The sequence below is a fragment of the Streptomyces sp. NPDC001668 genome (genome assembly GCF_042893155.1).
In the GTDB taxonomy this organism is placed as follows: Bacteria; Actinomycetota; Actinomycetes; order Streptomycetales; family Streptomycetaceae; genus Streptomyces.
The window spans coordinates 229,224-459,909 of record NZ_JBIAUQ010000005.1 but is presented as its reverse complement, the minus strand read 5'-3'; the positions used below and the strand labels follow the sequence as shown (position 1 = coordinate 459,909).

The 230,686-nt window shown below is 71.4% G+C and carries 182 protein-coding genes and 7 pseudogenes (2 of these 189 only partly in view); 109 read left to right on the top strand and 80 right to left on the bottom strand.

The annotated features are described in order from the left end of the window. The 8 genes from ACFYZ8_RS18595 to ACFYZ8_RS18560 form a co-directional block, all read left to right on the top strand. On the top strand, nt 1-622 hold the final stretch of the coding sequence (locus ACFYZ8_RS18595) for a discoidin domain-containing protein (protein WP_359032065.1). 1,430 nt of this gene lie to the left of the window's left edge; only the last 622 of its 2,052 coding nucleotides appear in the window; its start codon lies off the left edge, out of view; the stop codon is at nt 620-622. A gap of 40 nt (nt 623-662) precedes the next feature. Continuing rightward, on the top strand, nt 663-1,253 hold the full coding sequence (locus ACFYZ8_RS18590; protein WP_388529879.1) for a TetR/AcrR family transcriptional regulator: 591 nt from the start codon (nt 663-665) through the stop codon (nt 1,251-1,253). Between the two features lie 63 nt (nt 1,254-1,316). Then, the gene (locus tag ACFYZ8_RS18585) at nt 1,317-1,664 is read left to right on the top strand and encodes a VOC family protein (protein ID WP_388529882.1); all 348 of its coding nucleotides are present in this window, start codon (nt 1,317-1,319) and stop codon (nt 1,662-1,664) included. Nucleotides 1,665-1,718: 54 nt separating this feature from the next. Beyond that, nucleotides 1,719-4,094 (top strand): ATP-binding cassette domain-containing protein, encoded by a 2,376-nt coding sequence (locus tag ACFYZ8_RS18580; RefSeq protein WP_388529885.1) that lies wholly within the window; start codon nt 1,719-1,721, stop codon nt 4,092-4,094. Nucleotides 4,095-4,283: 189 nt separating this feature from the next. After that, nucleotides 4,284-5,369 (top strand): S-(hydroxymethyl)mycothiol dehydrogenase, encoded by a 1,086-nt coding sequence (locus ACFYZ8_RS18575; RefSeq protein ID WP_359032061.1) that lies wholly within the window; start codon nt 4,284-4,286, stop codon nt 5,367-5,369. A gap of 160 nt (nt 5,370-5,529) precedes the next feature. Beyond that, nucleotides 5,530-5,892: a bifunctional 3-phenylpropionate/cinnamic acid dioxygenase ferredoxin subunit gene (locus ACFYZ8_RS18570; RefSeq protein ID WP_037710117.1), complete on the top strand. Its 363-nt coding sequence runs from the start codon at nt 5,530-5,532 to the stop codon at nt 5,890-5,892. Continuing rightward, on the top strand, nt 5,889-7,049 hold the full coding sequence (locus ACFYZ8_RS18565; RefSeq protein ID WP_388529890.1) for an NAD(P)/FAD-dependent oxidoreductase: 1,161 nt from the start codon (nt 5,889-5,891) through the stop codon (nt 7,047-7,049). Before ACFYZ8_RS18570 ends, ACFYZ8_RS18565 begins: the two co-directional genes overlap by 4 nt. Nucleotides 7,050-7,194: 145 nt before the next feature. Next, a complete protein-coding gene (locus tag ACFYZ8_RS18560; protein WP_388529893.1) occupies nt 7,195-8,340 on the top strand; it encodes an aromatic ring-hydroxylating dioxygenase subunit alpha in 1,146 nt (381 codons plus the stop codon). On the opposite strand, the gene ACFYZ8_RS18555 is transcribed toward ACFYZ8_RS18560, so the two are convergent. After that, nucleotides 8,328-9,074, bottom strand: a complete 747-nt coding sequence (locus tag ACFYZ8_RS18555; protein WP_359032218.1) for an IclR family transcriptional regulator — start codon at nt 9,072-9,074, stop codon at nt 8,328-8,330. The genes ACFYZ8_RS18560 and ACFYZ8_RS18555 overlap by 13 nt on opposite strands. A 208-nt stretch (nt 9,075-9,282) precedes the next feature. Here ACFYZ8_RS18555 and betA point away from each other — a divergent pair, with 208 nt between their 5' ends. The 6 genes from betA to ACFYZ8_RS18525 all read left to right on the top strand — a co-directional run bounded on the left by betA (nt 9,283) and on the right by ACFYZ8_RS18525 (nt 19,336). Beyond that, a complete protein-coding gene (gene betA / locus ACFYZ8_RS18550) occupies nt 9,283-10,953 on the top strand; it encodes a choline dehydrogenase (RefSeq protein ID WP_388529896.1) in 1,671 nt (556 codons plus the stop codon). 184 nt (nt 10,954-11,137) lie between these two features. Then, nucleotides 11,138-12,607, top strand: a complete 1,470-nt coding sequence (locus tag ACFYZ8_RS18545; protein WP_359032057.1) for an aldehyde dehydrogenase family protein — start codon at nt 11,138-11,140, stop codon at nt 12,605-12,607. Nucleotides 12,608-12,627: 20 nt separating this feature from the next. Next, entirely contained in the window at nt 12,628-13,716 is a 1,089-nt protein-coding gene (locus ACFYZ8_RS18540) for a glycine betaine/L-proline ABC transporter ATP-binding protein (protein WP_388529899.1), read from the top strand. Further along, nucleotides 13,716-15,725: an ABC transporter permease subunit gene (locus ACFYZ8_RS18535; protein ID WP_359032217.1), complete on the top strand. Its 2,010-nt coding sequence runs from the start codon at nt 13,716-13,718 to the stop codon at nt 15,723-15,725. The genes ACFYZ8_RS18540 and ACFYZ8_RS18535 overlap by 1 nt, the downstream gene beginning before the upstream one ends. 13 nt (nt 15,726-15,738) lie before the next feature. Next, nucleotides 15,739-16,704: an ABC transporter substrate-binding protein gene (locus ACFYZ8_RS18530; RefSeq protein WP_359032055.1), complete on the top strand. Its 966-nt coding sequence runs from the start codon at nt 15,739-15,741 to the stop codon at nt 16,702-16,704. Nucleotides 16,705-16,897: 193 nt separating this feature from the next. Next, nucleotides 16,898-19,336: an FAD-dependent oxidoreductase gene (locus ACFYZ8_RS18525; protein ID WP_388529903.1), complete on the top strand. Its 2,439-nt coding sequence runs from the start codon at nt 16,898-16,900 to the stop codon at nt 19,334-19,336. A 55-nt stretch (nt 19,337-19,391) separates the two neighbouring features. Here ACFYZ8_RS18525 and ACFYZ8_RS18520 read toward each other — a convergent pair whose 3' ends face one another. From ACFYZ8_RS18520 to purU, 3 genes are all read right to left on the bottom strand, one after another. Then, a complete protein-coding gene (locus ACFYZ8_RS18520; RefSeq protein ID WP_388529906.1) occupies nt 19,392-19,499 on the bottom strand; it encodes a DUF6924 domain-containing protein in 108 nt (35 codons plus the stop codon). Nucleotides 19,500-19,722: 223 nt separating this feature from the next. Continuing rightward, nucleotides 19,723-20,514, bottom strand: a complete 792-nt coding sequence (locus tag ACFYZ8_RS18515; RefSeq protein ID WP_388529909.1) for an IclR family transcriptional regulator — start codon at nt 20,512-20,514, stop codon at nt 19,723-19,725. A 32-nt stretch (nt 20,515-20,546) separates the two neighbouring features. Then, nucleotides 20,547-21,419 carry a formyltetrahydrofolate deformylase gene (purU, locus tag ACFYZ8_RS18510; protein WP_359032052.1) on the bottom strand — a complete coding sequence of 291 codons (873 nt, stop codon included), beginning with the start codon at nt 21,417-21,419 and terminating at the stop codon, nt 20,547-20,549. 608 nt (nt 21,420-22,027) lie between these two features. Between purU and ACFYZ8_RS18505 the strand changes: the two genes are divergently transcribed. Beyond that, nucleotides 22,028-22,192 (top strand): hypothetical protein, encoded by a 165-nt coding sequence (locus ACFYZ8_RS18505; RefSeq protein ID WP_359032050.1) that lies wholly within the window; start codon nt 22,028-22,030, stop codon nt 22,190-22,192. 30 nt (nt 22,193-22,222) lie between these two features. Continuing rightward, a complete protein-coding gene (locus ACFYZ8_RS18500) occupies nt 22,223-23,266 on the top strand; it encodes a LacI family DNA-binding transcriptional regulator (RefSeq protein WP_359032049.1) in 1,044 nt (347 codons plus the stop codon). 39 nt (nt 23,267-23,305) lie between these two features. Here the strand turns inward: ACFYZ8_RS18500 and ACFYZ8_RS18495 are convergent, their stop codons facing one another. Further along, on the bottom strand, nt 23,306-26,944 hold the full coding sequence (locus ACFYZ8_RS18495; RefSeq protein ID WP_388529914.1) for a LamG-like jellyroll fold domain-containing protein: 3,639 nt from the start codon (nt 26,942-26,944) through the stop codon (nt 23,306-23,308). Between the two features lie 354 nt (nt 26,945-27,298). Here ACFYZ8_RS18495 and ACFYZ8_RS18490 point away from each other — a divergent pair, with 354 nt between their 5' ends. From ACFYZ8_RS18490 to ACFYZ8_RS18470, 5 genes are all read left to right on the top strand, one after another. After that, nucleotides 27,299-28,309 (top strand): LacI family DNA-binding transcriptional regulator, encoded by a 1,011-nt coding sequence (locus tag ACFYZ8_RS18490; protein WP_388529917.1) that lies wholly within the window; start codon nt 27,299-27,301, stop codon nt 28,307-28,309. 137 nt (nt 28,310-28,446) lie between these two features. Further along, complete coding sequence (locus ACFYZ8_RS18485) at nt 28,447-29,694, top strand: extracellular solute-binding protein (protein WP_388529920.1); 1,248 nt, start codon at nt 28,447-28,449, stop codon at nt 29,692-29,694. A gap of 20 nt (nt 29,695-29,714) precedes the next feature. Then, nucleotides 29,715-30,674, top strand: a complete 960-nt coding sequence (locus ACFYZ8_RS18480) for a carbohydrate ABC transporter permease (RefSeq protein WP_388529923.1) — start codon at nt 29,715-29,717, stop codon at nt 30,672-30,674. Further along, nucleotides 30,671-31,480, top strand: a complete 810-nt coding sequence (locus ACFYZ8_RS18475; protein ID WP_388529926.1) for a carbohydrate ABC transporter permease — start codon at nt 30,671-30,673, stop codon at nt 31,478-31,480. Before ACFYZ8_RS18480 ends, ACFYZ8_RS18475 begins: the two co-directional genes overlap by 4 nt. Nucleotides 31,481-31,549: 69 nt before the next feature. After that, nucleotides 31,550-33,280: an amylo-alpha-1,6-glucosidase gene (locus tag ACFYZ8_RS18470; protein WP_388529928.1), complete on the top strand. Its 1,731-nt coding sequence runs from the start codon at nt 31,550-31,552 to the stop codon at nt 33,278-33,280. Between the two features lie 30 nt (nt 33,281-33,310). Here the strand turns inward: ACFYZ8_RS18470 and ACFYZ8_RS18465 are convergent, their stop codons facing one another. After that, the gene (locus ACFYZ8_RS18465; protein ID WP_388529931.1) at nt 33,311-33,718 is read right to left on the bottom strand and encodes a RidA family protein; all 408 of its coding nucleotides are present in this window, start codon (nt 33,716-33,718) and stop codon (nt 33,311-33,313) included. Between the two features lie 243 nt (nt 33,719-33,961). Here ACFYZ8_RS18465 and ACFYZ8_RS18460 point away from each other — a divergent pair, with 243 nt between their 5' ends. The 4 genes from ACFYZ8_RS18460 to ACFYZ8_RS18445 all read left to right on the top strand — a co-directional run bounded on the left by ACFYZ8_RS18460 (nt 33,962) and on the right by ACFYZ8_RS18445 (nt 40,699). After that, nucleotides 33,962-34,954: a hypothetical protein gene (locus ACFYZ8_RS18460; RefSeq protein ID WP_359036508.1), complete on the top strand. Its 993-nt coding sequence runs from the start codon at nt 33,962-33,964 to the stop codon at nt 34,952-34,954. Nucleotides 34,955-35,026: 72 nt separating this feature from the next. Beyond that, nucleotides 35,027-36,865: an HSP90 family protein gene (locus ACFYZ8_RS18455; protein WP_388529934.1), complete on the top strand. Its 1,839-nt coding sequence runs from the start codon at nt 35,027-35,029 to the stop codon at nt 36,863-36,865. A 2-nt stretch (nt 36,866-36,867) separates the two neighbouring features. Further along, nucleotides 36,868-39,795, top strand: a complete 2,928-nt coding sequence (locus tag ACFYZ8_RS18450; protein WP_388529937.1) for a hypothetical protein — start codon at nt 36,868-36,870, stop codon at nt 39,793-39,795. Between the two features lie 64 nt (nt 39,796-39,859). Continuing rightward, entirely contained in the window at nt 39,860-40,699 is an 840-nt protein-coding gene (locus ACFYZ8_RS18445) for an endonuclease/exonuclease/phosphatase family protein (protein ID WP_388529940.1), read from the top strand. A gap of 191 nt (nt 40,700-40,890) precedes the next feature. Here ACFYZ8_RS18445 and ACFYZ8_RS18440 read toward each other — a convergent pair whose 3' ends face one another. Beyond that, nucleotides 40,891-42,381 carry a S8 family serine peptidase gene (locus ACFYZ8_RS18440; protein WP_359036500.1) on the bottom strand — a complete coding sequence of 497 codons (1,491 nt, stop codon included), beginning with the start codon at nt 42,379-42,381 and terminating at the stop codon, nt 40,891-40,893. Nucleotides 42,382-42,428: 47 nt separating this feature from the next. Continuing rightward, nucleotides 42,429-42,716 carry a hypothetical protein gene (locus ACFYZ8_RS18435; RefSeq protein ID WP_388529943.1) on the bottom strand — a complete coding sequence of 96 codons (288 nt, stop codon included), beginning with the start codon at nt 42,714-42,716 and terminating at the stop codon, nt 42,429-42,431. Nucleotides 42,717-42,922: 206 nt separating this feature from the next. Between ACFYZ8_RS18435 and ACFYZ8_RS18430 the strand changes: the two genes are divergently transcribed. From ACFYZ8_RS18430 to hypE, 17 genes are all read left to right on the top strand, one after another. Continuing rightward, on the top strand, nt 42,923-43,237 hold the full coding sequence (locus tag ACFYZ8_RS18430; protein WP_388529946.1) for a DUF6400 family protein: 315 nt from the start codon (nt 42,923-42,925) through the stop codon (nt 43,235-43,237). Further along, nucleotides 43,224-43,481 (top strand): hypothetical protein, encoded by a 258-nt coding sequence (locus tag ACFYZ8_RS18425; RefSeq protein ID WP_125189208.1) that lies wholly within the window; start codon nt 43,224-43,226, stop codon nt 43,479-43,481. Before ACFYZ8_RS18430 ends, ACFYZ8_RS18425 begins: the two co-directional genes overlap by 14 nt. Nucleotides 43,482-43,649: 168 nt before the next feature. After that, nucleotides 43,650-45,431: an enoyl-CoA hydratase-related protein gene (locus tag ACFYZ8_RS18420; protein ID WP_388529949.1), complete on the top strand. Its 1,782-nt coding sequence runs from the start codon at nt 43,650-43,652 to the stop codon at nt 45,429-45,431. 63 nt (nt 45,432-45,494) lie between these two features. After that, nucleotides 45,495-46,583: a hydrogenase expression protein HypE gene (locus ACFYZ8_RS18415; protein ID WP_359036491.1), complete on the top strand. Its 1,089-nt coding sequence runs from the start codon at nt 45,495-45,497 to the stop codon at nt 46,581-46,583. A gap of 80 nt (nt 46,584-46,663) precedes the next feature. Then, a complete protein-coding gene (locus ACFYZ8_RS18410) occupies nt 46,664-48,448 on the top strand; it encodes a nickel-dependent hydrogenase large subunit (protein ID WP_351992202.1) in 1,785 nt (594 codons plus the stop codon). Continuing rightward, nucleotides 48,445-48,963, top strand: coding sequence for a hypothetical protein (locus ACFYZ8_RS18405; RefSeq protein ID WP_388529953.1), 519 nt, complete (start codon nt 48,445-48,447; stop codon nt 48,961-48,963). Before ACFYZ8_RS18410 ends, ACFYZ8_RS18405 begins: the two co-directional genes overlap by 4 nt. Then, nucleotides 48,960-49,601 (top strand): DUF5947 family protein, encoded by a 642-nt coding sequence (locus ACFYZ8_RS18400; RefSeq protein WP_388529956.1) that lies wholly within the window; start codon nt 48,960-48,962, stop codon nt 49,599-49,601. Before ACFYZ8_RS18405 ends, ACFYZ8_RS18400 begins: the two co-directional genes overlap by 4 nt. After that, nucleotides 49,598-50,284, top strand: coding sequence for a DUF6084 family protein (locus ACFYZ8_RS18395; protein WP_359036484.1), 687 nt, complete (start codon nt 49,598-49,600; stop codon nt 50,282-50,284). Before ACFYZ8_RS18400 ends, ACFYZ8_RS18395 begins: the two co-directional genes overlap by 4 nt. Further along, nucleotides 50,281-51,711 carry a hypothetical protein gene (locus tag ACFYZ8_RS18390; RefSeq protein ID WP_388529959.1) on the top strand — a complete coding sequence of 477 codons (1,431 nt, stop codon included), beginning with the start codon at nt 50,281-50,283 and terminating at the stop codon, nt 51,709-51,711. The genes ACFYZ8_RS18395 and ACFYZ8_RS18390 overlap by 4 nt, the downstream gene beginning before the upstream one ends. Then, entirely contained in the window at nt 51,708-52,250 is a 543-nt protein-coding gene (locus tag ACFYZ8_RS18385) for a hydrogenase maturation protease (protein WP_388529962.1), read from the top strand. Before ACFYZ8_RS18390 ends, ACFYZ8_RS18385 begins: the two co-directional genes overlap by 4 nt. A gap of 11 nt (nt 52,251-52,261) precedes the next feature. Further along, nucleotides 52,262-52,366, top strand: coding sequence for a DUF6893 family small protein (locus ACFYZ8_RS18380; protein WP_371563411.1), 105 nt, complete (start codon nt 52,262-52,264; stop codon nt 52,364-52,366). Between the two features lie 145 nt (nt 52,367-52,511). Continuing rightward, a complete protein-coding gene (locus tag ACFYZ8_RS18375) occupies nt 52,512-52,913 on the top strand; it encodes a hydrogenase maturation nickel metallochaperone HypA (protein WP_388529965.1) in 402 nt (133 codons plus the stop codon). 3 nt (nt 52,914-52,916) lie between these two features. Continuing rightward, nucleotides 52,917-53,672, top strand: a complete 756-nt coding sequence (gene hypB / locus ACFYZ8_RS18370; protein WP_388529968.1) for a hydrogenase nickel incorporation protein HypB — start codon at nt 52,917-52,919, stop codon at nt 53,670-53,672. After that, nucleotides 53,669-56,065: a carbamoyltransferase HypF gene (gene hypF, locus ACFYZ8_RS18365; protein WP_388529971.1), complete on the top strand. Its 2,397-nt coding sequence runs from the start codon at nt 53,669-53,671 to the stop codon at nt 56,063-56,065. Before hypB ends, hypF begins: the two co-directional genes overlap by 4 nt. 31 nt (nt 56,066-56,096) lie before the next feature. Continuing rightward, on the top strand, nt 56,097-56,405 hold the full coding sequence (locus ACFYZ8_RS18360) for a HypC/HybG/HupF family hydrogenase formation chaperone (RefSeq protein ID WP_079072410.1): 309 nt from the start codon (nt 56,097-56,099) through the stop codon (nt 56,403-56,405). After that, nucleotides 56,402-57,529 (top strand): hydrogenase formation protein HypD, encoded by a 1,128-nt coding sequence (gene hypD / locus ACFYZ8_RS18355; RefSeq protein WP_388529975.1) that lies wholly within the window; start codon nt 56,402-56,404, stop codon nt 57,527-57,529. The genes ACFYZ8_RS18360 and hypD overlap by 4 nt, the downstream gene beginning before the upstream one ends. After that, entirely contained in the window at nt 57,522-58,601 is a 1,080-nt protein-coding gene (gene hypE, locus ACFYZ8_RS18350) for a hydrogenase expression/formation protein HypE (protein ID WP_388529978.1), read from the top strand. Before hypD ends, hypE begins: the two co-directional genes overlap by 8 nt. Nucleotides 58,602-58,660: 59 nt before the next feature. Here hypE and ACFYZ8_RS18345 read toward each other — a convergent pair whose 3' ends face one another. From ACFYZ8_RS18345 to ACFYZ8_RS18310, 8 genes and pseudogenes are all read right to left on the bottom strand, one after another. Continuing rightward, nucleotides 58,661-59,035, bottom strand: coding sequence for a hypothetical protein (locus ACFYZ8_RS18345; protein ID WP_388529981.1), 375 nt, complete (start codon nt 59,033-59,035; stop codon nt 58,661-58,663). 196 nt (nt 59,036-59,231) lie between these two features. Continuing rightward, nucleotides 59,232-59,312 (bottom strand): annotated as a pseudogene (locus ACFYZ8_RS18340) (IS5/IS1182 family transposase); the annotation flags it as partial. A gap of 85 nt (nt 59,313-59,397) precedes the next feature. Next, complete coding sequence (locus ACFYZ8_RS18335; protein ID WP_388529983.1) at nt 59,398-62,040, bottom strand: amino acid adenylation domain-containing protein; 2,643 nt, start codon at nt 62,038-62,040, stop codon at nt 59,398-59,400. 55 nt (nt 62,041-62,095) lie between these two features. Next, the gene (locus ACFYZ8_RS18330; protein ID WP_388529986.1) at nt 62,096-62,920 is read right to left on the bottom strand and encodes an SDR family oxidoreductase; all 825 of its coding nucleotides are present in this window, start codon (nt 62,918-62,920) and stop codon (nt 62,096-62,098) included. Between the two features lie 23 nt (nt 62,921-62,943). Beyond that, a complete protein-coding gene (locus ACFYZ8_RS18325; protein ID WP_359036461.1) occupies nt 62,944-63,654 on the bottom strand; it encodes an alpha/beta fold hydrolase in 711 nt (236 codons plus the stop codon). Beyond that, nucleotides 63,641-64,786 carry an LLM class F420-dependent oxidoreductase gene (locus ACFYZ8_RS18320; RefSeq protein ID WP_388529989.1) on the bottom strand — a complete coding sequence of 382 codons (1,146 nt, stop codon included), beginning with the start codon at nt 64,784-64,786 and terminating at the stop codon, nt 63,641-63,643. The genes ACFYZ8_RS18325 and ACFYZ8_RS18320 overlap by 14 nt, the downstream gene beginning before the upstream one ends. A gap of 70 nt (nt 64,787-64,856) precedes the next feature. Beyond that, nucleotides 64,857-65,738, bottom strand: a complete 882-nt coding sequence (locus ACFYZ8_RS18315) for an ABC transporter permease (protein ID WP_359036457.1) — start codon at nt 65,736-65,738, stop codon at nt 64,857-64,859. Beyond that, entirely contained in the window at nt 65,735-66,736 is a 1,002-nt protein-coding gene (locus ACFYZ8_RS18310; protein ID WP_388529992.1) for an ABC transporter ATP-binding protein, read from the bottom strand. Before ACFYZ8_RS18310 ends, ACFYZ8_RS18315 begins: the two co-directional genes overlap by 4 nt. Nucleotides 66,737-66,776: 40 nt before the next feature. Between ACFYZ8_RS18310 and ACFYZ8_RS18305 the strand changes: the two genes are divergently transcribed. The 8 genes from ACFYZ8_RS18305 to ACFYZ8_RS18270 all read left to right on the top strand — a co-directional run bounded on the left by ACFYZ8_RS18305 (nt 66,777) and on the right by ACFYZ8_RS18270 (nt 91,387). Next, nucleotides 66,777-68,591, top strand: coding sequence for a fatty acyl-AMP ligase (locus tag ACFYZ8_RS18305; protein WP_389049846.1), 1,815 nt, complete (start codon nt 66,777-66,779; stop codon nt 68,589-68,591). Next, nucleotides 68,588-70,252: an acyl-CoA dehydrogenase family protein gene (locus ACFYZ8_RS18300; protein WP_388529998.1), complete on the top strand. Its 1,665-nt coding sequence runs from the start codon at nt 68,588-68,590 to the stop codon at nt 70,250-70,252. The genes ACFYZ8_RS18305 and ACFYZ8_RS18300 overlap by 4 nt, the downstream gene beginning before the upstream one ends. Further along, complete coding sequence (locus tag ACFYZ8_RS18295) at nt 70,249-71,979, top strand: acyl-CoA dehydrogenase (RefSeq protein WP_388530001.1); 1,731 nt, start codon at nt 70,249-70,251, stop codon at nt 71,977-71,979. The genes ACFYZ8_RS18300 and ACFYZ8_RS18295 overlap by 4 nt, the downstream gene beginning before the upstream one ends. A 118-nt stretch (nt 71,980-72,097) precedes the next feature. Further along, complete coding sequence (locus ACFYZ8_RS18290; protein WP_388530004.1) at nt 72,098-72,355, top strand: acyl carrier protein; 258 nt, start codon at nt 72,098-72,100, stop codon at nt 72,353-72,355. Nucleotides 72,356-72,357: 2 nt separating this feature from the next. After that, entirely contained in the window at nt 72,358-88,713 is a 16,356-nt protein-coding gene (locus ACFYZ8_RS18285; protein ID WP_388530007.1) for an amino acid adenylation domain-containing protein, read from the top strand. A gap of 96 nt (nt 88,714-88,809) precedes the next feature. Continuing rightward, nucleotides 88,810-89,019 carry an MbtH family protein gene (locus ACFYZ8_RS18280; RefSeq protein WP_359036442.1) on the top strand — a complete coding sequence of 70 codons (210 nt, stop codon included), beginning with the start codon at nt 88,810-88,812 and terminating at the stop codon, nt 89,017-89,019. A gap of 32 nt (nt 89,020-89,051) precedes the next feature. Further along, complete coding sequence (locus ACFYZ8_RS18275; protein WP_359036440.1) at nt 89,052-90,053, top strand: TauD/TfdA family dioxygenase; 1,002 nt, start codon at nt 89,052-89,054, stop codon at nt 90,051-90,053. Nucleotides 90,054-90,118: 65 nt separating this feature from the next. Continuing rightward, nucleotides 90,119-91,387, top strand: coding sequence for a diaminobutyrate--2-oxoglutarate transaminase (locus ACFYZ8_RS18270; RefSeq protein WP_388530011.1), 1,269 nt, complete (start codon nt 90,119-90,121; stop codon nt 91,385-91,387). Between the two features lie 152 nt (nt 91,388-91,539). Here the strand turns inward: ACFYZ8_RS18270 and ACFYZ8_RS18265 are convergent, their stop codons facing one another. Next, nucleotides 91,540-92,532, bottom strand: coding sequence for an aldo/keto reductase (locus tag ACFYZ8_RS18265; protein WP_388530014.1), 993 nt, complete (start codon nt 92,530-92,532; stop codon nt 91,540-91,542). A 119-nt stretch (nt 92,533-92,651) separates the two neighbouring features. Between ACFYZ8_RS18265 and ACFYZ8_RS18260 the strand changes: the two are divergent. Together ACFYZ8_RS18260 and ACFYZ8_RS18255 are read left to right on the top strand one after the other, a co-directional pair. Beyond that, nucleotides 92,652-93,442 (top strand): annotated as a pseudogene (locus tag ACFYZ8_RS18260) (sugar nucleotide-binding protein). Nucleotides 93,443-93,580: 138 nt separating this feature from the next. Then, a complete protein-coding gene (locus tag ACFYZ8_RS18255; protein WP_388530017.1) occupies nt 93,581-95,485 on the top strand; it encodes a hypothetical protein in 1,905 nt (634 codons plus the stop codon). A 232-nt stretch (nt 95,486-95,717) separates the two neighbouring features. Here the strand turns inward: ACFYZ8_RS18255 and ACFYZ8_RS18250 are convergent, their stop codons facing one another. Beyond that, on the bottom strand, nt 95,718-96,308 hold the full coding sequence (locus ACFYZ8_RS18250) for a DJ-1/PfpI family protein (protein WP_388532057.1): 591 nt from the start codon (nt 96,306-96,308) through the stop codon (nt 95,718-95,720). 6 nt (nt 96,309-96,314) lie between these two features. Here ACFYZ8_RS18250 and ACFYZ8_RS18245 point away from each other — a divergent pair, with 6 nt between their 5' ends. Then, a complete protein-coding gene (locus tag ACFYZ8_RS18245) occupies nt 96,315-97,433 on the top strand; it encodes a substrate-binding domain-containing protein (protein ID WP_359036430.1) in 1,119 nt (372 codons plus the stop codon). Here the strand turns inward: ACFYZ8_RS18245 and ACFYZ8_RS18240 are convergent. After that, entirely contained in the window at nt 97,390-97,896 is a 507-nt protein-coding gene (locus ACFYZ8_RS18240) for a MarR family winged helix-turn-helix transcriptional regulator (RefSeq protein ID WP_388530020.1), read from the bottom strand. The two genes, ACFYZ8_RS18245 and ACFYZ8_RS18240, sit on opposite strands and share 44 nt — an antisense overlap. Nucleotides 97,897-98,310: 414 nt before the next feature. Here ACFYZ8_RS18240 and urtA point away from each other — a divergent pair, with 414 nt between their 5' ends. From urtA to ACFYZ8_RS18205, 7 genes are all read left to right on the top strand, one after another. After that, on the top strand, nt 98,311-99,564 hold the full coding sequence (gene urtA, locus ACFYZ8_RS18235) for an urea ABC transporter substrate-binding protein (RefSeq protein ID WP_388530023.1): 1,254 nt from the start codon (nt 98,311-98,313) through the stop codon (nt 99,562-99,564). Nucleotides 99,565-99,678: 114 nt separating this feature from the next. Continuing rightward, nucleotides 99,679-100,563: an urea ABC transporter permease subunit UrtB gene (gene urtB, locus ACFYZ8_RS18230; protein WP_388530026.1), complete on the top strand. Its 885-nt coding sequence runs from the start codon at nt 99,679-99,681 to the stop codon at nt 100,561-100,563. After that, a complete protein-coding gene (urtC, locus tag ACFYZ8_RS18225) occupies nt 100,560-101,687 on the top strand; it encodes an urea ABC transporter permease subunit UrtC (protein ID WP_388530029.1) in 1,128 nt (375 codons plus the stop codon). Before urtB ends, urtC begins: the two co-directional genes overlap by 4 nt. Next, entirely contained in the window at nt 101,684-102,523 is an 840-nt protein-coding gene (gene urtD / locus ACFYZ8_RS18220) for an urea ABC transporter ATP-binding protein UrtD (protein WP_388530032.1), read from the top strand. The genes urtC and urtD overlap by 4 nt, the downstream gene beginning before the upstream one ends. 5 nt (nt 102,524-102,528) lie before the next feature. Continuing rightward, nucleotides 102,529-103,221 (top strand): urea ABC transporter ATP-binding subunit UrtE, encoded by a 693-nt coding sequence (urtE, locus tag ACFYZ8_RS18215; RefSeq protein ID WP_359036418.1) that lies wholly within the window; start codon nt 102,529-102,531, stop codon nt 103,219-103,221. A 180-nt stretch (nt 103,222-103,401) separates the two neighbouring features. Further along, the gene (locus ACFYZ8_RS18210; RefSeq protein WP_388530036.1) at nt 103,402-104,043 is read left to right on the top strand and encodes a superoxide dismutase; all 642 of its coding nucleotides are present in this window, start codon (nt 103,402-103,404) and stop codon (nt 104,041-104,043) included. Nucleotides 104,044-104,475: 432 nt separating this feature from the next. Further along, nucleotides 104,476-104,700 carry a hypothetical protein gene (locus ACFYZ8_RS18205; RefSeq protein ID WP_388530039.1) on the top strand — a complete coding sequence of 75 codons (225 nt, stop codon included), beginning with the start codon at nt 104,476-104,478 and terminating at the stop codon, nt 104,698-104,700. A 195-nt stretch (nt 104,701-104,895) separates the two neighbouring features. On the opposite strand, the gene adh is transcribed toward ACFYZ8_RS18205, so the two are convergent. The 5 genes from adh to xylB all read right to left on the bottom strand — a co-directional run bounded on the left by adh (nt 104,896) and on the right by xylB (nt 111,424). Next, nucleotides 104,896-106,419, bottom strand: a complete 1,524-nt coding sequence (gene adh, locus ACFYZ8_RS18200; protein WP_388530042.1) for an aldehyde dehydrogenase — start codon at nt 106,417-106,419, stop codon at nt 104,896-104,898. Between the two features lie 56 nt (nt 106,420-106,475). Further along, a complete protein-coding gene (locus tag ACFYZ8_RS18195; protein WP_388530045.1) occupies nt 106,476-107,756 on the bottom strand; it encodes a GAF domain-containing protein in 1,281 nt (426 codons plus the stop codon). 97 nt (nt 107,757-107,853) lie between these two features. Continuing rightward, on the bottom strand, nt 107,854-108,453 hold the full coding sequence (locus ACFYZ8_RS18190; protein WP_359036410.1) for an N-acetylmuramoyl-L-alanine amidase: 600 nt from the start codon (nt 108,451-108,453) through the stop codon (nt 107,854-107,856). A 309-nt stretch (nt 108,454-108,762) separates the two neighbouring features. Beyond that, complete coding sequence (locus ACFYZ8_RS18185; RefSeq protein WP_388530049.1) at nt 108,763-109,971, bottom strand: ROK family protein; 1,209 nt, start codon at nt 109,969-109,971, stop codon at nt 108,763-108,765. A gap of 7 nt (nt 109,972-109,978) precedes the next feature. Next, complete coding sequence (xylB, locus tag ACFYZ8_RS18180; RefSeq protein WP_359036406.1) at nt 109,979-111,424, bottom strand: xylulokinase; 1,446 nt, start codon at nt 111,422-111,424, stop codon at nt 109,979-109,981. Nucleotides 111,425-111,583: 159 nt separating this feature from the next. On the opposite strand from xylB, the gene xylA reads away from it, so the two are divergent. Together xylA and ACFYZ8_RS18170 are read left to right on the top strand one after the other, a co-directional pair. Further along, nucleotides 111,584-112,750, top strand: coding sequence for a xylose isomerase (gene xylA / locus ACFYZ8_RS18175; protein WP_359036404.1), 1,167 nt, complete (start codon nt 111,584-111,586; stop codon nt 112,748-112,750). A 195-nt stretch (nt 112,751-112,945) separates the two neighbouring features. Beyond that, nucleotides 112,946-113,407 (top strand): hypothetical protein, encoded by a 462-nt coding sequence (locus tag ACFYZ8_RS18170; protein ID WP_388530053.1) that lies wholly within the window; start codon nt 112,946-112,948, stop codon nt 113,405-113,407. A gap of 508 nt (nt 113,408-113,915) precedes the next feature. Here the strand turns inward: ACFYZ8_RS18170 and ACFYZ8_RS18165 are convergent. Beyond that, nucleotides 113,916-115,184, bottom strand: a complete 1,269-nt coding sequence (locus tag ACFYZ8_RS18165; RefSeq protein ID WP_388530056.1) for an SWF or SNF family helicase — start codon at nt 115,182-115,184, stop codon at nt 113,916-113,918. Next, nucleotides 115,181-117,802 (bottom strand): DEAD/DEAH box helicase, encoded by a 2,622-nt coding sequence (locus tag ACFYZ8_RS18160; protein ID WP_388532059.1) that lies wholly within the window; start codon nt 117,800-117,802, stop codon nt 115,181-115,183. Before ACFYZ8_RS18160 ends, ACFYZ8_RS18165 begins: the two co-directional genes overlap by 4 nt. Before the next feature lie 451 nt (nt 117,803-118,253). Here ACFYZ8_RS18160 and ACFYZ8_RS18155 point away from each other — a divergent pair, with 451 nt between their 5' ends. Continuing rightward, nucleotides 118,254-119,312, top strand: coding sequence for a fatty acid desaturase family protein (locus ACFYZ8_RS18155; protein ID WP_388530059.1), 1,059 nt, complete (start codon nt 118,254-118,256; stop codon nt 119,310-119,312). 172 nt (nt 119,313-119,484) lie between these two features. Then, complete coding sequence (locus tag ACFYZ8_RS18150) at nt 119,485-119,667, top strand: hypothetical protein (RefSeq protein WP_359036394.1); 183 nt, start codon at nt 119,485-119,487, stop codon at nt 119,665-119,667. 53 nt (nt 119,668-119,720) lie between these two features. On the opposite strand, the gene ACFYZ8_RS18145 is transcribed toward ACFYZ8_RS18150, so the two are convergent. From ACFYZ8_RS18145 to ACFYZ8_RS18135, 3 genes are all read right to left on the bottom strand, one after another. Next, a complete protein-coding gene (locus tag ACFYZ8_RS18145; RefSeq protein ID WP_388530062.1) occupies nt 119,721-120,791 on the bottom strand; it encodes a hypothetical protein in 1,071 nt (356 codons plus the stop codon). A 177-nt stretch (nt 120,792-120,968) separates the two neighbouring features. Then, nucleotides 120,969-121,265, bottom strand: a complete 297-nt coding sequence (locus tag ACFYZ8_RS18140; protein WP_359036390.1) for a hypothetical protein — start codon at nt 121,263-121,265, stop codon at nt 120,969-120,971. A 154-nt stretch (nt 121,266-121,419) separates the two neighbouring features. Continuing rightward, complete coding sequence (locus ACFYZ8_RS18135; protein WP_359036388.1) at nt 121,420-121,953, bottom strand: PadR family transcriptional regulator; 534 nt, start codon at nt 121,951-121,953, stop codon at nt 121,420-121,422. A 107-nt stretch (nt 121,954-122,060) separates the two neighbouring features. Here ACFYZ8_RS18135 and ACFYZ8_RS18130 point away from each other — a divergent pair, with 107 nt between their 5' ends. Next, nucleotides 122,061-122,816, top strand: coding sequence for an alpha/beta fold hydrolase (locus ACFYZ8_RS18130; protein WP_388530066.1), 756 nt, complete (start codon nt 122,061-122,063; stop codon nt 122,814-122,816). Between the two features lie 6 nt (nt 122,817-122,822). Here ACFYZ8_RS18130 and ACFYZ8_RS18125 read toward each other — a convergent pair whose 3' ends face one another. Next, complete coding sequence (locus tag ACFYZ8_RS18125; RefSeq protein WP_388530069.1) at nt 122,823-123,422, bottom strand: class I SAM-dependent methyltransferase; 600 nt, start codon at nt 123,420-123,422, stop codon at nt 122,823-122,825. Nucleotides 123,423-123,575: 153 nt separating this feature from the next. Here ACFYZ8_RS18125 and ACFYZ8_RS18120 point away from each other — a divergent pair, with 153 nt between their 5' ends. The 5 genes from ACFYZ8_RS18120 (at nt 123,576) to ACFYZ8_RS18100 (ending at nt 128,577) form a co-directional block, all read left to right on the top strand. After that, nucleotides 123,576-124,349 carry an MHYT domain-containing protein gene (locus tag ACFYZ8_RS18120; protein WP_359036383.1) on the top strand — a complete coding sequence of 258 codons (774 nt, stop codon included), beginning with the start codon at nt 123,576-123,578 and terminating at the stop codon, nt 124,347-124,349. A gap of 61 nt (nt 124,350-124,410) precedes the next feature. Next, nucleotides 124,411-126,936: a nitrate- and nitrite sensing domain-containing protein gene (locus ACFYZ8_RS18115; RefSeq protein ID WP_388530072.1), complete on the top strand. Its 2,526-nt coding sequence runs from the start codon at nt 124,411-124,413 to the stop codon at nt 126,934-126,936. Then, the gene (locus ACFYZ8_RS18110) at nt 126,933-127,406 is read left to right on the top strand and encodes a roadblock/LC7 domain-containing protein (RefSeq protein WP_388530075.1); all 474 of its coding nucleotides are present in this window, start codon (nt 126,933-126,935) and stop codon (nt 127,404-127,406) included. Before ACFYZ8_RS18115 ends, ACFYZ8_RS18110 begins: the two co-directional genes overlap by 4 nt. A gap of 22 nt (nt 127,407-127,428) precedes the next feature. Then, a complete protein-coding gene (locus tag ACFYZ8_RS18105; RefSeq protein ID WP_388530078.1) occupies nt 127,429-127,842 on the top strand; it encodes a DUF742 domain-containing protein in 414 nt (137 codons plus the stop codon). Nucleotides 127,843-127,971: 129 nt separating this feature from the next. After that, nucleotides 127,972-128,577: an ATP/GTP-binding protein gene (locus tag ACFYZ8_RS18100; protein WP_355749842.1), complete on the top strand. Its 606-nt coding sequence runs from the start codon at nt 127,972-127,974 to the stop codon at nt 128,575-128,577. A 46-nt stretch (nt 128,578-128,623) separates the two neighbouring features. Here the strand turns inward: ACFYZ8_RS18100 and ACFYZ8_RS18095 are convergent, their stop codons facing one another. Next, entirely contained in the window at nt 128,624-129,052 is a 429-nt protein-coding gene (locus ACFYZ8_RS18095; RefSeq protein ID WP_388530081.1) for a PPOX class F420-dependent oxidoreductase, read from the bottom strand. Between the two features lie 94 nt (nt 129,053-129,146). On the opposite strand from ACFYZ8_RS18095, the gene ACFYZ8_RS18090 reads away from it, so the two are divergent. Further along, nucleotides 129,147-129,560, top strand: coding sequence for a roadblock/LC7 domain-containing protein (locus tag ACFYZ8_RS18090; protein WP_359036376.1), 414 nt, complete (start codon nt 129,147-129,149; stop codon nt 129,558-129,560). A gap of 125 nt (nt 129,561-129,685) precedes the next feature. After that, nucleotides 129,686-130,567 (top strand): DUF6397 family protein, encoded by an 882-nt coding sequence (locus ACFYZ8_RS18085; protein WP_388530084.1) that lies wholly within the window; start codon nt 129,686-129,688, stop codon nt 130,565-130,567. 1 nt (nt 130,568) lies between these two features. Here the strand turns inward: ACFYZ8_RS18085 and ACFYZ8_RS18080 are convergent, their stop codons facing one another. Next, nucleotides 130,569-131,435, bottom strand: coding sequence for an acyl-CoA thioesterase II (locus ACFYZ8_RS18080; RefSeq protein WP_359036372.1), 867 nt, complete (start codon nt 131,433-131,435; stop codon nt 130,569-130,571). 73 nt (nt 131,436-131,508) lie between these two features. Continuing rightward, nucleotides 131,509-134,022, bottom strand: a complete 2,514-nt coding sequence (locus tag ACFYZ8_RS18075) for a DEAD/DEAH box helicase (protein WP_388530087.1) — start codon at nt 134,020-134,022, stop codon at nt 131,509-131,511. Nucleotides 134,023-134,167: 145 nt separating this feature from the next. Between ACFYZ8_RS18075 and ACFYZ8_RS18070 the strand changes: the two genes are divergently transcribed. Then, the gene (locus tag ACFYZ8_RS18070) at nt 134,168-134,962 is read left to right on the top strand and encodes a metal-dependent hydrolase (RefSeq protein WP_388530090.1); all 795 of its coding nucleotides are present in this window, start codon (nt 134,168-134,170) and stop codon (nt 134,960-134,962) included. Nucleotides 134,963-134,985: 23 nt separating this feature from the next. Here the strand turns inward: ACFYZ8_RS18070 and ACFYZ8_RS18065 are convergent, their stop codons facing one another. From ACFYZ8_RS18065 to ACFYZ8_RS18050, 4 genes are all read right to left on the bottom strand, one after another. Further along, the gene (locus ACFYZ8_RS18065) at nt 134,986-135,246 is read right to left on the bottom strand and encodes a type B 50S ribosomal protein L31 (protein WP_359036365.1); all 261 of its coding nucleotides are present in this window, start codon (nt 135,244-135,246) and stop codon (nt 134,986-134,988) included. A 102-nt stretch (nt 135,247-135,348) separates the two neighbouring features. Beyond that, nucleotides 135,349-135,819 carry a DUF5709 domain-containing protein gene (locus ACFYZ8_RS18060; protein WP_359036363.1) on the bottom strand — a complete coding sequence of 157 codons (471 nt, stop codon included), beginning with the start codon at nt 135,817-135,819 and terminating at the stop codon, nt 135,349-135,351. A 363-nt stretch (nt 135,820-136,182) separates the two neighbouring features. Further along, a complete protein-coding gene (locus tag ACFYZ8_RS18055) occupies nt 136,183-137,964 on the bottom strand; it encodes an ABC transporter ATP-binding protein (RefSeq protein ID WP_388530094.1) in 1,782 nt (593 codons plus the stop codon). Then, on the bottom strand, nt 137,961-139,775 hold the full coding sequence (locus ACFYZ8_RS18050; RefSeq protein ID WP_388530097.1) for an ABC transporter ATP-binding protein: 1,815 nt from the start codon (nt 139,773-139,775) through the stop codon (nt 137,961-137,963). Before ACFYZ8_RS18050 ends, ACFYZ8_RS18055 begins: the two co-directional genes overlap by 4 nt. 161 nt (nt 139,776-139,936) lie before the next feature. Here ACFYZ8_RS18050 and ACFYZ8_RS18045 point away from each other — a divergent pair. The 3 genes and pseudogenes from ACFYZ8_RS18045 (at nt 139,937) to ACFYZ8_RS18035 (ending at nt 143,738) form a co-directional block, all read left to right on the top strand. Then, a pseudogene (locus ACFYZ8_RS18045) lies at nt 139,937-140,477 on the top strand (hypothetical protein). Between the two features lie 56 nt (nt 140,478-140,533). After that, nucleotides 140,534-142,183, top strand: a complete 1,650-nt coding sequence (locus ACFYZ8_RS18040; protein ID WP_388530100.1) for a peptide-N4-asparagine amidase — start codon at nt 140,534-140,536, stop codon at nt 142,181-142,183. A gap of 169 nt (nt 142,184-142,352) precedes the next feature. Then, on the top strand, nt 142,353-143,738 hold the full coding sequence (locus tag ACFYZ8_RS18035; RefSeq protein WP_359036355.1) for a cation:dicarboxylate symporter family transporter: 1,386 nt from the start codon (nt 142,353-142,355) through the stop codon (nt 143,736-143,738). Between the two features lie 65 nt (nt 143,739-143,803). Here ACFYZ8_RS18035 and ACFYZ8_RS18030 read toward each other — a convergent pair whose 3' ends face one another. Further along, nucleotides 143,804-144,241, bottom strand: a complete 438-nt coding sequence (locus ACFYZ8_RS18030; RefSeq protein ID WP_388530103.1) for a MarR family winged helix-turn-helix transcriptional regulator — start codon at nt 144,239-144,241, stop codon at nt 143,804-143,806. A gap of 94 nt (nt 144,242-144,335) precedes the next feature. Here ACFYZ8_RS18030 and ACFYZ8_RS18025 point away from each other — a divergent pair, with 94 nt between their 5' ends. After that, nucleotides 144,336-146,210 (top strand): ABC transporter ATP-binding protein, encoded by a 1,875-nt coding sequence (locus ACFYZ8_RS18025; RefSeq protein ID WP_388530106.1) that lies wholly within the window; start codon nt 144,336-144,338, stop codon nt 146,208-146,210. A gap of 63 nt (nt 146,211-146,273) precedes the next feature. After that, nucleotides 146,274-147,122 carry an endolytic transglycosylase MltG gene (gene mltG, locus ACFYZ8_RS18020; protein ID WP_388530109.1) on the top strand — a complete coding sequence of 283 codons (849 nt, stop codon included), beginning with the start codon at nt 146,274-146,276 and terminating at the stop codon, nt 147,120-147,122. A gap of 12 nt (nt 147,123-147,134) precedes the next feature. Here mltG and ACFYZ8_RS18015 read toward each other — a convergent pair whose 3' ends face one another. From ACFYZ8_RS18015 to ACFYZ8_RS17995, 5 genes are all read right to left on the bottom strand, one after another. Next, nucleotides 147,135-148,211 (bottom strand): NAD(P)-binding domain-containing protein, encoded by a 1,077-nt coding sequence (locus ACFYZ8_RS18015; RefSeq protein WP_388530112.1) that lies wholly within the window; start codon nt 148,209-148,211, stop codon nt 147,135-147,137. A 55-nt stretch (nt 148,212-148,266) separates the two neighbouring features. Further along, nucleotides 148,267-149,289 (bottom strand): ABC transporter substrate-binding protein, encoded by a 1,023-nt coding sequence (locus ACFYZ8_RS18010; protein WP_359028238.1) that lies wholly within the window; start codon nt 149,287-149,289, stop codon nt 148,267-148,269. A gap of 44 nt (nt 149,290-149,333) precedes the next feature. Beyond that, the gene (locus tag ACFYZ8_RS18005) at nt 149,334-150,125 is read right to left on the bottom strand and encodes an ABC transporter ATP-binding protein (RefSeq protein WP_388530115.1); all 792 of its coding nucleotides are present in this window, start codon (nt 150,123-150,125) and stop codon (nt 149,334-149,336) included. Then, nucleotides 150,098-150,997, bottom strand: coding sequence for an ABC transporter permease (locus ACFYZ8_RS18000; protein ID WP_388530118.1), 900 nt, complete (start codon nt 150,995-150,997; stop codon nt 150,098-150,100). The genes ACFYZ8_RS18005 and ACFYZ8_RS18000 overlap by 28 nt, the downstream gene beginning before the upstream one ends. 126 nt (nt 150,998-151,123) lie before the next feature. After that, nucleotides 151,124-151,207 carry a putative leader peptide gene (locus ACFYZ8_RS17995; RefSeq protein ID WP_349817350.1) on the bottom strand — a complete coding sequence of 28 codons (84 nt, stop codon included), beginning with the start codon at nt 151,205-151,207 and terminating at the stop codon, nt 151,124-151,126. A 140-nt stretch (nt 151,208-151,347) separates the two neighbouring features. Between ACFYZ8_RS17995 and ACFYZ8_RS17990 the strand changes: the two genes are divergently transcribed. The 4 genes from ACFYZ8_RS17990 to ACFYZ8_RS17975 all read left to right on the top strand — a co-directional run bounded on the left by ACFYZ8_RS17990 (nt 151,348) and on the right by ACFYZ8_RS17975 (nt 153,475). Beyond that, nucleotides 151,348-151,776, top strand: coding sequence for a YjbQ family protein (locus tag ACFYZ8_RS17990; protein ID WP_359028241.1), 429 nt, complete (start codon nt 151,348-151,350; stop codon nt 151,774-151,776). A 60-nt stretch (nt 151,777-151,836) separates the two neighbouring features. Then, nucleotides 151,837-152,682, top strand: coding sequence for an RNA polymerase subunit sigma-70 (locus tag ACFYZ8_RS17985; RefSeq protein WP_388530122.1), 846 nt, complete (start codon nt 151,837-151,839; stop codon nt 152,680-152,682). A gap of 71 nt (nt 152,683-152,753) precedes the next feature. Continuing rightward, entirely contained in the window at nt 152,754-153,317 is a 564-nt protein-coding gene (locus ACFYZ8_RS17980; RefSeq protein WP_388530125.1) for a dihydrofolate reductase family protein, read from the top strand. Continuing rightward, nucleotides 153,314-153,475 carry a hypothetical protein gene (locus ACFYZ8_RS17975; protein WP_388530128.1) on the top strand — a complete coding sequence of 54 codons (162 nt, stop codon included), beginning with the start codon at nt 153,314-153,316 and terminating at the stop codon, nt 153,473-153,475. Before ACFYZ8_RS17980 ends, ACFYZ8_RS17975 begins: the two co-directional genes overlap by 4 nt. Nucleotides 153,476-153,501: 26 nt before the next feature. On the opposite strand, the pseudogene ACFYZ8_RS17970 reads toward ACFYZ8_RS17975, so the two are convergent. Further along, nucleotides 153,502-153,597 (bottom strand): annotated as a pseudogene (locus tag ACFYZ8_RS17970) (hypothetical protein); the annotation flags it as partial. Between the two features lie 523 nt (nt 153,598-154,120). On the opposite strand from ACFYZ8_RS17970, the gene ACFYZ8_RS17965 reads away from it, so the two are divergent. Then, the gene (locus ACFYZ8_RS17965) at nt 154,121-155,413 is read left to right on the top strand and encodes an MFS transporter (protein ID WP_388530131.1); all 1,293 of its coding nucleotides are present in this window, start codon (nt 154,121-154,123) and stop codon (nt 155,411-155,413) included. Nucleotides 155,414-155,616: 203 nt separating this feature from the next. Beyond that, the gene (locus ACFYZ8_RS17960) at nt 155,617-156,339 is read left to right on the top strand and encodes an alpha/beta hydrolase (RefSeq protein WP_388530134.1); all 723 of its coding nucleotides are present in this window, start codon (nt 155,617-155,619) and stop codon (nt 156,337-156,339) included. A 95-nt stretch (nt 156,340-156,434) separates the two neighbouring features. Here the strand turns inward: ACFYZ8_RS17960 and ACFYZ8_RS17955 are convergent, their stop codons facing one another. Continuing rightward, a complete protein-coding gene (locus tag ACFYZ8_RS17955) occupies nt 156,435-159,791 on the bottom strand; it encodes a S8 family serine peptidase (protein ID WP_388532061.1) in 3,357 nt (1,118 codons plus the stop codon). Between the two features lie 63 nt (nt 159,792-159,854). After that, nucleotides 159,855-160,637: a DUF3152 domain-containing protein gene (locus ACFYZ8_RS17950; RefSeq protein WP_388530137.1), complete on the bottom strand. Its 783-nt coding sequence runs from the start codon at nt 160,635-160,637 to the stop codon at nt 159,855-159,857. A 158-nt stretch (nt 160,638-160,795) separates the two neighbouring features. On the opposite strand from ACFYZ8_RS17950, the gene ACFYZ8_RS17945 reads away from it, so the two are divergent. From ACFYZ8_RS17945 to ACFYZ8_RS17935, 3 genes are read left to right on the top strand one after another with little or no spacing between them, the layout of a single operon-like run. Beyond that, nucleotides 160,796-161,491 carry a response regulator gene (locus tag ACFYZ8_RS17945; protein ID WP_388530140.1) on the top strand — a complete coding sequence of 232 codons (696 nt, stop codon included), beginning with the start codon at nt 160,796-160,798 and terminating at the stop codon, nt 161,489-161,491. After that, nucleotides 161,488-162,948 carry an ATP-binding protein gene (locus tag ACFYZ8_RS17940; protein ID WP_388530143.1) on the top strand — a complete coding sequence of 487 codons (1,461 nt, stop codon included), beginning with the start codon at nt 161,488-161,490 and terminating at the stop codon, nt 162,946-162,948. Before ACFYZ8_RS17945 ends, ACFYZ8_RS17940 begins: the two co-directional genes overlap by 4 nt. Continuing rightward, nucleotides 162,945-163,493: a hypothetical protein gene (locus ACFYZ8_RS17935; protein WP_388530146.1), complete on the top strand. Its 549-nt coding sequence runs from the start codon at nt 162,945-162,947 to the stop codon at nt 163,491-163,493. Before ACFYZ8_RS17940 ends, ACFYZ8_RS17935 begins: the two co-directional genes overlap by 4 nt. Here the strand turns inward: ACFYZ8_RS17935 and ACFYZ8_RS17930 are convergent. The 5 genes from ACFYZ8_RS17930 to ACFYZ8_RS17910 form a co-directional block, all read right to left on the bottom strand. Then, nucleotides 163,453-163,857 (bottom strand): metalloregulator ArsR/SmtB family transcription factor, encoded by a 405-nt coding sequence (locus ACFYZ8_RS17930; RefSeq protein WP_359028251.1) that lies wholly within the window; start codon nt 163,855-163,857, stop codon nt 163,453-163,455. The two genes, ACFYZ8_RS17935 and ACFYZ8_RS17930, sit on opposite strands and share 41 nt — an antisense overlap. 152 nt (nt 163,858-164,009) lie before the next feature. Next, nucleotides 164,010-164,384 (bottom strand): hypothetical protein, encoded by a 375-nt coding sequence (locus ACFYZ8_RS17925; protein WP_359028252.1) that lies wholly within the window; start codon nt 164,382-164,384, stop codon nt 164,010-164,012. Nucleotides 164,385-164,659: 275 nt separating this feature from the next. Then, on the bottom strand, nt 164,660-166,417 hold the full coding sequence (locus ACFYZ8_RS17920; RefSeq protein ID WP_388530151.1) for a SpoIIE family protein phosphatase: 1,758 nt from the start codon (nt 166,415-166,417) through the stop codon (nt 164,660-164,662). A gap of 90 nt (nt 166,418-166,507) precedes the next feature. Next, nucleotides 166,508-166,795: a hypothetical protein gene (locus ACFYZ8_RS17915; RefSeq protein ID WP_359028254.1), complete on the bottom strand. Its 288-nt coding sequence runs from the start codon at nt 166,793-166,795 to the stop codon at nt 166,508-166,510. After that, nucleotides 166,792-167,613 (bottom strand): phytanoyl-CoA dioxygenase family protein, encoded by an 822-nt coding sequence (locus ACFYZ8_RS17910; protein WP_388530154.1) that lies wholly within the window; start codon nt 167,611-167,613, stop codon nt 166,792-166,794. Before ACFYZ8_RS17910 ends, ACFYZ8_RS17915 begins: the two co-directional genes overlap by 4 nt. A gap of 70 nt (nt 167,614-167,683) precedes the next feature. On the opposite strand from ACFYZ8_RS17910, the gene ACFYZ8_RS17905 reads away from it, so the two are divergent. Further along, nucleotides 167,684-168,460, top strand: a complete 777-nt coding sequence (locus ACFYZ8_RS17905) for a helix-turn-helix domain-containing protein (RefSeq protein WP_388530157.1) — start codon at nt 167,684-167,686, stop codon at nt 168,458-168,460. Nucleotides 168,461-168,471: 11 nt separating this feature from the next. Here ACFYZ8_RS17905 and ACFYZ8_RS17900 read toward each other — a convergent pair whose 3' ends face one another. From ACFYZ8_RS17900 to ACFYZ8_RS17875, 6 genes and pseudogenes are all read right to left on the bottom strand, one after another. Next, the gene (locus ACFYZ8_RS17900) at nt 168,472-169,341 is read right to left on the bottom strand and encodes a metal ABC transporter permease (protein ID WP_388530160.1); all 870 of its coding nucleotides are present in this window, start codon (nt 169,339-169,341) and stop codon (nt 168,472-168,474) included. Continuing rightward, nucleotides 169,338-170,138, bottom strand: a complete 801-nt coding sequence (locus ACFYZ8_RS17895) for a metal ABC transporter ATP-binding protein (RefSeq protein ID WP_388530162.1) — start codon at nt 170,136-170,138, stop codon at nt 169,338-169,340. The genes ACFYZ8_RS17900 and ACFYZ8_RS17895 overlap by 4 nt, the downstream gene beginning before the upstream one ends. Then, on the bottom strand, nt 170,135-171,073 hold the full coding sequence (locus ACFYZ8_RS17890) for a metal ABC transporter solute-binding protein, Zn/Mn family (protein WP_388530165.1): 939 nt from the start codon (nt 171,071-171,073) through the stop codon (nt 170,135-170,137). Before ACFYZ8_RS17890 ends, ACFYZ8_RS17895 begins: the two co-directional genes overlap by 4 nt. Nucleotides 171,074-171,222: 149 nt before the next feature. Further along, nucleotides 171,223-172,122, bottom strand: coding sequence for an amidohydrolase (locus ACFYZ8_RS17885; protein ID WP_359028260.1), 900 nt, complete (start codon nt 172,120-172,122; stop codon nt 171,223-171,225). Between the two features lie 129 nt (nt 172,123-172,251). Further along, nucleotides 172,252-173,058, bottom strand: a pseudogene (locus ACFYZ8_RS17880) (VWA-like domain-containing protein); the annotation flags it as partial. Further along, nucleotides 172,995-173,676, bottom strand: a pseudogene (locus ACFYZ8_RS17875) (hypothetical protein); the annotation flags it as partial. The pseudogenes ACFYZ8_RS17875 and ACFYZ8_RS17880, both read right to left, overlap by 64 nt. 57 nt (nt 173,677-173,733) lie before the next feature. On the opposite strand from ACFYZ8_RS17875, the gene ACFYZ8_RS17870 reads away from it, so the two are divergent. Then, complete coding sequence (locus tag ACFYZ8_RS17870; RefSeq protein WP_388530168.1) at nt 173,734-174,891, top strand: cytochrome P450; 1,158 nt, start codon at nt 173,734-173,736, stop codon at nt 174,889-174,891. A gap of 14 nt (nt 174,892-174,905) precedes the next feature. Here the strand turns inward: ACFYZ8_RS17870 and ACFYZ8_RS17865 are convergent, their stop codons facing one another. The 3 genes from ACFYZ8_RS17865 to ACFYZ8_RS17855 all read right to left on the bottom strand — a co-directional run bounded on the left by ACFYZ8_RS17865 (nt 174,906) and on the right by ACFYZ8_RS17855 (nt 178,089). Continuing rightward, the gene (locus ACFYZ8_RS17865) at nt 174,906-175,685 is read right to left on the bottom strand and encodes a hypothetical protein (protein WP_388530171.1); all 780 of its coding nucleotides are present in this window, start codon (nt 175,683-175,685) and stop codon (nt 174,906-174,908) included. Then, nucleotides 175,682-176,941: a glycosyltransferase family 4 protein gene (locus tag ACFYZ8_RS17860; protein ID WP_388530174.1), complete on the bottom strand. Its 1,260-nt coding sequence runs from the start codon at nt 176,939-176,941 to the stop codon at nt 175,682-175,684. The genes ACFYZ8_RS17865 and ACFYZ8_RS17860 overlap by 4 nt, the downstream gene beginning before the upstream one ends. Nucleotides 176,942-177,015: 74 nt before the next feature. After that, a complete protein-coding gene (locus ACFYZ8_RS17855; protein WP_388530177.1) occupies nt 177,016-178,089 on the bottom strand; it encodes an alkene reductase in 1,074 nt (357 codons plus the stop codon). Nucleotides 178,090-178,190: 101 nt separating this feature from the next. Between ACFYZ8_RS17855 and ACFYZ8_RS17850 the strand changes: the two genes are divergently transcribed. From ACFYZ8_RS17850 to ACFYZ8_RS17840, 3 genes are all read left to right on the top strand, one after another. Then, nucleotides 178,191-178,559 carry a MerR family transcriptional regulator gene (locus ACFYZ8_RS17850; RefSeq protein ID WP_388530180.1) on the top strand — a complete coding sequence of 123 codons (369 nt, stop codon included), beginning with the start codon at nt 178,191-178,193 and terminating at the stop codon, nt 178,557-178,559. A 322-nt stretch (nt 178,560-178,881) separates the two neighbouring features. Beyond that, entirely contained in the window at nt 178,882-180,078 is a 1,197-nt protein-coding gene (locus ACFYZ8_RS17845) for a cysteine desulfurase-like protein (RefSeq protein ID WP_388530182.1), read from the top strand. A 13-nt stretch (nt 180,079-180,091) separates the two neighbouring features. Further along, complete coding sequence (locus tag ACFYZ8_RS17840; protein WP_388530185.1) at nt 180,092-180,880, top strand: DUF427 domain-containing protein; 789 nt, start codon at nt 180,092-180,094, stop codon at nt 180,878-180,880. Here ACFYZ8_RS17840 and ACFYZ8_RS17835 read toward each other — a convergent pair whose 3' ends face one another. Next, complete coding sequence (locus tag ACFYZ8_RS17835; protein ID WP_359028269.1) at nt 180,881-181,678, bottom strand: DUF1684 domain-containing protein; 798 nt, start codon at nt 181,676-181,678, stop codon at nt 180,881-180,883. A gap of 160 nt (nt 181,679-181,838) precedes the next feature. Between ACFYZ8_RS17835 and ACFYZ8_RS17830 the strand changes: the two genes are divergently transcribed. From ACFYZ8_RS17830 to ACFYZ8_RS17815, 4 genes are all read left to right on the top strand, one after another. Beyond that, nucleotides 181,839-185,213, top strand: a complete 3,375-nt coding sequence (locus ACFYZ8_RS17830) for a pyruvate carboxylase (protein WP_388530189.1) — start codon at nt 181,839-181,841, stop codon at nt 185,211-185,213. 104 nt (nt 185,214-185,317) lie between these two features. Further along, nucleotides 185,318-188,002 (top strand): glucosidase, encoded by a 2,685-nt coding sequence (locus ACFYZ8_RS17825; protein ID WP_388530192.1) that lies wholly within the window; start codon nt 185,318-185,320, stop codon nt 188,000-188,002. After that, nucleotides 187,999-189,444 (top strand): alpha-amylase, encoded by a 1,446-nt coding sequence (locus tag ACFYZ8_RS17820; protein WP_388530194.1) that lies wholly within the window; start codon nt 187,999-188,001, stop codon nt 189,442-189,444. The genes ACFYZ8_RS17825 and ACFYZ8_RS17820 overlap by 4 nt, the downstream gene beginning before the upstream one ends. Before the next feature lie 107 nt (nt 189,445-189,551). Then, the gene (locus tag ACFYZ8_RS17815) at nt 189,552-191,033 is read left to right on the top strand and encodes an MFS transporter (protein WP_388532062.1); all 1,482 of its coding nucleotides are present in this window, start codon (nt 189,552-189,554) and stop codon (nt 191,031-191,033) included. Here the strand turns inward: ACFYZ8_RS17815 and ACFYZ8_RS17810 are convergent. The 4 genes from ACFYZ8_RS17810 to ACFYZ8_RS17795 form a co-directional block, all read right to left on the bottom strand. Beyond that, nucleotides 191,002-191,772: a LuxR C-terminal-related transcriptional regulator gene (locus ACFYZ8_RS17810; protein ID WP_388530197.1), complete on the bottom strand. Its 771-nt coding sequence runs from the start codon at nt 191,770-191,772 to the stop codon at nt 191,002-191,004. The genes ACFYZ8_RS17815 and ACFYZ8_RS17810 overlap by 32 nt on opposite strands. Nucleotides 191,773-191,919: 147 nt before the next feature. After that, a complete protein-coding gene (locus tag ACFYZ8_RS17805; protein WP_388532064.1) occupies nt 191,920-194,823 on the bottom strand; it encodes a glycosyl hydrolase 115 family protein in 2,904 nt (967 codons plus the stop codon). Nucleotides 194,824-194,999: 176 nt separating this feature from the next. After that, nucleotides 195,000-196,652 (bottom strand): NlpC/P60 family protein, encoded by a 1,653-nt coding sequence (locus ACFYZ8_RS17800; protein ID WP_388530200.1) that lies wholly within the window; start codon nt 196,650-196,652, stop codon nt 195,000-195,002. 137 nt (nt 196,653-196,789) lie between these two features. Beyond that, entirely contained in the window at nt 196,790-197,845 is a 1,056-nt protein-coding gene (locus tag ACFYZ8_RS17795; RefSeq protein ID WP_359028275.1) for an NAD-dependent epimerase/dehydratase family protein, read from the bottom strand. A gap of 99 nt (nt 197,846-197,944) precedes the next feature. Between ACFYZ8_RS17795 and ACFYZ8_RS17790 the strand changes: the two genes are divergently transcribed. Further along, nucleotides 197,945-198,301, top strand: a complete 357-nt coding sequence (locus ACFYZ8_RS17790; RefSeq protein WP_359028276.1) for a hypothetical protein — start codon at nt 197,945-197,947, stop codon at nt 198,299-198,301. Here ACFYZ8_RS17790 and ACFYZ8_RS17785 read toward each other — a convergent pair. From ACFYZ8_RS17785 to ACFYZ8_RS17765, 5 genes are read right to left on the bottom strand one after another with little or no spacing between them, the layout of a single operon-like run. Then, entirely contained in the window at nt 198,282-199,535 is a 1,254-nt protein-coding gene (locus ACFYZ8_RS17785; RefSeq protein ID WP_388530204.1) for a glucarate dehydratase family protein, read from the bottom strand. The two genes, ACFYZ8_RS17790 and ACFYZ8_RS17785, sit on opposite strands and share 20 nt — an antisense overlap. Next, nucleotides 199,532-200,440 (bottom strand): 5-dehydro-4-deoxyglucarate dehydratase, encoded by a 909-nt coding sequence (locus tag ACFYZ8_RS17780; RefSeq protein WP_388530207.1) that lies wholly within the window; start codon nt 200,438-200,440, stop codon nt 199,532-199,534. Before ACFYZ8_RS17780 ends, ACFYZ8_RS17785 begins: the two co-directional genes overlap by 4 nt. Nucleotides 200,441-200,484: 44 nt before the next feature. After that, on the bottom strand, nt 200,485-201,429 hold the full coding sequence (locus ACFYZ8_RS17775) for a carbohydrate ABC transporter permease (protein WP_359028279.1): 945 nt from the start codon (nt 201,427-201,429) through the stop codon (nt 200,485-200,487). Beyond that, a complete protein-coding gene (locus ACFYZ8_RS17770; protein ID WP_359028280.1) occupies nt 201,426-202,331 on the bottom strand; it encodes a sugar ABC transporter permease in 906 nt (301 codons plus the stop codon). The genes ACFYZ8_RS17775 and ACFYZ8_RS17770 overlap by 4 nt, the downstream gene beginning before the upstream one ends. Beyond that, nucleotides 202,328-203,662 carry a sugar ABC transporter substrate-binding protein gene (locus ACFYZ8_RS17765; RefSeq protein WP_359028281.1) on the bottom strand — a complete coding sequence of 445 codons (1,335 nt, stop codon included), beginning with the start codon at nt 203,660-203,662 and terminating at the stop codon, nt 202,328-202,330. The genes ACFYZ8_RS17770 and ACFYZ8_RS17765 overlap by 4 nt, the downstream gene beginning before the upstream one ends. A 169-nt stretch (nt 203,663-203,831) precedes the next feature. Between ACFYZ8_RS17765 and ACFYZ8_RS17760 the strand changes: the two genes are divergently transcribed. Then, nucleotides 203,832-204,698: a fructosamine kinase family protein gene (locus tag ACFYZ8_RS17760; RefSeq protein ID WP_359028282.1), complete on the top strand. Its 867-nt coding sequence runs from the start codon at nt 203,832-203,834 to the stop codon at nt 204,696-204,698. Nucleotides 204,699-204,712: 14 nt separating this feature from the next. Here the strand turns inward: ACFYZ8_RS17760 and ACFYZ8_RS17755 are convergent. Continuing rightward, nucleotides 204,713-205,296: pseudogene (locus ACFYZ8_RS17755) on the bottom strand (hypothetical protein); the annotation flags it as partial. Nucleotides 205,297-205,371: 75 nt separating this feature from the next. Continuing rightward, nucleotides 205,372-205,755 (bottom strand): DUF5997 family protein, encoded by a 384-nt coding sequence (locus ACFYZ8_RS17750; protein ID WP_388530213.1) that lies wholly within the window; start codon nt 205,753-205,755, stop codon nt 205,372-205,374. A 58-nt stretch (nt 205,756-205,813) separates the two neighbouring features. On the opposite strand from ACFYZ8_RS17750, the gene ACFYZ8_RS17745 reads away from it, so the two are divergent. Then, entirely contained in the window at nt 205,814-206,641 is an 828-nt protein-coding gene (locus ACFYZ8_RS17745; protein ID WP_388530216.1) for a LysR substrate-binding domain-containing protein, read from the top strand. A 58-nt stretch (nt 206,642-206,699) separates the two neighbouring features. On the opposite strand, the gene ACFYZ8_RS17740 is transcribed toward ACFYZ8_RS17745, so the two are convergent. Together ACFYZ8_RS17740 and ACFYZ8_RS17735 are read right to left on the bottom strand one after the other, a co-directional pair. After that, a complete protein-coding gene (locus tag ACFYZ8_RS17740) occupies nt 206,700-207,869 on the bottom strand; it encodes a GDSL-type esterase/lipase family protein (RefSeq protein ID WP_388530219.1) in 1,170 nt (389 codons plus the stop codon). A gap of 5 nt (nt 207,870-207,874) precedes the next feature. After that, the gene (locus tag ACFYZ8_RS17735; RefSeq protein WP_388530222.1) at nt 207,875-208,456 is read right to left on the bottom strand and encodes a TetR/AcrR family transcriptional regulator; all 582 of its coding nucleotides are present in this window, start codon (nt 208,454-208,456) and stop codon (nt 207,875-207,877) included. A 70-nt stretch (nt 208,457-208,526) separates the two neighbouring features. On the opposite strand from ACFYZ8_RS17735, the gene ACFYZ8_RS17730 reads away from it, so the two are divergent. The 3 genes from ACFYZ8_RS17730 (at nt 208,527) to ACFYZ8_RS17720 (ending at nt 213,537) form a co-directional block, all read left to right on the top strand. Continuing rightward, nucleotides 208,527-209,024, top strand: a complete 498-nt coding sequence (locus ACFYZ8_RS17730) for an FBP domain-containing protein (RefSeq protein ID WP_388530225.1) — start codon at nt 208,527-208,529, stop codon at nt 209,022-209,024. A gap of 387 nt (nt 209,025-209,411) precedes the next feature. Beyond that, on the top strand, nt 209,412-212,021 hold the full coding sequence (locus tag ACFYZ8_RS17725) for an ATP-binding protein (protein ID WP_388530228.1): 2,610 nt from the start codon (nt 209,412-209,414) through the stop codon (nt 212,019-212,021). Nucleotides 212,022-212,121: 100 nt separating this feature from the next. Continuing rightward, nucleotides 212,122-213,537: an FAD-binding oxidoreductase gene (locus ACFYZ8_RS17720; protein ID WP_388530231.1), complete on the top strand. Its 1,416-nt coding sequence runs from the start codon at nt 212,122-212,124 to the stop codon at nt 213,535-213,537. Nucleotides 213,538-213,691: 154 nt separating this feature from the next. Here the strand turns inward: ACFYZ8_RS17720 and ACFYZ8_RS17715 are convergent, their stop codons facing one another. After that, a complete protein-coding gene (locus ACFYZ8_RS17715) occupies nt 213,692-216,133 on the bottom strand; it encodes a glycoside hydrolase family 2 protein (protein WP_388530234.1) in 2,442 nt (813 codons plus the stop codon). Between the two features lie 230 nt (nt 216,134-216,363). On the opposite strand from ACFYZ8_RS17715, the gene ACFYZ8_RS17710 reads away from it, so the two are divergent. From ACFYZ8_RS17710 to ACFYZ8_RS17695, 4 genes are read left to right on the top strand one after another with little or no spacing between them, the layout of a single operon-like run. Then, nucleotides 216,364-218,046, top strand: coding sequence for an ABC transporter substrate-binding protein (locus ACFYZ8_RS17710; protein ID WP_388530237.1), 1,683 nt, complete (start codon nt 216,364-216,366; stop codon nt 218,044-218,046). 9 nt (nt 218,047-218,055) lie between these two features. Continuing rightward, the gene (locus ACFYZ8_RS17705; protein ID WP_359028292.1) at nt 218,056-219,045 is read left to right on the top strand and encodes an ABC transporter permease; all 990 of its coding nucleotides are present in this window, start codon (nt 218,056-218,058) and stop codon (nt 219,043-219,045) included. A gap of 12 nt (nt 219,046-219,057) precedes the next feature. Continuing rightward, nucleotides 219,058-220,833, top strand: a complete 1,776-nt coding sequence (locus tag ACFYZ8_RS17700) for a dipeptide/oligopeptide/nickel ABC transporter permease/ATP-binding protein (protein ID WP_388530240.1) — start codon at nt 219,058-219,060, stop codon at nt 220,831-220,833. Continuing rightward, nucleotides 220,830-221,678, top strand: coding sequence for an ATP-binding cassette domain-containing protein (locus tag ACFYZ8_RS17695; RefSeq protein ID WP_359028294.1), 849 nt, complete (start codon nt 220,830-220,832; stop codon nt 221,676-221,678). The genes ACFYZ8_RS17700 and ACFYZ8_RS17695 overlap by 4 nt, the downstream gene beginning before the upstream one ends. Before the next feature lie 16 nt (nt 221,679-221,694). On the opposite strand, the gene ACFYZ8_RS17690 is transcribed toward ACFYZ8_RS17695, so the two are convergent. Next, nucleotides 221,695-222,948 (bottom strand): ROK family protein, encoded by a 1,254-nt coding sequence (locus ACFYZ8_RS17690; protein ID WP_359028295.1) that lies wholly within the window; start codon nt 222,946-222,948, stop codon nt 221,695-221,697. A gap of 203 nt (nt 222,949-223,151) precedes the next feature. Between ACFYZ8_RS17690 and ACFYZ8_RS17685 the strand changes: the two genes are divergently transcribed. After that, complete coding sequence (locus ACFYZ8_RS17685) at nt 223,152-224,618, top strand: cellulase family glycosylhydrolase (RefSeq protein ID WP_388532066.1); 1,467 nt, start codon at nt 223,152-223,154, stop codon at nt 224,616-224,618. 108 nt (nt 224,619-224,726) lie between these two features. Here ACFYZ8_RS17685 and ACFYZ8_RS17680 read toward each other — a convergent pair whose 3' ends face one another. Beyond that, a complete protein-coding gene (locus tag ACFYZ8_RS17680) occupies nt 224,727-225,203 on the bottom strand; it encodes an Lrp/AsnC family transcriptional regulator (protein WP_359028297.1) in 477 nt (158 codons plus the stop codon). A gap of 210 nt (nt 225,204-225,413) precedes the next feature. Here ACFYZ8_RS17680 and ACFYZ8_RS17675 point away from each other — a divergent pair, with 210 nt between their 5' ends. Beyond that, entirely contained in the window at nt 225,414-226,901 is a 1,488-nt protein-coding gene (locus tag ACFYZ8_RS17675; RefSeq protein WP_388530244.1) for an FUSC family protein, read from the top strand. Between the two features lie 133 nt (nt 226,902-227,034). Beyond that, nucleotides 227,035-228,066, top strand: coding sequence for a lactonase family protein (locus ACFYZ8_RS17670; RefSeq protein ID WP_359028299.1), 1,032 nt, complete (start codon nt 227,035-227,037; stop codon nt 228,064-228,066). 79 nt (nt 228,067-228,145) lie between these two features. Here ACFYZ8_RS17670 and ACFYZ8_RS17665 read toward each other — a convergent pair whose 3' ends face one another. The 3 genes from ACFYZ8_RS17665 to ACFYZ8_RS17655 form a co-directional block, all read right to left on the bottom strand. Continuing rightward, the gene (locus tag ACFYZ8_RS17665; RefSeq protein WP_359028300.1) at nt 228,146-229,069 is read right to left on the bottom strand and encodes a hypothetical protein; all 924 of its coding nucleotides are present in this window, start codon (nt 229,067-229,069) and stop codon (nt 228,146-228,148) included. A gap of 95 nt (nt 229,070-229,164) precedes the next feature. Next, nucleotides 229,165-230,160 (bottom strand): N-acetylglucosamine kinase, encoded by a 996-nt coding sequence (locus ACFYZ8_RS17660; protein WP_388530247.1) that lies wholly within the window; start codon nt 230,158-230,160, stop codon nt 229,165-229,167. Continuing rightward, on the bottom strand, nt 230,157-230,686 hold the 3' portion of the coding sequence (locus tag ACFYZ8_RS17655; protein ID WP_359028302.1) for a uracil-DNA glycosylase. 148 nt of this gene lie beyond the right edge of the window; only the last 530 of its 678 coding nucleotides appear in the window; its start codon lies beyond the right edge, outside the window — the gene reads right to left on this strand; it ends in the stop codon at nt 230,157-230,159. Before ACFYZ8_RS17655 ends, ACFYZ8_RS17660 begins: the two co-directional genes overlap by 4 nt.

Below are 230,686 nucleotides of genomic sequence, written 5' to 3'. Positions count from 1 at the left end.
GACGTACCCCTTCAAGAGCGTCGACGGCGGCTCGGTCATCGACAAGCAGACGTCCGGGCAGCGCACCTTCGACTTCAACACCGACGGGGCCGCCCATGTCGGCATGATCCCGGACTGGATCGAGGACATCCGGCTCGTCGGCGGTCAGGGTGTGGTCGACGACCTCTTCCGGGGCGCCGAGTCCTACCTCGACACCTGGGGCGCCTCCGAGCAGCACCAGGCGTCGGTCGACCTCGCCGACGGGCGGACGGCGACGGCCAGTTCGTCGGAGTCCAACCCGTTCACCAGCTACCAGCCGGGGCGGGCCGTGGACGGCGACGACTCCAGCCGCTGGGCGAGCGACTGGAGCGACGACCAGTGGTGGCAGGTGGACCTGGGCTCCACCAACCTGGTCTCCAAGGTCACGCTCGACTGGGAGCGGGCGTACGGGAAGTCGTACCGGATAGAGCTGTCGACGGACGGCACCAACTGGACGACCGCCTGGTCGACGACCGTGGGGGACGGCGGGCTCGACACGGCCAAGTTCACCGGCACACCGGCCCGTTACGTCCGGGTCCACGGTCTTGCCCGCGGCACCGACTGGGGATACTCGCTCTACCAGGTGGGCGTCCACAGCGGCTGACGCACTCGACAGCGGGAGACACGGGAGACATGGGAGACGTATGGCACGCATGCCGTCGGCCGAACGGCGCAGACAGCTGACGGAAGCAGCCATCAGGGCGATGGCCCGGGACGGCGTCGCGAAGACGACGACCCGGTCCATCGCCGCCGAGGCGGGTGTCTCCCTCAGCGTCTTCCACTACTGCTTCGACTCCAAGCAGGCCCTGATCGAGGCCGTGATCACCACGCTCACCGACCACTCGGTGAGCGTGGTCCAGGAGGCGCTGCGTCCCAAGGACACCCTGGAGGAGACCGTCGCCGCCGGTTTCCGGGCGTACTGGGACCATGTCCGCGCCCATCCCGAGGCGCACATGCTCACCTACGAGCTCACCCAGTACGCCCTGCGCGAGCCCGGCTTCGAGCATCTGGCCAGACGCCAGTACGAGCTGTACGGCGAGGCGTACGCCGAGCTCATCGAGCAGCTCCGCAAGGACATGGAGCTGGATCTGAGGGTCCCCGTGCCGGTCCTGGCCCGCTATCTCGCGGCCATGACCGACGGGCTCACCCTGAACTACCTCGTCCTCGGCGACGCGGCCGCGTGGGGGGACATCCTCGACACGGTCACGGCGCACATCGCGGGGCTGGTGCGCTGAGACCGGTCAGGATGGTCAGGATTCGAGAAGCGCGGTCCTGGGGCCGTGGCTAGCGTGACGGACATGGACATCCGGATTCGGGCGAGCTTCCTCCCGCACCACGACCCGGAGGCCTCCCTGGCCTTCTACCGGGACGTGCTGGGCTTCGAGGTGCGCGGTGACGTGGGCCGCGGCAGGATGCGGTGGATCACCGTCGGCCCCGCGGGCCGGACCGGTGTCTCGGTCGTGCTGCGCCCGGTGGGCGACGACCCCGAGCTCCTGCTCGCCACCCCCGGCCTCGACGCCGTCTTCGAGCGGCTCCAGGCCCGCGCCGAGGTGATCCAGGAGCCGATCGAGCAGCCGTACGGCGTCAAGGACTGCGCCTTCCTCGACCCCGCGGGCAACATGATCCGCGTCCAGGAGCTGCGCTGAGGCGTGTGCGTCGCCATAGTGTGCGAAGTTGTCGAAACGGGAGGACGAAAGATCATGAGCCAGGCCACTCCGGGCGACCGGCACGCCGCTGACAGCCACGACCTGATCCGCGTGCACGGCGCGCGCGAGAACAATCTCAAGGACGTCAGCATCGAGATCCCGAAGCGCCGGCTCACGGTCTTCACCGGAGTCTCCGGCTCCGGCAAGAGCTCACTGGTGTTCGACACCATCGCCGCCGAGTCGCAGCGGCTGATCAACGAGACCTACAGCGCCTTCGTGCAGGGCTTCATGCCGACGCTGGCCCGGCCCGAGGTCGACGTCCTCGACGGCCTGACCACCGCGATCACCGTCGACCAGCAGCGCCTCGGCGGCGACCCGCGCTCCACCGTCGGCACCGTCACCGACACCAACGCGATGCTCCGCATCCTCTTCAGCAGACTCGGCACCCCGCACATCGGCTCGCCCAAGGCGTTCTCCTTCAACGTCGCCTCCATCAGCGGGGCCGGCGCGGTGACCATGGAGCGCGGCGGACAGACCGTGAAGGAGCGCCGCAGCTTCAGCATCGTCGGCGGCATGTGCCCGCGCTGCGAGGGCCGGGGCACGGTCAACGACATCGACCTCACCCAGCTCTACGACGACTCCAAGTCGCTCGCCGAGGGCGCCATGACCATCCCCGGCTACAAGGCCGGCGGCTGGAACTACCGCCTCTACAGCGAGTCCGGCTTCTTCGACGCGGACAAGCCGATCCGGAGGTTCACCAAGCGCGAGCTCCAGGACTTCCTGTACCGCGAGCCGACCAGGATGAAGATCGCGGGCATCAACATGACCTACGAGGGTCTCGTCCCGCGGATCCAGAAGTCGATGCTCGCCAAGGACCGCGAGTCGATGCAGCCGCACATCCGGGAGTTCGTGGACCGCGCGATCACCTTCATGGTCTGCCCCGAGTGCGAGGGCACCCGGCTGAGCGAGGGCGCCCGGTCCTCGAAGGTGAAGGGGATCAGCATTGCCGACGCCTGCGCGATGCAGATCAGCGACCTGGCCGAGTGGGTCCGCGCGCTGGACGAGCCGTCGGTCGGGCCGCTGCTGACGGCGCTGGGGGAGACCCTCGACTCCTTCGTGGAGATCGGCCTCGGCTATCTGTCGCTGGACCGGCCCTCGGGCACGCTGTCCGGCGGTGAGGCGCAGCGGACGAAGATGATCCGGCACCTCGGCTCCTCCCTCACCGATGTCACCTACGTCTTCGACGAGCCGACGATCGGACTGCACCCCCATGACATCCAGCGCATGAACAACCTGCTGCTGCGCCTGCGGGACAAGGGCAACACGGTGCTCGTCGTGGAGCACAAGCTGGAGACGATCGTGATCGCCGACCATGTCGTCGACCTCGGCCCGGGTGCCGGTACGGCGGGCGGCTCGGTCTGCTTCGAGGGCACCGTGGAGGGGCTGCGGACCAGCGGCACGGTCACCGGGCGCCACTTCGACGACCGGGCCGGCCTCAAGGACACGGTCCGCAAGGCGACCGGGGCGCTGGAGATCCGCGGCGCGAACACGCACAACCTCCAGGACGTCGACGTCGACATCCCGCTCGGGGTGCTGACCGTGATCACCGGGGTCGCCGGGTCCGGCAAGAGCTCACTGGTGCACGGGTCGATCCCGGTCACGGAAGGGGTCGTATCCGTCGACCAGGGTGCCATCCGCGGCTCCAGGCGCAGCAACCCGGCGACGTACACCGGACTGCTCGAACCGATCCGCAAGGCGTTCGCGAAGGCCAACGGGGTGAAGCCGGCGCTGTTCAGCGCCAACTCCGAGGGCGCGTGCCCCACCTGCAACGGCGCCGGGGTCGTCTACATGGACCTCGCGATGATGGCCGGGGTCGCCACGACCTGCGAGGAGTGCGAGGGGAAGCGGTTCCAGGCCTCGGTCCTCGAGTACCACCTCGGCGGCCGGGACATCAGCGAGGTGCTCGCGATGCCGGTGACCGAGGCGGAGGAGTTCTTCAGCAGCGGTGAGGCGCGTACGCCGGCCGCGCACAAGATCCTGGAGCGCCTCTCGGACGTCGGGCTCGGCTACCTCACCCTCGGCCAGCCGCTCACCACGCTGTCCGGCGGTGAGCGGCAGCGGCTGAAGCTGGCGACCCACATGGGGGAGAAGGGCGGGGTGTACATCCTCGACGAGCCGACCACCGGTCTGCACCTCGCCGATGTCGAGCAACTCCTGGGTCTGCTCGACCGGTTGGTGGATTCCGGCAAGTCGGTCATCGTCGTCGAGCACCACCAGGCGGTCATGGCACACGCCGACTGGATCATCGACCTCGGCCCGGGCGCGGGCCACGACGGCGGGCGGATCGTCTTCGAGGGGACTCCGGCGGAGCTCGTCGCCGCGGGGGGCACGCTCACGGCGGAGCATCTGAAGGCCTACGTGGGGGAGTGACAGAAAGCCGCGGGGTGCCGGGCCCCGCGGTGGGCGGTCGAGGCCGTACGGCGTGATGCCGTACGGCCTCCGAGTGCCACCCGGCCGGATCCGACCTCTTGACCCATGGCTCACCCTCCTCGATGCTCGGTTGCGCATAGTGCTGCGTGTATCGGATGAAGCAACCCCCGTCTGTCGGAGGAGTGACCCATGGCTCATGAGGTTCGTGCTGTCGTCGCCCGGTCGAAGGGTGCCCCGGTCTCCGTCGAGACGATCGTGGTGCCCGACCCCGGACCCGGCGAGGCGCTGGTGAAGGTCGAGGCGTGCGGGGTCTGCCACACCGATCTCCACTACCGGGAGGGCGGGATCAACGACGACTTCCCCTTTCTCCTGGGGCACGAGGCGGCCGGCCGCGTCGAAGCCGTCGGAGAGGGCGTCACCGGCGTCGAGCCGGGCGACTTCGTCATCCTCAACTGGCGTGCGGTCTGCGGTAAGTGCCGGGCGTGCAGCAAGGGCAAGCCCTGGTACTGCTTCGACACCCACAACGCGACACAGGCGATGACCCTGCTCGACGGCACCCCGCTCGCGCCCGCCCTCGGTATCGGCGCCTTCGCCGAGAAGACCCTGGTCGCCGCGGGTCAGTGCACCAAGGTGGACCCGGCGGCCCCGGCGACCGCCGCGGGACTGCTCGGCTGCGGGGTGATGGCGGGCTTCGGCGCGGCCGTGAACACCGGTGCCGTCGGCCGCGGGGACTCCGTCGCCGTCATCGGCTGCGGTGGCGTCGGCATGGCGGCCGTCGCGGGGGCGCGGCTCGCCGGCGCCACCAAGGTCATCGCCGTCGACGTCGACCCGCGCAAGCTGGAGCGGGCCACGGGGATGGGGGCCACCCACACCGTCGACTCGCGCGAGAACGACCCCGTCGAGGCGATCCGCGAGCTGACCGGCGGCTTCGGCGCCGACGTCGTCATCGAGGCGGTCGGCCGCCCCGAGACGTACCGGCAGGCCTTCTACGCCCGCGACCTCGCCGGCACCGTCGTGCTCGTCGGGGTGCCGACTCCGGAGATGAAGCTGGAACTGCCGCTGCTCGATGTCTTCGGACGGGGTGGCGCCCTGAAGTCCAGCTGGTACGGCGACTGTCTGCCCTCGCGTGACTTCCCGGCCCTCGTCGACCTCTATCTGGGCGGCCGTTTCGACCTGGACGCCTTCGTCTCCGAGACCATCGGCCTCGGGGACGTGGAGAAGGCGTTCGAGAAGATGCACCGCGGTGAGGTGCTGCGCTCGGTGGTGGTCCTGTGAGCGAGCGTACGGTGTTGTCCATCGCGCACGCCGTTGCATGTGAAGCAACAAGCAATCCCGTCTGTGTCCGCCTTCTGGACTCCTTGACAAGGGTTTGTCGGCGCCCTCAAACTGACGTTGCGTTCAACGCAATCCGTTTCGCTATACGCACCGAGGTGTCATGATGATTCCCGCGTGCCGTCTCGTGGACCTCCCCCGAGGCGAGGCCTACCGGCTCGACATCGATCCGCCTGTCTCGGTGTTCCACACCGACGACGGCGAGGTCTTCGCCATCGACGACACCTGCACCCATCAGGACGCCTCGCTCGCCGACGGCTGGCTGGAGGGCTGCGAGGTCGAATGCCCGCTGCACGCCTCGAAGTTCGACCTGCGCACCGGTGCCGTCGATGCCCCGCCGGCCAAGCGCCCGGTCCGCACCCACGAGGTCCACGTCGAGGACGGCATGATCTACGTCCGGCTGTCCCTTGACGCGCCCAACCTGCCGCCCTGCGTCGCGGCCAGGCTCGCCGGCGGACCCGCGTGAGGACGGTCGCCGTGGTCGGCGCCTCGCTCGCCGGACTGTCGGCGGCGCGCTCGCTGCGGAAGCAGGGCTACGACGGGCGGCTCGTCGTGATCGGGGACGAAATCCACCGCCCGTACGACCGGCCCCCGTTGTCCAAGGAGTTCCTGGCCGGCTCCCTGGCCGAGGCCGACCTCGCGCTGGAGTCGGACGACGAGGACCTGCGGGCCGAGTGGCTGCTCGGCGTCCGCGCCGTCGGCCTCGACGGCCCGCAGCGCGCCGTACGGCTCGCCGACGGCAGCGAGGTACGGGCGGACGGCGTCGTCATCGCGACCGGCGCCGCCGCCCGGACCCTGCCCGGCACGGCCGGCCTGGCCGGGGTGCACACCCTGCGCACCCTGGACGACGCCCGCGCCCTGCGCGACGAACTCGCCCTCGGGGGACGGCTGGTGGTGATCGGCGGCGGCTTCATCGGCGCCGAGGTCGCCTCCACCGCGTACGCCCTCGGACTCGACGTGACCGTCGTGGAAGCGGCCCCCACCCCGCTGGCCGGACCGCTCGGCGAGACCATGGGCGGGATCGTCTCCGCCCTCCACGCGGACCACGGGGTACGGCTGCTGTGCGGGGTCGGCGTCAAGGGACTGCGCGGCGAGGGCCGGGTCGACACCGTCCTGCTGGAGGACGGCCGCGGCATCCCCGCCGACATCGTGGTCGTCGGGGTCGGCGCCCGCCCGTGCGTCGAGTGGCTCGCGGGCTCCGGCATCCAACTCGCCGACGGCGTCACCTGCGGCGCCGACGGCCGCACCGGCCTGCCCGGCGTGGTCGCGGTCGGGGACTGCGCCTCCTGGTACGACCCGCGTGCCGGCCTGCACCGCCGCGTCGAGCACTGGACCGGCGCCCGGGAGCGGCCCGACGCGGCCGTGACCGCGCTGCTGGCGGGCGGCGCGGTGGAACCGGCCATGCCGAGGCCGCCGTACTTCTGGTCGGACCAGTACGGCGTGAAGATCCAGTTCGCCGGTCACGCGGCCGCCGCCGACAGCGTGACGATCGAGGAAGGCGCCCGGGACGACCGCAACGTCCTGGCGGTCTACCGGCGTTCCGGGCACCCGGTCGCCGTGCTCGGCATGAACCAGCCGCGGCTGTTCACGCGCTGGCGCAAGCAACTCGCCGCGGCGGCCTGACAGCACTCGCCCGCAGCCCGCCCACGCGGCCGGACAACACCGCCGCCGGCACCCCGTTCCGAACGCCGTCCGCTCTTCCCGGCGTGCCTCACCGGTACACGAAGGCGTGCATCACCGGTCCCCGACGTTCCCCGAGGAGTGCACTGTGACCTCGACCAGCCTGCCCGACAGCCTGATCTCCACCCTCCCCGGCGCCGCCTACACGGATCCCGGGACCTTCGCCCAGGAGCAGGAGCGCATCTTCGAAGCGATGTGGTTCTGCGCCGTCCGCGCCTCCGACCTGCCCAAACCCGGTGCCTTCAAGACCGTGCAGGTGGGCCGCGAGAGCATCCTGATCACGCGTGCGCGGGACAACTCGGTGCGCGCCTACTTCAACGTCTGCCGGCACCGCGGTGCCAAGCTGTGCACGGAGGAGTCGGGGGAGGTGAAGCGGGCGTTCCAATGCCCGTACCACGCCTGGACGTACGACCTGACCGGCAAGCTCGTCGCCGCGCCCAACCTGACCAAGATGCCGGACGTGGGCCGCACCGAGTACGGCCTGGCGGGCGTGGCCGTGCGCGAGTGGCTGGGCTATGTGTGGGTGTGCCTGGCCGAGGACCCGCCGCCCTTCGACGAGGTCGTCCAGGACGTGATCACCCGCCTCGGCGACACCGAGTCGATCGAGCGCTACGACATCGGCGGGCTGGAGGTCGGCCGGCGGATCGTCTATGACGTGAAGGCCAACTGGAAGCTGATCGTCGAGAACTTCATGGAGTGCTACCACTGCGCGACGATCCACCCCGAACTCACCGAGGTGCTCCCGGAGTTCGCCGACGGATACGCGGCCCAGTACTACGTGGGGCACGGCGCGGAGTTCGGGGAGGACATCAAGGGCTTCACCGTCGACGGCTCGGAGGGCCTGGACCGCATCCCGGGGGTCTCCGCGGACCAGGACCGGCGCTACTACGCGATCACCGTGCGGCCGCAGGTGTTCGTCAACCTCGTGCCCGACCATGTGATCTTCCACCGGATGTACCCGCTCGCCGCGGACCGCACCGTCGTGGAGTGCGACTGGCTGTACCTGCCGCACGTCGTGGAGTCCGGCAAGGATGTCAGCCGGTCCGTGGAGCTCTTCGACCGGGTCAACCGGCAGGACTTCGACGCGTGCGAGCGCACCCAGCCCGGGATGAGCTCACGGCTGTACGCCAAGGGCGGTGTGCTGGTGCCCAGCGAGCACCACATCGGCGAGTTCCACGACTGGGTCCAGGCCCGGCTGGGGACCGGTGCCGGGCCGGGGGCTCAGCCCAGGTAGCCCATGCGGTGGCTGATCTCCTCGGCGCCCTTGACCAGGACCGGGGCGAGCTCGTGCAGGCGCTCCTCGGAGAGCCGGTACGCGGGCCCCGAGGCGCTGAGCGCGGCGATGACCTCCCCGTCCCGGTCGCGCACCGGCGCCGCCATCGCGTGCAGACCCAGCTCCAGCTCCTCCAGGGCCCAGGCGTAACCCCGCTCCCGGGCCTCGGCGAGGTTCTTCTCCAGCTTGGTCTTCGCGGTGATGGTGCGCGGGGTGACCTTCTTCAGGCCGGTCTCCGTCAGCAGCGTGGCGCGCTCCTTGGCGGGCAGGTGGGCCAGCAGGATCTTGCCGCTCGACGTGGCGTGCAGCGGGGTCAGCTGGCCGACCCAGTTCTGCGCGGTGACGGCACCCGGGCCGCGCACCTGGTAGAGGTTGACCGCGTAGCGCTCCTGCATCACCGCGAGGTTCACGGTCTCGCCGAGCTCCTCGGCCAGGTCCTCGCAGACCGGCCGGCTCTGCTGGGTGATGTCGATGCGTCCGGTGACCGCGCCGGCCAGGCGCACGATGCCGAAACCGAGCCGGTACTTGCCGCGCTCGCCCGCCTGCTCCACCAGGCCGCGCGCCTCCAGGGCGCCGAGCAGCCGGAACGCCGTGGACTTGTGAACGTCGATCTCCGCCGCCACCTCGCTGACGCCGGCCTCGCCGCGCTGGGCCAGGATCTCCATCACGTGAATGGCCCGGTCGACGGACTGCACCCCACCGTTCGACGACCCTGTCGTTTCGTTATCCGGGTTGTAGTTGCTCACAACGCAACTATACGGGGGGTAAACAACAAGGGCGTGAGTCTGTTTCGCAGACCTTGCGCATGTGTCGTGGAAGTTGCGCGCTTCGCAACCTGGTGCGTATCGCGCTACCCGTACTAGCATGCCGCGCATATCGACGGCGCGAGCGAGACGAGGCACCATGGCTCCCCAGCAGTACGACTTCGTCATCGTCGGCGGTGGATCGGCCGGCAGCGCACTGGCCAACCGGCTCTCCGCCGATCCGGACAACCAGGTGCTGGTCCTGGAGGCCGGCCGGCCCGACTATCCGTGGGACGTCTTCATCCACATGCCCGCGGCGCTGACCTACCCGATCGGCAGCCGCTTCTACGACTGGAAGTACGAGTCGGAGCCCGAGCCCCACATGGGCGGCCGGCGCGTCTACCACGCCCGCGGCAAGGTGCTGGGCGGCTCCAGCAGCATCAACGGCATGATCTTCCAGCGCGGCAACCCCATGGACTACGAGCGCTGGGCCGCCGATCCCGGCATGGAGAGCTGGGACTACGCGCACTGTCTGCCGTACTTCAAGCGCATGGAGAACTGCCTCGCGGCCGACCCCGACGACGAGTTCCGCGGCCACGACGGCCCGCTCGTCCTGGAGCGCGGGCCGGCGGACAACCCGCTCTTCGACGCCTTCCTCAAGGCCACCGAGGAGGCCGGGTACGCCCCGACCGAGGACGTCAACGGCTACCGGCAGGAAGGGTTCGCCAAGTTCGACCGCAACGTCCACCGCGGTCGCCGCCTCTCGGCCTCGAAGGCGTATCTGAAGCCCGTCCGCAGACGCCCCAACCTCACGGTGAGAACCCGCGCGCTCGTCACCCGCGTCCTGTTCGAGGGCAAGCGGGCCGTGGGGGTCGAGTACCGGCGCGGCCGCGGAGCCGTTCAGCAGGTCCGCGCCAAGGAGGTCATCCTCTGCGGCGGCGCGATCAACTCCCCGCAACTGCTCCAGCTGTCCGGCGTCGGCAACGCCGGGGAACTGCGCGCGCTCGGCATCGACGTCGTCCACGACCTCCCTGGCGTCGGCGAGAACATGCAGGACCACCTGGAGGTGTACATCCAGTACGCCTGCAAGCAGCCCGTCTCCATGCAGCCGTACCTCGCGAAATGGCGGGCCCCCTTCATCGGGCTGCAGTGGCTGTTCCGCAAGGGCCCCGCCGCGACCAACCACTTCGAGGCCGGCGGGTTCGCCCGCAGCAACGACGACGTGGACTACCCCAACCTGATGTTCCACTTCCTGCCCATCGCGGTCCGCTACGACGGCTCCGTGCCCGCCGGCGGACACGGCTACCAGGTGCACGTCGGGCCCATGTACTCCGACGCCCTCGGCTCGGTGAAGATCAGGAGCAGGGACCCGGAGGAGCACCCCGCCCTGCGCTTCAACTACCTGTCCACCGAACAGGACCGCCGCGAGTGGGTCGAGGCGGTCCGCGTGGCGCGCGAGCTGCTCAACCAGCCCGCCCTGGCCCCCTACAACGGCGGGGAGATCTCGCCCGGCCCGTCCGTCGAGACCGACGAGGAGATCCTCGCCTGGGTCGCCAAGGACGGAGAGACCGCCCTGCATCCCTCCTGCACCTGCAAGATGGGCACCGACGAGATGGCCGTCGTCGACCCCGCCAGCATGCGCGTGCACGGGGTCGAGGGGCTGCGGGTCGTCGACGCGTCCGTGATGCCCTATGTCACCAACGGCAACATCTACGCGCCGGTGATGATGATCGCCGAGAAGGCGGCCGACCTCATCCTCGGCAAGGAGCCGCTCGCCCCCTCCGAGGCCGTCTACTACCGGCACCGGGACGCCCGCACCCAGGCCGGGTAACACGGATTTTTCGTGGGGCCGCTTGTCCCGGAAACCGGCCGGGTTCCGGCTGTGCGCAAGGCGTCCGCGTGCCCAAACCGTCATCCGCCAACCCCTTGACGTGGGTTGCCGCATTCTCCAGAGTGTTCCACCACAAGCAATGCGATGCGTCATGCGCAACGAAATCGCTCGAAGGGCTCCCGACGTGGCAGACCTGTACGTGGACGGTGAATGGCGGGAGCCGGTGGCCGGAGGGCGCCGGGAGATCCGATGTCCCGCCGACGGCACGCTGTCCGCGACCGTGTCCGAAGGCACCCGCGCCGACACCGAGGCGGCCGTCGGCGCCGCCCGCCGGGCCTTCGACGAAGGCCCCTGGCCGCACACCCCCGAGCGCGAACGCGGCGCTCTGCTGCTGCGCACCGCCGACCTGATCGAGCGCGACGCCAAGGACTTCGCCCGCGCCGAGTCGCTGGACACCGGCAAGCGGCTGGTGGAGAGCGAGTACGACATCGCCGACATCGTCTCCTGCTTCCGCTACTACGGCGGGCTCGGCGGCACCGACGCCGGCCGTGTGATCGACACCGGCCGGGACGACGCCGTCAGCCGCGTGGTCCACGAGCCGGTCGGTGTATGCGGACTGATCACACCGTGGAACTACCCTCTGCTGCAAGCGAGTTGGAAGGTCGCCCCGGCACTTCTCGCCGGCAACACGATCGTCCTCAAGCCCAGCGAACTCACCCCCTCCACCTCGATCCTGCTGATGAGGGCCCTGGAGGAGGCCGGACTGCCCGCCGGTGCCGCCAACCTCGTCCTGGGCACCGGCCCCGAGGTCGGCGCGCCGCTCTCCGAAGACCCCCGCGTCGACATGGTGTCGTTCACCGGGGGCCTGGAGACCGGAAAACGGATCATGGCGACCGCAGCCGCGACCGTGAAGAAGGTCGCGCTGGAACTCGGCGGCAAGAACCCCAACGTCGTCTTCGCCGACGCCGACTTCGAGACCGCCGTGGACTTCGCGCTCACGGCCGTCTTCCTGCACTCCGGGCAGGTCTGCTCGGCCGGTGCCCGGCTGATCGTCGAGGACTCGCTGCACGACCGCTTCGTCGACGAGGTGGTCCGCCGGGCCCGGCAGATCCGCCTCGGCGGGCCCTTCGACCCCGAGGCCGAGACCGGGGCGCTGATCTCGGCGCAGCACCTGGAGAAGGTCGAGGCGTACGTCGCCGCCGGGCTCGCCGAGGGCGCCGTCCTGCGCTGCGGCGGCGCGCGGCCCACCGATCCCGCCCTCGCGAAGGGCCACTTCTACCCGCCCACCGTGCTCGACGAGTGCCGGCAGGACATGCGGGTGGTGCACGAGGAGTCGTTCGGGCCGGTGCTGACCGTGGAGCGCTTCTCCGGTGAGGACGACGCCGTACGCATCGCCAACGACACGGAGTACGGACTCGCCGGAGCCGTCTGGACGCAGGACGCCGGGAAGGCCCAGCGGGTCGCCCGCCGGCTGCGGCACGGCACGGTGTGGATCAACGACTACCACCCCTATGTGCCGCAGGCCGAATGGGGTGGTTTCGGGCACTCCGGTGTGGGCCGGGAACTGGGACCGACCGGCCTCGACGAGTACCGCGAGCCCAAGCACATCTGGCAGAACATCCAACCCCGGCCGCAGCACTGGTTCCGCGGCTGAACGCCGAGAAGAGGTCGACCATGACCCCCACCAAGACCGAGGTGCCGCCGCGGCGCGGCACCCCCGAGGACGCGGCCCCGACACCGGTCATATCCGTGCGCGGGCTGTGGAAGGTGTTCGGGCCCAAGGCGGAGCAGGTACCGGGCTCCGAGGAGCTGTGCGGGCTCAGCCGCCGCGAGCTGATGGAGCGCACCGGCTGCACCGCCGCCGTGCGCGACGTGCACTTCGAGGTCGCGCCCGGCGAGGTCTTCGTCGTCATGGGTCTGTCCGGCTCCGGCAAGTCCACCCTGGTGCGCTGTCTGACCCGGCTCATCGAACCCACCGCCGGTGAGATCGTCTTCGAGGGCGAGGACATCCGCGAGGCCGACGAGCGGCGGTTGCGCGAACTGCGGCGCAGCAAGTTCTCCATGGTCTTCCAGCACTTCGGTCTGCTGCCCCACCGCCGTGTCGTCGACAACGTCGCTTTCGGCCTGGAGATCCGCGGCATGGGCCGGGCCGAGCGCACCAGGCGGGCGCTGGAGGTCGTCGAACTCGTGGGCCTTTCGGGCTACGAGAACTCCTACCCCGACCAGCTCTCCGGCGGCATGCAGCAACGCGTGGGCCTGGCAAGGGCGTTGGCCGGCGACCCGGACGTGCTCCTCTTCGACGAACCGTTCTCGGCGCTGGACCCGCTGATCCGCCGCGACATGCAGAACGAGGTCATCCGGCTGCACCACGAGGTCGGCAAGACCATGGTGTTCATCACCCACGACCTCTCCGAGGCCCTCAAGCTCGGCGACCGCATCCTCATCATGCGGGACGGCAAGACGGTCCAGTGCGGCACCGGCGACGAACTCGTCGGCGCCCCCGCCGACGACTACGTACGCGACTTCGTCAAGGACGTGCCGCGCGGCGATGTGCTCACCCTGCGCTGGATCATGCGACCGGTCACCCCCGAAGATCCGCTCGACGGACCCGAGCTGGGCCCGGACGTCGTGGTCAAGGAGGCCACCCGGGCGGTGCTCGCGGCCGAGAAGCCGGTCAAGGTCGTCGAGAACGGCGAACTCCTCGGCATCGTCGGCGACGAGGAGATCCTCGCGGTGGTCGCCGGGCAGGAAGGCGACGCGTGATGACCGTCGCCATGGAGAAACCCGGGACATCGGGGGCCGAACAGCAGACCTCGCCGCCCCCGCCCGTCGCCCCCGTGCGCAGGATCAGCCGGTCCATGGTCGTCGGCGCGATCCTTCTCGGCTGGCTCGTCCTCTTCGCCGTACTGCGCGGGAAGCAGACCCTGTCGCTGGCCGCGGCCGACCTCACCGATCTGCACCGCTGGCTCAACGACGTCAACGACTCCATCGGCGCCGACCGCAACTCCAACCCGCTCTTCCTCTACTTCTTCAACGAGATCCGGCTGGTCATCGACAACCTGGTGACCTTCGTGCAGGACCTGATCTCCCAGCCGTCCGGCGACCGCCCGCTCCCGCAGATCGGCTGGCTCGGAGTCGTGGGCCTCGCGGGCTATGTCTCCTGGGCGGTGGCCAACTGGCGGGTGGCGCTGCTGGCCGTGGCCGGCTTCACCTTCCTCGGGCTCCAGGGCCTGTGGCAGGAGAGCATGGACACCCTGTCCCTGACTCTCTCCGCGGTTCTGGTGGCGCTGCTGTTCGCGATCCCGCTCGGAGTGTGGGCGGGCCTGTCGGAACGGGTCAACCGGATCGTCACGCCCTTCCTGGACTTCATGCAGACGATGCCGACCATGGTCTACCTCGCGCCGCTCACTCTGTTCTTCCTCATCGGCGGCGCCTCCGCGACCATCGCCACCGTCATCTACGCGGCACCCCCGGCCCTGCGCATCACCGCGCACGCGATTCGCTCGGTGCCCCCGACGACGGTCGAGGCGGCCGAGTCCATGGGCGCCACCCGCAGGCAGTCCCTGCTGAAGGTGCTGCTGCCGATGTCCCGGCGGACCGTGGTGATGGGCGTCAACCAGACCATCATGGCCGCCCTCGCCATGGTGACCATCGCCGCTCTGATCGACGCCCCCGGCCTCGGCAAGACCGTCGTCCAGGCCCTCCAGTCCCTCGACGTCGGCACGGCCTTCAACGCGGGCCTCGCGATCGTCGTCATGGCGATCGTCCTGGACCGGGTCACCACTGCGGCGAGCGAACGTGCGGAGGCGGCCCGGCGGTCCGGCAACCCCCTGCTCAAGTGGCGGCGGCACCTGCTCGTGGCCGGGGGAGCGGTGGCGGCCGTGCTCGTGTACCTGTCCCACACCTACCTGTGGGCGGCCGAGTTCCCCGGCGACGGCGGCACCGGCAGCACCATCGCCGAAGCGGCCGACAACGTGACCACCTGGGCGCAGGACCACCTGTCCGGGCTGACCAACGGCTTCCGGGACGTCATCACCAACGGCCTGCTCAACCCGTTCCAGACGCTGCTCACCGACTCCCCGTGGTGGCTCGTCGGCGCCGCCCTGATCGGGATCGCGGTGGTTCTCGGCGGGTGGCGTGCCGGGATCACCACCGCCGTGTGCGTGGGCCTGCTCGTCGCCACCGGCGTGTGGTCGGACGGCATGACGACCCTCGCCTCGACCGTCGTGGCGACCGTGCTCGTCATGCTGCTCGGCATGGTCTTCGGGGTGTGGATGGGCCGCAGCGCGCTGGTGGACCGGCTGGTGCGGCCCACCCTCGACGCGGCCCAGGTCATGCCGCCGTTCGTCTATCTCGTGCCGTTCCTCGCCCTGTTCGGCGCGACCCGGTTCACGGCCATCGTCGCCGCGATCGTCTACGCGGCACCGGTCGCCGTCAAGATCATCGCGGACGGGGTGCGGACCGTGCCCGCGACCACCGTCGAGGCGGCCACCTCCACCGGGTGCAACACCTGGCAGATCATCACCAAGGTCCAGCTGCCCATGGCCCGCAGCGCCCTGACGCTCGCGACCAACCAGGGCCTCATCTACGTGCTGTCGATGGTCGTCGTCGGCGGCCTCGTCGGCGCGGGCGCACTCGGCTACGACGTGGTGGCCGGCTTCTCGCAGGGACAGCTGTACGGCAAGGGCCTGGCGGCCGGGCTCGCCATCGTGCTGCTCGGCGTCATGTTCGACCGGATCACTCAGGCGGCGGCTCGCCGCACCAGCGCATAAGGAGCACCACACCATGGCAAGACACTGGCGGGCCGGCGCGGCCGGCATGGCCGTCCTCGGCCTCACCCTCACCGCCTGCGGTGGCGCGAAGGTCGGTGACTCCTCGGAGGCCGGCGGTTCGGGCAGCTCCGGCACGTGCGGCACCTTCAACCTCGCGGTCAACCCGTGGGTGGGCTACGAGGCGGACGCGGCGGTCGTCGCGTACGTCGCCGAGCACGACCTGAAGTGCAAGGTCACCAAGAAGGACCTCAAGGAGGAGATCGCCTGGCAGGGCTTCGGCACCGGCGAGGTGGACGCCGTCCTGGAGAACTGGGGCCACGACGACCTGAAGAAGAAGTACATCACCCAGCAGAAGACCGCCGTGGAGGCCGGCTCCACCGGCAACAAGGGCATCATCGGCTGGTACGTGCCGCCGTGGCTGGCCAAGGCCCACCCGGACATCAAGGACTGGAAGAACCTCAACAAGTACGCCGCGAAGTTCAAGACCTCGGAGTCCGGCGGCAAGGGCCAGCTCCTGGACGGCGACCCGTCGTACGTCACCAACGACGAGGCGCTGGTGAAGAACCTCAAGCTGGACTTCAAGGTGGTGTACGCGGGCAGCGAGACCGCGCTGATCCAGGCGTACCGCAACGCCGAGAAGAACAAGCAGTGGGTGATCGGCTACTTCTACGAGCCGCAGTGGTTCCTCTCCGAGGTGCCGCTGGTCAAGGTCGACCTGCCCGCCTACAAGACGGGCTGCGACGCCGATGCGGCCAAGGTCGCCTGCGACTACCCCGTCTACGACCTCGACAAGATAGTCAGCGCGAAGTTCGCCAAGTCGGGCAGCCCGGCCTACGACCTGGTCAAGAAGTTCAACTGGACCAACGACGACCAGAACACCGTGGCCAAGTACATCGCCGTGGACAAGATGACGCCGGACGCGGCGGCCAAGAAGTGGGTCGACGCCAACCGCGCCAAGGTGGACGCCTGGATCAAGTAAGCCTTTCACCCATGCCCGGTGGGCGGCGCGCGCGGGTGCGCGCCGCCCACCGGGCGTTGCCGTTTCCAGGCCCGTCTCCCCGGCCGTTCCGCCACGTCACCCGGCCTCTTGACACCCACTCGCCCGACGGGCACATTGAGTTGCGCAGCCTGAATCGTGTTGCGTACAAAGCAACTTAACCGGAGGTGCGGCGATGGCGGGACCCCGAGTGGTCATCATCGGAGCGGGCGTCGTCGGCGCGGCACTCGCCGACGAGATCTCCGCACGCGGCTGGACCGAGGTGACCGTGGTCGACCAGGGCCCGCTCCCGGCCACCGGAGGGTCGTCCTCGCACGCCCCGGGCCTGGTCTTCCAGGCCAACTCCTCCAAGACCATGACCGAGCTGGCCCGTTACACCGTCGAGAAGTTCTGCTCCCTCGACGTCGACGGACAGCCCTGCTTCCTCCAGGTCGGCGGCCTGGAGGTGGCGACCACCCCGGAGCGCGTCACCGAACTCCACCGCCGCCAGGGCTGGCTCACCTCGTGGGGCGTCGAGTCGCGCATCCTGACCGCCGACGAGTGCGTCGAGGCGCACCCCCTGGTCAACCGCGACCGGGTCCTCGCCGGCCTGCACATCCCCACCGACGGCCTCGCCAAGGCCGTCCTCGCCGTCGAGGCGCAGATGCGCCGCGCCACCGAGCGCGGTGTGACCTTCCTGGCCCGCCACGAGGTCCTCGACGTCCTCCAGACCGACGGCGAGGTGACGGGCGTCCGCACCGACCAGGGCGACCTCCGGGCCGACATCGTCGTGTGCTGCGCCGGCATCTGGGGTCCGAAGATCGCCCGCATGGCCGGCATGAACCTCCCGCTCACCCCGCTCGGCCACCAGCTCGCCTGGACCGGACCGGTCCCCGCGCTCGCGGGCCAGACCGAGGAGGCGGTGCGCCCGATCCTGCGCCACCAGGACGCCGACCTCTACTACCGCGACCGCTACGACACCCTCGGCATCGGCTACTACGGCCACCGCCCCATGCCCATCACCGCCGACGAGATCCTCTCCGTCGACGAGGCCGACACCATGCCCTCGGTCCTCAAGTTCACCGAGGACGACTTCGCGGACGCCTGGACCGAGACCCAGTCACTGCTCCCGGCCACGAAGGACGCCAAGGTCGAGGAGGGCATCAACGGCCTGTTCTCCTTCACCACCGACGGCCTGCCCCTGCTCGGCGAGTCCCCGGACGTCAAGGGCTTCTGGGTCGCCGAGGCCGTCTGGGTCACCCACTCCGCCGGTGTCGGCCGGGCCGTCGCCGAGTGGCTGGTCGACGGCCACTGCTCCTCCTTCGACCTGCACGAGTGCGACGTCAACCGCTTCGAGCCGCACCAGTTGGCCCCGGAGTACGTCCTGGCCCGCGACTGCCAGAACTTCGTCGAGGTCTACGACATCCTGCACCCGCTCCAGCCCTCCGGCGACCCGCGCCCGATCCGCACCACCCCCTTCTACGCCCGCCAACAGGAACTCGGCGCCTTCTTCCTGGAGGCCAACGGCTGGGAGCGGCCGCACTGGTACGAGGCCAACGCGGGCCTGGTGGAAGGCCGTTCGATCGCCACCCCGAACGACTGGGCCGCCCGGTACTGGTCGCCGATCGTCGGCGCCGAGGCCCAGGCCACCCGCGAGACCGTCGCGATGTACGACATGACGGCCCTCAAGCGCCTTGAGGTGAGCGGGCGGGGAGCGGCCGACTTCCTGGAGCGGCTGTGCACCGGCAAGGTCGCCAAGTCCGTCGGCTCGGTGACGTACACCCTGCTGCTCGACCACGACGGCGGCATCCGCAGCGACATCACGGTCGCGCGGCTGGCCCCGGACCTCTTCCAGGTGGGCGCCAACGGCAACCTCGACCTCGACTGGTTCACCCGCCACCTCCCCGCCGACGGCACGGTCCAGGTCCGTGACATCACCCCCGGCACCTGCTGCATCGGCCTGTGGGGACCGCTCGCCCGGGACGTCCTCCAGCCGCTCACCGACGAGGACTTCTCGGCGGCGGGCCTGAAGTACTTCCGCGCCAAGCGCGCCCACATCGGATCCGTCCCGGTGACGGCCATGCGGCTGTCGTACGTCGGCGAACTCGGCTGGGAGCTGTACACCACCGCCGACCTGGGCCAGAAACTGTGGGACACGCTGTGGCGGGCTGCTCGCCCGCTGGGCGGCATCGCGGCCGGCCGGGGCGCCTTCAACAGCCTCCGCCTGGAGAAGGGCTACCGCTCCTTCGGCACCGACATGACCTACGAGCACGACCCCTACGAGGCCGGCGTCGGCTTCGCCGTCAGGGCCGACAAGGAGGACTTCGTCGGCAAGGCGGCCCTGGAGCGACGCGCGGCCGACGTACGGCGGAAACTGACCTGCCTGACCATCGAGGACCCGCGGTCCGTCGTCATGGGCAAGGAGCCGGTGTACGACGGGCAGCGCGCGGTCGGCTATGTCACCAGCGCCGCCTTCGGCTACACGATCGGCAAGGGCATCGCGTACGCCTGGCTGCCGACGGAGCTCTCGGTCCCCGGCCGGGCCCTGGACATCGGTTACTTCGACCAGCGGATCGAGGCGGTCGTGGCCGAGGAGCCCCTGTTCGACCCGACGATGTCCCGGCTCCGGGGCTGACGCTCCGACCGCACGGGTTCGTCGGACACGGCCATGCCGCCCAACGGCCGGTGACTCAGAAACCTCGGAAGACGCCGTCCTCTTCGACGGCGTCGGCGAACTCCTCGAAGTCCATATTGGCGCCCGAGAGGTTGTTCTCCATGCTCCACAGCGGCCGTTCCATCGAGGCGAGGGCTGCGGAGTCCGAGGTCGGCGTCCGCCATGTCGGGGATGACGCGGGCCCGGCCCTCGACGGTCCCGGTGGAGACAGGCAGGCCCACCAGGGCGCCCTCCGGCACGTCATCGCGCCGGTAGGCCCCGCTCAGAGCTTCGCCGTCCGAGGTGAGGACCAGTCGGTGCGCACGACGAGGGCTTCCACAGCGCAGGGAAGCTGATGCACGCGGGCCTCAGCCCAAGTAGCCGAGCCGTCGGCTGAGTTCGTCGGCGGCCTCGATCAGCACCGGTGCCAGCTCGTGCATCCGTTCCTCGGTGAGGCGGAAGGCGGGGCCCGAGGCGGTGAGGGCGGCGACGACCTTGCCGTCGCCGGAACGCACCGGCGCGGCCATGGCGTTGAGGCCCTCCTCGTACTCCTCCACCGTCATGGCGTAACCCTGCTCCCGGACCCGGACCAGCTCCGCCTCCAGCTTCTGCCGGGAGGTCAGGGTGCGGGCCGTCAGCTGTTCGAGCCCGGCCGTGGCGACGAGCTCGTCCCGGCGCTTCTCGCTGAGATGGGCGAGCAGGACCTTGCCGCTGGACGTGCAGTGCATCGGCGTCAGCCGGCCGACCCAGTTCTGCGCGGTGATGGCGGACCGCCCGCGCACCTGGTCGAGGTTGATCACATGGTGGGACTCCAGGACCGCGATGTTCATCGTCTCGCCCAGTTTGTCGGCGAGGCGCTCGCAGATCCCGCGGCCGTGCTTGGTGACGTCGATGCGCCCGGTGACCGCGCCCGCCAGCCGCACGATGCCGAAGCCGAGGCGGTACTTCCCGCGCTCGCCCTCCTGCTCGACCATCCCGTGCGCCTCCAGCGCGCCGAGCAGACGGAACGCGGTGGACTTGTGGACGTCGATCGCCTCGGCCACTTCACTGACGCCTGCCTCGCCGCGCTGGGCGAGGATCTCCAGTACGGTGACGGCCCGGTCGACGGACTGCACCCCGCCGCCGGACGCGCCCCCGGACTCGGTGCCGTAGCTGCTCATGGCGGAACCATATGCGAACAGGTCGTCGCTGGTCAGCGGAAGACCACCGTGCGATGACCGTTGATCATGACGCGGCTCTGGCTGTGCCACTCCACGGCCCTCGCGAGCACCTGCGCCTCGACGTCCCGCCCCAGGGTGACCAGGCTCTCCGCGCTCTGGGCGTGGTTCACGCGGATGACGTCCTGCTCGATGATGGGCCCCTCGTCGAGGTCCGGGGTGACGTAGTGGGCCGTGGCCCCGACGAGCTTCACGCCCCGCTCGTGCGCCTGGACGTAGGGCCGCGCGCCCTTGAAGCTCGGCAGGAACGAGTGGTGGATGTTGATCGCCCGGCCTTCGAGCTGCTTGCACAGGTCGTTCGAGAGGATCTGCATGTAGCGGGCGAGGACCACGAGGTCGACGTCCAGCCGGTCGACCAGGTCGAGCAGCCGCGCCTCCGCGTCCGCCTTCGTCTGCGGGGTCACCGGGATGTGGTGGAAGGGGATGCCGTAGCTCGCGGCGAGCGGGGCGAAGTCCGGGTGGTTGGAGACGATCGCCGGCACCTCGATGCCGAGCGCGCCCGTGCGCTGCCGGAACAGCAGGTCGTTCAGGCAGTGGCCGAACTTCGACACCATGATCAGGGTGCGGGTCGGGGTGGACGCGTTCCGCAGCTGCCAGGTGATCCGGTACGCCTCGGCGACCGGCGCGAAACCGGACCGCAGATCTTCCAGTGTGGTGCTCGGGTCCGAGACGTCGAAGTGGACGCGCATGAAGAAGCGGTCCTGGAGCCGGTCGTCGAACTGCTGGCTCTCCTGGATGTTCCCGGAGTGCCGGACCAGGAAGCCGGTGACGGCGTGCACCAGGCCGGAGCGGTCCGGGCAGGACAGGGTGAGGACGAACTCGCGGTCGGCGTGCGGTCGAAGAGACACGAAGTCCACCCGGTGGCTGCGTATTACGCAACAGCATGACTGATACGCAACATGCTCCCGGCAGTGGAGGCTCTCGGTCAAGGGCTCGCCGCAGAAGCGGCCCCGATCGTCGTCAGCCAGGGAGGGCGTCATGACCGCACCGTCAGGTCCGGGTACGCCGGAGGGACCGGCGCAGGCTTCCGAGGGGGACAGCCGGCGCCACGCGCTGGGCCTTTCGGTACGGCGGGGGCGGGAACGGCCCAGGCCGCCCCGGCACTTCGTCTCACCGCGGACGCGTCCGGCTCGCCCCCGGTCCAGGGGCTGCACCTGACCTTCGGCGCGGACCCGCGCACCCGGATGACGGTCTCGTGGATCACCGCCCGCCCGGTCACGAGACCGGTGGTGCGCTACGGCACCCTGGAGCACGGCTTCGGCTCCAGCGCCGCGGCACCTTCCGCACCGCGCCACGCGGACGGCGGCCGTTCACCTTCACCAGCTTCGGCGACCAGTCCGCAGGCCGCCAACGGCGCCCCGGACACCCGCGTTCGGCGCGCTTGCGCCCCTGGATGGCCGGCGGTCCTCCCGCGACATCGACTGAGTGGTAGGGCCCCCTGTTCGACAGGTACGGCGTGGACCTGGTCCTGTGCGGCCACGAGCACAACTACGAGCGCTCCCTGCCCGTCCGCGGAGTCGTCACCGGCAGCGAGACGCTCACCCCGAACCCGGTCCCCAGGGCCAGGGTCTTCGAGACGTGCACCCTGCACCGCCGCCGCTCCGACGGCCACCCTGGCTAGGATCTGAGCCGTGAGGATCGGGAGACGTCGATGACGCCGGCGGGAGCACAGGGCGGGAGCAGCGGCGCGCCGCGTGCCGTGGACGTGGCGCGGCTGGCCGGCGTCTCGCAGAAGACGGTCTCCCGGGTCTTCAACGGCGAGCGGTACGTGTCCGCGGACGTGCGAGGGCGGGTCCTGCAGGCGGCGGAGGAGCTCGGGTACCGGCTGAACAGCGCGGCCCGCGCCCTGGCCTCGGGACGCACCCGTTCGATCGGCGTGGTCACCCTCGGCACCGCCCTGTACGGCCCCGCCTCCCTGCTCATCGGCGTCGAGCGGGCCGCCCGCGACGCGGGATACGCGCTGCGGGTCGTCAACACGCTGGAGGGCGACCCGGCGGGCGTCGCCGGAGCCGTGGACTCGCTCCTCGACCAGGGAGTGGACGGCATCGTCGTGTCCGAACCGATCGACGAGGGCTCGGTGTCGATCCGTGCCGATGTGCCGGTCCTGGTCCTCGGAGCGCCCGCGAGCTTCGGTGGCCCACGAGCCGTGGCCGCCGGCGTCGGCGCCGAGTCGCTGGCCCGGACGGCCACCGAACACCTGCTGGACCTCGGTCATGTGACGGTCCATCACCTGGCCGGTCCGCAGCGGTGGTTCGCCGCCCGGGACCGCCTCCACGGCTGGCGGGCGGCGCTCGCGGCACGCGACCGGGAGCAGCCGGCCGTCATCGAGGGCGACTGGTCGGCCTCGTCCGGCTACACGGCGGGCCGTGAACTCGCCGCCGCCGGTGACGTCACCGCGGTGTTCGCCGCCAACGACGACATGGCCATCGGTGTCATCCGCGCTCTCCTGGAGGCCGGCCTGCGGGTGCCGGAGGACGTGAGCGTCGTCGGGTTCGACGACATCCCCGTCTCCGCCTACGTCACCCCACCGCTGACCACCGTGCGCCAGCCCTTCGACGCCGTCGCCCACGAAGGCCTCCGGCTCCTGGTGCAGGCCATCGAGAAGCCGGACGCCGAGCCGGCGCGGGCGAGCGACCCACCGGTCGAGCTCGTCGTACGCGCCTCGACGGCGCCCCCGCCGGCCCCCGCCGACTGACCGACGGGGGCCGCCAGGTGCCTCTCAACTCAGCTCAGCTCACCGCACCTCCCGCGCGTACGGCGCCACGGCGATCCGGTCGATCAGCGGCGCGTACCGCGAGCGGAGCAGCACCCCGGGGAAGGTGTCCGAGGCGTAGGTCGTGCCGTCGAAGTTCGGCAGCTCCTCGGAGCGGAACGAGATCGTGTTCTGTCCCTTCTTCAGGGTGACGGGGACGGTCAGCTCCCAGAAGTTGTTCTGGTGGAAGCTGTGCGGGAAGCCCACGCGCCGCGTCTCGCCGCCGTTGACGGTGATGTCGGCGTGGCGGGCCAGCGGGTCAGGGTTGTAGTGGGTGGCCTCCGACTGCTCCGGGTTGGAGTAGCGCACGCGCAGCGCGTACAGCCCGGCGCGGTCGGCGGTGACGGTGAACGTGGCCGTGTTCTTGTTGCCCGGGTCGCCCCCGATGCCGGTGATCGCCGTGCCGTCGGTGGCCAGGGACAGCGGGGTGAGCGTGGCCGAGCCCGCGAGCACCGCGTCCTGGGCCTCGTACGTACGGGTCTTCAGCGCACCCTCGCTCGGGATGACCGTGAGGCGGTCGACGAGGGTGGGCGACGAACCGCCCGTCAGCGTCACCTTGTTGACGCCACCGGAGAGGGAGACCGCGACACTGCTCCGGTCCTTGGCCAGGCGCAGGACGTCGTGGCCGTTGACGGAGAGCCGCGCGCCGGTCCCGCCGAGGGTGTCGACCCGGAGAGTGGCCTCGCGGTCGGCGGGGGAGTAGACCCAGAACGTGGCGCTCTGGCCCTTGGCGAGCCGGGCCGCCCCGGAGCCCGGGGTGTCGTACACGGGCTGTGCTCCACCGCTCAGCCAGGCCAGCTCCCCTTCGTACACCCGCGTGTCGGCCGAGGGGGCCGGCAGGGTCAGGGTGAGGCGGTCGACGATGGCGTCACCCTTTGTCACCCGCTTGCCGTCCAGGCTCTTCGCGGCGAGCGTCAGCGTGTGCTTGCCCTTGGTGAGCTTCACCTTGGTGTCGGTGTGGTCCCACACCACCCACTTGTAGCCGAGCGGCAGATACAGCTGCTGCTCGCTGCCCGCCTGGCCGTCCACCCGCAGGAAGACGTTGGTGGGGCCCTGCTCCTTCACCTTGTCGAAGGTGTTGAGGGAGTTGGCGAAGACGCTCAGGTCGTAGGTGCCGTCCTCGGGCACGTCCACGGTGAAGTCGAGCGTGACGTCCGAGCCGGTGCGCAGCCCGCCCACGTCGTAGCCGCCGGAGGTGTAGAACTTCGACACGTCGGAGGTGGAGCCCTCCGGGCCGTTCTTCGAGTAGCCGGACCCGGTGTGGGCCGCGTCCTCCGCCTCGTAGGAACCCTGCCAACGCACCGGCGGTGACTGGGACTTCGTCGCCTTCCCGGCCGGGCTGAGGACGATCTCGTACGCCGAGGACTCCTTCAGTTTCGGCAGCGCGCCGTCACCGAAGTCGACGGTGACCGTGCCGTCGTCCGCGACCTTCAGGTTCGTCTCGGTGAGCAGCTTCGGTCCGGAGTTGTCGCCGACCTGCCCGCTCCACTCGATCTCCCGGACCCAGGCGTGCACGTTCCTGCCGAAGAGCTTCTTGGGGACGCCCGCGAAGGTGATGTGCCCCTTGCCGGTGGAGCCGCCGAAGAGCAGCCGGGCCTGCTTCTTCTTCTCGTCGAGGGTGGCCACGCCCTGCATGGTGTAGTTCTGGCCGGGGAACGGCGGGTTCACCGTCACGGTGTGCCCGCTCATCGAGGCGTACGAGTTCAGCAGCCACCACTGGCCGTTGCCGCGGTTGGACTGCACCGCGGAGTCGGAGAGGTTGCCGTCGATGTTCCAGTAGGCGATGTCGGCGTCCACCTTGGACTCCTCGATCGCGGAGACCCACTGGATCATCTGACCGGGGACGGAGGTGTGGTAGTTGAAGGCGTACTCGTTGATGTTGATGGGGAGTCGGGTGCCCTCGCGAGAGGTCCCCTTGAACAACTCCTTCTCCCACACCCGGTACTTGGCGACGCTCGCGCGCACCGCCTCGGGGTGGCTCAGCTCGTGCCAGGTGATGACGTCCGGGAGGGTGCCGGCGGCCAGGGCGTGGGTGAGGAACCCCTTCACCTGGTCGTACAGGACACTCGTGTTGGGGCCGGCGATCCGGGCATCGGGCATCTTGCCCTTGATGAGCTTGTACGCGGAGTCCCAGGCGGCGAAGTAGTCGTCGGGGTCATTGAGCCAGCTGACCTTGTTGTAGCTCCACTGACCGGTGCCGAACATGTTGCCCTCGGGCTCGTTGAACGGCACGAAGACGATGTTGTCCTGGTACTGCTTCGGCAGCTTCAGGACCTGGTCGACCTGCTTGCCGATCTTCTCCTCGTAGAGCTTGAGCTTCTCCGCGGGGGTGTCACCGGGCCACTCGTAGGGGAAGCCGCGGTGGATGTCGGTCATGTAGATGTACACGTCGCCGTCGGTGGAGTCGGCGAGCGGCTTCACCACGTCCAGCGCGTCGGCGCCGGGGTGCTGCGGACCGTCCTGGGCCTTGGTGGAGACCGTGCGCAGACCCATGCCCTCGATGAGGTTGTTGGTGGGGACGTCCGGTCCGTACACGCCGTAGAGGGTGCCGGAGGCGCCGCCGTGGAAGGCGCCGGTGTCCGAGCCGAGGTCGACGGTGAGCTGCCCCTCGCGGACCACGGTGACGGTCGCCTGCACGGCGCGTCCGGCCGTCGTACCCGCCACTGTGAAGGTGCCGGGCTTGGCGTACTTCTCGGGCGGTACGGCGTCCCACACGATGGGCGCGTCGCGGTCGTAGCCGTCGGAGAAGGTGGCACGGACCGCGGCCGGGAGGGCCGGGGCGGTCCCGTCGGTCGTGCGGACGTCGAAGGAGGTCTGCGCGAGGTCCTGGAGGGTCGGCACGGCGCCGACCAGCGCGGCCACCTGCTCGGCGCTGAGTGCCGAGTGCCAGACCGTGAAGTCGTCGACGGCGCCCTTGAGCAGCGGGTCCGGGTAGAGCGACTTGCCTATGTAGCCGGCGGCCGTCGCCGAACCGCTCAGCAGGTCCTTGGCCTTGATGGCGGTCGCGGCGGAGGAGACCGCCACCCCGTCGAGGTAGGTGGTGAGCCTGCCTGCCGTGGTGTCGAGGGTGACGGTGACCGTCCGCCAGGCGTCCGCGGGCAGCGCCGCGTAGCCGCGGACCTGGTTCTCGGCACCGCCTCCGCCGGTGGTCACGGAGGTCTGGAACAGTCCGTTGCCGTTGTACGGCGTGCTGAAGAGGTACCTGCTGGTGTCGGTGCCCAGATCGAAGATCCGTTGCCAGGACGACTTGTCGCCGCTCCACTTCACCCGGGCGGAGACGGTCAGGTCGCTCGCGTCGCCGACCACTTCGCGGGGCAGTTGGACGTAGGCGCCGTCGGAGGTGGGGGCCCCGCCGGGCAGGGCCAGCGCCTTGCCGCCGTCCGCGCCCGCCACGGACTGGGCCGTCGAGCCGTTCACCAGGCTCGCCGTCAGGCCGTTGCCGGAGCTGTCGGTGATCTTTCCGGAGGACAGGTCGTCCTGGTCGAAGGTGTAGCGGGCGGCAGGACCGGGCGTGTCGGCCGCGTGGGCGGGGACGGCGGGTGCGGCCAGCAGGCCCGCGCCGAGGGCCAGCGCCACGGCGGCCGGCGCCCGGCGCTGCGTGGATCTGTCAGCGGATGACATGGATGCGTCCTCAATCGTCGGATAGCGGGTTCCGTGGACCGCGTCAGGCGCCGTCGAACCGGTTCGGCACAGACGTGTGTGGGGGGAGGGGCGGATGCGGGTGCCTGGGGAGGCGGGTACGGCGGCTCTGTGACGGCAGGTGCGACGGAGACGGCATGGGCGACTGCGTCGAACCGGTTCGGCGAAGCTAGCACCGGGCCAATCGGCCAGCAATCCCTTGGACACGGGGTTCTCGCGTTCTTTTCCGTCTCGCCGGGGATTGCGTTCCCGGTATTGACAGGTGCCCGGGCAGTTCCTACGTTCACTTCCACGCGAACCGGTTCGACAGCCGGTCGCCCGTCCCAAGGAGTCGCCGTGAACATCGGTGAGATCGCCCGACGGGCCGGTGTCTCGCGGAGCACCGTGTCCTATGCGCTGAGCGGCAAGCGCCCGGTGTCGGAGGAGACGCGCCGGAAGATCCAGCAGGTCGTCGACGAACTGGGCTACCAGCCCAGCGCCAGCGCCCGCGCCCTGGCCAACGGCCGGACCAGCACCATCGGCCTGGTCTTCCCGCCGGCCGGGAACCATTACACGGGGATGCAGCTGGACTTCATCGGCAGTGTGGTGGAGGCCGCCGCGGCCTACGACTACGACGTCCTGCTGTCGCCCAGTGGCATGGACAGCGACCGTTCCTTCCAGCGGCTGCTGGGGGAGCGGCGGGTCGACGGCGCGATCCTGATGGAGATCCGGCTGGAGGACGACCGGGCCGACCACCTGGCAGCGCTCGGCTTCCCCTCCGTCGCCATCGGCCGGACCGCGCACGCGGAGGACGGCTGGTACGTCGGCCTGGACCACACCGCTCTGGCCGCCGCCTGTGTCCATCACCTCGCGGACCTCGGCCACCGCAGGGTCGCCTTCGTGAACCGGCCCGAACAACTCCTGAGGACCGGCTACGAGTCCGCGCACCGCGGTCTGGACGGCTTCACGAAGGCCGCGGCGGAACGCGGGCTCACCGTCCGGACGTACTGCTGCGGTGACGACGCCGCCTCGGGCCAGGCGTGTCTGGAACGCATCCTGCGCGACGACCCGGCCACCACGGCCCTGGTCACCCTGAACGAGGCCGCGCTCGGCGGCCTCTACCGAGGGCTCGCCCACGCGGGCCGTCATGTGCCGCGCGACTTCTCCGTCACCGGGGTCGTCGCCAACCGCTGGGCGGAGACGGTGACCCCGCAGCTCACCGCCGCGGACGTACCGGCGGCCGAGATGGGCCGGCTCGCCGTGGACCTGCTGGTGGAGCGGCTCGACCACCCCGACGCGCCGCCCCGGCAGCACCTCCTCACCCCACCGATCTCGCTGCGGAACAGCACGGCGCCCGCAGGGACCTGATCCCACTCCGGAACCACCCGCGTCACCGTCCCACCCCACACGTCCGAACCGCCGCCCGACGGCGCCGTTCGACGTGCCCGCTGCTCCCCGCGACCCACCGCCGCGGCACCCGCATGCCACAAACCGAAGGAACCGCCATGAACAGCTTCTCCGGACGACGCCGTCCGACCGCCGCAGTCCTGATCTCCCTGGCCGTCGCCACCGGCGTCACCGCCTGCGGCTCGGGCTCGGGCAGCAGCGGCAGCGAGGGCGCGGACAGCGGTACGTACACGGTCTGGGACCCGTACCCGCAGTTCGCCAAGGGCTCGGCGTGGACGAACCTGCTGGACAAGTGCGGCACCGCGGCGGGCGTGAAGATCAAGCGGACCGGCTTCGACACCAGCGACCTGACGAACAAGGCGCTGCTCGCCGCCCAGCAGGGCAACTCCCCGGACGTCCTCATCGTCGACAACCCGGTCGTCTCGACCCTGGCCGAGGCGGGCGTGCTCACCACGACCGACGAGAACAAGCTGGACACCTCGAAGGTCGACCCCAACCTGCTGGCGGCGGGCCAGTCCGGCGGCAAGACCTACGGCACGCCGATCGGCGCCAACACCCTCGCCCTCTACTACAACAAGAAGGTCCTCAAGGCAGCCGGCGTGGACGTCGCCTCGGTGAAGGACTGGTCGTCGCTGACGGCGGCCCTGGAGAAGGTGAAGAAGGCCGGGAAGAAGGGCATCACCTTCTCCGCGATAGGCACCGAGGAGGGCAGCTTCCAGTTCCTGCCGTGGTTCTGGGGCGCGGGCGCGAAACTGACCCAACTCGACTCCGCCCAGGGCGTGTCGGCGCTCTCCCTGTGGAAGGACTGGGTCAAGGGCGGCTACGCCCCCAACTCGGTGATCAACAACACCCAGACCACCAGCTGGCAGGAGTTCGCGACCGGTGACTACGCGTTCGCCGAGAACGGCACCTGGCAGCTCGCCAACGCCAAGAAGGCGGGCTTCGAGTACGGCGTGCTCCCGATACCCGGCGCCTCCGGAGGCAGCGCGGCCGCCCCGACGGGCGGTGAGTTCGTCACCCTCCCGGTGCAGGACGACACCGGCCGCTACACCACCTCCCAGAAGCTGGCGACCTGCCTGACCAGCAGCCAGAACCTGTACGACACCGACACGACGCTGTCCTACGTGGCCCCCACCAGCGAGGTCCAGGACAAGCAGGTGGCCGCGAACGCCGAGCTGAAGCCCTGGGTCGACGCGGTCAAGGCCGCCAAGGGACGCACCAGCGACGACCTGGGCACCAAGTACCCCAAGATCTCCGAGCAGATGTGGAAGGCGGTCCAGTCCGCGCTCAGCGGTTCGAAGTCCCCGAAGGACGCGCTGACCGACGCCCAGTCCGCCGTCAAGTGAGCACACCTCAGGGCCAGTTGATGAGTCAGACCACACAAGTGCCGCGCCTTCGGACCGACTCCGAGGGCGCGGCCCCCAAGACGCGGCGCCGCCGCCGTCCCGTCTCGCCGCAGTGGGCGGCCTGGGCGTTCCTCGCCCCGGTGAGCTTGTACCTCGTCCTGTTCTACGCCTATCCGCTGTACCGGAATCTCGACCTGAGCCTGCGCAACTACACGGTGCGCTCCTTCGTCCGCGGCGACGCGCCGTTCACGGGCCTGGCGAACTACCGCAAGGTCTTCGACGACCCGACCTTCGCCCCGGCCCTGTGGCACACCGTGGTGTTCACCGGCGTGTGCCTGCTCTTCCAGTACGCGATCGGTCTGGCGCTGGCGGTCTTCTTCCACCAGAACTTCCGGCTCTCGGCGACCCTGCGGGCGCTGTTCCTGGTGCCCTGGCTGCTGCCGCTGATCGTGTCCGCGTCGACCTGGTCGTGGATGCTCAACAGTGACTCCGGTGTCGTCAACGCCGTCCTGCACGCGGTCGGTGTCGGCCCGGTGAACTGGCTGACCTCGCCGTCCTGGTCACTGACCTCGGTGATCATCGCGAACATCTGGATCGGGGTCCCGTTCAACCTGGTCGTCCTCTACAGCGGCCTGCAGTCCATCCCGGCCTCGCTGTACGAAGCGGCGGCCCTGGACGGGGCGAACGCCTGGCGGCGCTTTTGGAACATCACCTTCCCGCTGCTGCGCCCGGTCTCCGCGATCACCCTGCTCCTCGGCCTCGTCTACACCCTCAAGGTCTTCGACATCATCTGGATCATGACCAAGGGCGGCCCGGCGGACTCCTCCACCACCTTCGCCACCTGGTCCTACCAGCTCGGCTTCGGCAACCTGCTGCCCGCCTTCGGCCCCGGCGCGGCCGTCGGCAACCTGCTCGTGGTCGCCGCCCTGGTCTTCGGCCTGATCTACCTGAAGGTCCAGCGAAAGCAGGCGCTGTCATGAGCAAAAGCCTGAAGACCGTCGTCGGTCTGCTGCTGACCGCGGTCATGCTCTTCCCGGTCTACTGGATGATCAACGTGTCCTTCACCCGCGACCAGGACATGCGCAAGTCCCCGCCGGACCTGTTCCCGGTCCACGGCACCCTGGCCGGCTACCGGGCGGTCCTGGACCAGCAGCTGCCCTACCTCGGCACCAGCCTCGTCATCGGCCTGGGCACCGTCGTGCTGACCGTGGCGCTGGCCGCCCCGGCCGGCTACGCGCTGGCCAAACTGCGCCCGCGCGGCGGCGGCGCGCTCAGCTTCCTGCTGCTGGTCGCCCAGATGATCCCCGGCATCATCATGGCGATGGGCTTCTACGCCATCTACCTCCAGCTCGGCCTGCTCCAGTCGGTGCCCGGACTGATCGTCGCCGACTCCACCCTGGCCGTGCCCTTCGCGGTGCTCATCTTCACCGCGTTCATGTCCGGCATCCCCGGCGAGCTGATCCAGGCCGCGCAGATGGACGGAGCACACGCCCTGCGCACCTTCTGGTCCGTCGTCCTGCCGATGAGCCGCAACTCGATCGTGACGGTGTCGCTGTTCGCGTTCCTGTGGTCCTGGTCCGACTTCATCTTCGCCAGCACCCTCGCGGGCGGCGGCGCCCACGAGCCGATCACCCTGGGCATCTACCACTACATCGGCAACAACAACCAGCAGTGGAACGCCATCATGGCCACCGCCGTCGTGGCCTCCCTGCCCGCCACGGTCATCCTCGTCCTCGCCCAGCGCTACGTCGCCGCCGGTGTGACCGCCGGCGCCGTCAAGGACTGACCCGGCCACGGCGCAGCCCCCTCCCCGATGATCTTCGACGATCCCTGCTCGAGAAACGAGTGCCTCTTCATGACCGCCGACCGCCCCGGCCCGGCCTTCTCCGTCCACGACATCCCGTTCAGCACGTACGGATCCTGGTTCGGCATCTCCCCCGTGGTGGCGGAGAAGACGTACGCCGAGGACCTCCACCTCGTCTCGCACCAGAACGGCATGCACGCCGTCCTGAGCCTGGTCCCCCTCGATCCCGCGACGGGCGACCGCGCCGAGACCCGCGTCGAGGCCACACCGGGCCTGCTGACCTGGACCGGGGCGGCCGGACGCGTGGATCTCACCTACGAGTCGCCGGACACCGTACGGCTGCGCGGTGCGGGTGTGCCGCTGCGGATCTCGGCGGCGGCCCCCACACTGACCCCGTTCAGCGGCACCTACTTCTACCGCGAACCGGCCGCCGACGCCTACGTGTTCACCTCGTACGAGACCGGTTGCCGCTATCGGGTCACGCTGCTGTCCGGCACGGCCGAGGTGTTCGGCAGCCAGGCTCTCGGCAGCGCCGACCGTGGTGTCACCGTCGCCGACGCGGACGGGGGCTGGGAGGTCGCGGTCGAGGAGATCGACACCGCCCGCCCCGCCTACGTGCCGACGGCGGCCTTCGGCAAGGTCGTCGAGGCCGCCCGGAACTCCTTCGCGGACTTCGCCGACACCGTGGCCCCCTGGCGCTCGTCCGCCACCCCGGCCGCCGAACTCGCCGCCTACGTCCTGTGGTCGGCGACCGTCCGCCCGGCCGGCCTGGTCACCCGGCCCGGCGTGCTGATGTCCAAGCACTGGATGGACAAGGTCTGGAGCTGGGACCACTGCTTCAACGCCCTGGCCCTGGCCCCCGGCTGCCCCGAACTGGCCCGGGACCAGTTCCAGCTGCCCTTCGACCACCAGGACGAGACCGGCGCGCTGCCCGACTCGGTCACCCACTCCGAGGTGCTCCGCAACTTCGTCAAACCGCCCATCCACGGCTGGGCGTTCGGCCATCTGCGCCGCAGGGTGCCCACTCCCTTGGAGCGGGCGGAACTGACCGCGACGTACGACAGGCTGGAACGCTGGACGGACTTCTGGCTCACCGCACGGCGTGCACCCGGCGCCGCCCTGCCCCACTACCAGCACGGCAACGACAGCGGCTGGGACAACGCCACCACCTTCGACCCCGAACGCGTGGTCGTCACCGCCGACCTGGCCGCCTTCCTGACCTTGCAACTGCGTGAACTCGCCGATCTTGCCACGCAGTTGGAGCGACCCGAGGATGCCCGCCGGTGGACCCGGGCTGCCGAGGACACACAGCAGGCGATGCTCGACCAGCTCTGGACCGGCGATCGGTTCGTCGCCCAGGGCGTCGACAGCGGCGACACCTGGGGCACCTCCAGTCTGCTCGACCTGATGCCGATCGTGCTCGGCGAGTACCTGCCGGACGACATCAGCGACGTACTGGCCGGCCGGATCGAGGCCCATCTGACCTCGTACGGCCTGGCCACCGAACTGCCGACCTCGCCGCACTACCTCGCCGACGGCTACTGGCGCGGCCCGATCTGGGCCCCGGCCACGGTCCTCGTCGAGGACGGCCTGCGGCGCGGCGGCCACCACCGGCTGGCCGACGAGATCAGTGCCCGCTTCCGCGCCCTGTGCGAGCACCACGGCTTCGCGGAGAACTTCGACGCCCTGGCCGGAACGGGTCTGCGCGACCGCGCCTACACGTGGACGGCCGCCGCCTACCTCCTGCTCGCCGAAGCCCACGCACAGCGGGACGGCGGGTGAGAACGGCGCCCCACCGGGCTCGGCGGTGACTCAGTCGAGGACAGCGACGGCCTCGATCTCCACCAGGTGGTCGGGGACGTCCAGCGCGGCGACGCCCAGCAGCGTGGCCGGTGGGGTCGGGGTGGTCCCCAGCCGCGCGGCCGCCCGCGAGATGCCCTCCAGGAGCCGGGGCATCTTGTCGGGCGTCCAGTCGACGACATGGAGGGTCAGTTTGGCCACGTCGTCGAAGGAACCGCCGGCCTCGGCGAGGGCGGTGCCGATGTTGAGGTAGCACTGCTCGACCTGCGCGGCGAGGTCACCCTCGCCGACCGTGCGTCCCTCGGCGTCCCAGGCGACCTGCCCGGCGACGAAGACCAGCTTCGATCCCGACGCGATCGACACCTGCCGGTAGACGTCGATCTTCGGCAGTCCGTCGGGGTTGAGCAAGGTGATGGCCATTCTTCGCACCTCCATGGTCGGGCTTCTCGGGCCCTAGGTCTCCAGTGGTTACTGGGGAACTGTAGGAGAGTGAGCGCTGACGTGGGAGAACGCACTTTTCGGTGACTGGGGAACCTGAAGGTGACCTGGCAGCTCAGCGGCTTGCCCGGGGACGGGCTGGGCAAAAAAACCCAGTGGAAGCGCTGTCAGTGGTGCCCCTTATGCTGCACCGGACGATCACGCGGGACCAGGGGAGGGCGCGGCATGTTCGGCAAGCTGTTCGGTGGGGGCCGGGAGAGACCGACGGCGGATCCGCACGCCCTACCCGCTCCGCGCAGGCAGAAGAACGGGGTCCACGTCCTGCGCGCGCTCGGTGACGCCCGGGTGCTCGCCCTCGTGGAAGCGGCCGACGCGGGTGACTGGGCAGCGGTCAAAGCGGCCCTCGCGCCCTTCGACCTGGGCCATGAGCAGGCGGTCCTGGGGCAGCTGGCCCAGCTGGACGGTGTGGAGGAGTGGATCGTCCGCGCCGCCGAGGAGGACAGGGACGACAAGGAGCTCCGGGCGACCGCCCTGCTGATCTCGGGTGCGCGCCATGTCTCCTGGGGCTGGGAGGCGCGTACGTCCGCCCGTGCCGTGGACGTCGGCCGTGAGCAGTGGCAGATCTTCTACGAGCGGCTGCGCATCGCCGAGGAGCATCTGCTCGAGGCCGCCGAGTCGCGGCCCGACTGGGTCACGCCGTGGCGCCAGCTGCTCACCTCGGGGCGCGGCATGTCCGTCGACGACAGCGTCAAGGAGGCCCGGCTCGCGGCCGGTCTGCGCCGTGACCCGCTGAACCTGGACATCCACCTGGAGTGGGTGTCGCAGCTCCAGCCACGCTGGGGCGGAGAGCCGGGCCAGGCCCTGGAGTTCGCCCAGAAGGCCTTCGCCGGCGCACCCGACGGGCACCGGCTCGGCTGTGTCATCGCCATGGCACACATCGAGGACTGGGTGGAGTCCGACGACCGCGACTGTCTCCAGCACCCGCGGATCCGCGCGGAGTTGAGGGAGGCCGCGGAGCGCAGCATCCTGCACCACGCCTATGAGCGCCGCCTGGGCTGGCAGGGCGACTACAACATGTTCGCCATGGCCCTCTCGCTGGCGGGCAGCAGCACGGCCTCCAACGTCTTCCGCGAGCTGGAAGGTGTGTTCACCGAGTGGCCGTGGACCTTCATGGCGGACCCGCAGAAAGCGTACGCGCGCTTCCGCAAGGCCTTCTGAGCCCCGGGCCCCCCGTTCCCTGCCCTGCCCTGCCCTTCCTGCCCTTTCCTTCCCTTCACCCCGGACTGCCCCATGCCCCTGCGTGACAACGCCGCCGACCACGCCACCACCGACCGCACCTTCCAGGTCGACCTCCGCGGCCTGGTGGACCTCCTCTCCCACCACCTCTACTCCAGCCCCCGCGTCTACCTGCGTGAACTCCTCCAGAACGCGGTCGACGCCCTCACCGCACGGCACGCCATCGAGCCCCACGGCGGCTTCGGCATCCGCCTGTACGCCGACGGCTCCGTGGTGCGCGTCGAGGACGACGGCGTCGGCCTCACCGAGGCCGATGTGCACGCCTTCCTCGCCACCATCGGCCGCAGCAGCAAGCGGGCCGAGCAGGTCGCCGAGCAACGCGCCGACTTCATCGGCCAGTTCGGCATCGGCCTGCTCTCCTGCTTCCTGGTCGCGGACGAGATCCACGTCGTCAGCCGCTCGGCCCGCACCCCCGACGCCCCCGCCGTGGAGTGGCGGGGCCGCGGTGACGGCAGCTACAGCGTCCGTACCCTGCCCGCATCCGCCCGCCCCCGGCCCGGTACGACCGTCACGCTGACGCCGCGCGCCGACGCGGGCGAGTGGACCCGCCCGGCTCAAGTGCACGAGCTGGCCCGCCACTTCGGCTCCCTGCTGCGTCACCCCGTGACCTTCGACGACGGCACAGCGGGCGCGGGCGTTCCGGTGAACCCCGAACCCGCGCCCTGGGCGCGCACCCACCCCACGCCCGGGGCCCGTTCCCGAGCCCTGGCCGCGTACGGCGAGGAGGTCTTCGGGTTCACACCGCTGGACACCATCGAACTGGACCTGCCCGCCGTGGGCCTGAAGGGCATCGCCTGCGTGCTGCCCGAGGCGGTCCCGGCCGGGCGCCGCCACGGCCACCGCGTGCACGTCAAAGGCATGCTGCTGTCCGAGCAGGCCGAGGAGATCCTCCCCGACTGGGCGTTCTTCGTCCGCTGCGTCGTCGACGCCGAGAGCCTGCGCCCCACCGCCTCCCGCGAGTCCCTGTACGAGGACGACACCCTCGCCGCCGTACGCGACGCGCTCGCCGAACACCTGCGGGCGTGGATCGCCAGGGCCGCCGCCAGCGACCCCGAACTGCTCGGCCGCTTCCTCCAGGTGCACCACCTGGCCGTGAAGTCCCTCGCGGTGCACGACGACGAGATCATGCGGATGCTGCTGCCCTGGCTGCCGTTCGAGACCACCGACGGGCACGCCACCCTCGACGAGTTCGCGCGCACCCACCGCACCGTCCTCGTCACGTCGAGCGTGGAGGAGTTCCGCCAGGTCGCGGCGATCGCCTCGGCCGCCGGGCTCGGCGTCGTCAACGGCGGCTACACCTACGACCGCGCGCTGGTCCACCGGCTGCCCGAGGTCAGGCCCGAGGTCAGCGTCGCCGACCTCGACCCGGGGACCCTCACCGCCCACCTCGACCCCGTCGACCGGGAGACCGAGCTGGCCGCCGCGGCGTATCTCGCCCAGGCCCGCGACGCCCTCGCCGTCTTCGACTGCGACGTGGCGCTGCGCACCTTCCAGCCCGCCTCCGCCCCCGCCCTCCTCCTCGACAGCCGCGAGGCCCGGCACGAACGCACCCGCTCCCAGCTCGCCCGCGAGCAGCAGGGCGGCGTGTGGGGCGACATCCTCGGCGCCCTGCGCCAGGAGGCTCCGCGCGCCCAGCTGATCCTCAACCAGCTCAATCCGCTGGTGCGCACCGCCGTCACCATCGACGAGCCCGAGCTGGCCCGCACCAGCGCCGAAGCCCTCTACGGCCAGGCCGCGATGCTCTCCCGGCGCCCGCTCAGGCCCGCCGAGTCGAGCCTCATCAACCGTTCCTTCCTCGACCTCCTCGCCCACGCCCTCCGCAAGGACAGCTGACGATGCCTACCGCGATCCAGACCACCGACGAGCTGTACCAGGCGCTCCAGGAGAACGAGGAGCGGCCCTACGGCCGTACCCGCACCGTCACCGCCGAGGAACTCGTCGACGCCGCCGAGCAGTTCGAGGAGCCCGTCCCGCTCGTCCACGCCCTCCTGGAACTGCAGAAGGCGTACACCTACGGCTCCGAACCCCGCAAGTCGCCCGTCGTCTTCGCCCGGCTGCTGACCCTCTTCGACGAACAGCCCGACGTCTTCGACGAGCGCATGCGCCACCAGCTGTTCTGGCGGTTCAAGTGGGTGGGCCACGCCCTGCGCCAGCTGCCCGAGATACCGCTGGCCAGCCTGCGCCAGTGGCTGCAGGAGATGCGCGACCGCTACGAGAAGGCCGGCCTCGGCCTCCAGCCCTACTACGGACAGGCGTACCAGCTCGCCGCGCACGTGGGCGAGGACACCACCCTCGCCTACGAGCTGTGGGCGGCCCGCACCCGCACGCGGCTCAGCGACTGCGAGGCCTGCGAGATCTGCGAGCGGGCCCTGTTCCACCTCGCGGCGGGCGACGACGAGCGCGCCCTGCGCACCTGGGAACCCGTGCTGAACGGCAAGGAGTCCTGCCGGGAGGAACCGGCCCGCTCCTTCTCGTACGCGCTGCTGCCCCTGCTGCGCACCGGCCAGGCCGACCGGGCGCGCGAACTGCACCTCGTCGGCTACCGCGGCTGCCGTCGCAACCCCTCGATGTCCGGTGAGGTCGGCCGGCACCTGGAGTTCTGCGCGCTGACCGGCAACGAGGCCCGCGGCCTGGAACTGCTCGCCGAGAACCGCAACCTGTTCGACGAGGTCGACTCGCCCCTGGACCAGCTCGACTTCCTCACCGGCGTGGAAGTCCTCCTCCAGCGGGTGGAGCACCTCGGCCACGGAGAACTGCCCTCCGCCGGATACGCGGGCCGCACCTGGACGGTGACCGGGTTGCGCACCGAGGTGCGGGGCCGCGCCGACGACCTCGCCGCACGCTTCGACGCCCGCAACGCAACCGCCACCCACACCGACCGCCGCAGGACCCGCCTCGACCGGGCGCCCCTCCTCGACGCGCTGGAACTGACCCTGCGCACCCGCAGCCTCGACGACGTCGCCCCGGCCGCCCCCGTTGCGGTGCCCGCCCCCCGCACCACCGCCGCGGTTCCCGACTCGCTGCCCGAACTCATCCTCCAGGCAAGGAAGTTGGAGGAGCAGGGGCACCCGGACGCCCAGACCTGCTTCGCCCGGCTGCGCACGCTCGTCGCCGCCCGCGACTACACCCACCCCGACGACCCCGCCGTGGGCCCGCTGGTCCAGCTGCGCGCGGACCTGCTGGCCGAGGAGGCGAACCGGGCGGGCAACAACGACGAGTTCGCCGAAGCCGCCGCGCTCCACGAGGAGGCCTCGGCCCTCTACGACGACGCCGGGGAGCCCGGACCCGCGGCCTTCACGCGCGCCTGCGCCCTGCTCGCCACCGCCCAGATCCCCGGTGAGGACGGGGCCGCGGCGAAGGCGGACGCGCTGACCGGCGTCCACACGGCAGTGGTCCGCCTGCACGAGGAGACGACCGGTCTCGCTCCCTACCAGGAGGCCCGCCTGCTGCGGCTGCGGGCGACCGCGCTCGCCCTGCGCCTCCAGACGACGGGAAGCAAGGAGCATGTCGCGCCGGTCTTCGCCGAGGCCGACCTGCTGCACACGTTCGCCACCGGACACGACCTTCCCGGGCAGATCTCCGGCGCCCTGCTGCTGCGGGCCAGCACGCACGCCATCTCCGGCGACCTGCCCGCGGCGGTCACCGAGATCGACGCCCTCCTCGACCGGCTGAAGGCGCACGGCCCGGCCTGGCACCTGCCCCGCACCCTCGGACTGCGCGGCCGGCTCCAGCTCGCCCTCCAGGACCCGCAGACCGCGCACGCGGACCTCACCGAAGGCCTGCGGCTGGCCGCCGACTGGCCGGCCGACAGCATGGACACCACCCGCCTGCACGGCGACCTCGCCGAGGCCTGCATGCACCTGGGCCGCCCCGACGAGGCACTGCGGCACCTGACGCGCTCGGCGGAGCTGGACCTTCGCCGCGGCAACCGCGTCGACGCGTTCTGCACCTACAGCAACGCCGCCCAGCTCAGCCTCGACCTGGGCCGGGTCGAGGACTGCATCGCCCTGCTCGACTCCCTGCTGACCGAACCCGACGTCACCTCCGGGGAGCTGGACGACCGGCTCGCCGCCCAGCTGCGCCTGACCCGGGCCCGCGCACTGCGCGCGGGGGAGGACATCAAGGCGGCCACGGCGGAGTTCGCCGCCCTCGCGGCCGAGTCGGCCGGCTGGGACGACGACCCGGGCAGCCACGCCATGATCGCCGCGGAGACGGCCGTACTCCTCGGCGAGTCCGGCGAGTTCGGCCCGGCCCGCGAGGCCGCGGACCAGGCGATCGCCGCGCACGCCCGGGACCCGCGCTACGAACTGCTCAGCAACTGCCTGCGCGAGCTCGCCCGTCTCCAGGCCCAGCAGCAGGGCCCCGAGGGCCTGGCCGACGCCCGCGCCTTCCTCGCCGACGCCGGCCGTGTCGCCGACGAGGCCCGGGCCGCCGGGTACGAGGCCCGCGGCCGCTCCCTGGACAGCGCCCTGGCCTACGAACACGGGCGGGTGAGCGCCTACGCCGGCGCGTACGAGGAGGCGCTGGCCGCCCTGGACAAGGCGCTCGCCGTGCTCGGCGAGCTGCGGCCGGACGACGACCGGGCGGGCGAGTGGGCCGAGTGCGTCCGTCTCGCGGGAGCCGTGGAGGGCCTGTACCTGAAGCGCCCGGCCCCGGCCCTCACCCGCCTCGACGCGGCGGTCGCCCGGCTGACCGCCCTGGGCCACACCGAGGAGACCGAGACCCTGACCTCCCTGGCGGCCAGGCTGCGCGACGAGGAGTGAGCCCGGTCCCATAACATCGTTCAGGCAGACGTCAGTTGCCCAGCGGATCCACGTCGAGGAGGCAATGGTGCTCGGAAAGGGCACATGGTTGCTCGTGGGTGCCCTGGTCGTGGCCTGGATGGTGCTCTCCGGCCCCAGCGCGCCGAGCGGTGCCCTGGACGCCCGGTCCGTGCCCGCCAAACCCGTCAGGGACGTCGTACCGAACCGCGTCATGACCTGGAACCTCTGCAACCCCTGCGAGACGGGCAACGACGACCGGGCGGCGCAGATCGCCGAGTTCGCGCCCCAGGTCGTCGGCCTCCAGGAAGCCTGCGTGGGTGACGTCGAGAAGATCCGGGAGTATCTGGAGAACCTGCACGGACTCGTCTACCACGTCGAGTACGCGCCGGTTCTCCAGAGCTGGGGCCGTTGCGGGGGAGCACCGTGGAACCCCGGCGGCTACGGCGAGGCGATCCTCTCGGCGGCCCCCATGACCGACGTCGTCAGGACCGAGTATCCCGACGGCGGCTCCGAGGACCGCGGGTACATGGCGGTCACCACCACGGTCGACGGCCACAAGGTCCGGCTCTTCAACACCCACCTCGCCGAACGACGCCAGGAGGCCGTCCGGGCGGACCAGGTCGGCGTCCTCGCCAAAGAGGTCGCCCGGCACGACCGCGCGATCGTCATCGGCGACTTCAACGCCGTGCCGGACGCCTACGAGCTCACCAAGATGTGGAGACTGGCCACGGACGCGGACCCCAAGTGCCGCCCCGGCGCCGCCACCACCTGCGAGCCGACCACCGACTGGCAGAGCAAGTTCGACTACGTCTTCCTGCGCGGCTACGTCCCCGCCAGACACCGCGTGCATCCGAGCCAGGTCTCGGACCATCATGTGCTGTACGCCGACGTGAACCCGGCGTAGGCGGGCGTCCGCGAAGCTGGACGAGGTCGAGGGTGCCGGCCCTGGCGCCCGGGTGGATGCCCTCCGTGCACCAGGCCGCTGAGGGTGGAGTTGCTGTCCGCGTCGTAGTAGCCCGTAGGTGCCCCCGATCCCGGGCAGTCACAGTCCGGACCACCGGCTGGACTGCCCGGCCGGGGACACAGAACCGAGGCTCAGGGGTTCTGGGTGAGGATGAGGTCCAGCGCGGCGCTCACATTGACCAGCCCGGGTCCGGTGGCCGTGTCGATGCCGACGTGGGCGTGGTTGCCGAACCGCGGGTGATTGGTGCCGGTCGTGACGTCGGTGGCGGTCGTGGTGAGCGCCTTGGTCACTTGGGCGGGAGTCAGCCCCGGCCTGGCTCCGAGGAGTACGGCCACCGCCCCCGCGAGCTGCGGTGCCGCGGCCGACGTGCCCGAGAACATCGCCCAGCCGTCCCTTGGGCCTGTGGTGTCGCCCGGGTCGCTGGTCGGGTCGCCCGGGTCTGGCTGGCTCTCGTCGACGTCGATCGCGCATCCGGGCGGCACCGGCAGCATCAGGTACTGGGCCCGGGGGAGCAGGCCGACCAGACCGCACACGGTCGGCACGCGGACGCCGTCGATCCAGGGGCTGACGTATCCGCTCGCGTAGTTCGACGCGCGCAGCCGGCCGTCCCGCGCTGCGAACACTCCGCCTGCGGCGATCACTCCGGGCACCTGGGGTTCGATGGCGAACTGGCCGTTGCCCGCGGAGAAGACGACGACGATGCCTTGCTCTATCGCGTCCAGGATCTCCAGCGCGAAGATCACGTCGGCCTGACTCGGGTCTCCGAGCGGAGGGAAGTCCCCGTCTCCGCCCCACGAGTTGGTGAGAACCTGCGGGCGGTCTGCCTTGGCACGCAGGAAGCCGGCCGTGGCGGCCGTGAGGTCGCCCCGCTGGTTGCTCGCGCGGTACGGGCGCAGTCGCGCGCCCGGAGCCACGGCGAAGATGTTCGCCGATTCCCCGGTGCCGTGCCCGATCGGATCCTCTGCGGGGCTGGTGCCGGGGACGAGTGCGACGGGCGGGGTGACGTCGTAGCCGTGGGCGGTGAAGTAGGCGTGCTCGGCCTGCCCCGTGTCGACCATGGCGACCTGCACACCGCGACCCGTGTGCCCCGCCTCATGTGCCGGGGTCGCGTTGAGCAGCCTGGCGATGTCGTCCGGGAGCGTGAGGTGGAACGCGTCGACGTCCGGTGGCCTGGCGTCGGCCGGGAGGAGACGCATGGGCGTGCGCGGACGCTCCAGGGCCACCGCCTCAATGGCGTCCTCGCCAGGTGCGGCGCCGACGCCGAGGGCGGCCGGTTGCCGGTCGCCGACGATGTCGAGGTGTGTGACGGAACGCTCCCGGTTCATGGGGCCCAGTTGCCGCACCTCGTAGCTGGCGATCCGCCCGCTGGTGAGCTGTTCGTACGCGGCCGGCGTACCGGCGACGGTGAAGCCCAGCCGGCTCTCGGCAGTCACGGTCAGCCCCGCTGTCCGTGCGTATTCCTTGGCGCGCTCCATGGAGTCACCCTCGGCGCGGAACGGCCTGGCCGAGGAGAAGGCGGTTGCCTGGGTCGCCGGCACTCCGCCCTGCGAGCGGGCGGAGACATAGCCGTACACGGTTTCCGGAACGTCCTGTCCGTACTGGGGCGTTGTGGGGTTCGTCATGTGTCCTCCAGAAGGGGAGGCCCGGGCGCACGAACCACGGCAGCCGGTCACGAACCCCCGTCGTGGGCCCCGGGCGTGGGAATCGGCAGTACGGTGACGGACCTCGCGGTGTTCGCCAGCGCCAGTGGCACGGGCAGCGCCTGCGGACGTGCACGGTTCTCGAGCGGCGCGATACCGAACGCCTCGCAGAACCTCCCGCTCGATCCGGTGACGAGTGCCCCGGCGGTCATGGGCACCACGTCGATGCCATGACGGGAGCACCACGAGACCAGGTCATGCACCGTAGCCTCGGCCTGCAGCTCAACCAGAGCCTCGACGAACTCCTTGTCGGACACGTCACCTTGCCCTGATGTCACTTGGTTCTCCCGATGGCTCGCCAATCACTTCAATCCTCGCATTTGCAGCATCAGCTGGCAAAACATGCTAGAGGGTGGTGCTGGATCATGACCCTCGAACGTGCTGCCCCTGGGGGCGCGGACCTGCTGTGACTTCTCCCACCTGCTCTTGCCGGGGCGAGAAGCGCTTGCCTACGTTCGGTCGCATGTCCTCCCATGGCCGCGCCCTTCCGGGTGAACCGGACGAAACCGCCGCGGAAAGCAGACCCGCGACGGACCGAACCGACCCGCTCCCGACGGTCGACCTCGACGTCGACCTGAGCCCGCATGAACTGCTCCGGCGCGCTCATGTCGTGGACGCTCTCGGCCCGGACTGGGACCCCGTCGCCGTGCTGCGCGGTGAGGAAGCGGCGTACGAGCTGCTGTATTCCGGCCTCAGCGCGGAGCAACAGCGCGTCTACGACGAGCTGGTCTCGGCCGGCGTGCTGCCTCGGAGAGGGGGCGGCGATGCTGCCGCTTGACCCGCAGGCGGACATCGGGCGGCGCGCCTGGGTGGCCTGCCCGAACTGCGACGATCATCGCGGGTGCGCCACCTGCGAGCAGGGGCGCACCTGTTCTGAGCACTGGCGCTACCTGCTGTCCCACGTCGGCAGTCTGCTTCACCTGCAGTGCCGGTCCTGCACCCACATCTGGGCACACGAGACCCACTTCGGTGCCACCCGCTCCCGGTGGGAGCGGATGACCAGCGGTCTGCGACGCATGTGATCATCAGTGGCGCCGTCGGTCGTGGCCTGCCAGTGAGGCCGGACGGCGGATCGGCGCCCGCTTTCGGATGATCCCCCCGCCCTGTCGTCGGGACCGGCAGGCCGCCCTGCCCGAGGATCGCGTCCGGCGGGCATCCCTGCCTGCCGTACGTCCGTCTCGGAGGCAGCGGTGCACATCCTGCTCCTGGCCAGTGCGTTCAACAGCCTCACCCAGCGTGTCTTCGCCGAACTGCGCGACCGTGGCCACACCGTGGCGGTGGAACTCGCCCTTCCTGGCAGCCCATTGCCGGAAACCGTGCGACAACACGCACCGCAGCTCATCGTGGCGCCGATGCTGAAGACGGCGATTCCCGAGGAGGTATGGACAGCGCACACCTGCCTCATCGTCCATCCGGGGCCCGTGGGCGACCGTGGACCCTCCTCCCTGGACTGGGCGATCCACGAGGGCGTCGACCAGTGGGGCGTCACCGTCCTGCAGGCCGACGGGGAGATGGACGCAGGTGACGTGTGGGCCTGTGTACCGTGCCGGGTCCCTCCGGTTTCCAAGAGCGAGCTGTACCGGGGCGAGATCGCCGACGCCGCGCTCGAGGCCGTCATGCTCGCGGTGGAGCGCTTCGCCGAGGGGACCCACGTCCCACGCAAGCAGGACGTGGCACGCACGGCCGACGCCCGTCTGCGCCCCCGCCCCTACCTCGACCAGAGCGTCCGGCGCATCGACTGGGCCGAGGACTCCACGCACGAAGTCCTGCGCAAGCTGAGAGCGGCGGACTCCCAGCCCGGTGTGCTGGACGTCCTGCTCGGCCGTGAGTGGTATCTGCACGGCGGTCATCCCGAGAGCGTGTTGCGCGGCCGCCCGGGCGAGCTGCTGGCCACCAGGGCCGGGGCGGTGTGCCGGGCCACCAAGGACGGCGCCGTGTGGATCCCCGAGCTGCGGCCCCGGCGCGTGCCCGGGCAGCCGCCCACGTACAAACTGCCTGCCGTGCGGGCACTGGGCGACCTGCTGCCGCCCCTGCCCGAGCATGCCCTGCCCCTGCTGCCCGAGGTACGGCACCGTACCTGGACGGACATCCGCTACCGGGAGGACGGGAACGTCGGGTTCCTCTCGTTCTCCTTCCCCGGCGGCGCCATGAGCACGGAGCAGTGCCGACGTCTGCTGGACGCCTACCGGGAGGCGTGCGAGCGGCCCACGTCCGTGCTGGTGCTGGGCGGCGAACGGGACTTCTTCTCCAACGGGATCCATCTCAACGTCATCGAGGCCGCGGACGACCCCGCTGCCGAGTCCTGGGCGAACATCAACGCCATCGACGATCTGGTCGAGGCGGTCCTGACGACGACCGACCGACTGGTGGTCGCGGCGGTCGCGGGCAACGCCGCGGCGGGCGGGGTGATGCTCGCCCTGGCGGCCGACGAGGTGTGGTGCCGCTCGGGCGCCGTGCTGAACCCTCACTACCGCCTCATGGGCCTGTACGGCTCGGAGTACTGGACGCACACCCTGCCCCGCAGGGTGGGTCCCGCGACGGCGGAACGACTCATGCGTGAGGCTCTCCCGGTGAGCTCGGCGGCCGCCCTGCGCCTCGGCCTCGTCGACCGGCTGGTCGACTGCGGTCCGGACGCGTTCGCGGGGGAGGTCGGCGGCCTGGCGGCCCGTCTGGCGTCACTGCCGGCCACGGCGGCACGGATCACCGCGAAGAAGACGGAGCTGGACCGGCTGGAGAGCGTGACACCGCTGGCCGGCTTCCGTGAGCAGGAGCTGGCCCGCATGCGCCGGACCTTCGACGACCCGGACGCCCCGTACCACTCGCTGCGTCGTTCCTTCGTCCACAAGGAGCGGCCGGCGTGCACCCCGCCGCACCTCGGCCCCGCCCAGGTTGCGCAGACCAATCCGACCCCCTCCGCCGCGGATGTCACCGGAATGGCCCTGCATCCCGTCTCGTCACGGACGAACGGCTGATACGAAGAAAAGCGATGGTCGAAATCTGGGCCTTCATCCCTTACCTCCCCAGGAGGCGGTCCCATGACTGAGGCGACGCCGGACACGGTCGGCGCTGCGGACGCAAGCGGCGCGCCCGCCGACGAGACACCCACGATCCACATTCTCTGGATCAACGCGGGCCTGAGCTGCGACGGCGACTCGGTCGCGTTGACGGCGGCCATGCAGCCCAGCATCGAGGAGATCGTGCTCGGTGTGCTGCCGGGCCTTCCGAAGATCGCCGTCCACTGGCCGCTCATCGACTTCGAGTGCGGTCCGGTCGGCGGCTCGGACACGTTCATCGAGTGGTTCTTCAAGGGGGAGCGGGGCGAGATCGACCCGTTCGTCCTGGTCGTCGAGGGTTCCATCCCCAACGAGGCGATCAAGCCCGAAGGCTATTGGTGCGGCTTCGGCGACAACCCGGAGACCGGCCAGCCGATCACCACCAGCGAGTGGATCGACCGGCTCGCCCCGAAGGCACTGGCGGTCGTCGCCATCGGCACCTGCGCCACCTACGGTGGCATCCATGCCATGGCGGGCAACCCGACCGGCGCGATGGGCGTGCCCGACTACCTCGGCTGGGACTGGAAGTCGCACGCGGGCATCCCCATCGTGTGCGTCCCCGGCTGTCCGATCCAGCCCGACAACTTCTCCGAGACGCTCACCTACCTGCTCTACCAGGCGACCGGCGCCGCCCCGATGATCCCGCTGGACGACAAGCTGCGCCCGACCTGGCTGTTCGGGGCCACCGTGCACGAGGGCTGCGACCGCGCGGGCTACTACGAGCAGGGCCAGTTCGCCCTGTCGTACGACTCGCCGACATGCCTGGTCAAGCTCGGCTGCTGGGGCCCGGTCGTCAAGTGCAACGTGCCCAAGCGCGGCTGGATGAACGGAATCGGCGGCTGCCCCAACGTCGGTGGCATCTGCATCGCCTGCACCATGCCCGGCTTCCCCGACAAGTTCATGCCGTTCATGGACGAACCCCCCGGCGCCAAGGTGTCGAGCAACGCCAGCGGCGCGTACGGCGCCGTGGTCCGCAAGCTGCGGTCGATCACGGCCAAGACGGTGGACAAGGAGCCCAAGTGGCGCCGTACCGGAGACAAGATCACCACCGGATACCGACCCCCGTGGTGAGCGTCCGCCGCAAGTAATCCGCTCCCCGCTTCGTGCACCCCCACACGAACCTCCCGCGCAACGAAGGGCACGGCACACAGATGGCACCGACGACGAAGGCGGCCGGCGACGGCAGCGGCCTGGTGGAGATGGCCTGGGACCCGATCACCCGGATCGTGGGCAGCCTGGGCATCCACACGAAGATCGACTTCAAGCAGAAGCGAGTCGCCGAGTGCTACAGCACCTCGTCGGTCTTCCGCGGCTACAGCGTCTTCATGCGGGGCAAGGACCCGCGCGACGCCCACTTCATCACCAGCCGCATCTGCGGCATCTGCGGTGACAACCACGCCACCTGCTCGGTGTACGCGCAGAACATGGCGTACGGCGTGAAGCCCCCGCACCTCGGCGAGTGGATCATCAACCTCGGCGAGTCCGCGGAGTACATGTTCGACCACAACATCTTCCAGGAGAACCTGGTCGGGGTCGACTACTGCGAGAAGATGGTCAAGGAGACCAACCCCGGCGTCCTCGAACTCGCCGAGCGCACCGAGGCCCCGCACGCCGCGGAGCACGGCTACCGCACGATCGCCGACATCATGCGCTCGCTGAACCCCCTGGAGGGCGAGTTCTACCGCGAGGCCCTCCAGGTCAGCCGCTACACGCGCGAGATGTTCTGCCTGATGGAGGGCCGCCATGTGCACCCCTCCACGCTCTATCCGGGCGGCGTCGGAACCATCGCCTCCGTGCAGCTCTTCACGGACTACCTCAGCCGGCTGATGCGCTACGTGGAGTTCATGAAGCGCGTCGTGCCCCTCCACGACGACCTGTTCGACTTCTTCTACGAGGCGCTGCCCGGGTACGAGGAAGTGGGCCGCCGACGTGTCCTGCTCGGCTGCTGGGGCGCGCTCAACGACCCCGAGTACTGCGACTTCACCTACGCCAACATGACCGACTGGGGCCGGCGCATGTTCGTCACCCCCGGTGTCATCGTGGACGGCAAGCTCGTCACCAACGACCTCACCGAGATCAACCTCGGCATCCGCATCCTGCTGGGCAGCTCCTACTACGAGGACTGGCAGGGCCAGGAGCAGTTCGTCACCCACGACCCGCTCGGCAACCCGGTCGACCCGCGCCACCCGTGGAACCAGCACACCATCCCCACCCCGCAGAAGCGGAACTTCGACGACAAGTACAGCTGGGTCATGTCCCCGCGCTGGTTCGACGGCAAGGACCACCTCGCCCTGGACACCGGCGGCGGCCCCATCGCCCGCCTGTGGTCGACCGCCCTGTCCGGTCTCGTCGACATCGGGTACGTCAAGGCCACCGGCCAGAGCGTGGTCATCAACCTGCCCCGCACCATGACCAAGCCGGAGACCACCTTCGAGTGGAAGATCCCGAAGTGGTCCAACGCCCTGGAGCGCAACCGCGCCCGCACGTACTTCCAGGCGTACTCCGCCGCCGTCGCCCTGCACTTCGCGGAGAAGGGCCTGGCGGAGGTCCGCGCCGGACGCACCCAGACCTGGGAGAAGTTCGAGGTTCCGGAGGAGAGCATCGGCGTCGGCTTCACCGAGGCGGTCCGCGGTGTCCTCTCCCACCACATGGTGATCCGGGACGGCAAGATCGCCAACTACCACCCGTACCCGCCGACCCCCTGGAACGCCAGCGTCCGGGACACCTACGGCACGCCAGGGCCGTACGAGGACGCCGTGCAGAACACGCCCATCTTCGAGGAGAACACCCCGGAGAACTTCAAGGGCATCGACATCATGCGCGCCGTCCGCAGCTTCGACCCCTGTCTGCCCTGTGGCGTCCACATGTACGTCGGCGGCGGCAAGACGGTGAAGTCCATGCACGTGCCCACCGGCCTGAGCGGACTGGGCGGATGAGCGCGGCCGGCTCCACGGAGCAGACCGGGCGCCGGGTCGAGGAAATCCTCGACAGGCTGGCCGAGAGCGGCGACCCGGCCGCCGCCGAGGCCGCGGAGGAACTCGTTCGCTCCCTCATGGACTTCTACGGTGCCGGCCTCGCCCGCATCCTCCAGCTGCTGTCCGGCGCTCCCGGCGAAGCGGCGGCACGCCTCCTGGGCGACGACCTGGTCGCGAGCCTGCTCGTCCTGCACGACCTGCACCCCGAGGACCGCGACACCCGCATCGCCCGCGCCCTCGACGGTGTCCGGGACCACCCCCTGGAGGTGGTCGGCTTCGACGAGGAGAGCGGCACCCTGACCGTGCGGGCCCGGGAGGCCGGCGGCTGCGGTTGCGGCTCCGGCACGGGTGCCCGGGAGGCCGCGGAGGCGGCGCTCGCCTGCTTCGCACCGGAGGTCAGAGCGGTCGACGTACAGACCGCCCCGGCGGGGCCGACGCTCCTCCAGATCGGCACCGCACCGACGGGGGCCCGATGACGGCGTCCCCGGCGACGCGCACGCCCGGCCTGCGGAGGTTCCTCACCGAGAGGCCTCCGCAGCCCGAGCGGTGCGAGCTGTGCGCCGTGGCGGTGGAGGCGGGCCACCGTCATCTCGTCGACACCGAGAAACGCGCCCTCGTCTGCGCCTGCCCTCCGTGCGCGCTGCTGATGGAGCAGCCGGGCGCCGCCGCCGGCCGCTTCCGCACGGTCCCGGCCCGCTACCTCACCGACCCCGGACACCGCCTCGACGAGAGCGCGTGGGAGGCGCTGCAGATCCCGGTCGGCGTCGCCTTCCTCTTCCGCAACGCGGCGCTCGACCGGCTGGTCGCCCTCTACCCGAGCCCGGCCGGAGCCACCGAGAGCGAACTCGAACCGGCCACCTGGACGGACGTCCTCGGCGACAGCCGCCTCGTCGAACTGCTCGAACCCGACGTGGAGGCGCTGCTGCTGCGCCGCACCGACGGCCGCTTCGAGTGCCACCTCGTACCGATCGACATCTGCTACGAACTCGTCGGCCGTATGCGCCTGTTGTGGCAGGGCTTCGACGGTGGAGCCGAGGCCCGCGCCGCGCTGGACGCGTTCTTCGCGGACGTCGCGCGACGCGTCCGGCCCGTGGGCGAGGTGGGTCACCCGTGACCGCGTTCTCCTTCGCCTGCACCGGCGTCCGCGCCGACCAGTACGCCGCCGGACCGACCCTCGTCTTCCGGCTGCGCGTCACCGCCGGCGACAACGCGCGCGTGCACGCCCTCGCACTGCGCTGCCAGATCCGCATCGAACCCGCCCGCCGCGGCTACGCGCCCGCCGAGGCCGACGGTCTCGCGGACCTCTTCGGCGAACGCTCACGCTGGGGCAGCACGCTCCAGCCGGTGCAGTTCGCCCAGGTCGCGGTCATGGTCCCGAGCTTCACCGGAGAGATCGAGACCGACCTCGTCGTGCCCTGCACCTACGACATGGACATCGCCGCCACCCGCTACCTCACCGCCCTCACCGACGGCGAGGTCCCCCTGCTGATGCTCTTCTCCGGTACGGCGTTCACCGGAGACGGCGGCTTCCAGGTGGAGCCCGTCCCGTGGGACCGCGAGGCGGCCTTCCGGATGCCCGTCACCGCCTGGCGGGAGATGGTCGAGCAGCACTTCCCCGGCTGCGGCTGGATCCGGCTGCCCCGCGACACCATGGACGCCCTCCTCGCCTACCGCTCCCGGCACGCCCTGCCCTCCTGGGAGGCGACCGTCGCGGCGCTGCTGGAGGAGGGTGCCGACCCGCCCGCGCACGACCCGCTGCGCGCCCTCACCGCCACCACCGGAAGGACCGATCCGTGACCGTGAGCGCGTTCGCCCCCGAGACCGAGGAGCGCTTCGCCCTCGCCCGGCAGGTGGCCGACGCCGTCCTCTTCGAGGGCTATGTGCTCTACCCGTACCGCGCCTCGGCGGCCAAGAACCGGATGCGCTGGCAGTTCGGCGTGCTCGTGCCGCCCGGCTGGGGCGCCGAGTGCGAGGAACACGACTTCCAGCACACCGAATGCCTGATGGAACCGAAGGCGGGGGCGACCGTCTCGGTCGAGGTGCGCTTCCTGCGTGCCCGACGGCGCACGGTGCAGCAGGCCCGCCCGGACGGCGGCTACGACACGGTTCCCGAACTCCGCCTCAGCGACCGGGTGTTGGTGCCCTGGGACGAGGGAGGCCAGGAGCGCGTCGAGGTGGTCGCGTCGGTCGACGAACTCCTCGGCGACGGCGTCACGTACCCCTTCCGGCTCCCCGCCCGCGAGGACACCGAGCCGGTCCTGGACGAGGCCGGCCGCGCGGTTGGCCGACTGGTCCGGCGCTGCGAGGAGATCAGCGGGAGGGTCCGGCTGTCCGCCCGCGAACTCGACGGCCCCTACCGGGTGTTGCGGCTGACCGCCGTCGTCGAGAACACGAGCGACTGGACACCGCCCGAGGGCCGCGGCGCGGACCGGGAGGCGGCGCTGCCGCATTCACTGGTGGCCAGCCACCTCCTCATGGCCCTCAGCGCCGGGTCGTTCCTGTCGATGACCGATCCTCCCGAGTGGGCGAAGGGCGCGGTCGCCGCCTGCCGCAATCTGCACACCTGGCCCGTGCTCGCCGGCGAACCCGGCCGCGCCGACCTCGTGCTGTCCTCGCCGATCATCCTGGAGGACCATCCGGCCATCGCGCCGGAGAGCCCCGGGGCGCTCTACGACGCCCTGGAGATCGACGAGATCCTCGCGCTGCGCACCGCGGCCCTCACCGACGAGGAGAAACGCGAGGCCCGGGGCACCGACGAGCGGGCGGCCGCCGTGATCGAACTGGCGGACTCGATGCCGCCCGAGGTACTGGAGCGTCTGCACGGGGCGGTGCGGAGCCTGCGCGAGGTGACCGGTCCCGGCCCCGCCGCTCCGGACGGCGGCTTCCCCGACGAATACGGGGTGATGCGGCCGGACACCCCCTGGTGGGACCCCGCGAGCGACGCGGGCTTCGACCCGGCGCAGGACCGGGTGGTCGTGGACGGCCGGTCGGTGGGCCAGGGCAGCCGCGTCGAACTGAACCCGGGCCTGCGCCGCACCGACGCGCAGGACATCTTCCTGCGGGGCCGCACCGCGAAGGTCGAAGCGGTGCTGCACGACGTGGACGGCGGGGTGCACCTGGCGGTCACCGTCGAGGGCGACCCGGGCGCCGACGTCCGCCGCGAGCAGGGACGGTTCCTGTACTTCCAGCCCGACGAGGTCACACCGCTGGAGGACGACGTATGAACCTTCCCCCACCGCCGTGCCCAAGGACGCTCGTGGCGGGCATCGGCAACGTCTTCCTCGGGGACGACGGCTTCGGTGTGGAGACCGTCCGCCGGCTCGCCGACCGCGACCTGCCCGGACACATCGAGGTAGTGGACATCGGGGTGCGCGGGGTGCACCTCGCCTATCAGCTGCTGGACGGTTACGACACCCTCGTTCTCGTGGACGCCACGGCACGCGGCGAAGACCCCGGCACGCTGTACGTGATCGAACACGACATCGGCGGGAGCCCTTCGCCCCCCGCGGCCACGATGGACGGCCACCGGATGACCCCGGACGCCGTCCTGGCGCTGCTGGGCACCCTGTGCGCCGGGACCGGCGGCGAGCCACCACGCCGCGTCCTGGTCGTGGGATGCGAACCGGCCTCGGTGGACGAGGGCATCGGTCTCAGCCCACCGGTGTCCGATGCCGTACCGGAGGCCGTCCGGCTGATCGAAGAGCTGCTGCGGGACGGCGAGCCGTCCGTGGCGCAGGCCTCAACCGCTGAGGCTCCGACATGAGGAGACACGGGATGAAGAAGATCGTCATCGGTGGAGCGGCCGTCGCCGCCATGGTCGCTGTCGTCGTCGAGGTACTTCCCGACCTGAGGCGCTACCTGCGCATCAGACGCATGTGAATCGTGGCCGCCACCGGTGTGCCGCGCGGTTGGGTCGAACGGCGTACCCGCCGGCCGGCCACGGCGTGCCGGGCCGTGCGACCCGGCCGCGCGCGCCTCTAATGAAGGCCGACCGGAGGCAGCCGCGGACGGAAGGACGGAAACCATGCACGAGATGTCCATCGCGCTGGCCGTCGTCGACCAGGTGGAAGAGGCCGCCGCACGGGCCAAGGACGTCACGGCGGTGCGATCGGTACGGCTCCAGGTGGGCGAACTGGCCGGTGTCGTACCCGACGCACTCGCCTTCTCCTTCGAACTGGCCTGCGCCGGAACCCTGCTGGAAGGCGCGGATCTGATCACCGAAGCGGTGCCCGGACGAGCCCGCTGCACCCCCTGCGCACACGAATGGGCCGTCGGCATGCCGCCCCGGCTCACCTGCCCGGCGTGCGGCGGTACGCGGACCGACCTGCTCGCGGGCCGGGAACTGCAGATCGTCGACGTGCACTGGGAGGACGGCCTCGGCCCCGCGCACACGCCCACCCGCGAACCGATCTCCGAGGAGCGCTGAACCATGTGCCGTGTCGTCGACCTGCGGCAGGCCGTACTCGCGAAGAACGACGCGAGCGCCCACGAACTGCGCGCGCACCTCGCGGCTCGAGGCATCGCGCTCGTCAACCTCCTGTCCAGTCCGGGCAGCGGCAAGACCGCGCTGCTGGAGCGCGAACTGCTGCGGGCACGCGAGCGGGCCGTTCCCGTCGCGGCGCTGAGCGCCGATCTGGCCACCGAGAACGACGCGGCCCGGCTGGCGCGTTCGGGGGTCCCCGTCAAGCAGGTGCTCACCGACGGACTGTGCCATCTGGAGGCGGGGATGCTCGCCGGGCACCTGGACGGGTGGCTGCCCGACGACACCCGGCTGCTGTTCGTGGAGAACGTCGGCAACCTGGTCTGTCCGGCCTCCTACGACCTGGGGGAGACCCTGAGGGTCACCCTCGCCTCCGTGACGGAGGGCGAGGACAAGCCACTCAAGTACCCCACCGCCTTCGGCCTCGCCCACCTGGTCGTCGTCACCAAGACCGACATCGCGGAGGCCGTCGAGTTCGACGAGGCGGCGTTCCGCGCGAATGTGCAGCAGGTCAATCCCGGAGTGGAGGTGATCCTGACGTCGGCACGCCGGGGGCAGGGAGTCGGCTCGCTGCTCGACCGGGCGCTGGCCGCCATGGACGGCACACCTGTCCACTCACCGGTCATGACCCGGCAGCCCCATCACCACACACACCCGCACACGCACCCGGAGGCCACCGGCACCATGGCCCACACCCACTCGTGAGCGGTCCGCAGGCTCCGACCGCCGTCGCCGAGAACACCCCACGACGCCGCCGGGTCACCGTCCGGGGAGTGGTACAGGGCGTGGGCTTCAGGCCCTACCTCTACGGCCTCGCCACCGAACTCGCCCTGGCCGGGCACGTGACCAACACCCCCGAGGGCGTCGTCGCGGAGGTCGAGGGCAGCGCCTCGGCCGTGGCCCGGTTCTGCGACCTGATCGCCGCCCAGGCACCGCCGCTGGCCCGCGTGGAGTCCGTCCACCACCGGGAGATGCCTCCCGTCGGCGGCACCGCGTTCACCATCCGCACCTCGCGCACCGGCGGACCGGCCCGCACCCTGGTCTCCCCGGATTCCGCCACCTGCCCCGACTGCCTCGCCGAGTTGGCCGCCCCGGCGGACCGGCGCCACCGGCACCCGTTCATCAACTGCACCCACTGCGGCCCGCGCTTCACGATCGTCACCGGTGTGCCGTACGACCGGGCGAACACCACCATGGCCGGGTTCGCGATGTGCGCCGACTGCGCCCGGGAGTACGAGGATCCGGCCGACCGCCGGTTCCACGCGCAGCCGGTCGCCTGCCCGGCCTGCGGGCCTCGTCTGAAGCTGGTCCTCGCCCAGGAGGCGAGGATCGGCGATGTCGAGGGGGCGGACCCGGTCACCGAGGCCCGCACGCTGCTGAAGCGGGGAGCGATCCTCGCCGTGAAGGGCCTGGGCGGCTACCACCTGGCCTGCGATGCCACGAACCAGGAGGCGGTCGCCCTTCTGCGCCGGCGCAAGGCGCGCGGGGACAAGCCGTTCGCGGTCATGGCCAAGACCGCGGACGACGTCCGTCACCTCGTCCGGCTGAGCCCGGCGGAACGGAGCCTCCTCGAAGGCCGGGCCAGGCCGGTCGTCCTGCTGAGGCGGCGGCCGCACCCGTCGTACGCCCCCGGGGACCTCCGGCCCGCCGAGGCCGTGGCACCCCGCAGCCCCGACCTCGGCGTGATGCTGCCCTACACGCCCGTGCACCATCTCCTGCTCGGTCTGCCCGGCGACCCCGACGGCCCCAGGCTGCTCGTCATGACCAGCGGCAACCTGTCCGGTGAGCCCATCGTCACCGACGACACCGAGGCGCTGGAGCGACTCGCGCACCTGGCCGACGCCTGGCTCACGCACGACCGGCCGATCCACGTCCCGTGCGACGACTCCGTGGTCCGCGTCTGCGACGGGGAGCCACTGGTGATCCGCCGCTCGCGCGGCTACGCCCCGCTGCCGGTCTCCCTGCCGCTGCCCGTGCGGCCGGCCCTCGCCGTCGGCGGAGACCTGAAGAACGCCTTCTGTCTCGGGGCGGGCCGTCAGGCCTGGCTGTCGGCGCACATCGGCGACATGGACGACGTAGGCACACAGCGGGTCTTCGAGCGCGCGGTGGCGCAGTTGGAGTCCATTACCGGGGTGCGCCCCGAGGCCCTGGTCTCCGACCGGCATCCTGGCTACCGCTCCGCCCGATGGGCCGACCGGAACGCGGCGCACCGGCTGGTCGTACGCGTGCAGCACCATCACGCGCACATCGCCGCCGCCATGGCCGAGCACGGACTGGACGGCACCCGGCCGGTGATCGGCGTCGCCTTCGACGGCACCGGCCACGGCGACGACGGCGCCGTGTGGGGCGGGGAGTTCCTGCTCGCGGACTACGACCGCTTCACCCGGTTCGGACATCTCGCGTACGTTCCCCTGCCCGGTGGTGACGCCGCGGTGCGCCGGCCGTACCGCATGGCGCTGGCCCATCTGAGGGCGGCCGGGATCGCCTGGTCCGACGACCTCGCCTGTACGACCGCCTGTCCTCCCGACGAACTCAACGTCCTGGAAAGACAGTTGGAGCGAGACCTGAACTGTGTCCCCACGTCCAGCATGGGCCGCCTCTTCGATGCCGTGTCCTCTCTCGCGGGGGTGTGCCATCGAGCCGGATACGAGGCACAGGCCGCCGTCGAACTGGAGGGGGCGGCTCTGCGCGCACCCGCCGACGACACCACCGCGTACGCCTTCGCGCTGCACGCGTCGGAGGAGAACCGGGACGGCGCCGTACGGGCCGATCCGGCACCCGTACTCGCGGCGATCGTCGGCGACCTGCGCGTGGGTGTCGAGCCTGCCCTGGTCGCCGCACGCTTCCACCGGGGTGTGACCGGTCTGGTGCACCGGATGTGCGCGCGGGCGCGAGAGCGCCACGGGCTGGACACGGTCGCCCTGACGGGAGGCGTGTTCGCCAACACGCTGCTCTCCTCGGCCTGTGCCGCCGCCCTGCGCGAGGACGGCTTCACGGTCCTGCGGCACCACCTGGTGCCGCCCAACGACGGTGGCCTGGCGCTGGGCCAACTGATGGTGGCCGCACGCGCCACCCCCAGTCCCACTCCCACCGACTGAGCAAACGCGCGACCACAGCGAGGAGAGGCTCATGTGTCTGGCGGTACCCGGCAGAGTGCTGGACATCGAGGAACGGGACGGTACCCGGATGGCCACCGTCGACTTCGGCGGCGTGGTCAAGGAGGTGTGCCTGGAGTATCTGCCCGACCTCCAGGTCGGCGAGTACGCCATCGTCCACGTCGGGTTCGCCCTGCAGCGGCTGGACGAGGAGTCGGCGCGGCAGACGCTCGAACTCTTCGCCGAACTCGGCCTGTTGCAGGAGGAGTTCGGCGACCCCTGGGAAACGGCGGCGGCGGAGGCGGCGGGCTCGGAACCGGTGGAAGAGGTGCGCAACAAGTGAAGTACATCGACGAGTTCCAGGACCCGGAGCTGGCCCGACGGCTCCTCGACGACATCCACGCCACGGTGACCAGGCCGTGGGCCCTGATGGAAGTCTGCGGAGGGCAGACGCACAGCATCATCCGGCACGGCATCGACCAACTCCTGCCGGAAGAGGTCGAGTTGATCCACGGGCCCGGCTGTCCGGTGTGCGTGACCCCGCTGGAGGTCATCGACAAGGCGCTGGAGATCGCCTCCCGACCGGAGGTGATCTTCTGTTCCTTCGGTGACATGCTGCGGGTGCCGGGCACCGGACGGGACCTGTTCCAGGTCCGCGGAGAGGGCGGTGACGTGCGCGTCGTCTACTCACCGCTCGACGCGCTGCGGATCGCCCAGCAGAACCCGGAGCGCGAGGTGGTGTTCTTCGGCATCGGCTTCGAGACGACCGCACCCCCCAACGCCATGACGGTCCATCAGGCCCGGAAGCTCGGCATCCCGAACTTCAGCATGCTGGTGTCCCATGTCCGCGTACCGCCCGCCATCGAGGCCATCATGTCCTCGCCGAGCTGCCGGGTGCAGGGCTTCCTCGCGGCCGGCCATGTCTGCAGCGTGATGGGCATGGGGGAGTACCCGGAACTGGCGGAGCGCTTCCGGGTGCCGATCGTCGTGACGGGCTTCGAGCCACTGGACATCCTCGAAGGCGTGCGCCGTACCGTCCAGCAGCTGGAACGCGGTGAGCACACCGTCGACAACGCCTACGCCCGTGCCGTTCGCGCGGAGGGCAACCCGGCCGCCCGGGCCATGCTGGAGGACGTCTTCGAGGTCACCGACCGCGCCTGGCGCGGCATTGGCGTGATCCCGCAGAGCGGCTGGCGGCTGGCACCGAAATACCGCGCCTACGACGCCGAGCACCGCTTCTCCGTCGAGGGCATCCGCACCCAGGAGCCGGCCGAGTGCCGCAGCGGAGAGGTCCTCCAGGGACTGCTCAAGCCGCACGAGTGCGAGGCCTTCGGCACGCTGTGCACGCCTCGTACGCCGTTGGGGGCCACCATGGTCTCCAGCGAGGGAGCCTGCGCCGCGTACTACCTCTACCGGCGGCTGGACATGCCCGCCACCAAGGCCCAGGAGGCGACCCCCGTTGTCTGACACCACCGATCTCCCCGTCCCCGCCCTGGACGTCGAGGCGTGGACGTGTCCGGCGCCCCTGCGGGACCGGCCGCGTGTCGTCATGGGCCACGGCGGCGGCGGAGTGCTCTCCGCCGAACTGGTCCAGCAGATCTTCGCTCCCGCTTTCGGGGGCGAGGTGCTCGCCCAGATGGGTGACGCCGCCGTCCTGTCCCTGGGCGGTGCCCGGCTGGCGTTCTCCACCGACTCCTACGTGGTGCGGCCGCTGTTCTTCCCCGGCGGCAGCATCGGAGACCTGGCGGTCAACGGCACCGTCAACGACCTCGCCATGAGTGGCGCCCGCGCCGCCTACCTCTCCTGCGGATTCATCCTGGAGGAGGGCGTCGAGCTGGATGTGGTCTCCCGGGTGTCCGAGGCTCTGGGGGCGGCCGCGCGCACCGCCGGTGTGGAGGTGGCCACCGGGGACACCAAGGTGGTGGAGGCCGGCCACGGCGACGGGATCTACATCAACACCGCGGGCATCGGCCTCGTCCCGGCAGGCGTCGATCTGCGTCCTCAGCGGGTCGTCCCCGGCGACGTCGTGATCGTCAGCGGCGCCATCGGTGTCCACGGGGTGGCGGTCATGAGCGTACGCGAGGGACTCGAGTTCGGAGTGGAGATCAAGAGCGACTGCGCGGCGCTCGGGGGCCTGGTCGACGCCATGCTCGCCGTCACCTCTGATCTGCACGTCCTGCGCGACCCCACCCGAGGCGGCCTGGCCGCCTCACTCAATGAGATCGCGCAGGCCTCCGGCACCGGGGTGGTCATCCAGGAGCGCGACGTCCCGGTCCCGCCTGCCGTGGCCAACGCCTGCGCCATTCTCGGACTGGACCCCATGTACATCGCCAACGAGGGCAAGCTGGTGGCCTTCGTCCCGCGCGAGCACGCCGACGCCGTCCTCGCGGCGATGCGCGCCCATCCTCTGGGCGCGGACTCCGTGATCATCGGTGAGGCCGTGGAGGAGCATCCCGGCATGGTCGTCGCGCGGACCGGCCTGGGAGGGACGCGGGTGGTCGATCTGCCGATCGGGGAGCAACTTCCGCGGATCTGCTGACAGGGGTGTCGCTCGACGAGGAGCCTGCCGTCCGGGCCCCGATCGGAGGGGTGATCCGGTCAGCGCCCGGACGACGGATCCTGGGGGTCCACGCCGGTCTTGGCGGCCGCGTCCTTCGTGCCGCTGGGGCGCTGGGAGCGGCCCTTGGGTCCGGTGCCGCGCCTGCCCTTCTCGTCCGCGTCGCCGTACTGCTCGCCGCTTGTGTTCGGGCTCTCGACCGTGTCACTGGGGACGGACTTCGTCTCCTCGGCGGACTTCGTCCGGCCCGGACCGGGCTTGCCGGCCCGCTCGGCGCGGAAGGAGCGTTCGGCGCTCGGGTTGTCCTGCTGGCGCGTCTCGTCCACGTCGGGTGACCAGCCGTGCTGTCCGGTGCCCTGGTGACGACTGGGACCCTTTCCGTGCGGTGGCTCGGACGAACGTGGTTTCTTCGACATGGTCGGATCTGCCTTTCACGGTCAGTGGGGGGACGCCGGTGACGGCGTTCCCGAGTCGGGTAAATTATCCCACCTTGTAATATTTTGGGCATTTCATGACCCATTCCGGCACTGCCGTGGATGTCTGGCTGCCGAAGCGCGACGGACGCCCTTCACGGTGATCCAAAGGAAGCCCGTCGTCACCCATGGGCCGGCTCCGGATGATCCGGTGGGCGCGGGCCGCGGTGAGGTCGTGCGCACGGGCGGGCGCTGCGGGCGAGATCCACGGCAGCCGCCCGGCCCGGTCGCACTCCGCAAGTCTTGACGTCCAACAGGACGTTGCTCTCGTCTTGGCCTTGGCTTGGCGGTGTCGATGACCCGTGTCAGGCCTCGTTCGGTGGGCTGTCGGAGGGCGTGAGGTCGGCGATGGTCTGTCGAATGGTCGGGTGGCGGTACAGCTCGCGCAGCCGCGGTGCGGGGAGGCCGCGGGTGCGCAGGGCGGCGCCGATGCGGACGGCGAAGAGGGAGTTGCCGCCCAGTTCGAAGAAGTCGTCGTCCAAGCCGACCGGCACGCCCAGCACCTCGCTCCATACGTCCATCAGTTGCTGGGTGAGGGTGTCTCCGGACGTGACCCGATCGACGTGGCGGGCGGGGGCTGTGGGTGTGGGTAGCCGTGCTGTGTCGAGTTTGCCGTTGGCCGTCAGGGGGAGGGTGGGCAGGGGCGTGACGGTAGCGGGGAGCATGTAGTCGGGCAGGATGCCTGAGGCCCGTTTGCGGACGGCGGCGGGGTCGCCACCGGAGGACAGGGTCACGTAGGCGTCGATCCTCGCGGTGGCGGCGTCGGTCGGGTCCTCGCGGCGGACCGTGACGGCAGCCGAGCGGACGTCCGGGTCCTCCAGCAGGACGGAGCGGATTTCGTCGAGTTCGATCCGGAAGCCGCGGATCTTGACCTGGTTGTCGATGCGTCCCAGGTGTTCGAGCCTGCCGTCGGGTCGCAGGCGTCCCAGGTCGCCGCTGCGGTACATCGTGCCGTCGGTGAAGGGGTCGGGGACGAAGCGGTGGGCGGTCAGGTCCTGCCGGCCGAGGTAGCCGAGCGCGACTCCGGCGCCGCCGACGCAGATCTCGCCCGCGATGCCCGGCGGCAGCAGCCGTCCGTCCGGGTCCGTGACGTACAGGTGCCAGCCGGGAAGGGCACGGCCGACGGAGCGGGTGGCCGTCAGCGCGAGCCGCCTGGTCAGGGTCTGCTGAGTGACGTGGACCGTGGTCTCGGTGATCCCGAACATGTTGACCGGTCGGCAGACCGACTCCGGATGCCGGTCGAACCAGGGCAGCAGCATCCGTGCGTCGAGCGGTTCACCCCCGAAGACGATCAGCCGGACCGCCACCTGCGAGTGGTCCGTGTCCAGCAACTGGGCGAAGGCTGAGGGGGTTTGGCTGAGCACGGTGACCTTCTCGGACACCAGCAGGTCGCGGAAGCGGTCGGGTTCCCGGGAGACGAAGTACGGCACCACGACCAGTCGTCCGCCGGTCAGCAGGCAGCCCCAGATCTCCCACACCGAGAAGTCGAAGGCGCTGGAGTGGAACCACGTCCACACGTCGTCGGCCCCGAACCGGTACTCGTCACGGGTCGCGTCGATCAGGGCGATGACGTTCCGGTGCGGTACCTCGACCCCCTTGGGCCGGCCGGTGGAGCCGGACGTGTAGATGACGTAGGCAGCGGCGTCGGGGGTGTCCGGGGTGTCCGGGGTGACGGCAGCCCGCGGCACGAGGGATTCGGCCGACTCCGCGGCCGTTTCGAGCAGTTCGTCCGGCGTCAAGGGCCGGCAACCCTTGATCTCCGGGAACTCGGACAGCCTGGTGATCATCACCCCCACGCCCGCGTCCCGTGCCGTATGGGCGATGCGGTCCGCCGGGTAGGCGGGATCGACCGGCACATAGGTCGCGCCGGCCCGCAACACGGCGAGCAGCGTGACGACGAGTTCGGCCGAGCGTTCCAGGCACACGCCCACCCGGTCGCCGGCGGCCACTCCCCGTGTCCGCAGGCCGTGCGCCATCCCGGCGGAACGCTCATCCAGTTCGCGGTACGTCAAGCCGGCGCCGGACTCGGTCACGGCGACGCGGTCGGGGGTCAGCGCCGCGATCTGTGCGAACGCCTCGGGCACCGTCATGGGGACGGTGACCGGAGGGCGGGTGGGACGGCCGAGCGCCGCGACGCGGTCGCGCTCGGCGTCGTCCAGCAGGTCGATGTCGTCGACCGCGGTCCGGGGGGAGTCGAGGATGTGCTGGTGCACCCGTACGAGGTGCCGGGTGAACTGTGCGGCGATCTCGGTGCAGACGTGGCCGGCCAGGTGGTCGCAGCGCAGCCGCCAGCCGTCGGCGTCCCGGAACACCGACAGGGTGAGCGGGAACGGCGGTGCGAGACACGGCACATACGCGCCGGGAAGTTCCGCCTCGCCGAAGAGCAGTCCGGCGAGCACCGGACCGTCCGCGGGGGAGGGTGTCAGCTCGCGGAGGGTCGGGGCTCCTGGCACGGTGAAGGTGCCGTGGTCCGTGCCGAGGACGGGTGTGGTCTCGGGGTCGTAGCGTCGCAGGGTGACGGCGAGGGCCGTGAGCCAGCTCGACTCGTCGCCTCCGTCGGCCAGGGAGAACAGGTGGGGGACGGACGGGCCGTCGTCGCCCAGGCCCCAGGAGGGAGCGGGCGCTGGCACGGTGGGGCGGGCGCGAGCGCTGTGTCCCTCGGTGGGCTCGCCCGCCGCCAGTCTGCCGAGCGCCGTCCGGTCCCACTGATCGCGCGGAGCCACCAGGATCAGATCACAGGCGCCGTCGGCGTAGCGCAGCAGGACCCTGCGTGGTTCGTCGGCCGGGCGGGCGAGTTCGACGGTGCGTCGGCGCTCGGCGAGGGGGTCCGCCGCCGGCACCGGCACGTCCTCGACCCACAGCCCCGGCGGCACCGCCGGGTACCGGAAGCGGTCCGAACGGACGCGCACCGCGTGGCAGCGGGCCGCCGAGTGGAGAGAAGCTGGCACGGAGCAACTCCTTGTCGGAGAAGGGGCGTTGCGGGTCGGGGCGAGGCGGGCGACATCAGCGGGCGCTGAATCCGCCGTCCACGGTCAGGACCGATCCGGTGATCCGGCGGGATGCGTCGGAGGCGAGGAAGACGACCGCGGCGGCGACGTCCTCGGGTTCGATCAGCGTGTTCATGGGCTGGGCCTCGACGAAGGTCTTCTCGTGTTCGTCCACCGGCACCTCCAGTGCCCGTGCGATCTCGGCCAGCATGCGTCCCTCGGCCTGTGGATCGTCGCGCACCGAGCCGGGGCAGACCGCGTTCACGCGCACCTTCGTGGGGGCGTAGTCGAGGGCGGCGGCCTTGGTGAGGCCGATGACGGCGTGTTTTGCGGCGACGTACCCGGCGAAGTGCCGGTAGCCCACGAGGCCCGCGGTGGAGGCGACGTTGACGATGCTTCCGGCGCGCAGGGTGCTCATCGCCCTGCCGACCTCGCGGATCACTCGCCAGGCGCCGGAGAGGTCGACGTCGATCATCAGGGACCATTCGGCCTCGTCGATCTCGTGGACCGGTTTGCCGGAGGGCGCGGCGATGCCCGCGTTGTTCACGGCCACGTCGATCCGGCCGAAGCGGTCCTGCGCCCTGGTCACGGCTTCGCGTACGGCCATGAGGTCGCGGATGTCCGCCGGGGCCGTGAGGACGGCGGCACCGGCCTCGCGGCACAGCGTGGCCGTGTGGTCCAGCTGGCCGGGCGTGCCCAGGGGATAGGGCACGCCGGGCAGGTCGGCGCAGATGTCCAGCAGCGTGAGGTCGGCGCCCTCGGCGGCGCAGGCCAGGGCGATCGCCCGTCCGAGTCCACGGGCGGCACCGGTGACCAGGACCGACTTGCCGTGCAGACGCATCGGATACTCCTTGGAGTGGGGGATCACAGCACGGTCGAGACGATCAGCCGGACCAACGCGGGTGCGGCGTCGGTCAGGTACATGTGGCCGCCGGGGACTTCCACGTGCTCGAAGTCGCGGCCCGCCACCTTGCTCCAGGACTCCGCGTCGTCGTAGCCGACGAGGTCGTCGTCCTCGCCGCGGACCACGGTGAGGGGCACGTCCAGGGGAAGCCGGGTGGAGGGGACGTAGGTCTCGTGCATCTCGACGTCCGCGCGCAGCGCGGGCAGGATCATCTCGCGCATCTCCGGGTCGTCGAGTGCGGGATGGTGGTACCCGGCGAACTCGCCCACCCGCGCGAGGAAGTCCTCGTCGGTGAGGCCGGTGGCGTGCTGTGCGCGGCCCCGGGCCGGCTCCGGCGAACCGCTGACGAACAGGTGGACGAGTTCGACGCCGGGTGCCGCGGTCAGCCGGTGGGCGAGTTCGTAGGCGAGCACCGCGCCGAGGCTGTGTCCGAAGAGGGCGACCCTGCCGCCACTGCCGCCGAGCCTGTCCAGCGCCTCGGCGGCGAGCCTGTCGACGGCTTGTTGCACGTCCCGGTACGGCTCCTCGTCGATCAGCCGTTCCCGGCCCGGCAGTTGCAGGGCGAGGATCTCCACCCCGTCCCCGGCCAGTGCCGTCCAGGGGCGATAGAACGAGGCGCCGGCTCCGGCGTACGGCAAGCAGATCAGCTTGGTCGTGTCACGCGTGGTCATGGATGCGGGTGTCTCCTTGTGCGTCGGGTCGGTCTCGTGGGCCGTGAGTCACGGGGGCGGTGGTGAGCAGGCCTGCGCGTTCCGCCGCTTCGGCGGCGATCCGCAGCGCGGAGGCGGCGCGGTCCGGGCCGGGCAGGCCGGGGCCCACGGGCATGACGTTGAGCGTGGTGGCACCGGCCTCGGCGAACGCCGTCATCCGCTCGGCGATCCGTTCCCGGGGCCCGAGCAGTGAGGTGGCGTCGAGGAATTCGAGCGGTACGGCGGCCATGGCGCCCGGGTAGTCGCCGGCCAGGAACAGTTTCTGGACGGTACGGGCCGCGGGGCCGAAGCCCATGCGCTCGGCCAGCTGGGTGTAGTGGTTGTCGGTCGGTCCGCCCATGCCGCCGAGGTAGAGCGCGGCGTATCCCCTCACCCGCCGGGCGCAGGCACGCCAGTCCGCGCCGGTCACCAGGGGGACGCCGGGGGCGATGTCGAACCCGGCGAGGGTGCGTCCGGATTTCGCCAGGCCTGCTTTGAGGGGCGCCAGTTGCCGGGCGGCGTGGGCGGGGGCGAAGAACACCGGCAGCCAGCCGTCGGCTGTCTCCCCGGCCAGTTCCAGGTTCTTCGGCCCGAGTGCGGCGAGGTAGACCGGGATCCGTTCGCGCGGTGGCTGGATGGTGAGGGTGAGTGCTTTGCCGGGGCCGTCCGGCAGCGGCAGGGTGAAGTGGCGGCCTTCGTACGCCAGGGGTTTCCGGCACAAGGCCTGGCGCACGAGGTCGACGTATTCACGGGTCCGGCCCAGTGGCGAGGCGAACCTGACGCCGTGCCAGCCCTCCGACACCTGCGGCCCGGACACACCGAGGCCGAGCCGGAACCGTCCGTGGGACAGGGTGTCGAGGGTGGCGGCGGTCATCGCCGTCATCGCGGGGGAGCGGGCGGGGATCTGGAGGACCGCGCTGCCGACGTCGATGCGGGAGGTGCGGGCGGCGATCCAGGACAGCAGGGTGACGGCATCGGATCCGTGGGCCTCCGAGACCCACACCGCCGAGTAGCCGAGGTCTTCGGCCAGGGAGGCGAGCGGCAGGCTGGAGGCGTCGTTGCCGCCGACCCAGTAGCCGAGGTTGAGGCCGAGACGCAGCGTGGGGACGGGCATGGGGGCTCCTGTGCGGGCGCGGGCCGGTTGCGGGCTTCCTGCCGGGGACGGGCGGAGGGGACGGCCGTGCTCAGCGGCTGGTGCGGGTGCGGTAGCGCCACGTCGACAGGGAGATGAAGGCGGCGATGACCAGGGCGGAGCAGCCCACGGTGTACAGCGCGGGGTGATGTGCGGGCCATGCGTGCTGGATCGGGAAGCCGGGCGGGGGAGTGTTGCCGAAGAGCCCGCGCAGGGCGTTCGCCAGTGAGGTGATCGGATTCCAGGCTGCCAGGGTGGGCAGCGGCCCCGGCAGGGTCGCGCCGGAGACGAAGCCGGAGGAGATGAACGTGGCGGGGAACAGCCAGATGACGCCGAGGCTTCCGGCCACCTGGGCGTTGGGTGTGACGAGGGCGACGAACACGCCGATCCATGACATCGCGAAGGAGAACAGCAGCACCAGCAGGATGCCGGCGGCCACGTCGACCGGTCCGGTGCGCGGGCGCCAGCCCATCAGGAGCCCGCACGCGGTCGTGACGGCCACGGCCGCCAGGCAGGTGGCGAGGTCGGCGGTGGTGCGGCCGAGCAGCAGGGCCACCCGGGAGATCGGCAGGGCGCGGAAGCGGTCGACCATGCCCCGGTCGAGGTCCTGGGAGAGCCCGACCGTGGTGAAGGTGGTGGTGAAGGCCACGGTCTGGGCGATGAGCCCGGCGACCAGGTAGGAGCGGTAGGCCGTGCCGCCCAGGCTGTTGCCGAAGACGTACCCGATGAGCAGGGCGTAGACGACCGGCTCCACCAGGCACGAGAGGAGAAGCCCCGGCGTGCGTCGCAGGTGCAGCAGGTTGCGCAGGGCGAGGTCAGCGCTCTCGGCGATGACCCGCAGTACGGGATTGCGCCGGGCGCGGGGCGCGACCGCCGGCGGAGAATGGCGGGTGGTGAGCGAGTCGGCCCGGCCGAGGCCCGTGGACGCGCTCACCGTGCCGCCTGCTGCTGAGCGCGGCTGGTCAGGGCGAGGAACACGTCGTCCAGGGTGCTGCGGCTGAGTCCGATCTCCAGGACCTCGACACCCTCGTCCGCCAGCGCGGTGAGGGCCCGGCCCAGAGCCGCCGGGCCGTCGGTGGCGGCCGCCACCACCCGGCGGGCACGGCGCTGCACCGTCGGGGCCGCGCCGGTCGCCCTGGCAGCGGCCCGTGCCGCCGCGTCGAGGTGGTCGTCCTGGGCGACGCACACCACGAGCCGGTTCCCGGCCGCTGCCTTCAGTTCGTCGCTGGTGCCCTCCGCCACCACCTGGCCCCGGTCCATCACCGCGATCCGGTCGGCGAGGCGGTCCGCCTCCTCCAGATACTGGGTCGTCAGCAGGATCGTGGTGCCACCCGCGACGAGTTCACCGACCGCGTCCCAGGTGTCGAGCCGGCTCTCGGGGTCGAGTCCCGTGGTGGGTTCGTCCAGGACGACCAGAGGCGGGGAGCCGACCAGGGCGGCGGCCAGATCCAGCCGTCGGCGCATACCACCCGAATAGGTGCCCGCGGTGCGTCCCGCTGCCTCCGAGAGGCGAAATCTGGCCAGCAGATCATCGGCACAGTGGCGGGCGGAATGTCGTCCCGCACCCCGTAGTTTTGCGATGAGGTAGAGGTTCTCGAATCCGGTCAGCCTGTCGTCGACCGTCGAGTACTGACCGGCCATTCCGATCGTGGCGCGAACCTTTTCCGGCGCGACTGTCACGTTCCAGCCATTCACGAACGCGTGGCCGGAATCAGGCTTGAGAAGAGTCGTGAGAATCCTTACCAGGGTTGTTTTGCCGGCCCCGTTGGGGCCGAGCAGGCCCAAGACCTCGCCGGAGTGAACCCGCAGGTCAACGCCGCGTAAGGCATGCCTGCCTTTGAACTTCTTGTGTAATCCATGTACGGCCACGGCCGACTCGGTGGGGGTATGCACGGATCCGTTGTACGCCCGTCCATGATCCAAATCGCCCATGGGTCGTTCAAGGTTTCTTTTGTGTTCGATTGTGTTGCTTGTGGATTACTTGAACATTTCAGGAGTGGTTCCGGAATCGCGACTGCGTACGGTTTCCATTGTGCGAGAATTACTCACGACGCTGAGGGAACAGGCGGCGCGAAAACCGCAGCAGCCTGCCGTGACATTTGTTTCGGACTTCAGCGACTTCAGCCGTACGGTGCGCGATCGCGCACATCTCGACGAGCACTCCCGGCGCATAGCCTCCGTACTGCAGGAGCGCCTCTCCCCCGGGGACCGGGTGCTGCTCCTCTACTCCCCGGGCATCGAGTTCACCACCGCGTTCACCGCCTGCGTCTACGCCGGTGTCAGCGCCGTGCCGGCCCCGCTGCCGGGCCGCTACCGGCACGAGCGCCGCAGGCTCGCCGCGATCGCCCGCGACGCGGGAGTGAGCGCCGTCCTGACACAGCGCAGTGACCTCCCGGACGTCGAGAAGTGGGCGGCGGAAGAAGGCGTCGCCGGCGCCGTCTGCCACCCGACCGACTCCGCGGACGGCGACCCGGACAGCTGGACCGCCCCCGAGGTGTCGCCCGGGACGCCGGCCCTGATCCAGTACACGTCGGGCTCGACCGGCGAGCCCAAAGGCGTCATGGTCACCCACGCCAACCTGGTCGCCAACGTGGAGCGGATGGCCCGCCTGTTCGGGAACGACAGCGGCACCGTCTACGGCGGCTGGATTCCGCTGTACCACGACATGGGGCTGATCGGCCTGATGCTGCCCGGCCTGCTGTGCGGCAGCGGCTATGTACAGATGGACCCCATGTCCTTCCTGCGCCGCCCCTACCACTGGCTGCGGATGCTGGACGCCTGCGACGTGGGCTTCACCGCCGCGCCCGACTTCGCCTACGAACTGTGCGTACGCCGGGTCACCGACGAGCAGCTCGCCACGCTCGACCTGTCCCGGCTCAAGGCCGCCGACGGCTCCGAGCCGGTCCGCGCCGAGGTCGTCGCCGCCTTCAGCGAGAGGTTCGCCGCCGCCGGACTGCGCCCCGACGCGCTCATCCCCGTGTACGGCCTGGCAGAGGCGACCCTGATGGTCTCCGGCACCACCGGACGGCCTGCCCTGCGCACCCCGGTCGGCATCACGGCACTCGAGAAGCAGGTGCTGAAGCCGGCGGAGGAAGGCGAAGCCTCCCGCGTACTGACCGGCTGCGGGGCGCCGGCCGGCGCCGATGTGCTGATCGTCGATCCCGGCACCCGGGAGCCCCTGCCCGAGGGCCGCATCGGGGAGATCTGGCTCGACGGCCCCTGCGTCACCGCCGGCTACTGGCAGAACGAGGACGCCACGGACGCCACCTACCGGGCGCGCACACGTGACGGACGCGGACCCTACCTGCGCACCGGCGACCTCGGCGCGGTCCTCGACGGCGACCTGTACATCACCGGCCGCCGCAAGGACGTCCTCGTCCTGCACGGACGCAACCTGCACCCCTCGGACATCGAGTACGAACTGCGCTCCCAGCACGAGGAGCTGGAGGGCCTGCACGGAGCGGCCTTCATGGTCGGTGACGACGACGCGGTGGACATCGCCCCGGCGATCGTCGCCGTGCACGAGATACGCGCGCACTGGGGCGCCGAGCGGCTCGGCCGGATCGCCGTGGAGATGAAGCAGACCGTGGCCCGGGAGTTCGGCGTGCCCGTCGCCGCCGTCGTCCTGGTCCGGCCCGGCGGCGTCCGGCGCACCACCAGCGGCAAAGTGCAGCGTTCGACGATGCGCGCCCTCTACCTCGCCGGTGAACTGGACACCCTGCACCTCGGCGAGGACCCCCTGCTCACCGCCGCCCTGGCCGGACACCGGCGGGTGAGCGCCCGATGACCACCATGACCGACCTGGAGGCGCTGCTCGCCCGGAACGACGTCTTCTCACGCGAGGCGCTCGCCGCACTCGACGCCCGCGAGGAGTTCCCCGGCGACGCCGTCCGCGCCCTCGACGCAGCGGGACTGCCCGCCCACTACGTCCTGCCCCCGGACGGCGACTTCAGCGAGACTGTGCGGCTGCTGCGCTCCGTCGCCCGCCGCGATCTGACCGTGGCCGTCGCACACGGCAAGACGTTCCTCGGGACGGCACCCGTGTGGGTGGCCGGCACCGCGGAGCAGTCCGCGCGGATCGCCGCACGCGTGCGAGCGGGCGAGGCGGTCTGCTGGGGCCTGACCGAGCGCGACCACGGAGCCGACCTGCTCGCGGGCGAGATGACGGCGGTCGCCGAGACGGACTCGGAGCCCGGGGGCGGCGCCGGAGGCTGGCGGCTCACCGGCGAGAAGTGGCTCATCAACAACGCCACCCGCGCCACCCTGGCCTGCGTCCTCGCCCGCACCGACCCCGCGGGCGGCGGACGCGGCTTCAGCCTCTTCCTCGTGGACAAGGCCCAACTGCCCGACGGCAGCTGGCGCGACCTGCCGAAGGTCCGTACGCACGGCATTCGCGGCGCCGACATCGCCGGCTTCATCCTGTCCGGGGCCCCGGTCCCCGCCGACGCCCTCGTCGGCGCGCGGGGCGACGGGATCGCCGTGGTCCTCAAGACGCTCCAGCTCACCCGCATCGCCTGCACGGCGCTCTCCCTGGGCGCCGTGGACCACGCCCTGCGGCTGGCCCGGGACTTCGCCACCGGACGCCGGCTGTACGGCCGCCGCCTCGCCGACGTCCCGCACGTGCGGCGCGTCCTCGGCCGGGCAGCCGCCGCGGCGCTGACCGCCGAGGCGGTGAGCGCGCTCTCCGCCCGCTCGGTGCACACGCTGCCCGCGGAACTCGGCGTGATCTCGGCGATCACCAAGGCGTACGTCCCGACGCGCACCCAGGACACCCTCGGCTCGCTCGGCGAACTGCTGGGCGTACGCGGCTTCCTCACCTCGCCGCCCGGCGTGGGCTTCGCCAAACTGGAGCGCGACCACCGCGTCTGCGCCATCTTCGACGGCAGCACGGTCGTCAACCGCGCGGCCCTCCTGAACCAGCTGCCGCGCCTGGCCCGCCAGTTGAACCGCCGCACCACGGACACCGAGGGCCTGCGGGCCGCCGCGGACCTCACCGCACCCCTGCCGCCGTTCGACCGGGACCGCCTGTCCCTGCTGTCCGCCAAGGGGTGCAGCGCCGTGCAGGCCCTGCCGGACCTGGCGCGGCGCATACGGGAGGAAGGGCCACCAGGAGCAGGGCCGCTCGCCGACCGGCTGCTCGCCGAACTCGCGCTGCTGGAAAAGGAGTCGGCGGACTTCGTGCCGGTCACGGGCGGCCTGCCCAGCACCGCCTTCGCCCTGGCCGAGCGCTACGAACGCGCCTACGCCGCGGCAGCCGTCCTGCTGCTGTGGCGGGAGAACCCCTCCCTGCGCACCAGCCGACTCGGAACCGACGGCCTGTGGCTGCGGGCCTGTCTCACCGCCCTGCTCGGAGAAGACGCCGGCGACAACGACGTCTTCGACGCCCTCGCCACCGTCGTACTCGACACGCCCGACACGCAGTTCACCCTGTGGGGAGGTACCGCATGACCACCGCCACGGGCCTGGCCCCCAAGCGCGCCGACGAACTGGAGCAGCTCCTCGGCGCCCTCACCGACCCGGACAACCCCACCGGCGCGAGCGCCGTCCTCGCCGCCGACGAACGCGCCGAGATGCTCGCCGCCGGAGAGCACCTTCTGCACTCCTACGGGCTCAACGCCGAGTTCGTACCGCCCGACCTGGGCGGCCGGCTGGAGCGGGCCGACCACCTCGCCGAGGTCATGCGCTCCCTCTACCGGCGCGATCCCGCACTCGGCCTCGGCTACGGCGCCAGCTCCCTCATCGCCGCGGTCACCCTGTGGACCGCGGGCGACGCACAGCAGAGCGAACAGGCCGCCCGGATGCTGCTGGACGGGCGGCGCATCGCCATCGCCTTCCACGAACTCGACCACGGCAACGACATGGCAGGCACCGAGTTCGCCGCGCACCCCGCACCGGACGGCGGGCTGCGGCTGAGCGGCCGTAAGACGGTGGTCACCAACATCGCGCGAGCCGACGCCCTGGTCGTCCTGGCCCGCACCGATGCCCGGCCCGGCCCGCGCAGCCACTCCCTGGTCCTCGTCGACCGCGCGAGCGCCGACCCGGCGCACCTGACCGACCTGCCGCGCTTCGCCACGGTGGGCATGCGGGGCGTCAAGCTCGGCGGCCTGGCCTTCGACGAACTGCCGGTGCCCGCCACCGCGGTGCTCGGCCCCACCGGCTCCGGCCTGGAGACCGCGCTCAAGGCCCTCCAGATCACCCGCACCGTCCTGCCCGCGATGGCCACCGGGATCCTCGACACCGGACTGCGCATCACCGTCGACCACCTGCTGGGACGTCACCTCTACGGCGGACCCGCGACCGCCCTTCCACACGTCCGCTCGGTGCTGACCGGCGTCTTCGCGGACCTGCTGCGCGCCGAGGCGCTGAGCGCGGTCGGCGCCCGGGCGCTGCACCTGGTGCCCGGCGCGGCGAGCGTGTACGCCTCCGTGGTCAAGTTCGAGGTGTCCCGGCTGCTGCTGGAGGCCATGGACCGGCTCGCCGAACTCCTCGGGGCCCACTTCTACCTGCGCGAGGGGCCCACCGCACTGTTCCAGAAACTGCTGCGGGACCTCGCCCCCGTCGGCTTCGGGCACATCGCCCGCGCCGCCTGCCAGATGAGCCTGCTGTCCCAACTCCCGCTGCTGGCCCGCCGCACCTGGCACCGCCCCGGCACCGAGGCGCCCGGCGACCTGTTCGCGCTCGACCGGGCGCTGCCACCCCTGCGCTACGACCGGCTGGCCCTGCACGCGGCCGGCCGCGACCCGGTCGCCGGATCCCTGCCCGCCCTGCTCGACGCACCCTGGGCCCCGCACCACGCCGACCTGCGGGCCGCCCTCGCCGCCGACCACACCGAGCTGACCGAACTCGCCGCGGCGTGCGAGCAGTTGTCACCGGCCGACCTCGGAGTCGACGCCGGCCCCGCGCACTACGACCTCGTCACCCGCTACGTACGCCTCCTGTCCCGGACGGTGTGCGTGCAGGCGTGGCGGCACGCCGGCCCGGGGGACTTCCTGGCCGACCCCGCCTGGGCCCGCGCGGCCCTGCACCGCTCGACCGCCGGCCCGCACCGGCCGGGCCCGCTGCCCGCCCCGGTCGAGGACACCCTCTTCACCGAACTCATGGCCCGCCGGGACACGGGCCGCTCCTTCGGCCTGACCGGACGCCCGCTCGCCGCCTGCCCGCCCCGGGCGCTCTGAACGCCGTACGCCACCGCAAGGCCCGACTCCGTACCGCCGCACGTCCGCGGCCCCTCCGGCGTGGGCTCCGGCCGTCCCTTCCCGCCGCCTCTTCTCCTCCGTCAGAAAGAGACCCCTCATGACCGCTGGCAACCACGACGTGCACACCTGGCTGACCGACCGGGTGGCGGCCTACCTGCGGCGTTCGCCGGAGGACATCGACACGTCGGTGCCGCTGGCCGACTACGGGCTGGACTCCCTGACGGCGCTGGCCATCACCGCCGACATCGAGGACGAGTTCGAGGTGACCGTCGACGACGCGCTGACCTGGGACCACCCCACGGTCGACGCGCTGAGCGCGGCCCTGTCCGGGCTGCTCGGCGAGAAGCGGGCCTGACCATGGACACCGCGCTCCCGCTCACGGCGGCCCAGCAAGGGGTATGGGTCGCCCAGCGCCTCACCCCCGACAGCCCCCTGTACACCTGCGGCATCTACTACGACGTCCCCGGCCCGGTCGACCGCGCTCTGCTGGCCCGGGCCGTCGAGCAGGCCGTGGCCGAGACCGAGGCCCTGCGGGTCCGCTTCCACGACGACGAGGACACCCTCCGGCAGACCCTCGACCCGCACGTCACGGGGGAGTTGACGTACCACGACCTGAGCGGCGAGACCGATCCGGCCGCTGCCGCCCGGGCCTGGACCGACGCCGAACAGGCGCGCCCCGTCCTGCTCACCGGCGACGACCGCCTGTTCCGGCACACCCTGCTGCGCATCGGCCCCGACCGGCACTGGTTCCACTTCCGCTACCACCACATCCTCCTCGACGGCTACGGACAAGTCCTGCACTGCCGACGCCTGCTGGAGATCTACACGGCCCTGGCCGCGGGCGAGCAACCGCCCGCGAGCGGCTTCGGCACCCTGAGCGAGGTCCTGGCCGAGGAGCACACCTATCTGAGTTCGGCCCGTCATGAGCGCGACGGCGCCTACTGGCAGCGGGAGTTCGCCGACCTGCCGCCCTCCACCGAACTCGGCACCGGAGCCACGGGACTCGCCCCCAGCCTGCCCGGCGCGCGTCTGCGCCTGCCGGAAGACACCTCGCTGCGCGTGCGTGGTCTCGGCGGCTCCCGCTGGTCCCTGCCGGTGATCGCCGCCATGGCCGCGCACACCCACCGCGTCACCGGCGCCCACGACGTTCTGCTCCGTGTCTTCATGGCCGCCCGGCTCAGCCCGCACGCCCTGGCGACACCCGCCATGCTCGTCAACGACGTCCCGCTGCGGATCCCCGTCGACGGCTCGACGACCTTCACCGAGCTCCTCGACCGTGTGGCCGCCCGCCTGACCGAGGCCACCCGCCACCAGCGCCACCCCCACGACGAACTCCGCCGCGACCTCGGCGCGACGGCCCACCCGGGCGCCCTGAACGGCCCGTCCCTGAACGTCCTCACCTTCGCCGCCGCCCGTCTGCCCTTCGGCCCGGTCCAGGCCGAGGCACACCAGCTGGCCTCCGGCCCGGTACGCGACCTCGCCCTGCACGCGTACGGCGACCCCGAGGCCGGCGACGGCATCGAACTCACCGTCAACGCCCACCCGGGCCGCTTCACCCCCGCCACGGCCGCCGCCCACCGCGACCGCTACGCCCGCCTCCTCACCATCGCCACCGCCCGCCCCGACCGGCCCATCGGCGCCCTCGACCTGCTCGACGACACGGAACGGGAGCGCTTCCACACCAGCAACGACACCGGCCACGCCACGGACCGGCGCTCGCTGGTGGAGCTGTTCGAGGCCCAGGACCCGACGGCCGAGGCCGTCGTCTTCGAGGGCGAGCGGCTGACGTACGGCGAACTCCACGCGCGTGTGAACCGGCTCGCGCACGCCCTGCGCGGGCGGGGCGTGGGACCCGAGTCACGGGTCGGGGTACGGCTGCCCCGCTCGCTCGACCTGGTCGTCGCCCTGTGGGCGGTCCTCAAGACCGGCGCCGCGTACGTGCCCGTCGAGACCGGCTACCCGGCCGAGCGGATCGCCTACGTCCTCGCCGACGCGCGCGTGTCGTTCGTGCTCGACGAGGACAACGTGCGGGTCCTCGGCGAGGGCGAGGCCAATGGTGTGGGCGAGGGCGACGGTGTGGATGAGCCCGACACGCACCCCGGCGTCGTCCCGCGGGGGGACAGCGCCGCCTACGTCATCCACACCTCGGGCACCACCGGCCGGCCCAAGGGCACGGTCGTCACCCACGCGGGCATCGCCAACATGCTCGCCTGGATGCAGGACGAGTACCGGCTCACCCCTGGCGACCGGGTCGTGCACAAGACGCCGGTCGGGTTCGACGTGTCGGTGTGGGAGGTCTTCTGGACCCTCACCCGCGGCGCGACCCTCGTCGTCGCCCGCCCCGACGGCCACCGGGACCCCGCCTACCTGGCCCGTCTGGTGCGTGACGAACAGGTCACCGTCATCCACTTCGTCCCGGCGATGCTCGGCCCGTTCCTCGACGAGTACCTGCCCACTCCGTCACTGCGCATGGTCAGCTGCGGCGGCGAGGCCCTGTCCGCCGGGCTCGCCGACCGCTTCCACCGCGAGTGCGGCGCTCGACTGCACAACTCCTACGGGCCCACCGAGTTCTCGGTGACCGCCACCTCCCACGCCTGCGCGCCCGGCGAGCCCGTCACCATCGGCACGCCCACCCACAACTCCCGTGCCTACGTCCTCGATCCGGCCCTCCAGCCGGTCCCCGACGGTGTCACCGGCGAGCTGTACCTCGCGGGCGTCCAGCTCGCCCGCGGCTACTTCGACCGGCCCGGCGCGACCGCCGAGCGCTTCGTGGCCGACCCGTACGGCCCGGCCGGCACCCGTATGTACCGCACGGGCGACCTGGTGCGCCGCAGGGCCGCGGGAGACCTGGAGTTCGTGGGCCGCGCCGACGACCAGGTCAAGATCAACGGACAGCGCGTCGAACCCGCCGAGGTCGAGGCCGTGTTGGCGTCGGTGCCCGGCGTGGAGCAGGCCGTGGTCCTCGTCCACGACTCCGCCGCGGGCGCCCGCCGGCTCGTCGGCTACGTGACCGGCAGTCCGCGGACCGACCCACGCGCCCACCTCGCGGACCGACTCCCCGCGCACATGGTGCCCGTGAGCGTGCTCGCCCTGCCGTCGATCCCGGTGACCCCCAACGGCAAGGTCGACCGCCGCGCCCTGCCCGACCCGGCCCTGCCGGTCGGCGGACGCGCGCCGTCGACCGACACCGAGAGCACTTTGCACGCCCTCGCCGCGGACCTGCTCGGCCGGCCCGAACTGGGCGTGGACGACAACCTGTTCGCCCTGGGCGCGGACAGCATCCACGCCATCCAACTGGTCGGCCGAGCCCGCCGCCAGGGCCTGCGTCTCACCCCGCAGGACGTCTTCGACCACCCGACCGTCGCCCGGCTCGCCACGGTCGCCGCGACGGCACCGGCGACCTCGCCCGTCGATGACGTCCAGGACGACCCGGTCGGCGACCTCCCCCTGACACCGATGGCCCGGCGCCTCGCCGAACGCGGCGGCCCCACCGAGGGGTTCGCCCAGTCGCTCCTCCTCGCCGCCCGGCCCGGACTGTCCTACGACGGGCTGGTCCGCGCCCTCCAGAAGCTGCTCGACCGCCATGACGCCCTGCGGATGCGAGGCCGCCGCATCCTGCCCGAGGGCGCCGTGCGGGCCGAGGACTGCCTGACCCGCGCCCAGGACGAGGACATGGCCGGGCAGAAGGAGGCCGCCCGGCGTGCGCTGTCGCCCGAATCCGGGGTGATGGTGCGGGCCGTGTGGTTCGAGTCCGGGCAGCTGCTGCTGGTGCTGCACCACTTGGTCGTCGACGGAGTCTCCTGGCGCATTCTGCTGAACGACCTCGCCGCGGCGCTCGAGGAGGGCGAGCTCTCCCCGCCCGGGACCTCCCTGCGCCACTGGGCCCGTCACCTCCCCACCGCCCCCGACGACGAACTCCCGCTGTGGAAAGACCTGTTGGCCACCCCTGAGCCCGTCCTGGGCGCCCGTCGCCCCGACCCCGCCCAGGATGTCCACGGCACCGCCCGCTCGATCACCGTCACCCTCCCGGCCGACCTCACCGCCACGGTGCTGACCACCCTGCCCGCCGCCTACCGGACGACGCCGGACGACATCCTGCTCGCCGCTCTCTCGGCAGCCGTACAACGCCACCGCGGCGAGGGACCCGTCCTGGTCGATCTGGAGGGCCACGGCCGCGACCACCTGCCCGACGGGACGGACCTGTCCACCACCGTCGGCTGGTTCACCCGTATCCACCCGGTACGCCTCGGCACCGGAACGGCGGCCGACGCCGCCCTGATCAAGCGCACCAAGGAGGAGCTGCGCGCCGTCCCGCACGGCGGCCGCGGCCACGACCTGCTGCGCGACCACCTCACCGGACTGCCCACGCCCCAGATCTCCTTCAACTACCTGGGCCGGCTGGACGCACAGGACCTCGGCGGCTGGCACCTCGCCGACACGGAGACGGCCGTCGAACTGCTCGCCGACGACCGCCTCGCCCTCACCCACGCCCTCCAGATCGACGCCTATGTCCGGGACGGCGAGCTCACCGCCGAGTGGACCTACCCCGCGGGCGTCCTCACCGAAGGAGACGTGCGCGCCGTCGCGGAGGCGTGGACCGGAGCCCTGACCGAGCTGTCCGGGCACACGCGCGGCGGGCTCACCGTCTCCGACGTGCCCCTCGTACGGATCACCCAGGAGGAACTGGACCGGTTCCGCGGCGCCACCGACGTCCTGCCGCTCTCCCCGCTCCAGGAAGGACTGCTCTTCCTCGCGCTGTACGAGCCCGACGACCCGTACGTCGGCCAGCTCGTCCTGGAGATCGACGGCGGCTTCGACCCGGAGCGGATGCGGACCGCCGCCACCGCCCTGCTGCACCGCCACCCCAACCTGCGCGCCGCCTTCCGCAGCCGCTCCGCGGGCGCCCCCGTGCAGGTGATCCCGACCGACGTCAAGCTCGGCTGGGAGGTGCGCGACGACGACCTGACCGAGTTCCTCGCCCGTGACCGGGCCCGCGGCTTCAGCGTGGTCAGGCCGCCCCTTGTGCGGTTCACCGTGCTCGGCGACCGCCTGGTGCTGACCCACCACCACCTTCTGCTGGACGGCTGGTCCCTGCCGCTCCTGGTACGCGACCTGTTCACGCTGTACGGCGGCACCGAACCGCCCCCGGCCGCCCCGTACCGCGACTACCTGGCATGGCTCGGCCGACAGGACCATGAGGCCGCCGCCGAGGTGTGGCGCCGACAGCTCGCCGGCCTCGCCGCACCCACCCTGCTCGCGCCGCCCGACCGCACCTCCGGCGGGCACGGCGTCCACGAACTGGTCCTGCCGGAGACGCTGACCAGCGCGCTCACGGCCACCGCCCGTGCGCACCGGCTGACCCTCAACACCGTCGTGCAGGGCCTGTGGGGGCTGCTGCTGAGCGCCTTCACCGGCCGCGACGACGTGGTGTTCGGCGCGACCGTCGCCGGGCGCCCGCCCGAACTGCCCGGAGCGGAGACGATGGTCGGACTGTTCGTCAACACCCTCCCGGTCCGGGTCCGCGTCGAACGCGACGAGACACTGGCCGCCCTGATGGTCCGGCTCCAGGACGAGCAGCGGTTCCTCCACTCCCACCAGCACGCCTCCCTCGCGGAGATGACCCGCGCGACCGGCTTCGACGCCCTCTTCGACACCGTCGTCGCCTTCGAGAACTACCCGACGAGCGACGGCATCGCGGCCGGCGGGCTGCGACTGGCCCACGCCGACCTCGTCGAGCGCACCCACTACCCGGTCAGCCTGTCCGTCTTCCCGGAGGAGCGGCTGCGGCTGAGGTTCTCGTACCAGACCGGCGCCTTCGACGCGACGGCCGTCACCCGGCTCGCCGACCTCCTCGCGGACCTGATCGGTCGGGCGGCGGCCGGCCTCGACGTCCCCGCCCGTGAGCCGGCGGCGGTGACCGAGGAGGACCGTCTGCTCGTCACCGGTGTCCGTGAGGCCGGCGCTGCCTCGAAGACAGCCCGCACCACCGGGGGCGGTGAGCCCCGCTCGGCGGAGGAGCGGACGCTGTGCGCCGTCGTGGCCGACGTCCTCGGCGTCGAACGGGTCGGTGTGGACGACGAGTTCTTCGCGCTCGGCGGCACCTCGATCCTGATGATCCGTCTGGTCCACCGGGTGCGCGACGAGTTCGGCGTCGACCTGTCCCTGCGGGATGTGTTCGCCGCCCCGACCGTCGCGGGCGTCGCCGAACGCCTGACCCGGCTCGCCCCGCAGGCCAAGCGCATCACGGCGGACGTACGACCCGACCGCATCCCGCTGTCGTTCGCCCAGGAACGCATGTGGTTCCTCCAGCGGCTGCACGGCGGTTCCGGGACCTACAACATCCCCCTCCAGATCCGGCTGACCGGAGCCCTCGACACCGACGCCCTCGCCGGCGCGCTGGCCGACCTCGTCGCCCGCCACGAGGCGCTGCGCACCGTCTACCCGGAGGACGCCGACGGCCCCCACCAGGTCGTCCTGCCGCCCGGTACGCCGTACACCACGGAGTTCGTCCGCGACGCGACTCCCGATCTCGCCGCCGACGCCGCCCGCCCCTTCGACCTGACCCGGGACGTGCCCCTGCGGACGACGCTGTACGAGACCGGGCCCGGCACCCACATCCTCCTGCTGGTCGTGCACCACATCGCCGCGGACGGCGCCTCGCTGCGTCCGATGGCCGAGGACATCACGGCCGCCTACCGCGCCCGCGTCCACGGGGAAGAGGCGCCCTTCTCCGAACTGGCCGTCCAGTACCCGGACTTCGCCACCTGGCAGCGCGCGACGCTCGCCGCGGACCTGCCTCGCCAGATCGAGCACTGGAAGCAGCGGCTCGACGGCCTCCCGCCCGAGGTCACCTTCCCCGGCGACCGGCCGCGCCCGGCGGTGGCCACCCACCGCGGCGACCACGTGGAGTTCCCCGTCGGCCCGGAGCTCTACCGGCGGATGCTGAACCTGGCCGGCCGGACCCGCACCACCCCGTTCATGATCCTCCAGGCCGCCGTGTCGCTCCTGCTGACCCGGCTCGGCGCGGGCGAGGACATCCCGCTCGGCGGCGTCATCGCCGACCGGCCCGACTCGGTCCTCGACGACGTGGTCGGCGTCTTCATCAACACCCTCGTCTACCGCATGGACACCTCCGGCGACCCCAGCTTCGAGGAACTGCTGGTCCGCGTACGGGAGACGGGACTGGCCGCCTACGCCCACCAGGGCGTCCCGTTCGAACGCCTGGTGGAGGAACTGAACCCGGAGCGCTCCCGCTCCCGGCACGCCTTCTTCCAGGTCATGCTGGCCTGGCTGGACCTCACCGAGGCCCGCTTCGACCTGCCCGGCATCACCGCCGACCCGGCCCCGGTGACCAGCGGCACCGCCAAGTTCGACGTGCACTTCGACTGCCACGTCCACGAGGACGGCGGCCTGCTGTGCCGCCTGGAGTACGCCACCGACCTGTACGACCGGCGCACCGCGGAGAGTTTCGCCGCCCGGTTCGTGCGCGTCCTGGAGCATGTCACCGCCGACCCCGGGCATCGGCTGTCCGAGGTGGACGTGCTCGGCGCCGACGACCGTGCCCTGGTCCTGCACGGCTGGAACGACACCGGCCTCGCCTGGGACGACCCGCGTTCGCTCGTGGAGCGGTTCGAGGCACAGGACCCGGACGCGGAGGCCGTCCACTTCGAGGGCGAGCGCGTCACCTACCGCGAGCTGAACCTCCGCGTGAACCGCCTCGCGCACGCCCTGCGCGAGCGGGGCGTCGGTCCCGAGTCGCGGGTCGCGGTGATGCTGCCGCGCTCCGTGGACCTGATCGTCGCCCTGTGGGCGGTGGTCAAGGCGGGTGGCGCGTACGTGCCCATCGACACCGGCTATCCGGCCGAGCGGATCGCGTACGTCCTCGAGGACTCCGGAGCGCGGCTGCTCATCTCCGACCGGGACGTGGACGGGTTCGAGCGGATCACCCCCGACAGCGGGGAGCTGGAGCACGACCCGAAGGTGATCGCCCACGGCGACAACGCCGCATACGTCATCTACACCTCCGGCTCCACCGGCCGCCCCAAGGGCACCGTCAACACGTACGCGGGCATGGGCAACCGTCTGTGGTGGATGCAGCGCGACCACCGGCTGACGTCGGCGGACCGGGTGTTGCAGTCCACCCCGGTGAGCTTCGACGTGTCGGTGTGGGAGGTCTTCTGGACCCTCACCCACGGCGGCACCCTCGTCGTCGCCCGCCCCGACGGCCACCGCGACCCGCTCTACCTGGAGCGGCTGATGCGCGAGCACGGCGTCACGGTCGTCCACCTCAGCTCCTCCATGCTCGGCGCCTACCTGGCGGAGAGCCGGCTGCCGGGATCCGTGCGCCTGGTCGTCTCCGGCGACGAGGCACTGCCCGCCGAACTGGTCCGCCGCTTCCACGAGCACTCGGCCAACGAGGACGCCGTACTCCTCAACGCCTACGGTCCGACCGAGGCCGCCGTCGACGTCACCACCTGGCCGGCCGGGCCGGACACCGAGACCGTACTGATCGGCGGCCCCGTCCCGAACACCCGCATGTACGTACTGGACGCCCGCCTGGCCCCCGTCGCACCGGGCGTCCCCGGAGAGCTGTACTGCGAGGGCGTCCAGCTCGCGCGCGGCTACCTCGACCGGCCCGCCCTGACCGCGGAGCGGTTCGTCGCCAGCCCCTACGGGCCGCCCGGGTCCCGTATGTATCGCACCGGTGATGTGGCGCGCTGGACGCCGGACGGTGAACTGGAGTACCTGGGCCGCGCCGACAACCAGGTCAAGCTGCGGGGCTTCCGGGTCGAACTCGGCGAGATCGAGGACGCGTTGGCGGACCACCCGGCCGTCGCGCAGGCAGCCGCCGCCGTCCACGGCCAGTGGCTCGTCGGCTACGTCGTCCCCGCCGACCCGAACACCGCGCCGGACACCGAGGGCATCCGCGACCGGCTCATCGCCCGGCTGCCCGAGTACATGGTCCCGGCCCAGATCGTCACCCTGGCGGAGCTGCCGCTCACCCCGAACGGCAAGCTCAACCGCAAGGCCCTCCCCGCCCCCGACCTCACGCACACCACCGGGCGCGGACCGCGCACCCCGCAGGAGGAGATCCTGTGCGGCCTGTTCGCCGAGGTCCTCGGCGTGCCCGAGGTGTCCGTCGACGACGACTTCTTCTCGCTCGGCGGACACTCCCTGCTGGTCACCCGGCTGGCGAGCCGTATCCGCGCCGTGCTCGACGTCGACATCGAACTGTCGGTGCTGTTCGAGGCGACCACGGTGGCCAGGCTCGCGGTCCGGCTCACCGGGCGCGGTCCGCGCCGCGCCGGGATCACGGCACTGCCACGCGGAGGGCGCCTGCCGCTGTCGTACGCCCAGGAACGGCTGTGGTTCCTGCACCGCTTCGAGGGGCCGTCCCCGACGTACAACCTGCCGGTCGCGCTGCGCCTGACCGGCGACCTCGACGTGCCCGCGCTCGCCGCCGCCCTCGACGACCTGGCCGCGCGGCACGAGGCGCTGCGCACGGTCTTCGCCGAGGACCGGCACGGACCTCACCAGGTCGTGCTGCCGTCGGTGCCGCCGTTGAACGTGGTGGCTGTCGATGAGGCGGAGCTCCCCCTGCCCCTGGCCGAGGCCGTGCGCACCCCGTTCGACCTCACGGTCCAACCACCGCTGCGGGCCACCCTGTTCGACCTCGGCGACAGCGAACACGTACTGCTCCTCGTCCTGCACCACATCGCCGGCGACGGCGCCTCCATGGCCCCGCTCGCCCGCGACCTCGCCACCGCCTACACCGCCCGTACTCAGGGCGAGGAACCCGACTGGGCACAACTACCCCTCCAGTACGCCGACTTCGCGGCATGGCAGCGGCGGGCCCTGGGGGAGTCCGGCGACCCGGACAGTGTCCTGTCCCGGCAACTCGACCACTGGCGCGCCGTGCTCGCCGGGCTGCCCGAGCAGATGGAGCTGCCCTTCGACCGGCCCCGCCCCGCCGTCCCCACCCACCGCGGTGACACGGTGCCCTTCACCATCGGATCCGAGGTCCACGAGGCCCTGGTCCAGCTCGCCCGCGAGCAGCACACGACCGTCTTCATGGTGGTGCACGCGGTCCTGGCCACCCTGCTGCACCGGCTCGGCGCGGGCGACGACATCGTCATCGGCTCTCCCGTCGCGAACCGCGCCGACGACGACCTGGCCCCTCTGGTCGGCTACTTCGCCAACAACCTCGTGCTGCGCACCGACCTCACCGGCGGCCCCGACTTCACCGAGGTGCTGCGCCGGGTGCGGGCCGCCGACCTGGCCGCCTACGCCCACCAGGACGTGCCGTTCGAACGGCTCGTGGAAGCGGTCAACCCGGTGCGCTCCACCGCCCGGCACCCCCTGTTCCAGACCGGCCTGAACTTCACCGACGCCGACCAGCAGTCGGCCCTGGACCTCGCCGTCGACCTGCCCGGAGTGTCGGCGCGTGTGCACCCGGTGGCCTCGCCGGCCGCCAAGTTCGACCTGTCGTTCTTCCTCACCGAGCGGCCCGGGGGCGGGGTGAGCGGGCTCCTGGAGTTCGCCACCGACCTGTTCGACCGCGACACGGCCGCGCGGATCGCGGACCGCTTCACCCGGCTGCTCACCGACGTGGTCTGCGAACCCGGCCGCCCCATCGGGGAGTTCGACATCGTGGACCGGGACGAGCGGCACCTGCTGCTCACCGAGTGGAACGCCACCGCCCACGAGACGCCGTCAGGGACCCTCACCGACCTGATCGAAGCCCAGGCGGCCCGTACGCCGGACGCCCCCGCCGTCGTCTTCGGCCCGAGCGAGGTGACGTACGCCGAACTCGACGCCCGAGCCGACCGGCTGGCCCGGCACCTGATCACCCTCGGCGTCGGCCCCGAGCGGTACGTCGCCGTACTGATGCCGGTCTGCGAGGACATTCCGGTGACCCTGCTGGCCGTGTGGAAGACGGGCGCCGGGTATCTGCCGCTGGACCCGGCGCACCCGGCCGGGCGACTCGCCTTCATGCTGGCCGACATCGCGCCGGTCGCGGTCGTCACCACCGCTGAACTGGCGGCTGTCATAGGCCCGTTGACCGACGCCGCGGTCGTTCTGGTGGACGGTCCGACGATCACGGAACAGCAGTCCGTCCCGCTCACCGACGTGGTCCGCCGGCCCGAGCACGCCGCGTTCGTCATCTTCACCTCGGGCTCCACCGGCCGGCCCAAAGCGGTCGTCGTCGAGCACCGCTCGCTCGTCGCCTACCTGGCGTGGGCGACGGCCGAGTACGAGAGCCTGCGCCGACGCGCCCTGGTGCACTCGCCCGTCTCCTTCGACCTGACGGCCACCGGCATGTTCGGCCCGCTGATCTGCGGTGGCACCGTGGAACTGGTCGGATGGACCTCCAGCGGTCCCGCCCCGGACGCCCGGGTGACCCGGCCCGACGTCGTCAAAGCCACGCCCAGTCATCTGCACCTGCTCGGTGCGGTGCCCGAGGAGTACTCGCCCCGGGAGCAACTCGTGCTCGGCGGTGAGTCGTTGCTCGGCGACGTACTGGACGCCTGGCGCGCCCGCCACCCCGCGGTGACCGTCCTCAACGAATACGGTCCCACCGAGACCACCATCGGGTGCAGCCTGTTCCGCATCGCACCGGGTGCCCCCGTGCCGCCCGGCGTCATCACCATCGGCACGCCCGCCTGGAACACCCGGATGTATGTGCTGGACCCGCTGCTGCGCCCGGCGCCCGTCGGCACCGCGGGCGAGTTGTATGTCGCGGGCGACCTCGTCAGCCGCGGCTACCACGGCCGTCCCGGTCTGACGGCCGGACGCTTCGTCGCCGACCCGTACGGCCCGCCCGGATCCCGGATGTACCGCACCGGTGACCTGGCCCGCTGGACGGCCGCAGGGCTGCTGGAATTCGCCGGCCGGGTCGACGACCAGGTCAAGATCCGCGGCTTCCGCATCGAACTCGGCGAGGTGGAGGCCGTCCTGACGGCCCAGCCCGGCATCGACGCGGCCGCCGTGGCGGTCCGCGAGGACACCCCCGGCGACAAACGCCTCGTCGCCTACGTCGTACCGGAGACGGGCCGTCCGGCTGACCCGGCGGCCCTGCGCACCGCCGCCGCACAGGCCCTGCCCGACTACATGGTCCCCGCCGCCTTCGTGGTGCTGGAGAGCCTGCCGCTGACCGCCAACGGCAAGATCGCCCGCAAGGCGCTCCCCGCCCCGGACCTGACCACCGACAGCTCGGGCCGGCCGCCCGCCGAGGGCAGGGAGCGGCGCGTGGCGGACCTCTTCGCGGGTGTCCTCGGCGTGCCCGACGTCGGCGCCGACGACGACTTCTTCCGCCTCGGCGGCCACTCCCTGCTCGTCGCCCGGCTGGTCAACCGCGTGCGGAGCGACCTCGGCGCCGAGCTGTCCATCCGGGAGGTCTTCGAGAACCCGACCGTCGCCGGACTCACCGCACTGCTGTCCCACCGGCCGACGAAGGCCCCGCGGCCGCCGCTCGTCCGGCACGAAGGACCGGAGCGGCCCGAGCGGGTGCCGCTGTCGGCGGCACAACGGCGGATGTGGTTCCTCGACCGGCTCGACGGCCCGGCGCAGACGTACACCATCCCTGTCGTCCTGCGCATGACCGGAGTCCTCGACCGGGAGGCGCTGCGGGCCGCCTTCGGCGATCTGGTCCAGCGCCACGAAGTGCTGCGCACGGTGATCGCCGACGGGCCGGACGGACCGCACCAGGTGATCGGCGACACCGCACCGCGCTTGACGATCCGGCCGTCGGACCCGGCCGACTTCACCGCAGCGGTGGCGCAGGCCGCCCGGGGGGCCTTCTCCCTCGACCGCCAACCACCCATCCGCGCCGTGCTGTTCACCGACGGAGACAGCGAACACGCCCTGCTGCTGCTCCTGCACCACATCGCGGCCGACGGAGCGTCCATGCGGCCGCTCGCCGACGACCTGTCCACGGCCTACTCCGCCCGGCTCGCCGGACACGCCCCCGACTGGATTCCGCTGCCCGTCCAGTACGCCGACTACGCGCTGTGGGAACGGGAACTGCCCCCGGACCGGCTCGACTTCTGGACGCGGGAGCTGGCCGGCCTCCCCGACCAGATCGAACTGCCCACCGACCGGCCCCGGCCGGCCGTCGCCTCCCAGCGCGGTGGCACAGTGCCCTTCACCGTGCCGGCCGCACTGCGCCGCCGTGTCGACGCGCTCGGCCAAGGCCGGGGTGCCAGCGCCTTCATGGTGCTGCACGCCACCCTCGTCACCCTGCTGAACCGGCTCGGCGCCGGCGACGACATCGTGCTCGGAACGCCCGTCGAAAGCCGCCCGGACACCGCGCTCGAAGACCTCGTCGGGCTCTTCGCCAACACCCTGGTCCTGCGCGTCGACGCCTCCGGGGACCCCACGTTCGAGGAACTCCTGGACCGGGTGCGAGCGGCGGACGTGGCGGCGTACGACCACACCGACGTGCCCTTCGAGCGGCTGGTCGAGGTCCTCAACCCGGCCCGCTCACGCTCCCGGCACCCGCTGTTCCAGGTCATGCTGACGATGAATCAGCAGGCCGTCGCTCCCACGCTGCCCGGACTGGAGGTGACCGTCGGCGAGGTGCCGGGCGACCGGGCCAAGTTCGACCTGTCGCTGATGTTCGCCGAGGACGGTGAAGGCGGCTGGTCCGCATGGGTCGAGTACGCCGCGGACCTGTTCGACCGAGCCACCGCCGAAGCCGTCGCCGCCCGCTATCGGCGTCTCCTGGAGGAGGTGACGGCCGACCCGGCCCGCCCCCTGCACGCACTGCCCTTGCTCACCCCGGCCGAGCGCGAGAGCACACTCGCCCGGCGGGGCGGCGCCGCCCGGCCGCTGCCCGAGACGTCGCTGCCGGAAATGTTCGAGGCACAGGCGGCGCGCACCCCGCACGCCGTGGCCGTCGTCGCGGACGGCGAACACGGCCGCGCGGTGACGTACGACGAGCTGAACCGCCGCGCCAACCGGCTGGCCAGGCACCTGGCCACGCTCGGGGCCGGACCGGAGACCGTCGTCGCCGTGGTCCTGCCGCGCAGCCCCGAGGTGATCGTGGCGCTGCTCGCGGTCCTGAAGACCGGGGGAGCCTACCTGCCGCTCGACCCGTCCCACCCGCGGGCGCGGATCGATGCTCTGGTCGCCGACGCGGGCGCCGCGATCGTCCTCGACGAGGGCGCGCTGGCCGCCGTCCCGGACACCGGCGCGGACGGCGACCTGGGCGTCCACGTCCACCACCACCAGGCCGCGTACCTGATCCACACCTCCGGATCGACGGGCCACCCGAAGGGCGTGGTCGTCGAACACGGCTCGCTCGCCGCCTATCTCAGCGAGGCCGCCGAGATGTACCCGGCCGCCTCGGGCGAGTCCCTCCTCCACACCTCCCTCGCCTTCGACATGCCGGTGACCACGCTGTTCACGCCGCTGATCAGGGGCGGCCGGGTGCGGATCGGGGCACTGGACGACGACACACCCGCTCCCGACCTGCTCAAGGTCACCCCGAGCCACCTCCGGCTGCTGGCGTCGCTGCCCGACCGCGCCAGTGACGTCCGGAACCTGGTCATCGGCGGTGAGGCCCTCGACGGCACCGCCCTGCGGGCCTGGCGCGAGCGGCACCCCGAGGCCGTGGTGATCAACGAGTACGGCCCCACGGAGGCGACCGTCGGCTGCGTCGTGCACCGGCTCGAACCTGACGACGCCCTCGCCCCGGGGCCGGTGCCCATCGGCCGCCCCATCGCGGGCGCGAGCGTCCACGTGCTCGACGACCACCTCCAGCCCGTCCCCGACGGTGTGTGGGGCGAGCTGTACCTCGCCGGTACCGGCCTCGCCCGCGGTTACGCCGGACGGCCCGGCCAGAGTGCCGAACGCTTCGTCGCCGACCCGTACGGCCCGCCCGGCACCCGCATGTACCGGGTGGGCGACCGGGCCCGCTGGAACCGTGCCGGGCTGCTGGAGTACGCCGGACGCGTCGACGACCAGGTCAAGATCCGCGGCTACCGGATCGAGCCCGGGGAGATCGAGAGCGCGCTGACGGCGCTCGACGGGGTGGCCCGAGCCGCCGTGATCGCCCGCGAGGACCGTCCGGGTGACCGGCGGCTGGTGGCGTACGTCGTCGGCGACACACCGCCGACGGCCGAGGAGCTGAGGGCCCGGCTCGCCACCGTCCTGCCCTCCCACCTCGTCCCGTCCGCGTTCGTCCAGGTCGACGCGATCCCGTTGAACGCCAACGGCAAGCTCGACCGCGGGGCGCTGCCGGCCCCGCCGGACACCGCAGCCGGTACCGGCCGGGCGCCGCGGACGGAACAGGAGGCCGTGCTGTGCGGGCTGTTCGCCGAGGTGCTGGGCGTGCCGGAGGTCTCCGCCGACGACGACTTCTTCGCGTTGGGCGGTCACTCCCTGCTCGCCGTCCGTCTGGCCGGCAGGATCAGTGAGACCCTGGCGGTCCGCTTCGGCCTGCCGGCGCTGATCGAGGCACCGACCCCTGCGGGAGTGGAGCGCCACCTCACGGAGGGCGGCCCGCAGGCCGCATCGTGGGTGCCGGACTCGGAAGCCGAGCTGAGCCCCGCTCTGCGCTTCACCTCCGCCCCCTTCCCTGCCGGCCCGCCCGAGCTGCCGCATACCGGTGACCCCCAAGAGGTCCTGCTGACCGGCGCCACAGGATTCATCGGAGCCTTCCTCCTGGCCGAGCTGCTGCACGGGACGGCGGCGCGGGTCCACTGCCTGGTCCGCGCGCGGACCGATGCCGAGGCCGTCGGGCGGCTGACCGAGACCATGCGCCGCTACGGCATCGGTCTCGGCCTGACACCGGACGATCCACGACTGAGTGTCGTCCGGGGAGACCTGACGGCAGTGGACCTCGGCCTCGAACCCGCCGACTGGGCGAGGCTGCGCGAGAGCTGCGACACGATCGTGCACAGCGGCGCACACGTCCACCACCTCTTTCCGTACACCCGAATGAAGCCGGCCAACGTGGAGGGCACCCGGACCCTCCTGCGCCTGGCCGCCGAAGGACGCCCGAAGGCGTTTCACCACCTGTCCACCCTCGGTGTGTTCCGGCTCGGCCAGGGCTCCCGGCTGGTCACGGAGGATTCACCGATCGACGGTGAGAAACACCCGTTCGGCCAGGGGTACGCGGCGAGCAAATGGGTCGCGGACCGGCTGGTGGAGCGTGCCTTCGAGCGGGGGGCCACCGGCGGCATCCATCGCCTCGGCCGCATCTGGGCGCACACCTCCACCGGTGCCGTCAGCGCGGACGACATGTTCTCCCGCCTGCTCACCAGTTGCGCCGCGCTCGGCTGCCATCCCATCGGACCGGATCTGGAGGAAGCGCTGCTGCCCGTCGACGTCCTGGCCCGCGCCGTCGTGGCACTGATCCGGACCGGGGCGGGAACCGCCCGCGTGCACCACCTCCACCACCCGCGCAGGGTCGGAGCCGGTGCCTTCATGAGCGGCTACGACCGGATGCGCGGGACGGCCTGCGAAGCGGTTCCGCTCACGGAGTGGCTGCACCGCCTGCGGCGCGCGAGTGAACGAGGCCAGGATCTGCCGATCCTGCCCTACCAGGCATATCTCGAGGAGCACGCGACAACGGTGCCGGACCTGGGGCAGCCCACCCTGGAGTTCGGGAACGAGACGACGCTTCAGCGGCTGCGCGACCTGGCGGTGGCCGTCCCCGACATCGACGAGGCCGCGATCTCCCGCTATTGGGACTTCATCGAACGGTGACACGAGCCCGCGCACACCGATCCCGGGTTCCGTCCCGACACCCCCGCACCGGGAGGCGCGGCGCCTCCCGGCCTTCGAAAGGAACACCGATCCGTCATGACCAACCCCTTCGAGAACCCCGACGGCACCTACCGGATCCTGACCAACGACGAGGGCCAGCACTCGCTGTGGCCCGACTTCACCGCCGTGCCCGCCGGCTGGACCACCGTCTTCGGCCCGGACAGCCGCACCGCCTGCCTGGAGTACGTCGAACGCGCATGGACCGACATGCGGCCCAAGAGCCTCGTCCGGGCCATGGGCGAGTGAGCCGGACGCAGCGGGCGAAAGGGGACGCGCACGTGAGCAGCGTCGACCTGACGCAGGCACCGAATGCCCTGGCGCGCACCGGCGGCATGGTGCGGTACGACGCCCGCACCCTGGCACGGCTCGGTGAGGTGACGGAGCAACTGCTGGCCGAGGCGGGGGACCGGGTCGACGACCCGGCCTGGGTGGCTCTCGCCCGGCACGCGTGGGAGGACGTTCCCGCCGACATACGGCGCACCGTGAGACAGTTCCGCAGGCATTCGGGCCCCGACGGCGCCCTGGTCCTGCGCATGCTGCCCATCGGCGCCGCGCACCTGCCGTCGACCCCGATGGTGAAGGGGTCGGTCCAGCACGACCCGTCCCTGCCCGCGGCGATGCTGCTGCTGTTCGCGGCCGGGCTCGGCGACCCGGCCGCGTTCGCGGCGGAGAAGTCCGGCGCCCTCGTCCAGGACGTCGTGCCGGTGCCCGGTCAGGAGACGGTGCAGGGCAACGTCGGCTCGGTCGAGCTCACCTTCCACACCGAGAACGCCTTCCACGTCCACCGCCCCGACTACGTCATGCTGCTGTGCCTGCGCCCCGACCACGAAGGCACCGCCGAACTGCGCACCAGCTGCGCGCGGCGCGTCCTGCCGCTGCTGACACCCGGCACCCGGCAGGCGCTCGGCAGACCCGAGTACGTCACCGAGGCGCCCCCCTCCTTCGGCCCGGCCGGCGAAGGCACCGCGCACGCCGTGCTCACCGGAGACCCGGATGACCCCGACTGGTGCTTCGACGAGGCGGCCACCAAGGCCGTGACCCCCGAGGGCCGGGCCGCCCTCGCCGAACTGGCCGAGGTGGCGCACCGCACGTACACCGGCGTTCTGCTGCGCCCCGGCGACCTGGCCGTCGTCGACAACCGGGTCACTCTGCACGGCCGTTCCGCGTTCACCCCGCGCTACGACGGCCACGACCGCTGGCTGCAGCGGACCTTCGCCTTCAGCGACCTGCGCCGTTCGCGGGACCACCGTCCCGGTGACGGAACGGTCCTGATCCAGTGACCCCTCAGGTGACCTCGGCCCGCGACGCGTCAGGAGAACCGTTGACATGAAAGGTACGTGCTGACATGACCGAGCCCGGCCGGACTCCCCTCGCGGTGTTCGAACGTCACGAGTCGAACGTGCGCAGCTACTGCCGCGACTTCCCGGTGGTCTTCGAACGAGCCGCCGGCCACCATCTGTGGGACACCTCGGGACGCCGCTACGTCGACCTGCTGTGCGGGGCCGGCTCGCTCAACTACGGCCACAACCCTCCCGGGATCGTCGAGCGGGTGACGGCCTACCTCAGGGCCGGCGGCCCCGTGCAGTCGCTGGACCTGCACACCACGGCCAAGGCCGACTTCCTGGAGCGGTTCAGCGGCCTCGTCCTTGAGCCGCGCGGCCTGGGCGACCACGTCGTGCAGTTCCCCGGACCGGCCGGAACGCTCGCCGTCGAGGCCGCGCTCAAGCTGGCCCGCAAGGTCACCGGGCGCACCGAGGTGATCGCCTTCACCGGAGGCTTCCACGGCGCTTCCCTCGGCGCCCTCGCCGCCACGACCTCCCCGCTGCTGCGCGGCGCCGCGGGCGTGCCGTTGACCGACGTCACGACCCTCCCGTACGGCGACGCGGTCGACGCCGACCCCTTCGCCTCGCTGGAGCGGACCCTCGGCCCGGGCGCGTCGACACCCCCGCCGGCAGCGGTCCTGCTGGAGACGGTCCAGGGCGAGGGCGGACTGCACACCGCTCCGCGCGCGTGGCTGGCCCGAATCCGTGAACTCGCGGATGCCACCGGCACGTTGATCGTCGTGGACGACATCCAGGCGGGCTGCGGACGTACCGGCACCTTCTTCAGCTTCGAGGACGCCCCCGAACTCCGGCCCGACCTCGTCTGCTTGTCGAAGTCCCTCAGCGGAATGGGGCTCCCGATGGCGGCGTTGCTGATCCGGCGCGGGATCGATGGTTGGGCCCCCGGCGAGCACAACGGCACGTTCCGAGGCCACAACCTCGCCTTCGTGGCCGGCTCCGCGGCGCTGGACTACTGGACCGACCCGCACTTCACCGCCCACGCCGCCGAACTGACCGACGCGATCCGTACCAGCCTCGCGACCATCACCGACGTCCTCCCGGCCGGTGCCGCCGAAGTCGTCGGCAAGGGGGCGATGAGCGGACTGAGGTTCCCCGCTCCCGGGACGGCCGAGCGGATACGGGGAGCATTGTTCCGCGCCGGCGTCGTTGCCGAGACCTCGGGTTCGGGGCATGTCCTGAAGCTCCTGCCACCCCTGACGATCTCCGTCACCGAGTGGAAGGAAGTGGCGGGCACCTTGGGCGACACCATCCAGGTATTCGCTACGGCGTAGTCGCCCGTCAGGTCGTTCGTGTCCCCGCCGAGCAGCAGGCGGCACGAAGCGGAACACGCCGACAGCATCAGGCAGGCGAGAACCAGGGACGAGTAGCTGTGGCAGCCGCGCCGCAGGCCGAGCGCCGCCCGTCCTGAACGCGGTGGCGCCCGCTACCAGGCGAAGGCCTCCGGTGACGGTCCCGGTCCCGGGAAGAGGTCGTCCAAACCGGCCAGCAGCTCCTCGCTCAGATCCAACTCTATGGAGCGCAGGGCCGATTCGAGCTGCTCTGCCGTGCGCGGGCCGACGATCGGGCCGGTCACGCCAGGGCGGGTGAGGAGCCAGGCAAGAGCGGCCTCCCCGGGCTCCAGACCGTGCTTGTCGAGCAAGTCCTCGTACGCCTGGATCCTGGCGCGTACATCCGGGCCGGACATGTTGCCCGCGGCCAGCCCCTCACCGCGCCGACCGCCCTCGATCTCCTTCTTCAGCACGCCGCCGAGCGCGCCACCGTGCAGCGGTGACCACGGGATGATGCCGAGGCCGTACTCCCGGGCGGCCGGGATGACCTCCATCTCGGCGCGGCGCTCGTAGAGGTTGTACAGGCACTGCTCGCTGACGAGGCCGGTGGTGCCGCCGCGACGGGCGGCGATCTCGTTGGCCTGGGCGATCTTGTAGCCGGGAAAATTGGAGGACCCGACATAAAGGATCTTCCCCTGCTGGACCAGTACGTCGATGGCCTGCCAGATCTCCTCGAACGGGGTGTCCCGGTCGATGTGGTGGAACTGGTAGAGGTCGATGTAGTCGGTCCGGAGCCGCTTGAGCGAGGCGTCCACGGCGCGCCGGATGTTCACCGCCGACAACTTCTCGTGGTTGGGCCACGCTTCCCCGTCCGCGCCCATGGTGCCGTACACCTTGGTGGCGAGGACGACCTTGTCGCGCCGCTCGCCGCCCTTCGCGAACCAGTTCCCGATGATGCTTTCCGTACGGCCCTTGTTCTCGCCCCGGCCGTACACGTTCGCCGTGTCGAAGAAGTTGATGCCCGCGTCCAGCGCCGCGTCCATGATCGCGTGGCTGGCGGCCTCGTCGGTGTGCGGACCGAAGTTCATGGTGCCGAGGACGAGTCGGCTGACCTTGAGCCCGGTGCGTCCGAGTTGCGTGTACTTCATGGACTGCACGCTAGTCGCATGAAGTGCGCTCTAGGCAATGGTGCAACTCCGTTTCTCCGCACCGCAGTTAACAATTTTAAGCAGGCTTGGGACAGCCGTGTCGTGACGCCGGGCGCCGCATGACCACTTTGATCGTCGGTGGCAGCGGCTTCCTGGGCGCCGAGCTGATTCGGCAGGCCGTCGCGGCCGAGCAGGCCACGGCAGCGACGTACGCCACCAGGCCCGGCGACGCCGCCCGCGCCGTCCGGTACCTCCTCGATCTGCGGGACGCCGGCCGCCGGGATGCCGTCATGAGTCCGACTGGGCCGTGACGGCACAGGCCCCCATCCGGCTCGCGAGGACCGCGGCCGGACAAGGAGTCCGCCTCGTCCACGTTTCCAGTGACGCCGTGTTCTCGGCGGCCCGGGTCCACTGCGACGAGTCCAGCCTGCCCGACCCCATCACCCCATACGGAGCGGCGAAGGCGGCGGCGGAAACAGGGGGCCTCGCCGTGCACCCGGAAGCTGAGGTCGCCCGCACGTCGCTGATCACCGGCGACGGGGGATCAGCCCATGAGCGCCTCGTACACGAACTCGCCACCGGCACCCGCGACGGCGCCCTGTTCACCGACGACGTCCGCTGCCCGGTGCACGTCGCCGACCTGGCCGCCGCCCTCCTGGAGCCGGCTTCGGGCAACAGCTCCGGCATCCACCACCTCGCCGGCCCCGACGCAGTCAGCCGCCACGAACTCGCCATCCTGGCCGCCAGGCGGGACGGCCCCGACGCCTCCGGACTCCCGACCGGCCTGCGAACCGACAGCTCGCTGCCCGGCGCCCTGGACGTGCGTCGCAGACTGAGCGAGCGGCCAGGTTTCTCCCGCCGCGAGCAGGAAAACGCCGTCGCCCCCACCCTCAGGCTCGCTGCACCATAGGCTGCCGAAATGCACTACAGCGTTTGGGACGCGCACGCCGTCGAGGGATTTGGGACGGTGGCACTTTCGCGGCAGCAGAGGGCCTTTCTCGATGGGCTGTTGCGGATGCTGGACCCGCGGGCCTATCCGAGTGAGCATGTGTCAGCTGTCAACAGCGCGATGCTGGCGCTGATCCGGGTCCACCACGCCCTCGAGGGGAACGTCTCCGCCGAAGGCCAGCCGGAGACCCGGCTGTTGAAGAGGCTCATTGCACCTGCGCGGGCCAACATGGACACGGCGAGCCTGGTCTTCGGGGCGGTTCCGGACAACGCTCGGTATCTTCGGGCCGCGCGGCGGCTGGTCCATCAACTGGAGTCCCTGCTGACGAACCGCACGCCCGACGATGTGAAGCAGGCCTACGCCAACCGGCTCGGGCGGTTGATCGGACCGGCCTCGCGGTCCATTCGCGGGTGGCTGGTCCCGGTGTGGCGGTCGGCGTTGTCGCCCGGAGCCGCCGTGCACATGCGCAACGAGATCGCGACATCCGTTGCTCTGCACGGGCGGGACGGGCTCGACCTGCGAACCGATCTCATCGCGCTGATGAAACGGCGGTCACCGGACGTGCCCGAGGTCCAGGAGATCGCCGAAGTGCTCTGGCCGCAGGCGCGTGCCTTCCGAGTCGGCATCGTTGTCGCAGGAACGCGCGAACTACGGGCCCTTGAGCAGCTGTTGCCGGGAGCGCGGCAGCAGCCGGTGCCACGGGACACCAACGTCGGACAGGGCGGGCGGGACCGTGACATCCGCCGACGGTTCCTGCGGAGGGTCGCGGCCGGACTGGAGGGGCCTGCGGTGTTGGTGACCCATCCGGTGCACGCGGCCGACGCTCACACTGCCCTGCGCCGGGGCCGGCGCAAGCTCGGCGAAGTGCTCGACCAATACGCGGCGGGCCAGCGGCTGACCCACCTCTCCCTGCACCCGCTCATGTTCGCCACTGACTCCCACACGCACGTGGTCGACGACCACACCCACTCGAAGACCGCCAAAGCCGCCCAGCCGCTCACCACCCACTGGCCTGCTTCGCTCGGCGCGGCGCTGCGTGCGGCACATCTCGCGCAGCAGGTCGATGCCCCTATGACGACCGCGGGGCTGGTGTGGAGCGCGGTCGAGTCCATGGGCATGAAGTCCGCCCAGCTGGACGTCCTCGCCAAGGCATGCGCCTTGCACGTCACCCGGCAGCAGCTCCTGGGACTGTGGCACGTCGTGTTCCTTTCCGCGCAGGCCGCTGTCCGGCATGCCGCCTGGCGGCATCGCGAGTACGAGAAGAAAGCGGCCCGTGCCGCCCGGAGTATCGCCCAGATCGAGAGCAACTCAGCCGAGTCCGCGCGGCGCGCGGTCGAGGAGTTGCGCATACGCCACGCCGACCTGCTCCGAGTGACCGTTCAGGCGCATGGCGTCCACACCGCGCTTGCCAAGGAGGTCAGTCGGCTGCTGGCGTCCGTGGAGGCTGTCATCCTCAAAGGCGGGACCGCCCAGGCCGCGAGCGGTGACATCCGTACGGTCGTCCTGAACCGGTGGTTCGACGTACTGGTTCCTCCCGCGGGAGCCTCCGGTGACATCCTGTCCGCTCACCGGGCCCTCGCGCAGTTGGTCGCGGTGACGGACGGGCTCGCCGCCGAGCAGGTCGCCGCCTGGCAGCGACGGCTGACGCATCCCGCGGACTTCGCGAGCTGGCTGCATGACCAGCAGAACACCATGCACTCGCTGCTGACCTGGCTTTATGCCATGCGCAACGCCGCCTTTCACCAGGGAGTGTTCGCCAACCCCGCTGACGAGGTCACCGCGCAGGCTGCCCTCGGCATGATCGACACTGTCCTGGAGTTCCTCGGACACTGGAGCCAGACGGAGAACGTCGCCGGCCTGCCGGGCACCCACCCCCGCCGCGTCCTCGAACTGCTCGCGGACCGGCAGACCGACCTTCAGGCCAGGCTCACTACGGACAGCACCAGCCATCCCCTCGATCTGGACCACATCTCCGCCCCGGACCCCTCTCCCCGGCGGCCCTAGGGCCTGTTGCGAGAGTGGTGAGAGTCGGGGTGCGGGCCATTGTCCGCCCCGTCCAGCGGGGACCAGCCTGCGCCTTGGTCTTCGCGGAGGTCGGGATCGGCGCCAAACGCCAACGGTTCCCGGACCGTTGCGGTGTGTCCCCAGCACGCAGCCGCGCACAACGGCGTGCCCTCGCCCGGTGGCGCTTGCCTGCCGCTGCTCGCAGCCGGTCTTGTCGAACTCCGGAGGCCGATCACCCAGGGAGCCGGGCTCGTGGCGGTTGCGAACCCGGTCCGCCGGCACCGGGATGGTCGTTTTGATCCCGCGTCTGCGCAGGTGGGCCCGGTTCCGGCGGGAGTCGTACGTCTTGTCGGCCCGCACGCGGTCCGGTCGCCTTCGAAGCGTCGACGACGCGCGTGTCGATCACCTTGCCGCCCTGAGCGGCTAGGTCGGCCTTGCCGAGATGGTGTGTCGTGCACGGACGGCCCTTGGTCAGGCCCGCCGCGGACAGCACCAGGACACCGGTGCAGACACCGGCGACGGTGACTCCGGCCAGGCGTCGCGCGGGGATGTGCGTGAACCGGGGAGCGGCCCGGTCGGAGCCGACGTGCGCTCCACCGATCCCTCTCCAGTAGTCCGCCGCACCCGCCGAAAAGTTCCCCGCTCGGAGCGACGGGTTCTTACTGCGTGTCGGTGACCTGGAGCCGTGCCATGCCCCGTTTGACCTCGTCCGTCCTCGGACGCCACCTCCTGCTCCTCCTGCACGGCGAGCTTGCTCCTCATGCCTACAAGTCGGTCTCAATCCCGGCCAATGCTTGGGCGCTGACAGCCGCCCGGGAATCATGTGGCCATGCACCGGCCGCTCAGCCTCCACACCCCCGAGTGGTTCACGGCCGACGACTCGGCCCTGAACGTCGCGCTCGTGTACCCGATGCAGGGGCCTGCCGGGATCTTCGGTCCTGCCTGCGAGGCGTGCGCGCGGCTGGCCGCCGAGGAGATCAACAGGGCCGGTGGTGTTCTCGGCAAGGAGCTCCGGCTGCTGGAGGTCGACGGCGGCGCCGACCCCCAGAAGGTCGCCGAGGAGGTCGAGGCCCTGGTGGCGACCGGTGTGGTGCACGGGGTGACCGGGTGGCACATTTCCTCGGTCCGGCAGGCGGTGGCACCGCGCATCGCGCACCTGGTGCCGTACGTCTACACCGCCCTGTACGAGGGCGGGGAGCGCACCGACGGTGTCTTCATGACCAGTGAGACGCCCGACTGGCAGCTGCTGCCCGCGATGCGGCTGCTGGCCGAGACACGGCGGGTGCGCCGATGGTTCGTCGTCGGCAACAACTACGTCTGGCCCCGGCGCACGGCCCGGGCGGCCCGCCGTTACGCCCGCGCGTGCGGGGGTGGGCGGGTCTGCGGTGAGGCGTATCTCCCGCTGGGCGCCGAGGACTTCCGTGACGTGCTGCGGCGCATCGAGCACGCGGACGCGGACGGCGTGCTGATGCTGCTGGTCGGCAGTGACGCGGTCCGCTTCAACCGGGCCTTCGCCGCCTCCGGCCTCGACCAGCGGTGCCTCAGGCTGAGCACGCTGATGGACGAGAACATGCTGATGGCCAGCGGTCCGGAGGCGACCGGTGACCTCTTCAGCACGGCCGGGTTCTTCGCCTCGCTGGCGAACCAGGACACCCTGGACTTCCACGGCCAGTACGCCGACCGCTTCGGCATCGAGGCTCCGGCCCCCGGAAGCCTCGGCGAATCCTGTTACGAGGGCGTGCTGCTGCTCGCCTCACTCATCGAGCGGGCCCGCACCCTGGACGTGGCCGCGATCTCCGCCGCCGCAGAGACCGTCTCCTACGAAGGGCCGCGCGGTCTGCTCCACCTCCGCGACCGGCATGTGCGCCAGCGCATCTACCTGGCGGAGGCGGACGGGCTCGACTTCAACGTGCTCGCCCAACTCCGCGCTCCGCACGACCTGGTGTGACGCCGCCGGGGACGGTGGCGCCCCTGGCGCCCCGGTTCGAGGTGCCCGGGCCTTCCAGGGCGTCGGCCAGCCGGGCAAGCAGTTCGTCCAGCTCCTCGGCGGGGAGCGACTGCTCCAAGTCCCCCCAGTCGGCCCGTACTTCACGGACCAGCAACTGCCACCGCTGCATGCCTCGCGGAGTGAGGTGGGCCAGTACGCGACGCCGGTCCGCGGGATCGACGCGGCGGTAGACCCAGTTCTGGTCGACGAGTTGGTCGACCAGCTTGGTGAGACTCGGAGCCGGCAGGAAGGCGTGGTCGGCGAGGGCCGTCATGTTGTGCCCCTGTCCGTCGGACAGCAGGTCGAGCACCCTCCACGCCTCCACCGAACAGTCGAACTCGTCCAGTACGGACTGCACTCGGCGCACCGCGAGACGTTCGGCCCGGGTCAGCAGGTAGAGCAGTTCCTGCGGCTGCCTCGCCATCGTGCTCCTCCGCTCGTGCTGTCGGCCGGTGTCCGAGCCTACCCGTGATCACCGGGCCCTTGACAAGGGGAACCGAGAAACTGATCCTTTCCGCAGGAAGCATTAATTACCTTCGCTGTGATGCCGTCAAACATGCATCTCCAGCGGGGGACTTTTTGTTTCCCCCGCAATTTTGCTTCCACTGGAAACCATTCTTCAATTGCCGTGAAACGCACCGGAAACAGTCTCCTCGCAGGCTGTGGTCGCACTTCAGCGACCAGCCCGGACCCACCCCGGAACGGCTGGGGAACCCGTGCGTCAACGCCGCCACTTCTGAAGCGTGTCCCTCTCCCTCCCTCCGTCTCCCTCCCTCCCACGGCTCTTTCGGGCCACTCCGCTCTTTTCGCTTCGCCCTTCGGGGCAAGGAGGTTGTGCATGTCCGGGCTCAGCATCAGCAGACGCGGTCTTCTGGCCGGCATATCGGCAGTCGGCGCGTCCGCCGCCCTCAGCGCCTGTGGCGCCAAGACCGGCACCGAGACGGCGTCGGGTTCAGGTGCCACGGCGGACACGTCCGGCAGCACGGTCAAGGTCGGTCTGCTCAACTCGCTCTCGGGCACGATGGCCATCAGCGAGGTCACGGTCCACAACTCGCTGCTGCTCGCCATCAAGGAGATCAACGCCTCCGGGGGAGTCCTGGGCAAGAAGCTCAAGCCCATCAGCCAGGACGGCGCCTCCGACTGGCCGACGTTCGCCGAGAAGGCCGAGGCCCTCATCACGGACGACAAGGTCGCGGCCACCTTCGGCTGCTGGACCTCGGCCAGCCGCAAGGCCGTCAAGCCGGTCTTCGAGCGGTACAAGTCGCTGCTCTTCTACCCCGTGCAGTACGAGGGCCTGGAGGAGTCGCCGTACATCTTCTACATCGGCGCCACCACCAACCAGCAGATCGTGCCCGCCCTCGACTACCTGAAGAAGCAGGGGCTGACCAAGCTGTACCTGGTCGGCAGCGACTACGTCTTCCCGCGCACCGCCAACAAGATCATCAAGGCGTACGCGAAGGCCAAGGGTCTGACGGTGGTCGGCGAGGACTACGCGCCGCTCGGCTCCACGGAGTTCAGCACCATCGTCAACAAGGTCAAGGGCTCCGGCGCCGACGCGGTGTTCAACACCCTCAACGGTGACAGCAACGTGGCCTTCTTCAAGGAGTACAAGTCCGCGGGCCTCACCGCCAAGAGCCTGCCGGTGCTCTCCGTCTCGATCGCCGAGGAGGAGGTCAAGAGCATCGGAACGCAGTATCTGGAAGGCCAGTTGACGGCCTGGAACTACTACGAGACCACCCCGGGCGCCGCGAACAAGAAGTTCGTCGCGGCCTACCAGGCGGCGTACGGCAAGGACAAGCCGACCTCCGACCCCATGGAGGCCGCCTACATCTCCGTCTACCTCTGGAAGGCGATGGTCGAGAAGGCCGGCTCCTTCGACGTCGCCAAGGTGAAGGCCGCCTCCGACGGCATCGTCTTCGACGCCCCCGAGGGCAAGGTCACCGTCGACGGCGCCACCCAGCACGTCTACAAGACCGCCCGCATCGGCAAGGTCGGCTCCGACGGCCTGATCGAGGAGGTCTGGAACTCGGGCAAGCCGATCAAGCCGGACCCGTACCTCAAGGGCTACTCCTGGGCCTCCGGCCTGTCCTGAGCCACGCCCACGGGATCGACCCGGCTCCGTCACGGGGCCGGGTCACGCCCATGGCAAGCCCGCACGTCGCAGGCCCGCAAGCCCGCACGTCCGTACCCGACCCGGAGCCGCTTCATGACGGTCGTCCTCAACCAGTCCTTCACCGGCATCAGCATCGGTGCCGTCCTGCTTCTCATCGCGCTCGGCCTGACCCTGACGTTCGGTCAGATGGGCGTGATCAACATGGCGCACGGCGAGTTCATCATGGCCGGCGCCTACACGACGTACGTCCTGCAGAAGTCCATCAGCAGCGCCGGCGTCTCCCTCTTCGTCGCCCTGCCGCTCGCGTTCCTGGTCGCGGGCGCCATGGGGGCGCTTCTTGAATGGCTGCTCATCCGGCGGCTCTACACACGGCCGCTGGACACCCTGCTGGTCACCTGGGGTGTCTCGCTGATGCTCCAGCAGCTGGCCCGTGACGTCTTCGGCGCCCCCAACGTGCAGACGGCCGCGCCCGACATCCTCACCGGCAACATCTCGGCCGGTTCGGTCACCTTCGCCAACAACCGCCTGTTCATCCTCGGCCTCGCGCTCCTCTGCGTCCTCGGCCTGACCCTGGTCCTGCGGTTCACCCCGCTGGGCCGCCGGATCCGGGCCGTCGTGCAGAACCGCGACCTCGCCGAGGTCTCCGGCATCGCCACCGGACAGGTCGACCGCATCACCTTCTTCATCGGCTCCGGCCTGGCCGGTGTTGCCGGCGTCGCGCTCACCCTGGTCGGACCGATCGGCCCGACGATGGGCACCAACTACATCGTCGACGCCTTCCTGGTCGTGGTCGTCGGCGGCATCGGACAGCTGAAGGGCGCCGTCATCACGGCGTTCGCGCTGGGCGTGCTGCAGTCCGTCCTGGAGTACTCGACCACCGTCAGCGTCGCCAAGGTCGTGGTGCTGGTGGCGATCGTCGCCTTCCTCCAGTGGCGACCCCAGGGCCTGTACACACTGCGCACCCGGAGCCTGGCATGACGACCACGACCACGACCACGAGCCCCGACACCCTGACCCCGCCCTCCGCGCCCTTGCTGAACCGCTTCCGCGTGCCCGCGGGCTTCGCCCTCGGTGCCGTACTCCTGCTCGGCATCGCCCCCCTCGCCCTCTCCGACTTCCGCCTCTCCCTCCTCGCGAAGTACCTGTGCTACGCGATCGTGGCGGTCGGCGTGAGCCTGGCCTGGGGGCGCGGCGGCCTCATGGTCCTCGGTCAGGGCGTCTTCTTCGGCCTCGGCGGCTACGCCATGGCCATGCACCTCAAACTCACCGACGCCGCCGCCACCGGCGACAAGCTGCCGGACTTCATGCAGCTGTACGGCACCGGCGACGCGCTGCCCTGGTGGTGGAAGCCCTTCGCCAACCCCGGCTTCGCGCTCGCCATGACCGTGCTGCTGCCCATGGCGGTCGCCGCGGTGCTCGGCTTCCTCGTGTTCCGACGCAGGGTGAAGGGCGCCTACTTCGCGATCCTCAGCCAAGCCCTCGCCGCCGCCCTCTCCATCTGGCTGGTCGGCCAGCAGGCGACCACGGGCGGCACCAACGGACTCACCGACATCCAGGGCTTCTTCGGCTACTCGCTGGACGACCCGGTCAACCAGCGGATGGTGTACTTCATCATCGCCGCCGTGCTGCTCCTGCTGATGGCACTGGCCCGCCAGCTCTTCGTCAGCCGCTACGGCGAACTCCTCGTCGCCGTACGGGACTCCGAGGAACGGGTGCGCTTCCTCGGCTACAACCCGGCGAACATCAAGCTCGTCGCGTACGTCGTCGCGGCCGGCATGGCGGGCCTCGCGGGAGCCCTCTTCGTCCCGGCCGTCGGGATCATCTCCCCGGCCCTGATCGGCATCGTGCCCTCCATCGGCTTCGTCATCGGTGCGGCGGTCGGCGGGCGGGCGTCCCTGGTGGGAGCGGTGCTCGGCGCGATCGCCGTGGCCTGGGCGCAGAGCACGCTGTCCGACGAATTCCCCGCCGCGTGGACGTACCTCCAGGGCTTGCTGTTCGTCCTGGCGGTCGGCTTCCTGCCCGGCGGCCTCGCCTCCCTCGGCGTCGTCCTGCGCAGGCGCCGCACTCGTACCGGTACTCCTGCGACTGGAGAGACAGCATGAGCGGCGAGGGACTGACCGTCCGCGACCTGCGGGTCACCTTCGACGGGTTCACCGCCGTCGACGGCGTCGACCTGGACATCCGCCCCGGCGACCTGCGCTTCCTCATCGGCCCGAATGGTGCGGGCAAGACCACTCTGGTCGACGCGATCACCGGCCTGGTGAAGGCCACCGGCTCGGTCCGCTTCGGCGAACAGGATCTGCTGGGCCGACCCGTGCAGAAGATCGCCCGCATGGGCATCGGCCGTACGTTCCAGACGGCCAGCATCTTCGAGGAACTGACCGTGCTGCAGAACCTCGACATCGCGGCGGGCGCCGGCCGGGGCGTGTGGACGATGCTGCGACGCCGCAGGGACATCCCCGAACCGGTCGCGAAAGCGTTGGAGACGACGGGCCTGACCGAGCTGCGCGACCGCCCCGCGGGCGTTCTCGCCCACGGCCAGAAGCAGTGGCTGGAGATCGGCATGCTGCTCGTCCAGGACGTGCAACTGCTCCTGCTCGACGAGCCGGTGGCCGGCATGAGCCACGAGGAACGCGAGGCCACCGGCGAGCTGTTGCAACGGGTGAGCGAGGACCACACGGTCGTCGTCATCGAGCACGACATGGACTTCATGCGCTCCTTCGCCCGCAGCGTCAGCGTCCTGCACGCCGGCAAGGTGCTCAGCGAGGGCACGGTCGCCGAGGTCCAGGCCGACGCCAAGGTCCAGGAGGTCTACCTCGGGCGCGCGTCCGAACCCGAAGCCGAACGGGAGCCCGAGCCCGAGCCCGAGCCCGAGCCCGAACCGGGATCGACGCCGGCCGCTCCCGCCGCCCCCGCCGCCGTCGCCGAGGAGGCGTGAGACGCATGCTGGAGATCAGTTCCGTACAGGCCGGCTACGACCGCACCACCGTGCTGCACGGCGTCACGGTCTCGGTCCCGAAGGACGCGGTCGCCACCGTCCTGGGCCACAACGGCGCGGGCAAGAGCACCCTCCTGCGCGTCGCCATGGGCCTGCTCAAGCCGAAAAGCGGCGCCGTCCTGCTCGACGGCGAGGACATCACCCGCCTGGCCCCGCACCAGCGGGTGGCCCGCGGCATGGCGTACGTCCCCCAGGGCCAGCAGTCCTTCCCGCATCTGACGACGGCCGAGAACCTCCAACTCGTCGCCGACGGACGCCCCGACGGCAAGGAGGCGACCGCCGAGGCCCTGGACCTCTTCCCCGTCCTGCGCGAACTGTCCGGCCGCCGCGCCGGTCTGCTCTCCGGAGGCCAACGGCAGCAACTCGCCATCGCCCGCGCCCTGATCACCCGACCGAGGCTGCTGCTCCTCGACGAACCGACCGAGGGCATCCAGCCGTCCGTCGTCGCCGAGATCGAGGAGACGATCCTCGCCCTGACCCGGCGCGGCGGCCTGTCGGTCCTCCTCGTGGAGCAGCACGTCGGCTTCGCCATGCGGGCCGCGCAGCAGTACTACGTCCTGGAGGCGGGCCGGGTGACGTCCTCGGGCGAGGGCGGCACGGGCGCCGAGCAGAAAGTACGCGCCGCGCTCAGCGTATGAGCGTATGAGGCCCGGCCGGTGCACGGACGGCCCTCGACGGTGCGAACCCGATCCCCGTCGAGGGCCGTCCGCGTGCCGGTTCCGCAGTCGCCCGGTGTGCACCGCATCCCGTGCCGCCTGAGCCGAACCCGCGGTTCGTCAGGCGACATCGCACGGTCGAACTCCCGGAGGGTATTGGACATGGCGGCGGCGGTCTACACGCTCCCGGAGCTTCCCTACGACTACTCGGCGCTCGCGCCCGTGATCAGCCCGGAGATCATCGAACTGCACCACGACAAGCACCACGCGGCCTACGTCAAGGGCGCCAACGACACGCTGGAGCAGTTGGCGGAGGCCCGCGACAAGGAGACGTGGGGCTCGATCAACGGCCTGGAGAAGGGCCTGGCCTTCCACCTCTCCGGGCACATCCTGCACTCCATCTACTGGCAGAACATGACCGGCCCGAAGGACGGCGGCGGCGAGCCCCTGGCGGTCGACGGCGTGGGCGACCTCGCTGATGCGATCACGGAGTCCTTCGGCTCCTTCTCCGGATTCAAGGCACAGCTGACCAAGGCGGCGGCGACCACCCAGGGTTCCGGCTGGGGCGTCCTGGCCTACGAGCCGCTCAGCGGACGCCTCGTCGTCGACCACCAGGGCAACGTCGGCCAGGGATCGGCCCCGCTTCTGGTCTTCGACGCCTGGGAGCACGCCTTCTACCTGCAGTACAAGAACCAGAAGGTCGACTTCATCGACGCCATGTGGGCCGTCGTCAACTGGCAGGACGTGGCGAAGCGTTACGCGTCCGCCAAGGAGCGCGGCGACAGCCTGCTGCTCCGTCCCTGACGCCGTAGGCACGTCGGCGCTACAGACGTCCTGCTCGTGATCGTCTTCTCAACCTTCGCTTGCAGGCGGTAGGACGAAGGGCTCCCGCGAGGACGTGACTCACGGGAGCCCTTTGGAGTGAGGCTAGGGCATGTATCTGTTCATAAGCGCATCCCTGGACGAGCTGACTGCAGGCGGAATCGGGAGTTCCGTAGCAGGGTGGCCAGGCGTCTTCTGTCGCGTGTACGCAAAGGGATGAATCGAGCCGCGAGTTGGATTATTCGCCGGTTTCGCAGAAATGGTCATTCATGGAGCGGGAGCTTTCAAGTGCTCCCGAATCAGGGGACTTGCTCTTCTTTGGAGGAGGCGGAGACGGGCCGACAGTGCACGTCAAGGACCCGGGCTACTGCTCAGGGATCACGGTGTGCCCGGACGAGCTGTGCAGAAGGCTTGGTGGGGTATCCGGACTTGCCGCCAGCGGCGCTTTCTGCAGAGCGATTCCACTGGCGGGCCGGCGGCGCGGTACTCCAGTCCACCGAGACGCTGACGGGTTTCTCCGACGATGCCATGCGTGATGTATTTCGCGTTCTGGCACCGGTGCTTCCTGCCGGCATGCCTCGTTTTGATCCCGCCCATCCAGAAGTGCGCTATGTCCCGGAGGATGCCGGCGCCATGTGAGTGGGAAAATCAGCTGCCCCTGTGCTGCTGGGTTCTGAGCGCATTGGATGCATGCGATGACCGCCTAGAGGGCCAGGTCGATGCGGCGGCGCCGCTGCGGCAGGCTGGGGAAGAAACTGGCGGCCCGTAGGTTGGGGATGCTCAGCTCGGGTTGCCTGGAGCGCAACGACGTCTCCAGGCAACCGACTTCAGGCTCTAGAAGAACCCGAGTTTCTTCGGGCTGTACGAGACAAGAAGGTTCTTCGTCTGCTGGTAGTGCTCCAGCATCATCTTGTGCGTCTCCCGCCCGATCCCCGACTGCTTGTACCCGCCGAACGCGGCATGCGCCGGGTAGGCGTGGTAGCAGTTGGTCCAGACGCGGCCCGCCTGGATCGCCCGTCCCGCCCGGTACGCCGTGTTCATGTCCCGGGTCCACACGCCCGCCCCGAGGCCGTACAGCGTGTCGTTGGCGATCTTCAGGGCGTCGTCGAAGTCGTCGAAGGGCGTCACCGAGACGACGGGGCCGAAGATCTCCTCCTGGAAGATTCGCATCCGGTTGTCGCCCTCGAAGATCGTCGGCTGGACGTAGTAGCCGCCCTTCAACTCGCCGTCGTGCTCGATGCGTTCACCACCGGTGAGGACCTTCGCCCCCTCCTGCCGGCCGACGTCCAGATAGGAGAGGATCTTCTCCAGCTGATCGTTGGAGGCCTGTGCCCCGATCATCGTCTCGGTGTCGAGGGGGTGGCCCGTCCTGATGAGTTCGGTGCGGGCGACGGCCGCCTCCATGAACTCGGCGTAGTTGCCGCTCTGGACCAGGGCCCGGGAGGGACACGTGCAGACCTCGCCCTGGTTGAGGGCGAACATCGTGAACCCTTCGAGCGCCTTGTCGCGGAAGTCGTCGTCCCGCGCCCACACGTCGTCGAAGAAGATGTTCGGCGACTTGCCGCCGAGTTCGAGGGTGACCGGCTTGATGTTCTCCGAGGCGTACTGCATGATCAGCCGCCCCGTGGTGGTCTCCCCGGTGAACGCCACCTTCGCCACCCGCGGGCTCGACGCGAGCGGTTTGCCCGCCTCCACCCCGAAACCGTTGACGATGTTCACCACGCCAGGCGGCAGCAGGTCCGCGATCAGACTCATCCAGTAGTGGATGGAGGCCGGGGTCTGCTCCGCGGGCTTGATGACGACCGCGTTGCCCGCCGCGAGGGCCGGGGCCAGCTTCCACACCGCCATCAGGATCGGGAAGTTCCACGGGATGATCTGCGCGACCACCCCGAGGGGCTCATGGAAGTGGTAGGCCACCGTGTCGTCGTCGAGCTCCCCGAGCGAGCCCTCCTGCGCCCGGATCGCGCCCGCGAAGTACCGGAAGTGGTCGATGGCGAGGGGAATGTCGGCCGCCAGCGTCTCGCGCACCGGCTTTCCGTTCTCCCAGCTCTCCGCGACGGCCAGCTGCTCCAGGTTCGCCTCCATGCGGTCGGCGATCTTGAGGAGGATGCCGGCGCGTTCGGTCACCGAGGTCCGGCCCCAGCCCGGGGCGGCGGCGTGCGCGGCGTCCAGCGCCCGCTCCACGTCCTCCGCGGTGCCCCGCGCGACCTCGGTGAACGGCTGCCCGTTCACCGGAGACGGGTTCTCGAAATACTGCCCGCGCGCCGGCGGCACGTACTCCCCACCGATGAAGTGGTCGTAGCGCGCCTGGTAGGAGACGATCGCGCCCTCGGTGCCGGGCGCCGCGTAACGGGTCATGCTGGCCAGCCTCCTTCAGCAGCGCCGCCCGCCGTTGGGCGGCTCTGCGCGTGAGGCTAGGAGCGCGGACGTTGCAACCACGTTGCCGTCGGCGCGGCCAGCTCCGACTCCAGCGCGGCGAGGCGGGCCCGCACGCTCGCCGTGGGCCGCACGGCCGCGAGCGCCCGCCACACCTCGACATCGTCCTCGCCCCACGGCGCGTGCGCCCAGTGCGCCAGCAGGTCGGGATCCCGGCGGGCGACCAACGCCGAACGCAGCCCGTCCGCGACCCGGCGCCTGAGCCGCACCACCGCCGGAGCCTGCGAGGCCGGCAGCAGCGGGCCGGCATACCCCGTCGCCGCCGCGGCGACCGCCCCGCTCTCCAGCCGCCGCTCGACGACCGCCACGTCCGACTCGACCGGCACGGTCAGCCGGTACGGCCGGGACGCCAGCAGCGCCGGTCCGAGGACCCTGCGCAGCCGCGCCAGTTCGGCCCGCAGCGTCACCGGCGTCACCGACTCGTCCTCGTACAGCGCGCACAGCAACTCGTCACCGGTCAGGCCCTCCGGGTGCCGGGACAGCAGCACCAGGATCTCGCTGTGCCTGCGGCTGAGCCTGACCCTGCGGCCGCCGCCGGCCAGCAGCGCCTCGTCCCGGCCCAGGGCGCTGAGCTCGGTCCGGTCGGTGGCCGGCTGCTGCGGCAGGAGCAGCGCCAGCTGTGACTCGGCGGCCCGCGCGACCGCCTGGACGAAGCCCAGGCTGTGCGGATGCGCGAGCCCGTCCCCGCCGGTGATGTCGACGGCCCCCAGCACCCGCCCGGTCCGCGGGTCGTGCACCGGCGCCGCCGCGCAGGTCCACGGCTGCACCCGGCGGATGAAGTGCTCCGCCGCGAACACCTGCACCGGCCGGTCCACCGCCACCGCGGTACCCGGCGCGTTCGTCCCGACCGCGGTCTCCGCCCACCGCGCACCCGGCACGAAGTTCATCCACTCCGCCTGCCGCCGGGTGCTCGGGTGCCCTTCGACCCACAGCAGCCTGCCGTGCTCGTCGCACACCGCGAGCAGATGCTCCCCGTCCGCGGCGAAGGTCCCCATCAGCTCGCGGAACAACGGCATGACCCGCGCCAGCGGATGCTCGGCCCGGTACGAACCGAGGTCCCCGTCGCTCAGTTCGACGTCCGCCGTCCCGTCGGGCCCGACACCGGCTCGCGCGGAACGCCGCCACGAGTCGGCCACCACCGGACGCACCGGCCGCTGCACCGTGCCCGCCTCGGTGAATGTCTCGTGCGCGCGCCGCAGCAGCCGGACACGCTCGGCAGGGTCGGCCCCCGGCTCCAGGGCCACCCATGGATCGGTCAACTCGGCCTCCCGGAACACGATGCGGCTGGGGACATCGTCACTCCCGGTACGCGCGCAAACAACCTCTCGGACGGGCGTCACCCGAACGGTGCCGGGCTCACACGGCTGCGACCATGCGCAGGTAGCGCTCCCAGTCCCAGTACGGGCCCGGGTCGGTGTGGTCCGTGCCCGGCACCTCGTAGTGCCCGATGACATGCGCGCGGTCCCTGGGGATGCCGTATCTCCCACAGATCCCCGCCGTGAGCTTCGCGGACTCCTGGTACAGGGCCTCGGTGAAGTACGCCGGCCTGTCCACCCACCCCTCGTGCTCGATCCCGATGCTGCGTGTGTTGTAGTCCCAGTTCCCGGCGTGCCAGGCGATGTCCGACTCCCGCACGCACTGGGCGACATGACCGTCGGCCGAGCGCACGACGTAGTGGGCGGACACCTTCTTCGCCGGGTCGCGGAAGATGCCCAGCGCGTCCGTGTAGGAGGTCTGGGTGACGTGGATGACCACCCGGTCCACCGGGTAGGACCAGGGCCGGTCCGACACCGTGAAGTTGGACGGCGTGGCCGGCTGCCACTCGGCGAGCGGGTGGTCGACGGGCTGGGGAGCCGCCCCGGCGGACGCCTCGGGGAACAGCGCGTACGGTACGGCGGCCAGGACGGCCCCCTTCAGCAGCCGCCGTCTGTCGAGCAGGGGTCTGGCGCGTTCCATGACTCAAGTGCCTTTCGTCCGGGCGGTGTTCAGCCGCGCAGGGCCACCGCGGTGTCACGGAGCCGGTCGTGCGCTCCGCGGTGAGTCTCGCGCGCCGGCAGCCGTTTCTCGCGGATCTTCGCGACGCGGGTGCGGTCGGTGTCGCGGACGGACAGGACCTCGCGAAGACCGGTCGTTCATGGCACGGCGTGTCTCACGTGCATCACGGTACGGCCGGTGCCGGTGGCGCAGAGTAGCCCTCGGTGTTCCGGTGGACGACGTCGCGAATGTGGATAACCCGCTCACCCGATGGGGTGGGTTGACGGGCGCTCAGGCCCGTTCGCCCACGACCGCCGGGTCGTCCAGCACGGCCCGCACCACCGAGTGCGCGGCCCCCAGCAGCGGCCCCTCCGAACCCAGGCGGGACACCGACACCGGACACGCCGGACCGGCGGTGCGCCGGGCCAGCTCGTCCCGCAGGGCGGGCAGCAGCCAGGGCGCGAGTTCGGCCAGCGCACCGCCGAGCACCACCGCTTCGGGGTCCAGCAGGTTGACCGCCCCGGTCAGCGCGATGCCGAGCGCCTCCCCGGCCTCGCGCAGGGCGCCTCGTACGTCCTCGTCGCCGTCCGCCGCGTGCTGCGCGAGCAGTCCGACCCGGTCCTCGCCCAGGTCCAGACCGGCCGCCCGCAACACCGCCTCCTCGCCGGCGTACTGCTCCAGACAGCCGCGCCCGCCGCACGGGCACCGGGGGCCGTCGGGGCGGACCGGGACATGGCCGAGCTCGCCCGCGAAACCGCGGGTGCCGCGCAGCAGTTGCCCGTCCACGACGAGTGCCGCGCCGATGCCGATCTCCGCCGAGACGTGCAGGAAGTCATGGGGAGTACCGTCGCCGAGCCAGAGTTCGGCCAGCGCGCCGAAGTTGGCCTCGTTGCCCACGGTCAGCAGGTAGTCCTCGGGCAGCAGGGTTCCCAGGTCCGTGTCGTGCCAGTCGAGGTTCGGGGCTCGGACGACGGTCCGGGCGTCGCGCGCCACCAGACCGGGCACCGCCACCGCGAGACCCGCGGGCCACAGGCCCTCGCCCTCCGCCTCCGCCACCACCCGGTGTACCAGGGAGGTGAGTTCCGCGATCACCGGCTCGGGGGAGCGGCCCCGGTTCGCGCCGTACCGCACCGCCCGGGAGCGCACCTGCCCGCGCAGATCGACCGCGCAGACCGCGAGGTGGTCCACGCCGATCTCGGCGCCTATCCCGGCGGGCCCGCGCCCGCTGACGGCGAGCGCGGAGCCGGGCCGGCCGACCCGGCCGGGGCGCTCGGGGCCCAGTTCCTCGAGGAGCCCCGAGCGGACGAGTTCATCGACGAGGGTCGACACCGCGGCCCGGGTCAGGCCGATGCGCGAGGCGACCGCGGCGCGCGAGAGGGGCCCCTCGGCGCTCACGGCGTGCATCACGCGGGCCAGGTTGCGGCGGCGCATGCCCTGCTGGGTGTCGGGCAGCCGGCGCCCGGGTCCCGCCGGGTGGGCGTCGTGCAGCGGTGCCGTCATGCCTCCCTCACTTCTCAGAGGTCCCCCGCTCCAGCAGCGGCGCCGCGTCGGAGAGTACCCCGGCGATCCGGGCCAGCGTCTCGTCGTCCCGCTCCACGGCCTCCAGCACCGGGCCCGCGGCGGTGTTCCAGCGCCGGGCGACCGCGCCCGGGTCCTCGCCGGTCAGCAGCCCCGCGGCCTGTGCGGCGGCGCCGAGGGCGACCAGTTCCTTGGCCTCGGGCACCTGGACGGGACGCCCCGAGAGGCGTCGTACGGTCTGCTGCCAGGCGGTGCCCTGGGCGCCACCGCCGATCAGCAGCAGCGGCGTCGAACGGTCGGCGTCCTCGTCGAGCACCAGGTCCAGCGCCCCGAGCAGCGCCTGCACGGCACCGTCGTAGGCGGCCTGGAGGAGCTGGCCGCCGGTGGTGTCGTGCCGCAGGCCGTGCAGCAGCCCGGAGGCGTTCGGCAGGTTCGGGGTGCGCTCGCCGTCCAGGTAGGGCAGCAGGGTCACCCCGGAGACCGGCTCCACGGCCTCGCGGTCCAGGCCCAGCAGCGCGGCGACCCGGTCCACGGCGAGAGTGCAGTTCAGGGTGCAGGCCAGCGGCAGCCAGTCGCCATGGGCGTCGGCGAAGCCCGCCACGGTGCCGGTCGGGTCGGCGGGGCGGTGCTTGGACACGGCGTAGACCGTGCCCGAGGTGCCCAGGCTCATCACCGGCGTCCCGGGACGCAGCCCGAGCCCCAGCGCGGCGGCCGCGTTGTCGCCGGTGCCCGGGGCGACCAGGGTCCCCTTGGAGAACGGCAGGTCATGGCCGTCGCGCACGGTGCCGGCCACCTCACCGGGCCGGACCACACGGGGGAGCAGCGCGGGGTCGAGACCCACGTGCGCGAGGATCTCGCTGTCGTACGCCTCCGTCGCGGACGCCCACCAGCCGGTGCCGGAGGCGTCACCGCGGTCCGTGGTGCCCTCCCCGGTGAGCCGCTCGGTGAGGTAGTCGTGGGGCAGACGGACGGCCTTCGTGGCGCGCAGGGCCTCCGGCTCGTGCTCGGCGAGCCAGGCCCACTTCGTCACCGTGAAGGAGGCGCCCGGCACGCTTCCGGTCCGCTCCGCCCAGGCCTTCGGGCCGCCCAGCTCCTCGATCAGGCGCCGGGCCTGCGGCGCCGAGCGAACGTCGTTCCACAACAGGGCCGGGCGCACCGGCTCGCCCTGCGCGTCCAGCGTCACGAGGCCGTGCTGCTGGCCGCCGATCGACACCGCGGCGGCCTCGCGCGCGGCGTCCCCGCACTGGCGCAGGGCCTCGGACAGCGCGTCCCACCACTGGCGCGGGTCGCTCTCGCGGCCGGCCCCGGAGGACACGGTGTGCGGTGCCTGGCCGCGTGCGACGACCTGGCCGGTGGCCGCGTCGACCACCAGGGCCTTGGTGGACTGGGTGGACGTGTCCACGCCGACGACGAGCGGACCCTCGGCTGCTGACATCGGGCTCTCCCTTTTCGCGCGGCCTCTTGGCGCGGCTCATGATCTTGATGCGGTTGGTGTCTCCCTCCGGAGACACCTTGTCTCTTCCCGGAGACGTGTGTGCATACTAATTTGTAAACCGCCATGACGAAATAGTCCGGAGCAGCAAGGAGCCGCGTCATGAACTACCAGCCCACCCCCGAGGACAGGTTCACCTTCGGCCTGTGGACCGTCGGCTGGCAGGGAAGGGACCCGTTCGGCGACGCCACCCGCCGTGCCCTCGACCCGGTCGAGACGGTGCAGCGCCTGGCCGAGCTCGGCGCCCACGGCGTGACCTTCCACGACGACGACCTGATCCCCTTCGGGTCCTCCGACAGCGAGCGCGAGGGTCACATCAAGCGCTTCCGTGAGGCCCTGGACGCGACCGGCATGAAGGTGCCGATGGCGACCACCAACCTCTTCACGCACCCCGTCTTCAAGGACGGCGCGTTCACCGCCAACGACCGCGACGTGCGCCGTTACGCGCTGCGCAAGACGATCCGCAACATCGACCTGGCGGTCGAGCTCGGCGCCGAGACCTACGTCGCCTGGGGCGGCCGCGAGGGCGCCGAGTCCGGCGGGGCCAAGGACGTGCGCGTCGCCCTCGACCGCATGAAGGAGGCCTTCGACCTCCTCGGCGAGTACGTCACCGAGCAGGGCTACGACCTGAAGTTCGCGATCGAGCCCAAGCCGAACGAGCCCCGCGGCGACATCCTGCTGCCCACGGTCGGCCACGCGCTCGCGTTCATCGAGCGCCTGGAGCGCCCCGAGCTGTACGGCGTGAACCCCGAGGTCGGCCACGAGCAGATGGCCGGTCTGAACTTCCCGCACGGCATCGCGCAGGCCCTGTGGGCGGGCAAGCTCTTCCACATCGACCTCAACGGTCAGTCCGGCATCAAGTACGACCAGGACCTCCGCTTCGGCGCCGGTGACCTGCGTGCCGCCTTCTGGCTCGTCGACCTCCTGGAGAGCGCCGGTTACGCCGGTCCCAAGCACTTCGACTTCAAGCCGCCGCGCACCGAGGACCTCGACGGCGTGTGGGCGTCGGCCGCGGGCTGCATGCGCAACTACCTCATCCTGAAGGAGCGTGCGGCCGCCTTCCGCGCCGACCCGCAGGTCCAGGAGGCGCTGCGCGCCTCGCGTCTGGACGAGCTGGCGCAGCAGACGGCGGCGGACGGCCTGAAGGCACTGCTCGCGGACCGCAGCGCCTTCGAGGAGTTCGACGTGGAGGCGGCCGCCGCACGCGGCATGGCCTTCGAGCAGCTCGACCAGCTCGCCATGGACCACCTGCTGGGTGCGCGCGGCTGAACGAAGCACACGCGTGTGTGCCGTCGGCCGTGAGGCTCCGCAGACGGCACGCGCGCGTGGGGATGCGCCGCGACCTCCGCGCGGAATGTTCCGGAACATGTGCCGGAATCATGCGATCCACGGCATGAGGCCGTATCAACCTCCGCGCGGGGGTCGCCCCATGGCCGCATCGAGGCGACTGTGGACGGTATGGCCATGCCGCCGGTACCACCCCAGCCGCCCGGACCGCCGGGCGGCACACCGCCTCCGGGCGGTGGCTTCGGACCACCTCCCGACGACTTCGGGCGCAACGGCTCGAACCCCTACGGCGGAATGCCGCCGACCCAGCCGATGGGTGCGGTCGGCGATCCCGGCCCGAGGGGCCCGAGAAAACGCCGGAGCCCGCTGTTCGCCCTGCTCGCCGTGGTCGCGGCGGCCGTGGCCGTCGTCCTCGTCGTGGTGTTCATGGCCTCCGGGAACGACGACTCGCCCGACAGGAGCACGACTCCGTCGACCAGTACGAGCGGTTCTCCCGAGCCGTCGTTCAGCCTGCCCACGCGGTTGCCCAGCGAGTTGCCGAGCGAGCTCCCGTCGCAGTTCCCGAGTGATCTCCCCAGCGACCTCCCCAGCGGTTTGCCGAGCGATCTGGAGTCGTTGCTGCCGTCCGTGTTCGGGTGACTCAGAGGCGGTGCGGCAGACGGACGTACGTCACCGTCGTCTCCACCCCGCTGCCGACCAGCCGGCCGTCCGCGTCGAACGCCCCGGCTCCGTCCGTCATCCCGAAGGGAGTGAGAAACGCAGCAGCCGAGTGGTCAGGTAGCCGGCACCTGTGAGGTTGAGCCCCTTGGGGACGCCGTGAGCGCGTTGTAGTCGTACGGCGCCTCGTCACGCCCCTAACGGGGTCGCCCGCGACGCGGATCTTCACGATCACCGGGTCGAGCCCGGGACGGGGAACGTGCGACGCTTTGCGCCGGCCACCTTGTTGCGCCCCGCCGGAGGGGGCGCCCATGGCCGGATCCGCCGCGACCAGGGCGGCGACCAGGGCGGGCGGCACACCGGCCGCGGCGGCGCGGCCTGCGGGGCGCGGGGACATGGGCCCCTCGGGACCAAGTTCGGTCACAGCGGCCAGATTTGGGGTCCGCTCGGTACGCCGTGCGACGGACGGATGAACGCAGGGCCGGCCGAACTACCGTTGCGGTTCGGCCGAGGCGAGCTCCGCCGAGGCCAGAGCCGTCGCCGGATCCAGGGCCGCCGGCCCCGCGAGTGTCCAGCGTTCCCGCTCCATCCGGTACGGCCACCACCGCCCGTCCCGGCCCAGACGCACCTGGGCCGGTGCGCCGACGAGCGTCCACCGGTTGCCGTCCGCCGTGAGCGACGGGCGTTCGTCCTCGTCCCAGGCCGAGTCCAGAGCGGCACGCGCGCGGGCGAGTGCGCTGCCCGTGGGCGCCCATTCCTCCTCCAGCACGGACAGCGCGTCAGCACCCCCGAGCCCCCACGCGCGCGTGGCCTCCGCCAGTGACTCCAGGTCGCGGCCCGACCCATGGGCGAGCCGTTCCGTCAGCGCCCGGTCGGGTGCGGCGACGGCAAGGCGTACCGCGTCCTGGGCGAGCGTCAACTCGGGGACGAAAGCGGAGTGTCCGGGCGGGGGACGGAGAGCTTCCGCGAGCAGCCGATGGGCCTCTACGGCGGTCCGGGCGGCCAGATGGCGGACGGCGACCGGGTCGAGTCCCGGGACCGGCGGGGCTTCGGTGGCCGGCGAGGGCGGCAGGCCGGGCTCCTCGGGCAGCTCCGCAGGTTCGGGCAGCGGCGGCAGGATGTCGCCGGCCGCGTACGCCTCGGCGGCGTCCACCCCCGCAGGTTCCGGAGCTTCCTCCGCGGGGGCGGCGCCGCGGGCCTGAAGGTCCTCCAGGAGGGTGGCTTCGGCGCGACCGCGCATCAGCAGCAGCACGAAGGGATCCTGGTCCAGCAGCCGGGCCACCTGGTAGCAGAGGGCCGCCGTGTGCCCGCAGTGGTCCCACGCGCCGCAGTCGCACTCGGGTTCCAGGTCGCCCAGCCCCGGCAGGAGTTCGATGCCCGCGGAGGCCGCGTCCTCCACCAGGTGCGGTGGCATCTCGCGGTCCAGCAGTGCCGCCACGTGCGCGGCCCTTTCGACGGCCATGTCGAGGATCTGGTCCCACTGTTCGTCCGACAGCTCGGCGAGCAGGACGTCGGCGCGGTGCGCGGTGCGGTCCCGGTCCTGGACGACGGCGGTGATGCGTCCGGGGCGTACCGACACCGCGCCCACCGCGCCCCCGCGCGCGAGCCTGCGGCCCGTCTTCACCTGCCCCGAGTCCAGGGCGGCGTCCTCCAGCGCCCGCAGCCACGCCAGGCCCCACCACGTCTGCGCGAACCCCCGCCCCTGGGCCGGCGGCAGCGCCGCGAACGTGCGCTCGATGTCACCCTCGTGTCCGGTCATCGCGTCCCTCCTCGCAGTTCCACCAGATCGGCCAGCTCCGCGTCCGTCAGCTCGGTCAGGGCCGCGTCACCGGAGCCGAGCACCGCGTCGGCCAACTCGCGCTTGCGGCGCAGCATGTCGGCAATGCGGTCCTCGACCGTCCCCTCGGCGATCAGCCGGTGCACCTGCACGGGACGCGTCTGGCCGATGCGGTACGCGCGGTCGGTGGCCTGCGCCTCGACGGCCGGGTTCCACCAGCGGTCGTAGTGCACGACATGCTCGGCCCGGGTGAGGTTCAGGCCGGTGCCCGCCGCCTTCAACGACAGCAGGAACACGGGCACTTCGCCGTCCTGGAACCGCCGCACCATCGCCTCGCGCCGGGGGACCGGCGTCCCGCCGTGCAGGAACTGCGACGGCAGGCCACGTGCCGCGAGATGCCGCTCGATCAGACGGGCCATGCGCACGTACTGCGTGAACACCAGGACGCTCGCCCCTTCGGCGACGATGGTGTCGAGGAGTTCGTCCAGCAGTTCCAGCTTGCCGGAACGCCCGGCGATCCTCGGCTGCTCCTCCTTGAGGAACTGCGCCGGGTGGTTGCAGATCTGCTTCAGCCCGGTCAGCAGTTTCACGATCAGCCCGCGCCGCGCCATGCTGTCCGCCCCGGAGATCTCCGCCAGGGTCTCGCGCACCACGGCCTCGTACAGACCGGTCTGTTCCGGGGTGAGCGACACGGCACGGTCGGTCTCGGTCTTCGGCGGCAACTCCGGGGCGATCCCCGGATCCGACTTGCGGCGCCGCAGCAGGAAGGGGCGCACCAGCCGGGCGAGACGCTCCGCGGCGGCCGGGTCCTGACCGCTCTCCACGGCCTGCGCGTACCGCGCGCGGAAGGTGCCGAGCCGGCCCAGCAGGCCCGGCGTCGTCCAGTCGAGGATCGCCCACAGCTCCGACAGGTTGTTCTCCACCGGGGTTCCGGTGAGCGCCACGCGTGCGCGTGCCCCGATCGAGCGCAGCTCCCGCGCGGTCGCCGAGTACGGGTTCTTCACGTGCTGCGCCTCGTCCGCCACGACCATCGCCCACCCGGCCTCGGCGAGCCGGGGCGCGTCCAGGCGCATGGTGCCGTACGTGGTGAGCACGAACTCCCCGTCTGCCAGGGCGTCGAGCTCGCGCCGGGGACCGTGGAAGCGGCGCACGGGCGTACCCGGTGCGAACTTCTCGATCTCGCGCTGCCAGTTGCCCATCAGGGACGTCGGGCACACCACGAGGGTGGGACCCGCGGTCGCCGGGTCGGTCTGCCGGTGCAGGTGCAGCGCGATCAGGGTGATCGTCTTGCCGAGTCCCATGTCGTCGGCCAGACAGCAGCCGAGGCCCGCGGACGTCATCCGGGCCAGCCAGTTCAGCCCTCGGCGCTGATAGTCCCGAAGGGGTGCGGTGAGCGCGGCCGGTTGGGGGACGGGATCCTGGGCCTCCGGGTCGGCAAGCCGGTCCCGCAGGGCCGCCAGCCACCCCGTGGGCCGCACCTCGACCCGGTGGCCGTCGACCTCCGCCGAGCCCGTCAGAGCGGCGCTGAGGGCGTCGACGGGCGTCACCTTGTGGTCCTGCCGGGCGCGGGCCCGGCGCACCTCCCGCGGGTCGACCAGCACCCACTGGTCACGCAGCCGCACCACGGGCCGGCTGGCCTCGGCGAGCCGGTCCAGCTCCTCGCGTGTGAGCCGCTGGTCGCCCAGCGCGAACGACCAGTCGAACGCGAGCAGGGCGTCGGCGGACAGGAACGACGGGGTGTCCGACGCGGCCCGGTCGTGGTGGTCGTCGGGCGGACCGACCGTCGCGCGCGTGGTGAGCCCTCTGGCCATGCCCTTCGGCCAGTGCACCTCGACGCCCAGGTCGAAGAGATTTCGCGCGCCCGCTCCGAGCAGGTCGGTGATCTCCTCGTCGGCGAGTTCGACCGCCTCCGGGACGGCCGCCGAGAGCAGCGGGGCGAGCGGGGGCCATGCGCGTGCCGCCCTGCGGAGGGCGAGCAGGCAGTCCATCCGCGCGTGCGGACCGAAGGCCGTGGCACCGCCCCACACGTCGGCGGCGTCCGCCACGATCGTCGGATCGCTCACGCTGTGCACCTGGAGAACGGCCTGGAAGGCGGGTGCCTCCCCGTCGGCCGGACCGCGGACCTCGATCCGCAACGAGACCCGTACGCCCGCGTCATGGCCGGCGGCGACGTCCGCCGCCCACGCACGGTGTTCGGGCACGTGCTGAGGCTCCTGGGCGGCGTAGGCGGGTCCGCCCGTCACGAGGGGCGCGGCGGGGGAGCGCGGCAGCGCGTCGGCGACCGCGTCCAGGAAGGCACGCAGCAGCTCTTCCGGGTCGGGCAGCCGGAGCGGCTCGTCGGTGCTCAGCGGTACGGCGTGCGCCTCGGGCGGCATCGCCGCGGCGAGCCGGCGGATCCGCTCGACGTCCGCGGCGCCCAGGGGACCCACGCGCCAGGCGTCGTGGTCGGTGGGCGACAGCCCGGGCAGCAGCAGCCCACGGGCCACGCACTGCAGGGCCAGCACGGTCGCGGCACCCCAGAACGCGGTCGCCCGATGCCCCCGCGTGGAGGCACGCGCACGCGTGAGGACCGGCAGGGCGGCCCTGACCGGCAGCATCATCGCCGGCAGGCTTGCCGACTCCACACCGCCCTCGCCGGGCCGTACCAGCGTCAGGTCCTCGACCGTTCCCGCCGCGACAGCGGGAGGAGGAGCGCCGTCGGGCAGCCAAAAGGCCACATTGCCCGTGCGGGCCGGGTCGCCGGGTATGAACACGGCGCAGCACGAGGCCAGTTCGGAGATCTCGGACGGTGATGCCGCGGGAAACCTCAGGACAGAGATCGCGGGACTCCTCAAATTTGACTACGTCGTCGGGGTGGTCGAGGGTACATCACCTCTCGGGCACACGGCGGGTGCGGTAGGTCACCTTCGCTTGGGGGTGTCATCAACCCCCCGGCGCGCACGGTGCTGACCCCCGTACGGACAAGGGGGGCTGCCGCATGGTCGGGACAGGTCATCTGTTCGTACGTTTCCTCAGGTCAGCACGTTTTCCTGAGAGAGCCGGAGTCCGGACATGCCCCAGAGCACCGCAACCCTCGTGCCCCATCCGCGCGGTACGTCCGGCTCCCTGCCCGGCGGAAGCGACTTCGCGCCCCTCCTGCGTGCCGTGAAGGGCCAGGGCCTCCTGGACCGCCGCCAGGACTGGTACGGCCGGGCCATCGCCTTCAACACGCTCACCCTCGCCGGCCTCGTCACCGCTGTCGCCCTGTCCGGTGACTCCTGGCGGACGCTCCTGCTGGCCCCGCTCCTCGCCGTGTTCTCCGCCCGCACCGCCTTCATGGGCCACGACGCGGGCCACGCGCAGATCACCGGTGACAAGGCGATTGGCCGCCTCATCGGCCTCGTCCACGGCAACCTGCTGCTCGGGATGAGCTACTCCTGGTGGAACCACAAACACAACCGCCACCACGCCAACCCCAACCACATCGACAAGGATCCGGACGTCGCCGCCGACGTCCTCGTCTTCACCGGCGAACAGGCGAAGGGGCGTACCGGCTTCAGGCGCCGGCTCACCCGCCACCAGGCCTGGCTGTTCTTCCCGCTCACCCTCCTCGAAGGCCTCGCCCTGAAGATCCAGGGGTTCAAGGACCTGCGCCGACAGGCACCGGGGGAGCGTGTCGTCGAGGGCGCTCTGCTGGTGGGCCACGCCGCCGCCTATGCGACGCTGCTGCTGACCGCCATGTCTCCCGGCAAGGCGTTGGCCTTCGCGGCGATCCACCAGGCACTGTTCGGCCTGCACCTCGGGCTGTCATTCGCCCCCAACCACAAGGGCATGGAGATGCCGGACCCGGACGGCGAGTCCTGGGGGCACCTGCGCCGTCAGGTGCTCACCTCCCGCAACATCCGCGGCGGCACGGTCACCGACTGGTTCCTCGGCGGGCTCAACTACCAGATCGAGCACCACCTCTTCCCCAGCATGCCCCGACCCCATCTGCGGCTCGCACAGCCGCTGGTGCGCGCCCACTGCCGGGATCTGGGTATCCCGTACACGGAGACCGGACTCGTCGACTCCTACCGACAGGCCCTGAGCCACATGCACGAGGTGGGCGAGCCGCTGCGTGCGGACCACTAGGAGGGGCGGACCGTCGAGAGGGCGACCGCCATGAGGCGTCAGGAGGCGCGCGTCCGGGGTGTCTCAGGGCGAGGTCTCAGGGATGTCTCAGGGTCGCGAATCGGAACTGCGGGAGGCGTGGACCCGTTTTGCTGGACAGAGAGCGGCAACCGCCGCGAAGGAGGCGACGCACATGTCGAAGAACGCGAAGATCGCCGCAGGGGGAGTGGCGGTCGGGCTGCTCCTGCTGATCTGGCTGCCCTGGTGGGCCGCATTCCTGATCGTCCTGGGAGTCCCGGCCGCCGCGTACCTCACCCTGGACCCCTCACAGCGGCGCAGGCTGCGCCGCGTCACCCGCAAGGAACTCGGCCGCTGACGCACCCGCACCGGCCGGGAGCACGGCAGGCCCGGGCGGTGCGGCGCGGCGGCTCAGCTGGGACGTACGGCCATCTTGTCGAGCGCCTCCAGCAGCCCCGGCAGCTCGGGGCCCCGGCCCACCGGCAGGACCTCCCCGGGCTCGTCGTCGAGGAGCACGAACGCGATGTCGTCGGTCCTGGCCACCAGCGACCAGCCGGGACCGTCGGCGCGCAGCGTCCGCGCGTCGCCGGGCGCGAAGGACGACCGGACCCGTCCGAGGGGCGGCGGCGAGTTCACGTAGGCGCGGGCCTCCGCGAGGACGCGCCGGACGCCGCTGTGGCCCTTGGGGGCCTCCTGCGTGCCTGCTCCCGCAGCGCCGTCTCCCGCGGCCGTGCGTCTCGCAGCGCCGTCTCCCGCAGCCGTGCCCGGTGCGGCCCCGTTTCCTTCAGCAGCGCTGTCCGCGCCTGTCCTGCTCAGCGCGGCCTCGTCGCCCGGGGCCTGGCGCCCCGAGGTGTCACGGGCCGAGGCGTCGCCGTCGCTGCTCAGGCCGTCCCTGGTCGAGCCGTTCGTCGTCACGCCCTCCGCGGTCCCGCCGACAGCGTCCTCGTCGCCCACCGCGGACCCGACGTTCGGGTTGCGGAAGACCGTGTCGTCGATCTGCTCGCGCCATATCGCCCACCGCAGCGCGATCTCGTCGGCCCCGAGACGCCGCTGGGCGGATCCCCACGTCGATGTGTCCGGCGGCGTCAGAACCGGACCGTCGGCGGTTTCGGGATCGGGGTCGTGCGGTGCCGGCACACCGGGCGCGGCGACGGCGACCGCGAGCGGCCAGCCCGGCAGGGCGGCCACGATCGTGCGCTCGTCCGGCGACAGGTCGTACTCCATGCCGCAGTCCCAGGACGCGATGGCGACGGCGACCAGCGAGACGTCGTCGACGACGACGGTCCACCGGGCGCCGCTGCCGTCCTGCCCGATCACCAGGCCGTACCCGTCGGCCCGCGGCGCCAGCCCGAGCGCCGCACAGGCCTCCGGATAGTCGTCGCCCAGCACGCTCGGGAACTTCGCCGGCGTCAGCAGCACCGCCGTCAGCACATAGAGCGCGTCGTCCGCGGCGGCGACGGCGTCCTCGTCCGTCCCGGCCATCCCAGCCTCCCCATCCGTTCGTCCAACGGCGCGCACCCTAGTGTGCGGAGAAGGCGCTTGTCACGACTCGCAAGTACACCCGGAGCTGCAGTTTTCCGGCTGGACAGGGGCGAATCGACCCTCTCTTGCCCGCCCCCTTCGCCGGCCCGCCCCCTTCGCCGGCCTGCCGCCGACCGGTCAGGCCGCCGGCAGTCCGAGGAGCGCGCGTGCCACCGTACGCGGAGACTCGTCGCGCTCCCGCGCGAGGGCGATGACGGCGCGACACGCCAGCTCGTTGACCCCGAACGACAGCGCCTCGGGCGAGACCCAGGCCGAGGCCTCGTCGATCCGGTCCTGGTCGTCCTCCGCGCAGGCCGAGACGTACGCGGCAGCGGCCTCGAACAGGTTGTGCGTACGGGATTCCCGGCCGGTGGGCGTCTCGGTACGCAACGCATTGACGAACCTGGTGCTGGACTTGCGGATCTTTCCCCACATGTCGATCACCTTCCCCCTGTGTGACGGCGGTCCTGACCAACGTTCATCTTCTGCTACCCAACGTAGAGTTGGAGCCCTGGCCGCAGAAGGGGGCCGTCGCGTCGTGAGCGGTCATCACCCGCTCCGGTGGCGACCGCCGGCGGCAGGTCGACGGCTACGCGGAGGCGGCGTCGAGCGACGTGATCGTCTCCCGCAGCCAACCGAGCTCCGCCCGGGACGTGGCGCGGGCGATGGTCAGCACACCGCGCCGGAAGGGGTCGTCCAACTCCTCCGCGCTCAGCGGCCGGTCGCCCTCGTAGAAGAAGCTCGCGGGCTCCTCCAGGAAGGCGAGCCGGCGCCGCAGTACGGCCGCCTGCGCGTCGGGGTCGTCCAGGTGCCGGAGGAAGGCGAGCACCGTGAACCAGCGGTTCTCGTCGGTGATGTCCCGCGCGGCTGGTTCGGCGAGCCGTCGGCGCAACTCCCGGCGGCCTTCGTCCGTGAGCGTCAGGACATGGCGAGGTGCGGCCACGGCACCCGGTTCCGTCGCACGCGCCAGCAGCTCCGCCTTCTCCAGCCGCTTGATCGCCGGATACAGCGTGCTCTCGGCCACGGGACGCACGTGACCCGCCAGCGCCGTGAGGCGCTTGCGCAGCTCGTAGCCGTGCAGCGGGGTGTCGTAGAGGAATCCGAGGATGGCGAGCTCCAGCATGCACGCATTCTGCCGCATCGACGCTGTACATCCCTGCTGCTGTACATCGCTCCCGCAATACATCGTCTCCGATGTATTGTTCTGGACGACTCACCCAGGGAGGGCACATGAGGCAGGCCGAGTTCGACGGCAAGGGAAGCTGCGTCCGCTGGACCGAGACGCCCGGCGAGGAGCCGGCACGCGTGTACGTGCACGGCCTGGGATCGATCTCGACCGTCTATCACGCGCACATCGCGGCCCGGCCCGAACTCACGGGTCGGCGCAGCCTGTTCGTCGACCTGCCCGGACACGGGGTCAGTGACCGCCCCGATCACTTCGGATACACGCTGGAGGACCACGCGGACGCCCTGGCGGTCGCGCTGGACGCCGCGTGCGTGACCGGCGCCGAGCTGATCGCGCACAGCATGGGCGGCTCCGTCGCGCTCGTGCTCGCCCATCGACGGCCCGAGCTCGTCTCCCGGCTGGTCCTCACGGAGGCCAACCTCGACGCCTCACCTCCCGCCACGGCGGGCAGCACCTGGATCGCCGCCCACGACGAGGACGACTTCGTCGCGGGCGCCCACACGCGCGTGCTCGAGAAGGCCGGCCCGCTGTGGGCGGCCACCATGCGGCTGGCCGACCCCCGCGCCCTGCACCGCAGCGCGGCCGGGCTCCGGCGCGGATCGGCCCCCATGATGCGCGCGATCCTCGAAGCCCTGCCGGTCGACCGCGTGTATCTCCAGGGCGAGCTCAGCGGCGAACTGGACGGGCGAGAGGCGCTGGAGGCGGCAGGCGTGCGCGTGGTGACCGTCCCCGGCGCCGGGCACAACGTCATGTTCGACAACCCGGACGCCTTCGTGGCGGCGGTCGCCGGGACGCAGTGAGCGCGGTCAGCCCTCGCGGACGGCCAGAGCCAGGAAGCGGGCGTCCTCGTCGGCGTACGACGTCATACGCCAGCCCGAACCGGCCAGCAGGGGGCGGAGATTGGTCTCCGCGCGCAGATCCGCCGGGGTGATCTGCCGTCCCTGGCGTGCGGCCAGTGCCGCCCTGCCGATCGGGTGGAACAGGGCGAGGACGCCGCCGGGCCGCACCACCCGGGCCAACTCGCTCAGATTCCCGGCCGGGTCGAGCAGATGGGAGATCAGGCCCGCTCCGAACACGGCGTCGAGCGACCGGGAGCGGAGCGGCAGCGCGGCCACGTCGGCGAGCAGCAGCCGCCCGTACCGGTCCCGCCCGGCCCGTACGGCGGCCTCCAGCATGGCCGGGGTCAGATCGGCCCCCACGACCACTCCGGAGGCCCCCACGGCCGCCCGTAGGGGCGGCAGGGCCCGCCCGGTGCCGCAGCCCGCGTCGAGCACCCGGTCACCCTCGCGCAAGCCGAGTTCGGCGACCGCGGCGGCGTAGGCCGGACCGTCGTCCGGGAACCGGCTGTCCCAGTCGGCGGCGCGAGCCGAGAAGAACTCCTGAACGTGTGTGTGGTCGTCGCTCATGTTCCGCATGATCCCTCACCGACACGGATGAGGGCTCGTGTGCACACGTTCGAGCGTGACGCGATCGTTCAGCTGCACATCTGCGCCATATTGTGACACCTTTCGAAATGCGCCCTCTTTGTGCGCCCCTGCCCCGACTAGCGTCCCTTGGCCATGGGACACCTGGACCACGCAGCCCTGGGCTGGCTGACGCCCACACTGTCGTACGTCATGGCCTGCATCGGCGCCGCGCTCGGCCTGCGCTGCACCATGCGCGCGCTCGGAGCCACCGGACGTTCACGCCGCAACTGGCTCATCACCGCGGCCTCGGCCATCGGAACCGGCATCTGGACCATGCACTTCGTGGCCATGCTCGGTTTCAGTGTCAGCGGTACCGACATCCGCTACGACGTACCGCTGACCATCGCGAGCCTCCTGGTCGCGATGGTCGTCGTCTCCGCCGGGGTCTTCGCCGTCGGCTACAGCCGTGACCGGGTCCGCGCGCTCTTCCTGGGCGGACTCACCACCGGCCTGGGCGTGGCGAGCATGCACTACCTGGGCATGGCCGCGGTACGGCTGCACGGCGGCGTCCACTACGACCCGGTGCTCGTCGGACTCTCCGTCCTCATCGCCGTCGTGGCGGCGACGGCGGCCCTGTGGGCGGCGCTCAACATCAAGTCGCCCGTCGCCGTCACCATCGCCTCCCTGATCATGGGCGCCGCGGTCAGCAGCATGCACTACACCGGGATGTTCGCGGTGAGCGTGCGGGTCTCGCCCTCCGGCGACGTCCTGCCCGGCGCCACGGCGATGCAGTTCATCTTCCCGCTCGCCGTCGGACTCGGCTCCTACCTGTTCCTGACCTCGGCCTTCGTCGCACTGTCGCCCACGACAGGAGAGCGCGAGGCATCGGCCTCGGCCCAGCGCACGATCGAGAGCGTCCCCTCCTAGCGGCGGATCCGGGCCGGACGCCCGACGACACGCCCCCGAACCACTCCCGAGCGAGGAGGCCATGCGTACATCGCGTAGGACCCCCACAGCCGGCGCCGAGACGCCGGACCAGACACCCGCGCGCGGGCGTCGCGCGCACGCCGGACCACCGGCCGACGAAAGTCCTGACGACCCCGTGGGCCCCCCGTCCGAGGACATACCCGCGCGCGCGGGACACTGGCGGATACGCCCCCGCACCGTCCGCGCCAAGATCGTCTGCCTGCTCATGGTGCCCGTCGTGTCGCTGCTCGCCCTGTGGGCGTACGCCACCGTCAGCACCGCCCAGGACGTGTCCCGGCTGCGGCAGTTGCAGCGCGTGGACGACGCCGTCCGCTCTCCCGTCGCCGACGCCGTGACCGCGCTCCAGGCGGAACGTGCCGCGGCCGTCCGCTACGCGACCGACCCGTCCGCCGCGCAGAGCGACGAACTCCGCGGGCTCGCCGGACGCACCGACCGGGCCGTGGCACGACTGCGGCTCGGCGACGACAACACCGTCGCCGACAGCGAGGAACTGCCCGCCGGGGTCGCCCAGCGGCTCGAAGCGTTCGTGACCGGCGCCGAGCAACTGCGCTCCCTGCGCGCCGCCGTGCTCGACCGCAGCGCCGGATGGGACGAGACGTACGGCCGCTACACCAGGACGATCGCCGGCGCCTTCGCGGTGGGCGGTGCCCTCACCGGCATCCAGGACGCCGAACTCGGCTCCGACGCGCGCGTGCTGCTGGAATTCTCCCGTGCGGGCGAGTCGCTGGCCCAGGAGGACGTCGTACTGTCCAGCGCGCGCCTGGCGGGCGTCCTGGCCGGTGAGCGGCTGCGGCTGTTCACCGGGGCCGTCGACACCCGCCGCGCCCTCACCGAGGGCGCCGTGGCCGATCTGCGCGGCTCCGACCGTGCCGCCTGGCGGAAAGTCGCCGGCAGCGGCGCCTACGCCACCGTGACCGCAGCAGAGGACCGGACACTCGCCGCCGCCCCCGGCGCCCGCGCCGTCGAATCGACACCGGAGGCCACCTGGCAGGCGGCACACACGCGCGTGCAGACAGGCATGCGGGCCGTCGAGAAGGCGGCGGGCAGCGGGGTCGCCCACCGGGCCGACCCGTTCACCCGGGGCCTGCTCACCCCGGCCGGGGCCGCGGTCCTGCTCGGCCTGATCGCCGTCGCCGCCTCGCTCGTCATCTCCGTACGCATCGGACGCGGCCTGGTCGTCGAGCTCGTGAGCCTGCGCAACAGCGCCCTCGAGATCGCCCGCCGCAAACTCCCCGAAGCCATGGGGAGGCTGCGTGCCGGCGACGAGATCGACATCCGCTCCGAGGCCCCGCCAGGACCGCCCGCGGAGGACGAGGCAGGCCAGGTCGCCGAGGCCCTGGCCACCGTGCACCGGGCCGCGCTGCGGGCCGCCGTGGAGCGTGCCGAACTCGCCAGCGGCATCTCCGGGGTCTTCGTGAACCTCGCCCGCCGCAGCCAGGTCCTCGTCCACCGCCAGCTGAGCCTCCTCGACAGCATGGAACGCCGCTCCGACGACCCGAACGAACTGAGCGACCTCTTCCGGCTCGACCACCTCACCACCCGCATGCGCCGCCACGCCGAGAGCCTGATCATCCTCTCCGGAGCGGCACCCGGCCGCGCCTGGCGCATGCCGGTGTCGCTGACCAACGTCGTCCGTGCGGCCGTCTCCGAGGTCGAGGACTACGCGCGCGTCGAGGTACGCCAGCTGCCCGACGCGTCCGTGGTCGGCGCGGCGGTCGCCGACCTCACCCACCTGCTGGCCGAGATCATCGAGAACGCCGCCCAGTTCTCACCGCCGCACACACGCGTGCGTGTCACCGGCGAACCGGTGGGCAACGGTTACGCCGTCGAGGTCGAGGACCGCGGCCTGGGCATGGGCAAGGAGACCCTCGCGGAGGCCAACCGCCGCATCGAGCAGTCCGAGGCACTCGACCTGTTCGACAGCGACCGGCTCGGCCTGTTCGTGGTCAGCAGGCTCGCCGCCCGGCACGGCATCAAGGTGCACCTGCGCACGTCGCCCTACGGCGGCACCACCGCCGTGGTCCTGCTGCCCACGGCACTGCTGCACATCAAGGCGGCGGAACGTTCCCCCGCGAAGACCGCGGACCGGGAACGGCTCATGGAACGCGAGTACGCGCGCGTGTCCGCCGCCGAACGGGACCAGGACTCCGTCCCCGCCCCGGCCGAGCGGCCCGCCCTGGTGGCTCCCCTGACCGCCGCGGCCGACCGGGGAACGGCCGACACCCCGCCCTCCGGAGTCACCGCCTTGCGCCTGCACCGGCCGCCCGAAGGGCCAGAGGAGTCCGAAGACCTGCCCCGACGGGTACGGCAGGCGAGCCTCGCGCCCCAGCTGCGCGGACAACGCTCGGAGGAACCGGCCCCGGCAGCCGCCCCCAGGGGCGACGACGGCCGTACCCCCGAAGTCGTACGGGACCGGATGGCGGCCTACCGAGACGGCTGGGCGCGCGGCGGCGGCAGGCAGCCGGGCCGCGGTGCCACCCCAGATTCCCCAGCGGGCAGAGACAGCAGCGAAGGAGACCGAGGATGACCCAGGACCCGAGCATGAGGGCCGACATGGGGGTCCCCCCGCTCGAACGAAACCGGGAGTGGGGGCGGTCCGGCGAACTCGACTGGCTGCTGGACGACTTGGTGCTGCGCGTGAGCGAGGTGCGGCATGCCGTGGTGCTCTCCAACGACGGCCTCGCCGTGGGCGCCTCGACGGACCTGCGCCGTGAGGACGCGGAACACCTCGCCGCGGTCTCCTCCGGCTTCCACAGCCTGGCCAAGGGCGCGGGCCGGCACTTCGGAGCCGGGGGAGTGCGCCAGACCATGGTCGAGATGGACGACGGGTTCCTGTTCGTGGCCGCCGCGGGAGACGGCTCCTGTCTCGCCGTCCTCACCGCCGTCACCGCGGACATAGGCCTGGTCGCCTACGAGATGGCACGGCTGGTCAAGAGGGTCGGCGAGCACCTCTACACGCCGCCGCGCGTGGGCGCGCGCCCGCCCGCCGCGGGATGAGAGCGAAGGGCGGTCGGCTCGGATGACCGAGGACATGGCGGGCGTCCCGTACGAACAGGGCAGCCAGTGGTACGACGGCGAGGCCGGGCCCCTCGTGCGCCCCTACGCGATGACCGGCGGACGCACCAGACCCGGCCCCACCGGAGTGCGTTTCGACCTGATCGCCCTCGTCACCCTGGACGTGGGCGCGCCCGGAGTCGCCGACGACACGGCGCTCGGACCGGAACACCGGTCCCTGATCGACCTGTGCCGCACGGAGACGCAGTCGGTGGCGGAACTCTCCGCGGGCGCCGACCTGCCCGTGGGCGTGGTCAGGGTGCTCCTGGGCGACCTCCTGGAACTCGGCTGTGTCACCGTCAGCCGCCCGGTACCGCCCGCGCAGCTGCCCGACGAACGGATTCTGCGCGAGGTGATCGAAGGGCTCCGGGCGCTGTAGATGAACGTTCAGAACCAGGCAATAAGCGGTCGAACGCCCCGAAGGGGAGCCCCAGTTGTCATGCTGCTGATTTCACGACCCTCCGCCGACGTCGCCGCCCGTTGCCGGCCCTCCCGAGAGAAGTGATCGATGGTCTCCGAGAACTCCGACGCCCAGGGCGGCGAGCCGACCGCCCTCGCGCTGAAGATACTGGTCGCCGGCGGGTTCGGCGTGGGCAAGACCACCCTGGTGGGCGCGGTCAGCGAGATCAGGCCGCTGCGCACGGAGGAACTGCTCAGCGAGGCGGGCCAGTTGGTGGACGACACCGACGGTGTGGACCAGAAGGTCACCACCACTGTCGCCATGGACTTCGGGCGCATCACCATCCGCTCCGGCCTGTCCCTCTACCTCTTCGGCACCCCGGGCCAGGACCGCTTCTGGTTCCTGTGGGACGAGTTGTCGCAAGGGGCCCTGGGCGCCGTCGTCCTCGCCGACACCCGGCGCCTGGAGGACTGCTTCCCGGCCGTGGACTACTTCGAGCACCGGCACATCCCGTTCGTGGTGGCCGTCAACTGCTTCGCCGGCGCCCGGACCTACGGTGCCCACGACGTCTCGCGCGCCCTCGACCTCGACCAGGGAACCCCCGTGGTGCTGTGCGACGCGCGGGACCGCGACTCGGGCAAGGAGGTGCTGATCCGGCTGGTGGAGTACGCCGGGCGGATGCACACCGCCCGGCTGCTCGACTCGGTGGGCTGACCGCGGGCGAGGGGCGGGCCCTCCGGCCCCTCGCTCCGCGACGGCCTCAATCCGCGAGGTCCTTCTCCGCCAGCACCTTGTCGATCTTCACGCGGACGAGGAGTTCCCCGGGAACGCCGTTGCGGGCACCGAATTCCTCGGCCCGCTCCTCGCCCATGTACCGCGCCCCGATCCGGCCGGCCCAGTGCCGGACCTCGTCGAGGTCCTCCGACAGCCGGGCCTGGCCCTGCAACACCACATAGGCGAAGGGCGGCCGGGCGTCGTCCACGCACAGGGCGACACGGCCGTCCCGCGCCAGGTTGCGCCCCTTCACGGTCGTCTTGCCGGTGTTGAACACCAGGTCGTCGCCGTCGAGTACGAACCAGACAGGCGCCACATGCGGGCTCCCGTCGGCCCGGACGGTCGACAACTTGCCGGTGCGGGTGCCGTGCGAGACGAACTCCCGCCATTGCTCATCGGTCATCTTCTGTGCCATGTCCCCATTCTCCTTGCCCCGTTGACGGTCGTGGGGAAGGCTTGCGGGAGATCCTCCGGGCAGGGGGGAGACGTCACACGGGGAGACGGGACACATGCCGGAGAAGCAGGGACTCGGCTGGCTGCTGGACGATCTGACCGAGCGAGTCGACCACGTCCGCCACGCGCTGGTGCTGTCCAACGACGGGCTGGTGACGGGCGCCAGCACGGGACTGCGTCGAGAGGACGCGGAACACCTCGCGGCCGTCTCGTCCGGACTGCACAGCCTCGCCAAGGGCTCGGGGCGCCACTTCGGCGCGGGCAGGGTACGGCAGACGATGATCGAGTTCGACGACGCGGTGCTGTTCGTCACCGCGGCGGGCACCGGCAGCTGTCTGTGCGTGCTCAGCGGCTCCGACGCCGACATCGGCCAGATCGCCTACGAGATGACGCTGCTCGTCAACCGGGTCGGCGAGCACCTGGACGTGGACGCCCGCCAGCCCGAGCGGAGCCCGGCGCCAGAGCTCTGACCTGCGCATTCATCGGCCCCCGCGGAGTTATCCACAGGCTCGCCACGCATCTCGCCCCAGCGGCTACGGTTTCTGTCACGGCGAGCGCACACAGCGTGAGCGACGACTCCACGGGGGAAGCGACCATGTCGAGCAGTACGATCACCCAACTCCGGCGCCATGACTACACGCCCAGCCGCGCCGCACGCGAACTGGGCCTCAAGCGAGGCGAGTTCGACCTCGCCGTGCATCTCGGCCAGATCCGGACGGTGCCCGACGAAGGGGGCGGAGGGCGGCGCGTCACGCGTGCCGAGATCGACCGGGTGCGGTCCGCGGGCGGCTTTCCCGACTCACTGCGCCAACGTGTACGGCTCGTGAGCACCACCGAGGGCGCGGAGGTCATGGACATCCCCGTCGGCAGGTTCACCCGCCTGGCGCGCCTAGGCCTGTTCTCGCCGGTGCGCTTCTATCTGAACCGGTACCGGGCCGTCGTGTGGCTGTATCTGGCCGACGAACTCGAGGAGTTCACGACGGTCGAGGAGAACACCCCGCTGTTGACCGTACGGCGCATGCCCGAGGGACTGCGCGACATGCTGGACGAAGGTGTCGACCTGCGGGCCCGCAACTGGCGCGGCCGCCACCGCGGATTCCTGCTGCGCCTCGCCGAGGACCCCTGGGAGAGCGCCGGCGCCCTCGCCGCCTTCCTCGACCCCGTCCAGATCGCGGAACTGGTCCCGGACCCCTACGAGCGGTCCCACCTGGGCCGTTTCCGGCCCGGGCCGCCCGCGCACGGAGCGCCGGGCTCGCCCGCCGCGCACCTCATCGAGAAGATCATGACGGCGGACGACCCGGCCGAGATCGCATGGCTGAGGACCGAACTGGCCCGCGCCCTTGAGGACGCGCGACGGTTCCGTCCAGCGCCACGCCCCGCCGCCCGGCAGACACCTTCCGCCCCACCGCCCGAGGAGCCGGCACCCCGGGAACCGTCCCGCGGCCTGCTGGGCCGGCTCCGGCGCAGAAGCGCCTGAGCTACAGCGGCCGGAACAGCCCCTCCTGGACGACCGACACCAGCAGACGTCCCTCCAGGTCGTAGATCCGGCCACGGGCGAGCCCGCGTCCGCCGGTCGCGATCGGTGACTCCTGGTCGTACAGGAACCACTCGTCGGTGCGGAAGGGCCGGTGGAACCACATGGCGTGATCCAGGGAGGCGATGTCGAAGCTCCGCGGGCCCCACAGGGGCTGGACCGGCAGGCGGACGGCGTCCAGGAGGGTCATGTCGCTCGCGTAGGTCAGCGCGCAGGTGTGCACGACCGGGTCGTCCCCGAGCGGCCCGACCGCGCGCATCCACACCGCGCTGCGCGGCTCGGCGTCCTTGACCTCCTCGGCGGTCCAGCGCAACCGGTCCACGTAGCGGATGTCGAAGGGCTGGCGGCGTGCCATCCGCTCCAACTGCTCGGGCAGTTCGCCCAGATGCTCCCGGATCTCGTCGCCGACCCTCGGCAGCGACTCCGGGTCCGGGACCTTCCGGGCGGGCGGCAACTGGTGCTCGAAGGGTCCTTCCTCAGGCTTGTGAAAGGAGGCGGTGAGATTGAAGATCGTGCGGCCCTGCTGCACGGCGGTGACCCGGCGCGTGGTGAACGACCGCCCGTCGCGCACCCGCTCGACCTGGTACACGATGGGTACGCCCGGCCGGCCCGGGCGCAAGAAGTACGCGTGCAGCGAGTGCACCGGGCGCTCACCGTCCGTGGTGCGGGCGGCGGCGACCAGCGCCTGGCCCGCCACCTGGCCGCCGAAGACCCGCTGGAGGGACTCGTGCGGGCTTCGGCCACGGAAGATGTTGACCTCGATCTGCTCCAGGTCGAGCAGGTCGACGAGCCTCTCGGCCGGGTTCGTCATGGGTGGAGTTCTCCTTGGCTCACAACTGGCCTGTGAATCACAACTGGCCTGTGGCTCACGGCTGCCCTGTGGCTCACAGCTGGCCGACATCGGTGACCCGGACGACCGCGCGGCCCTCCGCGTCGGAGGCGGTGAGGTCGATCTCGGCGCTGATGCCCCAGTCGTGGTCGCCGTTCGGGTCGGCGAAGGTCTGCCGGACGCGCCACAGCCGGTTCTGCGGCTCCTCCTCGATTCGCAGCAGCTTGGGGCCGCGGGCGTCGGGGCCGGTGCCGAGGTCGTCGTACTCGTCCCAGTACTTGTCCATCGCCTCACCCCACGCGTCGGCGTCCCAGCCGGCCTCGCCGTCCATCTCGCCGAGCTCCTCGACCTGGTCCAGGGCGGCGAGTTCGACGCGGCGGAACATGGCGTTGCGGACCAGGACCCGGAAGGCGCGCGCGTTGGCGGTGACCGGCTTGACCTCGTCGGCCTTCTCCTGGGCCTCCTCGGCGGTCATCTCCTCCGGGTTGGCGAGCTGCTCCCACTCGTCCAGCAGGCTGGAGTCGACCTGGCGGACCGTCTCGCCGAGCCACTCGATCAGGTCCTGCAGATCCTCGGACTTGAGGTCGTCCGGGATGTTGTGGTCGAGCGTCTTGTAGGCGCTCGCGAGGTAGCGAAGGACGATGCCCTCGGTGCGGGCGAGGTCGTAGAAGGAGACCAACTCGGTGAAGGTCAGCGCCCGTTCGTACATGTCGCGGATGACGGACTTCGGGGAGAGCGGATGGTCGCCGACCCAGGGGTGGCTCTTGCGGTAGGTGTCGTACGCGTGGAAGAGGAGCTCCTCCAGAGGCTTCGGGTAGCTGATGTCCTGGAGGCGTTCCATGCGCTCCTCGTACTCGACACCGTCCGCCTTCATCGCGGCCACGGCCTCGCCCTTCGCCTTGTTCAGCTGGGCCACGAGGATCTGCCGGGGGTCGTCCAGCGTGGACTCCACGACGGACACCATGTCCAGGGCGTAGGACGGCGACTCGGGGTCGAGCAGCTCGAACGCGGCGAGCGCGAACGTGGACAGCGGCTGGTTGAGCGCGAAGTCCTGCTGGAGGTCCACGGTGAGGCGGACGATGCGACCGCTGGCGTCGGGCTCGTCGAGCCTCTCGACGATGCCGCCGTCCAGCAGCGAGCGGTAGATGGCGATCGCCCGCCGGATGTGCCGCAGCTGCTGCTTGCGCGGCTCGTGGTTGTCCTCCAGGAGGTGCCGCATCGCCTCGAAGGCGTTGCCGGGACGGGCGATCACCGACAGCAGCATGGTGTGGGTGACCCGGAAGCGGGACGTCAGCGGCTCCGGCTCGGAGGCGATCAGTTTCTCGAAGGTGCTCTCCGACCAGGCGACGAACCCCTCGGGTGCCTTCTTGCGCACGACCTTGCGGCGCTTCTTCGGGTCGTCACCCGCCTTGGCGAGGGCCTTCTCGTTCTCGATGACGTGCTCGGGGGCCTGGGCGACGACGAAGCCCGCCGTGTCGAAGCCCGCCCGGCCCGCACGTCCCGCGATCTGGTGGAACTCGCGGGCGCGCAGGGTGCGGACGCGGTTGCCGTCGTACTTGGTCAGGGCCGTGAACAGCACTGTGCGGATGGGCACGTTGACACCGACGCCGAGGGTGTCCGTGCCGCAGATGACCTTCAGCAGACCGGCCTGCGCGAGCTTCTCCACCAGCCGCCGGTACTTGGGCAGCATGCCGGCGTGATGGACCCCGATGCCGTGCCGCACGTAACGGGAGAGGTTGCGGCCGAACTTGGTGGTGAAGCGGAAGTTGCCGATCAGCTCGGCGATCTGGTCCTTCTCCTCGCGCGTGCACATGTTGATGCTCATCAGCGCCTGCGCCCGCTCCACGGCCTGCGCCTGCGTGAAGTGCACGATGTACACCGGCGCCTGCCTGGTCTCCAGGAGCTCCGTCAGCGTCTCGGTGAGCGGGGTGAACTTGTACTCGTAGGAGAGCGGGACGGGACGGGTCGCCGAGCGGACCACCGACGTCGGCCGGCCCGTGCGCCGGGTCAGGTCCTTCTCGAACATCGAGACATCGCCGAGCGTGGCCGACATCAGGACGAACTGCGCCTGGGGAAGCTCCAGGATCGGGATCTGCCAGGCCCAGCCGCGGTCCGCCTCGGCGTAGAAGTGGAACTCGTCCATGACGACCTGGCCGACGTCCGCGTTCTTGCCGTCGCGCAGCGCGATCGACGCCAGCACCTCGGCGGTGCAGCAGATGACGGGGGCGTCGGCGTTGACGGAGGCGTCACCGGTCAGCATGCCGACGTTCTCCGTGCCGAACATCTTGCACAGTTCGAAGAACTTCTCCGACACGAGCGCCTTGATGGGCGCGGTGTAGAAGGTGACCTCGTCACGGGCGAGGGCGGCGAAGTGCGCACCCGCCGCGATCATGCTCTTGCCGGAGCCGGTGGGCGTCGACACGATCACGTTCGCGCCGGAGACCACCTCGATCAGCGCCTCCTCCTGGTGGGGGTAGAGCGTCAGACCCCGCTCCTCGGCCCACGACTCGAAGGCTTCGTAGAGGGCGTCGGGGTCGGCGGTCGGCGGCAGCTGATCGATGAGGGTCACCCACCCATCTTGCCTGCCCGGATGCCTGATGGGGGAATCGGATGCGAGTCCGAAGATCACGACCAGTACGCTGTGTCGCCGACGGAGCGTCAGCGCAGCCGGTCAACTGGACAGTGGCACACGAGGAATGGGGCGGGCAACGCCGATGATGGGACCAGCACACTCACTGTCGGGCGCCGCGGCCTGGCTGGGCGTAGGAGCGGCCGCCGCCGCCATGGGGCACACCATGCCGTGGCCCGTCCTGCTGGCCGGAGCCCTGATCTGCGCCGGTGCCGCGCTCGCTCCCGACCTCGACCACAAGGCGGCCACGATCTCGCGGGCCTTCGGACCGGTCTCCCGGGCCCTGTGCGAGATCGTCGACAAACTCTCGTACGCCGTCTACAAGGCCACCAAGAAGCAGGGCGACCCGCGGCGCTCCGGCGGGCACCGCACGCTCACCCACACCTGGCTGTGGGCAGTGCTGATCGGCGCGGGCTGCTCGGTGGCGGCGATCACCGGGGGCCGCTGGGCGGTGCTGGCGATCCTGTTCGTGCACATGGTGCTGGCCATCGAGGGCCTGCTGTGGCGGGCCACCCGGGGCTCCAGCGCCGACGTCCTGGTCTGGCTGCTGGCCGCGACCAGCGCGTGGATCGTCGCGGGCGTCCTGGACAAGCCGGGCAACGGCTCGGACTGGCTGTTCACGCAGCCGGGCCAGGAGTACCTGTGGCTGGGCCTGCCGGTCGTGCTGGGCGCCCTCGTGCACGACATCGGGGACGCGCTGACGGTCTCGGGCTGCCCGATCCTGTGGCCGATCCCGGTGGGCCGCAAGCGCTGGTACCCGATCGGCCCGCCGAAGGTCATGCGTTTCCGGGCCGGCAGCTGGGTCGAGCTGAAGGTGCTGATGCCGGCGTTCATGCTCCTAGGGGGAGTGGGCTGCGCGGCGGCCCTCAACTTCATCTGAGGCCGGGCCGCCGGAGTCCCCGGTCAGCTGCCCTGACCGGTCCCGCTTCCGTACCGTCGCTCGAATGCGGCCACGCGTCCCTCGGAGTCCACCGTCCGCGCCTTGCCGGTGTAGAAGGGATGGCTCTCGGAGGAGATCTCCACGTCCACCACCGGGTAGGTCTCGCCGTCGTCCCACTCGATGGTCTGGTCGCTGGTGGCGGTGGACCGGGTGAGGAAGGCGTAGCCGGCGGAGCGGTCGCGGAAGACGACCTGGTGGTAGTCCGGGTGCTTGTCCTGCTGCATGGCTGCTCCTTCGGTGGCGCGGGAGGGCGGGGCGGGGTGCGAGGCGTGGGTGGGGGGTGCGGGCCGGTCCGGGCGGTGGAGAGGGCCGGTCGGCCGCGAGGGTCAGCCGGACAGGGACTCCTCGTCGACGATGTGCATCGCGGCTTCCTCCGCGGACGCCGCGGCACCGTCGATGCCGACGTCCGTGGCGACCAGCGCGCTCTCCTCGTCCTCGTGAGCCCCTTCGTCGGGGGCCACGAGACGGCCGGAACGCATCGCGCCGACCTCGTTGTCCAGAAGTTCGCCGTCGGTGCCGTCGACGTCGCCGATGCCGTCGCCGTCGAAGGGCACGAGGTCGGGCAGCTCCTCGGCGAGCCGTTCGTCCAGCGTCTCGCCCTGCCGGCGCTCCGCGGCCGTCACACCGTTGTGCTCCACGGCCCAGGATCTCTCCGGCGGGGACCAGCCGCGGTCGAGGGGATCGCCGACTCCGTCGTCCTCCAGGGTGTCCTCCGCGTCGAGCAGACCCGCGTCGTCCTGGATCTCGGATCCGTCGGGCTGGTAGACGTCGTCTCCCCATCCGTCGGAGCTGTCCACGGCTACCTCCAGGTGAAGGGGACGGACCCGGTCCTGCCGTGGCCCGGGGCGGACCACGGACCCACGGGGCACTTGCCGCGCCCGCCGCCGGACGGTGCCGTCCGCGAGCGCTCCCTGAGCCGGTGCTGCTGCCAGCCTCGCACCCCTTTTCGGCACTGCGCAACGGCACGAGGTCGCTGCGCCGGCTGGAGCGGGGGTGGGGTGTGCGTGGGTTCGGGCGGTCAGGGGTGGGGGGGTACCGGAGTGCGGTGCGCAGGGGGAGGGGTGGGCCGGTGCTCGGTGAGTCGGAGCAGGGGCACCCCGCCCAGTCGGAGTGCCCCCGCGGTCAGGCTCCCTCACCCCTGGGGCTCCCACCCCCACCCCTCACCCATGCCAAGACCTCCACAACCCCGCGTAAGCCCCGTCCGCCGCGACCAGGTCCTCGTGGCTGCCCAGCTCGCTGATCCGGCCGTTCTCCACGACGGCGATGACGTCCGCGTCGTGGGCGGTGTGGAGGCGGTGGGCGATCGCGACCACTGTGCGGCCGTCCAGGACTCGGGCCAGGGATCGTTCGAGATGGCGGGCCGCACGGGGGTCGAGCAGCGACGTCGCCTCGTCCAGGACCAGCGTGTGCGGGTCGGCCAGGACCAGCCGGGCCAGCGCGACCTGCTGGGCCTGGGCCGGGGTGACGGTCAGGCCGCCGGAGCCGACCTCGGTGTCGAGGCCGTCGTCGAGCGCCCGCGCCCACCCGTCCGCGTCGACCGCGCCGAGGGCCGCCCAGAGCTCGGCGTCCGTGGCGTCCGTCCGGGCGAGCAGGAGGTTGTCGCGCAGGGAGCCCACGAAGACGTGGTGCTCCTGGTTGACGAGGGCCACATGCTCACGGACCCGTTCGGCGGGCATCCGGGACAGTTCGGCTCCGCCGAGCGTGATCCGGCCCTCCCGGGGCGCGTAGATGCCGGCCAGGAGCCTGCCCAGGGTGGACTTGCCGGCGCCCGAGGGGCCGACCAGCGCCACCCGGGTGCCGGGCGCGACCTCCAGGGAGACCTGGCGCAGGACGTCCACGCCCTCCAAGTAGCCGAAGTGCACCCGGTCCGCCTGGACGTCCCGCCCCTCGGGAGCGAGCCCGGCGTCTCCCTCGGCCGGCTCGATGTCCCGGACCCCGACCAGCCGGGCCAGCGACACCTGGGCCACCTGGAGCTCGTCGTACCAGCGCAGGATCAGCCCGACCGGGTCGACCAGCATCTGCGCGATCAGGGCGCCCGTCGTCAGCTGGCCGACCCCGATCCAGCCCTGGAGGACGAACACCCCGCCGACCATCAGCACCGACGAAAGGATCATGAAGTGACTGACGTTGATGCACGGGAAGAGCACCGACCGCAGCCACAGGGTGTAGCGCTCCCAGGCGGTCCACTCCTTGATCCGCCGCTCCGACAGTTCGATGCGAGCCGGGCTGAGCCGGTGGGCCTCGACGGTGCGTCCGGCGTCCACGGTCTCCGCGAGCGCCGCGGCCACGGCGGCGTATCCGGCGGCCTCCGAGCGGTAGGCGGACGGCGCCCGCTTGAAGTACCAGCGGCAGCCGACCACCAGGACCGGCAGGGCGAGCAGCACGGCGGCGGCCAGCGGCGGCGCGGTGATCACGAGTCCGCCGAGCAGCAGAGCCGCCCACACCACGCCGATAGCCAGCTGTGGCACGGCCTCGCGCATCGCGTTGCCGAGCCGGTCGATGTCGGTCGTGATCCGGGACAGCAGGTCACCGGTCCCGGCCCGCTCCAGGACACCCGGCGGCAGGCCGACCGACCGTACGAGGAAGTCCTCGCGCAGGTCGGCCAGCATGCGCTCGCCGATCATCGAACCGCGCAGCCGTACCTGCCGTACGAACACGGCCTGGACGATCAGCGCGACGACGAACAGAGCGACCGTGAGCTCCAGATGGAGTTCCCGCGCCCCGTCCGACACCCGCTCCACGAGGTCACCGAGGAGCCAGGGCCCGACCATCGAGGCGATGACCGCGACCGTGTTGACGCCGACGAGGAGCGCGAAGGCGCGGCGGTGCCGACGGAACAGTTCGGCCACATAGGCGCGTACGGTCGCGGTGGCCCCGACGGGCAGGGTGTTCGCCGTCGTCGGTGCCGCCGGGTCGTAGGCCGGTGGCGCCACGCCGATCATGCTGTCTCCTCGATCTCTTCCAGTGCGTGCAGTACGTCGTGCTCGTCGAGCGCGTCCGGTTCCGGCAGCGCGGCCTCTTCGTCCGTCTCGCGGGTGACGACCGCCCGGTACAGCGGTTCCCTGCGCACCAGTTCGCGGTGCACGCCGACCGCCGAGACCTCGCCCTCGTGCACGAGCACCACGCGGTCGGCGTGGTCCAGGAGCAGCGGCGAGGAGGTGAACACCACGGTCGTGCGCCCGGCCCGCAGGTTCCGTACGGCTTGCGCGATCCGTGCCTCGGTGTGCGAGTCGACGGCGGAGGTCGGCTCGTCCAGGACGAGCACCTCCGGGTCCGTGAACAGGGACCGGGCCAGGGCGAGCCGCTGGCGCTGGCCGCCCGACAGGGACCGCCCGCGCTCGGTGATGCGCGCGTCCATCGGGTCCTCGGCACCCAGGGAGCCCTGGACCAGGGCGGCCAGTACGTCGGCGCACTGCGCGGCCGCGAGCGCATCCTCGGCGCCGACGCCGCCCGAGGCGGGCACGTCGAGCAGTTCGCGCAGGGTCCCGGAGAGCAGGACCGGGTCCTTGTCCTGGACCAGGACCGCCGTGCGCGCCGAGACGAGCGGCAGCTCGTCCAGCGGCACCCCGCCCAGCAGCACCGACGTGCCCTCTTCCGACGGGTGGCCGCCGAGACGCTCGGCCAGCAGCCCCGCCGCGTCCGGATCACCGCACACCACCGCGGTGAGCCGGCCCGAGGGGGCGAGCAGACCGGTGACCGGGTCGTACAGGTCCCCGGACGGCACCTCCTCCGTGTCCAGCGAACCCTCCGCGGACGTGGCCCGCTCCAGCGACAGCACCCGGGCGGCCCGCGTGGCCGAGGGCCGGGAGAAGGAGTACGCCATGGCGATCTCCTCGAAGTGCCGCAGCGGATAGGTCAGGATCATCACGGAGCTGTAGACCGCGACCAGTTCGCCGATCTCGACGCGGCCCTGCCGGGCCAGGTGGACGCCGTACCAGACGACCGCGATCAGCAGCAGTCCCGGCAGCAGTACCTGGATCGCCGCGATCAGCGACCACATCCGGGCGCTGCGCACGGCCGCGTGGCGGACCTCCTGGGAGGCTTTGCGGTAGCGGTCGAGGAAGAGTTCCTCGCCGCCGATGCCGCGCAGCACCCGCAGTCCGGCGACGGTGTCGGAGGCCAGCTCGGTGGCGCGGCCCGCCTTCTCCCGCTGGAAGTCGGCGCGCCTGGTCGCGCGGGGCAGCAGCGGCAGCGCCGCGAGCGCCACGACCGGCAGGCCCACGGCGACCACCGTGCCCAACGCGGGCTGGTAGACGACCAGTCCGGCGCAGACCACGACGATGGTGACCGCGGCCGCCGTGAACCGCGACCAGGCCTCCACGAACCAGCCGATCTTCTCGACGTCGCCGGTGGAGACGGCCACGACCTCACCGGCCGCGACCCGCCGGGTCAGCGCCGAGCCCAGGTTCGCGGCCTTGTGGGCCAGCAGCTGCTGGACGCGTGCGGCGGCCGTGATCCAGTTGGTGACGGCGGAGCGGTGCAGGAAGGTGTCGCCGAGCGCGCTGCCGATGCAGCACAGCAGCAGCAGGCCGCCGGCGAGGGCGAGTCGGCGGCCGGAGTGGTCGACGACCGCCTGCACGGCCACGCCGACACACAGGGGCAGCGCGGAGACGGAGAGGAAGTGCAGCAGTCCCCAGGCCAGTGACTTGAGCTGTCCGCCCAGCTGGTTCCTGAAGAGCCACCACAGGAACCGGGGGCCCGAGCGTGCGTCCGGCACGCCCGGGTCGGGATACGGAAGGTCTTGGATCTGCATGACGTGTGACGTCCCAGTGGCTCGTGTCAGGGGGTGTGGGAGGGAGCCGCACACGGCGGCTGCAAACCGTGAAAGGTTCGCCGCAGAGTGTGGTCGGAGGCAACAGGTTTTCCGCCGAGCCGTACGGATCCGAGCCGTACAGATCCGAGCCGTACAGATCCGTGCCGTACGGACCGCAACACAGCGGCGGCGAACCCGCTGGGGCCGCCGACAAACCCGGAGCGGCACCCACCCGCATCCCCGGCGTCGGCGACCGCCTCCAGCGCCGCGTCCCCGCCGCCTCCCGCCAGGTCGTCGTGGTCTACGGCGACGGCAAGGACTCCGCGGACGCCACCGCCGTGCTCTATGCCCGACGCGGGCGGCGTGCTCCCGGACCCCCGGGCCCGGCTGCCGTACACCAGGTCCGCCGCCATCGCGGCCCCGCGCTGGTGGCCGAGGCCCTACTGGCACGACTTCGACTTCGACTTCGACTACGTCATCGCCATCGACTACAACCGCGTCGAGGGCACCCCGCCGAACGACCAGACCCGGCCCGGCGGTTACTCCCAGGGCGGTGGCATCTGGCTGCACCTGGACCACGGCAGCGGTACGTCGGCCTGTGTCAGCGTGTCCAGGCCGGCGATGCGGTCTCTGCTGCGCACGCTCGATCCGGACCGGCATCCCGTGGTGGTGATGGGGGACAGGGCCGGCCTGAACGCCTGAGTCCGCTGCGGGAGGCGTCATTGCGGAAGATGCCGGACGCGCCGTAGAACACGGCCATGAAGAGACGGATCGTCATGTCCATGTTCGCCGGAGCGACCCTCCTGGCGAGCGCGAGCACCCTCCTCGGAGCGACACCCGCCCGGCCCGCGGCAGCCGTAGTCGCGAAGACCCCGTCCGCGCAGGCCCAGCCAGCCGACGTCCCCGCCGAGTTCGGCACCGACTGGCACGACCCCGTCACCGCGGCACCGCCCGTCAGCAGGCCCTCGGGCAGGTCCTGCCGTGTCACGGTCGCCGAGGCGCGGTTCCGCGACTTCACTCCGTACACCGGCACCTACACCCCGCCCGCGAGCTGCGGCGACCGCTGGAGCAAGGTCGTGCTGCGCATGGACGGCAAGGTCAGGGGACGGCAGTTCGACCGGCTCGGGTATCTGCACATCGGCGGCGTCGAAGTCTTCCGTACGTCCACTCCGCAGCCCTCGCCCGACGGCATCGAGTGGTCCGTCGAGAAGGACCTCACGCGCTACAGCGACACGTTCCGCGCCCGCCACGACGTAGAGATGCTCATCGGGAACGTCGTCGACGACACGTACACCGGGATCATCGACGTGAAGGTGACACTCACCTTCTACCCGGCCCGCGAGGGACACGCGGCCCCGGTGCCGGACCGCGTGCTGACGCTCGACGGCGGGACCCTCACCACCCCGCGCAACAGCGAACGCGTCGTCGCCGAGGTGTACGCCACCGGCTCGGGCGGCGGCTGCGAGGAGTACTGGTATCTGGCGGTGCCGTCGAACGCGCCGTACTCCTGCCAGGCCGAGGGCGGCCCCTACCGCGAGGTGCAGATCAAGGTGGACGGCCGACTGGCCGGCATCGCGGCCCCGTTCCCGACCGTGTGGACCGGTGGCTGGTCCAATCCCTTCCTCTGGTACGTCGTCCCGGGCCCCCGCGCCTTCGACGTCAAGCCGATCGAATACGACCTGACCCCGTTCGCCGGAATCCTCAACGACGGGCGCCCGCACCGCGTGGAGGTCGCGGTCGTCGGCGTACCCGAGGGGCAGTCGGGCTGGAGCGCCCCCGTGAACGTCCTCGTCTGGCAGGACGCGGGGCGTGCGCACGTCACCGGGAAGCTCACCACGCACACGACCGGCGACCTCACCGACTCCTCGACGTACACGCCCGGTTCGGAGCACCGCGTGGACACCGAGGGTGAACACCGGCTCACCGTCGCCGGATACGTCGACACCTCGCACGGCCGCGTCACGACCACCGTCCGCCGTTCGCTGGCGAACACCTCCACCCATCGCTGGGCCGACGGCGAGAACCCGGACGCGCTCACGGGAACCTGGGCGGACGACGAGTCGGTCACCGTCGACGGCCCCGGCCCGGCCCGGACCACCCGCACCCACCGCACGTACACGATGGACGGCACGACCACCATCGGCGCGGGCGACCGGCTGCGCACCGTGCTGACCCTCGGTGACCGCGCCGACGTCACGCGGACCCGGGCGGGCCACCGCACCACGTGGTACCGGCTCGACGACACCTACGCGGGCGACGCCACGTACACGATCAATGTCCCGCGCGACCAGCGGCACGCGGTCGGGACGACGAGCGAGCGCTACCGGGTCCGCGGTTCGGGCGGCTGCTACGACCGTTCCCTCACCACCGTCCAGGGGGTGCTGACCGAACAACGCGACGGCTGCTGAGGCAGGTTGTGTGCGATGCGTCACAGGCAGGGCGATTTACGCGGCTGAAACGCGACGGTTTCGCGCGTGATCAACGGGCCCTCCAGAGTGAATCTCCACGGAAGCTGCTTTCCGTATCGCAGAAGTATTCCCCGGGCTTCTGCGTGTCCCCGTCGCTCAAGGAGTGCCCGTGCCGCCGTCCGTCCCGTCCCTGCCGCGACGCGTCGCACGCATACTGCGTACCTCTCTCTTCGCGCAGGTCGCCTGCGCGCTCGTGCTCGGCATCCTCGTCGGAAAGCTGTGGCCCGGCTTCGCCTCGGACCTCCAGCCGCTCGGCGACGGCTTCACCCGGCTCATCAAGACGATCATCTCGCCGCTCGTGTTCTGCGTGGTCGTCGTCGGCATCGCCAAGGCCGGTGACCTCAAGGCGTTCGGCCGGATCGGGCTCAAGGCGCTGATCTGGTTCGAGGTGGCGAGCACGCTCGCGCTGATCATCGGTCTGCTCGCCGCCAACGTCGTCCAGCCCGGCTCGGGGATGCATGTCGACCCGGCCACCCTCAACAGCGCGGCCGTCGACGCCAAGACCGGCGGCGGGCACCTGCCGTCGACGACGGAGTTCATCGTCAACGCGCTGCCCACCAGCTTCATCGGCGCCTTCGCCGAGAACTCCCTGCTCCAGGTGCTCATCCTGGCCTGTCTGGTGGGCGCGGCGCTGCTGCACCTCGGCCACACCAAGGTCCCGCAGGTGCTGCCCGCCATCGAGCAGGCCCAGGAGATCATCTTCGCGGTCGTCGGCTTCGTGATGCGCCTCGCCCCGATCGCCGTCTTCGGCGCGATGGCCGTCCTGATCGGCCAGTACGGCCTCGGTGTCATCGAGACCTACGCCAAGCTGATCGTCCTGTGCTACGTGGCCGCCGCGCTCTTCATCGTGCTGCTGGCCGTCGCGCTCAAGGCGCTCACCGGGCTCAGCCTCTGGAAGTTCCTGCGCTACATCCGCGAGGAGATGCTGCTCGCGCTCGGCACCGCGTCCACCGAGTCCGTCATGCCGCGCGTGATGCAGAAGCTGCGCAAGGCCGGCGCCCGCGACGACGCGGTCGGCCTGGTGCTGCCGACCGGGTACTCCTTCAACCTCGACGGCGCCTCGCTCTACCTCTCCATCGGCACGCTGTTCATCGCCCAGGCGGTGGGCGTCGACCTCAGCCTCGGCCAGCAGATCACCGTGGTCCTGGTGCTCATGCTGACCAGCAAGGGCATGGCGGGCATCCCCGGCTCGGCCTTCCTCGCCCTGTCCGCCACGGCGTCCTCGCTGGGCGCCATCCCCGCAGGTGCCGTGGCCCTGCTTCTCGGCGTGGACCGCATCATGGACTCGATGCGCGTCGTGACGAACCTGCTCGGCAACTGTGTCGCCGTCTTCGCGGTCTCCCGCTGGGAGGGGGCGCTGGACATCGACAAGGCGAAGAAGGTGCTGGACGGCGAGGTCGCGCCCGCGGCGGAGGACGAGCCCGTACCCGCGGACTCCGCCGACCAGCCGGTACTGACGAAGACCCCCAGCGAGCCCGTACCCGAGGTCGGCTGACGGCTGACACCAGTACCCGAACGGGGCGTGGCCACCACTTCATCCCAGTGGTGGCCACGCCCCGTTCAGCACGGTCCGTCCGCCAAGGTGTCCAGCAACCGGCCCAGCACCTCGCGCTGTGCGCCCGACAAGGGGGCGAGGATCTCCTTCGCGGCGGCCCTGCGTACGTCCCGCAGCTCCTGGAGCGTCTTCACGCCGTCCTCGGTGAGCTCGATGCGGATCACCCGCCGGTTGGCCGGATCGGGCACCCGCCGGACCTTGCCGCCTGCCTCCAGACCGTCGACCAGGCTCGTCACCGCACGAGGCACCACCTCAAGGCGCTCCGCGAGATCGGCCATGCGGGGCGGCGTCTCCCAGTGCGCGAGGGTGCGCAGCAGCCGGGACTGGGCCGGGGTCACGCCGAGACCGCGCTCGTGGAGCTGCCGCTTCTGGATGCGGTGCACCCGGCGCGTGAGCCTGAGCAACTGCTCGGCCAGCAGACTGTCGGAATCGGGCGTGGTCATACGGGAACAATATCAGGACCTATTTCATTGTGAGCATAGGTAACAATGGACTAGGCTCCGCTGGTCCTCTCCACCTCACCCTCCGTAGGAGACCATGCCCCGCGATCACATCGACTGGACCCCCGCCCCCGGCACCGCGACCGACCAGCCCCGCCAGGTGCGCCGCATCCTCCGGCTCTTCAAGCCCTACCGCGCCCGGCTCGCCGTCGTCGGCCTGCTGGTCGGTGCCTCCTCCCTCGTCACCGTGGCCACCCCGTTCCTGCTGAAGGAAACGCTGGACGTGGCCATCCCCGAGGGCCGCACCGGGCTGCTCAGCCTGCTCGCGCTGGGCATGATCCTCAGCGCCGTCCTCACCGGCATCTTCGGCGTGCTCCAGACCCTGATCTCCACGACGGTCGGCCAGCGCGTCATGCACGACCTGCGCACCGCGGTCTACGGCCGCCTCCAGCGCATGTCGCTCGCCTTCTTCACCCGCACCCGCACCGGCGAAGTGCAGTCCCGCATCGCCAACGACATCGGCGGCATGCAGGCCACCGTCACCTCCACCGCGACCTCCCTGGTCTCCAACCTGACCAGCGTCGTCGCCACGATCGTCGCGATGATCGCCCTCGACTGGCGGCTGACCGCCGTCTCGCTGCTGCTGCTCCCGGTGTTCGTGTGGATCAGCCGCCGCGTCGGCAACGAACGCAAGAAGATCACCACCCAGCGCCAGAAGCAGATGGCCGCGATGGCCGCCACCGTCACCGAGTCGCTCTCCGTCAGCGGCATCCTGCTCGGCCGCACCATGGGCCGCTCCGACTCGCTGACCCGGTCCTTCGCCGACGAGTCCGAGGGACTGGTCGACCTCGAAGTGCGCTCGAACATGGCCGGCCGCTGGCGCATGGCCGTCATCGGCATCGTCATGTCCGCGATGCCCGCCTTCATCTACTGGACCGCGGGCATCGCCCTCCAGACCGGCGGCCCGGACATCTCCATCGGCACCATCGTCGCCTTCGTCTCGCTCCAGCAGGGCCTGTTCCGCCCGGCCGTGAGCCTGCTGTCGACCGGCGTCCAGATCCAGACCTCGCTCGCGCTCTTCCAGCGCATCTTCGAGTACCTCGACCTGCCGATCGACATCACCGAGCGCGAGAACCCGGTCCACCTCGACCGCGTCAAGGGCGAGGTCCGCCTGGAGAACGTCGAGTTCCGGTACGACGGCAGCGACGAGGACAAGGACAAGCGGGGACCCATCCTCGACGGCATCGACATCGACGTCCCCGCGGGCAGCAGTCTCGCGGTCGTCGGCCCGACCGGCGCCGGCAAGTCCACGCTGGGCTATCTGGTCCCGCGGCTCTACGACGTGACCGGCGGCCGGGTCACCCTCGACGGGGTCGACGTCCGCGACCTCGACTTCGACACCCTCGCGCGGGCCATCGGGGTCGTCTCGCAGGAGACGTACCTCTTCCACGCCTCGGTCGCCGACAACCTCCGCTTCGCCAAGCCCGACGCGACCGACGAGGAGCTCGAACAGGCGGCGCGGGCGGCCCAGATCCACGACCACATCGCCTCGCTGCCGGACGGGTACGACACGGTCGTCGGCGAGCGCGGCCACCGGTTCTCCGGTGGGGAGAAGCAGCGCCTCGCCATCGCGCGGACCATTCTCCGGGACCCGCCCGTCCTCATCCTGGACGAGGCGACCAGCGCCCTGGACACCCGCACCGAGCACGCCGTGCAGGCGGCCATCGACGCGCTCTCGGCCAACCGCACCACGCTCACCATCGCGCACCGCCTGTCCACCATCCGCGGCGCCGACCAGATCGTGGTCCTCGACTCCGGGCGGGTGGCCGAGCGCGGGACGCACGAGGAACTGCTGGAGCAGGAGGGGCGGTACGCGGAGCTCGTACGCCGGGACGCGCGGTTGGAGCCCGCACCCGAGGACGCGCAGCTGGAGCCCGCACCCGGGGACGCGCAGCTGGAACCGACCAGCTGAACCGGAACCCGACAAGCCGAAGATATGCCCGGATTGTGACTGTATGAGGGTTACCGTGCCCGCATGCACATGAACACTCCGCCACGGAGCACGATTCGACTGACGCGCCGGGGCCGACTCGTCCTCATCGCGACCGGGGCCGTCGTGGCCGGAACCGCCGTGGCGGTGCCGCTGCTGAGCCTGGGCGACGAGGGGGAGCGGAAGCCGGCCACCCTGGTGATCCCGGAGGGCTGGCGGGCCGGGCAGATCTACGACGCCGTCGACAAGTCCCTGGCCCTGCCGCCGGGCACGGCCAAGAAGTCGCTGGGCAAGGCGAACCTCAAGCTGCCCGGTGACGCGGAGGGCAACCCGGAGGGCTACCTCTTCCCGGCGACGTATCCGCTGGAGCGGGGCGGGAAGAAGACGACGCCCGAGGCGCTGCTGTCGTTCATGGTCGACACCGCGAACAAGAAGTTCAACGGCGCCCCCGTCGCGGCCGGCGCCCAGAGCAACGCGATGAACGTCTACCAGGCCGTCACCATCGCGAGCATCGTCCAGGCCGAAGCGGCGACCAGGGCCGACATGGGAAAGGTGGCCCGGGTCATCTTCAACCGGCTGGAGCGCGGCATGCCGTTGCAGATGGACTCCACCATCAACTACGCGCTGAACCGCTCCACCCTGAAGACGACCAGCGCGGACGTCCGGATCGACAGCCCCTACAACTCGTACCAGCGCATGGGGCTGCCGCCGACTCCGATCGACAACCCGGGCGAGGACGCGATGCGCGCGGCGATCAACCCGCCCCCGGGGGACTGGCTGTACTTCGTGACGGTGAAGCCGGGGGACACCCGCTTCACGAACAACTTCGCGGAACACCGGCGCAACGTGGCCGAGTTCAACAAGAACCAGCGCAAGTCCGCGAAGGCGGGCTGAATTTGGCGGGGGTCAGGCGGCGACGGTTTCCGCCGCGAGCAGCCGCCTGATGTCCCGAACGGCCGCGCGGCCCGCGCGGTTGGCGCCGATGGTGCTCGCCGAGGGGCCGTAGCCGACGAGGTGGATCCGCGGGTCGGCGACCGCGCGGGTGCCCTCGACCCGGATCCCGCCACCCGGCTCGCGCAGCTTCAGCGGGGCCAGATGGTCGACCGCGGCCCGGAACCCGGTCGCCCACAGAATCACGTCGGCGTCGACGCGCCGGCCGTCGTTCCACTCCACGCCCTCGGGCGTGATCCGGTCGAACATGGGCTGCCGGTCCAGGACCCCGTCCGCGATCGCCTGCCGGACCGCGTCGTTGAGCGGCAGCCCGGTGACCGACACCACGCTCTTCGGGGGCAGCCCCTGCCGGACCCGCTCCTCGACGAGCGCCACGGCCTCCCGGCCGACGTCCTCGGTGAAGGGGCCCTCACGGAACACGGGTTCGCGCCTGGTCACCCAGGTGGTGGCGGCAGCGTAGGGGGCGAGCTCCATGAGGTGCTGGGTGCCGGACGCGCCCCCGCCCACCACGACCACCCGCAGCCCGGCGAACGCCTCGGGCCCGGGGTACTGCGCGGTGTGCAACTGCCGCCCCCGGAAGGTCTCCTGGCCGGGATAGCGCGGCCAGAACGGCCGGTCCCAGGTGCCGGTCGCGTTGATCAGGGCTCGCGCCGACCAGGTGCCGTCCGAGGTCTCCACGAGCAGCCTCCGGTCGCCGCCCTCCCGGACCGCGCGGACGTCGACAGGGCGCCGTACGCGAAGGTCGAAGGCTCGCTCGTACTCCGTGAAGTACGCGGCGATCACCTCCGCCGACGGCCGCTCCGGATCGGCGCCTGTGAGCTCCATGCCCGGCAGCGCGTGCATGCCGTGGACCTTGCCGTACGTCAGCGAGGGCCACCGGAACTGCCAGGCGCCGCCGGGGGCGGGGGAATGGTCGAGGACCACGAAGTCGCGCTCCGGCTCGAAGCCGGTGCGGCGCAGGTGATAGGCGCTGGACAGGCCCGCCTGACCAGCGCCTATGACCACTACCTCGACCTCGCGCATGTTGTTCACGCTTCTACCAACCGTGGCGAGGCCGTGGATCTTCCCGTGGCGGCCCTCGGAGGGGTCAGCTCTCGGAGGGCCGGGGCGCGGAGGTCGACGGGGGCAGCTTGCCGTTGAACCGCGTGTCCACGAAGTTCCCGAAGTCGACCTTCCCCGGGATCAGCTTCAGCGAGGTGAACGTGTCCGCGATCTCCTGTTCGGAGGCGACGAGCTGCTGGTCCACCGCCACCGCCACCCGGGTGGTGTAGGTGCGCTTCACCGCGGCCAGCGCCACGTCCTCGGGCAGCCCCGTCTCCTTCGCCCAGACCTTCGCCCACTCCGGCTCATGGGAGTAGACCCACTTGTAGGCGCGCCGGAGCCGCTCCAGATAGTCCTTGATCGCGGCGGCCTTCTTCTTGTCCTTCAGTGCGCTCGGCGCCGCCACCTGGAAGGTCAGACCGTTGGTGACACCCTCCCCGGTGGTCAGCACGCGGCCCTGCTTCGCCTGGAGGATCTGCGAGGTGTACGGGTCCCACACCGCCCACGCGTCGACCTTGCCGGAGGTGAACGCGGCGAGGGCGTCGGCCGGCTGGAGGTACTTGACCTTCACGTCGCCCAGCCCCAGCCCGGCCTTCTTGAGGGATGCGACCAGCTGGTAGTTGGCGGACGACCCCTGCGCCACGGCGACGGACTTGCCCTTGAGCTGGGCGGGATCGGTCAGCTTCGAGCCGTTCGGCACGAGGACGGCGTCGCCCGTGGACGTGCCGTGCCAGGCGGCCACCACGGAGATCTTCGAGCCGGCGCCGGCCGCGAACACCGGCGGGGTGTTGCCGACGCCGCCGATGTCGACGGCCTTGGCGTTGACGGCCTCAAGAAGCGGCGGGCCGGAGGTGAAGGTCGACCACTTGATCTTGTAGTCGAGGTTGTCGAGCTCCCCGGCGGCGCGCAGGATCGCCTCCGAACCGCCCTTCTGGTCACCGACGTCGAGCGTGAGCGAACCCTTGCCGTCGGTGTCGGAGCCCGTACCGGCGGACGCGTTTCCACCGCAGGCGGTGAGCAGGAGGGCGAGCGGGAGGAGCAGTGCGGCGGGGGCGAGGCGACGTCGCATGGAGGGGATCCGTTCTGTGGAACTTGGCTGTGGTCGGGGGGAGTTCAGGCGGCTTCGGCCGCGGTGTCGACGCCCAGGCGCTCCAGGAGCTGTCCGCGGATCTCCGCGAACCGGGGGTCGGTGATGTCGCGCGGCCGGTCGAGGTCGATCTGCTGCTCGTGCGCGATGACGCCCTCGTCCATCACGAGGACCCGGTCGGCGAGCAGCACGGCCTCCTCGACGTCATGCGTCACCAGGAGCACCGCGCAGCCGCGGCGCTGCCACAACTCGCCCACGAGACGCTGGGCCTTGATCCTGGTGAGCGCGTCGAGGGCGCCGAACGGCTCGTCCAGCAGCAGGAGATCGGGCTCGCGGACCAACGCCCTTGCCAGGGAGGCGCGTTGTGCTTCGCCGCCGGACAGGGTCTTGGGCCAGGCGTCGCTGCGGTGGCTCAGGCCGACCTCCTCCAGGGCCTGGTCGGCGACGGCACGGTCGGGCTTGCCGGGCAGGCCCAGCAGGACGTTGCGCCACACCTTCTTCCACGGCATCAGGCGGGGTGCCTGGAAGGCGACCGCCTTGCGGCGGGGGACCAGGACGGTGCCCTCGATGTCCCGGTCGAGTCCGGCGAGGATGCGCAGCAGGGTCGACTTGCCGCAGCCGCTGCGGCCCAGCAGGGCCACGAACTCACCCGGCTCGACGTCCAGTCGGAGGTCGTCGATGACAGCCCGGCCGTCGAAGGAGCGGGTCAGCCCCTGGACGCGCACGGCCTGGGCGGGCCGGAGCGCCTCGGGTGCGTCAGGGGCTTCGAGGGCGCCGGACGCCTGGGGGCTCACCGGCCGGTGAACGTCGGTCGCCATTGCAGCAGCAGCCTTTCGAGGGAGCGGACGATGAAGTCGGCCAGCAGGCCGAGGAAGGCGTACACGATCAGGCAGACCACGATGACGTCGGTGCGCAGGAAGTCCCGCGCCTGCACCATCAGGAAGCCGATGCCGGAGTCCGCGTTGACCTGCTCGGCGAAGACGAGCGCGAGCCAGGCGATGCCGAGCGAGTAGCGCAGGCCGGTCATGGCACCGGGCAGCGCGCCCGGCAGGATGACATGCCGGACGAGCCCCCACCGCGAGAGCCCGAGGGACTCCCCGGCCTCGATCAACTGCGCGTCCACGCCACGGATGCCCGCGTAGACGTTGAGGTACAGCGGAAAGGTCACGCCGAGCGTGATGATGGCGATCTTCGGGGCCTCGCCGATGCCGAACCAGATGATGAACAGCGGGATCAGACCGACGAACGGCACGGTCCGCAGCATCTGCACCGGGGCGTCCACGATGTCCTCGCCGACCCGGAACAGGCCTGAGACGAGGGCGAGTCCGGTGCCGATGAGGGTCCCGAGGAGCAGTCCGCCCGCGACCCGCTGGAGCGAGGTCGTCATCGCCGAGGCCAGCGAACCGTCGGCGACCAGGTCACCCGCGACCTGGGCGATACGGCCGGGTGAGGCGAGCACGTCGGCCGTCAACACACCTGTACTGCTGAGGAGTTGCCACAACGCCAGCAGCAGGACCGGGCCGGTGGTGCGGCGCAGCCAGCGGGGCACGCGGGTGCGGCGGGAGGAGGCGGGGACGATGGGTTCGAGGTCGGGAACGGGGCCCGGGGCAGCGGACGCGACGGCATCCTGGCGGGACGTTTCCGAAATGTCGGGCCCGGGGGAGCCCGGCGGGGCATGGCTGATGCTCATGATGCTCCACGGAGGGGGAGAGCGACCGGTGAGGGATTCGCCTCGACGCCGCAGCACAGACGGGCACGGATCAGTACGCGTGCCGGTCAGCGGAGCGAGGGTGGGGAGAGCGGGGAAAAGAGGGCGTCAGCAGCCGCGGCGACACGCGGCGGAGGCCACCCGCAGCAGGTCGATGTGACCGCGCGTGGTGAGCAGGGCTGAACGCAACATGCTGCCGAAGCTAGCCAGTCGGCGTGACCAAGGTCAATGGTGTCTCGCGGACTGGACCAGCCGTATCGCGGGATGAACCGGATGAGCGGGATGAGCTCTGGATGACGAGTGAATCCGGCGCCAGGGGTGAGGATGGGGGCATGTCAGACGCTTTCACCACCCGAGTCCTGAACGTCGCCTCCGGTTCGTCGGAGCGGATCGTCGACCTCACCGGCGACTGCGAGGCCTTCCTCAGGGAGGTCGCCGCGGGCAGCGACGGCCTCCTGAACGTCTTCATCCCGCACGCGACAGCCGGCGTGGCGATCATCGAGACGGGCGCCGGCAGTGACGACGACCTCCTGGCCGCCCTCCACACCCTCCTGCCCGCCGACGACCGCTGGCAGCACCGGCACGGCAGCCCCGGCCACGGCCGCGACCACGTCCTCCCCGCGATCGTGCCTCCGCACGCCACACTGCCGGTGATCAACGGGCAGCTGGAGCTGGGGACTTGGCAGTCGGTGTGTCTGGTGGACACGAACAAGGACAACCCGCAGCGCAAGGTCCGCCTCACCTTCCTCGCCGGTTCCTGAGCCGGTGAAACGGGAGCCGGTGGAGTTCGAGCCGGTGGACTTCGAGCCGGTGGACTTCGAGTGCAGGAGACGCTGCTGCGTGCCTGGAAGGCCCGCCACCGCTACGATCCGGCGCGCGCGTCGGTGCGGACCTGGCTGTACCGGATCGCGACCAACGCGTGTCTGACCGCGCTGGAGGGGCACGAGCGGCGTCCCCTGCCGTCCGGGCTGGGGGTGGCGAGCGACGATCCCGGGGCGCCGCTGGTGCCGGCGCTCGACGTGCCCTGGCTGGAGCCGTTCCCCGACCCGCGGTTCGACGTGGAGGTGCGGGCCGATCTGCGGCTCGCGTGGGTGGCCGCGGTGCAGCTCCTGCCCGCGCGGCAGCGGGCGGTCCTCGTACTGCGCGAGGTGCTGGGCTTCACCGCCGCCGAGGTCGCCGGGCAGTTGGGGACCACGGTCGCGGCGGTCAACAGCGCGCTGCAACGTGCCCGCGCGGCCCTCGCCGACGTGGGTGACGTCGGCGCGGTCACCGAACCGGACGACCCCGAGGTGCGGGCGGTCGTCCAGCGGTACCAGCGGGCGTTCGAGGCCGCGGACGTGCCCGCCCTGGTACGGCTGCTCGCCGACGACGTGGTGCTGGAGATGCCGCCGGTGCCGCTGTGGTACCGGGGCACCCGGGACTACGGACGGTTCATGGAGCGGGTGTTCGCGCTGCGCGGCACGGGCTGGCGCACCCGGGAACTGACCGCCAGCGGACAGCGGGCGCTCGCCGCGTACGCGCCGGAGCCCGGCGGCGGTCACCGGCTGCACACGTTGCAGGTCTTCACCGTCAGGGGTGGTCGGGTCGCGGGCAACGTCGTGTTCGCCGATCCGGCCGTCTTCGACGCGTTCGGGCTGCCACGCGAGATGCCCGCCGACGGGTTCTGAGCGGACGGCGATGAGTCGGGGCGGTGCGGCCGGTACATACCGGTGAGCACCGAACCGAGGGGAGTCTCATCGTGAGTGTCGTCGTCATCGAGTTCATCACCGTGGACGGGGTCGTGTCCGACCCGGACGGGTCCGCGGGCACGCCGCTGGGCGGCTGGGCGTTCCGGTACGGGCCGGAGGCGGTCGCCGGGGACAAGTTCCGGCTCGGCCGCACCCTGGACGACGGGGTGCTGCTGCTCGGGCGTGCCACGTGGCAGCTGTTCGCGCGGCTCTGGCCGGGCCGGGCCGACCCGTTCTCCGCGCGGATGAACGCCGTCCCGAAGCTGGTCGCCTCCCGCACCCTCACCGCCGCGGACACGTCGGCGTGGGCGAACTCGCGGCTCCTCGACGGCGACCCGGCCGAGGCCGTCAAGAGCGAGCGGCGGGACGTGGTGGTCGCCGGAAGCCTGAGCGTCGTGGACCGGCTCAGGGCCGCGGACCTGGTCGACGAGTACCGGCTGCTGTCCTTCCCGGTCGTCCTCGGCACCGGCCGGCGGCTCTTCCCGGCCGAGGGACCGCACGCCGACCTGGAGTGCCTGGCCGCCGAGCAGGTCGGTGCCGCCGTCCTCACCCGCTACCGGAGGGCCGCCCGATGACCTCGAAGCAGCGGTGGACGGCGGCCCCGGCGCGGCGACGACGGGATCAGGCCGGACAGCCGGAGTGGCAGGTGGGCGTGAACCCGGTGGTGGTCGCGGCCAGCACCGGGGAGACCGCGCCCGGCACCCCCGCCGAGTCGACGGCGGCCACGGTGTAGCGGTACGTCGACCCGGTGGCCAGGCCGGTGTCGGTGTACGCGGTCGACGGGGCGGCGCCCACCTTCGCGCCGTCCCGGTGGACGGTGTACGAGGCCGCTGCGGGTACCGCGTTCCAGCTCAGGGCCGCGGTGGTGTCGGTGGTCCCGGTGACCGTCAGCCCCGTGGGCGCGGGCAGTGCGCCGGTGTCCTGGCCGCCGCCGTCGAGTCCCCAGAAGCGGGCGGTGTGGTAGCTGGAGCAGATGGTGTCGAGGTGACGGGGCGGGCTGCACCGCTACTACCGCATCGAGGGCGGCACCCACACCGACGCCCTGGCCGACCTGTTCCCGGACCGGCTGCGCCCGCTCGAGCCCTGCTACCGCACGGCGGTCACGGCCCTCGAACGCCGGCTCGGCAGGGGGGCGCGGCCGCCCGCCTCACGGACCGTCGGCCCGGAGTCGGCGAACGACTGCTCCCTGGACGCAGGGCAGGGGAGACCAGCCGCGTCTCGTCAGCAGACGGGGGCGCTGTGCGGGTGCGAAGAGTGAGCCGGGCCCAGAACCTCCCCTCGGCTTGGGGTAATTGTGGCTCTCGCTTTGCCCGTGCATGCGTTGTCTCTCCCGCCGTCCCGACCTAGCCTCACCTGCGGAACCGTGGGAAGGACCGGCATGCTGACGACCGTACGAGAGCAGGCGACGGGACTCACCAAGGACCAGCGCAACGCGTTCGTGGCGGCCTATCTGGGCTGGGCGATGGACGCGTTCGACTACTTCCTGGTGGTCCTCGTCTACAGCGAGATAGCCGACGACTTCCATGTCTCCCTCACCGACATGGCCTTCCTCACCACCGCCACCCTCGTGATGCGGCCCGTCGGCGCCTTCGTCTTCGGCATGTGGGCGGACCGCCGGGGTCGGCGCACGCCCCTGATGGTCGACGTGGTCTTCTACTCGATCGTCGGATTCGCCTGCGCCTTCGCTCCCAACTACACCGTCCTGCTGGTCCTTCGCCTGCTGTACGGCATCGGCATGGGCGGCGAGTGGGGCCTGGGCGCGGCCCTCGCGATGGAGAAGATCCCCGCCGAGCGGCGCGGATTCTGGTCGGGGCTCCTCCAGAGCGGCTACTCGCTGGGCTACCTGCTCGCCGCCGTGGCGTTCTTCGTCATCGAACCCGCCTTCGGCTGGCGCGGGTTGTTCGCCTTCAGCCTGGTGCCCGCCCTGGTCGCCCTGTGGGTGCGGACCCGGGTGGAGGAGAGCGAGGTGTGGGAGAGGAGCGTCAAGCTCAACCGCACCCCGGCCTACCAGGTGTTCAGGAACCCGGCGGTGCTGAAGCGCTTCGTGTACCTCGTGGCGCTGATGACCGCCTTCAACTGGATGTCGCACGGCACCCAGGACATCTACCCGACCTTCGTCAAGAAGGGCCTGGGTCTGTCCCCGGACACCTCCATCGCCATCGCCGTCGTCTACAACATCGGCGCCATCATCGGAGGCGCGCTGCTCGGCGCCTTCTCCGAGCGGCTGGGACGCCGCCGCACCATCATGATCGCGGCGGCCGGGGGCCTGGTCGTGGTGCCCTTCTTCGTGCTGTCCACGACCGTCGGCTGGCTGATGCTCTCCTCCTTCCTCATGCAGATGTGCGTCCAGGGCGCCTGGGGCGTCATCCCCGCCCACCTGACCGAGATGAGCCCGGACGCGATCCGCGGCTTCTATCCGGGCGTGACCTACCAGCTAGGCAACCTGATCGCCGCCCTCAACCTGCCGATCCAGGAGGCCCTGGCCGAACGGCACGGCTATCCGGCGGCGATGACGTGGACCGTGGTGCCCGCCCTCGCCGTGGTGATCGTGCTGAGCGCCGTCGGCAAGGAGGCCAAGGGCATCCGCTTCGGCACCCCGGGCGGCCCGTCGGAGGGCGCCGGCACCCCGGGCGGGCCGCCCCCGAGCACAGCGGCGGCCGACAGCGCGTAGGCGGCGGAGCCGTCCCCGAAGCCTCCGTGAAAACGCGTTGGCGGACCGCGACCGCCCCTGCTACCTTGCCGGAGGCCGTGCGAGACGACGAGGAGGTGGTACCCGTGAACACACTGTTGACGTGGGTGCTCTCCTCCGGGGTCACGGTCGGGCGATAGGTCGTCCGGGAGCGCCGTTCCTGCGCACTCCCGAAAGGCACGACCATGCGCTTCACTTCCGAACAGCGCCTCGACGACGGCGTCCTCGAGCGCGAGTTCACCCTCGGCCAGATCCCCGGCACCCTGTGGACGCCCGACTCCGCCACACCCGCCCCGCTGGTTCTGATCGCCCACAACAACGGCCTGCCCAAGAAGGACTCCCGGCTGGTCGCCCGGGCCCGGATCACCGCGGCGAGCGGCTGCACGGTGGCCACCATCGATGCCGAGGGGTGCGGTGACCGGCCCCGTTCCGCCGCCGACGAACAGGCCCGCGCCGAGCTCCGCCGGGCGATGCAGGCCGGTGAGCCGGTCGACGAGATCTTCGAGTCCTTCGTCGGCCCGCTGGTCGACAAGGCGGCCCCGGACTGGCTGACCACCCTCGACGCCCTCCTCGAACTGCCCGGGATCTCCGGCCCGGTGGGCTTCTCGGGGTGGATGGCCCTCGGTATCCGGCTGGCGGCGACCGAGCCGCGCATCGCGGCCGCCGGCTTCTTCGCGGGCGGCTTCGTGCCCCGCGCCCAGCGCGAGCAGGCCCGGCAGATCACCATCCCGCTGTTGATGTTGTTGCAGTGGGACGACGAAGGAAACCCCCGGCAGCGGGCCCTGGACCTCTTCGACTCCTTCGGCAGCAAGGAGAAGACCCTGCACGCCAACCTGGGCGGCCACACCGGCACCCCGTGGTTCGAGCTGGAGGACAGCAACCGGTTCTTCGGCCGCCACCTGAGGTGAGACCGGGGCCGCCGGGCCGGTAGCAGGCGGACGGGGCCGTGACTCTGCCCGGGACAGCGGCGACGCCGTCCCGGGCAGAGCTGCGTGCGGAAGGGTTACGGGGTGGTCAGATAGGCCCTTTCGATCGTCTGGGTCAGGGTGTTGCCCGCCCGGTCGGTCAGCTGGGCGCGCAGGGAGACGGTGCCCGCCTTCGCCGGGTGCCGCAGCGACAGGTGCGTGCCGCCCACGGACTTGGCGGGTTGCCAGGTGGCTCCGTCGTCGTACGACACCTGGAAGGCGAGCTTCGCCGGGTGCTGTCCGGCTGCCGCGCCCTCGATGGTGAAGGGCACCTCGAAGGGCTTGCCCGCCTTCGCCGTGCTGGCCAGGGTCAGGTCCGGGCTGAAGCGGATCGTCGACAGGGGCACCGCGGTGAAGTCGCCCTCGGGGGTCTTCGCCGAGCGGAAGGTCCACTCGGCCCGGACGCGGGTGCTGACCGGATACACGGCCGGGTCACGGGAGTTGTCGACGGTCAGCTTGTACGCGGTGTCCGCCGCCGGAAGCGTGTACTCGGTGACTCCGTCGGTCGGCGGGATGCCGTAGTCGTCGGTGATCTCCTTGCCGTCGGCCTCCAGCCTGGTCGTCACCGCGGTCGTGTCGCTGGTGCCCCAGTGCCCGGATCCGTCGCCGAACAGCGGCAGATAGGCCCTGAGCGTGTTGCCGTCGCGGCCGGCACCGGGGAAGCCCCTGGCCGGTCCGAGGTCCCCGGGGCCGTTCAGGACGGGACCGAAGACGCCGACGCCGAAGCGCTCCCGGTAGGTGTGTCCGGCCTGCCAGGTCCTCGGCATGCGCATCTGGAAGCTCTCGAAGACCGAGTCGCGGCCCTCACCCGAGACCTGCCAGCTGCGCAGCGACCACTTCACACCGTTGCCGAGGATGTACTCGGTGCTGCGGAACGGCAGGTCGCCGCGCATGTCGGTGTAGGTGCTCACCAGCTGTCCGCCGGGCAGGTGCGCGGTCACCTCGGCCTGGACGCGCCGGCCGTCGACCGCCTCACCCGCCTGGAGGCCGACCTTGGCGAGCTGCTCGCGCCGGACCTTCGCGGTGAAGCCGTCGAAGTCGCCCTCCCGGTACCAGGCCAGGTTGTAGTGGACCGGCCCGCCGTCCGCGTCCTCGCCGGTCCAGCCGCCCGAGTACAGGGAGGTCAGTCCGTCCACGGACGTGCCCGGGACGAGCCGCCCGAACCGGGACCCCTCGAAGGTGGGCAGCAGGTACTGCAGGAAGGCGTCCCGCTGCCCCTCGCCCCGCCCGTAGCCGATCGCGACCGTGGCGTCGGCGCCCTTCGCCGCCGGGTCCGGCACGGTGACGTCCACCGGCTTCGCCTTCCGGGCGTCGACGGTGATGGTCATGTCCTTGTCCAGCCGCACCTTCGGCTCGACCAGCACGGCGTGCGTCGCGGACGACGTCGCCGGGTGGATCACCCCACTGATGATGTAGTCGGCCTTGGGCAGGCGTACCGACACCTCGCCGTCCCGCTCGTCGGCGTACTCGTCGTAGAAGTCGCTGTAGAGGCCCGCCACGGAGGTGGCGGCGTCACCGGTCGGCTCACCGTTCTCGTCGATGTGCTTCAGGGTCAGGCTGTACGACTCGACCTCGCGCTCCACGCCCACGGCGGAGCGCACCCGCACCTTGCCGTCGGCGGAGACGGCCGTCACCGAGCCGCCGAAGCTGCCGTCCGCGGTGCCCGCGCGGGTGTCCGCGGTGACATCCGCGCTCGCCTGGCCGCCCGCCGGAACGGTGATCCGCTGCGGGGAGACGGCGAACATGCCCTCGGCCGCGGGTTTTCCGTCCACCGCGTGGGCGTCCACGGACAGGTCCAGGGTGACCGGCTCCGACCCGAGGTTGCGGTAGGTGAGCTGCTTGGTGACCGGCTTGTCGTCGTCGTGCGGCCACAGCTGCTCGCCGAAGTCGACCGGTCCCTGCTCGGTGACGACGCTCTGGTCCAGCGCCCGGACCAGGTCGGTGCGCCCGGTGCCCTGCTGGAAGGAGCTGTACGAGCCCGGCTTCGCGGAACCCGTGAGCACCGCCTTGAGCCGCTCACCGCTCCAGTCGGGGTGCTGCTGGGCGAGGATCGCGGCGGCGCCCGCGACGTGCGGGGTGGCCATGGAGGTGCCGTCGATGGTGAGGTAGCCGGGGATGTCGGAGGGGTACTCCTCCTCCAGGATGCTGCCGGCCGCCGCCGCGGCGGTGATCGCGGCACCGGGCGCGGTCAGGTCCGGCTTGACCCCGCCGTCACCGACGCGGGGACCGCGGCTGGAGAAGTCCGCGAGGGCGTCGGACTTGTCGACCGCGCCGACGGTGAGCGCGGAGTCGGCGCTGCCGGGCGAGCCGACGGTCCCCTCGCCGAACTCGCCCTCGTTGCCCGCCGCGATGACGAACAGGGTGTCGGACTCGGCGGAGAGCCGGTTGACCGTCTCCTCCAGCGGGTCGACGCCCGGAAAGTCGGTGCCGCCGAGGCTGAGGTTGACGACGTCCGCGCCCCGGGCCACCGCCCACTCCATGCCGGCGATGATCCCGGAGTCCGAGCCGAAGCCGGTGTCGTCCAGGACCTTGCCGTTGAGGAGCTTCGCCCCCGGCGCGACGCCCTTGTACTTGCCGTCCGATCTGGCACCCGTACCGGCCACGATGGACGCCACGTGCGTGCCGTGGCCGAACTTGTCGGAGGGACCGGAGGACCCCGAGAAGTCCTGCTCCTCGATCACCTGGTGCGCCAGGTCGGCGTGGGTGGTGTCCACTCCGGTGTCCAGTACGGCGACCTTGGTGCCCGTGCCGTCGAATCCCGCGGCCCAGGCGGTCGGCGCGCCGACCTGCGGGACGCTTTTGTCGAGGGAGGCCCGGCGCTTCCCGTCGAGCCACAGTTTCTCCACGCCGGCCGAGGAGGTGAACTCGGCCGCGCCCGCGGTGGACTTGTGGGTGACGGCCTTCCAGAACCCGGCGCCGCGCTTCTTCGCCGAGCGCATCGCCCTGCCGTTGACGGCGGGCAACGGGCGGCCCATCCGCGCCCCGGCCTCGGTGAACGGGCTCGTCGAGGGGGCCTTCTTGCCGCGGAACGTGACGATCAGCGGGAGGTCGGCGCGGCCCGCGTCGTCGTAGCCGTCCTTGACCAGCTGGGTGACGTCGAACAACCGCGGGTCCAACGTGCCGTCGGCGAGCAGCAGTTCGGCGTCACCGGGCACGACCTGGATGTGCCCGGCGACGACCCGGATCGAGAACGGCACGTCACCCCGGCCCCGCGCCCGCTCCACGCCGGAGACCTGGCCGGTGCCGTCCACCAGGACCCGGTCACCGGTGACCAGCGTGACCGTCTTCACCGCGGAGGCGGTACGGGCGCTCCTCGCGGAAGTGCCGTCCGCGGCTCCCGCGCCGGCCGGCAGCCCGGCGAGGACCAGTGTCACGGAAGCCACTCCCGCGGCCATGGCCGCATGTCTGTGGCGCACGCGTAACTCCATCTGAACTCCTGACAGTCGGGGATCAAGACATCACGGGACGGAGGGGCCCGTGAGGGGACGGCCGTCGCTGTCGTACGGCCAGACATTGGGGACGCAGCCGAGCAGGCCCTTGATCTGCTGCATCATGGCGGGGGCCGGCTGCCCCTTGCCGGGGCAGGTCACATGGCCGTGGCCGAGGAAGTGGCCCACCTCGTGGTTGATGATCAGCGAGCGGTACCCGACGACGTCCTTCGTGTAGAACTCGGTCGCCAGCACCCAGCGTCTGAGGTTGACCATCACGTAGTGGTTCACGCTGCAGTTGACCTTGCCGCCGGTGTCGAGGCCGGCCTCGGCGCACTTCTTGTCGACGGTCGCCGGGGTGGCGAGGCGGACCACGAAGTCGGTGGGGCCGCTGGACACCCGCTGGAACGCCGAGTGTCCGTCGGCCGTCCAGCCGCGCGGGTCGGCCAGGGTCCGCTCCACCTGTGCGGCGACGTCCTCGGGGGAGATCGTGATGCCGTTCTCCACCTCGACCCGGTAGCGCAGCGGCGTGCCCTTGCCGACCCGCCCGCTTCCGCCGGGCGCGGTGACGAAGGTCCCCGGACCGCTCTCGGGGAGGGGAGTCGTGGAGGGGCTGGGCGGGGCGCTGGACTCCTCCGGTTCCGGTGCCCCGGTGGTCCGTTGCGGCCCCGGGCTCCCAACGGACGGACTCTCGACGGGCGTTGGAGTCGCGGAGGTTCGACCCGCGTCGGACGGCAGCCACGCCACCACCGCGCCACCGACGGCCGCGAAGACCGCCAACGCGGCCAGGCCGCCCGTCAGTTGGCTCTTCACGCTCCGCTCGGCACGCTTGCGGCGACGGCGGCCGGCGGGGTTTCGTTTGTGCGCTGTCACGGTCGTTCACGATGTGATCGCCATGTGATCGGATCTGGCCCGGAAGATAACGAACCGATAACCCTCCTTGTGGTCATGGTCATGTGGATACTGTGCGCATGTCACGTGTACTGCTGATCGAGGACGACCCCGCCGTGCGGGAGGGCGTCGCCCTGGCCCTGCGCCGTCAGAACCATGACGTCGCCGCCACCGCGACCGGCGAGGAGGGCATGGACCGGCTGCGGTCCTTCCGGCCCGACATCGTCGTCCTCGATCTGATGCTGCCCGGCATGACCGGCCTGGACGTGTGCCGGGGCATACGGGCCGTCGACCAGACCCTGCCGATCATCATGGCGACCGCGCGGGGCGAGGAGGTGGACATCGTCGTCGGTCTGGAGGCCGGCGCCGACGACTACGTCGTCAAACCCGTACTGGCCCGCGTGCTCGACGCGCGCATACGCGCCGTCCTGCGCCGCGCGGCCGGAGGGGCGCCCGGAGCCGGGAGCCTGCCGAAGATCGACACCTACGGCGACCTCGCCGTCGACCGGGCCGGCCTGACCGTCACCCTGAACGGCGAGCCGATCGCCCTCGCCCCCTCCGAACTGCGGCTCCTGCTGACCCTCTCCGCCTCACCGGGCCAGGTGTTCAGCCGCCAGCAACTCCTGGAGGCCGTCTGGGAGCACGACTATCACGGCGACGCCCGCCTCGTGGACGCCTGCGTCAAACGACTGCGCACCAAGATGTCCGAGCCGCCCCGCGCACCCCGCTACATCCACACCGTGCGCGGTTTCGGCTACCGCTTCACCGCGCCGTGAGGAAGCGCCGGCTGCGGGGCCTGCGCGCCCGCCTCGTGGTCGCCTTCGGGCTCGTCGCCGCCGTCGCGGCCATCACGACCGGTGCCCTGACCTTCCGGGAGGCGCGCACCGGAGTGCTCCAGCAGAGCCAGGACGCCACCATCAGACAACTGCGGGCACAGCTCAACCAGCATGCCGCCGAACTCGCCGTGCCCCCCGAGGAGTCGGCGCTGCGGGAGTTCGCGCAGGACGTGGCGGCCACCGAGTCGCAGGGCAGCTGGCGGGTACTGGTGACCTACGGGGACCTCAGCGGCTCCTCCGCGCCGGGAGACCCCTTCACCGAGGTGACTCCCGCCCTGCGGGAGGCCGTCGGAACCAGCCGGGCCACTGTCTTCCAGCGGGTGCGCGGCGAGGGGCGCACGTCCCTCGTCGTCGGCATGTCGATCCTCTTCGGCGGCCGGGGCACCGCCGCCACGGTCACCGGGGTCCACGTGTTCCTCGTCGTTCCGCAGACCACGGAACAGGCGTACGTCGACGCCCTGGTCACCGCTGTCGAACGGGCCATGGTGGTGGCCCTCGCGCTCGCCGTCGTGCTCGCGCTCCTCGCCGCCCGCGGGGTGCTGGTGCCTGTGCGCAAGCTGCGGCTCGCCACCCGCCGGATCGCCGAAGGGCGCCTGGACACCCGGCTCGCGGTCAACGGCTCGGACGAACTCGCGGACCTGTCCCACACGTTCAACGAGACGGCCGCCGCACTGGAGTCGTCCGTCGCCGAGTTGCGCGAGATGGAGTCCCGGGCCCGCCGCTTCGCCGCCGACGTCTCGCACGAACTGCGCACCCCGCTCGCCGCCATGTCCGCGGTCACCGACGTCCTCGACGAGGACGCCGCCCGGCTGGACCCGGACACGGCCACCGCGGTCCGGCTCATCAGCGAGGAGACCGTCAAACTCGCCCGTCTCGTCGACGACCTGATGGAGATCTCCCGCTTCGACGCGGGCGCGGCGGTGCTGCACCTGGACGAGATCGACCTCGCCGAGTCGATCCGCCGCACCCTCGCCTCCCGCGGCTGGACGGACACGGTGACCACCGATCTGCCCCCACCGGACGCGGTGCGCGGACGTGTCGACCCGCGCCGCCTCGACGTGGTCGTCGCCAACCTGGCCGGCAACGCCCTCAAGCACGGCGCCCGTCCGGTGCGGGTGCGCCTGAGCGCCGGCGACGGGGTGGCCGTCATCGAGGTACGGGACAGCGGCCCGGGCATCCCGTCCCACGTCCTGCCCCATGTCTTCGAGCGGTTCTACAAGTCGGACACCGCCCGGACCCGCTCGGAGGGCAGCGGTCTCGGCCTGTCCATCACCGCGGAGAACGTCCGCATCCACGGCGGGACCGTGCGCGCGGCCAACCACCCCGAGGGCGGCGCCGTCTTCACCGTCGAACTTCCGCTGCGGCGGGACGAGTGGCCCGAGGAGAACCCGTCATGAAGGCTTTGCGCCGCGTCCCGCTGCTGGCGCTGCTCGCGCTCACCTCCTGCGGGATCCCCGCGACCGGGGTGGTGCAGGCGGGCGGCCCGGCGAGCGGGACCCTCCCGATGACGCCGGTCTACTTCGTCGACAACGGCGCCCTCGTCGCCATGCCGCGCACGACCGGGCTGCCCGGCGACCCGGAGGCGGCGCTACGGCTGCTGATGGCCGGCCCGCTGGACGGGGAGGGGAGCACGGGGCGCCTCGCCACCGAGGTACCGGGCCTGCCGACCATGGCGCCGCTACCGACGGAGCCCGCCGACGCGCCCCGCCCGCCGACACCCAAGGCCCCGACGGTGACAGCGAAGGGGGACACGATGACGATCCGGCTCCCGCACGGCATGGACCGGTTGAGCGACGTGGGCGTGCGGCAGATGATCTGCACGGCCGCCGCCGCGTACCGGCTCACCCGCCCCTCGGCCGACCCGGTGGCGGCGGAGGTGTCCGGCGCCGGCGGATGGCGGGTCAGGGGGTCGGACGAGGGCTGCCCCGATCTGTATCGGTGAGGAGGCCTCCCGCCGCGGGGAGTTCGGCCCGGGCGGTGTCGGCCTGCTGGAGCTGGCTCAGGAGCCGGTTCTGGCCCGCCAGGAGCTCGGTGAGGATGCGGCGGGCGGCGCGCAGCAATTCGGCTACGTCACCGCCGGCGAGGGCGTAACTCACCGTGGAGCCCTCACGGATGGACACGACGATGCCGGAGCGCCGCAGAACCGCCAACTGCTGGGAGAGGCTGGAGGGTTCGATGTCGATGTCGGCGAGCAGATCGCGCACCGGTACGGGCCCGTGCTGGAGCAGCTCCAGGACGCGGATGCGCACCGGGTGGCCGAGCATGCGGAAGAAGTCCGCCTTGGCCTGGTAGAGGGGGACGTGCATCGGCCGCTCGCTCCCTGCCGGACGGTACGGGGTGTCGGTGTCGATCCTTCTGGCCGGGGACGCCGAGCGGCCACGGGTTGGACTCATGTGGATGTGGCGACTTGAAGAAGTCTTCACATCGTGGGCGCGCGGCGTCCCCGGCAGGGAGCGGTCTAGATCTCCAACTGCTCCTCCACGCGCTTGAGTTGGTGCCGGGCCATCGCCAGGTTCGAGCGGGCCTTGTCGAGGACCAGGTAGAGGAACAGTCCGTTGCCGTTGCGGCCGGTGACCAGGCGGATGAGGTGGTACTGGTGCTCGAGCGTGATCAGGATGTCCTCGATGTTGCTCTTGAGCCCCAGTTGCTCCATGGTGCGGACCTTGGCGCGGATGACGTCGGTGTTGCCGGCCGCCGCGACCGTCGTGTCCAGGTCCTTGCCGCCGCCCAGGGTGCCCAGCGCCATTCCGCTGGTGTAGTCGACCACCGCGGCCGCCATGGCCCCTTCCGTCCCGGCCATCATCTCCTTCAGCGACACTTCCACACTCGCCACGGTGCCTCCCTTTGTGCCTGTGGATCGCGGCGGGCCCGTGGTCGGGTCCGTCCGCCGGATGCCGGGAACGTATGCGCGTGGCGGCGGCGAGGCACGGGGTCTTCGGGACTGCCCCGCGTTGACTGAACGCCCTACCGAAGAGACCGTCTGCTGCACCACAACTGGCCATCAGGGGACGGAAGATGACGACGGAACGGCCGAACGGCCGAGGCGACCGCCCCCGCTCTTCCGTGAAGGCTGATCCACTCAGGAACGTCACCGCGGCCCGCGCCGCCCTACTGCGTGCGGGCCGCCAGCAGTGTCACGTCGTCCTCCGAGTTCGCCGGGGCCAGCCCGTCGAGGACGGTGTCGAGGACGTCCGGCAGGGCGTGTCCGGCGGCGATGGGCGTGGCGGTGAGGGCGGCGAGGCCCGCGTCGATGTCCTGGCCGCGCCGCTCGACGAGCCCGTCGGTGTAGGCGAGCAGCACACTTCCCGGCGGCAGTGGGCAGTGCCGGGCGGCGTATCCGCCGGAGCCGGTGCCGAGAGGGGGGCCGACGGGGAGGTCCGCGAGTTCGGGGGCGGTGCCCGGCCTGACCAGCAGAGGCGGGACATGGCCGGCGGTGGCGAGGACGGCGAGTTCGGCGGCGGGGTCCAGGAGCGCCAGCACACACGTGGCGACGCGGTCCAGGTCGAGCGCGTGGGCGGTGCGGTCCGCCTCGGCGAGCAGCCGGTCGGGGGCGAGCCCCTGGAGGGCCAGCGCGCGCAGCAGCGAGCGGTACTCGCTCATGGCCGCGGCGGCCCGCACCCCGTGCCCCATGACGTCCCCGACCACGAGCAGGGTGCGTCCGCAGGGCAGGGCGACGGCGTCGAACCAGTCGCCGCCCACCTCGGCGCCCCGTCCCGCGGGCAGATAGCGGCTGGCGATCTCCACACCAGGCCCCGGTATGTGCGGGGTGGCCAGGAACGCGCGCTGCATCTCCAGCACGGTCTCGTGCTCGTGGGTGTAGCGCAGGGCGTGGCCGATGCCCGTCGCGGCCCGCGAGGTCAGCAGTTCCAGCAGGTCGACCTCGTCCGGCGTGAACTCGGGGGAGTCCGCCCGCCGCCCGACCATGACGGCCCCGACGGGCTCGCCGCCGACCATGAGAGGCAGGTAGGCCGCGGAGTGCAGCTCCAGGGCGCGATAGCGCTCCAGCCGCTGCGGGGTGGGGGCGAGCTGACGCACGGCGTCGTCGTCGGGACGGTTGAGCACCATGGGCTTGTGCCCGGTCAGCACCTGGGACATCGACGAACTGGCCTGGTGGAAGATCACCTCGCCGCTTCTGGTCGCGGGGGTGAGCGGCGCGGGCATACCGGGAGCGGCGGCCACCGCCATGCGGCGCAGCCGCACCGGGACGGGAGTGGCCGGGGCTCGGCGGGTGCCCTCGGGGTCGAGCACGTCCACGGCGGCGTAGTCGGCGAACCGCGGCACCAGCAGACCGGTCAGCGCCCGGCAGGCCTCGGCCGCGTCGAGGGTGCCGCCGACCCGGACGGCGGTCTCCTCCAGCAGCTCCAGACGCTCCTGGGCCCGCCTGAGCGACTCGCGCTGGCGGATGCCCTCGGTCACCTCCATGACGACGGCGGCGACACCGAGGATCTCGCCGTCCTCGCCCTCCAGGCGGTGGAAGGCACCGAGCCACCAGCGCGGCACGTCCACCGTGTCGACGGGCACCCGGCCGTCGAACACGACCGTCTGCGGCCGTCCGGTGCGCATCACCTCGCGGGCCACCTCCGCCGAGGGCCCGGAGCCGGGGATCACCTCCGGCATGGGGCGGCCGAGGTGCTCCTCGACGGGCAGTCCGTTGAACTCCGCCAGGGTGTCGTTGAGGTAGAGATAGCGCAGCTCGGCGTCGAGGACCGCGACGGCCGCCGGCGTCCCGTCGAGGAACCGGCGGGCCGTCCACAGCTCGTCCAGCACCTGGCCCGTCCCCGCCGCCCGGGCCGCCTCCGACAGCTCCCGCAGTGTCCCCGAGGACAGGAAAGGGGCGGAGCGCGCGGACAGACGGGGGTGGGTCATCTGGTGCGATTCCTCGAAGGCCGGAGTCCGATTCGTCATACTTATGGCGTATTGGACCACATTCGAGACGTGGAGGCTATGAGCTGCGTCTCACCCCCCGCTCACCAGCTTCTCGAAGAAGAACTCGTGCTTGAGGAACGACGTCGCGTGCTCCGCCCCCGGATACGGCGGGATCAGCTGCGCGGCCTGGAAGAGCCGCCAGCCGTCCTCCAGGGCGGCGACGCCCGTCTCGTACGGCGGCTCGTCGCTGTCCCCGGTCGTGGGGCGGGTGGCGCCGGTGCCGTCGTAGCGGGCCCAGCCGACGACGCGGGAGTCGAGTGCGGAGGTGTCCAGGTACAGGACGAGGACCTGCTGGCGCACGGGGTTCGAGAGGGTCACGCCTTGCTCCTTCGTGCGGCGGGCCGGTTGGCGATGCGGGTGGCCCAGTACTCGATGTCGAACGCGGGATCGCCGGACAGGGCACGCCACACCCCGACCCGGCCCAGGATCTCCAGCCGGCCGGTGGCCTGCTCGTACCAGGGGAAAACGCGCTCCAGCTCCTCCCGGACGGCGGGAGCGTCCAGGTCCGCGGTGTCCCACAGCCGCACCTGGGGCACGGTCGGGTTGAAGCGGATCTTGTACATGTGGCGGACGGTGTCGCTGTCGTTGCGCCGCCCGCCGTGCCAGATCCCGTGGTGCAGCAGGACGACCGTGCCGGCCGGACAGGTCAGCCGGGTCTGGCCGCGCAGGTTCTGGTAGCGGCCGGTGTCGGTCTCGTTGGTCCGGCGCAGATGGCTGCCGGGCACGATGAGCGTGCCGCCCATCTCGGCCGTGACCTCCTGCGGGTAGTACATGAGCTGGACGTCGAAGGCGTCCGTGCGCAGATCGATGACGGCGTCGGCGTGCAGCGGCTGCGCGCTGCCCTCCCGTGGTTCGCGGGTGTGCACGAAGTGGTGGTCGACCGTCGGATCCGGACCCACCAGACTCTCCAACGCCCCCGCGACTGCGGCCAGTTCGACGAGCCGACGGGCGAAGGAACCTTCGGGGAACGCCTTCGGCACGGGGGTGCCGTACGGCACGGAGGGCAGCCCGGCGGCGAAGACCCCGAGCGCCTCCTCGTTCATCTCCCGGGGCACGATGCCGTCCAGGCGCAGGAAGCCGTGGGCCACGAACCGCGCCACCTGGACGGAGTTCAGCAGCTGTCGTGTGGTTGACATACGGCAACCGTAGGAACCATGCCCCCTGTCGTCGTGGGCTGTAATCGGCGACCACTGGTAAATTTCCACCATGACACGCCACGTCGACCTGGCCCTCGACCTGCCGCCGAGGGTGGAGAACGCGGGCGTCGGCGTCCACGGCTCCGCGGGCCCGCACGACGTGTTCCGGCTCCCGCACCTGTGGCAGCTCCATCTCTACGGCTACTCGGGCGCCCTGGAGCTCGGCGGCTCCCGGCACCCGATCCGCCCCGGTCATGTGAGCCTCGTCCCGCCCGGCACCGAGGTGCACTTCCACTACGACGCCACGCGCTGCGAGCACCTGTACGCCCACTTCCGGCTGCCGGGTGAGGGCGAGCGGCGCCGGGTCCCGGTGATGCAGGACGCCGGCGCGGAGGCGGCGGCGCTGACCGGGCTGCTGCGGCAGACGGTCGCGGCGAGCGCGCAGTCCCCGGCCCGGGCCTCCGCCGAACTGTGGACGGTGCTGTGGCGCACGACCGGCCTGACCGGCGCCGGCGAGGACCGGGCCCGGCATCCCGCGCTGCGGACGGCGGTCGCCCACATCGAGGAGCACCTGGCCGGCCCCCTGACCGTCCCCGGCATCGCCCGTGCCGCCGGGGTCTCGCACACCCACCTGACCCGGCTGTTCCGCGAGGACACCGGGCAGACGGTCGTCGGCTACATCCGGCGCCGCCGCATGGAGCGCGCCCGGCACCTGCTCATCGCCTCGACCCTGGCCATCCCGGCGATCGCGGCGACCGTCGGCATCCCGGACCTCCAGGCCTTCAACAAGACCTGCCGCAAGGAGCTGGGGGCCTCACCGCGCGCCGTGCGGGAGCGGAACGGATAGCGGCGCGGGGCTCAGGCGGGCGCCGGAACCGTACGCCGGGCGCCCCGGTGCCGGGTGCGGTGCCTGCCGACCGCGGCGCAGCCGGCGTAGAGGACGAAGGAGATCGTCGTGACGTACGGGCTGATCGGGATGCTGCTGCCCAGGGCGAGCAGGATGCCGCCCTCCACCGACGTCATGGCGAAGACCACGCTGAGCAGTGGCAGCAGGACGGGGGACGCGGTGACCCGGGCGGCGGCCGCGGCCGGGGTGATCAGCAGGGAGAGCACCAGCAGCGCGCCCACCACCTGCACGGACAGGGCGACCGCGAGGCCGAGCACGATCATGAAGGCGAAGGAGAGCCCGCGCACCGGGACCCCGCGGGCCGCGGCGACGTCGGGGTCGGCACTGGCGAAGGCGAGCGGCCGCCACATCACCGCGAGGGCGGTCACCACCACGGCGGAGGTGGCCAGCAGCCAGGTCGTCTGCGGGGTGTCCACGGCGACGATCTGACCGGTGAGCAGGCCGAACTTGTTCGCCGCCCGGCCCTTGTAGAGGGCGAGGAAGAGCACTCCGAGGCCCAGTCCGAAGGGCATCAGGATGCCGATCACCGAGTTGCGGTCACGCGCGCGCGTGCCGAGCACGCCGATCGCCCCGGCCGCCAGCAGTGATCCGGTGATCGAGCCCGCCACGATGTTCATGCCGAGCAGGAGGGCCCCGGAGGCACCCGCGAAGGACAGCTCGCTGATGCCGTGCACCGCGAACGGCAGATCCCGCATCGCGACGAACACCCCGGCGAGGCCGCCTACCAGGCCCAGGGCCGCTCCCGCGATGAGCGAGTTGCGGACCAGGACGAGGAGTTCGCCGTAGTTGTCGAAGGTGAACAGCTCGTGCCAGACGCTCATCGGCGGACCTCCTCGGGCACGTGGTGCGCGTGGTCGTCATGGGCGCCGACCACCACGACCCGGCCGTGCACGCGGACGACGTCGACCCGCGTGCCGTACAGCCGGGACAGGGACTCGGAGGTGAGGACCTCGTCGGGGACGCCGACGCGGTGGCCGCCCGGTGCCAGGTACAGCACCCGGTCCACCAGGCCGAGCACCGGGTTGATCTCGTGGGTCACGAAGACGACCGCCGTGCCGTGGGAGCGGCGGCGGGCGTCCACCAACTCGGTGACCGCGCGCTGGTGATGGAGATCGAGGGAGAGCAGCGGCTCGTCGCACAGCAGGACGCGGGGGTCGGTCGCGAGCGCCTGTCCGATCCGGACGCGTTGGCGCTCGCCGCCGGACAGCAGGCCGAGCGGCACGTCGGCGTACGCCGAGGCACCCACGGCGGCGAGGACCTCGTCGACCTGTCTGCGCACGGCGGCCGTGCGCAGACGGGGGCCGAAGCGATGGCCGTCGATGCCGAAGCGCACGAGATCGCGGGCGCGGAGCGGCGCCTGCGCGGACAGGGCCGCCTGCTGGGGGACGTACCCGATGTGCCGGGCGGCCTCCCGGGGCGGACGGCCGAGGACCGTCAACTCCCCGGCGGACAGCGGTTGTCGGCCCAGCAGGGCCCGGACGAAGCTGGTCTTGCCGGCTCCGTTCGGGCCCAGCACGGCGAGGAACTCCCCCGGCTGCACGTCGAGTTCGAGGTCACGCCAGACCGGGCGCGGACCGTAGGAGAGAGCGGCCCCGCGCAGGCTTATGACCGCGCTCACTTGGCCAGGGCGTTCGCGAGGGCGTCGACGTTGCCGGTCATCCAGGCGAGGTAGTCCTTGCCGCCGGGCAGCGTCTCGGTCACCGGGACCACGGGGATACCGGCCGCCCTGGCCGCCTGCTCGGACTTCTCGGTCTGCGGGCCGGAGGTCTGCGCGTTGTAGACCAGCGCCTTGACCTGCTTGCCGGTGAACAGCGCGAGGGTCTCCTGGAGGACCTTGGGGGAGACGTCGTCGCCCTCCTCGACGGCCTCGCTGAACTCCGCGGGCGTCTTGTTCACCAGGCCGCTCGCCCCGGTCATGTACAGCGGCACGGGCTCGGTGATGGCGATCGCCGCACCGCCGTGCTCCTTCTTGACCTGCGCCTCCTTGGCCTCCAGAGGCTTCAGGTCCGCCTTGAACGCGTCGGCGTTCCTCGTGTAGGAGTCGGCGTTCGCGGGGTCGGCCTTGCCGAGGGCGGCGGCGATGCGGTCGGCGATCTTCGCGACCGTGGGGAAGTCGTACCAGACATGCTCGTTGAGCTCGCCGCCCTTGGGGGCGGTCCTGCCGGACACCCGCACCGCGTTGATCACCTCGGCGGAGGAGTTGCCGCCGCTCTTGAGCATGCGGTCCACGAAGTCGTCGTACCCGCCGCCGTTCTCGACGACGACCTTCGCCTTCGACAGCGCCAGCTGGTTCCGGGTGCTGGCCTCGTAGGAGTGCGGATCCTGGTCGGGGTCGCTGATGACCGAGGTGACGGAGACCTTGTCGCCGCCTATGCGCGAGACGATGTCGCCGTACACGTCGGTGGAGGCGACGACGGCGACCTTGGACGAAGCGGCCGGGGCCGCGGCGGCGTTCGCGTCCTTCCCGGAGTCCGAGGAGCTGCCGCAGCCGGCCAACAGGGCGACGGAGGCGCCGACGAGCAGCGCCAGACGGCGGGACGGGGACGTGGACATGGATCCTCCAAGCGCGGTTCTGATGGCCCCGTCACGCTAGATGGAAATGATTGTCGTAAACAGGCTTGAGGGTCGGTATGTGAAAACCGTTGCCAATAATTGACTTTCCCCTGGTCGGACCCCACCCGCCCGGCCCGCGCCCCGTCCGGTCACTCCTTTCCGGTGAGCAGCCGCCGCGGGTTGGAGATACGGAAGGCGTAGGCGGCCGCTCCGCCGAGCCCGTGGCCGGGGTTCTGCGGGGGCTCCGCGTACGGCCGGTCCGAGCCCTGGACCACGGCCTCCACGCCCAGGGCCCGCACCACGGACTCGACCGCACGCGGCCCGTACGAGGACGTCTCGACGAAGACCGACGGGTCCGGCCGGGCCCCGCCGCCCCCGCGCGCGGCGAACCGCTCCCCGTGCAGCGGGGCGAGCCCGGCCAGCAGCGCGAAGCAGACCCGCAGCCGCGGGTGGCGCGGGCGGCCGTAGGCGCGGAAGGCGAACCAGGCGGCGTGCATCTGCTGCACATAGGGGACCATCGCGGGCCACCAGCCGGGCCCCTCGGCGCCACCGGCCGCCGGCCCCGGGTGCACGAACAGCGGGAGGTCGCGCTCCTCGAGCAGGTCGAGCAGCGGGGCGCACCGGGCGTAACCGGCCGCGTCCGCGAGGGCGTCGGCGGGCAGCTGGAGGCCGACGAACCCTTCGTCGAGGTAGTCGGCCGTCGCCCCGGCGTCGATGTCCCGCACACAGGTGGCCGCCCATGCCCCGAACGGCTCGGGCAGCGCGGCCGCTCCCTCGTGATAGGCGTCCAGCAGCGGCCGTGCCTCGGCCGCGGGCAGCCACTCCACGCCGATCGGCGCCGACAGGGAGACGAGCGCGAGGCCGAGGCCGTCGCCGGCGGCGAGTTCCGCGCGCAGGGCCACGTCATGGTCGGCGGGCGGGAGGTCGTAGGGCGGCTCACCGTCGAGATACAGCGTCCAGCCGTCCAGATACGGCGGCTCGCGGCGCGCCCGCAAGGCCGTCACCAGCGAGGGGCTCCACAGATGCTGGTGCACGTCGACATTGGTCATGACGCTCCTCCCGCCCGGGCCCGCGATGTGCCCCGGACTCCGCCGGCCCCCATGATCTCGTGGTCCACCACCTCCACGTCCACCCCATGGGCGAAGCGGGACCGGCCCTTCCGTTCCGGGCTCCGTGACTCACCGGGCTCCGGACGCCGAGCCGATCTCCACCACGCGGGCCCAGGGGGGGGCGGTGAGTCCGGCCGGTACTCGGAACTGTTCTCCTGTCGTGCCCGGCTCCTCCCCGGCCGGGGAACAGGCCGACGACCGTCCGGCACGAGGGCCGCGCGCTCGGGCAGGGTGTCTGCCCGTCGGTCAGGAACACGACGACGTCCGGGCGGGGCCGTGAGCGCAGCGCCTTCTCGAAGCCCGTGCGCAGATCCGTACCCCCGCCGCCGACCAGCGGGATGCCCTCGCTCCGGCACAGCGGATGCGCGACCCCGGCCGCCGCGTCGCACGACAGCACGCCGACCGGTCACGCCGTCCGCCCACGGCACGGGAGATCGCGGCGACCCCCAGGAGGGCGCTGTCCAGTTCGCCGTCGCTGACCGAGCCGGAGGTGTCGATGATCACGCACACCTGGGGCGGGCGGCGCCGCAGACTCGGCAGCAGCACGCCGGGTACCCCTGCCGAGCGGCGCGACGGACGCCCGTAGCTGTAGTCGTCGCCCGTGCCCGAGCCGGAGATCGCCGACCGCAGCGCCGCGCCCAGCAGGTTCCGCCACGGCTGCGGCGGATGGAACGCCTCCTCCGCCCACCGCCGCCGTCCCTGCGGGGTGCTCCCGGGGTGTCCCTTGACGCCCTCCGCCACCTGGAAGCGGACCGCGTCACGCTCCTGCTCGCTCAGCCCGTATCGGCCGAGGGTGTCGGCACGGGACGGATCAGGCCGTCGTCCGCGGCGAGCTCCAGCACCAGCCGGTGCCGCACGCCCCACCGCACCAACGCCCGCCCGCCGGACCGCCCTTCGGCTGCGAGCGGTATCCGCGCCTCAGCCGACCAGCGGTCGACGGCGCAGGAGGGCGGTACAGCCAACTCCGTTGAGCTCATGGGTGGTTGGTGGGCGGGAACCGACGGGACGTGCGCTTCACCGGCCCCCGACCGCACCCGCGACTCCCCGGCTGACGCGGATGCCGTACGGCGCCGGCGGCGCCGGCCCGTGACCACAGCGCGAGGCTGATCCGCCGGCCGGCGTCCGCCCAGGCGGGTGCGGTCCGGGCCACCAGATGGACCGGGCCCTCGACGGCCTCGTACCGCGCCAGGTCAGGGTCACCCCGGGCCGCAGCAGCCCGTCCGGGGTGACCCTCGGCAGGTGCCGGCGCAGCAGGTCGGGAGCGAGGGCGCGGAGATCGGCCCGGACCAGGGACGCGACCGAGTGGCCGTGATCGCGCGCCACGGCACGGAGGTCGGGATCGACGTCGAAGCCCGCGGCGGCACCCGCCCCCGCCCAGTCGCCGGCCAGGCGCCGGGCGGTCGCGGTCTCGATCATGGAGGCCGGCACGGCGAACTCGCGCACGCGCGGCCAGAAGGACGTACGGATGTCCTCGTTGGCGGTCGAAGTGGGCATCAGCACTCACCTTGTGCCTCCCTCCGGCGCGCGATTTACGGCGGGTTAGCCTGGGGCGTGATCGAATTCCCGCTCGGCGCCACCACCACACTGGCCCACCTCGCCGGTGATCCGCATCCGCGCCTGGCCCGGCTCCGCGCGCACGAACCCGTGTCCTGGCTGCCCGCGCTGAACGGCTGGCTGGTGACCCGCCGCGATCTCGCGCTCGACGTGATGCGGGACGCCGAGACCTTCACCGTCGACGACCCCCGCTTCTCCACCGCCCAGGTCGTCGGCCCGAGCATGCTCTCCCTGGACGGCGACGAACACGCCCGGCACCGCGAGCCGTTCACCGCTCCCTTCCGCCCGCGTGAAGTGCGGGACGGATTCGCCGAGTTCATCGACCGGGAGACCGGCCGTCTGGTCGCCGCGCTGGAACCGGCGGGCGCCGCGGAACTGCGCGGCACCTTCGCGGGCCCGCTCGCCGTGGCCGTCGTCACCGAGGCGCTCGGCCTGGTGGGTGCCGGGACGGACACGGTGCTCTCCTGGTACGACGCCATCGTGCGGACGGTCTCGGAGATCACGGCCGGCGGCACGGCCGGCACCGCGGGCCGGGAGGCGTACGCACAGCTGCGGACGGCGGTCGAGGCCACGGTCGCGCAAGGGGCCGACTCCTCTCTCCTGGCCTCTGCCGCCGACCGGTTGGCGCCGGCGGAAGTGGCCTCCAACGCGGCGGTGCTGATGTTCGGCGGCATAGAGACCACCGAGGCGATGATCACCAACGCACTGCTGCACCTGCTCCGGCATCCCGACCAACTCGCGCTCGTGCAGGCCGACTTCACCCTGCTGGACGGCGCGGTCGAGGAGTCGCTGCGCCTCGAACCCGGCGCGGCGGTCGTGGACCGCTACGCCACCCGCGACCACACCCTCGGCTCGGCGCGGATCCGCAAGGGCGACCTCGTCACCGTCTCGCTGGCGGGTGCCAACCGGGACCCCGCCGTCTTCCCCGACCCCGACCGTTTCGACGTCCGCCGCGCGAACGCCCGCCTCCACCTGGCCTTCGCCCACGGCCCCCACTACTGCCTCGCCGCCCACCTGGCCCGCCTGGAGACCCGCATCGCCCTGCGGCACCTCCTCGACCGCCTCCCCGCCCTCCGCCTGGACCCGGACCATCCGGCCGACCCGCACGGCCTGGTCTTCCGCAAGCCGCCCACGCTGCACGTGCTCTGGGGCTGATCCTCAGGACGGTGTCACCGCGAGCCGACCCGCTTCACCTCCAGCGACAGGTCGTTGTCGACGGTGTAGTACGGCCGCACGACGGTCTGCCCCGCCGTGGCTCCCGGGTAGACGAAGACCGACTTGCGGTCCGCCACGTCGTCCAGGAGACGGGCGAGCCGGATCATCGGGGCCTCGGCAGCCGGCCGTACGAACATGTCCCAGATGCCGGTGTCCAGGGACTCGTCGTCGACCGTGAACGACAGGCTCCGGCCGCCCTCCGCGACCAGCGGCTCCAGCGTGCGGACGGTCCCTTCGCCCTTCCGTAGCCGCAGCCGCACCTCGGCGCCGTCCGACAGCGAGGCACCGTGCAGCCGGGCCGCGAACCTCAGCGTCCCGCCCGTGACGTCCACGCGGCCGACCTCCGCGTGCGCGGGGCGCAGCCAGGTCCGCACCGCGAGGTAGCCGTCCTTGGTGCCGTAGGGGACCCGTACGGCCAGCGGCCCCCGCCGTTCACGCAGGTGCCCGTCGACCAGGGCCCGCAGATCACGCGGGCCGGGGCGCAGCCGCGTGCGCTCGGACCCGTCCAGCAGATACACGTCCCACCGGCCCTCCGCGAGCACGGGATCCGTGTCCAGCACGGCCCGTGCGCGCCCCTCGCCGACCGGGTCCAGGTCGAGGACGTGCACGGTCTCCTCGGGCAGCCCCTTCTTCGGCCGCAGCCGCAGCAGCAGCCGGTGTCCGTCGGCCGCCGGCACTTCGAAGGTGATCCGGCCCTCTGAGTCGATCGCGCATCCGGCGCGTGGCGTGGTCATGAGCGTCCCTTCCGTACGAGGCGCAGCGCGCCGCTCGCCGCGATCAGCGCGGTGTCCCTGGCGGCGGAGCCGCGGGCGGTCAAGGTGCCGCCCTGGCGCTGCCGCACGACGGGCCGGCCCGCCTTCCTCGCCGACACGGCCTCCGAGATGAGCCGCTCGGCCTGCTCGACCACGGGCTCCGGAGCGAACCGCCGCGCGTTCTCCAGGGCCGCCCGGCTCATCCGGCGGCGCAGTCCGTCGTCCGCGACCAGCTCCAGCAGGGCCGCCGCCATGGCGTCCCGGTCCCCGACCGGCACCAGCCTGCCGTCGACCCCGTCCGCGATGATCTCGGCGGGGCCGTGCGGACAGTCGGTGCTCACCACGGGCAACCCGCAGCGCATCGCCTCGACGATGGTCATGCCGAAGGGCTCGAAGTCGGAGGCGGCCGCCCCGATCGAGCCCTTGACCCACTCGGCCTCCATGGGGGCCGCGGCCCCCATCAGGAAGACGTTGTTCCACAGGCCGAGGTCGGTGATGAGCCGGCGCAGCCGGTCGTGTTCCTCGCCCTTGCCGTAGATGCGCAACTGCCAGTCCGGATGCGCGGCGGCGACCGCGGCGAAGGCCTCCACGAGAAGGTCGTAGCGCTTCACCGGGACCAGCCGGCCGGCCGCGACGACCACCTTCGCGGAACCGTCCGCGGCCGGCAGCACAGGATCCGGCACACTGTTCGGGAGGGCCTCGACCCGTACGCCGGGCAGCCGCATCCGGCGCCGGTAGGCGCCCGCGTCCGCCTCGGTGACCGTGGTGAGCACGTCCAGCCCGCGGTAGGCCCGGCGCAGCGCGGTGCGCAGCCTGGGCGAGTGGTTGTCCAGGGTCAGGTGTTCCTGCCCGATCCGGGCGACGTGGGGCGGCGCCTGGGTCGCGAGATGCACGTTGAGCCCGGGGCGGGTCCCGATCACCGCGTCCGCCTCGACGGTGGCGAGGGCCTCGGCTATCCGCTGGTCGGTCAACTCGCTGTACTGCCCGTACCGGTACTCGGAGCGCGGGAACACGTTGGCCGGCCTCAGATGTAAGGGGTGCTCCTTCTCCTGTCTGAGATCGACCAGCGGCCGCAGCGAAACCCGGGGATCCAGCACGAAGGTGGGCAGCTCCCGGTGGCGGAAGACGGAGACGATCTCCACCTCGTGCCGTGCGGCCAGGGCCTGGGCCAGATTGAACGTGGTGGTGATGGTGCCTCCGATCCCGTAGGCGTTGTGGAGCAGGAAGGAGATCTTCATGTCGGGCTAGACCACCCGGCATTGCCCACGGTTGACCCTCGTTACCCTTTCGTGGTGTCCTCGCCACCCGGACGTCATGCCGTGTACTGGTATGCGGGATAAGTGAGATAGCCGCTGTCACCGCCCTGGAAGTACGTGGCCTCGTCGGCGGGGGCGATCGGCAGACCGGTGCGCAACCGCTCCACGAGATCCGGGTTGGCGATGAACGCGCGGCCGAAGCTGATGAGATCGGCGCCGAGGCCGAGCCAGTGGTCGGCCTCGGCGCGGCCGGTCTGCTTGGCGCCCATCGGCTGCACCGGGTTCATGACGAGGGCACCCGGCCAGGTCCGGCGCAGCGCGACGAGGGTCTCCTCCGGGGCGGTGGCCTCCAGATGGACGTAGGCCAGGTCGAGCCGGGCCAGCTCGGTCAGGAGCGCGGTGTACAGCTCGGGGACGTCCGACTCCTCGACTCCCCAGAAGGTGCCGCCCGGTGAGAGCCGTATCGCGGTCCGCTCCGCGCCCACGGCGTCCACGGTCGCGGCGGCCGCCTCGACGGCGAACCGGATCCGGCCGGCCACCGAGCCGCCGTAGCGGTCCGTGCGCAGGTTGGCGTTGGAGGAGAGGAACTGGGAGATCAAGTAGCCGTTGGCGCCGTGCAGTTCCACTCCGTCGAACCCGGCGTCGACCGCCCGGCGCGCGGCCTCGGCGTACGACGCGGCGTGCTCGGGGACCTCGTCCGTGTCCAACGCCCGCGGAAGCGGCGCGGGCTGTGGGCCCGTGGGGGTGAACACCCCGTCGGTGGCCGGTACTTCGGACGGCCCGACGGGCCGCAGTCCGGTGGTGTCCGGGTGCGAGACCCGGCCGCCGTGCATGATCTGGGCGAAGATCCGGCCCCCGTTGGTGTGCACGGCGTCGGTCACCGGGCGCCACGAGGCCACCTGCTCATCCGTGTACAGCCCCGGCGTCCCCGGGTTGGACTGCCCGATCAGACTCGGCTGCACCCCCTCGGTGACGATCAGTCCGGCGGTGGCCCGCTGGGCGTAGTAGCGCGCCATCGACGGCGTCGCCAGACCGCCCTCGGCTGCCCGCACCCGGGTCATGGGGGCCATGACCACCCGGTTGGGCAGCCGCAGTCCGCCGAGCCGGAAACCGGTGAAGAGCGTCGTCACGTCATGTCTCCTTCGTGATCCGTCGTACCCGTGTCCCGGGCACGCGGTTACGCTAAAACCTGACATCGACGTGAGGGTCAAGTCCGAGAGGGAGGAAACAGGTGCGCATCGGGGAACTGGCGGCACGGGCCGGGGTCAGCGTCCGCGCCCTGCGCTACTACGAGGAGCAGGGCCTGCTCGCCAGCACGCGCAGTGCGAGCGGGCAGCGCCACTACACGGAGTACGCCGTCGAGCGCGTGCTCTTCCTCCAGCGGATGTACGCGGCCGGACTCTCCAGCCGCACGATCACCGAACTCCTGCCGTGCGTCGAATCGCCCAGCGAGGAGACCTCCGACGCGGCGCTGGAACGGATGGCCGAGGAACGCGACCGGCTCTCCGAGCACATCACGGACCTGATCCGCACCCGCGACGCCCTCGACACCCTGATGGCCACGAACCGGGCCCACCGGAAAACCCTGCGCACGGTGTGACCTGCTGAGGCCGGGTCCCACCGCGAGACCTCGCGTACGGCGTGACACGCTGAGTTCACCGCATCCGGCCGGACCGAGGAGCCCCACGTGCCGTACGACATCGCCGCCTTCCGCTCCCACTTCCCGGCCCTGGCATCGCGTGCTTCGGCGAACTCGTGCGCACCCGCGACGCCCTCGACACCCTGATGGCCACGAACCGGGCCCACCGAAAAACCCTGTGCACGGCGTGACCCGCTGAGGTCGCACCGGGCCCACCGTGAGACCTCGCGTACGGCGTGACACGCTGAGTTCACCGTATCCGGCCGGACCGAGGAGCCCCCACGTGCCGTACGACATCGCCGCCCTCCGCTCCCACTTCCCGGCTCTCGCCGCCGGTACCGCCCACTTCGACGGCCCCGGCGGCACCCAGACCCCCGAGCCCGTGATCCGGGCCATCGCCGACGTGCTGGCGCAGCCCCTGTCGAACCGGGGGCGGATCACGCTGGGGGAGCGCAACGCCGAGCGGATCGTCACCGAGGCCCGCCGGGCCATGGCCGACCTGCTCGGGGCGGACCCGGCGGGGATCGTCTTCGGCCGCAGCGCGACCCAGCTCACCTACGATGTCTCGCGCACCCTCGCCAAGACCTGGTCGCCCGGCGACGAGGTGGTCGTCACCCGCCTCGACCACGACGCCAACATCCGCCCCTGGGTCCAGTCGGGCGCCACCGTGCGGTGGGCCGAATTCGACCCGGGGACGGGCGAGTTGACGGTCGACGCCGTCCGGGCCGTACTGTCCGAGCGCACCCGCCTCGTCGCCGTCACCGCCGCCTCCAACCTGATCGGCACCCGCCCCGACATCCCCGCGATCGCCCAGGCGGCCCACGAGGCCGGCGCAATCGTGTACGTGGACGGCGTCCACCACACCGCCCACTCCCTCGTGGACGTGGAGCGGCTCGGCGCGGACTTCTACACCTGCTCCCCGTACAAGTTCCTCGGCCCGCACCACGGAGTCCTCGCCGCCCGCCCGGAGTTGCTGGAGAACCTGCGCCCCGACAAACTCCTGCCCTCCACCGACGCCGTCCCGGAGCGCTTCGAACTGGGCACGCTGCCCTACGAGTTCCTCGCCGGCACGACAGCCGCGGTCGACTTCCTCGCCGAACGCCTCGACCCCGCGGCCACCGGCACCCGGCGCGAGCGGCTGACCGCCGGATACGCCGCCCTCGAAGCGCACGAACACGTCCTGCGCGCACAGATCGACGAGGGGCTGGCCGCGCTCGACGGCGTAACCGTCCACTCCAGGGCCGCCGACCGCACCCCGACCGTCCTGCTGACCTTCGACGACCACAGCACGGCCGACGCGTACGGCTTCCTCGCCGAACGAGGAGTCCAGGCCCCGGCAGGCTCCTTCTACGCCGTCGAGGCATCCCGCCGGCTCGGCCTCGGCGACACCGGCGGCCTGCGCGTCGGCCTCGCCCCCTACAACGACGCGCAGGACGTCGACCGTCTCCTGACGGGACTGACAGACTTCCTGAAGAGGTGAAGGGAGAGCCGCCATGACCACGTTCCCCACCGCACGAGATGTACGGACCACCCCGGAAGGGCTGCTGTGGGAGCCCAGCGAGCGCTGGGTACGCGGCCGCAAGGGAGACGTCACCGTCGTCGACAGCCGGCACCCCGTCCTCGTCTGGGAGCCCGACGTGCCCGTACCGCTGTACGCCTTCCCGCGCGCCGACGTCCGCGAGGACCTGCTCCGCCCCGCGAAGAACCCGGCGACCGGCACCCACACCGGCTCCCAGGTCTTCTACGACCTCGACGTCGACGGTGAGAGCGTCGAGAACGCCGCCTGGACCTTCCCGGCCGCCGACCTCGCCGACCACATCGCCTTCGCCTGGTTCCGGCGCTGGGGCACCGGCCTCGACCACTGGTACGAGGAGGAGGAAGAGATCTTCATCCACCCCCGCGACCCGCACAAACGCGTCGACGCCATGCCCAGCAGCCGCCATGTCGTCATCGAGATCGACGGGACGGCCGTCGCCGACACCCGCCGCCCCGTCCTGCTCTTCGATACGGGCCTGCCCACCCGGTACTACATCCCGCGCGAGGACGTCCGCCTCGACCTCCTCGCAGCCACCGACCACCACACCGGCTGCCCCTACAAGGGCACCGCCGAGTACTGGTCGGTGGGCGGCCACGAGAACATCGTCTGGAGCTATCCGGAACCGCTCCCCGCCGTCGGCGCCGTCAAAGGACTCCTCGCGTTCTTCAACGAGGCCGTCGACATCACCGTGGACGGGGAGCGCCTGGAGCGGCCGGTGACCCCCTTCACCGGCACCGTGAGGTGATCAGGGCCGCCCGCCCCGCTCCAGAGGGATCCGCTCACCCGCCTCGACCGCGACCGGCAGCCGGTTCTCCGCCGGCGGCAGCGGGCAGGTCGCCAGGTCGGTGTACGCGCAGGGCAGGTTCGCGGCACGGTTGAAGTCGACGGTGACCCTGCCGTCGGCGTCGGGCGCGGCGATCTGGAGGGAGCGGTTCGCCGCGTACGTGGTCACGCCCGAGGTCTTGTCGGTGAACAGCACCATCAGGGCGCCGGGACCCCGCCCGTTGAACGCGGTCAGCCGGTGCCGCGCGCCCTCCAGCTCGAACTCGATCTGCCCGGGGGAGTCGTAGACGTGCTCCAGGCCCTCCACGGCGGCTCCCACGGTCACCGGACGAGGTGTCTCGTACGGCAGGAAACGGCCCTCGACTAGCCAGCGCGGGTCGGGTGCGTAGGCGGGCGTGGCCGTGAAGGCCGTACGCAGGGCGTTGCCGGGGTGGCGGGGGCGCAGGATGTCGTTGCCGCCGCGCTTGGCGATCTCCAGGCGCGCCTCGCCCCAGTCGGCGTACACGCTGTCCCGCTCGGCGATCACTCCGAAGGAGTACCGGCCCCGCACGACCTGTCCGTCGACGGTCAGCTCCTCGCCCTCGTCCAGCTCGACCACCACCCCGTCGGCGGTCGCCGACCAGGCGCCGGGGGCGTCCTCGAAGCGGCTCGGCTCCGGGTTCAGCCAGTGCAGGCCGGTGATCGCGAGGAATCCGTGCGGTCCGGAGAGCACCGCCTCCTTCTGCCGGTGCCACTCCTCCCACTCCTGAACGAAGCCCATGTCCACTCCCTGGTACGGCGGCGTGCTGTCCTGGGTGACAACCCCCGTACCTGCGCGGATCATCCCCAAACCGTCCGCGACACGTGACCTGACTCTCATGGCCAGCGGAGGCCTTTGCCGAGACCATGGGGGCGTCACCGGCAGGCCGAAGGGAACGGGAATGCTCCGCAAGGTACTGGTCGCCAACCGTGGTGAGATCGCGATCCGCGCGTTTCGCGCGGGTTATGAGGTGGGCGCGAGGACGGTAGCCGTCTTCCCTCACGAGGACCGCAACTCACTGCACCGACTCAAAGCCGACGAGGCCTACGAGATCGGCGAACCGGGCCATCCCGTGCGGGCCTATCTCTCCGTCGACGAGATCATCCGCGCCGCCCGCCAGGCCGGCGCCGACGCCGTCTACCCCGGCTACGGGTTCCTCTCCGAGAACCCCGAGCTGGCGCGCGCCTGTGAGGAAGCGGGCATCACCTTCGTCGGCCCCAGCGCCGACATCCTCGAACTGACCGGCAACAAGGCCCGCGCGGTCGCCGCCGCCCGTGCCGCCGGTGTGCCGGTGCTCGGCTCCTCGGCGCCCTCCGACGACGTGGACGAGCTGGTCAGGGCAGCCGACGACATCGGTTTCCCCATCTTCGTGAAGGCCGTCGCCGGTGGTGGCGGCCGCGGTATGCGCCGGGTCGAGGACCCCGCCCAGCTGCGGGAGTCCATCGAGGCGGCCGCGCGCGAGGCCGCCTCCGCCTTCGGTGACTCGACCGTCTTCCTGGAGAAGGCCGTCGTCGAGCCCCGCCACATCGAGGTGCAGATCCTCGCCGACGGGCAGGGCAACGTCATCCACCTCTACGAGCGCGACTGCTCGGTGCAGCGCCGCCACCAGAAGGTGATCGAGCTCGCCCCCGCGCCCAATCTCGACCCGGAGCTCCGCGACCGGATCTGCGCCGACGCCGTCCGCTTCGCCCGCGAGATCGGCTACCGCAACGCGGGCACCGTGGAGTTCCTCCTCGACCGGGAGGGCAACCACGTCTTCATCGAGATGAACCCGCGCATCCAGGTCGAGCACACGGTCACCGAGGAGGTCACCGACGTCGACCTCGTCCAGGCCCAGCTGCGCATCGCCGCCGGCGCCACCCTCGCCGACCTCGGCCTCTCCCAGGAGGCGATCCGGCTCCACGGCGCCGCCCTCCAGTGCCGCATCACCACCGAGGACCCCGCCAACGGCTTCCGCCCGGACACCGGCCGTATCAGCGCCTACCGCTCGCCCGGCGGCTCCGGCATCCGCCTCGACGGCGGAACGACCCACGCCGGTACGGAGATCAGCGCCCACTTCGACTCGATGCTGGTCAAACTCTCCTGCCGGGGACGGGACTTCACCACCGCGGTCAACCGGGCCCGGCGTGCCGTCGCCGAGTTCCGCATCCGCGGCGTGGCCACCAACATCCCGTTCCTGCAGGCCGTCCTCGACGACCCGGACTTCCAGGCGGGCAACGTCACCACGTCGTTCATCGAGCAGCGCCCGCACCTGCTGACGGCCCGTCAGTCCGCAGACCGGGGCACGAAGTTGCTGACCTTCCTGGCCGACGTGACGGTCAACAAGCCGCACGGCGAGCGGCCCGAGCTGATCGACCCGGTCTCCAAGCTGCCCAGGACCCCGGACATCGAGCCGCCCGCGGGCTCCAAGCAGAAGCTCACCGAGCTGGGCCCCGAGGGCTTCGCGCGGTGGCTGCGCGAGTCGCCGACCATCGGCGTCACCGACACCACCTTCCGCGACGCCCACCAGTCGCTGCTCGCCACCCGGGTGCGCACCAAGGACATGCTCGCCGTGGCCCCGGCGGTCGCCCGCACCCTGCCCGAGCTGCTCTCCCTGGAGTGCTGGGGCGGTGCCACCTACGACGTGGCCCTGCGCTTCCTCGCCGAGGACCCCTGGGAGCGGCTCGCCGCCCTGCGCGAGGCCGTCCCCAACATCTGCCTCCAGATGCTGCTGCGCGGCCGCAACACCGTCGGCTACACCCCGTACCCGACCGAGGTGACCGACGCCTTCGTGCAGGAGGCGGCAGAGACCGGCATCGACATCTTCCGCATCTTCGACGCCCTCAACGACGTCAGCCAGATGCGCCCCGCCATCGACGCCGTACGCGCCACCGGCACGTCCATCGCCGAGGTCGCCCTCTGCTACACCTCGGACCTGTCCGACCCGAACGAGCGCCTCTACACCCTCGACTACTACCTGCGCCTCGCCGAGCAGATCGTGGACGCGGGCGCCCACGTCCTGGCCGTCAAGGACATGGCGGGCCTGCTTCGCGCCCCCGCCGCGGCCAAGCTGGTCTCGGCCCTGCGCCGGGAGTTCGACCTGCCGGTGCACATCCACACCCATGACACCGCGGGCGGCCAGCTCGCCACCTATCTGGCCGCCATCCAGGCGGGCGCCGACGCCGTGGACGGGGCCGTGGCCTCCATGGCCGGGACCACCTCGCAGCCCTCCCTCTCCGCGATCGTCGCCGCGACCGACCACTCCGACCGGCCCACCGGCCTCGACCTGCGGGCGGTCGGCGACCTGGAGCCGTACTGGGAGAGCGTGCGCCGCGTGTACGCCCCGTTCGAGGCGGGCCTCGCCTCCCCGACCGGGCGCGTCTACGACCACGAGATCCCCGGCGGCCAGCTCTCCAACCTGCGCACCCAGGCGGTCGCGCTCGGACTCGGCGACCGCTTCGAGGACATCGAGGCGATGTACGCGGCCGCCGACCGGATCCTCGGCCACCTGGTCAAGGTCACCCCGTCCTCCAAGGTGGTCGGCGACCTCGCCCTGCACCTGGTCGGCGCCGGGGTCAGCCCCGAGGAGTTCGAGGAGACCCCGGACCGCTTCGACATCCCGGACTCGGTGATCGGCTTCCTGCGCGGCGAGCTCGGCACCCCGCCCGGCGGCTGGCCCGAGCCCTTCCGCAGCAAGGCGTTGCAGGGCCGCGCGGATGCCAAGCCCGTCCAGGAGTTGAACGCCGAGGACCGCTCCGGCCTGGAGAAGGACCGTCGCTCGACCCTCAACCGTCTTCTGTTCCCCGGCCCGACCCGGGAGTTCGAGACCCACCGCCAGTCCTACGGCGACACCAGCCTCCTGGACAGCAAGGACTTCTTCTACGGTCTGCGCCCGGGCAAGGAGTACGCCGTCGACCTCGAACCCGGCGTCCGGCTCCTCATCGCGCTGGAGGCCATCGGCGAGGCCGACGAGCGGGGCATGCGCACGGTGATGTCCACGCTCAACGGCCAGCTGCGGCCCATCCAGATCCGCGATGCCGCCGTCTCCTCGGACATCCCGGCCACCGAGAAGGCCGACCGCTCCAACCCCGGCCATGTCGCCGCCCCGTTCGCCGGCGTGGTCACCCTCGCGGTGAGTGAGGGCGACGAGGTCGAGGCCGGGGCGACCGTGGCCACCATCGAGGCCATGAAGATGGAGGCCTCCATCACGGCCGCGAAGACCGGCCGGGTCTCCCGCCTGGCCATCAACAAGATCCAGCAGGTCGAAGGCGGTGACCTGCTGGTCGAGATCGCCTGAGCCGGAACGCCGTCGCCCGTTTCCGTTCAGCTCACCGGCATTGCGGCCCGCCGCGACCCGTCCGAATCTGGACGCAGGGAGCCGGGCGGCGAAAAGGACGGGCGATGACGACCGACAGCGGCACACCGGACGCCGAACGGCGACGACTGGCCGAGGCCGACGCGGGCACGGCCCCCTGGCGACGCTGGGGGCCGTACCTGAGCGAACGTCAGTGGGGCACCGTCCGCGAGGACTACAGCGCGGACGGCGACGCCTGGTCGTACTTCACCCACGACCAGGCCCGCTCCCGCGCCTACCGCTGGGGCGAGGACGGCATCGCGGGCGTCAGCGACGACAAACAGCGGCTGTGCTTCGCGCTCGCCCTGTGGAACGGCCGCGACCCGATCCTCAAGGAGCGGATGTTCGGCCTGACCAACGCCGAGGGCAACCACGGCGAGGACGTGAAGGAGTACTGGTTCCACCTCGACAACACGCCCACCCACTCGTACATGAAGTACCTGTACAAGTACCCGCAGGGCGAGTTCCCCTACGCCGACCTCGTCACCACGAACCAGGCCCGCGGGCGCAAGGACTTCGAGTACGAACTCCTCGACACCGGGGTCTTCGACGAGGACCGCTACTTCGACGTGTTCGTCGAGTACGCCAAGGCGGGCCCGGAAGACCTCCTCATCGAGATCACCGCCCACAACCGGGGCCCCGACGAGGCCGTACTGCACCTCCTGCCGACCCTGTGGTTCCGGCACACCTGGTCCTGGGCGGGCGGCACGGCGGTCCCCGCGCTGCACGCCACGGACGGGGCGATCCGCGCCGACCACGAGGAACTCGGCCCACGCTGGCTCCACCACCAGGGCGGCGAGACGCTCTTCACCGACAACGAGACCGACAACGAGCGCGTCTTCGGCACCCCCAACAGCACGCCCTACGTCAAGGACGGCATCGACCGGTACGTCGTCCACGGCGACCGGCAAGCCGTCAACCCCGCCCGCACCGGCACCAAGTCCGCCGTCCACCATGTACTGACGGTCCCCGCCGGGGGCAGCGCCCGCATCCGTCTGCGCCTGACCGACACCGAACTCACAGATCCCTGGGGCGAGTTCGACGCCGTTCTCGACCTCCGCCGCACCGAGGCAGACACCTTCTACGCCGGCATCACCCCACCGGCCATGGGAGAGGAGAAGCGGCGACTGGTCCGCCAGGCCCTCGCCGGGATGCTCTGGAGCAAGCAGTACTACTACCTCGACGTCGAGCGCTGGCTCGCCGAACACGGCGTGGACCCGCTCGCCGCCGACCCGCGTGTCCGCAACAGCGGCTGGTACCACATGGTCAACGACGAGATCATGTCGATGCCGGACACCTGGGAGTACCCCTGGTTCGCGGCCTGGGACCTCGCCTTCCACACCCTGGCCCTGTCCATGGTCGACATCGGCTTCGCCAAGGGCCAGCTGGAACTGCTCCTGCGCCGTCTCTACCTCCACCCCAACGGCCAGATCCCCGCGTACGAATGGAACTTCGGCGACGTCAACCCGCCCGTCCACGCCTGGGCGGTGCTGTTCGTCTACGAGTTGGAGAAGCACCGCACGGGCCACGGCGACCGCGCCTTCCTGGAGAACGCCTTCCAGAAGCTGACGAAGAACTTCACCTGGTGGCTCAACCGCAAGGACCCCGACGGCAACAACGTCTTCCAGGGCGGCTTCCTCGGCCTCGACAACATCGGCGTCTTCGACCGCAGCGCCCCCCTGCCCACCGGGGGACGGCTCGACCAGGCCGACGGCACCGCCTGGATGGCCCTGTACTGCCAGAACCTCCTGGAGATCGCCATCGAACTCGCCGTCGACAACCCGGTCTACGTCGAACAGGCCCAGATGCTCTTCGAGCACTTCGCGTGGATCGCCGTCGCCATGAACCGCATCGGCAAGGACAACGCCAGCCTCTGGGACGAGGAGGACGGCTTCTTCTACGACGTCCTCCGCCTGCCCGACGGCACCGCGACCCGGCTCAAGGTGCGGTCCCTGGTGGGCTTGAGACCGCTGGCGGCGACGAGCGTCATCGGCGGCCGCGCGGACCGCGCCTTCCCCGAACTGGTCGAGGGGGCACAGGACTTCATCCGACGGCACCCGGCCGTGGAGGCCTTCGTCGCCCAGCACGCGCACACCGGTCCCACCGCCGACGGGCGGTACCTCTTCGCGCTGTTCGGCGAGGACCGGCTGCGCCGCGTCCTGGCCCGCATGCTCGACGAGGACGAGTTCCTCGGCCCGTACGGCATCCGGTCCCTGTCGAGGTACCACGCGAAACACCCGTACACCTTCGACGTGCACGGCCAGACCTTCGGTGTCGGCTATCTGCCGGCCGAGTCCGACTCGGGCATGTTCGGCGGGAACTCCAACTGGCGCGGCCCGGTGTGGTTCCCGATGAACATCCTGCTGATCCGCGCCCTGCTGAACCTGCACAGCTACCACGGCCCCGAGTTCACCGTGGAGTGCCCCACCGGCTCCGGACGGCAGCTCAACCTGTACGAGGTCGCCCGCGAGATCTCCGACCGGCTCACCGCCACCTTCCTGCCCGACCCCGACGGCCACCGCCCGGTCCACGGCGCACAGACCGTCTTCGCCAAGGACCCCCACTGGAAGGACCTCGTCCTCTTCTACGAGTACTTCCACGGCGACAACGGCGCCGGCCTCGGCGCCTCCCACCAGACCGGCTGGACGGGACTGGTGGCGGCGACCGCGACCCTCTTCCACACCATCAGCGAGGAGGACTGGCACCGGGGCGGGCGGGAGTCGCTGTCATGACGGTGATCTACGAGATCAACACACTGGTGTGGCTCGGTGAGTTGAGCCGCAGGTACGGGCGTCACGTCACTCTCGGGGAGGTGCCGGAGGAGGTCTGGGACTCCTTGGTGCTTCCCGGTGTCGACACGGTCTGGCTGATGGGCGTGTGGGAGCGCAGCCCGGCGGGACTGCGGATCGCCTTGCGCGACGAGGGGTTGATGGCCTCCTTCCGTGCCGCCCTCCCCGATGTCGGCGAGGCGGACATCACCGGATCGCCGTACTGCGTACGGAACTACGTCGTCGATCCGGTGCTGGGCGGCCCCGAGGGCCTCGCCGCCGCCCGCGTCCAACTGGCCTCCCGCGGAATGAGGTTGCTCCTCGACTACGTGCCCAACCACATCGCCCCCGACCATCCCTGGCTCACCGAACGCCCCGACTGCCTGATCCAGGGGAGTGCGGAGGATCTCGCCGGAACGCCGGACGGCTTCATGGAAGCCGGGGGCCGGATCTACGCCCGTGGCCGCGACCCCTACTTCCCGCCCTGGCCGGACGTGGTGCAGCTGAACGCCTTCAGCGACGCCCTCCGGGAGGCGACCGTCGCGACCCTCGCATCCATCGGCGACCAGGCCGACGGCGTGCGCTGCGACATGGCGATGCTGCTGATGAACGACATCTTCGGCAAGACCTGGGGGGACAGGGCGGGCACGGCCCCCGCCGAGGACTTCTGGCCCTGCGTCATCCCCCGCGTGCGGGCCCGCCACCCCGGCCTCCTCTTCGTCGCCGAGGCCTACTGGGACCTCGAAGGGGCCCTCCAGCAGCAGGGTTTCGACCACTGCTACGACAAGCGCCTCTACGACCGCCTGCTGCACGAGGACGCCGGCGCCGTCCGCGCCCACCTGAGCGCCGACCTCGCCCACCAGCGCGGACTCGTGCGCTTCCTGGAGAACCACGACGAACCCCGGGTCGCCGCGGTGGTTCCCGGGGACCGTGAACGCGCGGCCGCCGTGGCCGTCGCCACGCTGCCCGGCGCCACGCTGTGGCACGAGGGCCAGTTCGAGGGCCGCCGGGTACGGCCACCAGTGTTCCTGAGGCGCAGACCGCACGAGCCCGTCGACGAACCCCTGCACGACTTCTACGGCCGCCTGCTGCCCGCCGCTGCCGCAGTGCGCCGGGGTGACTGGCACCCGGTGACCCCTGCGGGCTGGGCGGACAACGACACCCACCGCCACCTGCTCGCCTGGACCTGGACCCACGCGGAGGCCCGCCACCTGGTCGTGGTCAACGACTCCGACCGCCCCGCCCAGGCGAGACTGCCCCTGCCCTGGGACGACCTGAGGGGCCGGGTGTGCCGTGCGACCGACCTGCTCACCGGGGCGGTGTACGACCGTGACGGAGACGAACTGACCGACTCCGGTCTGTTCGTGTCCCTGGAGGCATGGGGGTGCCACGTCCTCAAGTGGTGACGGCCACGGCACGGGCGTACCGTCGAACGGAGATTATGAGCACCGACCCGCAGGCGAGTTCTGCACCACGGACCACCCCACCGGACTCCGGCGGCGGCGGAAACGCCATGGCGCTGCTGGTCATCGCGTCCTGCCAGCTCATGGTGGTGCTCGACATCACCATCGTGAACATCGCGCTCCCGGACATCCAGCGCTCCCTGGACTTCTCCACCACCAGCCTCGCCTGGGTGGTCAACGCGTACACCCTCACCTTCGGCGGACTGCTGCTGCTCGGCGGCAGAACCGGCGACATCCTCGGCAGGCGCCGTATGTTCGTCTGCGGAGTGCTGCTGTTCGTGCTCGCCTCGCTGCTCGGCGGGCTCGCCCAGAACGAGGGCCAACTCCTCGCCGCGCGCGCCCTCCAGGGCGTCGGCGGGGCCATCGCGTCCCCGACCGCGCTCTCCCTGGTCAGTACGACCTTCCGCGAAGGACCCGAGCGCAACCGGGCCTTCGGCGTCTTCGCCGCCGTCTCGGCCGGTGGCGGCGCGATCGGGCTGCTGGCCGGCGGAGTCCTCGTCGAGTGGCTGAACTGGCGGTGGGTGCTGTTCGTCAACGTCCCCATCGGCGTGCTCATCGCGCTCGCCACACCCCGCTATATCCGCGAGTCCGAGCGCCATCCGGGCAACTTCGACATCGCCGGAGCACTGACCGCCACGGCGGGCATGGTGCTGCTGGTGTACGGCTTCATCCGGGCCGCCCAGGAAGGCTGGCGGGACGCCCTCACCCTGGGCTCCTTCGCCGCGGCGGTGGTCCTCCTCGGGGTGTTCGTCCTGGTCGAGAAGCGTTCCCGGCAGCCGATCACCCCGCTGCACATGTTCGCCGACCGCAACCGCGCGGGCACCTACGGCATCATGCTGTGTCTCGCGGCCGCGATCTTCGGCATGTTCTTCTTCCTGACGCTCTTCGTGCAGAACGTCCTGGACTTCAGCCCCCTGGCGACCGGGTTCGCGTTCCTGCCGGTCAGCGTGGTCATCGCGGTCGGCGCCGGGCTCGCCTCGCGGTTCCTGCCCGTCTACGGGCCGAAGCCCTTCATGGTGGGGGGCGCGATCCTCGCGGCGGCCGGCCTTGCCTGGCTGACCCTGACCGACGTCCACTCCACCTACGCGGGCAGTGTCCTCGGGCCGATGCTCGTCTTCGCCCTCGGCATGGGCATGGAGTTCGTGTCGCTGACCCTGATGGCGCTCTCCGACGTGCCCACCGAGGAGACCGGCGCGGCCTCCGGGCTCCTCAACGCGACCCAGCAGGTGGGCGGTTCGCTCGGGCTGTCCATCCTGGTCACGATGTTCGGCACGGCCAGCACCAACGAGGCGGAGAAGCAGGTCCCGCGCTTCCTCGCCCAGGCCACCCCGGTCGAGCGCCGCCTCTTCACCCGCACCGGTCAACTCCCGGGCTCCTGGGGCGACCAGGTCCTGACCGCCGGGATCTCGGCCGCCTTCGTCGTGGCCGCGATCTTCGCGGTGGTCGCCGCGCTCATCGCCGTCGTGGTCATCCAGGTCCGGCCCTCCGACCTGGAACGCCTCAAGGGCGGGCCCCCACTGCCGCAGGGATGAGGCCGAGCCGCTGGGCGTGCAGCACCGTGCTGACGCGGTCGTGCGTGCCGAGCTTGCGGTAGATGTTCGCGACGTGCTTGTGGACCGTACGCTCGGATATCCCGAGCCTGCGGCCTATGGACACGGCGGTCAGGGCGTCGCCGAGCAGGAGCAGCACGGTCGTCTCCCGTGGAGTGAGCGCCACTTCGGCCGCCTCCTCGGAGGGGGCGTTGAGTTGCCGCAGGAGCTGTCGCTGCTGCTCGACGGCGGCCAGCAGGGGCTGCAGCCGTTCGGCCAGCCGCAGTTCGTCGTCGGTGAAGTCCCGCCCGGAGCGGTACACCATGCACCCGGTGATGGGGGTGGTCGACTGCGGCAGCGGGATCCCCAGCACATGGTCGACGTCCAGGACGTCGTCGAGCAACCGCGCGGTCGGGCTTCCCGGCCAGGACCGGCCGGCCACCCGGCGGGCCGTGACCGGAGCCCGGTCTTCCCGGTCCGCGTAGTGCCGTGCCAGCGGATATCCGGCCCGCAGCAGCGCCAGGTCCTCGTCTCCGAGCGAGGCGAACTCCGTGTCGGCGCCGGGGGACAGCCCGAGCGTGCCCTCGTTCTCGTTCCAGTCGTCCAGCTTGTAGATCAGGGCATCGGCCCCGCACAGCACCGGCAGGTCGGCCGCCAGGAGGGGCCACAGCCGCTCGGGGTCGCGTTCGTGGAGCGCGGCCACGGCGACCGACAGCATCCGCTCATACGCAGTTGTACCCATACCGGCCCAGTACCTCGCTGACCCACACTTCATCCGAACAACATCGACGTTCTCGGATGTACTCCAGCACATTGAAGCTCCGGTGGGCCGCAGTGGGGGAGGGTGGGCCGCCGGTACGGGGGACCGGCGGCCCACGCGACTTCCCTGTCACTGCTCCGGCGCCTCCAGAGCCCTGCCGGGAGCGGGCTCGGGATTGAACACCGGGTGGTAGCTCTCCGGCGGCGCGAGGTAGGTCGCGGGCAGCCCACCGGTGTCGACCACGATCTGGTCCACCGCGATCGCGGGATCGACCATGAAGATCCGCAGCACATGCTCGCCGGGTTCGCCGACCGTCACGCTCGCGGTCAGCCTCTCGACCCCGTCCTCCACCTGCCGGGCCCAGGCATCCCCCCGGTTCCCGGTGGCGACGGCCTGCCCCGACAGGACGGTGACGGGCTGGTCGTCCAGCCCCACGGCCACCCGGCGCTGCCCGCGCTCGTCGAGCGAGGGCAGCCGGAAGACGGTCACCGGGAACGTGCCTGTGCTGCTGAACCGCACCCGGTATCGCAACTCGGGCGCGCGGGAGGCGAAGTCGGCGGCGATCGGCGCCGCTGTCGAAGGAACCGCCTCGACGGCTCCCGTACGACGTCCGAGGCCCCCTACGGTCCTCCAGTGGCAGCCGCCCCGCGCCACCCTCCGGTCGGCGTGGGCGGCGTCGATCGACACATAGCCGTGCGCCTCGACGAAGCCCCGGGCCCGCCTGGCGCCGTTGACCATCCGGATCGGCACCTCGACACGCCGTCCGGCGCCCGTGAAGGCGACCGAGGCCTCCAGGGCACCCTCGGGAGCCCGCTCCCAGTCGATCTCCACCCACACCCGCCGCTGCTCGGTGAGCGAGCCGCCGCTCGCGTTCAGCAGCACCCAGGGGTGACTCGCCTCGGCCGCCCACTCCAGCGCCAGGAACCCGGTGTTGAAGACGTCCACGAACCGCCGGTCGCGGGTGTACGAGGAGAACGACAGCGGCCGGTCCGCCCCGGTCTCGTTCCCCTCGGCCGCCACCCCCAGCCCGGCGGTCTCCTGCCGGGGAACCCGCGTGACGGCAGGGCGTCCCGGCGCCTTCGGGATCTGGGACGGATACGGATTGACGATCCCGTCCCATTTCCCGCCCGCCACCTGGGTGTTGTACCGGCTGGTGAGGGCGGCCTCCGCCGTGTGCGCGGCCAGCGCGAGGTCCGCGAAGCGGTTGGTTCCGGCCCCGCGCCCCTGCCGGGCGGCGAGCGCGTTGCGGTCGGCCCAGTAGTACTTCAGGTTCATCAAGTAGGCCCCGTGCACCGGGTATTCGACCAGCTCGTAGAAGGCGTCCCGGTAGCCCTCGGGCAGCTCGGCGCCCACCGCCCGGACACGGGCGAGGAGTCGGTCGTAGGCCCCCATCCGGCGCCCTGCCTCGTCGCCGTGGTGGACGACGGAGACGAGTCCCGCGGCGATGAACTCCGGCCGCAGCTCCCCGGCGAGCCGGTAGTACTCCGTGCGGATCGCGGCGATCTCATGGGCGTGGCGTCGCCCGAACTGCCTGCCGGCCCACTCGGCGAGGAAGCCCTCGACCTCGTCCGCCTCCCAGCGGTCCACGTCCCAGGCCATGTCCATCGCGAAGGACAGGCCCGTCTCGATCGACTTGAGGTCACCGACGTTGAAGATCCACATGTGGTCGGTGCCGTGTTCGTAGACCCGGCGCAACTCCTGCCAGACCTTGGACACTTGGGTCGTGTCCAGCCACAGATAGCTCTTCGGGCGGCCCCAGTAGGACAGGTGGTAGTAGATCCCGTTGCCGCCCGGCCGCGCCCGCTCCGCCTCGTTCGGCAGCTGGCGCATGTTGCCGTGGTTGTCGTCCGGCCAGATCAGCGTGACGTCGTCGGGGACCTGGACACCCGCGTTGTACAGGTCCAGGACCTCCTTGTACGGGATGAAGATCTGCGGCTCGGCCGCGGCCCCGACCTCCTCGGCGAGAATGCGTCGCTGGTCGGTGATGATGTCGTTCATCACCGCGACCTTCTCCGGGATCGTGGTGGCGTTCCTCGTCTCCAGCGCACTGTCGTGCAGGCCGCGCATGCCGAGCGTCCAGCTGCTCTCGTACGCGGCGTTCTGTCTGGCCCGGGCTCTCCAGTAGTCGGAGATGACGGCGGGGTTGACCGTGTAGTCGTACACCGGCGCGCTGCCGTCGGGGTTCGGATGCTCGGCGATCCACGGCTCCCACTCGTGGACGCCGTTGCGCAGCAGGGCCTCGGGGTGGCTGGAGCCGACGACGACGCCGTACCGGTCGGCGAGTTCGGGGTTCTCCCGGTACTTGTTGAAGAAGTCGGAGTAAGGATGCATCGCCGGCCACAGGTAGTTGGCCTTCAGACGCAGCAGCAGCTCGAAGACGCGCTGATACGTCTCGGGGCCGATGTTCTTGTCGGGCTCCTGGGTGCGGTGGGACCAGGTGGTCAGGTTCTGCTCGTCGTTGATGAAGATGCCGCGGTAGCGGACCGAGGGTTCGTGGCGGATCAAGGGCCCTGCCGGAACCGTCACCGTGTCGCGATGCTCGACGGGGACGTCGGCCCACCAGTACCAGGGGGAGACACCGATGCGCTCCGAGGTGTCGTAGATCCCGTAGACCGTTCCGCGCCGGTCGCTGCCCGCGATGACCAGGGCGCGGTCGACACCGGGCAGCGGACGCTCGACAACCTGCGTCACGGAGGCCTCCCAGCGACCCTTGACCCGGGAGACGTCCAGGCGGCCCCGTGCGGCGAGGCGGTCGATGACGGGACTCGCGCCGAGGGTGCCCGCCAGGACGAGCAGCGGGGCGCTGCGGGGGAGCGTGCGCAGCAGTGCGGGGCGGGCTCCGCAGACGCGTTCGACGTCCGCCTGGAGGTCGCCGGCGGCACGGACGACGGCGGGGTCGTCCGCCGCGTCCACGAAGACATCGGCGGCCGTTCCTCCCGCCGCCAGCGGGAAATCGGGACGGCCCGACGAGGCCGCGTGGGCGCTCGCCGGGATCAGACCGGGGAGGAGGGGGGCCGCGCCGACGGCGGCCATTCCCTGGAGGAAGGACTTGCGGGTCCATTGCTGGTGCGGCACGAGACGCACTCCCAGGTTGGCATGGTCAGGCCAGAAAGCGCTTTCCCCGGAACCCTAGGCGAGGTCTTCGCGAGGCGTCCAGAGGTGTGCGTGAAGGGAGTGCGGGCCGTGGCGCGTGCCGGGTCTCGTGTCGGTCAGGCGGGCCGTATCGCGCCGCGGATGATCGACTCGCCGGTCGGGTAGATCGACTCCTCGCGGATGGACGACCCCGGGCCCGGCGCGTGGATCATCATGCCGTTGCCGGTGCACAGGCCCACGTGGCTGAAGTCGTCGTGGAAGAAGACGAGGTCGCCGGGTTGCATGGCGTACAGCGGGACCGCGGTGCCGGTGCTCGCCTGTCCCAGAGCGGTACGGGGGAGCGAGACCCCGGCGACCTTCCAGGCGGCCTGGGTGAGACCGGAGTTGTCGTACGCCCCCGGGCCCGCCGCGCCCCAGAGGCAGGGCTTGCCGATCTGGGAGCGGGCGAAGGCGAGGACCTGGATGACCTTCGAGTCATAGCCGGGGTCCGGGGTGGGGAGGTCGGGGTCGGCGGTGGGGAGCGTGGAGACCGGAGCCGGAGCCGGGGTCATGGGTGCGGCGGCCGGGGCGGCGGTCGGCTGGAGTGTCCGCCAGTCCGGCTCGGGGGCGCGGGGGGCCGGGATGGCCGCGATGCTCTGGGTGACGGCCGCGGTGGGCGGGGCCGTCGGGACGGGCTGGGGGGCCTCGACCGGCGCCGGTGCGATCGTCGCGAGGGGCGCGGTGAGGGCGGAGTACTCCGGGTGTCCCGGGGCGGGTTGTGCGGGGTACTCGGGGAAGCCGGTGGTGGCCTGCGTGGAGTACTCGGGGAAGCCGGTGGTGGCCTGCGTGGAGTACTCCGGGAAGCCGGTGGTGCCCTGCGTGGCGTATTCGGGTAGCCCGGTGCCGAGTTGGCCGCTGTGGTCGGGGAAGCCGGTGGTGGTGTGTGCCGTGTACTCGGGCAGTGCGGTGCTGAGTTGCCCCGTGGTGCTCCGCGCGCCGTACTCGGCGTAGCCCTGGCCCGGCTGCGCGGTGTACTCCGGGAAGCCGGCGTCAGGTTGCGCGGTGTACGCGGGTATCGCGGGCTCGGCCTGCGGGAGGTACTCGGGCACCCCGGTGACGAGCCGCGGTGTGTACTCCGGGACCCCGGTGACGAGTTGAGGGCCGCCCAGGGCGGGGATCGCGCCGGTGCCGGTGAGGTCCTGCGGGGCCGGTTCCGGTGCCCACGCGGGCGACTGGGCCGGGGCGGCGGGGATCGCGGCAGGCGCGGGCTCCGGTGCGCCGGGCAGGGCGAGCACGGGCTTGGCGGTCAGTTCCGGCAGGGACCGTTCGGCCGGCTTCGGTTCACGTGCCGTAGCCGCAGTGGCGTCCGCCGGGCGTGGGCGGCGGGTCTCCGTGCGGCGGGTGGCGACGCGGTCGGCGGGCAGGGTCGCCTCGACGATGGGCCCCACTTTCGCGCGGGCCGCGCCGTACCACTGCCTGGCGATGTCGTCGAGGGCGGGTTCACCGCCGGCTCCGCGGCCGCCGCGGGGCGCTGAAGGGGTGCGTCCACGGGTGCTGGACGCGGTTCCGGCCGCGCGGGTGGCGTTGTAGGTGCCGGAGTCGTCCTCGGCGCGGTCGTACAGATTGGTGATCCGCCGGCTCACCTCGTCATGGCTCGGTGCCTCGTCGGCGGCGGCGTTCCCGGTCTGCGAGAGGAGGGCCGCGGAGGCCATCGCGGCCGTCGCGATCGCGGAGTTGCGCTTGGCCGGGAGGCTGAACCCTCCATTGCGCGAAGTTCGATCCGGCGCCATGAAAGATGTGCCCCTTCCGTCGTGCTGCTCGCCGTCAACTTAGCCAACTTGTGAGGCTCGCGTGAAGATTGAAGTGTGAAAAGTGTGAGATGTAACTGTGACCTTCGTCGCGTAGGGGCTGTTGCTCGCGGGTAGGGTCACCGTTTGTCCCGCTGTGCGCGCCACGCTTCGTAGTGGTCGAGGACCGTCTCCTCGACCGGGCGGTAGACGACGCCGAGTTCGTTCACACTGCGGCTGTTGTCCACGCGGAAGCGGATGCCGAGATGCTTGCGGATGTAGTCCTGGGTGAGCCCGAAGGCGGGGCCCAGCACGCGCACCGGCCAGTGGGGGAGCGCGGTGCGCGGGATGCGGAGGTCGCGGGGGTACCGGGTGCGGATGATGCGGGACATCTCGTGGAACGACGTCATCGTCTGCGCGGCCAGGATGTAACGGCCCTTCGCGTCGGGCTTCTCCGCCGCCGCGATGTGCGCGTCGGCCACGTCGCGGACGTCGACCGTGGTGAAGCTGAAGTCGGGGGCGCCGTAGAAGAAGTAGCCCTTGAACAGCTCCTCCAGGAGGAAGAGGCTGCCGGACTCGGAGGCGGGTGTGAGCGAGGGGCCCAGGATCAGGCCGGGGTTGACGGACACCATGCGCCAGCGGTCCTGCGCGGCCTCGGCCTCCCGGGCCGCGCGCTCGGCGACCGTCTTGGCGTAGTGGTACGGGTTGTTCTCCACCGTGCTGCTGGTGTTGAAGTACTCCTCCGACAGGACCTGCCCGTCCATGGCCCGTACGTCGGAGTAGTCGCCGAAGACCGCGCCGACGGTGGAGGTGAGGACCAGCCGCTCCACGGACGGCGTCCGCTCGATACCGGCCAGGACGTTGCGGGTGCCGTTGAGCGCCGGGTCGACCATGTCCTTCTGGCCGTCCTTGATCTTCTCCGGCATGAAGAACGGCGAGGCCACATGGAAGACCACCCGGCAGCCGCCCATGGCCTCGTCGAAGGAGCCCTCCTTGAGGAGGTCCGCCTCGAACAGCGTGAGCCGGCCGGGGAATTCGCCCTGCAGGTCCCGCAGCGGCCGCACCTTCACCGGGTTCGCGAGACTGCGTACGGTGGCGTGCACCGCGTACCCCCGCTCCAGCAGCCGCCGCACGAGATGGCTCCCGACGAAACCGCTGCCACCGGTCACCAGGACTCTGCCCGACTCCGCACCCATGCCGCCGCTCCTCCACCCGGGGCTGACATTGAAGCACCGGCGGATCTTCAGCGGGAGGGGACTGAGGAGGCGGCCTCACTGCCTCCCTATACTCCTGGCGTGCTTGATACGCCGAACCTCTTCCACGTTTCGTCCGTGCTCAATCGGCGGTCGATCGCACAGCACGGCCTGGATTGGACCCGGATGGGCGCCGCACGGGGAATCGCCGGCAGCCGCCGCCCTGAGGTGGAGGGGATCTTCCTCTGCCATGACGAGGGGACAGCGAGGTTCTTCTTTGAGATCAACAACACCGGTGGGCCGGTCGACCTCTGGTCCGTGGACGGCGTCGACGAGACGTTGCTCCTCGACAACGGTCACGGGTTCTTCTACCTGCCCGGCCGCATAGCAGCCGAGCAGGTCCGCCTCGTGCGATCGGACATTCCTTATGGAGGCCCCGTCACCAGCGGGGGAGCCTGAGTTCGTAGTCGGGCTGGAACCGCCGCATGTAGCCGGTGTCGTCCCGGCTGCGTACCCCGGAGTCGACGTAGAGCCGGTGCAGCCGGTCCAGGGCGTCGTGGTCGAGCTCGACGCCGAGGCCGGGGCCGGTCGGGACCTTGACCTCTCCGTCGCGGAACTCCAGGACACCGGGGAGGATGACGTCGTCCGCGGAGTTCCACGGGTAGTGCGTGTCGCAGGAGTGGTCGAGATTCGGGATCGCCGCGGCCACGTGGGTCATGGCGGCGAGGCTGATGCCCAGGTGCGAGTTGGAGTGCATCGACAGGGCGAGCCCGAACGCCTCGCAGACCGCGGCCAGTTCACGGGTGCGGCGCAGACCGCCCCAGTAGTGGTGGTCGGTCAGCAGGACCTGGATCGCGTTCTGCTCGATCGCGGGCTTCAGATGCTCCCAGGCGATCACGCACATGTTGGTGCCCAGCGGCATCGGCGCCTCCTCGGCCACCTCCGCCATGCCCTCGATGCCCTTGGTCGGGTCCTCCAAGTACTCCAGCACGCCGTCCAGTTCGCGTGCCACGTACTTGGACGTCTCCACCGTCCACGCCACGTTGGGGTCCAGGCGCAGGGGCTGTCCGGGGAACGCCTCCGCGAGCGCCTTGATCGCGGCGATCTCCTCGTCGGGCGGGAAGACCCCGCCCTTCAGCTTGAACGACCTGAACCCGTACCGCTGTTGCATCAGCCGGGCCTGCTCCACGATGCCCGCCGGGTCCAGAGCCTCACCCCAGTCGTCGCCGACCGCGGCCCGGCCGTCGAGGGCCGGGTGCTCGGCCCACTTGTAGAAGAGGTACGCGGCGAACGGCACCGCGTCCCGGACCGTCCCGCCGAGCAGGTCGCTGACCGGGCGGCCGAGCAGCTTGCCCTGGGCGTCCAGGCAGGCCACCTCGACGGCGGACGTGGTCCAGCCGCGCTCGTGCGAGGACGGGACCGTGGGCAGCAGGGCGGCGTCGATCGCGGCGCCGGCGGCGGTCGTGTCGAAGACGTCCATGCCGACGACGACCTTCGCGGCCGCCTCGAGCCGCTCCAGGCGGGCGACCCCGCCGGGGGACTCGCCGAGGCCCACCGTGCCGTCCTCCAGCACGAGTTGCAGAATGATCCGCAGGGCGAGCGGCTCGTGCACGCCGTTGGAGTTGAGCAGCGGCGGGTCGCGGAAGGCGATCGGGGTGACGATCAGTTCTTTGATCCGGGTCGGGTCGCTCATGCGCCGACCACCTCCAGGCCGTGGTCGATGAGCCGGGAGAGCCGCGCGATGTGCTCCGGGGCCGGGTCGACCAGGGGCGCCCGTACGCCACCCACGTCCAAACCACGCAGGGCCACTCCGGACTTGACGAGCGCCACGGCATACCCCGGTACCTCGTCGCGGAGCCGGACGAGGGGGCCGTAGAACTCGTCGAGGAGTGTGTCGAGAAGCGGCCGGTCGCCCGCGGCGAGTGCCCCGTGGAAGGCGAGGGCGATCTCGGGCGCGAAGGCGAACACGGCGGAGGAGTACAGGGGGACGCCGATGCCCTGGTAGGCGGGGGCGGTCATCTCCGCCGTGGGCAGGCCGTTGAAGAACTGGAAGTCCTCCGTGCCGGGTACGGCCCGCACCGCGCGCACGATGCGGTGCATGCCCTCGATGTCACCGAGGCCGTCCTTGAGACCGACGACCCTGGGGAGTGCGGCGATCTCGGCGGCGGTGTCCGCGGTGAGGCGGGCGGTGCCGCGCTGGTAGAAGACGACGGGCAGGTCGCTCGCGGCGGTGACCTCCTCGACATAGCGCACCAGGCCCCGCTGCGGGGCCGTCACCAGGTACGGCGGGAGCAGCAGGATGCCGTCGGCGCCCGCGCGGGCGACACGGGCGGCGTGGTCCCGGGCGACCGGGGTGGGGCCGCCCGCGGCGGCCAGGACCGGCACCCGGCCCGCGGTCGTCTCGACCGCCACCCGGGTGGCCCGCTCGATCTCGTCGGGCGTCAGCGCGTGGAACTCGCCGGTGCCGCAGGCGACGAACACGCCCCCGGCCCCGGCCGCGACACCGTTCTCGATGTGCTGGGCGAGCCGTGCCTCGTCCAGCGAGCCGTCCGCGGCGAACGGTGTCACCGGGAAGAACAGCACTCCTTGGAACTTCATGTCTCCCTCAAAGTGGGGGGTCGGACAAGCGTGGGGGTCGGGGGTCAGCCCTTCGTGGCGCCGGCGGCGATGCCGGAGACCAGGGAGCGCTGGAGGAGCAGATAGACGATCAGGCTGGGGATCAGGGCGATCACCGCACCGGCCAGTACCACACCGGAGCCGACCACCGGGTCGGTGCGCAGGGTGGCCAGGGCGACGGTGACCGTGTAGTCGGTGGGGTCCTTGGCGGCGATCAGGGGCAGCAGGTACTGGTCCCAGATCATGATGAAGCCGAGCACGCCCGCCACGCCGAGCGCGGGCTTGCACAGCGGCAGGATGATCTGCCAGAGCATCCGCAGCTCGCCGACGCCGTCGAGACGCGCGGCCTCCTCGATCTCGTCCGGGATGTCCCGCATGAACTCGGTCAGCATCATCACCGAGAAGCCCCAGGCGCCCAGCGGCAGGATGACGCCCCAGACCGTGCCCTTGAGGTCCACGTGAACCACGGGCACGTCACCGAGGACCAGGGACAGCGGGATCGCGATGACCTCCTCGGGCAGCATCAGCGTCATCATGAACAGCATCATGATCAGTGCCTGCCCGCGGAACCGGTGCCGCGCCAGCGCGTAGGCCGCGAGGGTGCACACCACGAGCTGGAGGAGCAGCCCGCCGCCCGCGATGACCAGTGAGTTGCCGAGGTAGTCCCACATGCCCTGCGCGCCGGCCACCTTGAAGTTCGACAGGGTGGTGTCGTGCGGCACGAACGACAGCGAGGAGCCACTCGGGTGGGTGGTGAAGGCGCCCGAGAAGATGGTGAGGAACGGCGCCGCGAAGACCGCGAGGGCGATCACGCAGAGCAGGATCCTCAGGCCCCAGGCGAGACCCGGCCTGTCGTCCCAGCCGAGTGCGGTGTCGAAGCGGGCCGGGGTCGTCCGCTGATCCTTGGTGGTCCGCCCGGCCGGGGTGTCAGGGGCCGCCGGCCGGACGGAGTCGATGGCGGGGGCGCTCATCGCGCTTCTCCCCTCTTGCGGAAGTGGTTGACCATGACGGTGAGCAGCAGCGTCACGCAGAGCAGGACGACCGAGGCCGCGGAGGCGCCGCCGATGTCGTTGCGGGTGAAGCCCAGGGTGTAGGCGCGGGTCATCCACACGTCGGTGGACCCGGCGGGGCCGCCGCCGGTGAGGACGTAGACCTCGGTGAAGACGCGCAGGCCGCGGATGGTGGCGAGGGTCAGCACGATCATGAGGGCCGGACGGATCGCGGGGAGTGTGACGTGGCGCAGCCGCTGCCACAGCGAGACCCCGTCCATAGCCGCCGCCTCGTACAGCGAGCGGTCCACGCCCGCGAGACCGGCGAGGAAGATCACCATGTTGTAGGGGGCCCAGATCCAGATGCCCATCACCATCGTCGAGTACAGGGCGATGTTCGGGTTGTCGAGGAACTGGACGGTCCCGAGCCCGAAGAAGTGCAGGCCGCTGTTGATCAGGCCGTCGGAGGTCGGGTAGTACATCAGCCGCCACAGCTCGCCGACGACCGCGGTGGCCGTGACGGCGGGCAGGAAGACCGCGGTGCGCAGGAACTTCAGCGAGCGCGCCTGGCCCTCCAGGAGCAGCGCGAGGGCGAACCCGAGCAGGATCGCGCCGACCGCCTGGCCGATGCCGAGGATCAGGGTGTGCCCGATGGCGTCCTGGAAGCGGTGGTCGGTCAGGACCCGCGTGTAGTTGTCGAGACCGATCCACCGGTCGCCGAGGAAGGGCCGCACGTCGAAGAAGCTGAGCCAGATGCCCTTGGCCATCGGCCAGAACTTGAAGAGGAGTGCGAGCAGCAGCCCCGGGGCCAGGAAGAGCCAGGGGACGACGGCCTTCTTGCTGAGGGCCCCGCGCGCTGTCGGGGCGGGAACGGTAGCGGTCATTTCAGCAGGTCCTGGTCCTTGAGGTCACCGGCGAGCGTGTCGTCGAGCTCCGCCAGCTGGGAGCGGACGTCACCGCCGCAGTACGTGAAGATCGAGTTGAGCGCGTCGGCCGTGTCCTGCTTGATGGGGGCGAAGTCCGGCGCGTTCGGGAACTGCTCGGAGGCGTCCTCGTAGGCCTTCTGTACGACGCTCCAGCGGGCGTCGTTCCTGACCTTCGCCGCGTCCAGCGTGGAGTTCACGGGGATGCGGACCACGGGCTGGTGGCCGTCGACGCTGGTCATGGCGATCTTCTGGCCCTCGGGCGAGACCAGGAACGAGGCCAGTGCGAGCTCCTGCCTGTCCTTGCCCGTCCTGGCGCCGAGGTAGACGTTCTCGCCGTCGGCCAGCACCTCACCGCCGGCCGGGCCCGCGGGGGCCGGGACGACCTCGTACGTGTCCTTGCCGGGCGTGGTGTCGAAGGTGGTGATGTTGTACGGGCCGGTCATGTACATCCCGGCGTTGCCGTCCTGGAAGTTGGTGGCCGTCCCCGTGACGGCGGTGATCGCGCCGGGCTGCACGACACCCTTCTTGCCGCAGAAGAGGTTGTCCTTCATCCAGGTCACGGCGTTCACCGCGGCCGCCGAGCTCATGGCCGGGGTGTACTTGCCGCCACCGGCCGGCTTGATGATCTGCGCGCCGCCCTGCCACAGGAAGCTCGCGCCCCACCAGGCCGCGTAGCCGTTCTGGGCGCTGGCCGGCGCGACGATGCCGTAGGTGTCGGCCTTGCCGTCGCCGTCCGGGTCCTCGGTGGCGAAGGCCTTGGCCACGGAGAGCATCTCCTGCCAGGTCGTCGGCGCCTTCAGGCCGAGCTTCCTCAGCCAGTCCTTGCGGATCATCAGGGTCTGGGCCTGGCGGGAGTACGGGATGCCGTAGTGCTTCCCGTCGATGCCCACCGTGGAGGACCAGGACTTGGCGGTGATCTGCTCGCCGCCCGCGACCGAAGCGGGGGCGATGGGCTTGAGCAGCCCCTGGCTCTGGTAACTGCCCATCAGCGCCGTGTCGTTGATCATGACGTCCGGCAGGTCCTTGGTGGACGCCCGGCTCTGGAGCTGCTGGTCGAAGTTGATGACCGGCTGGTAGTCGATCTTGATGCCGGTCTTCCTGGTGAAGGCGGCGAAGACCCGGTCGTAGGTGGCGGCCGAGTCCGGATTGCTCCGGGTCCAGACCTCCAGCGTGTTCGGATCGCTGCTGCTCGCGCTGCCGGAGCCGGAGCCGCAGGCGGCCGTCCCGAACAGCAACCCCGCGACGGTGGCCGCCGCGGCCAGGCGGCGTCGTCGCCGGCGATCGCCCATGACACTCTCCGTTCATATCCGTGAACCCGCTTCACGAATCTAAATGATCGGCCAAGCTACGGATCGTTTCATCCGTATGTCAAGACATGACTGGGAGTCTTCACAGAGGCTGTGCACGAGCCCGTCGGGGAACACGGGGGGCGACACCGGAGAGACCAGGGAGGCATGGGTGTACGACCAAGGCGACGGCCCGAGTGCGGCCGCGGCGCGGCTCACCGGCCGCACGGCGGCCCGTGAACGCCCGCTGTCCGGCGCGCTGGCGGAGGTGGTCCTCGACGACGGCCGGACGGTGGTGGTCAAGCGCGCCGACGGCATCGAGGAGGCCCGGGCGGAGGCGGCGGGGCTGCGCTGGCTGGCGGGGGCCGGCAGGGTCCGGGTGCCGACCGTATACGGCCAGGACGGCCACTGGCTGGTGACCGATTTGATCGCGCGGGGGCGGCCGAACCGGGAGGCGGCGCTGGACCTGGGCCGTGCGCTGGCGGGGCTGCACCTCGCCGGGGCGCCCGCCTTCGGCTCCGCGCCGCCCGGCGGCCCACGGGAGGCGTCCGTCGGACGGGCACCGATGCGCAACGTCGAAGGCGCCGAGTGGCCGGCGTGGTACGCCGAGCACCGGGTGCTGCCGTACCTGCGGCGCGCCGTGGACGACGGCACGATCACGCTTGCGGAGGCCGGGGTGATCGAGCGGTTCTGCGCGCGGCTGCCCGATCTCGCGGGGCCCGCCGAGCCCCCGGCCCGGCTGCACGGCGATCTGTGGAACGGCAATGTGCTGTGGGGCGCCGACGGCCATGCCTGGCTGATCGACCCCGCCGCGCACGGCGGCCACCGCGAGAGCGACCTCGCGATGCTCCACCTCTTCGGCTGCCCGCACCTGGACGAGGTGCTGCGCGGCTACGAGAGCGCGGCGCCGCTCGCCGACGGCTGGGCCGACCGCGTCGGGCCGCACCAGATGTTCCCGCTGCTGGTGCACGCCGTGCTGTTCGGGCGCGGATACGCGGAACAGGCGCTCAGCACGGCGAAGGCGGCCCTGGCACGGTGAGAACCGGTCCGGGGCCCGAGCGGCGTGCTGCTGCCGGCCGACGCCAGGTACAGGGCGGTGACCTCGTCGTCGAGGGGGCCGCCCAGGTGCAGGACGGTCAGCCGGTCGCCCACCGCGGCCGTCAGCTCGTCGTGCGCGGCGAGCATCTCCTCTCGTCGTGCGCGGCGAGCATCTCCTCGTACGTGTGCCGGTAGGTGCCGTACGAGGGCAGCGTGAGCAGGTTGATCACGCCGTTGCGCAGCTGGGCGAGGACGCCGGAGCGGGCCTTGCCGTCCTCCAGGGCCTCGCGCACGCAGCGCATCCAGAAGTCGAAGGTGTCCGGGACGTTGGCGGGGAAGTCCTTGAAGCAGACGTTGTGCCGCACGTGGTCGCCGGCCATCGCGCGGACGGCGGCGAGCGTGGGCACGGCGGTGTCGACGACGGTGCTCGCGGACAGCGCCGACAGCGTCCTCAGCGCGTCGGCCGACAGCTTGAAGCCGACGGACATCAGCGCGGCGTCGAACTGCCGCGCCGCGACGTCGCCCTCACCGGCGGGGCCCGCGGGAGCGGGCAGCCGCAGGGCATGCCGGATGACCAGGGATTCCGGACGGTGGACCATGCCGGAATGGCCGCAGAGGCGTTCGATCCGGCGCACCGGAGTTTTCGGGGCCCCGGGCTTCCGTGGGCCCCTGTGTCAGGACTCCTGGCCCTGCTTCTTCTCCTTGAGGCGCGCGGCCTCCTTGCGGACCTCCGCCTGTGTGGCGCGCTCCTTCTGCAGCCACTCGGGATTGTCCTCCCGCAGCTCCTCGATCTGCTCGGTGGTGAGCGCCTCGGTGACCCCGCCGCGCGCGAGACCGGCGATGGACACACCCAGCCGCGCCGCGACGACCGGGCGGGGGTGCGGGCCGTTGCGTCGCAGATCCTGCAACCACTGGGGCGGGTTCGCCTGGAGTTCGTTGAACTCGGCGCGCGAGACGACACCCTCCTGGAACTCGGCGGGGGTGGCAGGGAGGTACACACCCAGCTTCTTCGCCGCGGTCGCGGGCTTCATCGTCTGGGTGTTCTGGTGCGACGTCATGCAGTCCAGACTATCGGCCGCGCACGAGACCTCCGACCACAGTGGGTAACCTTGCCGCGTGACAGACTCGCCAGCATCCCCCTCCTTCCGGCTCGCGTACGTCCCCGGGGTGACGCCCGCCAAGTGGGTGCGGATCTGGAACGAACGCCTGCCGGACATTCCCCTGGAGCTCCTCCAGGTGACCGCCGCCGAGGCCTCCGACGTGTTGCGTGACGGGGCAGCGGACGCCGGGTTCGTACGACTGCCGGTCGACCGTACGGTCTTCAGCGCGATCCCCCTCTACACCGAGACGACGGTCGTCGTGGTCCCCAAGGACCACGTGGTGACCGCGGCCGAGGAGGTCACCCTGGAGGACCTGGCCGACGAGGTCGTCCTGCACCCCCTCGACGACGTCATCGGCTGGGAACAGCCGCCCGGCGAACCGGCCTTCGAACGCCCCGCCACCACGGCGGACGCGATCGAGCTCGTGGCGGCGAACATCGGCGTCCTCGTCGTCCCCCAGTCCCTGGCCCGCCTCCACCACCGCCGCGACCTCACCTACCGCCCGCTCACCGACGCCCCGCAGTCCGAGATCGCCCTGTCCTGGCGCGAGGACGCGACGACGGACCGGGTCGAGGACTTCATCGGCATCGTCCGGGGGCGGACGGTGAACAGCTCGCGGGGCCGCACCCGGCCGGAGCCGGAACGCGAGCCGCGGGCCGAGAGGGGCGGTGCACGGAAGGCGCAGGGCGCCGGGAAGGGCACGGGGAAAAGCGCGGGGAAAGGCGCGGGGCGGGGGGTCTCCGGCGCGGTCAAGGGAGGCCGCGGTGGGTCAGGTGGGCCAGGTGGAGGCGGCGGGTCCAAGGGCGGGGGTGCCCGACGGGGCAAGCCGAAGCGCAAGGGGTAGTTCTCCCCTCTGATCCGTCCCGGCGGCCCCGCCTGACCCACGACGCCGGCCCGCCGTCTCAGTCGCCGCCGAACACCCCGTCGGGCCCGAAAGCCACCCCCGCGAACCGTTCCCCGATCCGCCGGTGCGTCGCCGCGTCGGGATGCAGGTCGTCCGGGAGCGGCAGCTCCGCCGCGTCGGCCTCGCCGTACAGCTCGCGTCCGTCGAGATAGTGCAGGTTCGGGTCCTCGGCGGACCGCTGCTTGACGATCCGGGCCAGTTCCTCGCGGATCACCTGGAGGGTCAGCTTCCCGGTCGCGCGTTCCGCCGGGTCGCCCAGTGTCCTGAACCGCAGCCGGCCGTCGCCGATCTCGCTGAAGTCCGGGAAGCAGGGACCGGGCGTGTCCTCGTGGATCGGGCACAGGATGGGTGAGACGACCAGCAGAGGTGTGTCCGGCCGGCCCTCGCGGATCGTGTCCAGGAAGCCGTGGACCGCGGGCCCGAAGGCGCGCAGCCGCATCAGGTCGTGGTTGACGATGTTGATCCCGATCTTGAGGCTGATCAGGTCGGCGGGGGTGTCCCGCACCGCCCGCGCGGTGAACGGGTCGAGGAGCGCGCTCCCGGCCAGGCCCAGGTTGATCAGCTCCACGCCGCCCAGCGCCGCGGCGACCGCGGGCCAGATGCCGGTAGGGCTCGCGGCGTCGGAGCCGTGGCTGATGGAGCTGCCGTGGTGCAGCCACACCGGGCGGTCACCGCGGGGCGCCGGCTCGACGGGGGCGTCGGTGCGCAGGGCGATCAGCTCGGTGGTCTCGTTGTGCGGCAGCCATATCTCGACGTCCTTGACCTCGCCGGACAGCCCGTCGAAACGGACGGTGCCGGGCGGTCCGGGCCGCACCTCGGACGTCCCCGCGGTCATGTCGACGGTGATGACGTTGCCGCTGCGCACACTGCCCTGCCCGGCCGGACGCCCGTCGACGACCAGGTCGTACAGGCCATGCGGGCGGGGCGGCGCACCCACGTAGGCCCGCTTGGTCGGCAGGGTGTCCAGCTCCACCGCGGTGGCCCGGGTGCGGAACACCAGCCGTACGCCGGAGGGCTGGGACTCCGCCATCGACAGCTGGTCGTCGGTGTTCTGGGCGCGCGCCCGGGCGGGCAGCCGGTGCGGCAGTACCCCGTGCTCGGTCTGCTCCACATCGAGGGCGCCGCGCAGCAGCTCGGCGGTGACGGGGGTGGTGATCCAGTCGTGCATGTTCCTCAGCCTGTCGGTCCGGGGGTGGGCCAGTTGCGCAACAGCGTGTCCAGGGCGTCCAGGATCCGCGTCCAGGACTCGTCGGAGCCGGGGGAGCTGTGACTGAACCCGCCTGCCCCTTCCAGGCTCGCGTAGCCGTGGAGAGTGCTGCCCAGCAGTCGTACGGCGTGGGTCTGGTCGGGTTCGGGCAGGTCGTAGCCGCGCAGGATGGCCCGCATCATCTGCGCCTGCCGTACGCCCGCGCTGGCGGCCGCCGTCTCGGGGTCGAGCCTGAGACGGGCCGCGGCGGCGCGGCCGGGATGGGCGTGGGCGTAGTCGCGGTAGACGTTGGCGAAGGCGGTCAGGGCGTCCTTGCCGGCCCGGCCCGCCACCGCGTCGGCGGAGAGATCGGCGAGCTCCTCCAGGGCGAACAGGGCGATCCGGGTCTTGAGGTCCTGGGAGTTCTTCACGTGCGAGTACAGGCTCGCGACCTTGACGTCGAACCGCCGGGCGAGCTCCGAGACGGTCACGTGCTCGAAGCCCACCTCGTCGGCCAGCTCCGCGCCCGCCCGGACCAGCCGTTCCGTGCTCAGTCCCACGCGTGCCATCACAGTCCTCCCGATCGCCAGAACCGATTATGCATTTGCCTAAAGCATTTAGGCAACTTAGCGTGAGGCTATGGAACCGTTGACCGAGCAAGAGATCCGTGCCGCCTTCGTGAACTGCACCAAGGGCGAGGCGAAGCGTCTGTCCGTCCCGCGCGACCTCGCCGACCGGCCGTGGGCGGACCTGGACTACCTCGGCTGGCGCGATCCGCAGGCCCCCGATCGCGCCTACCTCGTGACGGTCCTGGACGGCCGTACGACGGCCCTCGCGCTGCGCAGCTCGTCCGCCGGCTCCTGGCAGACACGGCGGAGCATGTGCTCCATGTGCCTGACCACCCACACCGGCGGGGTCTCCCTGATGGTCGCGCCGAGGGCGGGCAAGGCGGGGCAGCAGGGCAACTCGGTCGGGGCGTACATCTGCGACGACCTGGCCTGCTCGCTGTACGTGCGCGGGAAGAGGGACGCGGGCGCCGGTGCGCGACTGCACGAGACGCTCACTCTGGACGAGAAGATCCGGCGGACGGTGACGAACATCGCCGCCTTCGTCGCCAAGGTGACGGGCGCCGTGTAGAGCGCCCGCACTCTGGAGGGTTCGCGCAGGTCGGCGGGGAGTTGACGGGGTTGGCCACACCCGAGTCGAGCGAGCCGAAGTCCAGCCCCTCCCAGCCGCCGGGCGCGACCGCGCCGCCGTGGACAGGCCGGCGTCGGCGCGGAAGACCTGGAGCAGCCGGTTCGCGTCGTAGTCACGGGGACGGTCGGGCATGAGCTCGCGTTTGTCGGCGAAGAGGCCCGGGCCGAGAGCGACTTCATCGAGGGCGACGATATTTCGACAGTGCACGGATAATCGACCAGGCGACAGGGAGGGCGCAGGGCAGGGTCGGCCGGCCCGGAGCGGTCGGTTGTCGGACCGTCGGCAGCGCGGGGGCGTTCCGCCCTCCCCGGTGGCAGAATCGGGCGGGTGGATCGGGGGATCCTCGAGCGCGAGCCCGAGTTGGCGCGACTGGCCTCGGCCGCGCGGGAGGCGGCGGACGGGGCCGGATCCGTGGTGCTCGTCTTCGGTGAGGCCGGTATCGGCAAGTCGAGCCTGGTCAGGGCCCTTCCGGAGCATCTGCCGGCCGGCACCCGGATCCTCGTCGGCGAGTGCGACGACCTCGCCACCCGCAGACCCCTCGGCCCGTTCCGGGACCTGATCGGCAGTGTCGGCGGTGCACTCGCCGGTGCCGTGACGGAGGGCGGCGACCGCCACCGCGTCCACGAGGCCCTGCTCGAAGAACTACGGGGAGCGGTACTCGTCGTCGAGGACGTCCACTGGGCCGACGAGGCCTCCCTGGACGCCCTGCGCTTCCTGGTCCGGCGCGCGGAACGCCTGCCCGCCCTGCTCGTCCTGACCTACCGCGACGACGAGTTGAGCCGTGAGCATCCCCTGCGGCAGCTGCTGGGCCAGGTGTCCCGGGCGCCCCGGGTGCACCGGCTGCCCCTGGCCCGGCTGTCCCTGGACGCCGTACGCACCCTCAGCGCGGGCCGCGCCGACCCCGCCCAGGTGTACGCCGTCACGAACGGCAACCCCTTCTTCGTCGCCGAGATCGTGGCGGCAGGCGGCACCGGAGAGGTGCCCCCGACCGTCGTCGACGCCGTGCTCGCCCGGCTGCGCGGGCTGCCCGGCGACACCGTGGACGCGCTGGAGCAGCTGGCCGTCGTCCCGCCGGCCGTCGAACGCCCGCTGGTCGACGCGCTGTTGGCCGACGAGGTCACCGATCTGGCGGCCGCGGAGCAGCGCGGTCTGCTCACCGTCACCCCGGAACGGGTGGCGTTCCGGCACGAGTTGATCCGCCGGGCCGTGGCCGACTCGCTGCCCGCCGCCCGCCGTATCGGCCTCAACCGGGCCGTCCTCGCGGCGCTCGTCACCCGCCCCGGATCCGACGCCGCCCGGATCGTCCATCACGCGGCCCAGGCCGGAGACCAGGACGCCGTGGCGCGCTACGGCCCCGACGCGGCGAAGGACGCCTCCTCGGCGGGCGCCCACCGCGAGGCCGCCGCCCAACTGCGGCTCGTCCTGCGCGAACGGCACCGCTACGCTCCAGCCGAACTCGCCGACCTGCTCGAACGCTACGCCGTCGAGAGCTACACCATCGCCGACTCGGCCGCCGCCGTCGCCGCCGAGCGTGAGGCCGTCGCCCTGCGCCGCGCTCTCGGCGACACCCTCGCCCTCGGCGCCGACCTGCGCTGGCTGTCCCGCATCCACTGGTGGGCCGGAAACGCCGACCAGGCGCAGGAAGCCGCCCGGGAGGCCGTGACGGTCCTTGAACACGCGGGCGACGACCGGCTGTTGGCGCTCGCCGTCAGCAACACCGCCCAGCTGCGCATGCTGTCCGAGCGCTACGCCGAGGCCGTCGAACACGGCGAGCGCGCCATCACCCTGGCCCGCAAGGCCGACGACCCGGCGATCCTCGCGCACGCCCTGAACAACGTCGGCACCGCCCGCTGGCGCTCCGGGGACCCGGGCGGACGGCGGCAGTTGGAGGAGAGCCTCGACGTCGCGCTGGCCGCCGGCGAGGTCGAACACGCCTGCCGTTCCTACGCCAACATCATCTGGACCCTGCTCGACAACCTGCGGTACGACGAGGCCGACGCGTATCTGCCCCCGGCGATGGAACTCGCCGACCGTGCCGAGCACCTGGGCTTCCTGAACTACCTCCACGTCGAACTCGCCATGCGCAGGTTCGCCGCCGCCGACTGGGGAGACGCGGAGAAGCACGCCGAATACGGCATGCACGACTTCCTCCCGGCCCGCTGCCCCGCGCTGACCGTCCTCGCCCGGGTCCGCATCCGCCGCGGGCGCCCCGGCGCCGACGCACTCCTCGCCGAGGCCTGGGAGATCGCCGTAGGGACGAAGGAACTGCAACGCACCGGGCCGGTGGCGGTGGCACGTGCGGAGTCGGCCTGGCTGCGCGGGGACGTGCGGGGAGTGATCGAGGCGGCCGCGCCGGTGCACGCCCAGGCGAGCCGGCTGCCCGGCGCCCCCCACCGGCCCGAACTGGGGTACTGGCTCACCAAAGCGGGCCACCTGGCCCCCCTGGACGACTCCGACCACCCACCGGATGACTCCGGCCATCCGTACGCCTTGCAGGCGCGCGGGCAGTGGCGCCGGGCCGCCGCGCTGTGGCAGCGCGCGGGCTGCCCGTACGAACACGCCTCAGCCCTCGCCGAGAGCCCGGAGCCCGCCGACAAGCTGGAGGCCCTGGCCGCCTTCGACGCGCTGGGCGCCGAACCGGCGGCCCGGCTGCTGCGCGCCGAGCTGCGGCGGCTCGGTGTGCGCCGTATCCCGCGCGGCCCCCTCGCCGCGACCCGCGAGAACCCCGCGGGCCTCACCGACCGCCAGCTCCAGGTCATACGGCTGCTCGCCGAGGGGCTCACCAACGCGGAGATCGCCGCCCGGCTCGTCGTCTCGGTCCGCACGATCGACAACCATGTGCGCGCGGTGCTCGACAAACTCGACGCCCCGGGCCGCCGCCAGGCCGCTGTGCGCGCCGCGGAGCTGGGGCTGCTGCCCGGCGGTTCCCCGGCCTAGGTATCCCGGGCCGTCGAGCTGAGTGACGGTCACGGATGTCCGACACGCGGTGACGCGAGTAGAACGGGCGAATCGACCCGATTCGGAAACGGGGGACCCCATGTCCAGCACGCCCGCCCACGCCGCACGTCGTGAACTGACCGGATTCAACGGGGAGTTGATCGGCCCCGAGGACCCCGGCTACCAGGAGGCCCGTACCGTCTACAACGCGATGATCGACCGGCGTCCCGCCCTCGTCGCCCGCTGCGGCGACGCGGACGCGGTGGCCCGCACGATCGGCTTCGCCCGCTCCCACGGCCTGCGGCTCGCCGTGCGGGGCGGCGGTCACCACGGTGCGGGACTCGGCACCGTCGACGGGGGAGTGGTCGCCGACCTGTCCCCGCTGAAGGACATCCAGGTCGACCCGGAAGCACGCACCGTGCGGGTCGGCGGTGGCTGTGTCTGGGGCGAGGTGGACCGCGCCACCAACGCCCACGGCCTCGCCACGCCCAGCGGCATCGTCTCCACGACCGGCGTCGGCGGCATCGCCACCGGCGGCGGGCTCGGCCACCTCACCCGCAGCTGCGGACTGACCATCGACAACCTGCTGGAGGCCGACGTCGTCCTCGCCGACGGCCACCGGGTGCGGGCGAGCGCCGACGAGAACAGCGACCTGTTCTGGGCGATCCGGGGCGGCGGCGGCAACTTCGGCGTCGTCACCTCGTTCGTCTTCCGGCTGCACGAGATCAGTACGGTGATCGCCGGACCGACCTTCTGGCCCGTCGAGGTCGGCGGCGAAGTCCTCGCCGCCTACCGGGAGTTCATCCTGAACGCGCCCCGCGAACTGGGCGGCTTCTTCCTGTACGGCACCGTCCCGCCGGCCCCGCCGTTCCCGGAGGAGATCCAGCTCCGCAAGACGGCGGGCGTGGTCTGGTGCTGGACCGGCGACGACACCGAGGCCGCCGCCCGCGAGATGGCCCCGCTGCTCGACGCCCTGCCCGCGCCGCTGCTGCACGCCCCCATGGTCATGCCCCACCCCGACCTCCAGGCCATGTTCGACGGGCTGTATCCGCCCGGCCACCAGTGGTACTGGCGGGCCGACTTCGTCGAGACCATCCCCGACGAGGCGGTCCAGCTCCACGCCAAGTTCGGTGCCGAGGTGCCGACCGTCCAGTCGACCATGCACCTCTACCCGAGCGACGGCGCCGCCCATGACGTGGGCCAGGACGAGACCCCCTGGGCCTACCGGCACGCCAACTGGGCCTCGGTCTTCGCCGGCGTGGACCCGGACCCGGCCAACGCCGAGCTGGTCAAGCGGTGGACCGTCGACTACTTCGACGCCCTGCACCCGTACTCGGCGGGCGGCGCCTACGTCAACATGATGATGGACGAGGGCCAGGAACGCGTCCGCGCCAGCTACCGCGGCAACTACGAGCGCCTGGCCCGCGTCAAGGCCGACCGGGACCCGGACAACGTCTTCCGCCTGAACCAGAACATCCAGCCGGCGCCCAAGCCGTCGCACGGGGCGCGGCCGTAGCCGCGCGCTGATCGGTCGACTCCGGTTCCGCGCCGCCGATCCGCAGGCCGCCCGCGCCGTGAACGTCCCGGCCAGGATCGCGCCGATGGCCTCCGGCGAGGAGCCCGAGGCCGCGGCCGGCAGGCTGGTGACACAGACCGGATGCGAGGGCCTGTCAAAGATGCTCGGCAGCGCGGGCCACGGTGTTGGCGCAGCACAGCACGTCCCGGCCCAGCAAGGCGGCCGGCTGATGCAGCTTCGTCGACGTGCGCACGAGGAAACTCCGGGACTCTCCCGCCGGCAAGGAGACGAGCATGTCGTCCACGACCGCGTCGGGTGCGACCTTGTCGGCCAGCAGGGCAAGGTCACGGACGTAGGAGGTGGCCCGGACGTCGATCCGATAGCCACCGGCCACGGGCTCGACGCGGGCGGTGAACGGCGCCGGGTGGTAGTCGAGATCGCGGTCCTCGCCGAACAGGTGATGGACACGCTCCTCGCCTGCGGTCGCGACCAGCACTTCGCTGCGGGGCTCGGAGGGTTCGAGCAGGTCGTCGGTGAGGTACAGCTGGGCTGTGGACCGGGGCGGCACGCTGAGCGGCAATTCGGCGGCGGCCGGCACCTCGCCGCCGAACGTCTGTCGCGTCACGAGCGCGGTACCCGTCCACGGCTGGTCGTGGTCGTTCACCGCGATCAGCGTCATCCTGCCGTCACGGGGCTGCACGGTGAGCAGCCGCGGCGCGAACGCCTGCTTGATCGCGTAGTAGAGGGGCTTGGGCCGTTCGTCGCTGTCCACCGCGGACCAGGAGACGGCCGGCCAGCAGTCGTTGAGCTGCCAGACGAGTGCCCCGGCGGTGCGCGGCCACCACGAGCGGAAGTGCTCGATCCCGAACCTCACAGCGCGGGCCTGGTTGAGCTGGGTCGCCCAGTGCCACCGTTCCAGGCCGGCCGGGACCGGCAGGTGGGGCTCCAGACCACGGTGCAGCTTGCCGTTGCCGTCCTCGGCCTTCTGGTGGAGCAGGAGCGTGGGCGATACGGGTGTCAGCGGCTCGTCGTGGATCCAGCGGTGGAGGGTGGCCCAGGTGGGCGGGCCCTGGAAGCCGAACTCGGCGCAGAACCGCGGCACGTGATGGCGGTAGTGGGTGTAGTCCAGCGCGTTCCACACATCCCATTCGTGGCGGGTGCCGTGATGGGCGTCGTTCGGTGGGAGGTCGCCGGGGCTGTAGGGGCTGCCCGGTGCGTAGGGGCGGGTGGGGTCGAGTTCGGCGAGGAGCCCGGGCAGCAGCTCGGTGTAGTAGCCGAGCCCCCAGCTGCGTCCCTTCAGGCCGTCCTGCCAGCCCCAGTCGGTGTAGGCGGGCAGGTTCTCGTTGTTGCCGTTCCACAGTACGAGCGACGGGTGGGTCATGAGCCGGGTGATGTTCTCCCGCGCCTCCGCCTCGACCTCCGAGCGCTGGGGCTCCTCCTCCGCGTAGAAGGCGCAGGCGAAGGGAAAGTCCTGCCAGACCAGCACGCCGCGTTCGTCACAGGCGTCGTAGAAGTCGTCGCTCTCGTAGATGCCGCCGCCCCAGATCCGCAGCATGTTCATGTTCGCGTCGACGGCCTGGCCGATCCGGCGGGCCGTCCGCTGCGGAGTGACGCGGGTGAGGAAGTGGTCGTCCGGGATCCAGTTGGCACCCTTGGCGAAGACCCGTTCGCCGTTGACGACGAAGGTGAACGGCGTACCGATCTCGTCCGGCTCGGTATCCACGGTGACGGTGCGGAACCCGATCCGGCGCCGGCTCGTGTCGACGGGCTCCGAGTCGGCCAGGAGCGTGACGGTCAGGTCGTACAGCGGCTGGTCGCCGTAACCCAGCGGCCACCACAACCGGACGTCAGGCACGAGGACGGTGACGTGCGCCGTGGTGCCGCGGACCACCGTCCGGGCATGGCCGCCGCCGATCGTGACGGCCACGGTGTACGCGCGGCCGTCGGCGCTGTCCACGTCCACATGTACCTCGACGCGGCCGGTCCCGTCGGGGTCGACGGTGACCAGCGGGCGCACCTGCGCCAGCCGCCCGGCCGTCCACCGCTCCAGCCGTACGGGCTTCCAGATGCCGGCGGTCTGCAGGTCCGGCCCCCAGTCCCAGCCGAACGAGCACGCCATCTTCCGGATGGCGTTGTACGGATGGGGGTAGGCGCGCTGCCGCCGGCCGAGCCCCGCCTCCGCCTCCTCGGCGTGAGTGAGCGCTGAACTCAGCGACACCGTCAGCTCGTTGAGGCCCTCACGCAGCGACGGGCGGGCGTCGAACCGGTAGCCGCGGTGCATGTTGGCGGTGTGCCCGAGCACGTCGCCGTTCAGCTCGACGGCGGCGACCGTGTCGATGCCTTCGAAGACGAGATCCGTCCGCTCACCGGGTGACGGCCCCGAGGCCCGGAACACGGTCGTGTACTGCCAGTCGACGCGATGCATCCAGGCCAGCGCCGCCTCGTTGCGGTCCAGGTACGGATCCGGGATGAGACCGGCGGCCAGCAGGTCGAGGTGGGTGCTTCCCGGTACCTGGGCGGGCACCTGACGGTCCGCCAGGGCGTCGGGCACCTGCCCTCCCACAGCCCGCAGGCTCCAGCCGTCGTGCAACGTCATCCTGATCATCCGTGTCCCCTCGTCGGTCATCGGCACGATCCCGGACGATGCTTACTCAGGCGACTTAACTAAGTCAACGGCATGCGGGATCCTCCCGGTGTTATCGGCCTTTCAGGAAGAGCTGGGGCATCGTGTCATCAGTATTGACCGCTTTCTTAGCGAACTTAATAATGTCCGGGCCAGCTCCCACGTCGCTGCACCACCGAGCGCCACGACGAGAGGACCTCACCATGCTGTCGACAGAACGCGGCGTGAGAAAGCGCGCCGGGGTCATCCTGGCCGCCGTGGCGCTCACCGCCGCGGGATGCCAGTCGTCAGGCACGCCGGCCCAGGGCGGCACCCCGGTGCTGATCGCGTACACCGGGCAGGCCAGCGACTATCAGATCAACTTCAACCCGTTCGCGCCGACGGCCATCGGGGGGACCGGGACGATCTTCCAGACGCTGTTCTTCTACAACATCGTCCGCAAGGACGCCCCGGTGCCATGGCTGGGCAAGGAGTTCTCCTGGAACGACGACGGCACCAAGCTGTCGATCACCCTCCGGGACGGAGTCAAGTGGTCCGACGGTCAGCGGTTCACCGCCGCCGACGTCGTGTTCACCCTCGACATGATCACCAAGCACAAGGGGATGAACAACGCCGGATACGCGGGCCACGCCACGGCGGTGGACGACACGCACGTGACCATCGCGTTCGACAAGCCGTCGTTCGTCGACGGCCCGGCGGTCCTGGGCAAGACCTACATCGTGCCCGAGCACAAGTGGAAGGGCCTCGCCGATCCGGCCGTCGCCGTCCTCAAGGATCCGGTCGGCACCGGTCCGTACCTGCTCGATGACTTCAAGCCGCAGGCGTTCACGCTGAAGGCGAATCCGGCCTACTGGGGCGGGGAACCCGCGGTGAAGAAGATCCGCTACCCCGCCCTGTCCGGCAACCAGTCCGGCGTCACCGCCCTCAAGGCCGGGCAGATCGACTGGCAGACGGGGCCGGTGCCGGGCATCAAGGACGTGGCGAAGAACTACCCCGGCTACAAATCCGTCATCACACCGGTGAACCAGATCGTCCTGGGCACCTGCAGCAACGCCGAACTCGGCTGCCAGGGCCCGCAGACCGACCCGGCCGTGCGCCGGGCGATCTACCACGCCATCGACCGGACCCAGCTCAACGCGCTGGCGTTCGATGACACCGCCGACGAGATCTCACCCAGCTTCCTGCTGCCGCACCGGGACCGGGCCCTGATCTCGGGCAAGCTGCGGAACGCGATCGCGCCGATGCGGCCGGACGTGGCCGAGGCGCGACGCACCCTGGAGAACGCCGGCTACACCAAGGGTTCCGACGGAATCTACGCCAAGGACGGCAAGCCGCTGGCACTGACGGTGAAGACCGTCTCCGGCTGGACCGACTACATCACCGCGGTGAACACGATCGGCCAGCAACTCAAGAAGGCCGGCATCAAGCTCACCCCGCAGCAGCTGTCCTGGAACGAGTTCGTCGACTCCAGGGACCGCGGCGCCTACCAGCTGATCATCGACTCTCTCTACCAGGGACCCGCGCCGGACCCGTACTACCTCTACACCTACTTCTTCAGCACCGCGCAGACCGCCAGGGTCGGCGCCAAACCCGGCTCGAACGCCGGCCGCTTCTCCGATCCGCAGATCGACCGGGCTCTCGCCGCGCTCAAGCACATCAACCCCACCGACACCGCCGCGCGGCAGCCCTACCTCGAGACCGTTCAGACGCGCATCGAGCAGGCCATGCCGTACATCCCGGTGCTCACCCAGGGCACGATCAACGTCTACCACGACGCCAAGTTCACCGGCTGGCCGACCGAAAGCGACCCCTATGCCTTCCCGGCGGTCTGGCAGAGCCCCGACAGCGCGGAGGTCTACCTGCGTCTCAAGCCCACTGGGAAGTGAGGCCGACCCATGCGGTACTACCTGCGCAAACTCGCTTTCTATCTGGTCGCCCTGTGGGCGGCGGTGACGCTCAACTTCTTCATCCCGCGGATGATGCCGGGCGATCCGGCGGGCATCCTGCTGGCGAAACTGCAACAGCACGGCAGCGGAGTCGACCCGTCCGCGCGCCGGGCGTACGAGCTTCTGCTCGGTGCCCACACGGACGAGTCGCTGCTCAGGCAGTACATCGCGTACCTGGGCAACCTGCTGCGCGGTGACTTCGGGATCTCGGTGAGCGACTTCCCGACCCCCGTCTCGACGGTCATCGCCACCTCACTGCCCTGGACCATCGCCCTGGTCGGGATCGCGACCGTCCTGGCGGTCGTGTCCGGGATCGTGCTGGGCGTGTTCGTGGGGTGGCGGCGCGGCACCTGGCTGGACTCGCTGGTGCCGGCGTCGACCGTACTGTCCGCGGTGCCGTACTTCTGGCTGGCGCTCATCCTGGTCGCCGCTCTCGGGTCGGGGCTGGGCTGGTTCCCCCTTCTGGGCGGGTACGACGTCGCCCTCACCCCCGGCCCGTACACCGACTTCATCGGTTCCGCGCTGTACCACGGCATTCTGCCCGCGGCCACCATCGTGATCTCGTCGGTCGGTGGCTGGGTGCTGGGAACGCGGAACATGATGGTCTCGACGATGGCCGAGGACTTCGTGCTCACCGCCAAGGCGAAAGGCCTCAGCGAGCGACGCGTCATGATCCGGTACGCGGCGCGCAACGCGGTGCTGCCGTCCGTCGCCGGATTCGCGATCTCCCTGGGCTTCGTCGTCGCCGGTTCGATCGTCACCGAGCAGGTCTTCGCCTACCCCGGCATCGGGTCGAAGCTGCTGCAGGCGGTGCAGAACAACGACTACGCGCTCATGCAGGCCATCTTCCTGGTCATCACGGTCACGGTGCTCGCCGCCAACCTCGCCGTCGACCTGCTGTACGGCCTCATCGACCCACGCACCCGGACCAGCGGCTGAGGCGGCACACAGATGACGAACATCAACCCCGCCGTGCAGCCGCGTCTCCGCAACGACTGGCGTGTGCGCCGGTCACCCAAGCTGGCCGTCGGATCCGCCCTGATCCTCGCGATCACCCTGTTCGGTCTCGTCGGCCCCCTGCTGGCCGGCGACCCGGACCGGATCGACAACATCGGTCTGACCTCGCCGGGCAGCGGGCATCTCCTCGGCACCACCCAGACCGGTCAGGACGTACTCGCCCAGATCGCCTACGCCACCCGGGGCTCGCTCACCATCGGTGTCCTGGTCGGCGTCCTGGCCACCGTCCTCGCGGCGCTGTTCGGCATCGTCGGGGCCTACCTCGGCGGCGTCGTCGACGAGGCGTTCTCGCTGTTCTCCAACGTGATGCTGGTGATCCCCGGCCTGCCCCTGATCATCGTGATCTCCGCGCTCGTCCCGCCGGAACAGCGCGGCTCCTGGACGATCGCGCTGGTGCTGGCGATCACCGGCTGGGCCGGGTCGGCCCGCGTCCTGCGCGCCCAGACCCTGTCCCTGCGCAACCGGGACTACGTGCTGGCCGCCCGCGTCGCCGGGGAGCGACCCGGGCGGGTCATCGGCGTCGAAATCCTGCCCAACCTGCTGCCGCTGCTCGCCTCCCAGTTCGTCTTCTCCGTGATCGCCGCGATACTGAGCGAGGCAGGCCTGTCCTTCCTGGGCCTGGGCGCGTCCTCCTCGTCGACCCTCGGCACGATGCTCTACTACGCGCAGAACGGATTCGCCCTCCAGCGCGGCGCCTGGTGGTGGTTCGTGCCGCCAGGGCTGATCATCGCCCTGTTCGGCTGCGGTCTCGCCCTGGTGAACTTCACCATCGACGAAATCATCAACCCGTCGCTGCGGCACCTCCCGAGGCGGGCCCGAAGCGCGGCCCGAAGCGCGGCCCGCCCTGCCCCCGTCCCCGTGCCGAGCCACGAGGACGACGTGGTGCTCAGCGTGACCGACCTGTCCGTGGCCTACCAGGGCGAACAGCCGGTGCAGGCCGTGCGGGACGTGTCCCTCACGCTGCGGCGGGGCGAGATCCTCGGTCTGGTCGGCGAGTCGGGCTGCGGCAAGACCACCCTCGCGTACGCGGTGAACCGGCTGCACCTGCCACCCGCCGAGATCACCGGCGGCTCCGTGACCTTCCACGACCGGGACGGCGATGCGCTCGACCTGCTCACCCTGTCCCCGGAAGAGCTGCGCGCCTTCCGGTGGGCGAAGCTGTCCATGGTCTTCCAAGGCGCGATGAACGCACTCAACCCCGTCCTGACCGTCCGGGCCCAGATGGAGGACGTGCTCACCACGCACCGGCCGGCGATGTCCCGCGCGGCCCGGCGGGCCCGCTGCGCCGACCTGCTCACGATGGTCGGCGTCGATCCCCGGCGCTTGCGCTCCTACCCGCACGAGCTCTCCGGCGGGATGCGGCAACGGGTGATGATCGCCATGGCCATGCTGCTCGATCCGCAGGTGGTCGTCCTGGACGAGCCGACCACCGCGCTCGACGTGGTCGTGCAGCGGGGCATCCTTCAGGAGATCACGCGGCTCCGCGACGAGATCGGCTTCGCCGTCCTGTTCATCACCCACGACCTTCCCCTGCTGCTGGAGGTCGCGGACCGGATCGCGGTGATGCTCGACGGCCGGATCGTCGAGAACACGTCGGCCGAGGACATCCGGGACCGGCCGAGGCACCCGTACACCCGCAGGCTGCTCGGCTCCTTCCCCAGCCTCACCGGCGAGCCTGGGGCGTTCGTGCGATCCGGAGGCGCGTCATGACGGTGCTGGAAGTGGCAGACCTGGTCAAGGAGTTCCGGGTCCGCGGTGGTCTTCACCCCGCCCGGCTGCGGGCCGTCGACCATGTCTCGTTCACCCTCACCCCGGGCCGCACGGTGGCACTGGTCGGCGAATCCGGGTCGGGCAAGTCCACGATCGCCCGGATCATCGCCCGCCTCGAACGGCCCACCGGCGGCCGGGTCACCCTCACCGGAGCCGATGGCGCACCGGTCCCGGATCGCGACTACCGCCACCATGTGCAGATGGTGTTCCAGGACCCGTTCGCCTCGCTGAACCCCTTCCACACCATCGCGCACCATCTGGCGCGCCCGCTGCGCCTGCACGGTCGCGCCAGGACTCGCACCGGGACCTGGTCCGCGGCGGCGGAACTGCTGGAGCGGGTCAGCCTGCCGGCCGCCGCCATCGGGCACCGCCGGCCACACGAACTCTCCGGCGGCCAGCGCCAGCGCGTGGCCATCGCCCGGGCACTGGCGCCCGGTGCGACCGTCCTGGTGGCCGACGAGCCGGTCTCCATGCTGGACGTCTCGATCCGGCTGGATGTGCTCAACCTGCTGGCCCACCTGCAGCGGGAGGAAAATCTCGCCGTCCTCTACATCACCCACGACCTGGCGACCGCGCGGCACTTCGCCGACGACATCCTGGTCCTCTACCGGGGACGGGTCGTCGAGCGAGGCCCCGCGGACAAGGTGATCCGCACCCCGCGACACCCCTACACCCAGCTGTTGGCCGCGGCGTCACCCGACCCGGCCGCACGGGGCCGATCCGTGAACATCGACCCCGCGGAGGTGATCAAGGCAGGCAGCATGCCGCCGTACGAGCACCCCTAGGGAGGTGGCCGGAGAGTCACGGGGTCTCGCCCGTGCCGGCGAGCAACGGCCGTACCCCGTCCTGCGGGTGGGCGAGAGTCAGCTCGCTCTGCAGGACCAGGACCGCCCCGCCGATCGCCGCCGCGTCCGAGCCGTTGACCGACGGCACGACCCGCACCGGATGCACCCGGCGCGCGAACGTGCGCCGGTCCACCTCCTGTTGCATCACCGACTGGTAGATCGAGCCCGCCACGGCGAAACTCGGCCCCGCCAGCACGATCGTGTCGACGTCGAACAAGGTGGCCATCGTGACGGCGGCGTACCCCAGATGACGGGCCGACCGCTCGACGAGGCTCCGGGCATCGGGATCACCGGCGTTCGCGGCGGCCGCGATCCGCGCGAACTCGGTGAGGAGGTCGTCGTAGGCCGGGCCGAGTGCCAGCCGCTGGGCCAGCTGCGGCATGTCCATGGCCTGCCGGACCAGGGCGGAGGGACCGGCGTAGTTCTCCAGGCAGCCGACGTTGCCGCACGGGCACTCGTCGCCGTTGACGTCGATGGAGATGTGGCCGATCTCCACACTGTTGGACGAACTGCCGCGATACACCTCACCGCCCGTGACGACCCCGCCGCCGATGCCGGTGGCCATGTAGATGCAGCCGTAGGTGCTGCCCGGGGCGACCGCTCCCAGCCAGTACTCGCCGATCGCGGCCGCGGCGGCGTCGTTGTCGAGCAGGACGGGAAGCCCGAGGCTCTCCGCGAGCCGCGGCGCGACCGGGCAGCCGAGCCACTCCTCGGTGGGCTGCGGGGTCAGTAACGTGCCCGCCCGCCGGTCCTGCGGGCCGTAGCAGACCAGGCCCACGCCCAGCACCTTCTCCCGGTCGACCGCCGCGGTGGCCAGCAGAGCCTCCACCTGGGACGCCACCATCGGCAGCGCCCGCTCCGGTGGCATCACCGCCGTACCTTCGAACGATGTCCGAGCCACCTGCCGGCCGGCGAGGTCGACCACCACGACCACACACGTGTTGCGTTCGAGCTGGATTCCGACGCTGTAGCGGGCTTGCGGGTTGAGCTGGACGAGCGTGCGCGGCTTGCCGCCGGTCGGTGCGCCGCGTCCGGCTTCGACGACCAGGCCGTCGGTGATGAGCTCACGCACCACCTCGGAGATGGTCGCACCGGTCAGACCCGTCGCCGCTGCGAGCTCCACCCGGCTGGTCGCCCGCGCCGACCTGATCACATCGAGGACCAAGCCGCGCGTCTTCAGCCGGCTCGCCCAGAGCGGACTGGTCGCCACGTGTCCCTCCCTTCGTCCCGGGGCTTTGGAAGATGAGTTTACTTAGGCTGCCCAGGATCTTTTGTTCCGGCCCGACTCCCAGCGCGCAGAAGGGGGTTGCAGGCGCCTTGACTTTCATAAGTTACCAAATTAACGATGGACGCATCGCTCCCATCAGCCCCTCACGGCAACGAGGAGATCAGGTGAGACCTCATCACGCCTTAATGGCCACCGGCGCCGCCGGTGTGCTGATCCTGGGTGGCCTCGCGACCGCCACCCTGCCCGCATCGGCGGCCGCCACCGGCTGCTCGGTCAAGTACACGGTGCAGAGCCAGTGGACGGACGGATTCAGCGCGGACGTGGCGATAACCAATCTCGGCGCCGCCGTGCGAGGGTGGACCCTGACCTTCGACTTCCCCAGCGCGGACCAGAAGGTCACCAACGGCTGGAGCGCCACCTGGAAGCAGTCCGGAACCCATGTGTCCGCCGCGAGCCTCGACTGGAACGCGTCACTGGACACCGGAAGGTCTGTCTCCATCGGCTTCACCGGGGCGTGGAAGGGCGCCAACCCGGACCCCGCGTCATTCGCCCTCAACGGCGTCACCTGCACCGGCTCGGTGACATCCCCGACCCCCGACCCCACTCCACCCGGTGGCCCCGGCGGCCCGGCCCCGAAGCTGAAAGTCTCCGGCAACAAGCTCCTCACCGCGGACGGCAAGCAGTACCGGCCGCTGGGTGTGGACCGCTCCAGTGGTGAGTACGCCTGTGTGCAGGGCAAGGGGCAATGGGACAGCGGCCCGGTCGACCAGGCCTCCGTCGACGCGATGAAGACCTGGAACATCCATGCGGTACGCCTGCCGTTGAACGAGGAATGCTGGCTCGGCATCAACGGTTCACCCAGCGGAGCCACCTACCAGCAAGGCGTCAAGGACTACGTCAACCTGCTGGTGGCCAACGGCATCACGCCGATCCTCGACCTGCACTGGAACCGCGGCGCCTACACCAACGGGCCGGACTGGCACTGCAAGGACGCCACCGCGACATGCCAGAAACCGATGCCGGACGCGCAGTACGCCCCCCAGTTCTGGACCGGTGTCGCGAACGCCTTCAAGGGCAACGACGCCGTCGTCTTCGATCTGTTCAACGAGCCGTACCCCGAGATCGCCAGCGACTGGGACAAGACCGTCGGCTGGAACTGCTGGCGAGACGGCGGCACCTGCACCGGCCTTCCCTATGAAACCGCCGGCATGCAGGACCTGGTCGATGCCGTCCGGGCCACCGGCGCGACCAACGTCCTCATGCTGGGTGGCCTGGAGTGGGCCAACGACATGCGGGAGTGGCTGACCCACAAGCCGGCCGATCCGCTGAACAACATCGCCGCGTCCTGGCACTCGTACAGCTTCAACGCCTGCGCGACCGAATCCTGCTGGGACAGCCAGGTCGCCCCGCTCGCGCAGCAAGTGCCGGTCGTCATCGGTGAGTTCGGCCAGGACAACTGCGGCTTCGACTACATGCAGCGGTTGGTGGACTGGGCCGACGCGCACGACATGGGCTATCTCGCGTGGACGTGGAACCCGTGGGGCTGCAGCACCGGTGCCGTGCTCATCAAGGACTGGTCCGGCACTCCGGAGCCTGGCGTCGGGGAGGGTCTGAAGGCCCACCTCCTCGGCCAAGACCCCTACACCACGTAACCGGGCACCCAGCGGCTGCCCGCACCGCATACGAACGCACACCCACGCATACGAAGCCGCCCAGGCCGGATTCCGCGGACACACACCCCGGCCCGGGCGGCTTCAAGATCAACTCCGGGCAGCGCGCCCGGCCGACTCCACCAGCGGCAGCAGCCGGTACGCCACCCGCTCCCGCAGTGCCACCTCGGTGCGCGTCCGCACCACTCCGGGCAGGCTGATCACCTTCTGGATCACGTCCTCCAGATGCGCGTTGTCCCTCGCCACGACCCGCGTGAGCAGATCCCCGCCGCCCGCGATCGAGAACGCCTCGACGATCTCCGGTACGGCCGCCAGCGCGTCGCCCACGTCGTCGAGCCGCCCCTGGGTGACCTCGATGTGCACGAACGCCAGCACCGGATGACCGAGCGCGGCGGGCGACAGCGACGGTCCCGTACCGGTGATCACACCGTCCCGCTCCAGCCGGTCGAGCCGCGCCTGCAAGGTGCCCCGCGCCACCCCGAGGATCCGCGCGTACTCCCGCACGCTTGTCCGCGGCCGCTCCAGCAGCAGCCGCAGGATCCGGGTGTCGAGCTCGTCCACGGCCATGGCGTACGACCTCCTCGTCGCATGGTCCTTTGGCCCGTCGCTGGACGCTCCAGGACCGCTTTCGCTGTACCAATGGCCCAGCATAATCAACCTCGCTTGAGCCGACGGCGGCGAGGGTGCTGCAATGAGCCCGTCGATGGCGCTGCGGACCCCCGCGGCGCCTTTTCCATGCCGGGGCGTCCGGCACACAAGGGTTTCAGGGGGCGGTACGTGCTGAAGAGGGTGTTCATGGCGCCGGACCCGGGCCGCGTCCGGCTGCGCTTCGCCACGCGGGCCGTGCTCGGCATCGGTCTCGCGGTCGTGGTGTGCGGCCTCGCGGGCCACTCGCTCGCCGGTGCCGTCACCGGCGGTCTCGCCGCGCTGCTCGCCCTGTTCACCGTCATGGACGCCACCGTGCGGGGGCAGGCGCTCACCACCGCCCTGCTGCCCGCCGTGGGCCTGCCCGTCCTCGCCGCCGCGGCCGGACTCCACGCCCACCCCGTCGCCCGCGACCTCACCTTCCTCGCCGTGGTCGGCGCGGGCGTGTACGCCCGGCGCTGGGGCCCGCGCGGACACAGCCTCGGTGTCTTCGCGTTCATGACCTTCTTCGTGGCGCAGTTCCTGCACGCGACCACCGACCGGCTGCCCGAGCTCTACGCCGCCGTCCTGCTGTCCGTGCTCACCGCCGCCGCGGTCCGCTTCGGCCTGTGGTGCTACGAGCGCAGGCTGCCCCCGGTCCCCGTGCCCGCCCCGCCCGCCGGTACCGGCCTGGCCCGTGCGACCACCCGCCAGGCGGTCCAGGCCATGGCCGGCGCGGGCTTCGCCCTCGTCGCCGGCCAGCTGGTCTCCGGTCAGCGCTGGTACTGGGCCGTCGGCGCCACCTGGTGGATCTTCGTGAACACCACCTCGCGCGGCGAGACCCTGGTGCGCGGCTTCCGCCGCGTCCTCGGCACGGTGATCGGCATCGGCCTCGGCCTCCTCGTCGCCGTACCTCTGCACGGAGCGCCGGCGCCCACGGCCGTCCTGGTCGCCGGCTGCGTCTTCGGCATCTTCTACACGGCCGCCGTCTCCTACACGTGGATGATGCTCTGGGTCACCCTGCTCGCCGAGCTCCTCTACGGCCTCCTCGGCGTCCTGAACCCCGGCCTGCTGGCGCTGCGGCTCGCGGAGACGGGTGTGGGCGCGGTCGGGGCCGTCCTGGCGGTGCTGTTCGTCCTGCCGATCACCACCCACGCCGTCACCGACGCCTGGATCCAGCGCGCCCTGCGCTGCGTCCACGCCTGCACCGCCGAGGCCGCGGCCCGTCTCGCGGGCGTGCCGGGCGCCGACCCGGGCGGCCGCGTCCGGGAACTGGAGCACCTGCTCGGCAGGGTCCGCCTCTCGGTGGCCCCGCTGGTCCACCCCCTCAACCCGATGCGGGGCCGCAAGCGGCGCGCCCGGCGTGTCCTCGCCCTCCTCGACGACTGCGCGCGGGAGATCCGGGGCCTGGTCGCGGTCGCCGCCGACCCCGAGGCCTCGCACGACGCCCGTCTGACCACGGCGTGCCGACGGGTGGAGGCAGCCGTGGAGGCGCTCACGGAGGGCCGGGACCTCCCGGTGGCGGACCGTCTCCTCGCCGAGGAACCCGCACTGGCCCATCTGCACGGGCTGGAACGGGCGCTGGCGGAACTGGCGGCTCCGTTGCGCGCGCCGAGCGGCTCGCCACTGGTGGGAGCCTGAGCCCGGGCCCGCGAGCCCGCACCCACGCCGCCATGTCCGTGACGGCCCCGTGAAGGAGACCGGGGTTGGTCTAGACCGGTTCTGATCGACTGCTACCGTCGCCCCGAACGGCACTGACCGAGAGGGGACGACTGTGGCAGACGGCGGCGGGCGGCGACGGGCCTGGATCGGGTCGTTCACGGCGGCGGGAGGCCCCGGCATCGTGACGGCGGCGGTGGCCCCGCAGACGGGCGCTTTGAAGGTGCTGAGCGGCCTGAACGGCGTACCCGATCCGTCGTATCTGGCCCTGTCGGCCCGCGGCGACGTGCTGTATGCGGTCAGTGAGACGGCCCAGGGCGCGGTCGCCGCGTACCGGGTGACCGGCGAGCGGCCCGAGCCGGCCGGCCCGCCGGTGACCGTGGACGGGAACGGGCCCACGCACCTCGCCGTGCACGCCGGACACGTCCTGACCGCCAACTACGGCTCCGGCAGCGTCACCACCCTGCCGCTGCGCCCCGACGGCTCCCTCGCGGGCGCCCCCTCCGGCGTGCTCCGGCACACCGGTTCGGGCCCGCACCCGTCTCGCCAGCAGGGCCCGCACGCCCACCAGGTGCAGCCCGACCCGAGCGGACGGTGGATCGTCAGCGTCGACCTCGGCACCGACTCCGTGCGGGTGTGCACCCTGACCGACGGCGCGCTCGACGTGCACCGCGAGATCGCCCTGCGCCCCGGCTCGGGCCCGCGCCACCTGGCCTTCCACCCCGACGGCACCCGCGCCTACGTCCTCAACGAGCTCACCCCGACCCTCACCGTGTGCCGCTGGGACGCCGAGCAGGGCTCGCTGAAGCCCCTGAGCGAGGTCCACGTGCTGGCGGGCACCCCCGCGGGCGACGCGTACCCGTCAGGTGTCGTCGCGTCTCCTGACGGCCGCTTCGTGTGGACCGCCACCCGGGGCGAGGACGTCCTGTCCACGTTCGCCGTCGAGGGCGACGCCCTGAGGCTGGTCGGCACCGTCATCTGCGGCGGCCGCTGGCCCCGGGCCCTGGCGCAGTCCGGAGGATTCCTGTACGTGGCCAACGAGCGCTCCGGCGAGGTGACCTGGTTCGCCGTGGACCCGGCGACCGGCCTGCCCAGGTACGAGGGTTCGATCGAGGTACCGGCCGCCTCCTGCGTGGTCTTCGGCTGATCCGGTCCAACGCACGCCGAAGGGCCCGCTCCGAGGGATGGAGCGGGCCCTTTCGGTGTCGCGGCCGCCGGGTGCGCGCTCAGCGCACCGGCGCGCCCTGTGCCTGCTGCGGGGCGATGCCCAGCGCGGTCGTGTACTTGGCGAGGACGAGCTTGCCGATCGCCGGGTAGGGGCCGAGCGGCTCGGCGGCGGAGCAGCCGGCCTCCTTGGCCGCCTCCTCGATCACGGCGGGGTCGATCTCCGGCCCTATCAGGTACGGAGCGAGCGCCAGCTGCTGAGAGCCGGAGGACCGCAGCTGGTCGGCGATGGACGCGATCGAGCCGTCCTGGTCGAGCGCCGCCGCCATCACCGGCACGGCGAGGCGCGCGGCGAGCAGCATGCCGGTGATCCCGGCCGCCTGCACGGCCTCCTCGCCACCCACCGCGCCCAGGATGATGCCGTCCGCGGCGGTCGTCACGGCGAACAGGCGGGCGCGGTCGGCACGGGCCAGCCCGGCCTCCGACAGACGCACGTGCAGCGCCTCGGCGAGCAGCGGGTGCGGGCCCAGCACATCGGTGAGGTCGGCCGCGATCCGGCTGTCCATGACGGCCTGGCGGATCCGGCGCAGCAGCGCGCCGTCCGGGCCGGCGAGCAGGGGCACGACGACGGCGACGGGGCCCTCGGGCTCCTTGACGTCCATCCCGGCGGCCTTGGCCTGCTCGTACCGCGCGGTGCGCTCGTCGGCGGCGTGGGCGAGGACGGCCTGAAGCGTGGGGAACTCCGAGTCGTCCCCGTCCAGGTACCCGATCCGCGCGTCCAGGCCGGGCAGCTCGGAGCGGGCGATGCTCACGACCTCCTCGGCGAGGCTGCGCGTGGCGGCGCCGGGCGTGCCGGGCACCGCGAGGACGAGCGCGGGCGCGCCCTCGGGAGCCGCCAGCGGCTCGGGTCGGCGGTGCCGCCCGGGCTGGCGAGGTCGCGGCATTCGTACTGGCAGGCCGGACGCGGGCCCAGTGGGGGAGCTCATGGCGACGCATGTTACTGGCTTCCTGGGCTTCCCTGTTCGGGGAGGGTGCAGGTGAGCGGTATCCGTCCGGTTTTGTCTGATGAGTTACGTCCGCTTCAGCCCCTCTTTGGGGTCACCACGTACAGCATCGACTCATCTCCCGGCAGAGTGAGCGAACTTTGCGCGAGTTCTGTGGCGATCTGTACGGATCCCTCCAGCGGCCCGCCCGCGGCCGGGACCCGCCGGGCGTGCGGCAGCCGTCGCGCCAGCTCCTCCTGAAGCGGTACGAGAAGCGCGGCATCCATCTTGAACAAGCCACCGGTGAGGCAGACATGTGTCTCGCCCTCCGCGGGGCAGACCGCGGCCGCGGAGTCGGCCATGTGCCGGGCCGCCTCGCGCAGGATCCCCTCGGCGACCGGGTCGCGCCCGGCGCAGGCCGCCACGTGGGGCGCGAAGGAGGCCAGCACGGCGGGCCGGTCCGTGCGCGGGTACAGCCTGGCGGGCAGCTCCCGCACCGGTCCGAACGACTCCTCGGCCAGAGCCAGCAGCGCCGCCGAGCCCCCGGGCCGTCCGTCGTGTGCTCGCAGCGCGGCCTCCAGCCCGGCCCGCCCGATCCACGCGCCGCCCCCGCAGTCGCCCAGCAGATGGCCCCAGCCGTCCGCCCGGCGCCAGGACTTGAGGTCGGTGCCGATCGCGATGAGACCGGTACCGGCGGCGACGACCGCACCCGGGCGCGGCCCGAGAGCACCGGCGTAGGCGGTCACCGCGTCCGCGGCGAGCGCGACGGTCCGGACCCCGAACTCCCGCTCCAGCGCGGCGGGAAGTTCGGCCCGCAGGGCGTCACCCAGGGTCGCGAGACCGGCCGCCCCGACGACGGCGGTACCGAGCCCGCCCACCTCCGCCTCGGGCAGCAACGCCCGCACCATGGGGACCAGTTGCTCCATCAGATGCCCCGGATCGATCCCCTTCGGACCCGTACGCACCGGCACCCGGGACTCCCGCGGCGCCGTGGTCGCACAGCCGGGAGCACCCAGGACGACCCGCAGCCCGGACCCGCCGGAGTCGACGGCGAGGAATCCCTCCCCCGTGCCGGCCCCCGCCGCACCGGTCACGGCAGGCGCCAGTCCACCGGCTGTCCCCCCTGCCTGACCAGCAGGTCGTTGGCCCGGCTGAACGGACGCGAGCCGAAGAAACCGCGGTCGGCCGACATGGGGGAGGGGTGGGCGGACTCCACGGACGGGAGATCGCCAAGCAGCGGACGCAGATTGCGTGCGTCGCGGCCCCACAGGATCGACACCAGCGGCTTCCCGCGCGCCGCGAGGGCCCGTATGGCCTGCTCCGTGACCTCCTCCCAGCCCTTGCCGCGGTGCGCGGCGGGCTTGCGCGGAGCCGTCGTCAGCGCCCTGTTGAGCAGCAGCACGCCCTGCTGGGTCCATGGCGTCAGATCACCGCTGGACGGCTGCGACAGCCCCAGGTCGGTGTGCAGCTCCCGGTAGATGTTGATCAGGCTGCCGGGCAGCGGCCGGACATCGGGCGCGACCGAGAAGGACAGGCCCACCGCGTGCCCCGGTGTCGGATACGGGTCCTGACCGACGATCAGTACCCGCACCTCGTCGAAGGGCTGCTGGAAGGCCCTCA

Coding starts and splice junctions, on each gene's coding strand:
- ACFYZ8_RS17665 (WP_359028300.1), bottom strand. CDS start 229,069: ATGAGCTCCCCCACTGGGCCCGCGTCCGGCCTGCCAGTACGAATGCCG.
- ACFYZ8_RS18295 (WP_388530001.1), top strand. CDS start 70,249: ATGACCACCGCCACGGGCCTGGCCCCCAAGCGCGCCGACGAACTGGAG.
- ACFYZ8_RS18130 (WP_388530066.1), top strand. CDS start 122,061: ATGAGGCAGGCCGAGTTCGACGGCAAGGGAAGCTGCGTCCGCTGGACC.
- ACFYZ8_RS18570 (WP_037710117.1), top strand. CDS start 5,530: ATGATGATTCCCGCGTGCCGTCTCGTGGACCTCCCCCGAGGCGAGGCC.
- ACFYZ8_RS18300 (WP_388529998.1), top strand. CDS start 68,588: ATGACCACCATGACCGACCTGGAGGCGCTGCTCGCCCGGAACGACGTC.
- ACFYZ8_RS18055 (WP_388530094.1), bottom strand. CDS start 137,964: ATGATCGGCGTGGCGCCACCGGCCTACGACCCGGCGGCACCGACGACG.
- ACFYZ8_RS18375 (WP_388529965.1), top strand. CDS start 52,512: ATGCACGAGATGTCCATCGCGCTGGCCGTCGTCGACCAGGTGGAAGAG.
- ACFYZ8_RS18535 (WP_359032217.1), top strand. CDS start 13,716: ATGACCGTCGCCATGGAGAAACCCGGGACATCGGGGGCCGAACAGCAG.
- ACFYZ8_RS17680 (WP_359028297.1), bottom strand. CDS start 225,203: ATGGCCGTGGACGAGCTCGACACCCGGATCCTGCGGCTGCTGCTGGAG.
- ACFYZ8_RS18110 (WP_388530075.1), top strand. CDS start 126,933: ATGACCCAGGACCCGAGCATGAGGGCCGACATGGGGGTCCCCCCGCTC.
- ACFYZ8_RS18450 (WP_388529937.1), top strand. CDS start 36,868: ATGCCTACCGCGATCCAGACCACCGACGAGCTGTACCAGGCGCTCCAG.
- ACFYZ8_RS18485 (WP_388529920.1), top strand. CDS start 28,447: ATGAACAGCTTCTCCGGACGACGCCGTCCGACCGCCGCAGTCCTGATC.
- ACFYZ8_RS17905 (WP_388530157.1), top strand. CDS start 167,684: ATGACACGCCACGTCGACCTGGCCCTCGACCTGCCGCCGAGGGTGGAG.
- urtB (WP_388530026.1), top strand. CDS start 99,679: ATGACGGTCGTCCTCAACCAGTCCTTCACCGGCATCAGCATCGGTGCC.
- ACFYZ8_RS18245 (WP_359036430.1), top strand. CDS start 96,315: ATGCACCGGCCGCTCAGCCTCCACACCCCCGAGTGGTTCACGGCCGAC.
- ACFYZ8_RS17860 (WP_388530174.1), bottom strand. CDS start 176,941: ATGAAGATCTCCTTCCTGCTCCACAACGCCTACGGGATCGGAGGCACC.
- ACFYZ8_RS17705 (WP_359028292.1), top strand. CDS start 218,056: ATGCGGTACTACCTGCGCAAACTCGCTTTCTATCTGGTCGCCCTGTGG.
- ACFYZ8_RS18085 (WP_388530084.1), top strand. CDS start 129,686: ATGTCGAGCAGTACGATCACCCAACTCCGGCGCCATGACTACACGCCC.
- ACFYZ8_RS17735 (WP_388530222.1), bottom strand. CDS start 208,456: ATGGCACGCGTGGGACTGAGCACGGAACGGCTGGTCCGGGCGGGCGCG.
- ACFYZ8_RS18005 (WP_388530115.1), bottom strand. CDS start 150,125: ATGGCGACCGACGTTCACCGGCCGGTGAGCCCCCAGGCGTCCGGCGCC.
- ACFYZ8_RS18165 (WP_388530056.1), bottom strand. CDS start 115,184: ATGACCGGACACGAGGGTGACATCGAGCGCACGTTCGCGGCGCTGCCG.
- ACFYZ8_RS18460 (WP_359036508.1), top strand. CDS start 33,962: ATGTTCGGCAAGCTGTTCGGTGGGGGCCGGGAGAGACCGACGGCGGAT.
- betA (WP_388529896.1), top strand. CDS start 9,283: ATGGCTCCCCAGCAGTACGACTTCGTCATCGTCGGCGGTGGATCGGCC.
- hypB (WP_388529968.1), top strand. CDS start 52,917: ATGTGCCGTGTCGTCGACCTGCGGCAGGCCGTACTCGCGAAGAACGAC.
- ACFYZ8_RS17865 (WP_388530171.1), bottom strand. CDS start 175,685: ATGACCACGCCACGCGCCGGATGCGCGATCGACTCAGAGGGCCGGATC.
- ACFYZ8_RS18250 (WP_388532057.1), bottom strand. CDS start 96,308: ATGATTCCCGGGCGGCTGTCAGCGCCCAAGCATTGGCCGGGATTGAGA.
- urtE (WP_359036418.1), top strand. CDS start 102,529: ATGCTGGAGATCAGTTCCGTACAGGCCGGCTACGACCGCACCACCGTG.
- ACFYZ8_RS17715 (WP_388530234.1), bottom strand. CDS start 216,133: ATGACGTTGCACGACGGCTGGAGCCTGCGGGCTGTGGGAGGGCAGGTG.
- ACFYZ8_RS17775 (WP_359028279.1), bottom strand. CDS start 201,429: ATGAGCGCCCCCGCCATCGACTCCGTCCGGCCGGCGGCCCCTGACACC.
- ACFYZ8_RS17815 (WP_388532062.1), top strand. CDS start 189,552: ATGGCGCTGCTGGTCATCGCGTCCTGCCAGCTCATGGTGGTGCTCGAC.
- ACFYZ8_RS18575 (WP_359032061.1), top strand. CDS start 4,284: ATGGCTCATGAGGTTCGTGCTGTCGTCGCCCGGTCGAAGGGTGCCCCG.
- ACFYZ8_RS18590 (WP_388529879.1), top strand. CDS start 663: ATGGCACGCATGCCGTCGGCCGAACGGCGCAGACAGCTGACGGAAGCA.
- ACFYZ8_RS17835 (WP_359028269.1), bottom strand. CDS start 181,678: ATGGGCTTCGTTCAGGAGTGGGAGGAGTGGCACCGGCAGAAGGAGGCG.
- ACFYZ8_RS18070 (WP_388530090.1), top strand. CDS start 134,168: ATGATGGGACCAGCACACTCACTGTCGGGCGCCGCGGCCTGGCTGGGC.
- ACFYZ8_RS18280 (WP_359036442.1), top strand. CDS start 88,810: ATGACCAACCCCTTCGAGAACCCCGACGGCACCTACCGGATCCTGACC.
- ACFYZ8_RS17740 (WP_388530219.1), bottom strand. CDS start 207,869: ATGCACGACTGGATCACCACCCCCGTCACCGCCGAGCTGCTGCGCGGC.
- ACFYZ8_RS18465 (WP_388529931.1), bottom strand. CDS start 33,718: ATGGCCATCACCTTGCTCAACCCCGACGGACTGCCGAAGATCGACGTC.
- ACFYZ8_RS18495 (WP_388529914.1), bottom strand. CDS start 26,944: ATGTCATCCGCTGACAGATCCACGCAGCGCCGGGCGCCGGCCGCCGTG.
- ACFYZ8_RS18325 (WP_359036461.1), bottom strand. CDS start 63,654: ATGACCACGCGTGACACGACCAAGCTGATCTGCTTGCCGTACGCCGGA.
- ACFYZ8_RS18170 (WP_388530053.1), top strand. CDS start 112,946: ATGCCGCCGGTACCACCCCAGCCGCCCGGACCGCCGGGCGGCACACCG.
- ACFYZ8_RS18425 (WP_125189208.1), top strand. CDS start 43,224: ATGCTGCCGCTTGACCCGCAGGCGGACATCGGGCGGCGCGCCTGGGTG.
- ACFYZ8_RS18515 (WP_388529909.1), bottom strand. CDS start 20,514: ATGAGCAGCTACGGCACCGAGTCCGGGGGCGCGTCCGGCGGCGGGGTG.
- ACFYZ8_RS18155 (WP_388530059.1), top strand. CDS start 118,254: ATGCCCCAGAGCACCGCAACCCTCGTGCCCCATCCGCGCGGTACGTCC.
- ACFYZ8_RS17840 (WP_388530185.1), top strand. CDS start 180,092: ATGACCACGTTCCCCACCGCACGAGATGTACGGACCACCCCGGAAGGG.
- ACFYZ8_RS18500 (WP_359032049.1), top strand. CDS start 22,223: ATGACGCCGGCGGGAGCACAGGGCGGGAGCAGCGGCGCGCCGCGTGCC.
- ACFYZ8_RS18540 (WP_388529899.1), top strand. CDS start 12,628: ATGACCCCCACCAAGACCGAGGTGCCGCCGCGGCGCGGCACCCCCGAG.
- ACFYZ8_RS18270 (WP_388530011.1), top strand. CDS start 90,119: ATGACCGAGCCCGGCCGGACTCCCCTCGCGGTGTTCGAACGTCACGAG.
- ACFYZ8_RS18090 (WP_359036376.1), top strand. CDS start 129,147: ATGCCGGAGAAGCAGGGACTCGGCTGGCTGCTGGACGATCTGACCGAG.
- ACFYZ8_RS18400 (WP_388529956.1), top strand. CDS start 48,960: ATGACGGCGTCCCCGGCGACGCGCACGCCCGGCCTGCGGAGGTTCCTC.
- ACFYZ8_RS18100 (WP_355749842.1), top strand. CDS start 127,972: ATGGTCTCCGAGAACTCCGACGCCCAGGGCGGCGAGCCGACCGCCCTC.
- ACFYZ8_RS17785 (WP_388530204.1), bottom strand. CDS start 199,535: ATGAGCGACCCGACCCGGATCAAAGAACTGATCGTCACCCCGATCGCC.
- ACFYZ8_RS18080 (WP_359036372.1), bottom strand. CDS start 131,435: ATGACGAACCCGGCCGAGAGGCTCGTCGACCTGCTCGACCTGGAGCAG.
- ACFYZ8_RS17995 (WP_349817350.1), bottom strand. CDS start 151,207: ATGTTGCGTTCAGCCCTGCTCACCACGCGCGGTCACATCGACCTGCTG.
- ACFYZ8_RS18320 (WP_388529989.1), bottom strand. CDS start 64,786: ATGCCCGTCCCCACGCTGCGTCTCGGCCTCAACCTCGGCTACTGGGTC.
- ACFYZ8_RS17890 (WP_388530165.1), bottom strand. CDS start 171,073: ATGTCCACGTCCCCGTCCCGCCGTCTGGCGCTGCTCGTCGGCGCCTCC.
- urtC (WP_388530029.1), top strand. CDS start 100,560: ATGACGACCACGACCACGACCACGAGCCCCGACACCCTGACCCCGCCC.
- ACFYZ8_RS17910 (WP_388530154.1), bottom strand. CDS start 167,613: ATGTCAACCACACGACAGCTGCTGAACTCCGTCCAGGTGGCGCGGTTC.
- ACFYZ8_RS18150 (WP_359036394.1), top strand. CDS start 119,485: ATGTCGAAGAACGCGAAGATCGCCGCAGGGGGAGTGGCGGTCGGGCTG.
- mltG (WP_388530109.1), top strand. CDS start 146,274: ATGCACATGAACACTCCGCCACGGAGCACGATTCGACTGACGCGCCGG.
- ACFYZ8_RS17730 (WP_388530225.1), top strand. CDS start 208,527: ATGGAACCGTTGACCGAGCAAGAGATCCGTGCCGCCTTCGTGAACTGC.
- ACFYZ8_RS18030 (WP_388530103.1), bottom strand. CDS start 144,241: ATGACCACGCCCGATTCCGACAGTCTGCTGGCCGAGCAGTTGCTCAGG.
- ACFYZ8_RS18580 (WP_388529885.1), top strand. CDS start 1,719: ATGAGCCAGGCCACTCCGGGCGACCGGCACGCCGCTGACAGCCACGAC.
- ACFYZ8_RS18430 (WP_388529946.1), top strand. CDS start 42,923: ATGTCCTCCCATGGCCGCGCCCTTCCGGGTGAACCGGACGAAACCGCC.
- ACFYZ8_RS18530 (WP_359032055.1), top strand. CDS start 15,739: ATGGCAAGACACTGGCGGGCCGGCGCGGCCGGCATGGCCGTCCTCGGC.
- ACFYZ8_RS17795 (WP_359028275.1), bottom strand. CDS start 197,845: ATGGGTGCGGAGTCGGGCAGAGTCCTGGTGACCGGTGGCAGCGGTTTC.
- ACFYZ8_RS17920 (WP_388530151.1), bottom strand. CDS start 166,417: ATGACCCACCCCCGTCTGTCCGCGCGCTCCGCCCCTTTCCTGTCCTCG.
- ACFYZ8_RS17720 (WP_388530231.1), top strand. CDS start 212,122: ATGTCCAGCACGCCCGCCCACGCCGCACGTCGTGAACTGACCGGATTC.
- ACFYZ8_RS18135 (WP_359036388.1), bottom strand. CDS start 121,953: ATGCTGGAGCTCGCCATCCTCGGATTCCTCTACGACACCCCGCTGCAC.
- ACFYZ8_RS18025 (WP_388530106.1), top strand. CDS start 144,336: ATGCCCCGCGATCACATCGACTGGACCCCCGCCCCCGGCACCGCGACC.
- ACFYZ8_RS18525 (WP_388529903.1), top strand. CDS start 16,898: ATGGCGGGACCCCGAGTGGTCATCATCGGAGCGGGCGTCGTCGGCGCG.
- ACFYZ8_RS17810 (WP_388530197.1), bottom strand. CDS start 191,772: ATGGGTACAACTGCGTATGAGCGGATGCTGTCGGTCGCCGTGGCCGCG.
- ACFYZ8_RS17825 (WP_388530192.1), top strand. CDS start 185,318: ATGACGACCGACAGCGGCACACCGGACGCCGAACGGCGACGACTGGCC.
- ACFYZ8_RS17900 (WP_388530160.1), bottom strand. CDS start 169,341: ATGAGCGTCTGGCACGAGCTGTTCACCTTCGACAACTACGGCGAACTC.
- ACFYZ8_RS18095 (WP_388530081.1), bottom strand. CDS start 129,052: ATGGCACAGAAGATGACCGATGAGCAATGGCGGGAGTTCGTCTCGCAC.
- ACFYZ8_RS18470 (WP_388529928.1), top strand. CDS start 31,550: ATGACCGCCGACCGCCCCGGCCCGGCCTTCTCCGTCCACGACATCCCG.
- ACFYZ8_RS17955 (WP_388532061.1), bottom strand. CDS start 159,791: ATGGCCGCGGGAGTGGCTTCCGTGACACTGGTCCTCGCCGGGCTGCCG.
- ACFYZ8_RS18410 (WP_351992202.1), top strand. CDS start 46,664: ATGGCACCGACGACGAAGGCGGCCGGCGACGGCAGCGGCCTGGTGGAG.
- ACFYZ8_RS18345 (WP_388529981.1), bottom strand. CDS start 59,035: ATGTCGAAGAAACCACGTTCGTCCGAGCCACCGCACGGAAAGGGTCCC.
- ACFYZ8_RS18440 (WP_359036500.1), bottom strand. CDS start 42,381: ATGACGAACCCCACAACGCCCCAGTACGGACAGGACGTTCCGGAAACC.
- ACFYZ8_RS17805 (WP_388532064.1), bottom strand. CDS start 194,823: ATGGCCGCCGTCGGCGCGGCCCCCCTCCTCCCCGGTCTGATCCCGGCG.
- ACFYZ8_RS17960 (WP_388530134.1), top strand. CDS start 155,617: ATGCGCTTCACTTCCGAACAGCGCCTCGACGACGGCGTCCTCGAGCGC.
- ACFYZ8_RS18160 (WP_388532059.1), bottom strand. CDS start 117,802: ATGATGCTGCCGGTCAGGGCCGCCCTGCCGGTCCTCACGCGTGCGCGT.
- ACFYZ8_RS18000 (WP_388530118.1), bottom strand. CDS start 150,997: ATGAGCATCAGCCATGCCCCGCCGGGCTCCCCCGGGCCCGACATTTCG.
- ACFYZ8_RS17965 (WP_388530131.1), top strand. CDS start 154,121: ATGCTGACGACCGTACGAGAGCAGGCGACGGGACTCACCAAGGACCAG.
- urtD (WP_388530032.1), top strand. CDS start 101,684: ATGAGCGGCGAGGGACTGACCGTCCGCGACCTGCGGGTCACCTTCGAC.
- ACFYZ8_RS18480 (WP_388529923.1), top strand. CDS start 29,715: ATGAGTCAGACCACACAAGTGCCGCGCCTTCGGACCGACTCCGAGGGC.
- ACFYZ8_RS18380 (WP_371563411.1), top strand. CDS start 52,262: ATGAAGAAGATCGTCATCGGTGGAGCGGCCGTCGCCGCCATGGTCGCT.
- ACFYZ8_RS17975 (WP_388530128.1), top strand. CDS start 153,314: ATGACCTCGAAGCAGCGGTGGACGGCGGCCCCGGCGCGGCGACGACGG.
- ACFYZ8_RS17710 (WP_388530237.1), top strand. CDS start 216,364: ATGCTGTCGACAGAACGCGGCGTGAGAAAGCGCGCCGGGGTCATCCTG.
- ACFYZ8_RS17945 (WP_388530140.1), top strand. CDS start 160,796: ATGTCACGTGTACTGCTGATCGAGGACGACCCCGCCGTGCGGGAGGGC.
- ACFYZ8_RS18145 (WP_388530062.1), bottom strand. CDS start 120,791: ATGGCCGGGACGGACGAGGACGCCGTCGCCGCCGCGGACGACGCGCTC.
- ACFYZ8_RS18285 (WP_388530007.1), top strand. CDS start 72,358: ATGGACACCGCGCTCCCGCTCACGGCGGCCCAGCAAGGGGTATGGGTC.
- adh (WP_388530042.1), bottom strand. CDS start 106,419: ATGACCCGTTACGCGGCGCCCGGCACCGAGGGCGCGATCGTCTCCTAC.
- ACFYZ8_RS18065 (WP_359036365.1), bottom strand. CDS start 135,246: ATGCAGCAGGACAAGCACCCGGACTACCACCAGGTCGTCTTCCGCGAC.
- ACFYZ8_RS18190 (WP_359036410.1), bottom strand. CDS start 108,453: ATGGAACGCGCCAGACCCCTGCTCGACAGACGGCGGCTGCTGAAGGGG.
- ACFYZ8_RS17990 (WP_359028241.1), top strand. CDS start 151,348: ATGTCAGACGCTTTCACCACCCGAGTCCTGAACGTCGCCTCCGGTTCG.
- ACFYZ8_RS17765 (WP_359028281.1), bottom strand. CDS start 203,662: ATGGGCGATCGCCGGCGACGACGCCGCCTGGCCGCGGCGGCCACCGTC.
- ACFYZ8_RS18415 (WP_359036491.1), top strand. CDS start 45,495: ATGACTGAGGCGACGCCGGACACGGTCGGCGCTGCGGACGCAAGCGGC.
- ACFYZ8_RS18120 (WP_359036383.1), top strand. CDS start 123,576: ATGGGACACCTGGACCACGCAGCCCTGGGCTGGCTGACGCCCACACTG.
- ACFYZ8_RS18140 (WP_359036390.1), bottom strand. CDS start 121,265: ATGTGGGGAAAGATCCGCAAGTCCAGCACCAGGTTCGTCAATGCGTTG.
- xylA (WP_359036404.1), top strand. CDS start 111,584: ATGAACTACCAGCCCACCCCCGAGGACAGGTTCACCTTCGGCCTGTGG.
- ACFYZ8_RS18475 (WP_388529926.1), top strand. CDS start 30,671: ATGAGCAAAAGCCTGAAGACCGTCGTCGGTCTGCTGCTGACCGCGGTC.
- ACFYZ8_RS18585 (WP_388529882.1), top strand. CDS start 1,317: ATGGACATCCGGATTCGGGCGAGCTTCCTCCCGCACCACGACCCGGAG.
- ACFYZ8_RS18050 (WP_388530097.1), bottom strand. CDS start 139,775: ATGCAGATCCAAGACCTTCCGTATCCCGACCCGGGCGTGCCGGACGCA.
- ACFYZ8_RS18310 (WP_388529992.1), bottom strand. CDS start 66,736: ATGGGCGATTTGGATCATGGACGGGCGTACAACGGATCCGTGCATACC.
- ACFYZ8_RS18330 (WP_388529986.1), bottom strand. CDS start 62,920: ATGCGTCTGCACGGCAAGTCGGTCCTGGTCACCGGTGCCGCCCGTGGA.
- ACFYZ8_RS18360 (WP_079072410.1), top strand. CDS start 56,097: ATGTGTCTGGCGGTACCCGGCAGAGTGCTGGACATCGAGGAACGGGAC.
- ACFYZ8_RS17695 (WP_359028294.1), top strand. CDS start 220,830: ATGACGGTGCTGGAAGTGGCAGACCTGGTCAAGGAGTTCCGGGTCCGC.
- xylB (WP_359036406.1), bottom strand. CDS start 111,424: ATGTCAGCAGCCGAGGGTCCGCTCGTCGTCGGCGTGGACACGTCCACC.
- ACFYZ8_RS17935 (WP_388530146.1), top strand. CDS start 162,945: ATGAAGGCTTTGCGCCGCGTCCCGCTGCTGGCGCTGCTCGCGCTCACC.
- ACFYZ8_RS18385 (WP_388529962.1), top strand. CDS start 51,708: ATGAACCTTCCCCCACCGCCGTGCCCAAGGACGCTCGTGGCGGGCATC.
- ACFYZ8_RS18125 (WP_388530069.1), bottom strand. CDS start 123,422: ATGAGCGACGACCACACACACGTTCAGGAGTTCTTCTCGGCTCGCGCC.
- ACFYZ8_RS18185 (WP_388530049.1), bottom strand. CDS start 109,971: ATGACGGCACCGCTGCACGACGCCCACCCGGCGGGACCCGGGCGCCGG.
- ACFYZ8_RS17820 (WP_388530194.1), top strand. CDS start 187,999: ATGACGGTGATCTACGAGATCAACACACTGGTGTGGCTCGGTGAGTTG.
- ACFYZ8_RS17830 (WP_388530189.1), top strand. CDS start 181,839: ATGCTCCGCAAGGTACTGGTCGCCAACCGTGGTGAGATCGCGATCCGC.
- ACFYZ8_RS18445 (WP_388529940.1), top strand. CDS start 39,860: ATGGTGCTCGGAAAGGGCACATGGTTGCTCGTGGGTGCCCTGGTCGTG.
- ACFYZ8_RS18010 (WP_359028238.1), bottom strand. CDS start 149,289: ATGCGACGTCGCCTCGCCCCCGCCGCACTGCTCCTCCCGCTCGCCCTC.
- ACFYZ8_RS18520 (WP_388529906.1), bottom strand. CDS start 19,499: ATGGAACGGCCGCTGTGGAGCATGGAGAACAACCTCTCGGGCGCCAAT.
- ACFYZ8_RS17800 (WP_388530200.1), bottom strand. CDS start 196,652: ATGGCGCCGGATCGAACTTCGCGCAATGGAGGGTTCAGCCTCCCGGCC.
- ACFYZ8_RS18265 (WP_388530014.1), bottom strand. CDS start 92,532: ATGAAGTACACGCAACTCGGACGCACCGGGCTCAAGGTCAGCCGACTC.
- ACFYZ8_RS18040 (WP_388530100.1), top strand. CDS start 140,534: ATGAAGAGACGGATCGTCATGTCCATGTTCGCCGGAGCGACCCTCCTG.
- urtA (WP_388530023.1), top strand. CDS start 98,311: ATGTCCGGGCTCAGCATCAGCAGACGCGGTCTTCTGGCCGGCATATCG.
- ACFYZ8_RS18455 (WP_388529934.1), top strand. CDS start 35,027: ATGCCCCTGCGTGACAACGCCGCCGACCACGCCACCACCGACCGCACC.
- ACFYZ8_RS17685 (WP_388532066.1), top strand. CDS start 223,152: ATGGCCACCGGCGCCGCCGGTGTGCTGATCCTGGGTGGCCTCGCGACC.
- ACFYZ8_RS17930 (WP_359028251.1), bottom strand. CDS start 163,857: ATGCACGTCCCCCTCTACCAGGCCAAGGCGGACTTCTTCCGCATGCTC.
- ACFYZ8_RS18290 (WP_388530004.1), top strand. CDS start 72,098: ATGACCGCTGGCAACCACGACGTGCACACCTGGCTGACCGACCGGGTG.
- ACFYZ8_RS17770 (WP_359028280.1), bottom strand. CDS start 202,331: ATGACCGCTACCGTTCCCGCCCCGACAGCGCGCGGGGCCCTCAGCAAG.
- ACFYZ8_RS18240 (WP_388530020.1), bottom strand. CDS start 97,896: ATGGCGAGGCAGCCGCAGGAACTGCTCTACCTGCTGACCCGGGCCGAA.
- ACFYZ8_RS18405 (WP_388529953.1), top strand. CDS start 48,445: ATGAGCGCGGCCGGCTCCACGGAGCAGACCGGGCGCCGGGTCGAGGAA.
- ACFYZ8_RS17885 (WP_359028260.1), bottom strand. CDS start 172,122: ATGACCAATGTCGACGTGCACCAGCATCTGTGGAGCCCCTCGCTGGTG.
- ACFYZ8_RS17750 (WP_388530213.1), bottom strand. CDS start 205,755: ATGACGTCGCACCAGAACACCCAGACGATGAAGCCCGCGACCGCGGCG.
- ACFYZ8_RS17780 (WP_388530207.1), bottom strand. CDS start 200,440: ATGAAGTTCCAAGGAGTGCTGTTCTTCCCGGTGACACCGTTCGCCGCG.
- ACFYZ8_RS18105 (WP_388530078.1), top strand. CDS start 127,429: ATGACCGAGGACATGGCGGGCGTCCCGTACGAACAGGGCAGCCAGTGG.
- ACFYZ8_RS17700 (WP_388530240.1), top strand. CDS start 219,058: ATGACGAACATCAACCCCGCCGTGCAGCCGCGTCTCCGCAACGACTGG.
- ACFYZ8_RS18210 (WP_388530036.1), top strand. CDS start 103,402: ATGGCGGCGGCGGTCTACACGCTCCCGGAGCTTCCCTACGACTACTCG.
- ACFYZ8_RS18115 (WP_388530072.1), top strand. CDS start 124,411: ATGCGTACATCGCGTAGGACCCCCACAGCCGGCGCCGAGACGCCGGAC.